Annotated in this window: 179 protein-coding genes, 1 tRNA gene, 1 other RNA gene and 10 pseudogenes (2 of these 191 cut by a window edge); 97 read left to right on the forward strand and 94 right to left on the reverse strand. The window is 72.7% G+C overall.

Annotated features, from left to right (window positions below; translation table 11 throughout):
- Both cpt and RNL97_RS08515 read right to left on the reverse strand, forming a co-directional pair.
- A protein-coding gene (gene cpt, locus RNL97_RS08510) for a chloramphenicol phosphotransferase CPT (protein WP_243313838.1) crosses the window boundary here: on the reverse strand, nt 1-399 show its 5' portion. It extends 135 nt beyond the left edge of the window; 399 of the gene's 534 nt are visible here — the first part of the coding sequence; its start codon is at nt 397-399; the stop codon falls past the left edge of the window.
- Nucleotides 384-755, reverse strand: a complete 372-nt coding sequence (locus RNL97_RS08515) for an HGxxPAAW family protein (RefSeq protein WP_030583709.1) — start codon at nt 753-755, stop codon at nt 384-386. Before RNL97_RS08515 ends, cpt begins: the two co-directional genes overlap by 16 nt.
- Before the next feature lie 87 nt (nt 756-842).
- On the opposite strand from RNL97_RS08515, the gene RNL97_RS08520 reads away from it, so the two are divergent.
- Nucleotides 843-1,355, forward strand: a complete 513-nt coding sequence (locus RNL97_RS08520) for a MarR family winged helix-turn-helix transcriptional regulator (RefSeq protein WP_030583712.1) — start codon at nt 843-845, stop codon at nt 1,353-1,355.
- Between the two features lie 44 nt (nt 1,356-1,399).
- Here RNL97_RS08520 and RNL97_RS08525 read toward each other — a convergent pair.
- Together RNL97_RS08525 and RNL97_RS08530 are read right to left on the reverse strand one after the other, a co-directional pair.
- A pseudogene (locus tag RNL97_RS08525) lies at nt 1,400-1,657 on the reverse strand (M55 family metallopeptidase); the annotation flags it as partial.
- An 86-nt stretch (nt 1,658-1,743) separates the two neighbouring features.
- Nucleotides 1,744-2,049 carry a hypothetical protein gene (locus tag RNL97_RS08530; protein ID WP_006123979.1) on the reverse strand — a complete coding sequence of 102 codons (306 nt, stop codon included), beginning with the start codon at nt 2,047-2,049 and terminating at the stop codon, nt 1,744-1,746.
- Nucleotides 2,050-2,168: 119 nt separating this feature from the next.
- On the opposite strand from RNL97_RS08530, the gene RNL97_RS08535 reads away from it, so the two are divergent.
- Nucleotides 2,169-2,534 carry an arsenate reductase family protein gene (locus RNL97_RS08535; RefSeq protein WP_030583718.1) on the forward strand — a complete coding sequence of 122 codons (366 nt, stop codon included), beginning with the start codon at nt 2,169-2,171 and terminating at the stop codon, nt 2,532-2,534.
- A gap of 36 nt (nt 2,535-2,570) precedes the next feature.
- Here RNL97_RS08535 and RNL97_RS08540 read toward each other — a convergent pair whose 3' ends face one another.
- Nucleotides 2,571-3,089 carry a carboxymuconolactone decarboxylase family protein gene (locus RNL97_RS08540; RefSeq protein WP_030583720.1) on the reverse strand — a complete coding sequence of 173 codons (519 nt, stop codon included), beginning with the start codon at nt 3,087-3,089 and terminating at the stop codon, nt 2,571-2,573.
- Nucleotides 3,090-3,136: 47 nt separating this feature from the next.
- Between RNL97_RS08540 and pdxR the strand changes: the two genes are divergently transcribed.
- On the forward strand, nt 3,137-4,672 hold the full coding sequence (pdxR, locus tag RNL97_RS08545; protein ID WP_243313840.1) for a MocR-like pyridoxine biosynthesis transcription factor PdxR: 1,536 nt from the start codon (nt 3,137-3,139) through the stop codon (nt 4,670-4,672).
- Here pdxR and RNL97_RS08550 read toward each other — a convergent pair.
- On the reverse strand, nt 4,626-5,540 hold the full coding sequence (locus RNL97_RS08550; protein WP_030583726.1) for a Gfo/Idh/MocA family protein: 915 nt from the start codon (nt 5,538-5,540) through the stop codon (nt 4,626-4,628). The two genes, pdxR and RNL97_RS08550, sit on opposite strands and share 47 nt — an antisense overlap.
- 214 nt (nt 5,541-5,754) lie before the next feature.
- Between RNL97_RS08550 and RNL97_RS08555 the strand changes: the two genes are divergently transcribed.
- From RNL97_RS08555 to RNL97_RS08570, 4 genes are all read left to right on the forward strand, one after another.
- Nucleotides 5,755-7,239, forward strand: coding sequence for a hypothetical protein (locus tag RNL97_RS08555; protein ID WP_243313841.1), 1,485 nt, complete (start codon nt 5,755-5,757; stop codon nt 7,237-7,239).
- A gap of 64 nt (nt 7,240-7,303) precedes the next feature.
- Nucleotides 7,304-8,440 carry an ARPP-2 domain-containing protein gene (locus tag RNL97_RS08560; RefSeq protein WP_243313843.1) on the forward strand — a complete coding sequence of 379 codons (1,137 nt, stop codon included), beginning with the start codon at nt 7,304-7,306 and terminating at the stop codon, nt 8,438-8,440.
- Nucleotides 8,441-8,583: 143 nt separating this feature from the next.
- Nucleotides 8,584-9,618, forward strand: a complete 1,035-nt coding sequence (gene glnII / locus RNL97_RS08565) for a glutamine synthetase (RefSeq protein ID WP_030583732.1) — start codon at nt 8,584-8,586, stop codon at nt 9,616-9,618.
- A gap of 381 nt (nt 9,619-9,999) precedes the next feature.
- The gene (locus tag RNL97_RS08570; protein ID WP_243313846.1) at nt 10,000-10,635 is read left to right on the forward strand and encodes a winged helix-turn-helix domain-containing protein; all 636 of its coding nucleotides are present in this window, start codon (nt 10,000-10,002) and stop codon (nt 10,633-10,635) included.
- 109 nt (nt 10,636-10,744) lie between these two features.
- Here RNL97_RS08570 and RNL97_RS08575 read toward each other — a convergent pair whose 3' ends face one another.
- Nucleotides 10,745-12,862, reverse strand: a complete 2,118-nt coding sequence (locus RNL97_RS08575) for an MMPL family transporter (protein WP_030583737.1) — start codon at nt 12,860-12,862, stop codon at nt 10,745-10,747.
- A 245-nt stretch (nt 12,863-13,107) separates the two neighbouring features.
- Here RNL97_RS08575 and RNL97_RS08580 point away from each other — a divergent pair, with 245 nt between their 5' ends.
- The 3 genes from RNL97_RS08580 to RNL97_RS08590 all read left to right on the forward strand — a co-directional run bounded on the left by RNL97_RS08580 (nt 13,108) and on the right by RNL97_RS08590 (nt 16,707).
- Nucleotides 13,108-14,376: a sensor histidine kinase gene (locus RNL97_RS08580; protein ID WP_243313848.1), complete on the forward strand. Its 1,269-nt coding sequence runs from the start codon at nt 13,108-13,110 to the stop codon at nt 14,374-14,376.
- Complete coding sequence (locus RNL97_RS08585) at nt 14,361-15,008, forward strand: LuxR C-terminal-related transcriptional regulator (protein ID WP_030583743.1); 648 nt, start codon at nt 14,361-14,363, stop codon at nt 15,006-15,008. Before RNL97_RS08580 ends, RNL97_RS08585 begins: the two co-directional genes overlap by 16 nt.
- A 151-nt stretch (nt 15,009-15,159) precedes the next feature.
- Nucleotides 15,160-16,707 (forward strand): DUF1996 domain-containing protein, encoded by a 1,548-nt coding sequence (locus RNL97_RS08590; RefSeq protein ID WP_030583746.1) that lies wholly within the window; start codon nt 15,160-15,162, stop codon nt 16,705-16,707.
- A 33-nt stretch (nt 16,708-16,740) separates the two neighbouring features.
- Here RNL97_RS08590 and RNL97_RS08595 read toward each other — a convergent pair whose 3' ends face one another.
- Both RNL97_RS08595 and RNL97_RS08600 read right to left on the reverse strand, forming a co-directional pair.
- Nucleotides 16,741-17,229, reverse strand: coding sequence for a hypothetical protein (locus RNL97_RS08595; RefSeq protein ID WP_030583749.1), 489 nt, complete (start codon nt 17,227-17,229; stop codon nt 16,741-16,743).
- A 27-nt stretch (nt 17,230-17,256) separates the two neighbouring features.
- Nucleotides 17,257-18,009, reverse strand: coding sequence for a class I SAM-dependent methyltransferase (locus tag RNL97_RS08600; protein WP_030583752.1), 753 nt, complete (start codon nt 18,007-18,009; stop codon nt 17,257-17,259).
- 91 nt (nt 18,010-18,100) lie between these two features.
- Between RNL97_RS08600 and RNL97_RS08605 the strand changes: the two genes are divergently transcribed.
- From RNL97_RS08605 to RNL97_RS08615, 3 genes are all read left to right on the forward strand, one after another.
- Nucleotides 18,101-19,006, forward strand: a complete 906-nt coding sequence (locus RNL97_RS08605) for a metal-dependent hydrolase (RefSeq protein WP_030583754.1) — start codon at nt 18,101-18,103, stop codon at nt 19,004-19,006.
- Between the two features lie 2 nt (nt 19,007-19,008).
- Nucleotides 19,009-20,097 (forward strand): PDR/VanB family oxidoreductase, encoded by a 1,089-nt coding sequence (locus tag RNL97_RS08610; RefSeq protein ID WP_313750535.1) that lies wholly within the window; start codon nt 19,009-19,011, stop codon nt 20,095-20,097.
- Between the two features lie 90 nt (nt 20,098-20,187).
- Nucleotides 20,188-20,916 (forward strand): TetR/AcrR family transcriptional regulator, encoded by a 729-nt coding sequence (locus RNL97_RS08615; RefSeq protein WP_030583760.1) that lies wholly within the window; start codon nt 20,188-20,190, stop codon nt 20,914-20,916.
- A gap of 3 nt (nt 20,917-20,919) precedes the next feature.
- Here the strand turns inward: RNL97_RS08615 and RNL97_RS08620 are convergent, their stop codons facing one another.
- The 9 genes from RNL97_RS08620 to RNL97_RS08660 form a co-directional block, all read right to left on the reverse strand.
- Nucleotides 20,920-21,624, reverse strand: coding sequence for a DUF2470 domain-containing protein (locus RNL97_RS08620; RefSeq protein WP_030583764.1), 705 nt, complete (start codon nt 21,622-21,624; stop codon nt 20,920-20,922).
- A 115-nt stretch (nt 21,625-21,739) separates the two neighbouring features.
- Nucleotides 21,740-23,830: an ATP-binding protein gene (locus RNL97_RS08625; RefSeq protein ID WP_030583767.1), complete on the reverse strand. Its 2,091-nt coding sequence runs from the start codon at nt 23,828-23,830 to the stop codon at nt 21,740-21,742.
- Nucleotides 23,831-24,013: 183 nt separating this feature from the next.
- Entirely contained in the window at nt 24,014-29,332 is a 5,319-nt protein-coding gene (gene pulA, locus RNL97_RS08630; protein WP_243313855.1) for a pullulanase-type alpha-1,6-glucosidase, read from the reverse strand.
- Nucleotides 29,333-29,414: 82 nt separating this feature from the next.
- Nucleotides 29,415-31,142 carry a carbohydrate-binding module family 20 domain-containing protein gene (locus RNL97_RS08635; protein WP_030583775.1) on the reverse strand — a complete coding sequence of 576 codons (1,728 nt, stop codon included), beginning with the start codon at nt 31,140-31,142 and terminating at the stop codon, nt 29,415-29,417.
- A gap of 430 nt (nt 31,143-31,572) precedes the next feature.
- Entirely contained in the window at nt 31,573-32,616 is a 1,044-nt protein-coding gene (locus RNL97_RS08640) for a LacI family DNA-binding transcriptional regulator (protein ID WP_032765639.1), read from the reverse strand.
- On the reverse strand, nt 32,613-34,289 hold the full coding sequence (locus tag RNL97_RS08645) for a glycoside hydrolase family 13 protein (protein WP_030583781.1): 1,677 nt from the start codon (nt 34,287-34,289) through the stop codon (nt 32,613-32,615). The genes RNL97_RS08640 and RNL97_RS08645 overlap by 4 nt, the downstream gene beginning before the upstream one ends.
- Before the next feature lie 111 nt (nt 34,290-34,400).
- Nucleotides 34,401-35,279, reverse strand: coding sequence for a sugar ABC transporter permease (locus RNL97_RS08650; RefSeq protein WP_030583784.1), 879 nt, complete (start codon nt 35,277-35,279; stop codon nt 34,401-34,403).
- Nucleotides 35,276-36,295: a carbohydrate ABC transporter permease gene (locus RNL97_RS08655; RefSeq protein WP_030583787.1), complete on the reverse strand. Its 1,020-nt coding sequence runs from the start codon at nt 36,293-36,295 to the stop codon at nt 35,276-35,278. Before RNL97_RS08655 ends, RNL97_RS08650 begins: the two co-directional genes overlap by 4 nt.
- A gap of 19 nt (nt 36,296-36,314) precedes the next feature.
- Nucleotides 36,315-37,583, reverse strand: a complete 1,269-nt coding sequence (locus RNL97_RS08660) for an extracellular solute-binding protein (protein WP_030583789.1) — start codon at nt 37,581-37,583, stop codon at nt 36,315-36,317.
- 346 nt (nt 37,584-37,929) lie between these two features.
- Between RNL97_RS08660 and RNL97_RS08665 the strand changes: the two genes are divergently transcribed.
- Nucleotides 37,930-38,973, forward strand: coding sequence for a LacI family DNA-binding transcriptional regulator (locus RNL97_RS08665; protein WP_030583791.1), 1,044 nt, complete (start codon nt 37,930-37,932; stop codon nt 38,971-38,973).
- 76 nt (nt 38,974-39,049) lie between these two features.
- Nucleotides 39,050-40,060 carry a phosphatase PAP2 family protein gene (locus tag RNL97_RS08670; RefSeq protein WP_032765601.1) on the forward strand — a complete coding sequence of 337 codons (1,011 nt, stop codon included), beginning with the start codon at nt 39,050-39,052 and terminating at the stop codon, nt 40,058-40,060.
- Nucleotides 40,061-40,166: 106 nt separating this feature from the next.
- Here RNL97_RS08670 and RNL97_RS08675 read toward each other — a convergent pair whose 3' ends face one another.
- Nucleotides 40,167-43,163: a bifunctional [glutamine synthetase] adenylyltransferase/[glutamine synthetase]-adenylyl-L-tyrosine phosphorylase gene (locus RNL97_RS08675; RefSeq protein WP_030583797.1), complete on the reverse strand. Its 2,997-nt coding sequence runs from the start codon at nt 43,161-43,163 to the stop codon at nt 40,167-40,169.
- A gap of 171 nt (nt 43,164-43,334) precedes the next feature.
- On the opposite strand from RNL97_RS08675, the pseudogene RNL97_RS08680 reads away from it, so the two are divergent.
- Nucleotides 43,335-43,793, forward strand: a pseudogene (locus tag RNL97_RS08680) (pyridoxamine 5'-phosphate oxidase family protein); the annotation flags it as partial.
- A 14-nt stretch (nt 43,794-43,807) separates the two neighbouring features.
- Here the strand turns inward: RNL97_RS08680 and RNL97_RS08685 are convergent.
- Entirely contained in the window at nt 43,808-44,599 is a 792-nt protein-coding gene (locus RNL97_RS08685; RefSeq protein WP_030583804.1) for a putative protein N(5)-glutamine methyltransferase, read from the reverse strand.
- A gap of 259 nt (nt 44,600-44,858) precedes the next feature.
- A complete protein-coding gene (locus tag RNL97_RS08690; protein ID WP_030583808.1) occupies nt 44,859-46,409 on the reverse strand; it encodes an MDR family MFS transporter in 1,551 nt (516 codons plus the stop codon).
- 164 nt (nt 46,410-46,573) lie between these two features.
- On the opposite strand from RNL97_RS08690, the gene RNL97_RS08695 reads away from it, so the two are divergent.
- A complete protein-coding gene (locus RNL97_RS08695) occupies nt 46,574-47,173 on the forward strand; it encodes an acyl-CoA-like ligand-binding transcription factor (RefSeq protein WP_030583811.1) in 600 nt (199 codons plus the stop codon).
- 58 nt (nt 47,174-47,231) lie between these two features.
- On the opposite strand, the gene RNL97_RS08700 is transcribed toward RNL97_RS08695, so the two are convergent.
- Nucleotides 47,232-47,996: a GntR family transcriptional regulator gene (locus RNL97_RS08700; protein ID WP_243313860.1), complete on the reverse strand. Its 765-nt coding sequence runs from the start codon at nt 47,994-47,996 to the stop codon at nt 47,232-47,234.
- Between the two features lie 160 nt (nt 47,997-48,156).
- Between RNL97_RS08700 and RNL97_RS08705 the strand changes: the two genes are divergently transcribed.
- Entirely contained in the window at nt 48,157-48,495 is a 339-nt protein-coding gene (locus RNL97_RS08705) for a hypothetical protein (RefSeq protein WP_279344327.1), read from the forward strand.
- Between the two features lie 98 nt (nt 48,496-48,593).
- Nucleotides 48,594-48,890, forward strand: coding sequence for a hypothetical protein (locus RNL97_RS08710; protein WP_030583820.1), 297 nt, complete (start codon nt 48,594-48,596; stop codon nt 48,888-48,890).
- A gap of 153 nt (nt 48,891-49,043) precedes the next feature.
- Here RNL97_RS08710 and RNL97_RS08715 read toward each other — a convergent pair whose 3' ends face one another.
- Nucleotides 49,044-49,976: a MerR family transcriptional regulator gene (locus tag RNL97_RS08715; protein WP_030583823.1), complete on the reverse strand. Its 933-nt coding sequence runs from the start codon at nt 49,974-49,976 to the stop codon at nt 49,044-49,046.
- A gap of 253 nt (nt 49,977-50,229) precedes the next feature.
- On the opposite strand from RNL97_RS08715, the gene RNL97_RS08720 reads away from it, so the two are divergent.
- Nucleotides 50,230-51,504: a GTP pyrophosphokinase gene (locus tag RNL97_RS08720; protein WP_030583826.1), complete on the forward strand. Its 1,275-nt coding sequence runs from the start codon at nt 50,230-50,232 to the stop codon at nt 51,502-51,504.
- 131 nt (nt 51,505-51,635) lie between these two features.
- On the opposite strand, the gene glnA is transcribed toward RNL97_RS08720, so the two are convergent.
- Nucleotides 51,636-52,997, reverse strand: coding sequence for a type I glutamate--ammonia ligase (glnA, locus tag RNL97_RS08725; RefSeq protein WP_006124033.1), 1,362 nt, complete (start codon nt 52,995-52,997; stop codon nt 51,636-51,638).
- Between the two features lie 255 nt (nt 52,998-53,252).
- Between glnA and RNL97_RS08730 the strand changes: the two genes are divergently transcribed.
- From RNL97_RS08730 to RNL97_RS08750, 5 genes and pseudogenes are all read left to right on the forward strand, one after another.
- Nucleotides 53,253-53,933 (forward strand): DUF3105 domain-containing protein, encoded by a 681-nt coding sequence (locus RNL97_RS08730; RefSeq protein WP_030583829.1) that lies wholly within the window; start codon nt 53,253-53,255, stop codon nt 53,931-53,933.
- Complete coding sequence (locus RNL97_RS08735; protein ID WP_030583832.1) at nt 53,930-54,655, forward strand: DUF305 domain-containing protein; 726 nt, start codon at nt 53,930-53,932, stop codon at nt 54,653-54,655. The genes RNL97_RS08730 and RNL97_RS08735 overlap by 4 nt, the downstream gene beginning before the upstream one ends.
- Nucleotides 54,656-54,845: 190 nt before the next feature.
- Nucleotides 54,846-55,271, forward strand: coding sequence for a CBS domain-containing protein (locus RNL97_RS08740; protein WP_030583835.1), 426 nt, complete (start codon nt 54,846-54,848; stop codon nt 55,269-55,271).
- Nucleotides 55,272-55,566: 295 nt separating this feature from the next.
- Nucleotides 55,567-55,832: pseudogene (locus RNL97_RS08745) on the forward strand (multicopper oxidase domain-containing protein); the annotation flags it as partial.
- Between the two features lie 127 nt (nt 55,833-55,959).
- Entirely contained in the window at nt 55,960-57,714 is a 1,755-nt protein-coding gene (locus RNL97_RS08750; RefSeq protein WP_030583838.1) for an NAD+ synthase, read from the forward strand.
- Nucleotides 57,715-57,853: 139 nt separating this feature from the next.
- Here RNL97_RS08750 and RNL97_RS08755 read toward each other — a convergent pair whose 3' ends face one another.
- From RNL97_RS08755 to RNL97_RS08770, 4 genes are all read right to left on the reverse strand, one after another.
- Nucleotides 57,854-59,110, reverse strand: coding sequence for an MFS transporter (locus tag RNL97_RS08755; protein ID WP_243313864.1), 1,257 nt, complete (start codon nt 59,108-59,110; stop codon nt 57,854-57,856).
- A gap of 160 nt (nt 59,111-59,270) precedes the next feature.
- Nucleotides 59,271-60,296, reverse strand: a complete 1,026-nt coding sequence (locus tag RNL97_RS08760) for an endonuclease/exonuclease/phosphatase family protein (RefSeq protein ID WP_030583843.1) — start codon at nt 60,294-60,296, stop codon at nt 59,271-59,273.
- Nucleotides 60,297-60,526: 230 nt separating this feature from the next.
- Nucleotides 60,527-61,231 carry a TetR/AcrR family transcriptional regulator gene (locus tag RNL97_RS08765; RefSeq protein WP_243313866.1) on the reverse strand — a complete coding sequence of 235 codons (705 nt, stop codon included), beginning with the start codon at nt 61,229-61,231 and terminating at the stop codon, nt 60,527-60,529.
- A 127-nt stretch (nt 61,232-61,358) separates the two neighbouring features.
- The gene (locus tag RNL97_RS08770) at nt 61,359-62,966 is read right to left on the reverse strand and encodes a DHA2 family efflux MFS transporter permease subunit (protein ID WP_243313869.1); all 1,608 of its coding nucleotides are present in this window, start codon (nt 62,964-62,966) and stop codon (nt 61,359-61,361) included.
- A gap of 191 nt (nt 62,967-63,157) precedes the next feature.
- Between RNL97_RS08770 and panB the strand changes: the two genes are divergently transcribed.
- From panB to RNL97_RS08785, 3 genes are all read left to right on the forward strand, one after another.
- On the forward strand, nt 63,158-64,027 hold the full coding sequence (gene panB / locus RNL97_RS08775) for a 3-methyl-2-oxobutanoate hydroxymethyltransferase (RefSeq protein WP_030583852.1): 870 nt from the start codon (nt 63,158-63,160) through the stop codon (nt 64,025-64,027).
- 161 nt (nt 64,028-64,188) lie between these two features.
- Nucleotides 64,189-65,202: an ATP-binding cassette domain-containing protein gene (locus RNL97_RS08780; protein WP_030583855.1), complete on the forward strand. Its 1,014-nt coding sequence runs from the start codon at nt 64,189-64,191 to the stop codon at nt 65,200-65,202.
- Complete coding sequence (locus RNL97_RS08785) at nt 65,199-66,065, forward strand: ABC transporter permease (RefSeq protein ID WP_313750536.1); 867 nt, start codon at nt 65,199-65,201, stop codon at nt 66,063-66,065. Before RNL97_RS08780 ends, RNL97_RS08785 begins: the two co-directional genes overlap by 4 nt.
- A gap of 11 nt (nt 66,066-66,076) precedes the next feature.
- Here the strand turns inward: RNL97_RS08785 and RNL97_RS08790 are convergent, their stop codons facing one another.
- On the reverse strand, nt 66,077-69,661 hold the full coding sequence (locus RNL97_RS08790; RefSeq protein WP_243313871.1) for an AfsR/SARP family transcriptional regulator: 3,585 nt from the start codon (nt 69,659-69,661) through the stop codon (nt 66,077-66,079).
- A 128-nt stretch (nt 69,662-69,789) separates the two neighbouring features.
- Between RNL97_RS08790 and RNL97_RS08795 the strand changes: the two genes are divergently transcribed.
- Nucleotides 69,790-70,596 carry a site-2 protease family protein gene (locus tag RNL97_RS08795; RefSeq protein ID WP_243313873.1) on the forward strand — a complete coding sequence of 269 codons (807 nt, stop codon included), beginning with the start codon at nt 69,790-69,792 and terminating at the stop codon, nt 70,594-70,596.
- Nucleotides 70,597-70,618: 22 nt separating this feature from the next.
- On the opposite strand, the gene RNL97_RS08800 is transcribed toward RNL97_RS08795, so the two are convergent.
- The 3 genes from RNL97_RS08800 to npdG all read right to left on the reverse strand — a co-directional run bounded on the left by RNL97_RS08800 (nt 70,619) and on the right by npdG (nt 72,873).
- A complete protein-coding gene (locus RNL97_RS08800) occupies nt 70,619-71,722 on the reverse strand; it encodes an ABC transporter permease family protein (RefSeq protein ID WP_243313875.1) in 1,104 nt (367 codons plus the stop codon).
- 153 nt (nt 71,723-71,875) lie between these two features.
- Nucleotides 71,876-72,058 carry a hypothetical protein gene (locus tag RNL97_RS08805; protein WP_243313876.1) on the reverse strand — a complete coding sequence of 61 codons (183 nt, stop codon included), beginning with the start codon at nt 72,056-72,058 and terminating at the stop codon, nt 71,876-71,878.
- Between the two features lie 101 nt (nt 72,059-72,159).
- Nucleotides 72,160-72,873 carry an NADPH-dependent F420 reductase gene (gene npdG, locus RNL97_RS08810; protein WP_030583872.1) on the reverse strand — a complete coding sequence of 238 codons (714 nt, stop codon included), beginning with the start codon at nt 72,871-72,873 and terminating at the stop codon, nt 72,160-72,162.
- A 187-nt stretch (nt 72,874-73,060) separates the two neighbouring features.
- Here npdG and RNL97_RS08815 point away from each other — a divergent pair, with 187 nt between their 5' ends.
- Both RNL97_RS08815 and RNL97_RS08820 read left to right on the forward strand, forming a co-directional pair.
- On the forward strand, nt 73,061-73,660 hold the full coding sequence (locus RNL97_RS08815) for a hypothetical protein (protein WP_313750537.1): 600 nt from the start codon (nt 73,061-73,063) through the stop codon (nt 73,658-73,660).
- A gap of 56 nt (nt 73,661-73,716) precedes the next feature.
- Nucleotides 73,717-75,033, forward strand: coding sequence for an MFS transporter (locus RNL97_RS08820; RefSeq protein WP_030583876.1), 1,317 nt, complete (start codon nt 73,717-73,719; stop codon nt 75,031-75,033).
- A gap of 88 nt (nt 75,034-75,121) precedes the next feature.
- On the opposite strand, the gene RNL97_RS08825 is transcribed toward RNL97_RS08820, so the two are convergent.
- Nucleotides 75,122-75,352: a hypothetical protein gene (locus tag RNL97_RS08825; protein WP_030583878.1), complete on the reverse strand. Its 231-nt coding sequence runs from the start codon at nt 75,350-75,352 to the stop codon at nt 75,122-75,124.
- Between the two features lie 58 nt (nt 75,353-75,410).
- Here RNL97_RS08825 and map point away from each other — a divergent pair, with 58 nt between their 5' ends.
- Both map and RNL97_RS08835 read left to right on the forward strand, forming a co-directional pair.
- Nucleotides 75,411-76,268: a type I methionyl aminopeptidase gene (map, locus tag RNL97_RS08830; protein ID WP_313750538.1), complete on the forward strand. Its 858-nt coding sequence runs from the start codon at nt 75,411-75,413 to the stop codon at nt 76,266-76,268.
- A gap of 206 nt (nt 76,269-76,474) precedes the next feature.
- Nucleotides 76,475-77,140 (forward strand): biliverdin-producing heme oxygenase, encoded by a 666-nt coding sequence (locus RNL97_RS08835; protein WP_030583882.1) that lies wholly within the window; start codon nt 76,475-76,477, stop codon nt 77,138-77,140.
- A gap of 26 nt (nt 77,141-77,166) precedes the next feature.
- Here the strand turns inward: RNL97_RS08835 and RNL97_RS08840 are convergent, their stop codons facing one another.
- From RNL97_RS08840 to RNL97_RS08850, 3 genes are all read right to left on the reverse strand, one after another.
- The gene (locus tag RNL97_RS08840; protein WP_243313883.1) at nt 77,167-77,844 is read right to left on the reverse strand and encodes a PhzF family phenazine biosynthesis protein; all 678 of its coding nucleotides are present in this window, start codon (nt 77,842-77,844) and stop codon (nt 77,167-77,169) included.
- Between the two features lie 113 nt (nt 77,845-77,957).
- The gene (locus RNL97_RS08845) at nt 77,958-79,574 is read right to left on the reverse strand and encodes an HtaA domain-containing protein (protein ID WP_243313886.1); all 1,617 of its coding nucleotides are present in this window, start codon (nt 79,572-79,574) and stop codon (nt 77,958-77,960) included.
- Between the two features lie 90 nt (nt 79,575-79,664).
- Nucleotides 79,665-81,134, reverse strand: a complete 1,470-nt coding sequence (locus RNL97_RS08850; protein ID WP_313750539.1) for an HtaA domain-containing protein — start codon at nt 81,132-81,134, stop codon at nt 79,665-79,667.
- Nucleotides 81,135-81,268: 134 nt separating this feature from the next.
- Here RNL97_RS08850 and RNL97_RS08855 point away from each other — a divergent pair, with 134 nt between their 5' ends.
- From RNL97_RS08855 to RNL97_RS08870, 4 genes are all read left to right on the forward strand, one after another.
- Nucleotides 81,269-82,339, forward strand: coding sequence for a heme/hemin ABC transporter substrate-binding protein (locus RNL97_RS08855; protein ID WP_313750540.1), 1,071 nt, complete (start codon nt 81,269-81,271; stop codon nt 82,337-82,339).
- Nucleotides 82,336-83,460, forward strand: coding sequence for a FecCD family ABC transporter permease (locus tag RNL97_RS08860; RefSeq protein ID WP_030583900.1), 1,125 nt, complete (start codon nt 82,336-82,338; stop codon nt 83,458-83,460). Before RNL97_RS08855 ends, RNL97_RS08860 begins: the two co-directional genes overlap by 4 nt.
- Nucleotides 83,457-84,296, forward strand: a complete 840-nt coding sequence (locus RNL97_RS08865) for a heme ABC transporter ATP-binding protein (RefSeq protein WP_030583903.1) — start codon at nt 83,457-83,459, stop codon at nt 84,294-84,296. The genes RNL97_RS08860 and RNL97_RS08865 overlap by 4 nt, the downstream gene beginning before the upstream one ends.
- Before the next feature lie 143 nt (nt 84,297-84,439).
- On the forward strand, nt 84,440-85,462 hold the full coding sequence (locus RNL97_RS08870) for an SCO2278 family lipoprotein (RefSeq protein ID WP_313750541.1): 1,023 nt from the start codon (nt 84,440-84,442) through the stop codon (nt 85,460-85,462).
- A gap of 56 nt (nt 85,463-85,518) precedes the next feature.
- Here the strand turns inward: RNL97_RS08870 and RNL97_RS08875 are convergent, their stop codons facing one another.
- Together RNL97_RS08875 and RNL97_RS08880 are read right to left on the reverse strand one after the other, a co-directional pair.
- Entirely contained in the window at nt 85,519-86,265 is a 747-nt protein-coding gene (locus RNL97_RS08875; RefSeq protein ID WP_313750542.1) for a bifunctional DNA primase/polymerase, read from the reverse strand.
- 166 nt (nt 86,266-86,431) lie between these two features.
- Nucleotides 86,432-87,091, reverse strand: a complete 660-nt coding sequence (locus tag RNL97_RS08880; RefSeq protein ID WP_313750543.1) for a TetR/AcrR family transcriptional regulator — start codon at nt 87,089-87,091, stop codon at nt 86,432-86,434.
- A gap of 79 nt (nt 87,092-87,170) precedes the next feature.
- Here RNL97_RS08880 and ddaH point away from each other — a divergent pair, with 79 nt between their 5' ends.
- Nucleotides 87,171-88,088: a dimethylargininase gene (gene ddaH, locus RNL97_RS08885; protein WP_374115198.1), complete on the forward strand. Its 918-nt coding sequence runs from the start codon at nt 87,171-87,173 to the stop codon at nt 88,086-88,088.
- Here ddaH and RNL97_RS08890 read toward each other — a convergent pair.
- Nucleotides 88,085-89,083 carry a small ribosomal subunit Rsm22 family protein gene (locus tag RNL97_RS08890; RefSeq protein WP_313750544.1) on the reverse strand — a complete coding sequence of 333 codons (999 nt, stop codon included), beginning with the start codon at nt 89,081-89,083 and terminating at the stop codon, nt 88,085-88,087. The genes ddaH and RNL97_RS08890 overlap by 4 nt on opposite strands.
- Before the next feature lie 218 nt (nt 89,084-89,301).
- On the opposite strand from RNL97_RS08890, the gene RNL97_RS08895 reads away from it, so the two are divergent.
- The gene (locus tag RNL97_RS08895) at nt 89,302-90,621 is read left to right on the forward strand and encodes a hypothetical protein (RefSeq protein ID WP_030583922.1); all 1,320 of its coding nucleotides are present in this window, start codon (nt 89,302-89,304) and stop codon (nt 90,619-90,621) included.
- A 19-nt stretch (nt 90,622-90,640) separates the two neighbouring features.
- Here RNL97_RS08895 and RNL97_RS08900 read toward each other — a convergent pair whose 3' ends face one another.
- On the reverse strand, nt 90,641-92,071 hold the full coding sequence (locus RNL97_RS08900) for a multidrug effflux MFS transporter (protein ID WP_243316291.1): 1,431 nt from the start codon (nt 92,069-92,071) through the stop codon (nt 90,641-90,643).
- A gap of 89 nt (nt 92,072-92,160) precedes the next feature.
- Between RNL97_RS08900 and RNL97_RS08905 the strand changes: the two genes are divergently transcribed.
- Complete coding sequence (locus RNL97_RS08905) at nt 92,161-93,156, forward strand: Gfo/Idh/MocA family protein (protein ID WP_030583927.1); 996 nt, start codon at nt 92,161-92,163, stop codon at nt 93,154-93,156.
- Between the two features lie 13 nt (nt 93,157-93,169).
- On the opposite strand, the gene RNL97_RS08910 is transcribed toward RNL97_RS08905, so the two are convergent.
- The gene (locus tag RNL97_RS08910) at nt 93,170-94,837 is read right to left on the reverse strand and encodes an alkaline phosphatase D family protein (protein ID WP_313750545.1); all 1,668 of its coding nucleotides are present in this window, start codon (nt 94,835-94,837) and stop codon (nt 93,170-93,172) included.
- Nucleotides 94,838-94,981: 144 nt separating this feature from the next.
- Between RNL97_RS08910 and RNL97_RS08915 the strand changes: the two genes are divergently transcribed.
- The 3 genes from RNL97_RS08915 to RNL97_RS08925 all read left to right on the forward strand — a co-directional run bounded on the left by RNL97_RS08915 (nt 94,982) and on the right by RNL97_RS08925 (nt 97,404).
- Nucleotides 94,982-95,803: an SDR family oxidoreductase gene (locus RNL97_RS08915; RefSeq protein ID WP_313750546.1), complete on the forward strand. Its 822-nt coding sequence runs from the start codon at nt 94,982-94,984 to the stop codon at nt 95,801-95,803.
- 161 nt (nt 95,804-95,964) lie between these two features.
- A complete protein-coding gene (locus RNL97_RS08920) occupies nt 95,965-96,444 on the forward strand; it encodes a lamin tail domain-containing protein (protein ID WP_030583936.1) in 480 nt (159 codons plus the stop codon).
- 105 nt (nt 96,445-96,549) lie between these two features.
- The gene (locus RNL97_RS08925) at nt 96,550-97,404 is read left to right on the forward strand and encodes a PhzF family phenazine biosynthesis protein (RefSeq protein WP_313750547.1); all 855 of its coding nucleotides are present in this window, start codon (nt 96,550-96,552) and stop codon (nt 97,402-97,404) included.
- A gap of 81 nt (nt 97,405-97,485) precedes the next feature.
- Here the strand turns inward: RNL97_RS08925 and RNL97_RS08930 are convergent, their stop codons facing one another.
- Nucleotides 97,486-98,508 carry a hypothetical protein gene (locus RNL97_RS08930; RefSeq protein ID WP_243313897.1) on the reverse strand — a complete coding sequence of 341 codons (1,023 nt, stop codon included), beginning with the start codon at nt 98,506-98,508 and terminating at the stop codon, nt 97,486-97,488.
- Nucleotides 98,509-98,593: 85 nt separating this feature from the next.
- Nucleotides 98,594-99,238 (reverse strand): TetR/AcrR family transcriptional regulator, encoded by a 645-nt coding sequence (locus RNL97_RS08935; RefSeq protein ID WP_030583945.1) that lies wholly within the window; start codon nt 99,236-99,238, stop codon nt 98,594-98,596.
- Between the two features lie 189 nt (nt 99,239-99,427).
- Here RNL97_RS08935 and RNL97_RS08940 point away from each other — a divergent pair, with 189 nt between their 5' ends.
- From RNL97_RS08940 to RNL97_RS08950, 3 genes are all read left to right on the forward strand, one after another.
- Nucleotides 99,428-100,816, forward strand: coding sequence for an MFS transporter (locus RNL97_RS08940; RefSeq protein WP_243316292.1), 1,389 nt, complete (start codon nt 99,428-99,430; stop codon nt 100,814-100,816).
- Nucleotides 100,817-100,880: 64 nt separating this feature from the next.
- Nucleotides 100,881-101,561: a GNAT family N-acetyltransferase gene (locus RNL97_RS08945; RefSeq protein WP_313750548.1), complete on the forward strand. Its 681-nt coding sequence runs from the start codon at nt 100,881-100,883 to the stop codon at nt 101,559-101,561.
- A 79-nt stretch (nt 101,562-101,640) separates the two neighbouring features.
- Nucleotides 101,641-102,543 carry a glycosyltransferase family 2 protein gene (locus RNL97_RS08950; RefSeq protein ID WP_030583954.1) on the forward strand — a complete coding sequence of 301 codons (903 nt, stop codon included), beginning with the start codon at nt 101,641-101,643 and terminating at the stop codon, nt 102,541-102,543.
- A gap of 36 nt (nt 102,544-102,579) precedes the next feature.
- On the opposite strand, the gene RNL97_RS08955 is transcribed toward RNL97_RS08950, so the two are convergent.
- Entirely contained in the window at nt 102,580-103,125 is a 546-nt protein-coding gene (locus RNL97_RS08955) for a GNAT family N-acetyltransferase (protein WP_030583958.1), read from the reverse strand.
- A 99-nt stretch (nt 103,126-103,224) separates the two neighbouring features.
- Between RNL97_RS08955 and RNL97_RS08960 the strand changes: the two genes are divergently transcribed.
- Both RNL97_RS08960 and bglS read left to right on the forward strand, forming a co-directional pair.
- Complete coding sequence (locus RNL97_RS08960; RefSeq protein WP_030583961.1) at nt 103,225-104,238, forward strand: LacI family DNA-binding transcriptional regulator; 1,014 nt, start codon at nt 103,225-103,227, stop codon at nt 104,236-104,238.
- Between the two features lie 275 nt (nt 104,239-104,513).
- Nucleotides 104,514-105,293: a beta-glucanase gene (gene bglS, locus RNL97_RS08965; protein WP_030583964.1), complete on the forward strand. Its 780-nt coding sequence runs from the start codon at nt 104,514-104,516 to the stop codon at nt 105,291-105,293.
- Nucleotides 105,294-105,364: 71 nt separating this feature from the next.
- Here bglS and rnpB read toward each other — a convergent pair.
- Together rnpB and RNL97_RS08975 are read right to left on the reverse strand one after the other, a co-directional pair.
- Nucleotides 105,365-105,772: RNase P RNA component class A (gene rnpB / locus RNL97_RS08970), an RNA gene on the reverse strand.
- 18 nt (nt 105,773-105,790) lie between these two features.
- Complete coding sequence (locus RNL97_RS08975) at nt 105,791-106,399, reverse strand: Uma2 family endonuclease (RefSeq protein ID WP_313751614.1); 609 nt, start codon at nt 106,397-106,399, stop codon at nt 105,791-105,793.
- A gap of 178 nt (nt 106,400-106,577) precedes the next feature.
- Between RNL97_RS08975 and RNL97_RS08980 the strand changes: the two genes are divergently transcribed.
- Both RNL97_RS08980 and RNL97_RS08985 read left to right on the forward strand, forming a co-directional pair.
- On the forward strand, nt 106,578-107,333 hold the full coding sequence (locus RNL97_RS08980) for a MerR family transcriptional regulator (RefSeq protein ID WP_243313901.1): 756 nt from the start codon (nt 106,578-106,580) through the stop codon (nt 107,331-107,333).
- A complete protein-coding gene (locus tag RNL97_RS08985; RefSeq protein WP_243313904.1) occupies nt 107,330-108,211 on the forward strand; it encodes a hypothetical protein in 882 nt (293 codons plus the stop codon). The genes RNL97_RS08980 and RNL97_RS08985 overlap by 4 nt, the downstream gene beginning before the upstream one ends.
- Here RNL97_RS08985 and RNL97_RS08990 read toward each other — a convergent pair.
- The gene (locus RNL97_RS08990) at nt 108,162-109,589 is read right to left on the reverse strand and encodes an RNB domain-containing ribonuclease (RefSeq protein WP_243316294.1); all 1,428 of its coding nucleotides are present in this window, start codon (nt 109,587-109,589) and stop codon (nt 108,162-108,164) included. The genes RNL97_RS08985 and RNL97_RS08990 overlap by 50 nt on opposite strands.
- Before the next feature lie 274 nt (nt 109,590-109,863).
- Here RNL97_RS08990 and yaaA point away from each other — a divergent pair, with 274 nt between their 5' ends.
- Nucleotides 109,864-110,664 (forward strand): peroxide stress protein YaaA, encoded by an 801-nt coding sequence (yaaA, locus tag RNL97_RS08995; protein WP_243313905.1) that lies wholly within the window; start codon nt 109,864-109,866, stop codon nt 110,662-110,664.
- 131 nt (nt 110,665-110,795) lie between these two features.
- The gene (gene eda / locus RNL97_RS09000; RefSeq protein ID WP_030583976.1) at nt 110,796-111,458 is read left to right on the forward strand and encodes a bifunctional 4-hydroxy-2-oxoglutarate aldolase/2-dehydro-3-deoxy-phosphogluconate aldolase; all 663 of its coding nucleotides are present in this window, start codon (nt 110,796-110,798) and stop codon (nt 111,456-111,458) included.
- A gap of 39 nt (nt 111,459-111,497) precedes the next feature.
- Here eda and RNL97_RS09005 read toward each other — a convergent pair whose 3' ends face one another.
- The 5 genes from RNL97_RS09005 to RNL97_RS09025 form a co-directional block, all read right to left on the reverse strand.
- Nucleotides 111,498-112,283, reverse strand: a complete 786-nt coding sequence (locus RNL97_RS09005) for a sulfite exporter TauE/SafE family protein (RefSeq protein ID WP_313750549.1) — start codon at nt 112,281-112,283, stop codon at nt 111,498-111,500.
- A 15-nt stretch (nt 112,284-112,298) separates the two neighbouring features.
- Nucleotides 112,299-113,528, reverse strand: coding sequence for a bifunctional RNase H/acid phosphatase (locus RNL97_RS09010; protein ID WP_313750550.1), 1,230 nt, complete (start codon nt 113,526-113,528; stop codon nt 112,299-112,301).
- Entirely contained in the window at nt 113,528-114,271 is a 744-nt protein-coding gene (locus tag RNL97_RS09015) for a zinc ribbon domain-containing protein (protein ID WP_243316295.1), read from the reverse strand. Before RNL97_RS09015 ends, RNL97_RS09010 begins: the two co-directional genes overlap by 1 nt.
- Nucleotides 114,268-115,104 (reverse strand): Nif3-like dinuclear metal center hexameric protein, encoded by an 837-nt coding sequence (locus RNL97_RS09020; protein WP_313750551.1) that lies wholly within the window; start codon nt 115,102-115,104, stop codon nt 114,268-114,270. Before RNL97_RS09020 ends, RNL97_RS09015 begins: the two co-directional genes overlap by 4 nt.
- 112 nt (nt 115,105-115,216) lie before the next feature.
- Nucleotides 115,217-116,254: an ABC transporter substrate-binding protein gene (locus tag RNL97_RS09025; RefSeq protein ID WP_030583990.1), complete on the reverse strand. Its 1,038-nt coding sequence runs from the start codon at nt 116,252-116,254 to the stop codon at nt 115,217-115,219.
- A gap of 245 nt (nt 116,255-116,499) precedes the next feature.
- Between RNL97_RS09025 and RNL97_RS09030 the strand changes: the two genes are divergently transcribed.
- Nucleotides 116,500-117,927: a hypothetical protein gene (locus RNL97_RS09030; protein WP_313750552.1), complete on the forward strand. Its 1,428-nt coding sequence runs from the start codon at nt 116,500-116,502 to the stop codon at nt 117,925-117,927.
- Between the two features lie 386 nt (nt 117,928-118,313).
- Here the strand turns inward: RNL97_RS09030 and RNL97_RS09035 are convergent.
- The 4 genes and pseudogenes from RNL97_RS09035 to RNL97_RS09050 form a co-directional block, all read right to left on the reverse strand.
- Nucleotides 118,314-119,010, reverse strand: a pseudogene (locus tag RNL97_RS09035) (SDR family NAD(P)-dependent oxidoreductase).
- 33 nt (nt 119,011-119,043) lie between these two features.
- A pseudogene (locus tag RNL97_RS09040) lies at nt 119,044-119,622 on the reverse strand (MDR/zinc-dependent alcohol dehydrogenase-like family protein); the annotation flags it as partial.
- A 151-nt stretch (nt 119,623-119,773) separates the two neighbouring features.
- The gene (locus tag RNL97_RS09045; RefSeq protein WP_313750553.1) at nt 119,774-121,219 is read right to left on the reverse strand and encodes an MFS transporter; all 1,446 of its coding nucleotides are present in this window, start codon (nt 121,217-121,219) and stop codon (nt 119,774-119,776) included.
- Nucleotides 121,220-121,442: 223 nt separating this feature from the next.
- Nucleotides 121,443-121,604 (reverse strand): annotated as a pseudogene (locus RNL97_RS09050) (thiolase C-terminal domain-containing protein); the annotation flags it as partial.
- A gap of 245 nt (nt 121,605-121,849) precedes the next feature.
- Between RNL97_RS09050 and RNL97_RS09055 the strand changes: the two are divergent.
- From RNL97_RS09055 to RNL97_RS09075, 5 genes and pseudogenes are all read left to right on the forward strand, one after another.
- Nucleotides 121,850-123,427: an MFS transporter gene (locus tag RNL97_RS09055; RefSeq protein ID WP_030583999.1), complete on the forward strand. Its 1,578-nt coding sequence runs from the start codon at nt 121,850-121,852 to the stop codon at nt 123,425-123,427.
- A gap of 139 nt (nt 123,428-123,566) precedes the next feature.
- A complete protein-coding gene (locus tag RNL97_RS09060; RefSeq protein WP_234313405.1) occupies nt 123,567-124,154 on the forward strand; it encodes a class I SAM-dependent methyltransferase in 588 nt (195 codons plus the stop codon).
- A gap of 33 nt (nt 124,155-124,187) precedes the next feature.
- Complete coding sequence (locus tag RNL97_RS09065; RefSeq protein ID WP_030584005.1) at nt 124,188-125,048, forward strand: N-acetylmuramoyl-L-alanine amidase; 861 nt, start codon at nt 124,188-124,190, stop codon at nt 125,046-125,048.
- 167 nt (nt 125,049-125,215) lie between these two features.
- A complete protein-coding gene (locus RNL97_RS09070; RefSeq protein WP_030584008.1) occupies nt 125,216-126,070 on the forward strand; it encodes a DUF5336 domain-containing protein in 855 nt (284 codons plus the stop codon).
- 144 nt (nt 126,071-126,214) lie between these two features.
- A pseudogene (locus RNL97_RS09075) lies at nt 126,215-126,484 on the forward strand (LLM class F420-dependent oxidoreductase); the annotation flags it as partial.
- 10 nt (nt 126,485-126,494) lie between these two features.
- Here RNL97_RS09075 and RNL97_RS09080 read toward each other — a convergent pair.
- A complete protein-coding gene (locus RNL97_RS09080) occupies nt 126,495-127,274 on the reverse strand; it encodes a maleylpyruvate isomerase family mycothiol-dependent enzyme (RefSeq protein WP_030584014.1) in 780 nt (259 codons plus the stop codon).
- 296 nt (nt 127,275-127,570) lie between these two features.
- Here RNL97_RS09080 and RNL97_RS09085 point away from each other — a divergent pair, with 296 nt between their 5' ends.
- Nucleotides 127,571-127,861 carry a hypothetical protein gene (locus RNL97_RS09085; RefSeq protein WP_078652041.1) on the forward strand — a complete coding sequence of 97 codons (291 nt, stop codon included), beginning with the start codon at nt 127,571-127,573 and terminating at the stop codon, nt 127,859-127,861.
- Nucleotides 127,862-127,884: 23 nt separating this feature from the next.
- Here RNL97_RS09085 and RNL97_RS09090 read toward each other — a convergent pair whose 3' ends face one another.
- The 3 genes from RNL97_RS09090 to RNL97_RS09100 all read right to left on the reverse strand — a co-directional run bounded on the left by RNL97_RS09090 (nt 127,885) and on the right by RNL97_RS09100 (nt 131,088).
- On the reverse strand, nt 127,885-128,958 hold the full coding sequence (locus RNL97_RS09090) for a prenyltransferase/squalene oxidase repeat-containing protein (protein ID WP_243313915.1): 1,074 nt from the start codon (nt 128,956-128,958) through the stop codon (nt 127,885-127,887).
- Nucleotides 128,955-129,686, reverse strand: a complete 732-nt coding sequence (locus RNL97_RS09095) for a class I SAM-dependent methyltransferase (protein ID WP_030584022.1) — start codon at nt 129,684-129,686, stop codon at nt 128,955-128,957. The genes RNL97_RS09090 and RNL97_RS09095 overlap by 4 nt, the downstream gene beginning before the upstream one ends.
- An 88-nt stretch (nt 129,687-129,774) precedes the next feature.
- A complete protein-coding gene (locus RNL97_RS09100; RefSeq protein ID WP_030584034.1) occupies nt 129,775-131,088 on the reverse strand; it encodes a glycosyltransferase family 4 protein in 1,314 nt (437 codons plus the stop codon).
- Nucleotides 131,089-131,351: 263 nt separating this feature from the next.
- On the opposite strand from RNL97_RS09100, the gene RNL97_RS09105 reads away from it, so the two are divergent.
- Entirely contained in the window at nt 131,352-131,975 is a 624-nt protein-coding gene (locus tag RNL97_RS09105) for a TetR family transcriptional regulator (RefSeq protein WP_032765611.1), read from the forward strand.
- On the opposite strand, the gene RNL97_RS09110 is transcribed toward RNL97_RS09105, so the two are convergent.
- Genes RNL97_RS09110 through RNL97_RS09120 form a run of 3 tightly spaced genes read right to left on the reverse strand, consistent with a single transcriptional unit; the run spans nt 131,929 to nt 133,854 of the window.
- Complete coding sequence (locus tag RNL97_RS09110; RefSeq protein ID WP_313750554.1) at nt 131,929-132,687, reverse strand: 4'-phosphopantetheinyl transferase family protein; 759 nt, start codon at nt 132,685-132,687, stop codon at nt 131,929-131,931. The two genes, RNL97_RS09105 and RNL97_RS09110, sit on opposite strands and share 47 nt — an antisense overlap.
- Nucleotides 132,684-132,935: a hypothetical protein gene (locus RNL97_RS09115; RefSeq protein WP_030584042.1), complete on the reverse strand. Its 252-nt coding sequence runs from the start codon at nt 132,933-132,935 to the stop codon at nt 132,684-132,686. The genes RNL97_RS09110 and RNL97_RS09115 overlap by 4 nt, the downstream gene beginning before the upstream one ends.
- A gap of 58 nt (nt 132,936-132,993) precedes the next feature.
- Complete coding sequence (locus tag RNL97_RS09120; RefSeq protein ID WP_030584045.1) at nt 132,994-133,854, reverse strand: class-II aminoacyl-tRNA synthetase family protein; 861 nt, start codon at nt 133,852-133,854, stop codon at nt 132,994-132,996.
- Nucleotides 133,855-134,174: 320 nt separating this feature from the next.
- Between RNL97_RS09120 and RNL97_RS09125 the strand changes: the two genes are divergently transcribed.
- From RNL97_RS09125 to RNL97_RS09140, 4 genes are read left to right on the forward strand one after another with little or no spacing between them, the layout of a single operon-like run.
- The gene (locus RNL97_RS09125; protein ID WP_030584048.1) at nt 134,175-135,281 is read left to right on the forward strand and encodes a phytanoyl-CoA dioxygenase family protein; all 1,107 of its coding nucleotides are present in this window, start codon (nt 134,175-134,177) and stop codon (nt 135,279-135,281) included.
- Nucleotides 135,263-136,573, forward strand: coding sequence for a DUF6271 family protein (locus RNL97_RS09130; RefSeq protein WP_313750555.1), 1,311 nt, complete (start codon nt 135,263-135,265; stop codon nt 136,571-136,573). Before RNL97_RS09125 ends, RNL97_RS09130 begins: the two co-directional genes overlap by 19 nt.
- Nucleotides 136,570-138,372: a condensation domain-containing protein gene (locus RNL97_RS09135; protein WP_243313918.1), complete on the forward strand. Its 1,803-nt coding sequence runs from the start codon at nt 136,570-136,572 to the stop codon at nt 138,370-138,372. Before RNL97_RS09130 ends, RNL97_RS09135 begins: the two co-directional genes overlap by 4 nt.
- Nucleotide 138,373: 1 nt before the next feature.
- Nucleotides 138,374-139,654: an MFS transporter gene (locus tag RNL97_RS09140; protein WP_313750556.1), complete on the forward strand. Its 1,281-nt coding sequence runs from the start codon at nt 138,374-138,376 to the stop codon at nt 139,652-139,654.
- Nucleotides 139,655-139,884: 230 nt separating this feature from the next.
- Here RNL97_RS09140 and RNL97_RS09145 read toward each other — a convergent pair.
- Nucleotides 139,885-140,115 (reverse strand): annotated as a pseudogene (locus RNL97_RS09145) (ferredoxin); the annotation flags it as partial.
- A gap of 56 nt (nt 140,116-140,171) precedes the next feature.
- Here RNL97_RS09145 and RNL97_RS09150 point away from each other — a divergent pair.
- The 6 genes and pseudogenes from RNL97_RS09150 to RNL97_RS09175 form a co-directional block, all read left to right on the forward strand.
- Nucleotides 140,172-140,591, forward strand: a pseudogene (locus tag RNL97_RS09150) (MBL fold metallo-hydrolase); the annotation flags it as partial.
- 324 nt (nt 140,592-140,915) lie between these two features.
- On the forward strand, nt 140,916-142,166 hold the full coding sequence (locus RNL97_RS09155) for a prenyltransferase/squalene oxidase repeat-containing protein (RefSeq protein ID WP_030584056.1): 1,251 nt from the start codon (nt 140,916-140,918) through the stop codon (nt 142,164-142,166).
- Nucleotides 142,163-142,903 carry an SCO2322 family protein gene (locus tag RNL97_RS09160; RefSeq protein WP_030584061.1) on the forward strand — a complete coding sequence of 247 codons (741 nt, stop codon included), beginning with the start codon at nt 142,163-142,165 and terminating at the stop codon, nt 142,901-142,903. Before RNL97_RS09155 ends, RNL97_RS09160 begins: the two co-directional genes overlap by 4 nt.
- Nucleotides 142,900-144,063: an energy-coupling factor transporter transmembrane component T gene (locus tag RNL97_RS09165; RefSeq protein WP_030584065.1), complete on the forward strand. Its 1,164-nt coding sequence runs from the start codon at nt 142,900-142,902 to the stop codon at nt 144,061-144,063. Before RNL97_RS09160 ends, RNL97_RS09165 begins: the two co-directional genes overlap by 4 nt.
- Complete coding sequence (locus tag RNL97_RS09170) at nt 144,060-145,853, forward strand: ABC transporter ATP-binding protein (protein WP_030584072.1); 1,794 nt, start codon at nt 144,060-144,062, stop codon at nt 145,851-145,853. Before RNL97_RS09165 ends, RNL97_RS09170 begins: the two co-directional genes overlap by 4 nt.
- Before the next feature lie 5 nt (nt 145,854-145,858).
- Nucleotides 145,859-146,701 (forward strand): ECF transporter S component, encoded by an 843-nt coding sequence (locus RNL97_RS09175; protein WP_030584074.1) that lies wholly within the window; start codon nt 145,859-145,861, stop codon nt 146,699-146,701.
- Nucleotides 146,702-146,911: 210 nt separating this feature from the next.
- On the opposite strand, the gene RNL97_RS09180 is transcribed toward RNL97_RS09175, so the two are convergent.
- The gene (locus RNL97_RS09180) at nt 146,912-149,026 is read right to left on the reverse strand and encodes a bifunctional glycosyltransferase 87/phosphatase PAP2 family protein (RefSeq protein WP_243313922.1); all 2,115 of its coding nucleotides are present in this window, start codon (nt 149,024-149,026) and stop codon (nt 146,912-146,914) included.
- A 143-nt stretch (nt 149,027-149,169) separates the two neighbouring features.
- Nucleotides 149,170-150,330, reverse strand: coding sequence for a serpin family protein (locus RNL97_RS09185; RefSeq protein ID WP_313750557.1), 1,161 nt, complete (start codon nt 150,328-150,330; stop codon nt 149,170-149,172).
- Between the two features lie 62 nt (nt 150,331-150,392).
- Here RNL97_RS09185 and RNL97_RS09190 point away from each other — a divergent pair, with 62 nt between their 5' ends.
- On the forward strand, nt 150,393-150,881 hold the full coding sequence (locus tag RNL97_RS09190) for a GNAT family N-acetyltransferase (RefSeq protein ID WP_313750558.1): 489 nt from the start codon (nt 150,393-150,395) through the stop codon (nt 150,879-150,881).
- An 85-nt stretch (nt 150,882-150,966) separates the two neighbouring features.
- On the opposite strand, the gene RNL97_RS09195 is transcribed toward RNL97_RS09190, so the two are convergent.
- Nucleotides 150,967-153,114: an MDR family MFS transporter gene (locus RNL97_RS09195; RefSeq protein ID WP_030584087.1), complete on the reverse strand. Its 2,148-nt coding sequence runs from the start codon at nt 153,112-153,114 to the stop codon at nt 150,967-150,969.
- A 252-nt stretch (nt 153,115-153,366) separates the two neighbouring features.
- Between RNL97_RS09195 and RNL97_RS09200 the strand changes: the two genes are divergently transcribed.
- The 5 genes from RNL97_RS09200 (at nt 153,367) to RNL97_RS09220 (ending at nt 158,721) form a co-directional block, all read left to right on the forward strand.
- The gene (locus tag RNL97_RS09200; protein WP_243313927.1) at nt 153,367-154,407 is read left to right on the forward strand and encodes a peptidoglycan-binding domain-containing protein; all 1,041 of its coding nucleotides are present in this window, start codon (nt 153,367-153,369) and stop codon (nt 154,405-154,407) included.
- A gap of 224 nt (nt 154,408-154,631) precedes the next feature.
- Nucleotides 154,632-155,294, forward strand: coding sequence for an HAD-IA family hydrolase (locus RNL97_RS09205; RefSeq protein ID WP_030584094.1), 663 nt, complete (start codon nt 154,632-154,634; stop codon nt 155,292-155,294).
- A gap of 360 nt (nt 155,295-155,654) precedes the next feature.
- Nucleotides 155,655-156,299, forward strand: coding sequence for an HNH endonuclease family protein (locus tag RNL97_RS09210; protein ID WP_030584096.1), 645 nt, complete (start codon nt 155,655-155,657; stop codon nt 156,297-156,299).
- Between the two features lie 103 nt (nt 156,300-156,402).
- Nucleotides 156,403-158,157 (forward strand): alkaline phosphatase D family protein, encoded by a 1,755-nt coding sequence (locus RNL97_RS09215; protein WP_030584100.1) that lies wholly within the window; start codon nt 156,403-156,405, stop codon nt 158,155-158,157.
- 114 nt (nt 158,158-158,271) lie between these two features.
- Nucleotides 158,272-158,721 carry a DoxX family protein gene (locus RNL97_RS09220; protein ID WP_030584103.1) on the forward strand — a complete coding sequence of 150 codons (450 nt, stop codon included), beginning with the start codon at nt 158,272-158,274 and terminating at the stop codon, nt 158,719-158,721.
- A gap of 130 nt (nt 158,722-158,851) precedes the next feature.
- On the opposite strand, the gene RNL97_RS09225 is transcribed toward RNL97_RS09220, so the two are convergent.
- Complete coding sequence (locus RNL97_RS09225; protein ID WP_313750559.1) at nt 158,852-159,685, reverse strand: superoxide dismutase family protein; 834 nt, start codon at nt 159,683-159,685, stop codon at nt 158,852-158,854.
- Nucleotides 159,686-159,883: 198 nt separating this feature from the next.
- On the opposite strand from RNL97_RS09225, the pseudogene RNL97_RS09230 reads away from it, so the two are divergent.
- A pseudogene (locus tag RNL97_RS09230) lies at nt 159,884-160,528 on the forward strand (DedA family protein); the annotation flags it as partial.
- Here the strand turns inward: RNL97_RS09230 and RNL97_RS09235 are convergent.
- The 3 genes from RNL97_RS09235 to RNL97_RS09245 all read right to left on the reverse strand — a co-directional run bounded on the left by RNL97_RS09235 (nt 160,485) and on the right by RNL97_RS09245 (nt 162,000).
- Nucleotides 160,485-160,709, reverse strand: a complete 225-nt coding sequence (locus RNL97_RS09235) for a DUF2277 domain-containing protein (protein ID WP_006124165.1) — start codon at nt 160,707-160,709, stop codon at nt 160,485-160,487. The pseudogene RNL97_RS09230 and the gene RNL97_RS09235 overlap by 44 nt on opposite strands.
- Nucleotides 160,710-160,802: 93 nt before the next feature.
- Complete coding sequence (locus RNL97_RS09240; RefSeq protein WP_030584110.1) at nt 160,803-161,261, reverse strand: DUF7144 family membrane protein; 459 nt, start codon at nt 161,259-161,261, stop codon at nt 160,803-160,805.
- 520 nt (nt 161,262-161,781) lie between these two features.
- Nucleotides 161,782-162,000 carry a hypothetical protein gene (locus RNL97_RS09245; protein ID WP_313750560.1) on the reverse strand — a complete coding sequence of 73 codons (219 nt, stop codon included), beginning with the start codon at nt 161,998-162,000 and terminating at the stop codon, nt 161,782-161,784.
- Between the two features lie 214 nt (nt 162,001-162,214).
- Here RNL97_RS09245 and RNL97_RS09250 point away from each other — a divergent pair, with 214 nt between their 5' ends.
- Nucleotides 162,215-162,838, forward strand: coding sequence for a histidine phosphatase family protein (locus RNL97_RS09250; RefSeq protein ID WP_030584117.1), 624 nt, complete (start codon nt 162,215-162,217; stop codon nt 162,836-162,838).
- A gap of 30 nt (nt 162,839-162,868) precedes the next feature.
- Here RNL97_RS09250 and RNL97_RS09255 read toward each other — a convergent pair whose 3' ends face one another.
- Both RNL97_RS09255 and RNL97_RS09260 read right to left on the reverse strand, forming a co-directional pair.
- The gene (locus RNL97_RS09255; RefSeq protein ID WP_030584120.1) at nt 162,869-163,681 is read right to left on the reverse strand and encodes an inositol monophosphatase family protein; all 813 of its coding nucleotides are present in this window, start codon (nt 163,679-163,681) and stop codon (nt 162,869-162,871) included.
- Nucleotides 163,678-164,331, reverse strand: coding sequence for a hypothetical protein (locus RNL97_RS09260; RefSeq protein ID WP_030584123.1), 654 nt, complete (start codon nt 164,329-164,331; stop codon nt 163,678-163,680). The genes RNL97_RS09255 and RNL97_RS09260 overlap by 4 nt, the downstream gene beginning before the upstream one ends.
- Nucleotides 164,332-164,547: 216 nt before the next feature.
- Here RNL97_RS09260 and RNL97_RS09265 point away from each other — a divergent pair, with 216 nt between their 5' ends.
- Nucleotides 164,548-165,066: a hypothetical protein gene (locus RNL97_RS09265; RefSeq protein WP_030584138.1), complete on the forward strand. Its 519-nt coding sequence runs from the start codon at nt 164,548-164,550 to the stop codon at nt 165,064-165,066.
- Nucleotides 165,067-165,166: 100 nt separating this feature from the next.
- Here RNL97_RS09265 and RNL97_RS09270 read toward each other — a convergent pair.
- Nucleotides 165,167-165,238: transfer RNA gene (locus RNL97_RS09270), tRNA-Val, on the reverse strand.
- Between the two features lie 184 nt (nt 165,239-165,422).
- On the opposite strand from RNL97_RS09270, the gene RNL97_RS09275 reads away from it, so the two are divergent.
- The 3 genes from RNL97_RS09275 to RNL97_RS09285 all read left to right on the forward strand — a co-directional run bounded on the left by RNL97_RS09275 (nt 165,423) and on the right by RNL97_RS09285 (nt 168,043).
- The gene (locus RNL97_RS09275) at nt 165,423-166,220 is read left to right on the forward strand and encodes a DUF4097 family beta strand repeat-containing protein (protein WP_313750561.1); all 798 of its coding nucleotides are present in this window, start codon (nt 165,423-165,425) and stop codon (nt 166,218-166,220) included.
- A gap of 71 nt (nt 166,221-166,291) precedes the next feature.
- Nucleotides 166,292-167,671 carry a hypothetical protein gene (locus tag RNL97_RS09280; RefSeq protein WP_032766784.1) on the forward strand — a complete coding sequence of 460 codons (1,380 nt, stop codon included), beginning with the start codon at nt 166,292-166,294 and terminating at the stop codon, nt 167,669-167,671.
- Between the two features lie 144 nt (nt 167,672-167,815).
- A complete protein-coding gene (locus RNL97_RS09285) occupies nt 167,816-168,043 on the forward strand; it encodes an FmdB family zinc ribbon protein (protein WP_313750562.1) in 228 nt (75 codons plus the stop codon).
- An 8-nt stretch (nt 168,044-168,051) separates the two neighbouring features.
- Here the strand turns inward: RNL97_RS09285 and RNL97_RS09290 are convergent, their stop codons facing one another.
- The 4 genes from RNL97_RS09290 to RNL97_RS09305 are packed head-to-tail and all read right to left on the reverse strand — an operon-like array spanning nt 168,052 to nt 173,309.
- A complete protein-coding gene (locus tag RNL97_RS09290; protein WP_313750563.1) occupies nt 168,052-168,711 on the reverse strand; it encodes an O-methyltransferase in 660 nt (219 codons plus the stop codon).
- A gap of 41 nt (nt 168,712-168,752) precedes the next feature.
- Nucleotides 168,753-169,595: an HAD family hydrolase gene (locus RNL97_RS09295; protein WP_313750564.1), complete on the reverse strand. Its 843-nt coding sequence runs from the start codon at nt 169,593-169,595 to the stop codon at nt 168,753-168,755.
- Nucleotides 169,592-172,081 (reverse strand): phosphoribosyltransferase, encoded by a 2,490-nt coding sequence (locus RNL97_RS09300; protein ID WP_313750565.1) that lies wholly within the window; start codon nt 172,079-172,081, stop codon nt 169,592-169,594. The genes RNL97_RS09295 and RNL97_RS09300 overlap by 4 nt, the downstream gene beginning before the upstream one ends.
- A gap of 10 nt (nt 172,082-172,091) precedes the next feature.
- Entirely contained in the window at nt 172,092-173,309 is a 1,218-nt protein-coding gene (locus tag RNL97_RS09305) for an HpcH/HpaI aldolase/citrate lyase family protein (protein ID WP_243313939.1), read from the reverse strand.
- Between the two features lie 221 nt (nt 173,310-173,530).
- Here RNL97_RS09305 and RNL97_RS09310 point away from each other — a divergent pair, with 221 nt between their 5' ends.
- Nucleotides 173,531-174,427 carry a TerD family protein gene (locus RNL97_RS09310; protein WP_243313941.1) on the forward strand — a complete coding sequence of 299 codons (897 nt, stop codon included), beginning with the start codon at nt 173,531-173,533 and terminating at the stop codon, nt 174,425-174,427.
- A 26-nt stretch (nt 174,428-174,453) separates the two neighbouring features.
- Here RNL97_RS09310 and RNL97_RS09315 read toward each other — a convergent pair whose 3' ends face one another.
- The 6 genes from RNL97_RS09315 to RNL97_RS09340 form a co-directional block, all read right to left on the reverse strand.
- Complete coding sequence (locus RNL97_RS09315; protein WP_030592952.1) at nt 174,454-175,188, reverse strand: TerD family protein; 735 nt, start codon at nt 175,186-175,188, stop codon at nt 174,454-174,456.
- A 140-nt stretch (nt 175,189-175,328) separates the two neighbouring features.
- On the reverse strand, nt 175,329-176,480 hold the full coding sequence (locus RNL97_RS09320; protein ID WP_030592955.1) for a DUF475 domain-containing protein: 1,152 nt from the start codon (nt 176,478-176,480) through the stop codon (nt 175,329-175,331).
- A 70-nt stretch (nt 176,481-176,550) separates the two neighbouring features.
- Nucleotides 176,551-177,126 carry a TerD family protein gene (locus tag RNL97_RS09325; protein WP_030592957.1) on the reverse strand — a complete coding sequence of 192 codons (576 nt, stop codon included), beginning with the start codon at nt 177,124-177,126 and terminating at the stop codon, nt 176,551-176,553.
- A gap of 128 nt (nt 177,127-177,254) precedes the next feature.
- Nucleotides 177,255-177,830 carry a TerD family protein gene (locus tag RNL97_RS09330; RefSeq protein WP_030592959.1) on the reverse strand — a complete coding sequence of 192 codons (576 nt, stop codon included), beginning with the start codon at nt 177,828-177,830 and terminating at the stop codon, nt 177,255-177,257.
- Nucleotides 177,831-177,968: 138 nt separating this feature from the next.
- Entirely contained in the window at nt 177,969-178,427 is a 459-nt protein-coding gene (locus RNL97_RS09335) for a peroxiredoxin (protein WP_030592961.1), read from the reverse strand.
- A 148-nt stretch (nt 178,428-178,575) separates the two neighbouring features.
- Entirely contained in the window at nt 178,576-179,013 is a 438-nt protein-coding gene (locus tag RNL97_RS09340; protein ID WP_030592963.1) for a DUF3052 domain-containing protein, read from the reverse strand.
- A gap of 514 nt (nt 179,014-179,527) precedes the next feature.
- Between RNL97_RS09340 and aceE the strand changes: the two genes are divergently transcribed.
- Nucleotides 179,528-182,260 (forward strand): pyruvate dehydrogenase (acetyl-transferring), homodimeric type, encoded by a 2,733-nt coding sequence (gene aceE / locus RNL97_RS09345; protein WP_030592965.1) that lies wholly within the window; start codon nt 179,528-179,530, stop codon nt 182,258-182,260.
- Between the two features lie 84 nt (nt 182,261-182,344).
- On the opposite strand, the gene RNL97_RS09350 is transcribed toward aceE, so the two are convergent.
- Both RNL97_RS09350 and RNL97_RS09355 read right to left on the reverse strand, forming a co-directional pair.
- Nucleotides 182,345-182,749 (reverse strand): peptidase inhibitor family I36 protein, encoded by a 405-nt coding sequence (locus RNL97_RS09350; protein ID WP_030592967.1) that lies wholly within the window; start codon nt 182,747-182,749, stop codon nt 182,345-182,347.
- Between the two features lie 182 nt (nt 182,750-182,931).
- Nucleotides 182,932-184,428, reverse strand: coding sequence for an MFS transporter (locus RNL97_RS09355; RefSeq protein WP_374115199.1), 1,497 nt, complete (start codon nt 184,426-184,428; stop codon nt 182,932-182,934).
- A gap of 251 nt (nt 184,429-184,679) precedes the next feature.
- Here RNL97_RS09355 and RNL97_RS09360 point away from each other — a divergent pair, with 251 nt between their 5' ends.
- From RNL97_RS09360 to RNL97_RS09390, 7 genes are all read left to right on the forward strand, one after another.
- A complete protein-coding gene (locus RNL97_RS09360; protein ID WP_243313943.1) occupies nt 184,680-185,333 on the forward strand; it encodes a TetR family transcriptional regulator in 654 nt (217 codons plus the stop codon).
- 118 nt (nt 185,334-185,451) lie between these two features.
- Nucleotides 185,452-186,660: an alpha/beta hydrolase gene (locus RNL97_RS09365; protein WP_030592975.1), complete on the forward strand. Its 1,209-nt coding sequence runs from the start codon at nt 185,452-185,454 to the stop codon at nt 186,658-186,660.
- An 86-nt stretch (nt 186,661-186,746) separates the two neighbouring features.
- On the forward strand, nt 186,747-187,715 hold the full coding sequence (locus RNL97_RS09370) for a DUF4429 domain-containing protein (protein ID WP_243313945.1): 969 nt from the start codon (nt 186,747-186,749) through the stop codon (nt 187,713-187,715).
- A 157-nt stretch (nt 187,716-187,872) separates the two neighbouring features.
- Nucleotides 187,873-189,222, forward strand: a complete 1,350-nt coding sequence (locus RNL97_RS09375; protein WP_243313946.1) for a sensor histidine kinase — start codon at nt 187,873-187,875, stop codon at nt 189,220-189,222.
- Nucleotides 189,219-189,908: a response regulator gene (locus RNL97_RS09380; RefSeq protein WP_030592982.1), complete on the forward strand. Its 690-nt coding sequence runs from the start codon at nt 189,219-189,221 to the stop codon at nt 189,906-189,908. The genes RNL97_RS09375 and RNL97_RS09380 overlap by 4 nt, the downstream gene beginning before the upstream one ends.
- Before the next feature lie 163 nt (nt 189,909-190,071).
- On the forward strand, nt 190,072-191,205 hold the full coding sequence (locus RNL97_RS09385) for an alpha/beta hydrolase (protein ID WP_313750566.1): 1,134 nt from the start codon (nt 190,072-190,074) through the stop codon (nt 191,203-191,205).
- Nucleotides 191,202-192,434, forward strand: coding sequence for an acyltransferase family protein (locus RNL97_RS09390; protein ID WP_313750567.1), 1,233 nt, complete (start codon nt 191,202-191,204; stop codon nt 192,432-192,434). The genes RNL97_RS09385 and RNL97_RS09390 overlap by 4 nt, the downstream gene beginning before the upstream one ends.
- A gap of 79 nt (nt 192,435-192,513) precedes the next feature.
- Here the strand turns inward: RNL97_RS09390 and RNL97_RS09395 are convergent, their stop codons facing one another.
- Both RNL97_RS09395 and RNL97_RS09400 read right to left on the reverse strand, forming a co-directional pair.
- On the reverse strand, nt 192,514-193,530 hold the full coding sequence (locus RNL97_RS09395) for an aldo/keto reductase (protein WP_313750568.1): 1,017 nt from the start codon (nt 193,528-193,530) through the stop codon (nt 192,514-192,516).
- Entirely contained in the window at nt 193,530-193,940 is a 411-nt protein-coding gene (locus tag RNL97_RS09400; protein WP_243313954.1) for a MerR family transcriptional regulator, read from the reverse strand. The genes RNL97_RS09395 and RNL97_RS09400 overlap by 1 nt, the downstream gene beginning before the upstream one ends.
- Before the next feature lie 158 nt (nt 193,941-194,098).
- Between RNL97_RS09400 and RNL97_RS09405 the strand changes: the two genes are divergently transcribed.
- The 6 genes from RNL97_RS09405 to RNL97_RS09430 all read left to right on the forward strand — a co-directional run bounded on the left by RNL97_RS09405 (nt 194,099) and on the right by RNL97_RS09430 (nt 200,252).
- On the forward strand, nt 194,099-194,410 hold the full coding sequence (locus RNL97_RS09405; protein ID WP_030592997.1) for a hypothetical protein: 312 nt from the start codon (nt 194,099-194,101) through the stop codon (nt 194,408-194,410).
- Nucleotides 194,400-195,854 (forward strand): sensor histidine kinase, encoded by a 1,455-nt coding sequence (locus RNL97_RS09410; protein WP_243313956.1) that lies wholly within the window; start codon nt 194,400-194,402, stop codon nt 195,852-195,854. Before RNL97_RS09405 ends, RNL97_RS09410 begins: the two co-directional genes overlap by 11 nt.
- Nucleotides 195,851-196,510 carry a response regulator transcription factor gene (locus tag RNL97_RS09415; protein ID WP_030593002.1) on the forward strand — a complete coding sequence of 220 codons (660 nt, stop codon included), beginning with the start codon at nt 195,851-195,853 and terminating at the stop codon, nt 196,508-196,510. The genes RNL97_RS09410 and RNL97_RS09415 overlap by 4 nt, the downstream gene beginning before the upstream one ends.
- 99 nt (nt 196,511-196,609) lie before the next feature.
- The gene (locus RNL97_RS09420; RefSeq protein ID WP_030593005.1) at nt 196,610-198,043 is read left to right on the forward strand and encodes an SLC13 family permease; all 1,434 of its coding nucleotides are present in this window, start codon (nt 196,610-196,612) and stop codon (nt 198,041-198,043) included.
- Nucleotides 198,040-199,260 (forward strand): glycerate kinase family protein, encoded by a 1,221-nt coding sequence (locus RNL97_RS09425; protein ID WP_243313958.1) that lies wholly within the window; start codon nt 198,040-198,042, stop codon nt 199,258-199,260. Before RNL97_RS09420 ends, RNL97_RS09425 begins: the two co-directional genes overlap by 4 nt.
- Before the next feature lie 179 nt (nt 199,261-199,439).
- Nucleotides 199,440-200,252, forward strand: coding sequence for a serine hydrolase domain-containing protein (locus tag RNL97_RS09430; RefSeq protein ID WP_313750569.1), 813 nt, complete (start codon nt 199,440-199,442; stop codon nt 200,250-200,252).
- A 110-nt stretch (nt 200,253-200,362) separates the two neighbouring features.
- On the opposite strand, the gene RNL97_RS09435 is transcribed toward RNL97_RS09430, so the two are convergent.
- The 6 genes from RNL97_RS09435 to RNL97_RS09460 form a co-directional block, all read right to left on the reverse strand.
- Nucleotides 200,363-201,631 carry an RICIN domain-containing protein gene (locus RNL97_RS09435; protein WP_030593014.1) on the reverse strand — a complete coding sequence of 423 codons (1,269 nt, stop codon included), beginning with the start codon at nt 201,629-201,631 and terminating at the stop codon, nt 200,363-200,365.
- A 162-nt stretch (nt 201,632-201,793) separates the two neighbouring features.
- On the reverse strand, nt 201,794-205,456 hold the full coding sequence (locus RNL97_RS09440; protein WP_313750570.1) for a hypothetical protein: 3,663 nt from the start codon (nt 205,454-205,456) through the stop codon (nt 201,794-201,796).
- Nucleotides 205,453-206,187 (reverse strand): type VII secretion system-associated protein, encoded by a 735-nt coding sequence (locus tag RNL97_RS09445; RefSeq protein WP_313750571.1) that lies wholly within the window; start codon nt 206,185-206,187, stop codon nt 205,453-205,455. The genes RNL97_RS09440 and RNL97_RS09445 overlap by 4 nt, the downstream gene beginning before the upstream one ends.
- Before the next feature lie 496 nt (nt 206,188-206,683).
- Complete coding sequence (locus tag RNL97_RS09450; RefSeq protein ID WP_030593024.1) at nt 206,684-207,511, reverse strand: type VII secretion system-associated protein; 828 nt, start codon at nt 207,509-207,511, stop codon at nt 206,684-206,686.
- 44 nt (nt 207,512-207,555) lie between these two features.
- A complete protein-coding gene (locus RNL97_RS09455; RefSeq protein ID WP_313750572.1) occupies nt 207,556-208,314 on the reverse strand; it encodes a type VII secretion system-associated protein in 759 nt (252 codons plus the stop codon).
- A gap of 16 nt (nt 208,315-208,330) precedes the next feature.
- On the reverse strand, nt 208,331-230,686 hold the 3' portion of the coding sequence (locus tag RNL97_RS09460; protein WP_313750573.1) for a lonely Cys domain-containing protein. The gene runs 17,928 nt beyond the window's last position; only the last 22,356 of its 40,284 coding nucleotides appear in the window; its start codon lies off the right edge, out of view; its stop codon occupies nt 208,331-208,333.

Below are 230,686 nucleotides of genomic sequence, written 5' to 3' on the forward strand. Positions count from 1 at the left end.
CCGGGCGATCTCGCGGGCCTCGGCGACCGCACCCTCGCAGCGGACCCCCACCCACAGGACGTTCAGGCCCGTCAGCGCCTTCCGCCACGGTTCCTGGGAGGCCGGGCCGCCCAGGAACACGTCGTCGACGATGACCTTCGCGCCCGCCCGGGCCATCGCGGCGACGCCCTCGCGCCAGGCCGCCTCCAGTCTCCGGAACTCCTCGCCGACGGCCACGCCGCCGTCGTCGGCGAACGCGATGCCCGCGTCCGACGTGCGCAGGGACGCGGGCAGGGAGTCCACGAAGGTGTCGATCGCGGCAGCGAGCCACGGAGTCGGCAGCTCCGCCTGGAGGCAGCGGACGATGCCGGACTTGCCGGAACTGGACCCGCCGTTCAGCACGATCACTTGGGTGGCCACCCGGACACGGTAGAGGCAACCCGTGCGGTGTTCGACGTATTTTCGGACCGCTGCACGCCACGTCCGGCCAGTCGGCAGCCCAGACAGCCCGGGTGACCCTGCCGGGCGGTGCGGTCCCGCACTTTCCACGGCCACTCGCTCTCGGGACGGGGGCCGCTCGGCTTGCCCCAGCCCGCCAGGTGGAGGAGCCAGGCCAGCACGCCCGCACCGAGAGTGATGCCGATGCCCACGAGCGCCAGGAGTGCGGAGACCGCGGTCACGGCGACGCCCGTGAGCGTCAGGCCGATGACCGCGACCGCTGTTCCCGCCCAACCGGCGGCCGTGTGGCCCAGATCGACGTGGCCGTGTGCACTCATGACTCTCCCCGGGAAGCGGACAGTAGGCTGATCGAGAGAGCGTTTATCTCACGAACTAAGTTACTTAGATGCTAAGGGAATTTCTGCGTGGACGGCAAGTCACGGCCGGACGCCGCCCCGGAACGGCCGAGCGCCACCCCGGAGCAGGCGCATGCCCGGATGGACCGGCTCATGGCGCTGGGCATCGTCGCCCAGCACGACATCGCGGGTCGGCTCGGGCTCAACATCACCGATCTGACCTGTCTGGGGTTCGTCCTGGAGGCCGAGGGAGCGGGGACGGCCGCGACCGCCGGTGAACTGGCCCGGCGCGCCAACCTCACCACCGGTGCGATCACGGGCGTCATCACCCGGCTGGAGCGCGCCGGGTACGTACGCCGGGAGAGCGATCCGGCCGACCGCCGACGGGTGAGAGTGGTCGCCGACGAGACCGCCGCCGCCCGGCTCTTCGCGGTGTACGGCCCCAACTACCAGCGGTTCGCCGCCCTGTTCGCCGCGTACGGGCCGGACGAGATCGCCGTGCTCGCCGACTGGTTCGAGCGGGCCACCGAGATCATGAGCACCTCGTTGGACGAGGTGCGCGGCGGCACCCGGCCCGCCTAGGCGGGCCTGATCGTGGCGAGCTGCGCGAGCAGCAGGATCAGGCGCTACGCCGTCGCGCAGTCGGGGGACGTGAAGGCGACCGTCCGGGCGCCCGGCGTGCGCGCGACGCCCGGTAGGAGGGTCGCCAGGTCGATGGTGTGCGGGCTCGCGAGGCCGACCTCCACGTCCAGGGGCCCGCCGAGGGCCGGGGGCGGGATCTCCGCGCGGCGGCTCACCGCGTCCGCCGCCGCCCTGCGCAGCCTCTCCCGGGCCTCCTCCGGGTGCAGGGTCACGGCGGCCGCCACGCCCAGGGCCTCCTTGACGGGCCATGGTCCCTCCTGGCGGAGCCCGGCAGCCGGGTGCCCCCGGACACGTCGCTCGACGGTCCGGGGGCAGTGGTCGGTTCCGGTCAGCGGCCGTAGCGGATCAGGGCGCGGACCATGCGGCAGGTGGTGTCGGACGGCGGGTGGATGCCCATGCGCTCGGCGGTGATCCGTATCCGGTGGTTGCCGGCGCTGGAGGGCTGGTAGACCCCGCTGTCGAGCAGGGCGATGGCCAGGCGCATGGCCTTGAGGCGGCGGTTGTGGGAGACGTACCACTCGCGGGGGCGGCCCGCGGGCAGCCGCTTCTTCGCGGGCGGCGCGGGAAGCGGCGGGTGGAAGGGCATCGGGAGCTGTCGGTCGAGCGGCTCGGTCGTGGCTGTGGCGACGGCCATCGGCATCCTCCTGGCAGCGTGGTGGAACCCTCACGAACTCCCTCCATTCTACTGCCCCCCACTGACAATCGCCCCTGGCCAGAGGCCATTTCGGCAGTCCCTCACGTACCCTTGGCCCCATGGAGATCTGGATCAATCCCGCCTGTTCCAAGTGCCGCGGCGCGGTGACCCTGCTGGACGCCGAAGGGGCCGATTACACCGTCCGCCGCTACCTGGAGGACGTGCCGTCGCCCGAGGAGATCCGCGCCGTGCTGGGCCGGCTCGGTCTGGAGCCGTGGGACATCACGCGGACGCAGGAGGCGGTGGCCAAGGAGCTGGGCCTCAAGGACTGGCCGCGGGACGCCGGTTCGCGGGAGCGGTGGATCGCCGCCCTCTCCGAGCACCCGAAGCTGATCCAGCGGCCGATCATCACGGCCGAGGACGGCACGGCCGTGGTGGCGCGGAGCGAGGAGGCGGTGCGGGACGCGCTGGGGCGTGGCGCCTGAGGCTGTGGACCGCCGGGGGACGGACGCCGGGCAGCCTCAGCGTTCGTCCGTGCCCGCTCGCTTGGCCGTGGACAGGGCGATGCGGTTCCAGGTGTTGATCGTGAAGATCAGGGCCAGCAGGTGGGCCAGCTCCTCCTCGGTGAAGTGGGCCGCCGCGCGGTCGTAGACCTCGTCCGGCACACCCGCGTCGCCGATCCGGGTGACCGCGTCCGTCAGGGCCAGGGCGGACCGCTCCCGGTCCGTGAAGAAGTGGTCCGCCTCCCGCCACACCGCGACCATGTGCAGGCGTTCCTCGCTCTCGCCCGCCTTGCGCGCGTCCGTGGTGTGCATGTGCAGGCAGTAGGCGCAGCGGTTCAGGTGCGAGGCGCGGATCTGGACCAGTTCGACCAGGGCCGGGTCCAGTCCCTCGCGGGCCGCCGCGTCCAGGCCGATCACGGCCCGGAACGCCTTCGGGGCCGCCTTCGCGAAGTTCAGCCGGGGCGTGGCCGTGTTGGGCCGGACGGTGGTGGCCGGAGTGGTCGTGCGGTCGTTCGTCTTGATCTCCGTCGTCGTCATGGGTACGAATCTAGGGCGACAAGCGACTGGGCGTGGGGTGCACTTCTGTGAGGGATTCATGGGTCAATTCCGCGGAGGTCCTGGGCAGCGATCTGCCCCTGGAACTCTCCGGCACCGGTAACCGCCGGGCCCTGCTGATGGACGCGCTGCGCGAGGCCGTGCGCAGCGGGCGGCTCGCACCGGGCACCCGGCTGCCGCCCTACCGTTCCCTCGCCGCCGACCTGGGCCTGGCCCGCAACACCGTCGCCGACGCCTACGCGGAGCTGGTCGCGGAAGGGTGGCTGGCCGCTCGCCAGGGCTCGGGGACCCGGGTCGCCGAGCGGGCCGCCCCGGTGACCCCGGTGCTCCGGCCGCGCACCCCCGAGCGCGCCGCACGCCCGGTCCACGACCTGGTCCAGGGGCAGCCGGACCCCTCGGCCTTCCCGCGCACCGCCTGGCTGGCCTCGGCCCGGCGGGCGCTGGCCGCCGCCCCCGACGACGCGTTCGGGCCCGGCGATCCGCACGGGCGGCCCGAGCTGCGGCGGGCCCTGGCCGGCTATCTCGCCCGGGTGCGCGGGGTGCGGGCCGCGCCGGATCGCATCGTGCTCTGTTCGGGCGCCGCGCACGGGCTGCGGCTGCTCGCGGAGGTGGTCGGCGGCCCTTGGGCGGCGGAGGAGTACGGGCTGCCCTTCCACCGCGAGCTGCTCGCCTCCCACGGGGTCGGCACCCGGCCGCTCGGCGTGGACGCGGACGGCGCCCGGGTCGACGGGCTCAGCCGCCGCGACCGGGCCGTACTCCTCACACCCGCCCACCAGTTCCCCACCGGTGGGCCGCTGCACCCCGCGCGGCGGGCGGCCGTCGTCGACTGGGCCCGGGCCACCGGCGGGCTCGTCGTCGAGGACGACTACGACGGGGAGTTCCGCTACGACCGGCAGCCCGTGAGGGCCGTCCAGGGGCTCGATCCCGAGCATGTGGTGTTGGTGGGGTCGGTGAGCAAGAGCCTCTCCCCCGCTCTGCGGATCGGGTGGCTGGTGCTGCCCCAGCGGCTCGTCGCCCCCGTCGTCGCGGCCAAGGGCGAGCGGGAGCAGTTCTCCAGCGCCACCGAGCAGCTCACCCTCGCGGACTTCGTCGAGTCGGGCGCGTACGACCGGCAGGTACGCCGGATGCGGCAGCGCCACCGCCGCCGCCGGGACCAGTTGGTGGCCGCGCTGCACGCGCGGGCCCCGCACGTCCGGGTCACCGGGATCGCGGCCGGGTTGCATGCCGTGGTGGAGCTGCCGCCCGGCACCGAGCGTTCGGTGGTCCGGGCGGCGGCCTGGCAGGGGCTCGCGGTGGAGGGGCTGGGCGACTACCTGCACCCGGGCGCGGAGCACTCGCGCCGTACCGGTGGCGTCGGTGCCGGGCATGCCACCGGTGCCGTACGTGCCACCGGTGCCGGACGTTCCGCCGGTGACACCCTCGCCCCCCGCCGCGACGGGCTCGTCGTCGGGTACGCCACCCCCGCCGAATCCGCCTACCCCGAGGCGCTCGACGCCCTGTGCCGCTCCCTGCCCCCGGTCAGCCCGCCTGCGCCTGTGCCTCCGCAGCCGCCAGCAGCTCCGTGAGGTGGAGGCCGAAGCGCGCGTCGCAGGCGTGCGGCACCCCCGTGCGGACCGCTTCGGTCAGGGCGTCCACCGCGCCCCGGAACGCGGTCTCCGCGCCGCCCCAGCCCGGGATCGACGCCGTCCCCCGCTCGCCCCGCAGCTCGATCTCGACGCCCGCCGCGCCGGGCGGGGCGCTCAGTCCGAGGGTCACCGTGCTGGACGCGCCGGAGGCGTGGCGCAGGATCAGGTGCGTGGTGTCGGCCGGTCCCGCGGCGGCCGTCAGGTGCTCGACGTCGCCCAGGACGGGGATCAGCACGGACAGCGCGTGCGGGCCGACGTCCCACAGGCCGCCCTTCTCGCGCCGCCACGGGGAGTCCGCGTACTCGCTGCGCGAACCGGTGGCGTAGAGCGAGCCCAGCCACTGGGCGCGCGCCGTGAACCAGCCGTCCAACGCGGCCTGTTCGGCGATCCAGGCGGAGGTCTCGGGCGCGAAGCGCAGTGTGCAGAAGACGACCGAGGCCACCGACGCCTTCTCCGCCGCCTCGGCCACCGCGCGGGCCCCGGCGACCGTCGTGGCGACCGGCTTGTCCATCAGCAGGTGGCAGCCCGCCCCCGCCGCCCTGACCGCGAGCGGGGCCTGGACGTCCGGCGGCAGCGCGAAGGCCACCGCGTCGCTCCCTTCGAGGAGCGCGTCGATGCCCTCCTCGCCGGTGTACGCCCGGGTCCCGTGGGCGGCGGCGAGCGCGTCCGCCGCCTCGGCCCTGCGGCCCCACACACCGCTCAGCTCGACGCCGGGGTGGGCGGCGAGCGCGGGAGCCTGGGTGTTACGGGCCCAGGGGCCGGCGCCGAGGAGGCCGATGCGCAGAGGAGGAGTGGCTGCAGTCGTCATGCGTGCCAGTGTGCCGGGCGCGGTGGCCGCCCGGACAGGGGGCCCGGACAGCGCCGGCCTCGAATGCGGTGGCGCGAAGCCGCCCCGCCCCGTTACGTTTCCCGAGCCGGCCGCGGGACTCCGGTGCGACTTCCGAGACCTGCCTGTGAAGCAATGATTTCGTCGTTCGCGCCCCCATTCCCCGGCCGGCACTCCAGCCACCCGGGGGACGACCATGAACACGCCCGACAGCCGCGCCCACAGCCCCGCCGACCTCGTCGCCGCCGAGGACGTCCTCCTCTTCGTGAACGCGGCGATCACCGCGACCGGACAGCGCGAATTCCGCTCCCGCGCCGTCGACCAGCAGCTCTCCCTGGACTTCCTGCACACCTACGTACGGGTCAACTACCGCCGGGTGTACGCGGCTTCGCTGGCGCTGGACATCAACCACCACAACGCGGCGCTCATCGTGCGCCGGCTGCTGGAGACCGCGGGCGAGGCGTCCCCCGAGGAGCGGCGTACCGAGGGCCGGCTGATCGCGGCCCGGCTGGCGGCGCTGCCGCCGCAGCGCGTCTACCGGCTCTTCGGCGAGCTGCGCCGGGCCAAGGTCAACAACCGGCGCACCCGGGCGATCATGCGGGACTGGCTGGCGGCCCGCCCCGATCTGGGCCATGACGCGGTGAAGTACCGGGCCGGGCTGAAGACCGCCGCCCGGCACATCCATCTGCCCTGCCCCGAGGGGGGCGGCCCGCTCGCCGAGGTCGGGGCGTTCCTCTTCCGGCCGGGCCGGCTGCGCCGGTACGAGCACGGCACGCTGGACGCCTGGCGGCGCGCCCACTACGAGCAGGGGGCCCTGGCCGAGCTGCCGTTCACCGTGGCGGAGGGGTTCGCCGCCCAGCACGGGATGAAGCGCGAGGTGTTCCTGAAGCGGGCCGCGCCCCGGATGACCCGGCTGGAGCGGCTGCGCACCCGGGAGCAGCGGGTGATGGGCGAGCGGCGGCCGGACGCCGATCTGACCGTGATGCCGCTGACCCGGCTCGCGCTGTACGTGCTGTCGCTCGGCTTCGAGCAGCGCGCCGAGCGCCGGGCCGAGCTGACCGGTGCCCTGCGCGCGGCGGCCCGCCGGGCGGCGGGCGCGCACGCGGGGAGCTGGGGGCGGGTGCACGCGGTGCTGGACGACAGCTTCTCCTCGTCCGGTTCGGGGCAGAAGCGGCGTCGGCCGCTCGCCGTGGCCCTGGCCTGCCACCACCTGCTGGAGGTGCTCGCGGCGCCGGGGGCGTACCGGGGGTCGTGGACCTCGGGGGCGCGGGATGCGCTGCTCGTCCGTCCCTGGGGGCCGACCCCGCTGGGGATGCGGATCCTGGACGCGCTGGAGCCGGGGGCCGACGGGGCGGCTCCGGACCGGCTGGTGATCGTCTCGGACGGCTGGGACAACGCCCCGTCGGGTCTGGCGGGCGAGGTGCTGCGGGTGTGGCGGCGTCGGCTGGATCCGGCGCGGCGGACAGCGGTGGTGCACGTCAACCCCGTATACGACGCGGAGGGTTTCGACGTGCGGCGGCTGGCGGCGGAGGCGGCGACGGCCGGGATCCGGGACGCGGAGGATCTGCCCGCCCTGGTGGAGATCGCCCGGTTCGCGGAGGGGCGCTCGGGACCTGCGGAGCTGTACGCGTATCTGGACCGGCAAGTGGCCCGGTTCAGCGGAGCGGGAGCGGCCTCGTGAAGCGGCTGGAGTCGGCACCGGCGACCGCCCGCACCGCGCGGGCGGCGGGAGAGGACGTGGCACCGTGAACCGGCTGGAGCTGACCGGACTCACCGCCGGCCCCGCACAGGTGTGGGGCGGTGTCCGGCTCGTCCCGCTGGTCCGCCGGGCGCCGGTGGAGGGGCTGCGGCTGCATCGCGAGGTCTACGAGGGCCTCGGCGCGGGGATCGTCGAGCTCGGGCCCCGGGAGCGCTATCTCTCGTACATTCCGCACGGGCTGGTCGCCGACTGGTCGGGTGAGGAGGACGGCCGGGGGGCGGGCCGGCAGTCGGCCGCGTACGGCACCCAGTTCGGTGGCGGCGACGTGCCCCGGACCGTTCCCCTGCCGCCGGTGCCGCACCACCGGATGGCCAAGCGGCGCCCCGGCGACCGGCTGCGGTTCCTGCCACTGCACCTGGCGCTGGAGGGGTATCTCGCGCTGCACTTCGGCGGGCCGTCGACCGCCTGGGAGGAGTGGTCGCGCACGGCGCTGCGTGACGGGCTCACGCCGCGCGCGGAGGACGCCTACCTCGGGCGGTCGGTGCGCGGGCTCGCGGACGCGCTGCGGATCTTCGAGATCCATCCGGGCCAGTGCGGGGTGATGGTGTACGTCTCCGACGCGCTCGCGGCCGCGTTCGTCGTCGCGCACCCGGACGACTACCGCGTGCTGCACGCCTCGCTGGTGGAGGACCTCTACGGGGAGCTGGTGCACCAGTACGCGCTGTACGGGGCTCCGGTGGCCGCGCCCGTGGTGCGGATCGGGGGCGCGGAGCACATCCGGGACCTCGGAGCGCTGCGGTCCGCCGCACGGGCGCAGGAGCGGGCGTGGGCCGAGGCGCACGACACCCTGTTCGCGCGGGAGCTGCTGGACACCTCGTACGCGTTCGAGCGGGTGTACCGCATGAAGTCCTTCACCCTGTGGCGCTTTCTGCCGCCGTTCGTCCGGGACGGGGGCGGGCAGCACATCGGGGAGACGATCACCGACCACAAGGGGCAGGTCGCCTACCTCAAGACGTTCCGGCTCTCCGACGCCCAGATCCGCCGGGGCCATCTGCTGCGGACCGTGGCCGGGGCCGACTGGGAGCTGGACCGGGCGGCCGCCGCGCTGGGGTCGAGCCGCGAGGAGCTGGTGCGACGGATGCGGGCGGCGGGGTTCTCGGCTCTGCTCAGGAGCAGCCTCTGAAAGCAGTCTCCGAGGCCGCCTTCGCCCGGGAAGGACCGCGGGAAACCTCGGTAACACGGGGTTCACACACGGGCAACGGACGGGAAATCGCGTCTTGCCAAGCTGCGCTGCATAGACCGCTGCACCCGCAAAGGATGGCGTCCGTGACGTTCAAGGCTGAGTACATCTGGATAGACGGCACCGAGCCGACCGCCAAGCTTCGCTCCAAGACGAAGATCATGGACGGCGCGCCGTCGGGGGACGTGGCGGACCTTCCCATCTGGGGGTTCGACGGCTCCAGCACCAACCAGGCCGAGGGCCACGCGTCCGACCGGGTGCTGAAGCCCGTCTTCACCTGTCCGGACCCGATCCGCGGCGGCGGGGACGTCCTCGTCCTGTGCGAGGTCTTCAACATCGACATGACGCCGCACGAGTCCAACACGCGGGCGGCGTTGCGTCCGGTCGCCGAGCAGTTCGCGGGCCAGGCCCCGATCTTCGGCATCGAGCAGGAGTACACCTTCTTCGACGGCCACCGGCCGCTCGGCTTCCCCGAGGGCGGCTTCCCGGCCGCGCAGGGCGGCTACTACTGCGGGGTCGGGGCGGACGAGATCTTCGGCCGCGAGATCGTCGAGAAGCACCTCGACAACTGCCTGGCGGCGGGGCTCGGGATCTCCGGCATCAACGCCGAGGTCATGCCCGGCCAGTGGGAGTTCCAGGTGGGCCCGCTCTCCCCGCTGGAGGTCTCCGACCAGCTGTGGGTGGCCCGTTGGCTGCTCTACCGCACCGCGGAGGACTTCAACGTCTCCGCGACGCTGGACCCGAAGCCGGTCAAGGGCGACTGGAACGGTGCGGGCGCGCACACCAACTTCTCCACCAAGGCGATGCGCGAGGGCTACGACGCGATCATCACCGCGTGCGAGTCGCTGGGTGAGGGCTCCAAGCCGATGGACCACGTGAAGAACTACGGCGCGGGCATCGACGACCGGCTCACCGGTCTGCACGAGACCGCGCCGTGGAACGAGTACAGCTACGGCGTCTCCAACCGCGGCGCCTCGGTCCGTATCCCGTGGCAGGTCGAGCAGGACCGCAAGGGGTACATCGAGGACCGCCGTCCGAACGCCAACGTCGACCCGTACGTCGTCACGCGGCTGATCGTCGACACCTGCTGCACCGCGCTGGAGAAGGCCGACCAGGTCTGACCCCGACGCCGCGTACGTGTCGTGTACGCGTTCCACCCGTAGGAGGGGCCCGCCGGAGCACCGGCGGGCCCCTCCTGCGTGGGCGCGGCAGGCGTCGCGTGAGGAACGCAACGCGACGGGCCGTATCGAGGGGCGAGAGGAGTCTGATGCACCGCCGCAATGTCTGCTTCAATGGAGCACATGGCCAGCTTCCAGTACATCGCGTCGGGTCGCAGCGACCTCGAACCGTTCTGGCCCTCCCGTCAGCACCATGATTTCGACCGGGTGTGTTGCCGCGCGTGGAACGCGCAGGCCCACTAAAGCCGCTCACCCCGGCCTTCGGTCCGCGCGTACGACGTAAGTCCGTCCCTGACGACTCCTCGCGCGAAAGAGCTGACCCTCATGGCGAACACCCGTACCTTCTCCGCCGCGTCCGCCGCCACCGCGGCGTCCCCGGCGCCCGCTGCGGCCCATCCCACCGCCCGCTCCGTCCCCGCCCACCCGAACCGGCACCGGCTGCGCGCGGTGGACCGCGACGAGGTCGCGGCCCCGGCCGACGTGGCGGGCTTCCTCCCGCCCGGGGCCACCTGGCTGCCGGCCCCGCCGCACACCCTGCCCTCGCTGCCCGGCCAGCCGCCGATGATCGGTTACCTGGTGCTCGTGCCGGCCGATCAGCAATCCGCGGTCGCGGGGGCCGCCGCCGGCGTCCCGCTCCGGCCGGCCCCGGACGCGGGCGCCCTTGCCGAGGGGGGGTCGGCCGGTCCGGTCCGGATCGACGCCACCCGGCGTACGGCTTCGGTCGACGGCGTCGCCCTCGACCTCACGTACCTGGAGTTCGAGCTGCTGGCCCATCTCGTGGCGCACCCGCACCGGGTGCACACCCGCGACCAGTTGGTGACGACGGTGTGGGGCTACGGGCATGTGGGCGACGGGCGCACCGTCGATGTCCATGTCGCCCGGCTGCGCCGCAAGTTGGGTGCGGAGTACCGCCGTTCCATCCAGACGGTCCGCCGGGTCGGGTACAAGTACACGCCCTGACCGGCCGGTTCGGCACATCGCGGCACAGCACAACGCACACCCGGCAGCCCCGGAGCACGGTCCTCGTCGACCGTGGTCCGGGGCTGCCCCGGGTGTGCGGGCCCTGTGCTCAGACGCGTGCGGTGTCGCGCGCCGGCTCGGCGGGCTCCTCGTGCTCCAGGCTCGGGAGCCGGGAAAGCCCGCGCGGGGTGCGCCAGTTGCGCTCGCCCAGCAGCAGCATCACGGAGGGCAGCAGCACCATCCGTACGACGGTGGCGTCCAGCAGCACCGCGACGGCGAGGCCGACGCCCATCTGCTGCATGTCCTGCATGGCCAGCGTCCCGAACACCGCGAACACCGCGACCATGATGGCCGCCGCTCCGGTGACCGCCCCGGCCGTGCGGCGGATACCGGTCTCGATCGCCGACCGGTTGTCCAGGCCGCCGCCGCGTGCCTCGCGGATCCGGGAGACGACGAAGACGTGGTAGTCCATGGAGAGGCCGAACAGGACGACGAGGACGAACATCGGCATCCACGCCTCGATCGCACCGACGGCCTCCGAACCGATGAGCGAGGCGCCCCAGCCGTGCTGGAAGACGGCGGTCATCACCCCGTAGGAGGCGCCCACCGAGAGCAGGTTGAGGACGATGGACGTCACGGCGATGACGTAACTGCGGAAGCAGAACAGCATCAGCAGGAAGGTGACCGCCGTGATGAAGGCGAAGACCGGGACGATGCCGCGGCGGAGCTGGTCGTTGAAGTCGACCGACGCGGCGGTCTCCCCCGTGACGTGGGTCTTCGCCGCGGTGCCGTCGAACGCGGCGGGCAGGGTCCGCTCGCGCAGTTCGGTGAGGTCGGCGGGGCCGCCGGGGAGGGGGATCTCGATCTCGGCGACGTTCCGGTCGCGGTGGACGGTGACGTCCTCGAAGCCGCCCAGGGCCTTGCCGACCTCCGGGGCGGTGATGTCGGGCGCGGTGACCACGACGAGGGCGGGGGCGGGGCCGCCGGGGAAGCTCTCGGTGATGCGGCTGTGGGCGATCGAGAGCTGGGAGTCGGAGCCGAACTGCTTCTCCAGGCCCAGGGATTCGGTCTTCATGCCGAGGGCGGGCGCGGCGAGGGCGAGCAGCAGGACGACGGCGGCGACGGCGAAGGTGCGGGGCCGGGCGAGGACGGGGTCGATCAGCCTGCCGGTGATGCGTCCGCTGCCCGAGTGGCCGTGCTCGGCGCGGCGGTTCAGCAGGGGGATGCGGCCCGCGTCGACGCGGTCGCCGAGCCAGGAGAGCAGGGCGGGCAGGACGGTGACCGAGCCGAGCATGGCGATGAAGACGACGATGATCGTGGCGAGCGCGAAGCCCTTGAACAGCAGGAGCCCGGAGAGGAACATGCCGCCCATCGCGACCATCACGGTGAGGCCGGAGACGAGGACCGCCCGGCCGCTGGTGGCCGCCGCGATACGCAGGGCGGTCTCGGCGTCCCGTCCGGCGGCGCGTTCGTCGCGTTCGCGGCGCAGGTAGAACAGGCAGTAGTCGACGCCGACGGCGAAGCCCATCAGGAACATCACCGAGTACGTGGTCTGGAACAGGTGGAGCTGGTGGCTGGCGATCGAGAGCAGGCCGAAGGCCGCCATGCAGGCGGTGAGCGCGAGCCCGACCGGGAGCAGGGCGGCGACGATCGCGCCGAAGGCGACGACGAGGATGCCGAGGGCCAGCGGTACGGCGGTGAACTCGGCCTTCTTGAAGTCCTCGGCCAGCAGGTCGCCGAGCCACTTGCCCGCGCTGGCCTCGCCGAACTGGTGGATCTCGACGTCCGGGTGGTCATCGCCCACGGCGGCGACCGCGTCCAGGACGGGCTGGATCCGGTCGGGCGAGGTGGCGGCGTCGCCGCGCATCTCGAAGGTGATCAGACCATCCTTGCCGTCCTTCGAGGCGACGGGCGGGGCGAGGTTCTGCGTCTCGCCGGTCTCCCGTACGGCGGTGGCGAGGGCGTCGGCGGCCGGCTTCCAGCCGCCCGCGGCGGGGGCGGAGACCATGACGAGTTCGCCCGCGGGCTTGTCGAGGCCGGCGTCGAGGAGGATCTGCTCGGCACGGGCGGACTCCCCGGCGCCGCTCGCAGCGTTGGTCATCTCGACCATGCCGGTGGCTCCGCCGATGCCCGTGGCGAGCACGACGAAGAGCAGCCAGCCGAGTACGGCGGTCTTGCGGTGGTGTGTGCTCCACACGCCGATGCGTGCGGCGAGGTTGCGCCTCATGTGGTCTCTCCCCCGGAGGTAAGCGTCAGGTAAGTGGATCGGGACGCTTCGAATCTAGGAATCGGGGGCGGTCCGCCCCAGCCGTCGAAGCCCCCGGTCACGGAGGCGTAGGGGGCGGACGCGGGGGTGGTGCCAGGTACACCCCCGTCGGGTGGCGGACCGGCTGACGCGGCGGGGCCGGCCCGGGTGAGACTGGCATCCGGATCGGGGATCGGCCCGGCTTCGGCGAGGGGAGAGGTATCGCGATGAAGGTGTTCTCGGGGCGGCTGGCGCCGTCGGCAAGGGCGGCGGGGCGGGGGTTGTTCCTGTCCGTGGTCGGCCTGGCGGTGTCCATCACCCTGTTCGTGCTCGCGGTGCTCTCGATCTCCTTCATCCTGCTGGGCGTCGGCGTGTTCACCACCCCGGTGGTGCTGGAGGCGGTCCGCAAGCACGCCAATCAGCGGAGACTGTGGGCGATGACCTGGTCGGACGTGCGCATACCGGTCCCGTACCGGCCGTTCCCGAAGGACCTGCGGCCGGGCGTCACCGGTCAGGTGGAGCGCACGACGCTGATGCTGAAGGATCCGGCGACCTGGCGCGATCTGCTGTGGCTGCTGGTGGACATGACCGCCGGCACGGTGTTGGCGGTCCTGGCGGCGGCCCTGATGATCTACCCCGTGGAGGGTCTCGTCCTGGCGGCGGGGCTGTGGCGGGTGTTCCAGGACGATCCGTACTGGTACGGGTTCGTGCCGGTGGACAGCCAGGCGACGGGCATCGCGGCCCTGGCGCTGGGGGTCGTGCTCTTCCACCTGGGGATGCGGGCCTCCGAACCGTTGCTGCGGTCGCACTTCCTGCTGGCCCGTACGGTGCTGGCGCCGACCCGGGACGAGCAGCTGGCGCAGCGTGTCGAGCGGCTGACCGAGACCCGGCACGAGGCCGTGGACACCGCTGCCGCCGAACTGCGCCGCATCGAGCGGGACCTGCACGACGGGGCACAGGCCCGGCTGGTCGCGATGGGCATGAACCTGGGCACGGTCGAGGCGCTGATCGAGAAGGACCCGGCCCAGGCGAAGAAGCTGCTGGCGATGGCCCGGGAGTCGTCGGCGGAGGCGCTCACCGAGCTTCGCGACCTGGTCCGGGGCATCCACCCGCCGGTGCTGGCGGAGCGGGGGCTCGGGGACGCGGTCCGGGCGCTGGCGCTGCGGCTGCCGGTCGCCTCCGAGGTGACGGTGGAGCTGCCGGGGCGTGCGGAGGCCCCGGTGGAGTCGGCGGCGTACTTCGCGGTCAGCGAGGCCCTGACGAATACGGTGAAGCACGCGGAGGCGGAGCGGGTGTACGTGGACCTGCACCATGCGGAGGGGATGCTCCGGATCTCCGTGACGGACGACGGCCGGGGCGGTGCGACGGTCGGACGGGGCTCGGGACTGAGCGGAATCGAACGGCGGCTGGGTACATTCGACGGCGTCCTGGCCGTCAGCAGCCCCGCGGGCGGTCCCACCATGGTGACCATGGAGATCCCTTGCGAGTTGTCCTAGCCGAAGATCTCTTCCTGTTGCGCGACGGCCTGGTGCGCATGCTGGAGGCCTATGACTTCGAGATCGCCGCGGCTGTGGAGACCGGGCCCGAACTGACCAAGGCACTGGCCGAGTTGGAGCCGGACGTCGCTGTCGTCGACGTCCGGCTCCCGCCGTCGCACACGGACGAGGGGCTCCAGTGCGCCCTGGCCGCCCGCCGGGCCCGGCCGGGGCTTCCGGTGCTGGTGCTCTCGCAGCACGTGGAGCAGTTGTACGCACGGGAGTTGCTGGCGGACGGCAACGGCGGGGTCGGCTATCTGCTGAAGGACAGGGTCTTCGACGCGGACCAGTTCATCGACGCGGTACGGCGGGTGGCGACGGGCGGTACGGCGATGGACCCGCAGGTCATCTCCCAGCTCCTGTCGCGCCGTTCGCAGGACAAGCCGATCGGCGGACTCACCCCGCGTGAGCGGGAGGTGATGGAGCTGGTGGCGCAGGGCAGGTCGAACGCCGCCATCGCCTCGCAGCTGGTCATCACGGAGCGGGCGGTGGCCAAGCACACGTCGAACATCTTCGGGAAGCTGGACCTGCCTCCGTCGGACGACGACAACCGCCGGGTGCTGGCGGTGCTGGCGTACCTGGACCGCGGCTGAGCGCCGGCACGCGCGGCCGGGGACCCGGGGGGGGCGGCTCCGCCGGACGAGCGAGAGGCCGCGTTCGCGCGTTGGTCGAACGTGCGGTGAACGGGCCGGGCTCCCCGTCCGTATGGGACGTCACGCTTCTCCCTCGAAGCAGAGGAGTCCCATGCGACGCACATCGCGCAAGAAACGTTCCACGCTGGCCAACCGGGCCATCGCCGCCTCCGCAGCCCTGATCCTGGGGGGAGGCGGGTTGGTCGCGGTCAATGTCTACGCCTCCGCGGGAGAAGGACCGTCCGGTTCTTCTCCGCCCACCCGGACCCAGAACGCGGGCCGTCAGCTGTCCACCATCGACTGCCCCGAAGCAGTCAACGGACTGCCCGAGGTGCCGGACGAGGCACGCGGGGAGGTCGACCGCGAACTCGCGGCGATGGATACCCAGATCACGGACGCCTACCAGCAGTTCGCGGACCGGAAGGAGCAGATAGCCCGGGATCCCGGGCTGGCGGAGAACGCCGTGCTCGGCCCGTTGCGCAGCAGGCGGACGGCGAGCCTCGACCGTATCGGCATCGCGATCGGGCGCGCGGGCGAGCGGCCGGCGGGGCTGGAGAGCCTCGCCGGGTGCAGCCTGCGCGCCGACGACAGCCGCGACGGGAACGGCGACGGCCGCGGTGACGGCAACGGAGGGCCCGGTGACGATGGCGGTGGTCAGGACGACGGCCAGGACCAGGGCCAGAACGCGGGCCAGGGGCAGGATCCCGGGCAGGACCCGGGCGGTCAGGATCCCGGGCAGGGGGAAGACCCCGGGCAGGACCAGGGCCAGGTCGGCAACGGGCCCGTGGCCGCCGATTTCGTCGATATCCAGTCCGTGCAGCCAGGCGCCGACCGGCCCCGCCAGCGCCGCGGCGCGTCCCGGGGCACCTTCACCACCGACTGCGGGCGTAATGAGAACGGGAAATTCAACCCGGACAACGTGATCGTCGCGCCCGGCGTGAGCAACGGCGCGCACCATATGCACGATTACATCGGCAACCAGGCCAACGACGCCTTCGCGAGCGACGACGATCTGGCGAACGGTGCGACGACCTGCCGCAACCAGGGCGACCGCTCCACCTACTACTGGCCGGTCCTGCGCCTGCAGAACGGGCAGGACGAGGACGACGCGGACGCGGACGGCGGCGGCCGTGACCAGAACGTCGGGGAGATCCAGACCCCGTCCCAGGTGACGCTGAAGTTCGTCGGCTCGCCCGTCGGGAGGGTCACCGCGATGCCGCGCTTCCTGCGGATCATCACCGGGGACGCGAAGGCGTTCACCAACGGCGACGCCAATGCCAACGCCTCGTGGAGCTGCACCGGATTCGAGGACCGCCAGTTGACGGACAAGTATCCGATCTGCCCCGAGGGCAGTCAGGTGGTGCGGACGTTCGCCTTCCAGAACTGCTGGGACGGGCAGAACACCGACAGCGCCAACCACCGCACCCATGTGGCGTTCGCACAGGACGACGGGCGGTGCCCGAAAGGGTTCCGGGCGGTGCCGCAGCTGGTGCAGCGCATCGTCTACGACGTTCCGCCGGGGCCCGGCTTCGCCGTGGACTCGTTCCCCGAGCAGTTGCACAAGCCGATCACCGATCACGGTGACTTCATCAACGTCTTCGACGACCGGCTGATGAACAAGATGGTGCGGTGCATCAACGACGGCCGCCGCTGCCGCTGACGCGGCGCGTGCGGCCCCCGTGAACCTGCGCGGTCAGCCCGGGCGGTGACCGGAGTGCCCGTCCTCGCTCCCCCCTCCGCCACTGTCCCCCGAGTGGTGAGGCGAGGCGGTCTCCACTGTCCCCCCGAGCCGGCCGCGCAGCGCCGCGACGACTTCCGCTTCACCGACGGCCACCCACCGCCGTCCGACGAGGTACGAGCCGCCGTAGTCGTCGGCCTCGTTGATCCACTCCCGCTGCCCGCGGTCGGTGGCGAAGGTGGTGAGGACGTAACGCCCCTCATCTGTCCTGCAGTTGGCCTGCCGGAGCTCGGCCGCGTCGGTCTGCACGTTCGGTTCGCAGCCGGCCTTCTCCGCCAGCTCCTCCAGCGTGCCCGTCGCGGCCGGCTTCGGCGTGGGCCGCTCCCGGCCGCCGTGGTCGTCGGCCGGTTGTGCGCTGCACCCGGCCAGGAGCAGAAATCCCGCCAGGACAAGGGCCGTTGCCCCGTCGTGCCGCGCGTCTCGCCATTCCGGTCGTGTCACCATCGGGCCATCCTGCACCCGGAAACGGGGTCACGGGTGGGCTACGGCAAGACTCACGAGATACGCCTCCTCGACGTGGCCGTCCGGGAACAGGGCGGTCAGCAGAGCCCGTTCCCGGTCGAAGAAGTCGCGGACCGCCACCGGATCGCCGATCAGGAAGTCGGAGTGGGTGGCCATGTTGGCGATATGGGCGTCGACCGGTACGCGGCGGCTCCAGGCCACCTGCCGGGTGCGGAATTCGAGCCCGTCGGGCAGTTCGGCCCGGAAGCGGGCCCGGCGGTTCGGGACGGCGGGGATCTCCACCCCGAAGAAGACCCGCATCCGGTTCTCCTGGTCCACCAGCCACTCCACGGCCGGGTCGCCGTCGTTCCACCACAGGGCGAGCGCGCCGCCCGGCCGCAGCACCCGGCGGGCCTCGGGGATCGAGCGGGCGGGGTCGGTCCAGTGCCATGCCTGGGCGTACGTGATCAGGTCCATCGAGCCGGTCCGCAGGGGCAGGCTGTTCCCGTCGCCCCGCACCACGGGCACGTCCGGCAGGCTCCGGCGGAACTGCTCGGCCATCCCGTCGCCCGGCTCCACCGCGGTGACCCGGGCTCCGCGCCGGTACAGCCGGGCGGTGCCGAGCCCCGTGCCCGCGCCGACATCCGCGACCCGGGCGCCGGCGAGCGGGATCCCGGCCAGCTCTTCCACGGCGTCGAACAGCGCGGACGGGTAGGAGGGACGGTGGGCGTCGTAGGCCGCGGCGATGGCGTCAAAGGAGCGTGCCTGCACAGGTTTCGTCATACCGGCGATCATCGCGCGTTGCTCACGGAGTCGTGGGGAAAGTCCCCGCACGCCTCTGGTCCCCCCGGATACCCGTCAGTACATTGACAGCATGTCTAACACGCAGCCAGCGGCGGTCGCGTCGGAGCGGACGCCCCTCAAGGCCCGCAAGGTGTCCTTCGCCTGGGAGGAGACCCCCCTGCACTGGGTGCCGGGCGACCCGTTCACCACGCACACCATCAACGTGCTGCATCTGCTGCTCCCGGCCGGGGAACGCTGGTTCATCCGCGTCTACCGGCAGATACTCCCGTACATCCACGACGAGCAGCTCCGCGAGGACGTCATCGGGTTCATCGGGCAGGAGGCCGTGCACTCGCAGGCGCACGACGATGTCCTGCCGCATCTGCGGGAGTTGGGCCTCGACCCGACCCCGTACACCGCGCAGGTCGACTGGTTCTTCGAGAAGCTGCTCGGCGACCGGACGCTGCCGCCGGGGCGGGCGTCGAAGTGGTGGCTGATGGAGCGGGTGGCGACGATCGCGGCGATCGAGCACTACACCGCGTTCCTCGGCGACTGGATCCTCAACGCCGAGGCCCTGGACCGCCGGGGCGCGGACCCGACCATGCTGGACCTGCTGCGCTGGCACGGGGCGGAGGAGGTGGAGCACCGGTCGGTGGCCTTCGACGTCTTCATGCATGTGGACGGCGGCTACCGGCGGCGTGTGCGCACCTGGGCGGCGGCGTTCTCCGCGCTGGTGTTCCTGTGGCAGCGCGGCACCCGGTTCTTCATGGAGAACGACCCCACGCTGCTGGACGGCAAGGCCTCCTTCAAGGCGTTCCACGCGAGCGGGAAGCAGGGCACGCTGCCGAGCACGGGCGCGATCCTGCGTTCGGTGCCCAGCTATCTCAGCCGGTCCTACCATCCCTCGCAGGAGGGCAGTACGGCCCAGGCGGTCGCGTATTTGACCCGCTCCCCCGCCGCCCTCGCCGCCGAATCGGCCACGGCGAAGGGGGCCTGACCATGGCGCTGCCCCGTCTCCGTGCCGTCGTGCTGGTCTCCGGCGCCGCTCTGCTCACCCGGCGCGCCCTGAAACGCCGGATCGCCCGGTCCCCGCTGTGGCCGCTGCCCGCCCTGCCCGATCCGATATCGGGGCACTCGAAGCGGCGCGCGACGGCGGTCCGCAGACTGCTGATCACCGGGCGGACCCAGGTCGCCGACGGAGTCGTCGAACTGCGCCTGGAGGGGAACGGCCTGCCGCCCTGGTCACCCGGCGCCCATCTGGATCTGGTGCTGCCGTCCGGTCTGGTGCGGCAGTACTCGCTGTGCGGCGACCCGGAGGACACCGGCGCCTATACCGTGGCGACCCGGCTGGTGGCGGACGGCCGGGGCGGTTCGCGGGAGGTGCACGAACAGCTCCGCGAGGGACTGGAGGTGGAGGTGCGGGGGCCGCGCAACCGCTTCCCGCTGACCGAGGCCCCGGCTTACGTCTTCGTCGTGGGCGGTATCGGCATCACCCCGGTCCTGCCCATGCTGCGGTCGCTGGCCGCGTCGGGGGCCGAGTGGCGGCTGCTGTACGGGGGCCGGTCGCGGGCCTCGATGCCGTTCCTGGCGGAGGTCGAGAAGCTGGACGCGGACGGGGACCGGGTCACCGTCGTGGCCCAGGACGAGGCGGGCCACCCTGACGTGGCGGGGGCGCTGGCGGACCTCGCCCCGGGGACGGCGGTCTACTGCTGCGGCCCCGAGCCGCTGATGGCCTCCGCCGCCGCCGCGCTCCCCGAGGGCTGCACCCTGCACCTGGAGCGGTTCTCGGCTGCGCCGGGCGGCACGGCGGGCTCCGGCGAAGGCTCCGAGGCGTTCGAGGTGGAGCTGCGGCGCAGCGGGCGTACGGTGCCGGTCGCGGCCGGGCAGTCGGTGCTGGCCGCCGTCCGCGCGGAGCTGCCCCATGTGGCGTACTCCTGCGAGCAGGCGTTCTGCGGGACCTGCCAACAGCGCGTACTGGAGGGCGAGATCGACCACCGGGACGAGCTGCTGACCTACGACGAGCGGGGCGACTCGATGCTGATCTGCGTCTCGCGGTGCCGGGGCGGGCGTCTCGTCCTGGACCTCTAGGGCGTGCCGTCACACCGCCGTCGCGCGGCAGGCGGCAGTGTGACGACAGGCCCTGGGGTCCGCCGTGCGCGCCCCGGATAGGCTGTTCGCATGACGACCGGGGTGCGGCGCAGGATGGGCGTCGACGAGCGCAGACAGCAACTGATCGGCGTCGCGCTGGACTTGTTCAGCCGCCGCTCGCCCGAGGACGTGTCGATCGACGAGATCGCCGCCGCCGCGGGGATCTCGCGTCCGCTGGTGTACCACTACTTCCCCGGGAAGCAGAGCCTGTACGAGGCGGCGCTGCGCCGGGCCGCCGACGAGCTGGCGGCCCGCTTCCTGGAGCCGCTCGAAGGGCCCCTGGGGGCGCGGCTGCTGCGGGTGATGGGGCGGTTCTTCGACTTCGTCGACGAGCACGGCCCGGGCTTCTCGGCGCTGATGCGCGGCGGGCCCGCCGCCGGCTCCTCGACGGCGAACGCCATGATCGACGGGGTGCGGCAGGCCGCGTACGAGCAGATCATCACGCATCTCGGGGTGGGCGAACCGCCCGCCCGGCTGGAGCTGGTGGTCCGCTCCTGGGTGTCGCTCGCCGAGTCGACGGCGCTGATCTGGCTGGACGGGCGGCGCATTTCGCGCGAGGAGCTGGAGATGCAGCTGGTGCACGACTTCGCGGCGCTGGCCGCCGTCAGCGCCGCGTACGACCAGGAGATGGCGGGCATCGTGCTGCGGGTGCTGTCCCAGGAGCCGGCGGACGGCCCGTTCGGGGACCTGCTGGCCCGGCTCTCCGCGTTCGCGCCGGACGGGCCGCCGGTCCCGGCCCAGCGGCCGGCGAAGCCGTAGGGCTCAGGCGGGCAGGCCGTTGCGGTGGGAGACGCGGCGGGCGGCGGCCAGCAGGGCGTGGATCTGCGGGCCCGCCTGGTCGATCTCGGTGACCGGGCGGGGGAACGGCAGCCGGACGTCCTCGTGGGCGTTCGGGTATTCGAGCCGCAGGGTCACGCCGTACCGGTCCATCGCCAGCGGCACGGCCCGGGTCATGCCGCGCTCCGGGCGGGGGTGGACCAGGCGCAGCAGCAGCGGGACCAGTTCGGCGTGGTCGTCCACGAGATGGGTGAGCATGCCCGCCTCACAGGCGGCGATCGGATCGGTCTCCGCCTCCTCCAGCTCCTCCAGGGTGACGAAGGTGCGGCCCTCGGCATCCTCCAGGACGGCCTGCCCGAACTCCATGCACGTGGACTGCTCGGTGCCGGTGCTGTACGGGGAGGCCAGCAGCCCGGTGACCGTGACGCGGGCGCGCAGCCGGTCGCGTACGGGGGTGGCGGCGATGTCCGTGAACTCCAGGCGGGCCGGGACGCGTTCGGCGGTCGGCGCGCGGCTGCCGTCGTCCGGGGCATGCAGGTGGATGTGGCCCATCGCGCCCGTGCCGTCGAGGCGGCGGACCTCGGTGTGCAGTCCGTCGCTGACCACCGTCATGGAGTGGGCGACGGTCAGGATCGACCGGACACGCTCGGCGCGGGTCGGCTGCGTGGCGCGGGGGCGGTGAAGACGCATCCGAGTTCTCCAGGGAGGGTCAGCGGAACCCAAGCGGCGACTTAGGTATGCCTAACCTTACCCATTGGCGGTGGATGCGGGTAGTCCGGAACCACGAATGACGCTCACACCCTGGTCAGAGCTGTAGTTCGGTGCGCAGGGCGGCAGCGAGGCCGACCTCGGCGTTGTCCGACTGGCCGCGCTCGAAGGCCCGCTGGTACGCCTCGTCGCCGACGGCCGCCCGCGCCTGGCGTTCGCACCGCTCGCGGACCGGGGCCAGCTCGGGTGTGCCGCGCTGGGGGTGGCCGACCATCCGCCAGTACGCGTGCCCGGTGCCGTAGACCCGGGCGGCCTGGGCACCGGCGCCCTGGGCGGCGATGGCGGCGGCCAGGAGGTCCAGGCCCAGTGCGATGCCGAAGCTGTCGCGGAGCCGGTGCTTGCCCGCGAGCATCGCCCGGGCGTGCGTGGCGGAGGCCTCCGGGCGGCCCTGGAGCAGGGCGATCAGGGCGAGCTGGTAGTCCGCGTAGGAGCGGGTCCAGAACTCACCGGCGCGTTCGCAGGCGCGGCGCAGCGCGGTGGCCGCCGCCTCGGACTCGGCGAGCCGGCCCAGCGCGGTGAGCGCGAAGACGGTGACGAGGCGACAGCGCAGCCGGTGGCCGGAGTCCACGGGGACGCCCTCGGTCATCCGCAGGACGCGCCCGGCCGCCTCCAGGGCCGCCGCGGGCTCCCCGGTCATCAGCCGGGTGAGCCCGGAGAGGTACGTGGCGCCGAGCATGCCCTCGTCGTCCCGGTCGTACAGAGCGGTGGCCGTGCAGAGCGCCCCGTACTTCTCGGCGGTCGCGAAGTCGCTCTGGAGCAGGGCCGCGACGCCGAGGACCCACTGCAGCCTGGTCCGGTGGGGTCCCTCGGCGGGGCCCGCGTCCAGGGCGCGCTGGGCGTAGTTCCGGGCTTCGGAGAGGTGGCCGCAGCAGGCCCAGAAGAAGCCGACCCGGCCCGCCATCTCCTGGGCCCCCTCGACGTCGTGGGCGAGCAGGTGCTCCAGGGCCGCGCACAGGTCCAGGTGGGTGTCGGACACCTTGTGGTACCAGGACACCTGGTCCGGTCCGGTCCAGCCCTCGTGGGCGCGGCGGGCGAGGCCGAGGAAGCTTCCGGCGTGCCGGTCGGCGGCGGCGCGGGCCTCGCCCAGCTCGGCGAGCCACATCCGGCCGTACTCGCGCAGCGTGTCGAGCATCCGGTAGCGGTCGCCGTCGCGCTGGACGACGGACTGGGCGACGAGCCCCTGGAGCGCCCGGTCCACCTCGTCGGGGGTGAGCGGTCCCCCGGCGCAGACCTCGCGGGCGACCTCCGCGTCGAAGTCGGTGCGCAGCGGGGTGAGCCTGGCCCACAAAAGGCGCTCCAGCGGGGTGCACAGCTCGTGCGACCAGCCGATGGCGGTGCGCAGGGTGCGGTGGCGGCGGGGCCAGACGTTCTCGTCGGCGAGGAGGTCGAGGCGGGAGCCGCCGGGGGCGAGGGCGACGGTGCCGTTCCGGGTGTCGAAGCGGGTGCCGATCCGGGTGGCGAGCTGGGCCACGCTGTGCCGGCCGATGCCCGCGGCGGCCAGTTCGATGGCGAGCGGGATGCCTTCGAGGCGGCGGCAGATCTCGGCGGCGGCCGCCTCGTCCCCGGGGGCGTCGAGGCCGGCCCGGGGGTCGGTGGCGCGCAGCCGGTCGGCGAAGAGCTGGAGGGCGTCGGGCGCGCCGTCGACCGGGAGCGGCGGCACCTCGACGACGTGCTCGCCGCGGGTGCCGAGCGGCTGCCTGCTGGTGACCAGGACGGTCAGGCCGATCGAGGTGGTCAGGATTTCGGCGAGCAGGTGGGAGCAGGGTCCGCGGAGGTGTTCGGCGGAGTCGAGGACCAGCAGGAGGTGCTTGTCGCCGAGCCATTCGCAGAGCGCCTCGACGGGCATGCGAAGGGTGTGGTCGGCGAGTCCGACCGCGTCCGAGACGGTGGGGAGCAGCAGCCGGTCGTCGTAGAGCGGGGAGAGGTCGGCCCACCATGCGCCGTCCGGGTAACGGTCGGCGACCGCGCGGGCCGCCCGGAGCGCGAGCCGGGTCTTGCCGACCCCGCCGGGGCCGATCAGGGTGGTCATCCGCCGGGTGGTCAACGCGGTGTGCAGCCGGGCCAGTTCGGCCCGCCTCCCGACGAAGCTGCTCGTCTCCTCGGGAAGGTATCCCACCTTGGTCATCATCACCGTCCGCACGCTGGGGCAGGGGGCGCCGGTGAGCCGACCGCTCCGGGCGGGATCCCGCCACGCGAACCGGGCCGGTCCCGGCCACCCCCGTCGGGGTGGCCGGGACCGGCCGGACGGTGCCGGGGACGGCTGTCGCGGCTCCGTTGCCGACGTCTGCCGTCACCGTAGTGCCGTGGGAGGTCAGCGCAGGGTGAAGACGGCCGCGGTGCGTCCCGGTACGGTGAAAGTGGCTGATTTGCCGTCGTACCTGGCTCGTTTGACAGTAAGGTCCGCGCCCTTGGCCTGGACCGGGTGCAGCGCGTACGTCTTCCCCGCCGGTGCGGCGAGCCGCTGGGTGGCGGCGTCCGGGGCGGCGTTGAGGACGACGACGAGCTTGCCGAGGCGCATGGTGATCACGCCGGGGGTCTCGTCCTTGCCGGAGAGCGGGAAGGACAGGGCGGACTGCACCTGGTCCGCGGTGCGCAGGGAGAACTCCTTCTCGGTGGAGCGGATGGCGAGCAGGTCGCGGTAGGCGGCCGAAGCCCCGTCGATCTCGGCGCAGTCGGGGGCGATGGTGCCGGTGGCGGCCAGGAGCGGCTTGGCGTACGACCACTTGTCCCGGTTGTCGGCGGCGGGCGGGAGACCCCGGCCGAAGCCGTTGCCGTCGCGGCAGTCCCAGTGCAGGGCGTTGAACCAGTCGCCGCTGTCGTAGGAGTTGCGGTCCAGGGACTTGGAGCGCAGCAGGTCGGTGCCCGCCTGGGAGAGCGAGGGCCCCTGGGAGAGGACGGAGGCGGCCATCGCGACCACCTGGGCCCTGGCCCGCTCGGCGGCCGTGGAGTCGGCCGGGAGCTTGAAGGCGAGGGCGTCGAAGAGGGTCTCGTTGTCGTGGGCGTCGGAGTAGGCGAGCGCGTCGCCGGGTGCGGCAGCGTATCCGGCCGGCGCCCCGTTGTAGTCGACGTCGGCGCCCTTGACCGTACGCCCGGAGGTGTCGGTGAAGGTGTAGCCGGCGAGGTTGCCGGTGAGGCCGACCTTGATCAGGTCCTGGTAGTGCAGCAGCCGGGCCTTCTGCTCGGCCCGGGCGCCGTTGGCGGGCGAGGAGTTGGGGTCGGTGTAGAGGCCGGAGGCGAAGCCCTGGACGCCGGGGTCCTCGTCGAAGGGGCCGCCACCGCGCACGGCGTCGCGGGCCCGGTCGGAGAAGGTGGCGATGCCGGTGCCGGCCATGTTCTTCTGGGTGGCCTGGACGAAGCGGGCGTCGTCCGCGATCTCGCCGAAGTTCCAGCCCTCCCCGTACAGGATGATCTTCTTGCCGTCGACGCCGTCCTCGGCGGGGGTGAGCCGGTCCAGCGCCTTGCGGACCGCAAGGATGTTGTCCTTGGGGTGGTGGCCCATCAGGTCGAAGCGGAAGCCGTCGACCTTGTACTCCTTGGCCCAGGTGACGACGGAGTCGACGACGAGCTTGCCCATCATGGTGTTCTCGGGGGCGGTGTTGGCGCAGCAGGTGGAGGTGGCGACGGTGCCGTCCTCCAGGAGCCGCTGGTAGTAGCCGGGCACGATCTTGTCGAGCACCGACTTGTCGTCCTGCCCGGAGGCGACGGTGTGGTTGTAGACGACGTCCATGACGGTGCGCAGTCCGGCCTTGTTGAGACCCTGGACCATCTGCCGGAACTCGACCGTGCGCTCGGTGCCGTCCGGGTCGGAGGCGTAGGAGCCCTCGGGGACGGTGTAGTGCAGCGGGTCGTAGCCCCAGTTGAAGCCGTCCTTTGCGGCGGCCTTGCTCACGCACTCCTGCTGCTTCTCGGAGTCGGGTGCGGAGGCGGTCAGGTCGCAGTCGGGCGTCGCCTGGTCCTTCTTCTTCTCCGGGATGGTCCCGATGTCGAAGACGGGCAGCAGGTGGACGTAGCTCGTGCCGGAGTCGGCGAGCTTCTTGAGGTGCCGCATGCCCTTCGAGCGGGTGTCGGTGAAGGCCCGGTACTCACCGGGGTGCTTCGCCGTGCGGTCCGTGACGGAGAAGTCCCGGACGTGCAGCTCCTGGATCTGGGCGTCCCGCAGCGGGGTGGCGGCGGGCTTCTTCAGACCGGACCAGCCGCGCGGCGCCAGCTCGGGGTCGGTGAGGTCGACGACGAGGCTGCGGGCGGAGTCGGCGGTCAGGGCGGTGGAGTAGGGGTCGGTGACCCTGTTGGTCACCACCTTCTGGACGGTGGGGGCCCAGACGGTCACGGCGTACCGGTAGGGCTTGCCCTGCCAGCTCTTCCTTCCGGTGACGGACCAGACGCCGGTGCGGTCGTCGCGCTTCATCGGGACGGTACGGCCGTCGAGTTCGAGGGCGACGGCCTGTGCGGTGGGGGCCCAGACGGAGAGGGTGGGCGTCTTCTCGCGGAAGACCGGGCCGAGTTCGGCCGAGGCGGCCTTCCTGCCGTACAGGTCGTCCAGGATTCCGGCCGTCTGTACGCCGGTGGCGGCGAGCAGGGCCCCGTTGGCGGCGCGCTGGGTGGCGATCAGCTGGCCCCGCAGGGACTCGCGGACGCGGTCGCGGTCGCGGGCGTCGACGGTGAACGCCGGATAGTCCTTCAGGTGGGGGAACTCGGCCTTCTGGGCGTCGCTCAGCTCGCCCTGCTGGAGCCGCAGCCACTGCCCCTCCTCGGAGAGCGCCCCGTCGACGACGGAGATGCCGCCCTTCTTCGCGTACACGAGCTGCTGGCTGGTGGCGTCGGTGGTCTTCACCTTCCAGACGACGGTGTCGGCGTCGATCCACTGCGCCTCGGCCCTGGACAGGTCGGGGGCCGCGCCGCCGCCGGTCTGCGGGAGGAGGTAGCCGGGCTTGCCGCCGAGCATCCAGACCTCGTGGCCGTAGGTGGCGAGGTCGAGGGACTGGTCGCTGGGCAGGTCCTTCTCGTCGCCCTTGTGCAGGATGTAGCCGAGGCTGGTGGCGCCGTCGACGAGAGGCACCTCGAAGGTGACCCCGTAGGCGTCCTTCTTCACCGGCATCAGCGGCTCGGCCCAGTCGGTGGGTTCCCTGGCACCGGTCCAGGTGTGCAGCCCCCAGCCGTCGTAGTTCCCGTCCGGACGGTGGTAGTGGAGGACGGCCTTGGTGGTGTCCTGCGGCGGGGTCTCGGGGGCTTCGGCCGTCTGCCCGTCCTTGCCCTGCTCGATCCAGACCTGTCCGGTCACGCCGAGGTCGATGGTCCGCTGCGGTCCGTCGGCCGTGCCGTTCTTCTCGACGGTGTACGGGACGGAGTCGGTGCCCTTCTCCAGGTCGATCCAGGCGAACGCGCCGTAGGCGTCCCGCCCGATGAACGCGGCGGTCTTCCCCCCGGCCTTGAGCTGCCAGCCGTCGTAGTCGCCGTCGGGGCGCTGGTAGTGGACGACGGCCCGGTCGCGCTCGACGGCGACGGGCTTGCCGGGCGGCGGCGCCTGACCGGCGGTGGTGGACGCCAGGGCGCTGGAGGTGCGGCCGGTGCGGTCGACGACGACGGCCTTGTAGCGCAGCGGGGTGCCCGCCTTCACCGTCGCGTCGAGGTGCTGGGTGACCCGGTACGGGGCGTGGTCGGCGGTGCCGAGCGTCTGCCACGTGCCGTTGCCGACCTGGGCGGCGAAGACGACCCGGTTGAGCTGTCCGCCGTCCACGTCGGCGGCGATCCCGACGGTGCCGGTGGCGCCGGCGGCGGGGACCTTCAGCGAAACCGCGGGCTTGGCGGCGGGGGCGCCGACGGCCTTGTCCGCCTTGAGCACCAGGCTGGTCAGGGCGGGCACGGTGACGGTGACCTTCTTGTCCTTGCCACTGCGGACCGTGCCGGAACCGCCGTACAGGGTACGGAAGTTCATCTCGGTCGACTCGGTGGCGAGCTGGACCTCCCTCGGGCTCGCGCTGTTGTTGGAGGCGACGAGGTACTCGTACGGCCGCTCGGTCGCGATGCGCGAGGTGGCGTACACCGAGCCGTCCGCGAGCCGCTCGATCTGGGTGCCGTCCCGCAGTGCCGGGTGCTCCTCGGTGAGCTGGGAGAGCGCGGCGATGGAGCGGTAGACGGGGTGCTTCGTGTCGTACGCGTCCGAGGCGTGGGTCCGGTCGGTGCCGAGCTGGTCGTCGTCGAGGTAGTCGGCTGTCTTCGAGGCGAAGAGGGTCTGGCGGGAGTCCTTGTCGCCGCCCGCGCCGGTGAAGCCCTGCTCGTCGCCGTAGTAGACCACCGGGTTGCCGCGGCCGAGGAACATCAGCTCGTTGGCGAGCCGGGCCCGCTTCAGCAGCTCGGCGTCATCGGCCTTGGGGTTGTCCTGCCTGAGGAAGGTCCCGATCCGGCCCATGTCGTGGTTGCCGAGGAAGGTGACCTGCTCGTAGGCGTTGGCCTTGCCGGTGGTGTAGCGGAAGTCGTTGCCGTACACCGAGGCGAGCTTCTCGGCCGGAGCGCCCTGGGAGGCGAACTGCCGGACGGCGTCCTGGAACGGGAAGTCCAGCGTGGAGTCCAGGCGGCCCCGGGTCACGTACGGGGATGTGACCTCGGTGTCGGCGGAATAGACCTCGCCGAACATGAAGAAGTCGTCCCGGCCGCGCTTGGCCGCGTACTCGTCGAGCGCGGTGGCCCACTGGGTCCAGAAGTCCAGGTCGACGTGTTTGACGGTGTCGATGCGGAAGCCGTCGATGTCGAAGTCGCGGACCCACTTCTCGTAGATCTTCTCCATGCCCCTCACGACCTCGGGACGCTCGGTCCACAGGTCGTCGAGCCCGGAGAAGTCGCCGTACTCGTTGGACTCTCCGGCCCACGTCGAGTCGCCCCGGTTGTGGTACATGGTGGGGTCGTTGAGCCAGGAGGGCACCTTCTTTCCGGTGCCGGGGGCCTGCACCGGGGTGTACGGGAAGGAGCCCCGGTCCACCTTCTCGACGCCCTCGCGGTCGTCGAACGGGCGGCCGTCCTGGTCGAGGTAGGGGAAGGCGCCCTTGGGCTTGTAGCCGTAGGCCTTCTCCGCGTGGTCGACGGTGTCGGCGGTGTGGTTGGTGATGACGTCGAAGAAGACCTTCATGCCCTTGGCGTGGGCCTTGTCGATCAGCTTCTCCAGGTCGGCGTTGGTGCCGAAGTGCGGGTCGACCTGGGTGAAGTCGGTGATCCAGTAGCCGTGGTAGCCCGCCGACGCGTCCTTGCCGGTGCCCTGGACGGGCCGGTTCTTGAAGATCGGCGCCATCCAGATGGCGGTGGTGCCGAGTCCCTTGATGTAGTCGAGCTTCCGAGTGAGCCCCTTGAGGTCGCCGCCCTGGTAGAACCCCTTGTCGGTGGGGTCGTAGCCGTGGTCGAGACGTGAACCGGTCAGCCCGCCCCGGTCGTTGGAGGCGTCGCCGTTGGCGAAGCGGTCGGGCAGCACGAAGTAGAACTGCTCGCGCGTCAGGTCGTGCCGGGCCGGCTCACGGGCGAGCTCGGCGTCCGAGGGCGGGGCCGGCGGCCGGGGTGACGCGGCGGCCGTGGCCGCCGGGACGACGGGCAGCAGCGCCGCGCACAGGGCGGCCACCGCCCCTCGCCTGAGGGTGGTTCGGGACACGGAGGGTGCTCCTCGGCTGATGTCAGGAGGTGGGCCGCGGGCCGGTGGCGCCGCCACCGGCCCGCGGAGAAGGGGGTACGGGTCAGCCGCGCCAGACGTCGGCGGTGAGCGTGACCTTCCCGGAGGCCGGGACGGTGGCGGTGCGGTTGGCGCCGCTCTCCCAGGTGACGTTGCCGGCCGCGTCCTTGCGGACGTACTTGTAGGCGAACGTGGTCCCGGCGGGCAGGGCCACGTCCAGCTTCCACACGGGGTACGCGGCCGGGTCGAGCTTGGGGGCGTTCGCCGGGTTCCAGTTGCCGAGGGCGGCCTGGTCGCCGGTGACGTGGATGTTCTGACCGGGCTGGGTGGTGGCGTTGACGCCGAAGGAGGCGCCGGAGGAGCCGTTGCCGGGGCCGGGGTTCGTGCCGCCGCCCCCGGAGCATGTACGGGCGCCCGTGTGCAGGGCGACGGCGGTGCCGGCCGGGACGGTGGCGGTGAACTGGCCGGAGCCGTTGACGGTGACGCCCTTGCCGGACTGGACGTCGCAGTAGTCACCGGCGGGCAGCGAGGTCTGGAAGGTCCGGTTCAGCGCGGAGCCCTCGTGGTTGATGGCGACGTACGCCTTGTTCCCGCGGCCGAAGGCGATCTGGTCGCCGCCGTTGTCCCACCAGTTGGTGACGGCCTGGCCGCGTGCGGTGTTGCGGAAGCCGACCATGGAGGAGATCTCGCGCCAGGCGTGCTGGCACTTCCAGCCGTCGCTGTAGCAGGCGTTGACCTGTCCGCCGCCGGGCGGTCCGGCGTCGTGGTCGCTGAACTCGTAGCCGGAGTGGACGTCCGGGGAGCCGTAGGGGTAGGCCAGCATGAAGACGTTGGCGAGGGTGTAGGCGGAGCCGTTCTTGTAGTTGAGGGTGTCGCCGCCCCGCTCGGTGTCGTGGTTGTCGACGAAGACGCCGGACTTGCCGGACGCCATGAAGCCCCAGCCCTCACCGAAGTTCTTCAGGTGCGCGAGGTTCTCGTTGAGGAAGACCTGCTTGAGGCTCCGCCCGTAACGGAACTCCTGGACGTCCCCGGTGCCGAGGTATTCGGAGGGCGAGACGGCTTCGCCGGCCCCGTGGATCGCCTCCTGCTTCCAGTAGACGTTCGGGTTGGCCAGCCGGGACTTGATGTCGGCCAGGTCGGCGGCGGGCATGTGCTTCGCGGCGTCGATGCGGAAGCCGTCCACGCCGAGCGAGAGCAGGTCGTTGAGGTATCCGGCGATCTTGCCGCGTACGTAGTCCTCGCCGGTGTCCAGGTCGGCGAGGCCGACCAGTTCGCAGTTCTGGACGTTGCCGCGGTCGTTGTAGTTGCTGATCTGGGACCGGCAGTCGTCCATGTCGGCGCCGGAGTAGAGGCCCGGGTAGTCGTACTTCGTGTACGCGGAGCCGCCGGTGCCGGTGCCGTTGCCCGCCGCCATGTGGTTGATGACGGAGTCCGCGACGACCTTCACGCCCGCCGAGTGACACGTGTTGACCATGGCGGAGAAGGCGGCCCGGTCACCGAGACGGCCGGCGATCCTGTAACTGACGGGCTGGTAGGAGGTCCACCACTGGCCGCCCTGGATGTGCTCCTGGGGCGGCGAGACCTGGACGTAGCCGTAGCCCGCCGGACCGAGGGTGTCCGTGCATGCCTTGGCTATGGAGGCGAACTTCCACTCGAACATCACGGCGGTGACGTCCTTGTCGCCCGGAGCGGCGGCCTGCGCGGGGGACGCGGCGCCGAATCCGGTGGGGACGACGAGGGCGGCGGCGCCGGCCACGAGGGCGAGCGCGGCAGACAGTGGTCTGCGGGCCATGTCTTTCCTCCTGCGGGTGGGGGAAACGCGGGTGACGGTGCAGCCTCAGTCGGCAACGCGCCATGCCCTCAAGGCTTCTGAAGGTTCTTGCTGCAAGAATGCAAACCTTGCCGCGGAGCAGACCGTACGAGCCCTCCCCCTGCCGGTCAACCCTTTGGACACACGCTGCTCATATCCGCGAAACGAAGCAGTTTTCTTCCTGCAAGGTCTTTCGCAAGATATTGCGGGCCTGTTACGTTGCCTTCGACTCCGGTCCGGTCGGCCGAGGGTTCCGGTCCCGTCTCGCGGTTCCGGACTCCACGCGCCCGGCCGGCCGGGCCGGTCACGACAAGAGAGGCACCCGGAGTCGCTACAACTCCCCGCCGGCCCTTCCTGGGCCGACTCCTGGTGCCTCTCCTGTACGTGTCCCCCGCGGCCCCGCCGGACCGCTCTACACGCGCGCCGCCGCGGTCGAGCCCCGTACGACCAGCTCCGGCTGGAAGACGTACTCCGTGCGCTGCACCGGGCTCCCGCCGATCTCCTCCAGCAGCGCCCCCACCGCGGCCGCCGCCATCGCCTGCACGGGCTGGCGCACGGTGGTCAGGGGCGGGTCGGTGAACGCGATGAGCTGGGAGTCGTCGAAGCCGACGACCGAGACGTCGCGCGGTACGTCCAGTCCCCTCCCCCGCGCGGCGCGGACCACGCCCAGCGCCATCAGGTCGCTGCCGCAGACGATGCCGGTGCACCCCGCGTCCAGCAGGGCGCCCGCCGCCACCTGGCCGCCCTCGACGCTGAACAGGGTGGAGCAGACGAGCGTTTCGGCCTCGGACCGGTCCATGCCGAGCACCGAGGCGGCCGCCTCCACGAACCCGTCCCGCTTGCGGCGGGAGGGGACGTAGCGCTGCGGGCCGATGGCCAGGCCGATCCGGCGGTGGCCGAGGTCGGCGAGGTGCTGGAGGGCCATCCGTACGGCAGCGTTGTCATCGGGCGAGACGAACGGGGCGCTGATGCGCTCGTTGTACCCGTTGATCAGGACGAACGGCACGCCGCGCTCGGAGAGCGCGGCATACCGTCCGGGGTCGGCGGAGGTGTCCGCGTGCAGCCCGGACAGGAAGACGATGCCGCCGACGCCGCGCTCGACGAGCTGCTCGACGAGTTCGTCCTCGGTGGCCCCGCCCGGGAGCTGGGTGCAGAGCACGGGGGTGTAGCCGTGCCCGGCCAACACCTGTTCGACGGACTGCGCGAACGCCGGGAAGATCGGGTTGGTGAGCTCGGGCGTCACCAGACCGATCAGTCCGGCGCTGCGCTGCCGCAGCCGTACGGGGCGTTCGTAGCCCAGGATGTCGAGCGCCGCGAGCACCCGCTGACGCGTGGAGTCCGCGACGCCCTGCTTCCCGTTCAGGACCCGGCTGACCGTCGCCTCGCTGACCGCCGCCTGTCCGGCGATGTCGGAGAGGCGGGGCGCGGCGGTGGTCCTGGGCGCGGGGAGTGTCACACCGTCCACCACACCGTGGTGTCGGCGGGCAGCTCGGCCTCTGCGCCGTCCACGGTGACCGGGGAGCTGGCGAGCAGCACCCGGCCGCGGGCGGCGGTACGGACGGGGGCGCCGGTGGTGTTGACGGTGCAGACGAAGCCGGGGCGGGCGAAGACGAGGACGCCTTCGGGGCCGTCCAGCCATTCGACGTCCGTGCCCGCGCCGAGGCCCGGGTGTTCGCGGCGGGCGGCGATGGCGGCCCGGTACAGCTCCAGGGTGGAGCCCTCCACTCCGGTCTGCGCCTCGACGGACAGCTCGCCCCAGCCGGCGGGCTGCGGGAGCCAGCTGCCGCCGTCGCCGAAGCCGTAACTCGTGCCCTCGCGGGTCCACGGGATCGGGACGCGGCAGCCGTCGCGGAAGCCGTCCTGGCCCTCGGCGCGGAAGAACGACGGGTCCTGGCGGGCCTCGTCGGGCAGGTCGGTGACGTCGGGCAGGCCGAGCTCCTCGCCCTGGTAGACGTAGGCGGAGCCGGGCAGGGCGAGCATCAGCAGGGAGGCGGCGCGGGCGCGGCGCAGGCCCAGCTCGCGGTCGCCGGGGGTGCGGATCTGGGTGCCGAGGCCGGGCGGGTTGGCGTACCGGGTGGCGTGCCGGGTGACGTCGTGGTTGGAGAGCACCCAGGTGGTGGGGGCGCCGACCGGGCGCATGGCGTCGAGCGAGGAGTCGATGACCTTGCGGAGCTCGGCGGCGTCCCAGGCGGTGGCGAGGTACTGGAAGTTGAACGCCTGGTGCATCTCGTCGGGGCGCACGTAGTTGGCGGTGCGCTCGACGGTCGGGGTCCACGCCTCGGCGACGGCGATCCTCTCGCCGGGGTACTCGTCGAGGATGGTGCGCCAGCTGCGGTAGATCGCGTGCACACCGTCCTGGTCGAAGAACGGCATGACGTCGTTGCCGAGCAGCTTGAGCTGGTCGTGGGTGCCGAGGTCGGGCAGCCCCTCGGCCTTGACGAGGCCGTGGGCGACGTCGACCCGGAAGCCGTCGACGCCCATGTCGAGCCAGAAGCGCAGGATGGAACGGAACTCGTCGGCGACGGCCGGGTGTTCCCAGTTGAAGTCGGGCTGCTCGGGGGCGAAGAGGTGGAGGTACCAGTCGCCGGGGGTGCCGTCCGGGTTCACCGTACGGGTCCAGGCGGGGCCGCCGAAGATGGACTCCCAGTCGTTGGGCGGGAGTTCACCGTCGGCGCCCTTGCCGGGGCGGAAGTGGTAGCGCTCGCGCAGGGCGGAGCCGGGGCCCTCGGCCAGGGCGCGCTTGAACCACTCGTGCTGGTCGGAGGAGTGGTTGGGGACCAGGTCGACGATGACGCGCAGGCCCAGGCCGTGCGCCTCGCGGATCAGCGCGTCGGCGTCCAGCAGGTTGCCGAACATGGGGTCGATGGCCCGGTAGTCGGAGACGTCGTAGCCCGCGTCGGCCTGCGGGGATGCGTAGAAGGGGGAGAGCCACACCGCGTCGACGCCCAGGTCCCTGAGGTGGGGCAGGCGGGCGGTGACGCCGGGGAGGTCGCCCATGCCGTCGCCGTTGCCGTCGGCGAAGCTCCGCGGATAGACCTGGTAGATCACCGCGTCCTGCCACCAGCCGGTGCGGTGGCCCGGGGCGTCGTCGGACGTGCCGGTGGAGGGGGCAGCGAGGTGCTGGGTCATGTCGTCCCTGGGGTGTCTGGGTGGGGAGCGGCGCCGGTGACCGGGTCGGGGTTTCCGGCGCCGCCGTGACGGGTGCGGTGATGCGTGCGGGTGCGGGGCGTCGTGGCGGTGTCAGCCCTTGACGGCTCCGGCGGACATGCCGGTGACCAGGTGCTTCTGGGCGAAGAGGAACACCAGGGCGGCCGGGATGGCGATGAGGACGGAGGCCGCGGTCATGGGACCCCACTGGGCTCCGTACTGGTTGACGAACTTCTGGAGTCCGCCGGCCAGCGTGAGGTTCTCGTCGCCGACCAGGAAGGCGGAGGCGTAGGCGACTTCGCCCCAGGCGGTGATGAAGGAGTAGAACGCGGTGACGGCGAGGCCCGGCTTGGCCAGCGGCAGGATCAGCCGGAAGAAGGTGCCGAACGGGGTGAGGCCGTCGACCTCCCCCGACTCGTCGATCTCGCGCGGGATGGTGTCGAAGAAGCCCTTCATCATCCAGGCGCAGAACGGCACCGAGATGGTGAGGTAGGTGATGACGAGACCGGCCGGCTGGTTGAGCAGCCCCAGGGTCGACATGATGTTGTAGATCGGCACGATGAGGACGGCGACCGGGAACATCTGGGTGATCAGCAGCGTCCACATCAGCCCGCGCTTGCCGGGGAAGCGGAAGCGGCTGACCGCGTATCCGGTGGTGGCGGCGACGAAGACGCCGATCACGGTGGAGAGCGCGGAGATGATCACGGAGTTGGCGAACCAGTTGAGGAACTCGGTGTCGCGGATGAGGTTCGTGTAGTTGACGAGCGTCGTCTCGCGGAAGAAGTCCGTGGTGGTCGCGTACTTGGCGGGCTTGAGCGAGGTCAGCAGGACCCACAGCACCGGGAAGACCGCGATCACCGAGGCGGTGATCAGGGTCAGGTGGAGGCCGGCGGAGGCGAGCGGGGAGCGCTCGCCGCGGAGGCGGACCTTGCGCACGGCGTGCCGGGCGGGGGTGTCGGTCACGGTGGTCACCAGTTGTCTCCCTGGGAGCGCAGGACCCGCCGGTAGACGACGGCGAAGACCATCAGGAGGACGAGGATCAGCACGCCCCACGTGGAGGACTGCGCGTAGTCGCGCGGGCTGATCTCGAAGGAGAACTTGTACGCCTGGGTCACCAGGATCTGGGTCGCCTCACCGGGTCCGCCGCGGGTCAGCAGGAAGATCACCGGGAACATGTTGAAGGTCCAGATGGTGGAGAGCAGGATCACCGTGGTGGAGACCGGGCGCAGTCCGGGCAGCGTGATGTGGCGGAAGCGCTGCCAGGCGGTCGCGCCGTCCATCTCGGCCGCCTCGTACTGCTCGGAGGGGATGGACTGGAGTCCGCCGAGGAGGGCGACCATCATGAACGGGACGCCGAGCCAGACGTTGACGGCGATGACCGCGAACTTGGCCCAGGTCGGGTCGTTGAGCCACGGGACGGCGTCGAAGCCGGCGCCCCCGAGGATCTTGTTGAGCAGGCCGCGCTCCTCGTTGTAGAGGAAGCGCCAGGCGAAGACGGAGACGAAGCCGGGGATGGCCCAGGGCAGGATGAGGGCCATGCGGTAGGCGGAGCGTCCGGCGATACGGCGGTTGAGGATGTTCGCCAGGGCCATGCCGAGGGCGAACGTGATGCTCACGCAGGAGACCGTCCACACCAGTGTCCAGCCGAGCGTGCCGAGGAACTGCGAGCCGGTCAGCGCGTCGACGTAGTTGTCGGCGCCGATGAACTCGTAGGTGGCGGGGATCTCGTTGACCCCGATGGAGCGGGCGACGTTGCGCTCGTCTGCGTCGGTCAGCGAGAGGTAGATACCGCGGACCAGCGGATAACCGATGATCACGCCGATCACGACGACGACCGGGGCGACCATGGCCCAGGCGTACCAGTGGACCGACAGGGCGCGCCGGAGGCGGCCGGGGGTCGGCGGTGGGGTGCCAGTACCGCGGCTCCGGCCGCGGGCGGTGTTCTCGCCCGCGGCCTTCACCACCGACTGGCTGGTGTGGACAGCCATCAGTCGGCCAACCTTCCTGTTACTTCCAGTCCTTCAGGAGCTTGCGGTACGAGTCGCCGGTGGCCTTGGCGGCCTTCTCCGGCGTGGTCTGGCCGGTGAGGACCTTGGTGTACTCGATGCGCAGCGGCTCGAAGAGGCTGCCGCCCTCCGGGATCCAGGGGCGCTCGACGGCGGTCTCGACGACCGGCTTGAAGAAGCCGACGATCTCGCTGTCGACCGCTTCCTTCTTGGCGTACGCGGAGGTGCGGGTGGGCAGCAGGTTCAGCTCGCCGGCGGCGGTGGCCTGGCTGTCCACGGACGTCATGTACTCGACGAAGGCGTAGGAGGCGTCGAGGTTCTTGGAGCCGGCGTAGACGGCGAGGTTGTGGCCGCCCTGCGGGGCGCCCTGGGCGGCGGAGCCGGCCGGGACCGGGGCGACGCCCAGGTTGTCCTTGTCCGTGAACTCACTGCCGGTCAGGGTGTCGGCGACGGCCCAGGGGCCGTTGATCATCATCGCGACGTCGCCGTTCTTGAACGCCTGCATCATGTTCTCCCAGCCGTCCGAGGCATCCGTCTTCGCGGTGCCGTCGTCGACCAGTTCCTTGACCGCCTTGAACGCCTTGACGCCCTCGGGCTTGTCGATGGTGACGCTCTTGGAGCCGGCGTCGACCATGTCGCCGCCCTCGCCGTACAGGAAGGAGAGGAAGTAGTACGGGTCGTCGCCGCGGAGGTAGAGGCCGGTCTTGCCGGTCTTGTCCTTGATCTTCTTGGCGACGGTCTTGAGGTCGGCCAGGTCGGCGGGCGCCTCGACACCGGCCTCCTCGAACATCTTCTTGTTGTAGAAAATGCCCATGGAGTCGATGACCTGCGGGACGGCGTAGGTCTTGTCCTCGTACTTGGTGGACGCGACGGCCTGCTTGAGGAAGTCGTCCTGGTTCTTCAGGGCGGCGGTGCCGTCCAGCGGGGCCAGGTAGCCGAGGTTGGCGAAGTCCGGCGTCCAGGCGACCTCGGAGCGGATCACGTCGGGCGCGCCGTCGCCGGCCTGGGCGGCGTTCTTGAACTTGTTCTGCGCCTCGCCGAAGGGCACGTTGACGTACTTGACGTCGACCTTCGGGTGCTTCTTCTCGAAGCCTTCGGCCAGCTTCTTGAAGACCTTGTCCTCGCTGCCGACGCTGGAGGTGTCCCACCAGGTCACGGTGCCGGAGAGCTCGCCCGAGCTCTTGCTGCCGGTCTCGTCGTCGCTGCCGCAGGCGGTCGCCGCGAGCGCCAGGGCCGCGACCAGGGCGGTGGCCGTTATGCCACGTCGCATCTGAACTCCTTCAACTGCCGTACCGCTCCGTCGCGGCGCCGGGTCGACGTGAACGTAACAAGGATGAAAGACGACCGAAAGACCTTGCGGAAGATTTCTGCAAGCCTTGGTGATCGTTACATTCGCGTGTCCTCAAGGTTGCCGTCAAGCCCCTTGACGACCCTCGCCCACCCCTGGCAGGGGCGGGCGGGCCTGGCCATATCCACAGGGCGACGATCCGGCAACGGTCCGCGATCCGGGCCCGCAAGTCCTTGCAAGGCGTTGCCGGAAGCCCGCCCGAAACCCCGTCCCACACGGCCCCCCGCACAGTGGGCAATCCGACACGGGCCCGGTACAGTCGCATCCCATGACCGCACGGCTTGCCGATATCGCAACTCAGGCGGGGGTCAGCGAAGCGACGGTCAGCCGAGTCCTGAACGGCAAGCCCGGAGTCGCGGCGGCCACCCGCGAATCCGTCCTCGCGGCGCTCGACGTCCTCGGCTACGAACGCCCGGTGCGGCTGCGCAGGCGCAGCGCGGGGCTGGTCGGCCTGATCACCCCGGAGTTGGAGAACCCGATCTTCCCGGCGCTGGCCCAGGTCATCGGCCAGGCGCTGACGCGGCAGGGCTACACCCCGGTGCTGGCGACCCAGACCCCCGGCGGCTCCACCGAGGACGAACTCACCGAAATGCTGGTGGACCGGGGCGTCTCGGGCATCATCTTCGTCTCCGGGCTGCACGCGGACACTTCGGCGGATATGCAGCGCTACGAGCAACTGCGCGGCCAGGGCGTCCCCTTCGTCCTGGTGAACGGCTTCTCCGCCAAGGTGCAGGCGCCGTTCATCTCCCCGGACGACCGGGCGGCGATGCGGCTGGCGGTGACGCATCTGGCGGCGCTCGGCCACACCCGGATCGGCCTGGCGGTCGGCCCCAAGCGCTTCGTTCCGGTGCTCCGCAAGATCGAGGGCTTCCACGCGACGATGCGGGAGCAGCTGGGCCTCGCCGAGGAGGAGATCGAGAAGCTGGTCCAGCACTCCCTGTACACGCTGGAGGGCGGCCAGGCCGCCGCCACCGCGCTGATGGAGCGCGGCTGCACGGCGGTCGTGTGCGCGAGCGACATGATGGCGCTCGGGGCGATCCGGGCGGCCCGCCGGGAGTCGAGGGAGGTCCCCCGGGACCTCTCCGTGGTCGGCTACGACGATTCGCCCCTCATAGCGTTCACGGACCCGCCGCTGACGACGATCCGGCAGCCGGTGACGGCGATGGGCCAGGCCGCGGTCCGTACGCTCCTGGAGGAGATCGGCGGAACCCCGGCCCCGCACAGCGAGTTCGTCTTCATGCCCGAGCTGGTGGTTCGCGGCTCGACGGCCGCCGGACCCGCAGGCGGTTCGGGGTCGGCTCCTCGTCCTTGAGGTGCAGGACGTGCGGCCGGAACCCGACCGGAGGATGATCGTAGGCAGAGGAAGCTCTATGGAAGACTCTCTGCCTATGGGTGAAACACAGGTGACAGCACAGGAAGGCCGGTCGACGGCCGGTCCTTCACCCATCGCGGCCGGGGCGGCCCCCGAGACCGCCGCCGCGTCGTCCACGCCTCCCCCGGCCACCGGGAAGGCCGGTCGGTCGGCCCGCATCCGCTCGCTGCGGACGCCCGGCCGCCCCCGGCTCTGGTTCGAGATCCTGCTCATCGCGGTCAGTTACTGGCTGTATTCGCTCGTGCGCAATGCCGTCCCCGAGCAGAAGGCGGCGGCGCTGCGTAACGCGGACTGGATCTGGTCGGCGGAGAAGTCCCTGGGCCTCGCCTTCGAGGAATCGGTCAATCACGCGGTCAATTCCGTGACGTGGCTGATCGTGTCGATGAACTACTACTACGCGACGCTGCATTTCGTCGTGACCATCGGCGTCCTCGTCTGGCTGTTCCGACGCCATCCCGGCCGCTACGCCGCGACCCGGCTGGTGCTCTTCGCGACGACGGCCGTGGCCCTGCTCGGCTACTACCTCTATCCACTGGCGCCACCCCGTCTGATGAACGGCGCGAACTTCATCGACACGGTCCTCGTGCACGAGACGTGGGGCTCGATGGCCTCGGGCAACTTCAAGAACATGTCGAACCAGTACGCGGCGATGCCGTCGATGCACATCGGCTGGTCGCTCTGGTGCGGTCTGACGATCTTCGCCCTGGCCTCGGTGCCGTGGGCCCGGGTCCTGGGCCTGCTCTACCCGACCCTCACCCTGGTCGTCATCGTGGCCACCGCCAACCACTTCTGGCTCGACGCGGTGGGCGGCATGGCCTGCCTCGCGTTCGGTTACGCGGTCTCCCGCGTCTGGTACGGCTCGCTGCCGCACCGGCTGCCGAAGGGGGTGCCCGGGGTGGCGGAAGGCCGGCTGACCGGACTGCGCGCGGCACGCCTGCCCCGCCCGGCGTCAGAACCGGATCCGAAGGCACCGCCCAAGCCGGGGGCGGAGGCCGAGCCGGAGGCGGCCGGGGCGCGCATGCCGTAGCGGCCGTGCCGTAAGGACTGCGTCTTCTCCAGCCCCTCCGACGCTTTGGAGCGGGGTCGGGGGCGGAGCCCCGTAGGGGCCCGGGGCCGGGCCCCGGGCGATACCCTCAGCCCGCCGCCCCGTAGAACCGCTCCTCCACCACCGCCCGGGCCCGCCGAGTGATCCGCCGGTAGTCGTCCAGCATGTCCCCGACATGCCCCGGCTCGTACCCCAGATACCGCCCCACGGCCGCCAGCTCCCGAGGATCGGACGGAAACGTGTCGCCAGGCCGCCCACGCACCAGCATCACCGCATTGCGCACCCGCGCCGCCAGCACCCACGCCTCGTCCAGCGTCTGCGCGTCCTCCGCCGGGATCAGGCCGGCCGCGCACGCGGCGGCCAGCGCCTCCCGCGTCCGCGTCGTGCGCAGGCCGGGCTCCGCCCACCCGTGCTGCATCTGGATCAACTGGACGGTCCACTCCACATCGCTCAGCCCGCCCCGCCCCAGCTTCGCGTGGAGCGTGGGGTCCGCGCCGCGCGGCATCCGCTCGGACTCCATCCGCGCCTTGAGCCGGCGGATCTCGCGTACGGCGTCCTCGCCGAGCCCCTCCACCGGATACCGCAGCGGATCGATCAGCTCGACGAAGGACCGCCCCAGCTCCTCGTCACCCGCCATGAGTTCGGCCCGCAGCAGCGCCTGGCTCTCCCAGACCAGCGACCAGCGCCGGTAGTACGCCTCGTACGACTTCAGCGTGCGCACCATCGGCCCGGTCCTGCCCTCGGGGCGCAGATCGGCGTCGATGAGCAAGGGCGGGTCGGCGGTCGGCAGTTGGAGCAGTCGCCGCATCTCCCCCACGACCGCGTTGGCCGCCTTCCCCGCCTCCTCGTCGCTCACGCCATCGCGCGGCTGATGGACGAAGAGGACGTCGGCGTCGGAGCCGTAACTCAGCTCGTGTCCGCCGAAGCGGCCCATGCCGATGACGGCGAACCGGGTCGGCAGGGTGTCGCCCCACCGCTCGCGGACGGCGGCGCGCAGCGCGCCCGCGATGGTGACGGCGTTGAGGTCGGTGACGGCGGAGCCGACGCGGTCGACGAGGGCCCCGTGGTCCTGCTCGGCGGGGCTGTCCTCGGTGCCGTACGAGCCGATGAGGTCGGCGGCCGTCGTACGGAACAGCTCCCGGCGGCGCACCCCGCGCACCACCGCGACCGCCGACTCCGCATCGCCCGCGCGCCCCACCGCGGCCAGCACCTCCTGCTCCAGGTGGTCCCGGGTGCGCGGCTTCAGCCCCTCCGGGTCGCCGAGGATCGCCACAGCCTCCGGGGCCCGCATGAGGAGGTCCGGCGCGAGGCGGCCGGCGGAGAGGACCCGGGCGAGGTTCTCCGCGGCGGCGCCCTCGTCGCGCAGGAGCCGCAGATACCACGGGGTCTTGCCGAGTGCGTCGGACACCTTGCGGAAGCCGAGGAGCCCGGCGTCCGGGTCGGCGGAGTCCGCGAACCAGCCGAGGAGCACCGGCAGCAGCGTGCGCTGGATGGCGGCCTTGCGGGTCACCCCGGAGGAGAGTGCCTCCAGGTGCCGCAGGGCGGCCGCCGGGTCGGCGTACCCGAGGGCCTCCAGACGGATCGCGGCGGCCTTCGCGCTGAGCCGGGACTCGCCGGGGGCCAGCTGGGCGACGGCGTCCAGCAGCGGCCGGTAGAAAATCTTCTCGTGCAGCCGCCGTACGACGGAGGCGTGCCGCTTCCATGCCTTGTTCAGCTCGGCCACCGGATCCGTGCGCATGCCGAGCGACCGGCCGAGCCGCCGCAGATCCGCCTCGTCCTCGGGGACCAGGTGGGTGCGGCGCAGCCGGTGGAGCTGGATGCGGTGCTCCATCGCCCGCAGGAAACGGTACGCCTCGTCCAGCTGGGCGGCGTCCGCGCGCCCCACGTACCCGCCCTCGGCGAGCGCCCGCAGCGCCTCCAGGGTGGAGCCGCTGTGCAGCGAGGCATCGCTGCGCCCGTGCACCAACTGGAGGAGCTGGACCGCGAACTCGACGTCCCGCAACCCGCCGGGGCCGAGCTTCAGCTCGCGCTCGATGCGGTCGGCGGGGATGTTGTCGACGACCCGGCGGCGCATCTTCTGCACATCGGGGACGAAGTTCTCCCGGTCGGCGGCCCCCCAGACGAGCGGTGACACCGCCTCGACGTACTCCGCGCCCAGCTCGGGGTCGCCGGCCACCGCCCGGGCCTTCAACAGGGCCTGGAACTCCCAGGTCTTGGCCCAGCGCTGGTAGTAGGCGAGGTGGGAGCTGAGGGTGCGCACGAGCGGCCCGTTGCGGCCCTCGGGGCGGAGGTTGGCGTCGACCTCCCAGATGGTGCCCTCGACCGTGGTGTCGGAGCAGATCCGCATCATGTGCGCGGCCAGCCGGGTGGCGGCCTGCATGGCCTTGGTCTCGTCGACCCCGACGCGCGCCTCTCCGACGAAGATCACGTCGACGTCGGAGACGTAGTTCAGCTCCCGCCCCCCGCACTTGCCCATCGCCACGACGGCGAGCCGGCACTGCGCGGCGTCCTCGGGCGCGGCGGTACGGGCGATGGCGAGCGCGGCGCGCAGGGTGGCGGTGGCGAGGTCGGCCAGCTCGGCGGCGGTCTGGGCGAGACCGGTCGTCCCGCACACGTCCCGGGCGGCGAGGGTGAGCAGGCACCGACGGTAGGCGACCCGCAGCGAGTCCGGGTCGGCGGCGCCGGCGAGCCCCTGCTCGAACTCGGCGACGCCGGGGTTCAGGTCGGCCGACTCGTACGTGACGAGCGCCTGCCAGTCGCGCGGGTGCCTGGCCAGGTGGTCCCCGAGCGCCTCGGAGGCGCCGAGGACCCCGAGGAGCCGGTCGCGCAGGGGCTTGGCGGTGATGAGGGTGTCGAGCAGCACCTGCCGCTCGCTCTCCTCCCCCGCCTCCACGATCCGGACCAGTCCGCGCAGGGCCAGATCGGGGTCGGCGGTCACCCCGAGCGCTTCCAGGAGGACCGGATCGGACCGTACGGAGGCGAGCGCGTCCAGGCCGAGGAGGTGCTCGGCGGCGGACGGGTCGGTGAATCCGTGCCGCAGCAGCTTGGTGAACGTACTGCTTCTGCGCCCCGGCGCGGTCGTCATCCCGTGCTCTCCTGCCAGCCGAACCGATCTGCGGAACTGCTCGGCCGGCGTCCCTGCCGGCGTCACAGCTCTCCGAGCCTAGTCCTGTGCCGATGAATTCGGGGCGGGGGCGGAGTCCACCCGTTGGGGGAAAGACCTGGCAGCACCGCCTGACACCACCCCGGAGGAACCATGTCCCCGAACCAGCAGCCCCCGGCCACCGAGCTGGACGCCCGCTACAGCAGCGAGGGGGCGACGGCCCGCCCCTGGCCGGAGACGGCCGCCGCACTGACCGGCGCCCCGCTGTACTGGCTCTCCACGGTCCCTCTCGACGGCCGCCCCCACGTCACCCCGCTCATCGGCGTCTGGTCGCAGGGCGCCCTCCACTTCTGTACGGGCCCGGCGGAACGCAAGGCCCGCAACCTGGCGGCCAACCCCGAGGTGGTCCTGACGACGGGGGCCAACACCCTCGACTCGGGTTTCGACGTGGTGGTCGAGGGCCGGGCGGACCGGGTGACGGACCACGGCCGGCTCGCGGAGCCGGCCCGGGAGTGGGAGGCGAAGTACGGTGCCGACTGGCACTTCGACGTCGCGGACGGCAGCTTCGTCCAGGCGGAGGCGGGCCACGCCCATGTGTTCGCCGTACAGCCAGACGCGCCACCGCTTCACGTGACCCGGCGGGCCGTGCCGATGACGACGGTGGCGTACAGCTCCTCGGAGACCCGGACCCGCGGGGTGAGCCCGGCGGCGCGCAGAATCTCCGCCGCGACATCCCGCTGCCGCTCACTGGCCTCCACCAGGATGCTGCCGCCCGGGGCGAGCCAGTCGGGTGCTTCGGCGGCGACCCGGCGCATGACGTCGAGGCCGTCGCCGCCCCCGTCGAGGGCGACGCGCGGTTCGTGGACGCGGGCCTCGGCGGGGAGCAGCTCGACATCGGCGGTCGGAACGTACGGAACGTTGGCAAGGAGCACGTCGACGCGGCCGCGCAGGGCGGTGGGAAGGGGGTCGAAGAGGTCGCCCTCGTAGACCTGTCCGAGGCCGTCGACGTTGCGCCGCGCGCAGCGTACCGCGGCGGGTTCGACGTCACAGGCGTACAGGTCGACCCGGTCCAGGGCGGTGGCGAGGGCGACGCCGAGCGCACCCGAACCGCAGCAGAGGTCGACGACGACGGCCCGGCGGGGTGCGAGGGCGGCGGCCTGCGCCACGAGGAACTCCGTACGCCGCCGGGGCACGAAGACACCGGCGTCCACGGCGAAGCGGCGGCCGCGGAACTCCGCCCAGCCCAGGACGTGTTCGAGCGGGAGCCCGGCGGCGCGGCGCTCGACGAGTGCGGACAGCTCGTCGGGGGAAGCGGCGGCCTCGTGGAGGAGGAGGGCCTCGTCCTCGGCGAAGACGCACCCGGCGCGGCGGAGGGCGAGGGCGGTGGTGGAGAGGGAGCTGATGGGGCGAACGGACATACGAGCGAAGCCTTTCGGGAAAACCGATGGGCGCTCGACGATCGTCCTAGTCCGTCCGGCCTGCCGGCGTTGCGCCTGCTGCCGCCGGCCGTCCGACGTGATCGCGCGGGGTGAGCACCCAGCCTGGTCCAGCGGTAATGGGTCTCACCTCCTCGGCCGGTCTCCTCGTTCCCCGTGGCGTACGGGGGTCGTAACAGTACAACAGCCCGCTTCCGCGCCCGTGCGGGGCGCGGAAGCGGGCTGCACGAGCCGTGCGGGCTCACAGATCCACGCTGTCCCTCAGCTTGGTGGGCGTGAGGAACAGGGAGGCGATGACACCGATCACGGCGATGCCGGCCGAGATGAGGAAGATGTGGCCGGTGGCGTCCCCGTACGCGGCCCGGACGACGTCCTGGACCTGGGGCGGCATGGCGGCGACGTTGAGGGTGGAGCCGCCGGAGCCGGAGGCGGCCGGGTCGATGCCGAGCGCGGCGAGCCCGTCCGTGATCTTCGTGGACACCTGGTGGGCGAGGACCGCGCCGAGGACGGAGACGCCCATGGTGCCGCCGAGCGAGCGGAAGAAGGTGATGGCCCCGCTGGCGGCGCCGATCTCGCTGAGCGGCACGGTGTTCTGGAGGACCAGCACCAGATTCTGCATCGACATACCGACCCCGACCCCCACACCGAGCATCCCCAGCGACACCATCACGAGCGAGGTCTCGTGGTCGATGAAGGACAGTCCGAGGAAGCCGAGGGCGAGGACGAGGACACCGGCGACGATGAACGGCTTGACCTTGCCGGTTTTGGACACGAGGCGTCCGGCGACGGTGGAGGAGACGAGGACGCCCGCCATGAGCGGGATGGTGAGGAGCCCCGCCTCGGTCGGCGAGTACCCGCGGCCGATCTGGAAGTACTGGCCGAGGAAGACGGCCCCGCCGAACATGGCCATGCCGACCGCGAGGCTGGCGACGATGGCGAGGGCGGGGTCGCGGCGGCGGACGACGTGCAGCGGAACGACGGGCTCCTTGACCCGGGTCTCGACGAGAACGGCCGCCCCCAGGATGACCACGCTCCCGCCGACCATCAGTCCGCTCCGCCAGGAGATCCAGTCGAAGTCGTCGCCGACGAAGGTGACCCAGAGGAGCAGGAGGCTGACCCCGGCGGCGATGAGGGAGGCCCCGAGGTAGTCGACCTTGGTGTCGGGCCGGCGGACCTCGACGAGATGCAGGGTGCGGGCGAGCATCACGGAGGCGAGAAGCGTGAAGGGCACGGCGATGAAGAAGCACCAGCGCCAGCCGAGCCAGGAGGCGTCGGTGATGAACCCGCCGAGCAGCGGCCCGCCGACGGTGGCGACGGCCATGACGCCGCCGAGGTAGCCGTTGTAGCGTCCGCGCTCCTTCGGGCTGATCATCGCGGCGATGATCACCTGGACGAGCACCTGGAGCGCGCCCATGCCGAGCCCCTGGACGGCGCGGAAGGCGATGAGCTGCTCGGTGGACTGAGCGAACCCGCAGGCGACGGACGAGACGACGAAGAGGCCGATGGCTATCTGGAGCAGCAGCTTCTTGCTGAACAGGTCGGCCAGCTTGCCCCAGATCGGGGTGGAGGCCGTGGAGGCGAGCAGGGTCGCGGTGACGACCCAGGTGTACTGGGACTGCGTGCCGTCGAGGGACCCGATGATCTGCGGCAGCGCGACCGAGACCACGGTGCTGCTGATCATCGCCACGAACAGCACGATGAGCAGCCCGCTGAGGGCCCGCAGGACGTGGCGGTGGTCCATGGGTGCGGCGGCGGGGGCCCCGGCGGGGGCGGCGGTGTCTGCTGCGCTCACGCGCAACCTCCGGAAAAGTTCGTACGAGAGGCCCGTACGAAGTGCCGGCACCGGGCGAATCCGTGCACGACCCCGTACGGACGGGAGAAGGCTTCACCATACATGCACACTGGGCAATTTTGCCCACTGCGCAACAATTTCACACCCCGGGGATAATGCCCCCCATGGACAGCAGCACCGCGGAACCGGGACTCCGGGAACGCAAGAAGGAAGCCACCCGCCAGGCCGTGCACGAGGCGACCCTGCGCCTGACGGTGGAGCACGGATTCGACCGTGTGACGGTCGAGGCGGTGGCGGACGCGGCCGGGATCTCCCGCAGAACGTTCTCCAACCACTTCACCAACAAGGAGGACGCCCTCCTCTACGGCGAGGAGCAGCAGATCAGGGCCCTGGTCCGCACGGTCCGCGACCGCCCCGCAGACGAACCCGCCTGGCCGGCCCTGCGCGCGGCGGTGGCCCAGTTCGCGGACCGTGTGGCGCCCCCGGAACGCGAATGGGCGATCCGCACCCGCTTGGCGATGCGTCACCCCTCGCTGCTGGCACGCCAGCTGGCCAACCACGCCGCCCTGGAACGCGACCTGGCCGAAGCGGTGGCAGCCCGCCCCGGCCCACCGTCGGCCCCGGTCCGCCCGATCGTCCTGGCGGCGGCTTTCCTCGCCTCGCTGCGGATCGCGATGCGCATGTGGATCGAGGAGGACCTGGCGCGGGAGCCGGCGGCGGTGATCGACGAGATCCTGGACGAGATGGGGCGGGGGTTCGCGTGAGGGCGGGGCTTCCGAAGGCTCGGGCCCGCCGGTGAACCCGCCCCCTCGGCGGCCCGCCTCAGGAGTCCGGCCGGTCGATGCGGATCTCGTAGGCGATCTCCCAGCGGATGTCCGGCACGACGACGTCGGCCGTCTCCACGGGGCGGCCCTCGCGGTCGAAGTACGTGCGCTCGATCTCGATGACCAGGTCACCGATGGAGATCCCGAGGAGGTTGGCCTGTTCACGCGTCGCGCGGGCCGGGCGGGGCAGTTCGATGCCGGTGGCGATGTCCACACCGATGGAGCGCATCCGCTCGACGACGCCGATCTTGCCGTACGGGCCCATCTCCGGGAGCAGGACCGGCGTCCCGTCCGTGATGGCCATCGGCTCCCAGCTCCTGGCGAGCTGTACGGGCAGACCGTCGGCGAGGAACTCGTAGTCGGTCACGACACAGAGGTCGCCGGGCTCGATCGCCAGGCGTTCCGCGATGTCCTCGGGCGCGGGGACGCGGGCCGTGCTGGTGCACTCCCAGTCCGCCTCGTGGTCGAGTTCGGCCATGTCCGAGGCGAACGGACTTCCGTTCCGCTGCTCGCGGTGGCGTGAGCGGATCATGCGTTGGCGCTCACGGGCCCGGCGGACGTACGTACCGGAACCGGCGCGGCCTTCGAGGATGCCCTCGATGATCAGACGCTCCATGGCCCGCTGCGCCACGGACTGACCGACGCCGTACTCCTCCGCGAACCGCGCCCGGGACGGCAGCTTGTCGCCGACGGCCCATTCACCGGCTCGGATGCGAGCCCGCAGCTTGTCCGCCACCTGCAAGTACGGCGTATCACGTGGCATTTGAGCAGCTCCGTGGGTTCGGCGTCGAAATGGGCGTCGCTGTTGACAAAGCTAACCCATCAGGTTGAAGCTGAATACTCAGCATTACATGGCGTGACAGTCGGTTCACCAGGGGAGAAGTGTGCGCTCTGCACAGGCGCGGGTCGCGGCGCTGACCGGCATGCTCACCGCCGCCACAGGCACCGAACCGCGCGTGGCCACCGACCTGGACGTCCTCCGCGTCGAGGCCGATCTCCCCGCCGAGTTGAGCGCGACCGCCCACGCGGCCGTCCTCGCCGCCCTGGCCACGGCGGACCGCTACGGGCACACGCGCACCCGCACGGCCGAGTACGTCTGGGCCGAGATCAGCAGAGAGGCGAACGTGACCACGACCGAATCCCCCGACACGGCCTACCGCGCCCTGCTCGGCCACACGATGGCCTGCACCGCCTGCCGGACCGGCGCGATCTGCCCCGACGCGACCAAGCTCGTCCGCGCCTGGCGGGAGACCCGCCGATGAGGCCTCCGGCCACATCACCCCCACCACCCCCACCAGCGACGGAGGCACCTGATGCGCAGCACCCGCCAGGCGTTACCGGCATCTCCCCGGAGGCCCGAATGATCGCCCTCTCCCCGACGGACGTCCTCGACTGCGAGGCGTGCTGGAACGCCCCGGTCACCGCCGCCCGGCAGACCCCCGCCGGCCGCGACCTGCTCTGCGAGGAGTGCGCGGAGGGCGACTACCCGCGCCGCGTCGACCTCTTCCCGCCGTTCGGCATCTACCGCCTGACGGCCCGCAAGCTCCTGGACGACGGCCGACACGGCGGCGGCCCCCCGAAGCTCCCGCCCGACCCGGGCCCGCCGCTGCCCAGCCCTCCCCCGGCCCCGTCACCGCCGGGAACCCCGCCGGTGTAGAGCCCGCGCCCCGCCCGGCCCGCGCCCCTCTCCGGAAGCCCGGGCCGTTGTCAGTACCCCTTGCCGGGTTGCCCGGTGGTTGCAGACCGGCCAGACCTTCGAGGTACGCGGTCAAGGGGGTGGGCACAAAGGTCCCCGGGAGCCACCTCGGGACTATGGTGCAAGCCGTGGATTCCCACCCCCCTCTTCCCCCTTCTCCTCCATGAGCACGGAGAGTTCTTCGGCCAGTTCCATACAGCGCAGGCGGGCCGGGGAGAAGTCGTAGGGCATTTTTCCGGCGGCTTCGAGCACGCTCATGACCCTGCCGGAGTGGGAGACCGAACCGTTCTCGTCATCATCGCCGGTCTCAGGGTGCGCGGCGTCCCAGGCATCGAAGAGGGCGTCGTCGGCCTCGTCGAGGCCGGACTCCTCGATGACGGCGTGCAGGGCGGTTTCGAAGGCGTGCCGTTCGGCGGCCACTTGAGCCACCCGTGGGTCGTCGACGGCGACGCTGTCGTCGAGCGCCTCCTCGGCGTCGTCGATGCGGTCGGATTCCTCCCGCAGCGCGGGATGCGTGGCCAGGGCGACGAAGCGCGTGGCCTGGACGGCCGCTCCGAGCGGGCCGAAGATCCGCTCGGTGACCAGCAGGGTGTCCAGATCCGCCTGGCGCAGCGAGCCCTCGGGCAGGCCCTTGAGGCGTTCGGTGACCAGGTCGGAGAGCAGGCCCGTCCGGCTGCCTTCGACGCGCATCCGCTGCACGGCGGTCCGTTGGCGCCGCAGTTCCGCCTCTTGGGCGGCGAGGGATTCCTCCACGCGCTCCAGCATGGCCTCGATACCGTCCCCGCCGTCCGCCCCGGCGGAATCCTTGCCGGTGGCGAAAGCCTCGCGAATGTCCTCCAGCGCGATCCCGGCGTCGGTCATCCTGCGAATCCACAGCAGGCGGATCATGTCCTCGTACCCGTAGCGGCGACGGCCGTCGCCGCCCCGCTCGGGCTCGGGGAGCAGGCCGATCCCGTGGTAGTGGCGGATCGCCCGCGGTGTGCAGCCGGCAAAGGCGGCCGCGTCGCCGATCTTGACCTGACGGGGTGGCACGAAAGACGCGGGCATGGGCGGGGACCTTCTCTCAGGGCTGGGACGTACGTCCACCGGACCACATGACGCTACGGAAGGTGCAACCCTCTCCCCGGAGGGCATAGCCGTCAATCCTGAACGAACTGTCCAATGGCTGCGGCCCCTGTCGGTGCCATCGCCGACGGGGCCGACTTCCTTGAAAAACGGAAACCTCTCCGCTGTCCTGGGGCATCCTGTTGTCCGACGCATAGTGCAGCACGGCTCAGTAGACACGACGACGGGTCCGAGGATGCAACTGATCGAGGAATTCATTTCCAGATACATCAGAGAGTACGACTTCTACAGCCAAGCTGCCCGACTGGCAGCCGAAACGCTGGAAAGCAATCTCCACAGGTCAGGAATCCGCTGCATCGTGACCCATCGCGCCAAGGACATATCCCGGCTTGCCGAGAAATGCGAGAAGCGCAACGCGGAAGATCCCTATAAGAAGATCCAGGACATCTACAGCGACATCGTCGACCTGGCAGGGGTGCGCGTCGCCCTCTACTTCCCCGGAGACCGGGAGCGCGTGGACAGAATCATCAACAGGTTCTTCCATCTCCTGGAGGAAAGGCGAGATTTTCCGGATCCCGGAAAAGCCAACCCCTCCAAGAAATTCTCTGGCTACTCCGCCGCACACTACAGGGCCCAGCTGTCCGAACGCAGCCTGGGAGACAGCGACAAGAGGTACGCCAAAGCGCGAGTGGAGATTCAAGTCGCCTCCGTTCTGATGCACTCGTGGTCCGAGGTCGAGCACGACCTCATCTACAAGCCGCTCGAAGGAGGGCTCTCCGAGGAGGAACTCCATATTCTGGACCAACTCAACGGGCTGGTCCTGGCCGGCGAAATCGCTCTCGAAATGCTGCAGAAGGCAGGAGAGGTCCGCGTCGCCAGCACCGACCGCACCTTCCTCAACCACTACGAACTCGCCGCCCATATACTCGCTCACGCGAACAAGGAACGCAAAAGCCCGGTCGAGGAGTCAGGGCTCGGCCGTGTCGACCTTCTCTTTCAGCTTCTCACCGATCTGGAGTTCAACACGCCCAACTCGCTGGCGCCCTTCATTTCATCCCTCCATGAGGATCTGGAAGAGCGCCCGCTGGCCGATCAAGTCATTGATGCGATCATTTCCGAGGATCCTGAGCGGTACCGACGGTTCGAAGAAATCCAATTCCAGATGAGCTTCTCGTCCATGAAGCCCCCCGCTTCCGACCAGTCCGCGGTGTCCGATGAAATCGTCGGTAGGTTCTGGTCCAAATGGACAGCGCTGGAGAAGACCCTGCGCGGGCTCGCCGTCGTGGACCCCGAGGACACGCGCTTCATGGGTGTGGGGGCTCTCATCAACAGGATTCCGAACCTCACCGATCCCCTCAAGCGCGAACTCGACTACCTGCGGCGCATCAGGAACGACCTGGTCCACAGCGGCGAAATACCCGGAGCGGCTTTCCTCCAGGAGGCGATCGAGAGGATCGTCGCCGTCACGGCTCGGCTGGCCAAGCTGAAGGAGCCTCCGCAGGCCGGGTGATCAGCAACCCGCCTCGGCGCAACCGCGACGGCCCCCAGGCTGCCCGGCACCCGCCGGAACGCACCGGGCCGGAGGCTCACCGCCTCCGGCCCGGGATCACGCGTCGACGGCCACAACCGTCCCCCGTGCCGCTACAGCACCGGCAGCAGCGCCTTCAGCTCGAAGGCGGTGACCTCGCTGCGGTACTCCTCCCACTCCTGCTTCTTGTTGCGGAGGAAGAAGTCGAAGACGTGCTCGCCCAGGGTCTCGGCGACCAGCTCGCTCTTCTCCATCAGCGAAATCGCCTCGCCCAGGTTCTGCGGGAGCGGTTCGATGCCCATCGCGCGGCGTTCGGCGTCGGAGAGGGCCCAGACGTCGTCGTCGGCGCCGGCCGGGAGTTCGTAGCCCTCCTCGATGCCCTTGAGGCCTGCGGCGAGCAGGACCGCGTACGTGAGGTACGGGTTGGCGCCGGAGTCGATGGAGCGGACCTCGACGCGGGCCGAGCCGGTCTTGCCGGGCTTGTACATCGGGACGCGGATGAGGGCGGAGCGGTTGTTGTGGCCCCAGCAGATGTACGAGGGGGCCTCGCCGCCCGCACCGGCCGCGCGGGAGGAGCCGCCCCAGATGCGCTTGTAGGAGTTGACCCACTGGTTGGTGACGGCCGAGATCTCCGCCGCGTGCTTCAGGAGGCCCGCGATGAAGGAGCGGCCGACCTTGGAGAGCTGGTACTCCGCGCCCGACTCGTAGAACGCGTTGCGGTCGCCCTCGAAGAGGGAGAGGTGCGTGTGCATGCCCGAGCCCGGGTACTCCGAGAACGGCTTCGGCATGAACGTCGCCTGCACGCCCTGCTCCAGCGCCACCTGCTTCATCACCAGGCGGAACGTCATGATGTTGTCCGCCGTGGAGAGCGCGTCCGCGTACCGCAGGTCGATCTCCTGCTGGCCGGGGGCGCCCTCGTGGTGGCTGAACTCGACCGAGATGCCCATCGATTCGAGCATGGTGATCGCCTGGCGGCGGAAGTCCATGCCGACGTTCTGCGGCGTGTGGTCGAAGTAGCCCGAGCTGTCCGCCGGCGTCGGGCGGGTGCCGTCGACCGGCTTGTTCTTCAGCAGGAAGAACTCGATCTCGGGGTGCGTGTAGAAGGTGAAGCCCAGGTCGGACGTCTTGGCCAGGATCCGCTTCAGGACGTAGCGCGGATCCGCGAAGGACGGCGAGCCGTCCGGCATGAGGATGTCGCAGAACATCCGCGCCGTGCCGGGAGCCTCCGCACGCCAGGGCAGGATCTGGAAGGTGCCCGGGTCCGGCTTGGCGATCATGTCCGACTCGTAGACCCGTGCGAAGCCCTCGATCGCCGAGCCGTCGAAGCCGATGCCCTCGTCGAAGGCCTGCTCCAGCTCGGCCGGGGCGACGGCGACGGACTTGAGGAACCCGAGGACGTCGGTGAACCACAGCCGCACGAAGCGGATGTCGCGCTCCTCAAGGGTCCTGAGGACGAATTCCTGCTGCTTGTCCATTGCCACATCCTTGCAGTTCAGACGGTCCGTGCACCACCGCCCGGGGTAGGGGGACACTTCAGTATCGCGACCCGGGATTTCCCCCAGATTACGCACACGGTGTGAGAGAGAGCACTCGGCCACCCACTACGATCGGCGACCGTGCGGCGGACGGCTTCGGGGCCCGCTCCCCCTCCGGCTTCCCGCCCGTCCGAGCACTCTGGTCCACGGACCGTTCTCCCGCCTCCCGGCCCCTTCGCAGAAGGACTCCACGACATGAGCTTCGATCCCCGGCACCCCCAGCCGCAGGCCCCCGCCCCCGGCGCGCGCTCCACCCGCAACCGGGCCATCGCCATAGGGCTGAGCGCCGCCGTCGTGGCCGGTCTCGTCGCTTTCGGCTCCTTCCTGCTGCTGGAGAACTCCGCGGCCGACGAGAAGTCCGACAACGCTTCGGCGGCCCACGACGGCAAGCACCCGGGCGGGCACGGCGACGCCAAGGGCGGGGCCATCGAGGGGCTGAAGTCCTGGGACGCGGCGAAGCTCGGCCGCAACCACGTGGCGGGCACGGTCGACTACCCGATGAAGCCTCCGGTCGGCGGCGACCACAACCCGTCCTGGATGAACTGCGACGGCGACGTATACGAAGAGGCCGTCCCGGACGTCAACGCCGTCCACTCCCTGGAGCACGGCGCGGTCTGGGTCACGTACAACGGCAAGGCCGCCGACGGCGACGTGGCCGCGCTCGCGGAACGCGTCAGGAAGACCCCGTTCACCCTGATGAGCCCGTACGCCGGCCAGGAGGGCGCGATCACGCTCAGCGCCTGGGGCAAGCAGGTCACCGTGGACTCCGCCGACGACCGGCGGGTGGACCGGTTCCTCGCCCAGTACGTCCAGGGTGCCCAGACGCCCGAGCCCGGCGCCCCCTGCACCGGCGGGCTGGAAACGGCACCGCGGTGACCGGTACGACGGACCCTGCGGACCCGGCAGCAGGTGCCGAACGCCGGAAGACGGCGCGCGTCCGGTGGGCGGCCGGGGCAGCGGTGGCCCTGGCCCTGTTCTTCGCCGGGGCCGCCGCCGTCGCCTCCGCCCGGGAGGACGGTCCGGTGCCCCGCGCGGCCGGCACACCCGCCTCGGACTCCGCCGACGCCGGGTTCGCCCGGGACATGGCCGTCCACCATCAGCAGGCCGTCGAGATGTCGTTCATCGTCCGCGACCGCACGGAGGGCGAGGACGTACGCCGTCTCGCGTACGACATCGCCAACACCCAGGCCAACCAGCGCGGCATGCTCCTCGGCTGGCTCGACCTCTGGGGGCTGCCCAAGGTGGCGGCCGGCGGCGATCCCCCGATGGCCTGGATGGGCGGCAGCGGCGGGGACGAGCACGCTCACGGCGGCCACCACCCGGACGGTGGGAGCGACGGTGTGCTCATGGCGGGGATGGCTTCCCGAGCCGAGCTGGACCGGCTCGCGCGCCTCGACGGCAAGCAGGCCGAGGTCTTCTACCTCCAGCTGATGACGGACCACCACAAGGGCGGTGTGGCCATGGCCGAGGCCTGTGCCTCCCGGTGCACCGTCCCGGTGGAGCAGCGGCTCGCCCAGGGCATGGTCGAGGGGCAGCAGTCCGAGCTGGGCCTCATGCGCGACATGCTCACCGAGCGCGGGGCGAAGCCGCGTTCCTGAGGACCGGCGCGCCAAAGGAGCCTCGCGCGGGGGCGGCGGGCCCGGGGCCTACCGCCCCCGCGTCAGCTTGCGTCCCCGCGTCGGCGCACCCGAACGGGTGATTGCGGTCGCGCCTGCCCTCCCGGCCGATGACGATGGGTGCGCTCGGGGCCGTACGGCAGTGCCATCGGCACGCAGGAGGAAATCCCCCATGACGACCGCCAAAGACATCATGCACAGCGGGGCCCGCTGGATCCCGGCCCACGAGACCCTCGACCGTGCGGCGCAGCTGATGCGCGAGCACAACGTGGGCGCCCTGCCCGTCTCCGCCGACGGCGGCTCGGACCGGATGGTCGGCATCATCACCGACCGCGACATCGTCGTCGGCTGTGTGGCCAAGGGGCACGACCCGTCGAAGGTCACGGCGGGCGATCTCGCGCAGGGCACGCCCCGCTGGATCGAGGCGGAGGCCGATGTGGACGCGGTCCTGGAGGAGATGCAGACCCACCGCATCCGCCGGCTGCCCGTCGTCGAGAACAAGAAGCTGGTCGGCATGATCAGTGAGGCCGACCTCGCGCAGCACCTCACCGAGGAGCAGATCGCGGGCTGGGCGGAGAAGGTCTACTCCCGCAGTTGAGCGGCCGGATCGTGAGAGCGGCCCGGCGCCCTTGGTCCGCCGCGGCGGTGAGGTGCCGGGCCGTCGTCCGCCCGTATACCCGCCAGGGGTAGGGGCGCTGCATGGCGGGCAGGGCGCGGAGCAGGAGCGTGACGTGCGGGCAGCTGACGCTGTTCGGCATCGTCACCATGCATACGGTCGGTCATCCGGCCGAGCACAGCGGATCGGCCGGATGTCGGCGGTGTCCACGCCGTCGGCGACCTCGCCGTCGCCGGCCGCCATGGCCGAGCATCCCGCGCCGCACGACACCCCCGGGGCCGACGGGCGGCGGCCGGTGGAGGCGGGCGGGCGGGTGCGGCTCGTCTTCGGTAACGGGACGGCGTGTGGCATCCGCTGCATCCGCACGGGCACACCTTCGCGCTCGGCGGGAACGCCGCAGGGGCCCGTAAGGACACCGCCATCGTGTTGCCGCACCGGTCGTCGACCGTGGACTTCGACGCCGACAATGCGGGGCCGTGGATGGTCCACCGCCACAACGCCTACCACGCGGAGGCGGGGATGATGACGGTCCTCGGTTACCGGAACTGCCCCCGCGAGCCTCGGCGGGTTGGCGCGGAGAACCGCTCCCACCTGCGGTTTCGACGGGCCGAAGGAGATTTTGCCCGGCCCACCGGGACATCGCGTCAGAAAGACGATTACACTGGCGGACGTGCCTCAACTACGCCTCGCACTGAATCAGATCGACTCGACCGTCGGCGACCTCGCCGGCAACTCCGAGGCGATCGTCCACTGGACCCGGCACGCCGCCGAGCAGGGCGCCCACCTCGTGGCGTTCCCCGAGATGGTGCTGACCGGATACCCCGTCGAGGACCTGGCCCTGCGGTCGTCCTTCGTCGAGGCCTCGCGGCAGGCGCTCCGCGCGCTGGCCGCCCGGCTCGACGCGGAGGGCTTCGGCGAACTGCCGGTCGTCGTCGGCTACCTGGACCGCTCCGAGCACGCCGCGGCGCGCTACGGACAGCCGGCCGGCTCCCCGCGCAACGCCGCCGCGGTGCTGCACCGCGGCGGGATCGCGCTCAACTTCGCCAAGCACCACCTGCCGAACTACGGCGTCTTCGACGAGTTCCGGTACTTCGTGCCGGGCGACTCGATGCCCGTCGTCCGGGTCCACGGCATCGACGTGGCCCTCGCGATCTGCGAGGACCTGTGGCAGGACGGCGGGCGCGTCCCGGCCGCCCGGTCCGCCGGGGCCGGGCTGCTGCTGTCGATCAACGCCTCGCCGTACGAGCGGGACAAGGACGACACCCGGCTGGAGCTGGTCCGCAAGCGGGCCCAGGAGGCCGGCTGCACGACGGCCTATCTGGCGATGATCGGCGGTCAGGACGAGCTGGTCTTCGACGGTGACTCGATCGTCGTCGACAAGGAGGGCGAGGTCATCGCCCGCGCCCCGCAGTTCTCCGAGGGCAGCGTGATCCTCGACCTGGAGCTGCCCGCCGCGGCGGCCGAGGCGCCTTCGGGCGTGGTCGACGACGGGCTGCGCATCGACCATGTCGTGCTGTCGGCCGAGCCGGTCGCCGCGTACGAGCCGGAGCTCGCGGGCGGGTACGCGGAGCGGCTGGAGGACGAGGAGGAGATCTACTCGGCGCTGGTCGTGGGACTCCGCGCGTACGCTGCGAAGAACGGTTTCAGCAGTGTGCTGATCGGCCTCTCCGGCGGGATCGACTCGGCGATCTGCGCGGCCATCGCGTGCGATGCGCTCGGTGCGCAGAACGTGTACGGGGTCTCGATGCCGTCGAAGTACTCCTCGGACCACTCCAAGGGCGACGCGGCCGAGCTGGCGCGGCGTACCGGGCTCAACTTCCGTACGGTTCCGATCGCGCCGATGTTCGACGCGTACATGGAGTCGTTGCAGCTCACGGGTCTGGCCGAGGAGAACCTCCAGGCCCGGCTGCGGGGCACGACGCTGATGGCCATCTCCAACCAGGAGGGGCAGATCGTGCTGGCACCCGGCAACAAGTCGGAGCTGGCGGTCGGCTACTCCACGCTCTACGGGGACGCGGTCGGTGCGTACGGGCCGATCAAGGACGTCTACAAGTCGTCGGTGTTCCGCCTGGCGAAGTGGCGCAACCGGGCGGCGGAGGAGCGGGGGCAGACCCCGCCGATCCCCGAGGCCTCGATCACCAAGCCGCCGAGCGCGGAGCTGCGGCCGGGGCAGGTCGACACGGACTCGCTGCCGGACTACGAGGTCCTGGACGCGATTTTGGAGCTGTACGTCGACCGGGACCAGGGGATGGATGCCATCGTGGCGGCCGGGTTCGACGCGGAACTGGTGGCGAAGACGTTGCGGATGGTGGATACGGCGGAGTACAAGCGGCGCCAGTATCCGCCGGGGACGAAGATCTCGCCCAAGGGGTTCGGGAAGGACCGGCGGCTGCCGATCACGAATCGCTGGCGCGAGTCGTCCTAGCGGGGGTGGGTGGTTGCCGGGGCGTCCGGCGGCCGCCTTGCCCTCGAACGCCGGACGGGCTGGTTCCCACGTGGGTGTCCGGCCCGTCCGGCGCGTCGGTTCCGTCCTCGAACGCCGGACGGCTGAACGGGGCGCCGGGCTAGCCGGAGTGGCCCGACCTGGCCGACGGCGAAGTCACCTCGGGCTCGTCCCGCGTGACGTCCTCCAGCGCCGGACGGGCTGAATGGGCCGCCACGACCCGGGATCCCTTTCCCTGACCCCGGTCCAGGTAGCCCGCCGTCGCCGCTATCGCCAGGCCCGCCACCGCCAGCACCGCGCCCACGAAGGCAGGCGACGTCCAGCCCCAGCCTGCCGCTATCGCCACGCCGCCCAGCCATGCGCCGCCCGCGTTGGCCAGGTTGAAGGCGGAGTGGTTGGAGGCGGACGCCAGGGTCGGGGCGTCCTTCGCCTTGTTCATGACCAGCATCTGGAGCGGGGTCGTCGTCATGAAGCCCACGGCGCCCAGCAGCACCACCATCGCCAGCGCCGCCCACTGCACGTGCACCGTGAACGGGAACGCCACGAGGACCACCGCGAGGGCGCCGAGCGAGCCGTACAGCGTCGGGCGCAGCGCGCGGTCCGTGAGCGGGCCCGCGGCCAGGGCGCCCAGGGTCATGCCGATGCCGAAGAGGGCCAGGACCAGGGTCACGGAGGATTCGCCGAAGCCCATCGCCTTCGTGGTCATGGCCGAGAGGTACGAGTACACGGCGAAGACCCCGGCGAAGCCGAAGACGGCGGTGAGCAGGCCGAGGAGCACCTGACGGTTGCCGAGGGCGCGCAGTTCGCGGCGGACGTCCTGGTGGGCCTCGACCGGGATGCGGGGCACCAGGCGGGCCAGGGCCGCCATCGCGGCCAGCCCGATCGCCGCGACGACGAGGAACGTGGCGCGCCAGCCGAGGTGCTGGCCGAGGAGAGTGGCGGCGGGTACGCCGACGATGTTCGCCACCGTCAGGCCGAGGAACATCGTCGCCACCGCCCGCGCCTGGCGGCCCTCGGAGACCAGCCGGGCGGCGACCACCGCCCCGACGCCGAAGAACGCGCCGTGCGGGAGGCCTGCGAGGAGGCGGCCCGCGACCAGCCAGCCGAAGTCCGGGGCGAGCGCGGAGGCCAGGTTGCCGACGGTGAAGAGCGCCATCAGCGCCAGGAGCATGCTCTTGCGCGGGATGCGGGAGCCGAGGCCGGTGAGGAGCGGTGCGCCTAGGACGACGCCGATCGCGTACGCAGACACGAGGTATCCGGCGGTGGGCACGGACGTGCCGAGGTCGTCCGCCACGTTGGGCAGCAGGCCCATCATGACGAACTCCGTCGTGCCTATGCCGAAGGCGCTCACGGCCAGGGCGAGGAGGGCCAGGGGCATGGGGAGAGCCTTTCGCGGTCACGCGGGTCAGGGGCAGAACGAAGCCGTCGCCTCGGCGGGGACGCCGGGCGACGGCTGAGTCCTCTTTATGTATGCGACTGGAACAAATTGTCGCAGACGTTTTGTGCCACGCGGTGAACGGACGGTTGCGTGGCCGTGATCACAGCCTCACGCGGGCCGCGATCGGGAGGTGGTCGCTGTCGGTCGCCGCGAGGGTCCAGGAGGCCATCGGCTCGACGCCCTTGACCATGATCTGGTCGATCCGGGCCATCGGGAACGAGGCGGGCCAGCTGAAACCGAAGCCGTCGCCCGCCGCGCCCTGGGTGGAGCGCATCTGCGCGGTGACCGCGTTCAGCGAGCGGTCGTTCATCGTGCCGTTCAGGTCGCCGAGCAGGACGACGCGCTCCACGCGTTCGTCGGCGATGGCCTCGCCGAGCGCGTCGGCGCTGTCGTCGCGCTGGTTGGCGGTGAACCCGGCGTGCAGCTTCACACGGACGGACGGCAGGTGGGCCACGTACACCGCGACCTCGCCCCGCGGGGTCTTCACCGTCGAGCGCATCGCCCGGGTCCAGCCCATCTTGATGTCGACCGGCTTGGTGTCGGCCAGCGGGTACTTGCTCCAGAGGCCCACGGTTCCCTGGACCGAGTGGTACGGGTAGCGGCCGGCCAGCGACTTCTCGTACGTGGAGACCTGCCGGCCCGGAAGCTCCTGGAGGGCCACGACGTCCGCCCCGGAGCCGGCGACCTGCTGGGCGGTCCCCTCGGGGTCGGGGTTGCCCGCGTTGACGTTGTGGGTGGCGACGGTGAGGTCGCCGCCGCCGCCGGACTTGTCGGTGAGCAGGCCGCCGAAGACGTTGAGCCAGACCACGGCGGGCAGCAGGAGCGCGATCAGTGCGGTCGCGGAGCGCCGCAGCAGGCCCAGGACCAGCAGCACCGGGATGAAGAGCGCGACCCACGGCAGGAACGTCTCGATGAGGCTGCCGAGGTTGCCGAGGCGGTTGGGAATCTGCGCGTGGACGACCATCAGCAGGGTCAGCAGCACCGAACAGAGGGCCAGGAGGATGCCTCGCCGCCAGACGCCCCGGTCGTTTCTCAGCCGGGCCCACAGGACCCGGAAGCGGGATCCGCGGGCCCCGGGCTGCTCCGCGCTGCCGTTGTCCGTGTCCGCTCCGTACGCCTGCACCATCGCGCTGTCCTCACTGCCTTGCCCTGCACATCGCCGCGCCCTCGACCCTAGGTGATGAGCGGCGTCTTTCCCGCCGTCGACCTACCGGCCCGCCGGGCCGCCGACATGGCGGCCCCTCCGGTGTCCCGTCTCCGACGACCGTACGGGGATCCCGTACGGAGACCAGGACGACGGAGCCGGGACGACGGGTTCCGGGCCGGGGCCGACCGGTGGCGCTTGTGACAGAACGATCACACTCGTGCCGTGGGGGCGAGTCCCTGCAGCAGGGCGGTGATGATGCGGTCCGCGAGGTCGTCCGGCAGCGGCGCGTCGGGGCGGTGCACCGCACGGACGAGCATGGGGCCGACGAAGAGGTCGTCGATCAGCTCCACGTCGAGGTCGTCGCGCAGCTCTCCGGCGGCCACCGCGCGCCGCACCGCCTCCTGCATCGCGACGCGGCGGGGGGTGATGACCGTGCCCTGGTACTCGTCCCACAGCTTCGGGTGGCTCTTCATCTGAGCGAAGATGTTGTGCAGCAGCGCCGAGGAGCGCTGGGCGAGGCCCCGGGTGCGCAGGGATTCCAGCATGACGCGGAGGTCGGCGAGGCCCTCGGTGCCGGAGACCGGCGGGTCGTCGGGCTCCATGTCCCGTACGACGTCGACGAAGAGCTCCTCCTTTCCCGACCAGCGGCGGTAGATCGTGGCCTTGCCGACGCCCGCCGTGCGTGCGATGCGCTCGATGGAGAGGCCCGCGAGCGGTTCGCCCGCCTCCAGGAGGGCGATGACGGCGTCCAGGATCGCCCGCTCCGCCGCGGCGGAGCGGGGGCGTCCGCGGCGGGGCTCCGCGTCCGGCGACCCGCCCGGAGCCCCGGCCGGAACCTCTTCCGACGTCCCGGGCGACGGGTCGCCCCCCTTCCGTGCGCCGTGCCGGACCCGCTCGCCGTCCTGGCCTTGCACCGTGAAGCCGCCTCTCGTCGCGCCGTCGCCATCCCTCGTACGTCCGCAGTACGTTCCGCGCACGTCCGTCGCCCCGATTCTCGCCGACCCAGGGGGCGCGGATCGACGGCCTCGTCGGGTCAGCGGCTCAGCGGGTCAGCTGTTCCGCCGGGGGGCGGGCTTCCTCGGTGGCCCCGGGCGTGGCCGGGGGCCGGCCCGGCAGGAACAGGCCGACGACCACGGCGCCGATCAGGGCGACGGCCGCCGAGCCGAGCGCGGTCACGTGCATGGCGCTGATGAACGCGTCGTTGGCGGCGACGACCAGGGGTTTTCCGGCCACCGGGCCGAGCTTCTCGGCGACGCCGAGCGTGGCCTCGATGGACTCGCCCGCCACGTCCCGGGCCCCGGCCGGGACCGCGCCGAGGTGGCCCTCGATGTCGCCCCGGTAGACGGTGGAGAGCACCGAGCCGAGGACCGCGATGCCGAGCGCCCCGCCGACCTGGCGGAAGGTGTTGTTGACGGCCGAACCGGAACCCGCCTTCTCGCGGGGCAGCGCCTGCATCACGGCGACGGTGACGGGCGGCATGATGTGCGCCATCCCGGTGCCCTGGACGAAGAAGACGAGGCACATCACCCATACCGGCGTACCGGCGTCGAACAGGGCGAACGAGGCGAGTCCGGCCGCGACGAGAAGCATGCCGGCCGTGCAGACCGCGCGGGCGCCGAAGCGGTCGACGACCAGCCGGGCCCGGGGCGCGAAGATCATCTGGGCGGCCGCGAGCGGAACGATCAGCAGACCCGACTCCAGGGCCGTGTAGCCGCGCACGCTCTGGAGGTAGAAGGCGGAGAAGAAGGTCACGCCCATGAGGGCGAAGAAGACCAGCGCTATGGCGGCGACGGCGGCGGAGAACGCGGGCTTCCGGAAGTACGTGATGTCGATGGCCGGGTGGCTGCTGCGCTTCTCGTGCCAGACGAATCCGGCCAGCACGAGCAGCCCGCCGGCGATGGCGAGGAGGACGGTGGTGTCGGTGAAGTCGGCCAGTTCGCCGCCCCGGATGATGCCGTACACCAGCAGGACCAGGCCCACGATGGAGAGCGCGACGCCCAGCGGGTCGACCTTTCCGGGCTTCGGGTCGCGGGAGTCGGGGACCAGGACCGCCATGGCGATCAGGGCGAGGACGACCACGGGGACGTTCACCAGGAAGATCGAGCCCCACCAGAAGTGCTCCAGGAGCAGTCCGCCGGTGATCGGGCCGATGGCGATGCCGAGGCCGACGCTGCCCGCCCAGATGCCGATGGCCTTGGGCTGCTCGTCGCGCTCGAAGACGTTCATCAGGACGGCGAGGGTGGCGGGCATCACGAAGGCGGCGCCGAAGCCCATCAGCGCCCGCCAGGTGATGAGCTCATCGGGCGAGGTGGAGAAGGCGGCCAGGGCGGAGCCGACGCCGAAGACCAGGATGCCGGCGAGGAGGACCTTCTTGCGGCCGATCCGGTCGCCGAGCAGGCCCGCGGTGAACAGCAGGCCGGCGAAGACGAGCGTGTAGGAGTTGATCGCCCACTCCAGCTCGCTCTGGGTGGCGCCGATGCCGGTGGGGGCGGGGCTGGCGATCGTCTTGACCGCGACGTTCAGGATCGAGTTGTCCAGCACCACGATGAGCAGGCTGAACATGAGGACGGCGAGGATCCACCAGCGGCGGCGGTGGATCGCCTCGGGAACACGGGGCACGGCGGCGGGAGCGCCGGACGGTATGGGCATGCGGAGAGTCTAGACCCCGTTTCGATACGAGACCGTCTCGTATTGTTAAAGCTTTCCCCAATGAGGCCGTACGAGGCCGTACGGAGGGGTGTGTGCGGGCCCACTTCACGAGGGGCGGGGCGGGATGCCACCATGGAAGGGATCCGGGGACGCCGTCAGGGCGCCTCGAGATGACGAAGGAGCCGTTGGCCATGTCGCTTCAGGCTGCGCAGAATCAGTCCTCCCCCGCCGACAGCAGCAAAGCGCTGTACGGAGGGAAGTCCACCCGCCGCATCACCGTCCACGACATCGCCGCCGCCACCGAGCGCGGCGAGAAGTGGCCCATGCTCACCGCGTACGACGCGATGACCGCGTCCGTCTTCGACGAGGCCGGGATCCCGGTCATGCTCGTCGGGGACTCGATGGGCAACGTCCACCTCGGTTACGAGACCACCGTGCCTGTCACGATGGACGAGATCGCCATGCTGTCCGCCGCCGTCGTCCGGGGCACCAAGCGCGCCATGGTCGTCGCCGACCTGCCCTTCGGCTCGTACCAGGAAGGCCCCGTACAGGCACTCCGCAACGCCACCCGGCTGATCAAGGAGTCGGGCGTCGGCGCGGTCAAGCTGGAGGGCGGCGAGCGGTCCCACGAACAGATCCGGCTGCTGGTCGAGGCCGGTATCCCGGTCATGGCCCACATCGGCCTGACCCCCCAGTCCGTCAACGCGATGGGCTACCGGGTCCAGGGCCGCGGCGAGGAGGCCGCCCAGCAGTTGCTGCGGGACGCCAAGGCCGTCCAGGACGCGGGTGCGTTCGCCGTCGTGCTGGAGCTGGTCCCCGCCGAGCTGGCCGCCGAGGTCACCCGTACGCTGCACATCCCGACCATCGGCATCGGCGCCGGTGCCGGGACCGACGCGCAGGTGCTCGTCTACACGGACATGGTCGGGCTGACCGGCGGCAAGGTGCCGCGCTTCACCAAGCAGTACGCGAATCTGCGCCGGGTCCTCGGCGACGCGGCGAAGGAGTTCGCCGACGAGGTCGTCGGGGGCACGTTCCCGGCGGCGGAGCACACCTTCCACTGATCCACCCGGTCGCCGCCGCTGCTCGACAGCGGCGCCCACCAGCCATTTCCCGCACCACCGACAGCCCGCCGACATCCCCCATCGGCGGGCTGTCGCGCGTCCGGAGCCCGTGTCGGCGGGCTGTCGGTGAGCTGTCGGTGGGCGCTGGTCTGCTGGTGCACATGGAACGAATCGACAAGAACCCCAGCAGCGGCCGGAACGCCGTCGAGGTGCGGGGGCTGGTCAAGCACTACGGCGAGACCAAAGCTCTGGACGGCGTGGACCTCGATGTGCGCGAAGGCACCGTCCTCGGTGTGCTCGGCCCCAACGGCGCGGGCAAGACCACCCTCGTACGCTGCCTGTCCACCCTGATCACCCCCGACGCCGGCCACGCGGTCGTCGCGGGTTACGACGTGGTGAAGCAGCCCCGGCAGCTCCGCCGCACCATCGGCCTCACCGGGCAGTACGCCTCGGTCGACGAGAAGCTCTCCGGCCGGGAGAACCTCTACATGATCGGGCGGCTGCTCGATCTGCCCCGCAAGCAGGCCCGGGCCCGCGCCGACGAGCTGCTGGAGCGGTTCTCGCTCACCGAGGCGGCCAAGCGGGCGTGCATGGAGTACTCCGGCGGGATGCGCCGCCGCCTCGACCTGGCCGCCTCGATGATCGGCAGCCCGGCCGTGCTGTATCTGGACGAGCCGACGACGGGGCTCGACCCCCGGACCCGTAACGAGGTCTGGGACGAGGTGCAGCGGATGGTCGCCGAGGGCGCCACCGTCCTGCTGACCACGCAGTACATGGAGGAGGCCGAGCAGCTCGCCAAGGAGCTGACGGTCATCGACCGGGGGAAGATCATCGCCCGGGGCGGGGTCGACGAGCTGAAGGCCAAGGTCGGCGGCCGCACCCTGCACATCCGGCCCTCGGACCCGGCGGAGCTGGCCGCGATGGCGCAGGCGATCCGGGACGCCGGGCTCGACGGTGTCGCCGGGGTCCAGGCCGTAGGGGACGAGGGGCTGCTGTACGTGCCGATCCTCAGCGACGAGCAGCTGACCGCCGTCATCGGGCTGCTGGGCGTGCGCGGCTTCTCGCTGGCCCATGTCTCCACCGCCCTGCCCAGCCTGGACGAGGTGTTCCTCGCGATCACCGGCGACAAGGCCGCCCCCCTCTCCGACCCGGCTCCCCAGGAGGTCGCCGCATGAGCACCACCACCACAGCACCGACCCCCGCGCCCGCCGGGTCCCCGGGCCCCGCACCCGTCAAGGCGGCCGTGGCGGACGAGGGCCGGATCGGCCTGCGGGCCAACCTCCGGCACATCGGGGCCCTGGCGCGGCGCAATCTGCTCCAGATCAAGAAGGACCCGGAGTCGATGTTCGACGTCCTTCTGATGCCGGTCATCTTCATCCTGCTCTTCGTGTACGTCTTCGGCGGCTCGGTCGGCGCCAGCCTCGGCGGGAACCGGCAGGAGTATGTGAACTACCTGGTGCCGGGGCTGATGGCGATGATGGGGCTGAACATCGCCATGGCCGTCGGCACGGGCGTCAACGACGACTTCCGCAAGGGGGTCATGGACCGGTTCCGGACGATGCCGATCGCCCGGTCCTCGGTGCTCATCGCCAAGATCGTGGTCGAGCTCGGCCGGCTGATGGTCGCCATGTTCATCCTGCTCACCATGGGGTTCGTCGTCGGCATGGAGCTGCACGGCTCCGTGTTCGGGCTCCTCGCGGCGGTCGCGCTGTCGGCGGTGTTCGGCGCCGCCATCATGTGGATCTTCATCCTGCTCGGGCTGACCATGAAGACGGCCCAGGCTGTTCAAGGGACGGCGATGCTCGTGCTGATGCCCCTGCAGTTCGGTTCCTCGATCTTCGTGCCGACCCAGACCATGCCGGGCTGGCTCCAGGCCTTCACCGACTACAACCCGCTCTCCAACCTCGCCGACGCGGCACGGGCGCTCATGCAGGGCGGCCCGGTCGGCGACTCGGTCTGGTGGACGCTCGCCTGGGCCGTCGGCATCACGCTGGTGATGGCTCCGCTGGCGGTGGCCAAGTTCCGCAGGAAGGCCTGAACCGCGGGCCGCTACGTGGGCGGAGGCGTCGGCCGGTACGCCTCCGCCAGGGCGGTGGCCTCGTCGAGGGTGAGGCCGCCGCCCTGCTCGTACGCCGCCTCGTAGGCCGCGTCGCCGCCGAGCCGGTCCCGGGCGGCCTGCTCGGCGAGAACGAGGTTTCGGCGCTCCATCGTGGTCGGCACATGCCCCTTCGGCAGGAGCACCGCCTGGAACGCCAGCAGCCGGGCGGCGTCCTTCGCCGCGTCGGCTCCGCCGAACCCGGCGAGCGCCTGGGCGATGGCGGTCAGATGGGCCGACGGCATCTGCGGGGCCACCATCATCGACAGCGGTTCCCGCGCGCTCTCCAGAGCGGTCAGCGCGTTCTCCAGGGCGGAGGAGTGGTCTCCGTCGAGGTTGTCCAGCCAGGCCAGCACGCCGTGGACGAAGCCGCCGAAGATGGCGACATCCCGGGAACTGAAGTCCTCGCGGACCAGGTACGCCTGCTGGCGGGCCTCGTCCACCCGCCCCTGGAGACCGAGCACGAATCCCAGGTGCATCCGCGCCATCGGTGTCGCCTCGTGGCCCAGCTCCCGCCCGTTCTCGGTGACTTCGCGCAGGATGGCCTCGGCCTCCGGGAGCCGGTCCAGCTCGATGAGGGATCCGGCGTACCGGGCCCGCAGCAGCGCCGCCTGGCTCTGCGCGCCGATCTTCCGCGCGTACTCCACGGCGGCCCGGTAGTCGTCCAGCGCCGCCGCGAAGTCACCGGCCCGCTCGTTGGCCTCGCCCCGTGCGGAGAGCGCCTCGGCAGCGCCCCAGTCGTCGCCGAGCCGGGTGTAGATCTCCAGGCTCTCGTCGGCGTCGGCGAGCGCGTCGGCCACCCGCTCGGGGCTGTTGGCCAGCAGGTTGGCACGGGTGTGGAGCACGGAGCCCAGCTCCCACTCGGCACCATGGACCCGGGAGGCCCGGACCGTCTCGTCGAGCACCGCGTACAGCTGCTCCAGGTCGCCGGTGAACATGATCGCGAACAGCCAGAACGTTCCGGGCATGCGGCAGGTCTGCGGCATGCCGGGCCGGTAGGTGTCCGCGATGATCCGCAGCCGCGCCTTGCCCTCCGGGGTCGACCAGGTGCTGATCGCGTTGTCCACTCCGGCCAGTTGGATCAGGGACACCCCGCGCCGTGCCTCCGCGAGCTGCTCGTCTCCCATCGGCGGGGGCCGGTCGGTGGGCCGCTCCGAGAGCCAGGGGGCCTGGAGGCCGGGCGGGGCGAAGGGATCGGGGCCGAGCGAGGCGGCGAGCTCGCTCCACTGACGGGCCTCCGCGCGCAGGTCGCGCAGCGTCCAGTACCAGGCCATCGACAGCACGATGCACAGCGCCTCGTGCTCGTCCCGGCCGACGACGGCGTGGCGGAGGGCGGTGCGCAGGTTCTCGTACTCGCGCTGGAAGACGGCGATCGCCTCCCGCTGCCCGCTGCCGCGCACCTTCGGCCCGGTGATCCGGGCGAGCTCCCGGTAGTGGGTCAGGTGGCGGCGCGCGACGGCGGCCCGTTCCGCCGCCTCCTCCAGGCGCTCCGCGGCGTACTCGCCGACCGTCTCCAGCAACCGGTAGCGCATTTCCCCGTCGTCGCCGGGCGCGGCGACCACGAGGGACTTGTCGACGAGGGAGCCGAGCAGGGACGCGACGTCCGGGGAGTCCACGACGACGCCGTCGGCCGGTTCGGGCAGGGCGCAGACCTCCTCGGCCGCGGCCAGCGAGCAGCCTCCGGCGAAGACGGAGAGGCGGCGCAGCACGGCGCGTTCGGCGGCGTCGAGCAGGTCCCAGGACCAGTCGACGACGGCGCGCAGGGTCTGCTGACGCGGCAGGACGGTGCGGCTGCCGTTGGTGAGGAGGCGGAAGCGGTCGTCGAGCCGGTCGGCGATCTGGCGCGGGGTGAGCATCCGCAGCCGGGCGGCGGCGAGTTCGATGGCGAGCGGCAGCCCGTCGAGCCTGCGGCAGATCTCGGCGCAGGCGGCGGCGGTCGCCTCGTCGGCGTCGGTACGGAAGCCGGGCCGGGCCGCCGCCCCGCGCTCGGCTAGCAGGCGCAGGGCCATCGGGTCGGGCAGCGGGTCGACGGGGCGGACGAACTCACCCGGTACGCCGAGGGGTTCGCGGCTGGTGGCGAGGACGGTGAGCCGGGGGCAGTGGGTGAGGAGGTGGTCGGTGAGGGCGGCGGCGGCCCCGACGACGTGCTCGCAGTTGTCGAGCAGGAGCAGCATCCGGCGCGGGGCGCAGTGTTCGGTGAGGCGTACGAGGGGGTCGTCGCCGGTGCGGTCGGCGGCGCGCAGTTCCTCGGCGCCCGCTCCGCGCAGCACGGTCTCGCGGGCCCCGAGGGCGCCGAGGACGGCTTCGGGCACGGTGTCCGGGTCGTCGACGGGGGCCAGTTCGGCGAGCCAGACACCGTCGGGCCAGGCGTCGGCGGCGGCTTCCGCGGTCTCCTGCGACAGCCGGGTCTTGCCCGCGCCACCGGGTCCGAGCAGGGTGACCAGCCGGGCGCGGCCGAGGTCCTCGCGCAGGGCGGCCATGTCGGTGGCGCGCCCGACGAAGCTGGTGAGCCGGGCGCGGAGGTTGCCGGGGGCGGGCGGACTGCCGGGGTACGCCGAGCCGTCGGGGAGCGCCGGGCCACCGCGGGACGCCGGACCGCCGGGGGCGAGGTGGTCGCCGGGGCCGGGCGTGCGGTGGGGGGCCGGTACCGCCGGGGCGTCGGGGGCCGGCGGCCGGGCCCCGGGCTGCGGGGCGGCCCCGCCCGCGAGGCCGGGGGCGGGCCGGGTCGCGGGCTCCGGCGCGGGGGCCCCAAAGGACCGGGCGTAAGGCCCCGGCGCGGTCGCACCCGGGGAGCGGGGGAGCGGCCCCGGGTCGGCCGGGTCGGGGTGGAGCAGTTCGGTGTGGAGGGCGCGCAGGGCCGGTCCTGGGGCGGTGCCGAGGCGGTCGTCGAGCAGGGTGCGGACCTCCTCGTACGCGGCCAGCGCCTCGGCGGGGCGTCCGGCGTCCCGCAGGGCCCTGATGCGCAGGGCCTGGAGCGGTTCGTCGAGCGGATGGGCGTCGCAGAGCACGGCCAGCTCGGGCAGCGCCTCCGCCGGTCTGCCGAGCGCGAGGAGCGCCCCGAGCGCGGCCCGCCGTGCGTCGAGCCTGCGGGCCTCCCAGCGGGACGCGGTCGCCGTACGGTCGGGGAGATCGGCGAGGGCGGGCCCGTTCCACAGGGCGAGGGCCTCCCGCAGGACGGCGAGGGCGCAAGCGGCGTCGCCGTCCTCCAGGGCCCGGCTCCCCTCCCCCGCCAGCCGCTCGAAACGGTGCAGGTCGACGGCGTCCGGCGGGGCCGCGAGCCGGTAGCCGCCCGCCACGGACTCGACGGCGCCGCGGCCGAGCGCCCGCCGCAACCGTCCGACCAGGGCCTGGAGCGCGCCGGCCGCGTCGGCGGGCGGCTCACCGTCCCACACCTCGTCGACGAGGACCCCGGCCGGGACCGTCCGTCCGGGGCGCAGTGCGAGGACGGTGAGCAGGGCGCGCAGCCGCGCCCCGCCGAGGGTGACGGCCGTGCCGTCGTCGCGGAGTGCCCGGGTGGTGCCGAGGACGCTGTAGTGCACAGGGCCTATTGTCCGTGACGGACGAAGGACCGGCGTTGACCGGGTGGAACTCCACAAGCGGTCGCCGACGTTCCAGTCCTGCCGGACCGTAGGGTCACCCCGTCCCCACCCGAGGGAGTCGAACGCCGATGACCACCGCAGCCACCCGCGGCGACCGCAGGATCAGCCCGGTCTTCCTCGGCATCGCCGCCGTCACCGCGGTCGCGGGCTGGGCGGTGTGGACGGGCTTCGCGGACGCCACCGGCTTCGCCGTCTTCCTGTTCGTCACCGGGGCCTGGATCGTCTCGCTCTGCCTCCACGAGTACGCGCACGCCCGCACCGCGCTGCACAGCGGGGACCTGTCGGTGGGGGCGAAGGGCTATCTCACGCTCAACCCTCTGAAGTACACGCACGCGCTGCTGAGCATCGTGCTCCCGGTGCTCTTCGTGATCATGGGCGGCATCGGGCTGCCCGGCGGTGCGGTCTACATCGAGCGCGGCCGGATCCACGGCCGGTGGAAGCACAGCCTGATCTCGGCGGCGGGCCCCCTGACGAACGTGGCGTTCGCGATTCTCTGTACGGCCCCGTTCTGGCTGGACGCGCTGGACGGCGTGCCGCGCGCCTTCCAGTACGCGCTGGCGTTCCTGGCGATGCTCCAGGTGACGGCGGCGATCCTGAACTCCCTGCCGATCCCGGGGCTGGACGGGTACGGGGTGATCGAGCCCTGGCTCTCGAACAGGATCCGCCGCCAGGTGGAGCCGATCGCGCCGTTCGGGCTGATCGCCGTGTTCGCGATCCTGTGGATCCCCGAGGTGAACATCGCCTTCTTCGACGCGATCCACGCGCTGCTGCGCGGCCTGGGCGTCGAGGAGTTCCAGCGGTACTGCGGCTACGACCTGTACCGCTTCTGGCGGGGCCTCTTCGACGAGCAGGACCCGGGCTGCGCGGTCGGCTGACCGCACGGCCCGGGTCGCGGCGTCAGACCGCCGGGGCGGTGGGCCCGGCGGCCGGGGCGGGGGGACGAGCTGCCCGGGACGCCCGTACGGCAGCGGCCAGAATCGCCACCACGACGCCGCCGAAGGCCCAGGCGCCGAGGATCCAGAGAGCGCCGGTGGTGGCGTTGCCGTCGAAGTAGACGGTGTTGCGCACCACGGTCGTCCCGGCGCCCGGCGGGAGCGCCTGGCCGATCGCGCTCCAGAACGGCGGCAGCAGGGAGGACGGGTACACCCCGCCGGAGCTGGGGTTCCCCAGGACCGTGAAGATCAGGATGGTGAGACCGAGGCCGATCGTGCCCGCCACCGACTGGAGGGCGACTCCCACCGCGCCGGAGGCGAACACCACGAGGGTGCCGATCCCGACGAGTTCCCAGAACGCGCCCGGCAGGCAGTCCAGCACGGGGCCCACGATGATCGCGCCGCCGATGCCCGAGACGAAGCCGTACGGCAGCATCGCCGTCAACCGGACGAGGGTGCGGCGCAGCGTGGGCTTCTTGGATCCGGCCGCCATGTTCAGGGCCGAGGCCGCGAGATAGCCGCCGATGGTCCAGCTGAGGACGATGTAGAAGGACGAGAGGCCCCGCGAGTCTCCGGCGGCGGGCGGGCGGATGTCTCGGACGACGATCGTCCGGTTCTGCGTCCGGGCGACCTCCTGAAGGATCTCGGCGGCCGCCGCGGTGGCCGAGGGCCCGCCCGCCGAGGCCACGATCAGGGTGTCGGTGCGGCTCACCGGGTGCACGACGAGGGCGGCGTCCGTACGGCGGTCCAGCAGCCGTGCGCGTGCCTCGGCGCGGTCCTGGACGGCGGTGACCCGCAGCGGGTCGCCGGGCAGCGCGTCGAGGCGTGCCACCAGGTCCCGCTCCACGGCGGGCGGGGCGACCAGGGTGATCGGCACGCGGCGCGGCTCGGGTGCGTGGAAGGCGCCCATGTAGGAGAGGGCGAAGCCCAGTTGGAGCAGGAGCACCCCGAGCATGACGAGCGCGGCCCGGGTCGAGACGGCGTCCCGCACCTCCTCCCAGAAGCCCTGGGTCCGGTCACCCCTCTGCACGGTCGACCCCGAAACGTCGTGGTCCCTCGCGTCTGCCACACGGCCTCCCTCGCCCGGTTCCGCCACGTCCGTGGCGGAGCCGTCACATGCTCGGCCCCCGGCGGCGTCCGCCGGGCGGGGCACGCCTGGGGAGAGGTGCGCTCGACCTGATTGGCGGAGGCCGCGGGCGGTGGAGCGGGGAGCGGCGTGGGATCAGCCCGCGTCGGGGGCGGTGGCCAGGCGGTGCCTGCGCACGTAGAACCAGGTCATGTTGGACGAGAGACCCGCGATGAGCACCCAGACGATCCCGAGCAGGCTGCCCTGGGCGAAGGAGACCACGGCCGCCACGACGGCGAGGACGCAGACGACGAGGGCGTAGAGGGCGATGCGGGGCATGGGGGTCGGCTCCTGTCGGGAACGGGTCGCGCTCCCTGCCGGGAACGGTCGCGGTCCCGTCCAGTGTCCCCCATGCCCCGTTGTGCCCCGACCGGGCCCGGTCAGACGTCGGTGGTGCGCAGTCCGGCGTGGGCCTTGTAGCGGCGGTTGACCGAGATCAGGTTGGCGACCAGCGACTCGACCTGGTGGGCGTTGCGCAGCCGGCCGGCGAAGATGCCCCGCATGCCGGGGATCCGCCCGGCCAGCGCCTGGACGAGGTCCGTGTCGGCGCGCGCCTCGCCCAGGACCAGCACATCGGTGTCGATCTCCTCGATGGACTCGTCCTGGAGCAGCACGGCCGAGAGGTGGTGGAAGGCGGCGGTCACGCGGGAGTCCGGCAGCAGCGCCGCGGCCTGTTCGGCGGCGCTGCCCTCCTCGGGCTTGAGGGCGTAGGCGCCCTTCTTGTCGAAGCCGAGCGGATTGACGCAGTCGATGACGAGCTTGCCCGCGAGCTCCTCGCGCAGGGACTGGAGCGTCTTGGCGTGGCCCTCCCACGGCACGGCGACGATCACGATGTCGCTGCGCCGTGCGCATTCCGCGTTGTCCGCGCCCTCGACGCCGAAGCCCAGCTCGGCCGCCGCCTGCTCGGCGCGGGCCGCGTCCCGCGAGCCGAGCGTCACCTTCTGTCCGGCGCGGGCGAGCCGGTAGGCGAGGCCGCGCCCCTGCGGTCCGGTTCCGCCGAGCACGCCGACGCTCAGTCCGGAGACGTCGGGGAGGTCCCACGGGTCCTTGGCGGGGGGCTTGGGCGCGCTGCCGCTGCTGTCCTGTGTAGTCATGGGGCCGACCCTACTGCCAGGTAGGCCGGGGGGAGCGGCCGTGGGTACGCGCCCGTCCCGGTTCAGCTCGCCCGCTCGGCTCGCCGGTTCGGCTCGCCGGTTCGGTTCCCCGCACCGTCCTCCGTTCGGGTGAGGGGGCGGGCGACGGGGCCGGCCGGGGCGGCGGGCGGGGGCAGGATGCCGGGCCATGGATGCCGTACGCGTCGCCCTGCTCCGCGATGTGCTGGCCGGGACCCGGTGGCCGCAGGACGCCCGCCGGTTCGCGCTGGCCCTGCGCGCCTCCGTCGTCCCGCGCGGCGGCCTGCTGCTGGCGGGGACCGAGGCGTACGAGCCGTGGCATCTTGCGGCCCATCTGTCCGACGAGGCCGCCTGGTCGGGGCAGCCGGAGCCGGCTCCCACGCTCGTACGGCACCGGGTGGCGGCGGGCGACCCGGCGCACCTGGCGGTCGGGCTCGGCCGGATCGCGGCGGCGGGGCGGGGTGAGACGGTGCTGCTGGTCGCGCCGGAGCGGCCGGGCGAAGGGCTGCTGGAGCGGGTGCACGATGCCCGGCGGGCCGGGGCGCGGGTGCTCACCCTGGACGGCGGCGACCCCGAGGTCGGCGGCCTGGCGCACGACTCGCTGGTGGGCGGCGGGGACGACGAGGTGGACCTCGACATCGCGCAGCATCTGGTGAGCGCGGCCGCCGGGGAGAACGGGCGGCCTCCGGCGGGCGGGCCGCGCACGTTCCGGGACCGGCTCGCTGGGCCGGCCGACCGACTGACCCAGCCGCCGCCGGCCCGCTGGTAGCGCGGCCGGGAAACTCGCTTGCCCGGTACACCCCGTTGTACGGATCATGGCCCTTCGTGACCTCAGCACCTCCCCCGCCTGCCTCCGCCCCCTCGCCCCCGCCGCCGGGGCGGTTGCGCGCCCTGCTGCCCGATCTCGCGCCGTGGCGTTCCTCGCCGGACTTCCGGCTGCTGTGGGTGCAGGGCCTGATCACGTACTTCGGCAGCTTCATGGCGCTCATCGCGCTGCCGCTCCAGATCAAGGACCTCACGGGCTCCCCGCTCGCGGTCGGGGCGATGGGCGCGGTGGAGCTGGTGCCGCTGGTGGTCTTCGGGCTGTACGGCGGGGCGCTCGCGGACTCGGCGGACCGCCGCCGGGTCATCCTGCTCACCGAGGCGGGGCTCGGGGTGCTCGCCGCGGTCCTGCTGGTCAACGCCCTGCTCCCGGAGCCACTGCTGTGGCCGCTGTACGTGGTGGCCGGCGGGGTCTCCGCGCTCGCCGGACTCCAGCGGCCCGCCCTGGACTCCCTGATGGCCCGGATCGTGCCGCACGCCCAGCAGACGGCGGCGGCCGCGCTGAACTCGCTGCGCTGGCAGATCGGGGCGATCGCGGGCCCGGCGCTGGCCGGTCTGGTGGTGGCGTACGCCGGTCACGGCACGGCGTACGCGGTGACGGTGTGCACGTTCGCCGTCTCCGTCGTGCTCTGTCTGCGGCTCTCCCCCGCGCCGCCTGCCAAGGAGGCGGCGAAGCCGTCGCTGCGCGGGATCGTGGAGGGGGCGCGGTACGCCTGGAGCCGGCCGGTGCTGCTGGGGACGTACGCGATCGACCTGGCGGCGATGTTCTTCGCCTTCCCGAACACGATCTTCCCGTTCCTGGCGGACGAGCTGGACGCCGAGTGGTCGCTCGGGCTGATGTACGCGGCGGGCTCGGTCGGCTCGCTGGTGCTCGGGCTGACCAGCGGCTGGACGAGCCGGGTGCGCAGGCACGGGCTGTTCGTGGTGTTCGGTGCGGCGGCCTGGGGTCTGGCGATCGCGGCGGCGGGCTGGTTCTCCAGCGTGTGGGTGGTGCTGATCTGCCTGGCGGTGGCGGGGGCGGGCGACATGCTGAGCGGGCTGGGGCGCTCGACGATCTGGAACCAGACGATCCCGGAGGAGCTGCGGGGGCGGCTGGCGGGCATCGAGGTGCTGTCGTACAGCGTCGGGCCGCAGCTGGGTCAGGTGCGGGCCGGGGCGATGGCCGGCTGGACGGGGACCCGCTCGGCGATCTGGACGGGCGGGGTGGCGTGCGTGGCGTCCGTGGTGCTGTTGACCGCCGCGTTGCCGAAGCTGGTGCGGTACGACTCGGAGACGGACGAGGATGCGGTGCGGAGGCGGGAGGCCCGGGTGGAGGGGTGACCCGAGGCTCCGCCCCGCACCCCCGCTCCTCAGACGCCGGAGGGGCTGGAGTGCTGCCTCAATCGCCGGCGGGCTTCGAAGGACGTCCTCAATCGCCGGACGGGCTCGGCTTGTCCTCCTCGTGCCATTTCGGGTCCGTGTCCCACTCCAGGTTGCGGTCGCGTGCGGTGTCCATCGCATGCTGGGCCGCCTCGCGGGAGGCGTAGGGGCCGAAACGGTTCAGCGCCGGGCACTCCGGGCCTTCCTCGACCTTCTTGTGCTCCAGGCAGTAGTACCACTCGCCCGGCTTGCCGACCGTGCGCTTCTTGAACAGGGCCATCGACGGCTCCTTTCCTTATCGCCATGGTGCCCCGGGGCCGCTGGTTAGACTCGCTGGCATGTCTGGCCAGTCGCTTCTCGTACCAGGGGAGATCACTCCCGTCCGTTCCGTACCCGGAAACATCCGGCGTCCCGAGTACGTGGGGAAGCCGGCTCCGACGCCGTACACCGGCCCGGAGGTCCAGGACACCGACACCATCGAGCGGATGCGCATCGCGGGCCGTATCGCCGCGCAGGCGATGGAGGAGGCCGCCAAGCACATCGCCCCGGGCGTCACCACGGACCAGCTCGACAAGGTCGCCCACGACTTCATGGTCGACCACGGCGCATACCCCTCGACGCTCGGCTACCGGGGCTTCCCGAAATCGCTGTGCACCTCGCTGAACGAGGTCATCTGCCACGGCATCCCCGACTCCACCGTGCTGCGCGACGGCGACATCGTGAACCTGGACGTCACCGCGTACATCAACGGGGTGCACGGCGACAACAACGCCACCTACCTCTGCGGCGACGTGGACGAGGAGTCCCGGCTGCTGGTCGAGCGCACCCGGGAGTCTCTGAACCGGGCCGTCAAGGCGGTCAGGCCGGGGCGGCAGATCAATGTGATCGGCCGGGTCATCGAGTCGTACGCCAAGCGCTTCGGTTACGGGGTCGTGCGCGACTTCACCGGGCACGGGATCAACACCTCGTTCCACTCCGGCCTGATCATCCCGCACTACGACAGCCCGAACGCCACCACGGTGATGCAGCCGGGGATGACGTTCACCATCGAGCCGATGCTGACGCTCGGCACCCACGAGTACGACCTGTGGGAGGACGGCTGGACGGTGGTGACGAAGGACCGGAAGCGGACGGCCCAGTTCGAGCACACGCTGGTCGTCACGGAGACCGGAGCGGAGATCCTCACCCTTCCGTAATCACCCCGAACTGTCCGTTATCGGGCCTCCCACTTCCTCGTGGCGTAGTTTTTTACCGACAAGCAGTCGGGAACCAGTTGACTTAGGTAAGCCTAAGTAGGAGGATCGGCGTACCGGCGCGCGCCGCCGCACCGTCGCGGCGCCCGCCTGCCGATATGTCCGTCTCTTTCTGGACTTCCCGTCCCCTCGGTCCCCGGAGGCCCGCCTTGGACGCAACCGCCACCGTCACTCCCTTCTCGACGCTCATCCGCACCGCGTCGCACGAGCAGCACACCGAGGCCGAGACCTCGACCTTCATGAGTGACCTTCTCGGCGGGCGGCTGGGAGTGGACGCGTACACGCGCTACACCGAGCAGCTGTGGTTCGTGTACCGGGCGCTGGAGGAGGGCGCGGAGGCCCTGCGCGAGGACCCGGTCGCCGGTCCGTTCATACAGCCCGAGCTGATGCGCTCCGCCGAGCTGGAGCGCGACCTGGCGCATCTGCGGGGGGCCGACTGGCGCGAGGGTCTTGAGCCGCTGCCCGCCACCGCGGCGTACGCGGCCCGGGTCGCGGAGTGCGCGCGCACCTGGCCCGCCGGTTACATCGCCCACCACTACACCCGCTACCTGGGCGATCTGTCGGGCGGTCAGATCATCCGCGACAAGGCGGAGAAGACCTGGGGCTTCGAGCGCAGGGGCGACGGCGTCCGGTTCTACGTCTTCGAGCAGATCACCAACCCGGCCGCCTTCAAGCGGGGTTACCGCGAGCTGCTGGACGCGGTGAACGCGGACGACCTGGAGAAGCAGCGCATCGTCGAGGAGTGCAAGCGCGCCTTCGCGCTGAACACCGCGGTCTTCCACGAGCTGGGCGAGGTCTTCCCGCTCAGCGCCTAGGCGTACGGCCCGTCGCCGCCCCGGGTTCAGCCCCGGGCGGCCATCAGGACGCGGCCCCCGACCTCCACCGTGCCGTCCGGCGCGGGCGCGGTGAGGATCTGGGAGCCGCGTCCCTGTGTGATGTTCAGGGCCCGGCCGAGGTGGGCGCTCAGCAGCATGGCGGCGGCGCCCGTCGCCTCGTCCTCGACGATCCCCCTCTCCTCGCCCCGCCTCGGGAACGCCCGTGCCCGGACCCGTCCAGCCGCCTCGTCCTCCCAGGCCCAGGCGTAGAGCCACCCCTCGCCGGGCGGCGGTCCCGGCAGCGCCTCGATCTCGGCGGCGCTCGCGTACTGCTGGAGCGTGCGCGGCGGGGCCCACTCCGGGCGGGCGGTGATCCAGGTGAACTCGCCGTCCTGGCGCGCGAACACGTCCCCGACGGCCAGTTCCAGGACCTCCAGGTCGAGCAGCCAGGCGGCGCCGACCAGCGGGTGTCCGGCGAACGGCAGCCGGAGGCCCGGGGTGTGGATGTCCACCCGGCCGCGCTCCGGGTCGTCGACGAACACGGTCTCGCTGAAGCCCAGTTGCCGGGTCAGCCGCTGCCGGGACGCCTCGTCGGGGTGGCCGCTTCCGTCGCGTACGACGCCGAGGGCGTTGCCGTACCGGCCGTCGGGTCCGCAGAACACCCGCAGGACGTCGATGCCCCGGGGTACGTCGTAGTCGTTCACCAGGGCATTCAAGCACTGCCGGGCGCCGGGGCGGGAAACGAGCGGTAAGGGCCGCGGGGCCGTGCCGGCGGGCACAGCTGCCGCCGGTACGGCCCCGGGGATGTGCGGGTGCGTCAGGCGGTGGTGTCGCGGCGGCGGCGCGCCGCGATCACGACACCGGCGCCGGCCGCCACGACGACGCCGGAGGCGGCGATCAGGGCGCCGGCCGGGAGGCCGGAGCCGGTGGCCGCCAGGGAGCCGGAGCCGCCGACCGAACCGCCGGTGGAGCCGCCGCCGACCGTGGAGCCGCCGGTGGTCGAACCGCCCGCCGTGGAGCCGCCGGTGGAGCCCGCCCCGCCCGTGGAGCCGGAACCGCCGGTGGAGCCGCCCGGGAGCCGGGCGTCCTTGTCGAGGGAGACCGCGACGTTCAGCGCGTCGAGGGCCTCGCCCTTCCGGTAGAAGCCGCCGAACGCCTTCGCGCCGTCCGTGGTCAGCGTCGCGGGGACGTCTCTGAGGTTCACGATGCCGCCCTTGGCGGCGAGCGCGCCGGCGGGCACCTTCAGGTCGGCCAAGGACAGGGCGGTGAACTCGCTGACCTTGCCGGACTTCTGGTCCTTGGAGGAGACGTCGGCGAGGAGCGTGCCGGAGGTGCCCTCGATGTCGACCTTCAGGTTGCTGAGGGAGAGGTCCAGGACGTACTCGCCCTTGGTCTCGTGGCCGAGGAAGCGCACCTTGCCCTTGAACGCGGCGTCGAGGGTGTTCTTGTCGGCGTCGAGGAGGCCGGTCGCCCTGGTGAAGCGGTAGCCGTCACCGTCGGCGGACGCGCCGTCGCTCGTCACGATCTTGCCGTGGGCGATCGGGCCGACCACGTAGTCGCGGAACTGCTGCCTGACGCCCCAGTCGAGGGTGCCGTCGACGACCGGGCCACTGACGGGCGCGGCGGTCTGGGAGGCGGTCGGGGTCGGGTCGCCGCCCGGGTCCTTGGTCGGGTCCGCGCTCGGGTCCGCGCTCGGGTCCGCGGAGGGATCCTTGCTCGGGTCCTTGGTCGGGTCCGGGTCCTTCGTCGGGTCCTTGGTCGGGTCGTCCGACGGGGACGGGCTCGGCGCCGCGGTCCTGAGCGACAGTGTCGCCGGGTCGAGTTCGGCGCCTTCCTGGTAGAAGCCGGCGAAGGCCTCCGAGCCCTCGGCGGTCAGCTTGGCCGGAATGCCGGTGAGGACCGTCTCGCCGCCCGCACCCCGGCCCCGCTCGGCGGCGGTCATGTCGAGCACGGCGATGGGGGCGTCGTCCTTGGTGACGACGGTGCCGTCCGTCTTCTTGCTGGTGAAGTCTGCGGTGATGGTGCCGGTCCCGGTGCCCGAGGCGACCTTGATGTCGCTCAGCCGGACATCGAGCACACCGTGGTGGCCCTCGAACCGGACGCCACCCTCGAACGCGGCCAGGGATTCGTGCGTCCCCACGTCGTACGAGCCCTTGGCACCGGTGAAGGTGAACACACCGTTGCCGTCGGCCTGCCGGGCGCCGTCGGTGACGGTGATCTTGCCCTGCGCGATGGGGCTGACGAGGTACTTGCGGAAGGACTCCTTGACGCCCCAGTCCAGGGTGCCGTCCACGATCTCCAGCTTCGGCCCGGCGGCGGGCCCCGCCGCCGGGGAGCCGGCGGCGAGGGCCGGGAGGGCGAAGGCGGTGGCGCCGAGGGCGGCGGCCGTGGCGACGGCCGCGGCAAGGGTTGTGGGGCGGCGGGTTGCTGCCATGTCGGTGTGTCTCCTAAGGGGACCGGGGGCGGTAGAGAAGCGTGGGGGGAGGGGTGAGGATCCATAAGGCACGCATGGGGGATGCCGGGGTCAGGAAGTCTGCGGGGCGTCGGGGGTCGCGGAGGCGTCGGCGGCCTCGGGGGCCGGCCGCGCTGACCGGCGGCGCAGGGCGAGGAACGCCGCAACCGCTCCGAGGAGGAGCAGCGCACCGCCGCCGATGGCCGCCCGGGCGCCGGCGCCCGGGCCGGAGCCGGAGGAGGCGCCCGCCGGTGCGGCGGAGGGCTCCCCGGCGGCCTTCTTCGTGGGCTCGGCGGCCGCGGTCGGCTCGCTGCCGAGGTCGGGCAGGGCGGGCAGCCGGGCCTGGTCGTCGACGGTCACGGCGAGCGAGACCGGGTCCATCGCCGTACCCGCCTTGTACAGGGAGCCGAACGCCCCGGAGCCTTCGGCGGTGAGGGTGGCGGGGGCTTCGGTGAGGGCGGCGAGGCCGTTCTTCGGAGCGAAGCCCTTCGCGGCGAAGGTGACGACCGGGACGTTCTCGGTGGTCCTGCCCTCGCTGGTGACGTCGGCGGAGAGGGTGCCTTCGCCCTCGGTGACGGCGACGGTGACGGCGGAGAACTTCAGGTCGAGGCCATGGGCGCCGGTGAAGCGGATGCTGCCGCTGAACTCGGCGTCCAGCGTCCGCTTCTTCGCGTCGTACGTTCCCTTGCCCTGCGGGAAGCGGAACAGGGCCCCGCCGTCCTCGGCGCCGTCGGCGAGCGTCCACGCGCCCTGGCCGATGGAGCCGGTGACGTACTCGCGGAAGGTGCGGCGTACGCCCCAGTCGACAGCGGCGTCCTCGAAGCGGCCCGCCTTCTCCTTGTCCTTCTTCGGCTGGTCCTTCTTCTCGCCGCCGTCCTTCTTCTCGTCCGGGGCGGTCCGCTTCGGCTGGGCGGCGGCGCCCTCGGTGTCGACGGAGAGGCTGACCGGGTCGAGCGGGGTGCCCTCGGTGTAGTAGCCGGCGAAGGCGGAGGCGCCCTCGGCGGTCAGCGTGGTGGGGACGCCGGTGAGGGCGATCGGGGTGGACCCGCCCTTCATGTCGATACCGCCGAGACCGAGCTTGGCCAGGGGCACTTGGGAGCGGTTGGAGACCTTGCCGGTCCCCCGCTCCTTGCTGACCATGTCCGCGTGGAGCATGCCGCTGCCGCCGCTGATGCGGATCGTGGGGCGGCTGATCGTGAGGTCCAGCTCGTTGCCGCCGTCGGCCTTCTTGTGGCCGGTGAAGTGCACGCCGCCGGAGAAGGCGGAGTTGAACGCCCCGGAGTCCGGGTCGTAGGAGCCGGTCGCCGAGTGGAAGCGGAACTGGCTGCCGCCGACCGTGGCCGCGCCGCCGGTCAGGCTCCAACTGCCGTTCGCTATGGGCCCGGTGACATAGCTCTGGAAGGAGGCCTTGATGCCCCAGTCCAACCGCCCGCCCTGCACCGTGCGGCTTGCCGCTTGCGCGGTGGCGGCGGGGAGCAGGGCTCCCAGCAGTACCGCGAGGAGCGCGACGGCGAGTGCGCGGCTGGATCTGGACGACGGCATGACGGACCCTCCGAGGACTGGCTACACAGGTAAGGCTAACCTAAGCTATCCCCAGCCCGAGCCGGAACCCTTCCGGTCACGCCGTTACGGCGAACGGCCCATCGCACGCCGCAGAACGACAGGACGGTGCCCCAGTGCGCATCTCGCAGGACTTCGCCCCGACGGGCCCGGACGCCGCGACGACGGCCCGCCGTCGCCCGGCCCGGGGCAGGGCTGCCGCCGCGCTCGCCCTCGCCCTGGTCCTGACCGGCTGCGGCGGCGGAGGCGATGCGGCACCGAAGTCCGCGTCCGCCAGGAGCTCCGCCGACGCGGACCGGGTCGAGCCGCTGGCCGGCGCGCCGAAGCCGAAGCTGCCGGTGACGGTCGACTCGGCCGACGGCGAGAAGGTCACGATCGGCTCCACCGACCGGATCGTGCCGCTGACGGGGTCGCTCAGCGAGATCGTCTTCACCCTCGGGCTCGGCGAGCAGGTCGTCGCCCGGGACATCACCGCCACCTTCGAACAGGCTGCGAGACTCCCGGTGGTGACCCGGGCCCACGACGTCTCGGCGGAGAGCGTGCTCTCCCTGAAGCCGACGATCGTGCTGGCCGACACCACCACAGGCCCGTCCGAGGCCATCGACCAGATCCGGGACGCGGGCATCCCGCTGCTCGTCGTCGAACCCGCCCAGGGGCTCGACGACGTGGGCCGCCGGATCGACACCGTCGCCGAGGCCCTCGGCGTACCCTCGGCCGGGGCGGAGCTCAAGGAGCGCACCGAGAAGCGGATCGCCGAGGTCCAGAAGACCGTCCCGGACCACACCGACGGCGAGAAGCCCCGGGTCGCCTTCCTCTATCTGCGCGGTTCGGCCTCCGTCTATCTGCTGGGCGGCGCGGAGTCCGGGGCCGGTTCGCTGCTGGAGGCGGCGGGCGCGGTCGACGCCGGGAAGGAATCCGGGCTGGACAAGGACTTCACCGCCATCACCAGCGAGGCCCTCGCCAAGGCCGCCCCGGACGCGATCCTGTTGATGACCAAGGGGTTCGAGTCGGTCGGCGGGATGGACGGACTGGTGAGGATCCCGGGGATCGCGGAGACCCCGGCCGGAATGGACCGCCGGGTCGTCACGGTCGACGACGGCGTGCTGCTGAACTACGGGCCGCGTACCGACCGGGTGCTCACCGAGATCGTCGAGCAGCTGTACGCGAAGGGCGGGAAGGGCCGGTGACCACCTCGTACCAGGAACGCACCGGGCCCGTGGAGAAGTCCGCGAGCGGACCGGCGGAGGGCGTCGCCCCCGAGGCCCCCGGCGCCACGTCCCCGCGCAGGAAGGCGTATCTGCTCACTCTGGGGCTCTCGCTCGCCCTGCTCGCCGGCTGTCTGCTGTCGGCGGCGATCGGCGCGTACAGCATCCCGCTCGGGGACGTCCTGTCCTCCGTACAGCACCGGATCGGGCTCGGCGGGCAGGCGCTGGACCGGGTCGGCGAGAGCGTTCTGTGGAACGTGCGGCTCCCCCGGGTCGCCCTCGCGGTACTCGTCGGCGCGTCGCTCGGCTGCGCGGGCGCCCTGATGCAGGGCGTGTTCGGCAATCCGCTCGCCGAACCCGGCGTGATCGGGATCTCGGCGGGCGCGGCGGTCGGCGCGGTCGCCTCGATCGCGCTCGGCCTGACCTTCTTCGGCAACTGGACCATCACCGTCTTCGCGTTCCTCGCGGGGCTGGCGACCGTGCTGCTCGTCTACGCGCTGTCGCGCTCCGGCGGCCGGACCGAGGTGGTGACGCTGATCCTCACCGGTATCGCCGTCAACGCCTTCGCGGGCGCGCTGATCGGGCTCTTCATCTTCTTCGCGGACAACGCGCAGATCACCCAGATCACCTTCTGGCAGCTCGGTTCGCTCTCCCAGGCGACCTGGCCCAAGGTGCTGGCCGTGCTGCCGTGCGCGCTGGCCGGGCTGCTCATCGCCCCGTTCCACTCCCGCAAGCTGGACCTGCTGGCCCTCGGCGAGCGGCCCGCCCGGCACCTGGGCGTGGACGTGGAGCGGCTGCGGATCGTGCTGGTGCTGGTGGTGGCGCTGCTGACGGCCGCCGCGGTCGCCGTGGCCGGGATCATCTCCTTCGTCGGGCTGCTCGTCCCGCATCTGCTGCGGATGGCGAACGGCCCGGGCCACCGCTTCCTCGTCCCGGGCAGCGCGCTCGGCGGCGCCCTGGTCCTGGTGGCGGGTGACCTCGCGGCCCGGACGGTGGCAGCCCCGGCCGAACTGCCGCTCGGGGTGCTGACCGCGCTCTTCGGCAGCCCGTTCTTCTTCTGGCTGCTGCGCAGGACCCGTCGTAAGCAAGGTGGTTGGGCATGAGGACGCTGAGAGATCTGTTCGCGGTACGGACCCGGGAGCTGCCCTCGTCCGTCACGCCCGGCTCCCCCGCCGTCGAGGCCGCCGGACTCTCGGTCCGCCTCGGGCAGCGGCAGGTGCTGGACTCCGTCGACCTGACCGCGTACGCGGGCGAGGTGGTCGCCCTGGTCGGTCCGAACGGGGCCGGCAAGTCGACGCTGCTGGCCGCGCTCGCCGCCGATCTGGCCCCCGGAAGCGGCGAGGTGCGGATCGACGGCCGCCCGGCCGCCGCGTGGTCCGCGCCCGAACTGGCGCTGCGCCGCTCGGTGCTGCCGCAGTCGGCCGTGCTGTCCTTCCCGTTCCCGGTGGAGGACGTCGTACGGATGGGGCGGGCGCCCTGGGCGGGTACGGAGCGGGAGGACGAGGACGACGCGGCGGTGGCCGCTGCGATGGCGGCGACCGAGGTGGCCCGGTTCGCGGCCCGCCCGTTCTCGGCGCTGTCGGGCGGGGAGAAGGCGCGGGTGGCGCTGGCCCGGGTGCTGGCGCAGCGGGCCCCGCTGATGCTGCTCGACGAGCCGACCGCCGCCCTGGACCTGCGCCACCAGGAGCTGGTGCTGCGGATCTGCCGGGAGCGGGCCGCCGCCGGGGACGCGGTGGTCGTCGTCCTGCACGATCTGGGTCTCGCCGCGGCGTACGCGGACCGGGCCGCCGTCCTGCATGACGGGCGGATCGCGGAACTGGGCCCGCCCGGGACGGTGTTCAGCGGCGAACTGCTCGGCGAGGTCTACCGGCAGCCGGTGGAGGTCTTCCCCCATCCCCGTACGGGCACACCCCTGATCGTGCCGGTCCGCCACGCCTGAAGCGGCCCGGCGCGGAGGGGACTTCGGGCCCGAAGTCACGGTGTGGACGCTGTATCCGGTCCGCGCCCGCACGCCGTTCGCGGCCCCGGTAGGGTTTCGACGGTCAGTGCGGGCGACGGATGCAGAAGGCGCAGAAGCAACGGATGACGAGACACCCTGGGCTGGGTCGGCTGACGGCGGGGCTCGCGACGGCGACGGCGCTGTGCGTGACGGCGACCGGCTGTGTGACGGTGCACGGGGAGCTGGAAGTGCTGCCCGGGGCGAAGAAGTCCGAGGCCGCCCAGGCGCTCAAGGACTTCACCGACGCCTACAACGCGGCGGACAAGGCGTTCGATCCGGCCCTGGACGCGGACCGGGTGACGGGCTCGCTCGGCGCGATCAACCAGGCCGGGCTGAAGGCCCGCCGGACGTACAACCCCGACGGCAACAAGGCGCACAAGCCGTTGGTGCTGGACGACGCGGTGTACGTCATCCCCAAGAAGGCGGGCTGGCCGCGCTGGTTCCTCGCGGACACCGACTCCAACCGGGACCAGGACGGCGGGAAGCTGGACACCCGCTGGCTGGTGGTGTTCGTACGGACGGGCCCCGACGCGCTGTGGAAGGCGGCCTACCTCGGCGTCCTCCCGGCGTCCCAGGTGCCGGAGTTCGCCCTGGACGGGGACGGGCTCGCCACCCCGGTGAAGCCGCAGGACGACGAGCTGGCCGTGGCGCCCGCGGAGCTGAGCGCCTCGTACACCGGCTATCTGCAGAACGGCGCCCCGGACGTGTTCACCCCGTCCACGTCGACCTCCGGCTGGCGCGAGACGCGCCGCACCACACGGCGGGCGGGGTTCTCGTACCAGTACGTCGACCAGCCGCTGACGGGCAGCACGTTCGCACCGCTGGGGCTGCGCACCGAGGACGGCGGGGCGCTGGTCTTCTTCAACAGCAAGCACTTCGAACGGCAGGTCGCCGCGGAGGGGCTGCGGCCCGAGGTCAACCCGGATGTGAAGGCGCTGCTCACCGGCGAGGTGAACAGCACCCTCACCAAGGAGCGCGTCTCCAGCCAGCTGGTGCACGTACCGCCGCGGGCCGCGGGGGCCGGTTCCGGTGCGGACACGGCCTCCGGCGGCAAGGTGCGGATGCTGAACCGGCTGCCGGGCCTGATCGCGGCGAAGGGCGAGTAGCCGGATCAGGGCGAGCGGCGGCCGAGAGCCGGCAGCGCACCCCCGCGCGGCTCGGCTCAGCGGCTCAGCGGCCAGGCGATCGCGTCGTGGTCCAGCTCGCTCTGCTCGGCGCTGCCCGCGTACCGGGCGCAGGCATCCGTGAGCGTCTCCAGCAGGGTCAGCGGGTCGGGCAGCTCGTGCTCGGGCCCGCGCACCCAGTGGACGTCCACCTCACCGGGGAGCCGGGCGGGCGGCAGCAGGACGTAGCTGCCACGGCAGTGCCAGCGCAGACCCGGGTGGGCGTCCATGGTCTCGGGGTGGCAGTCCAGCTCGCAGGGCCACCACTCGTCCTCGTCCTCGGGGGTGCCGCGGGTGGCTGTGAAGAAGAGCATCCGGTCGTCGCCGGACCGAGCGACCGGGCCGACGTCGATGCCCGCGTCGAGAAGACGCTCCAGGGCGCTGAGCCCGGCGGTGAGCGGGACGTCCAGCACGTCGTGGATCATGCCGGTCGCGGTGATGAAGTTGGCCTGCGGCTGACCGGCGGCCCAGCGCTCGATCTGGGCCCGGTCGGTGGTCGACTGCGTCTGCCAGGCGAAGGAGACGGGATGCCGGGCGGGGGTGGGACAGCCGATGCGTTCGCACGAACATCGGTATCCGACGGGGTGGGCGGCGGGGGCGATCGGCATGCCCGCCTCGGCGACCGCCACGAGCATGGCCACCCGGGCCGACTCGTCGGTCTCGGCCCCGGCTGATTTGGGACGTCGCCGCAGCCACTGGGAGATCCTGCTCTCTGTGCCGCGGAAACGGCCGGAATCGGCGCCCATCTATCCCCTCACCTCAGCAGTTCACCTCAGCGTTGCCTCTCCATGGTCGCACCATCCTGCGGTTCGGGTGGCCAGAGTTCACCAGCGGGGCCGTGTACCACTGCACCGAGTGAGCACCATCACGCCCGATGTCCCCACATATCGGATACGACGGCGGGCCCCGGCGTCACGGTCGCGGAGCGAGCCCGCCGACGGCGTAGTCGACGATCGCGTCGGCGTACGCATGGGTGAGCGGCAGGGTCCGGAGCAGCCAGCGGTGCATGAGCGGTCCGATGAGCAGTTCCAGGGCGATCCGGGGGTCGATGTCGGCGCGCACGTCCCCGGCCTCCTGGGCGGCCCCGAGCCGTGTGACGTACAACGCGAGCTGCGGATCGAGCAGCTTGCGCACGAATTCGGCGCCGAGCTTCGCGTCCACGATGCCCTCGGCGGTCAGCGCGCGGGTGGGGGCCTCCAGCGCCGGGTCGTTCAGCTCGTCGACGGTGGCCCGCAGGACGAGCTTGAGGTCGGCCACCAGGTCACCGCTGTCGGGGATGCCCGGCGTCTGCGCCCCCTTGCCGGACTCCCCGGCGCCCTCGGCCTCCGGCTCGGTCCCGGCCCCCTCGGCGGACCGGCCCGCCAGGTCCAGGAAGGCGTCCATCAGCACGGCGGCCTTGGAGGGCCACCAGCGGTAGATGGTCTGCTTGCCGACCCCGGCGCGGGCGGCGATACCCTCGATCGTCGTACGCCGGTACCCCACCTCCGTGACGAGGGCGAGGGCGGCGTCGTGGATGGCGCGGCGGGAGCGGTCGCTGCGGCGGCTGGAGTCGGGTGCCTTGGTGGGTGCCATGCGGCCAATCTACGCCAGGCGAGCCGATACGTATCGTCTTGCGATGTTCTTCGCGGGGTCGGGTGAACCACCCGATCGGATCACTGCGGATCCGGCGCGCACGGCGCACCATGGGCTCACGCACAGACCGTGCGCATCCCACCGTTCCGCGGCTCCGGCCGCCGATCGCGAGGAGCCCGAGTTGAACCGTGACGCCACCCCTCGTCGCTACCTGATGTGCGCTCCGACGCACTTCCGGGTGACCTACTCCATCAACCCGTGGATGGACCCGTCCAAACCCGTCGACCTGCCGCTGGCCCAGACCCAGTGGGAGGATCTGCGCGACCGCTACCGGAGCCTCGGCCACACCGTCGAGCTGCTCACTCCCCGCCCCGACCTGCCCGACATGGTCTTCGCCGCCAACGGCGCCACGGTGATCGACGGCCGGGTGCTCGGCGCGCTGTTCGCGTACCGGGAGCGGTTCGAGGAGGCCGGGGCCCACCGTGACTGGTTCCGGGAGAACGGCTTCGCCGAGGTCCATGAGCCGGAACACGTCAACGAGGGCGAGGGGGACTTCGCCGTCACCGCCTCCTGTCTGCTGGCCGGGCGCGGTTTCCGCTCCAGCCCGCTCTCGCACATGGAGGCCCAGGAGTTCTTCGGGGTGCCGGTCATCGGCCTCGATCTGGTGGACCCGCGCTACTACCACCTGGACACCGCGCTCTGTGTGCTGGACGCGGCGGCCGACGAGATCATGTACTACCCGGACGCGTTCTCCGCGGGCAGCCGGGCGGTGCTGCGCCGGCTGTTCCCGGACGCGCTGCTGGCCCGGGAGGCGGACGCGGCGGCGTTCGGGCTCAACTCCGTCAGCGACGGGCGTCATGTGCTGCTGCCGCAGGGCGCGACCGGGCTGCTCGATCCCCTGCGGGACCGGGGCTTCGAGCCGATCCCGATGGACCTGGGCGAGCTGCTCAAGGGCGGCGGCAGCGTGAAGTGCTGTACGCAGGAGCTGCGCGGCTAGCCCTCCGAGCCCTCCGGCGGCCAGGGATCGCCCCAGGCGACGTCCCTGGCCGCCCGGTACAGCTCGCCGTGGCGCTTGCTCACCGTGGCGCGGGCCAGCCCCTCGTCCCGGGTGCACAGCTCCAGCTGGACCAGACCCTTGCGGATCTGCGGTCTGCGGGTGATCCGGGCGGGCCCCGGGGCGACGGGGAAGCGGGTGCCGACGACGTAGCTGAACTTCTCGTCCTCGTGGCTCAGCGAGCCGCCCTTGACCTGCCGGTGCAGCGAGGAGCGGCTGACCCGGGCCGAGAAGTGGCACCAGTCGGCCCCGGGCTCGATCGGGCAGGTGTCGCTGTGCGGGCAGGGGGCCGCGATCCGCAGCCCGGCGGCGATCAGCCGGTCGCGGGCCTCGATGACGCGGGCGTAGCCGTCGGGGGTGCCGGGCTCGACGATCACCACGGCCTGCCCGGCCGCCGCGGCGGCGTCGACCAGCTCGGCCCCGGCGGCGGCCGTCAGCTCCTTGAGGACGTAGCTGACGGTGATCAGGTCGGCCGGGGCCAGCTCCAGGGCCGCGCCGATCCGGGCCCGCTCCCAGCGCGCGTCGCGGAGTGAGGGCACGCCGGACGCCTCGGCCAGTTCGCGGCCGAGCGCGAGGGCCGGTTCGGCCCAGTCCAGAACGGTGGTCGCCGCGCCCTCCCAGGCCCCGGCGACCGCCCAGCTCGCCGCGCCCGTGCCGCCGCCGACGTCGGTGTGGGTGGCGGGGGTCCAGTCGGGCGCGGCCTCGACGAGGGCGTCGAGGGCGGACCGTACGGCTTCGAAGGTGGCGGGCATCCGGTACGCGGCATAGGCGACGACGTCGGAGCGGTCCCGCAGGATCGGGGCGTTCGTCGGGGTCTCCCCGCGATAGCTGGCGATCAGCCGGTCGACGGCCTGCGTGGCCTGCTTGGGCGGCATTCCGTCGAGCAGTCCGGCCAGCGCCGCGCGCAGGGACTGTGCGGTGGGGAGGGTGACGTTCACCGCCGAATTGTAGGCGGAGGCGCCCCGTCGGCCGCATTCCGCTTCGCCGGTGCGGGAGGGGGTACGCGGGCGGGACCGGGGGGCCGGGCGGGCCCCACCAAGCGTTCACGTAACCGGTACGGAACAGGAATCCGGCGAACTCCACGTGACCGGAAGCCTGTTGCTACGCTGGCCCGCGCGTGCACGGCACCAGATCAAGATGGTCCAGCGGGGGAGCCATGAGGCAGAAGATCGTGCGGCTGACGCTGGTCGGCGGGGTGGTCTTTCTCGCCCTGCTCCTGCTGCTGGCCACCTGCGGCGGCGATCCCGAGGGCAAGAAGAAGGACGGCGCGGCCGCCGCCACGGCGAAGCCGGTGCTGCCGAGCGCGGGCCCGGTGACCCGGCTGACCGTTCCGCCCGAGTACACGACGGAGCGGGGCTGGGAGATCATCGGCTCCTCCCCCGATGTCGCCGTCTCCCATACGACGGGTCTGCTGGCCTATCTGGAGCGGGCCGAGGAGAACCGCTACCGGTTGCGCACCGTCGACACGGCCACCGGCGAGCTGGGCTGGCGGGGCCAGGCCTGGCAGCCGCCGGACCCGCTGCACTACCCGAAGCTCGCCACGGTGGCCAAGGGCGACCGGCAGTACTTCGTGACCTGGTCCTACGGGAAGGTCGGCGACGGTCTTTCGCCGTCGAGCACCTTCCTCGCCCTCGATCTGTACGACGTGACGAACGGGAACCGGCAGCGCGTCGAGGTGCCGTGGTCCGGGGCCCCGAAGGTGACCACGACCGGGCCCGGCATCGTGATCAGCGACGCGAAGGCGAACAGCACCCTGATCGACCCGGTCACCGGTGAGGTGACCGAGCTGGGCGCGGACAAGCTCGGGTATCCCAAGGGCTGCCCGGCCTGCAAGCAGCTCACCGAGGTGCACGGCCAGACCGCCGACGGCCTGCTGCTGGGCGGGGCACGGGAGTTCTGGGTGCGCGGCGGCTGGTTCAGCCGGAACGTCGCGCCCAAGGGGACCGAGAAGGGCAGCGGCGTGGTGACGTCGATGACCCCGGACCATGTGCTGGCGAAGTGGCAGCCCGCGAAGAAGACCAAGCGGGCGGCGACCCATGAGCTGTGGGCGGTGCACGACGCGGCGACCGGGGAGGTGCTCACCTCGGTGGAGTGCCACAAGCCGGCCATAAAGCCGGGCCGCTACCCGCAGGCGGTCCTCTCCCCGTCGGGCGACTACCTGATCGCCGGGAACCTGGCCTTCGACCTGGAGGCGAAACAGGGCCGCTGCTTCGAGGACGAGGGCGGCACCGCGCATCTGACGCTGGCCACGGTGACGGACGACGGGATCGCGTACGGGGCCGAGAACGCGCGCGACGCCTCGGAGGCGCTGTCCGGCGGCGGGCTCCCGGTCGCGATGGACTTCGCCACCTGGAGCACCGAGCGGCTGTCGCGCAACGCCCGGCTGCCGGGGACGGAGACGACGGGGGTCGGGGTGTTCCGCTGGACCGACCGGCAGGACCGCACGCATCTGATCGGCTACCCGCGCACGGGCTGAGCCCGCCCGGACCTCTGTGTCAGAGGCCGCCGGCCTCGCGCCCCGCGCGCTGCCAGGGGCGGCACAGGATCAGGAAGCAGCCCACCGCCGCCACCGCGCAGACCACCTGGACGACGGCCATCGGGACGGCCGTGTCCTCCCCCGCGACGCCGACCAGCGGGGAGGCGACGGCCCCGATGAGGAACGAGGACGTGCCGAGCAGCGCGGAGGCGGAGCCCGCCGCGTGCTTGGTCCGCAGGAGGGCCTGGGCGTTGGTGTTCGGCATCGCGAGGCCCATCGCCGACATCAGGACGAACAGCCCGGCGGCGACGGGGACGAGCCCGACCTCGCCGAAGACGCCGGTCGTCATGAGGAGCAGCGCGACGGCGGCCAGCACGATCACGGCGAGGCCGAAGCCGAGCACCTTGTCGAGGCGGAAGCGGCCCACGAGGAGCTTGCCGTTGATCTGGCCCACGGCGATCAGACCGATGGAGTTGAGCCCGAAGAGCAGGCTGAAGGTCTGCGGCGAGGCCCCGTAGATCTCCTGCACGACGAACGGGGAGGCGGAGATGTACGCGAACAGGACGGCGAAGGCGAGCCCGCCCGCGACCATGTAGCCGGTGAAGACCCGGTCGGCGAGCAGCCCGCGCATGGTGCGCAGGGCGTCGGCGACACCGCCGGTGTGGCGGGCGGCGGGCGGCAGCGTCTCGTGCAGCCACTTCCATACGACGAGGGTGAGCACGATGCCGACCACGGTCAGCACGACGAAGATGCCCCGCCAGTCGGTGACCCGCAGAACCTGCCCGCCGATCAGCGGCGCGACGATCGGGGCGGCCCCGGAGATCAGCATCAGGGTGGAGAAGAAGCGGGCCATCTCCACGCCGTCGTAGAGGTCACGCACCACGGCCCGCGCGATGACGATCCCGGCCGCGCCCGCGAGCCCCTGGAGGAGGCGGAAGCCGATGAGGAGTTCGGCGGTGGGGGCCAGGGCGCAGATCGCGGTGGCGAGGACGTAGACGACCATGCCGAGGAGCAGCGGCGTGCGGCGGCCCCACCGGTCGCTCATCGGTCCGACGACGAGCTGGCCGAGCGCCATGCCGGCCAGGCACGCGGTCAGGGTGAGCTGGATGGTGGCGGCGGGGGCGCTCAGGGAGTCGGTGACGGCGGGGAGCGCCGGGAGGTACATGTCCATGGACAGCGGCGGCAGGGCGGTGAGCCCGCCGAGGACCAGGGTGACCAGGAGTCCGGTGCGCCGGGCGGCCTTCGCGGCCGGGCCGGGGAGTCCGGGGGTCGCGGGCCCGCCGGGCGCTCCCGGCAGGCCGGCGGGGGCGGTGGCCCGCGGGGCGGCCGGGTCGACGGAGAGGGCGCCCGCGTCCCCGTGCGGGACGGCCGTGGCCTCGTCGGCTCCGGGTCCGGTCCCGGAGGTGGGTATGTGTGCTCGCTGGGCCCGGCTGCCGCCGCTCTCCGGCATGGTCATCTCCACATCGTTGAATCCGCATCTATGCTCTCAGCTCGGCCGGAGTGGTCGATACCTTTTTCGGGTGGGCTGGGGTGGCGGGCATGGGTGACAGGGTGCGCTGGGGTGTTCTGGCGACGGGCGGCATAGCCGCGACCTTCACGGCGGACGTACAAGGGCTCCCCGACGCCGAGGTGGTGGCCGTCGCCTCGCGTACGGAGGCCTCGGCGCGGGCCTTCGCCGACCGGCACGAGATCGCCCGGGCGTACGGCAGCTGGGCGGAGCTGGTCGCCGACGACACGGTGGACGTGGTCTACGTGGCCACCCCGCACTCGGCGCACCACGCGGCGGCCGGGCTGGCGCTGCGGGCCGGAAAGCATGTGCTGTGCGAGAAGGCGTTCACGCTCAACAGCCGGGAGGCGAAGGAGCTGGTGGCGCTCGCCCGGGAGCGGGGCCTGTTCCTGATGGAGGCCATGTGGACCTACCTCAACCCGGTGGTCCGCCGGCTGACCGAGCTGGTCCGGGACGGGGCGATCGGCGAGATCCGTACCGTCCAGGCGGACTTCGGCTTCGCGGGCGACTTCGCGCCCGGCCACCGGCTGCGCGACCCGGCCCTGGGCGGCGGGGCGCTGCTGGACCTCGGGGTCTACCCGGTGTCGTTCGCGCACCTGCTGCTGGGCGAGCCGGACCGGATCCAGGCCGACGCACTGCTGTCGCCGGAGGGTGTGGACCTGAACACCGGCATGCTGCTCGGCTGGGACTCCGGTGCCACCGCGCTGCTGTCCTGCTCGATCGTCGGCCACCATCCCACGGCGGCCACCGTGATCGGCACGGCCGGGCGGATCGACATCCCGCGCGACTTCTTCCACCCGGACCACTTCGTGCTGCGGCGGGCGGGTGCGGAGCCCGAGACGGTCACGTCGGGGCCGGGCCCGCAGGGGCTGTCGGGCATGCAGTACGAGGCGGTCGAGGTGGCGCGCGCGGTGCGGGCGGGCGAGCCGGAGTCCCCGCTCGTCCCGTTGGAGGGTTCGCTGGCGGTGATGCGGACGCTCGACGCGGTACGGGACCGCATCGGCGTCCGCTACCCGGCGGATGCCTGACGCTGCTCGCGGGCTAGGCGGGCGTGAGCCCCGGGTTCCCGGCCTCCGTGACGAACGAGGCCGCCGTGGTGAGGGGGGCCCCGGGGGTCGTGACGGCCGCTACCGTACGGAAGTCGGCGCGGGCCTCCTTCGTGCCGAGGGTGACGACCGCGTAGCCGCGCCGCCCGTTGTAGTGCTTGAGGTGCGGGTTGGCGCGGGTCTGGTTCTCCCAGTTGGCGGGCCGGTCCGAGCCGTCCCTGCCGCTGGCGACGGAGGTGGTGACGATCTCCGTGCCGACGGTGCGCGATGCGGGGTCGGCGAAGTCCTTCTTCAGGTCGAAGGCGTACGAGACGTGGACGTCGCCGGTGAGGACCATCAGGTTGTCCACCCCGGCGGCCTCGGCGCCGGCCAGCACCCGCTGCCGGGAGGCGGGGTAGCCGTCCCAGGAGTCCATGGAGAGCTTGAAGGCGCTGGTGGGCACATCGCGCCGCCGAGCGAAGGTGACCTGCTGCGGGACGACGTTCCAGGTGGCGTTCGAGGCCCGCCAGCCGTCGATCAGCCAGCGTTCCTGGGTGGCCCCGGTCATGGTGCGCGCGGGGTCCTCGGACTCGGGGCCCGGGGTGCGCCAGCCGTCGCCGTACGCCTGGTCGCTGCGGTACTGGCGGGTGTCGAGGATGTCGAACTGGGCGAGCCGCCCGAAGCGGAGGCGGCGGTAGAGCGTCATATCGGGTCCGGTGGGGCGCTGCGGGGTGCGCAGCGGCTGGTTCTCCCAGTACGCGCGGTACGCGGCGGCCCGGCGGAGCAGGAACTCCTCGGGGGCGACCTCGTTCTCGGGGATCTCGCCCGCGTAGTTGTTCTCGGTCTCGTGGTCGTCCCAGGTGACGACGAAGGGGTGGGCGGCGTGGGCGGCGCGCAGGTCCGGGTCGGACTTGTAGAGGGCGTAGCGCAGCCGGTAGTCCTCCAGCGTCGTCGTCTCGCGGTTGAAGAGGTCCGGGAGGCGGCGGTCGGTGTAGTTGCGGGCCCCGCCGGTCGCGTTGACGGCGTACTCGTAGAGGTAGTCCCCCAGGTGGAAGACCACGTCGACGTCCTCGGCCGCGAGGTGGCGGAGGGCGGTGAAGTACCCGTCGTGGTACGCCTGGCAGGAGACGGCGGCCAGTGTGAGGGAGCTGTTACGGGCGCCGGGGGCGGGGGCGGTGCGGGTGCGGCCGACCGGGCTGGTCCAGCTGCCGGTACGGAAGCGGTAGTGGTAGAGGCGGCCGGAGTCCAGGCCCTGGACCTCGGCGCGGACGCTGTGGGCGAACTCGGGGTGGGCGGTGACCGATCCGCGCCGCTCGATACGGCGGAAGCGCTCGTCGCGGGCGACCTCCCAGCGCACCTCGACCCGGCCGCTCGGCAGTCCGCCGCCCGGCTCGAAGGGGCGGGGGGCGAGCCGGGTCCAGATCAGGACGGAGGTGGGATGCGGATCGCCGGAGGCGACCCCGAGGGTGAAGGGGTCCTCGGCGATCCGGCGGGCGTCGACCTCGGCTGCGCTCGCCGTGCCGGCGGCGGGCAGGTTGACGGCGAAGGCGAGCGCGGCGGCGGCTCCGGTGACGGTCAGGAAGCGCCGACGGCCCACCCCTGGTTCCAGTAAGCGGGCGGCGGTGCGGAGTTCGTTGGCTCGGTTGCTCTGATCGGGCGTCATGATGGTCCGTGCGGTTGTCATATGCCCCTCCTCAGCCCGGATGCTGTCGGGATTCATGGCAGTGGGAGGGAACGACGCACCGTTGTCGCGTGCACAACATCCGCATGGCGGGTCGATGAGCACCGCGTGCCCTGTGCACGCAGCTGTCCCGTACGCTGCCGGGCCATGAACACAGAGCTGACAGAGCAGACAGGGCAGACCGAACGAGCCGGGCGCACCGGCGGGGATGCCGGGCAGCCCGGCCGGAAGGTGGCCGTGGTCACGGGGGCGGGATCGGGGATCGGACGGGCCGTCGCGCTCGCCCTCGCGAGCGGGGGCTGGTCGCTGGCGCTGGCGGGTCGGCGGGCCGAGCCGCTGGCGGAGACGGCGGCCGCCGCCGGGGACACCGGGGCACTGTGCGTCACCGCGGACGTGACGGACGCCGACGAGGTGGCCGCGCTCTTCAGCGCCGTACGGGCCCGGTTCGGCCGGCTGGACCTGCTGTTCAACAACGCGGGCACGTTCGGCCCCGGCGGCGTACCGCTGGAGGACCTGGCCGTAGCGGACTGGCGGGCGGTCGTCGATGTGAACCTGACGGGCGCTTTCCTGTGCGCGCAGGCGGCATACCGGCTGATGAAGGAGCAGGACCCGCAGGGCGGCCGGATCATCAACAACGGCTCGATCTCCGCCCACGCACCGCGCCCGCACTCGATCGCGTACACGGCGACCAAGCACGCGATCACCGGGCTGACGAAGTCGCTGTCGCTCGACGGCCGCCCCTACCGGATCGCCTGCGGCCAGATCGACATCGGCAACGCGGCGACGGAGATGACCGAGCGGATGCGGACCGGGATCCTCCAGGCCAACGGGGAGCTGGCGGTGGAGCCGGTGATGGCGGCGGCGGACGTGGCGCGGACGGTGCTGCACATGGCGGAGCTGCCGCTGGAGGCGAACGTCCAGTTCGCCACGGTCATGGCGACGAACATGCCGTACGTCGGACGGGGCTGAGACCCGGGGGTACACATGATCACCCGCGATCACATCCGATCGAACGGGCCAACAGATAACCGGACTTGCGGATTTCACGATCCGTGGCCGAGCAACCGCGCGCTGTCCGTATGATCGCATCCTGTTACGCCTTCACCAGAACGACACAGAAGGAACACCGCATGCGCATACGTATCGCCGCGCCGATCGCCCTGGCCGCCGCCACCGCACTGGCCGGCTCGCTCCTCGCCACGGCGGCGCCGGCCTCGGCGGCCGCCCACCAGGGCGGGCTGCACTTCGGGGCTGTTCAGTTCGACGGCCCCGGCAAGGACGACCGGTCGAAGAAGTCGCTGAACGCCGAGTGGGTGAACATCCACAACAACAGCAAGAAGAAGGTCCAGCTCAAGGGCTTCAAGGTGAAGGACGAAACGGGCTACACCTACACCTTCGGCAGCTACACCGTCGGCGCGGGCAAGACGGTCAAGCTCCGCACCGGCAAGGGCAAGAACGTCTCGGGCACCGTGCACTGGAACCGGGGCTCGTACGTCTGGAACAACACCGGCGACAAGGCGCGGCTGATCAAGCCGAACGGGAAGCTCCAGGACTCCTGCTCCTGGGGGAAGTCCACGAAGGCCAACAAGGGCGCCAAGAACTGCCACTGAGCCGTCAGGTGCCTTCGGGGAGGGCTGGTCGCGGCTGCCGGGGAGTCGCGACCAGCCCGCTCCCACGGAGGGAATGGCGGGGGCGGCGGCACGGTTGTCTGCTGCATGACACATGATCACCGGCCCGAGGTCCTGCGTTACACCGCCTTCTCCGCCGATCCCGCGGGCGGGAACCCCGCCGGGGTCGTCCTGGACGCCGGCGGGCTGGACGGGGAGCGGATGCTCGCGATCGCGGCGGAGCTGGGTTACAGCGAGTCGGCGTTCCTGACGGAGCGGACCGGCGCGGACGCGTACACGATCCGCTACTTCAGCCCGAAGGCCGAGGTGCCGTTCTGCGGTCACGCCACGGTCGCCACGGCTCTCGCACTGGCCGAACGGGACGGGCCCGGCGCGCTGGAGTTCACGACGCCCGCGGGCGTGGTCCCGGTCTCCGTCGTCCGGGAGGGCGGCACCCTCCTCGCCACCCTGACCAGCGTGGCGCCGCATGTCGAGCAGACCGCCGAGGCCGACCTGGCGGAGGCTCTGGCGGCCCTGGACTGGGCGGCAGCCGATCTCGACCCGGCCCTGCCGCCCCGGATCGCCTACGCGGGGGCCCGGCACCTGGTGCTGGCCGCCGCCACCCGGGAACGGCTGGCGGACCTAAACTACGACTTCGCGCGGCTGGAGGCGCTGATGCGCCGGATCGACCTGACCACCCTGCAACTGGTGTGGCGCGAGGGGCCCGGGGTGTTCCACGTCCGGGACCCGTTCCCGGTGGGCGGGGTTGTCGAGGACCCGGCCACCGGCGCGGCCGCGGCCGCCTTCGGCGCGTACGCACGGGAGCTGGGGCTCGTACCGGAGGCGACGGTACTGACCCTGCACCAGGGGGCGGACATGGGCCGCCCCGGCACCCTCACCGTCGAACTGCGCGCGGGCGACGCCCGGATCCGGGTCAGCGGAACGGGCGCCCGGATCGGCTGAGGGCCGGAGTACGGGGTCGGCCGAGGACCCGCCGCGGGCCGACCGGACCTCCGACGTACGGGGCGGGGCCGGGAGCCCGGCTCAGCCGGTCGCGTTCTCGGCCGGGGAGACATGGGCGTACCAGCGCTCCGTCTCCTCCGGGTCGAGGGCGCGCTCCAGCAGGGCCTCCCCGCGCATGCCGGGGAGGAAGCGGCCCGCGGGCCAGGTCCGCCGGTAGGACGGCTCGTCCAGGACCAGCAGCCGGACGCCGTCGACGACGGGTATGTCGGCGGGGGCGCCCTCGTTCCAGATCAGTCCGCCGTCCGGGGCCACCAGGTCGAAGGAGCCCACGGTGTCCACCTGGCCGGGGGTCTCCCGGCAGACGGCCACCTCCTGCGACGACGGCGCATGGCCCTCCACATGGCCCCCGCCGATGAGCGCGTCGGCGAGCAGCGTGTGCAGCTGGAAGTTGTCCCCGATACCGGAGATCCGCAGGAGGTAGCCGGTGCCGCTCGTCCGGTGGAGGGCGACGAGCGGTTCGTCGTCCAGCACCAGGAGTGCGTGGGCGAGGGACTTCAGCTCCAGGCCGGAGACCCGCTCCAACGCGCCGAGCAGCCGCAGCGCGTCGCCCCGGGCCCCGGCCTCCCGCCGCACGCCGGGGTGGTTCAGCATCGCGACGGCGGCCATCTCCCACTGGGGAAGCGTGCCCCAGCCGACGGCCGCCTCGAAGCCGGCCCGCTCCACGAGCTCCGGGCCCGGCTCGCCGCCGTCCGGGGCGGGAAACCCGCCGCCTCCGGTCGCGGCCCAGGCGTCGGCGAACGCCACGGCCTGTTCCAGCGCCCACCGCAGCCCGGCCAGCACCCCCGGGGCACAGCGCTCGGCGTCCGCGCCGCGCTCGACGCAGGCCCCCACGAGCACGGCGACCACGGCACGCGGGCCGGGCGGCACCTGCTCCAGCACGGCGGCGAGCCGCGGCCCGCCGTCCAGCAGCTCCGCCTCCCTGGCCTGACCGAAGGTCTCCTGCAACCGGACGAACGCCTTGCCGGACCGCTTGGCGTCCTGCGCCGACACCGCCGCCTCGAAGTCGGCGACGGCTCCCCCGAACCCGGCTCTACCGAATATCATTCCCCCACTTTATCGACGGCCCGTTCGATGCCATGAAGCCGGTCCCGCCCAGGGGAACCGACCCCGCCACGGGCTCCCGCGCCCCTCACCGTACGAACACGCCCGCCCGCGCGGCGGCTTCGGTCGCGGCGGCCGCCCGGTCGGCGACCTCCTCGTCCAGCGGGGCGCCGCTGACGAGCAGCCGGTAGTAGAGCGGCGCCGACACCGCCGCGATCACCTCGCCCGGGTCCGTGCCCGCGGGCAGTTCACCGCGTTCGACCGCCGCTTCCACACAGCCGGACCACTCCCGGATCCGCACCGCGTAGAAGCGGTGGAGCGCCTCGGCGGTACGCGGATCGCAGGCGGCGGCCGCGATGACGGCCACGAAGAGGGCCCCTTGGCGGGGGTCGGTCAGCGTGCGGACCACGAGGCGGGCGTTGGCCCGGAGGTCCTCGGCCAGGGATCCGGTGTCCGTACGCGGCAGTGACTGCTCCGCCATGTCCGTGAGCAGGTCGGCGACCAGCCCGGCGGGGGCGGACCAGCGACGGTAGACGGTCGTCTTGCCGACCTGGGCCCGCCGGGCGACGTCGGCCAGGTCGAGGCCGTCGAAGCCGTGCTCGACCAGCGCGTCACCGGCCGCGCGCAGCACCGCCTCGCGCACCCGGGCGGTGCGACCGCCGGGGCGCACGGTGCCGGGCTCCACCTCCTCGACGTCGACGTCTTCAGCACCTTCAGCACCCTCAGAAGTCATAACGGGTCTCCAGTTCCATTAACGACACCCCTCCTGCTACGGTGACACCACCTTAACGGAACCGCAGAACCGTTAAGCCTTTCCCGCGTCCAGGAAGGCGCCCCTGCCATGCCCGCTCCCCGTACCGCATCCTCCGACACCGGCCCCGCGGTGGGCCCCACGACCGTTCCGCCCGCCGCCTCCCTCCGCATGTCCAGCCGCCAGAGACTCGTCCTGGCCCTGCTGCTCGGCTCCCAGTTCATGATCGCGGTGGATTTCTCGATCCTGAACGTGGCGCTGCCCGTCGTCGGGGAAGGGCTCGGCTTCTCCCTCGCCGGTCTCCAGTGGATCGCCACCTCCTTCGCGCTCGCCGCCGCCGGGTTCACGCTGCTCTTCGGCCGGGTCGCCGATCTCGTCGGCCGCAAGAACCTGTTCGTCGGCGGCATGGCCGTCCTCGGACTCTCCTCCGTGCTCGGCGGCCTCGCCACCTCGCCCGAGGTGCTGCTCACCGCGCGGGTGCTGCAGGGACTGGCCACCGCGGCCGTCACCCCGGCCGGACTCGCGCTGCTGACCACCGCCTTCAAGGAGGGGCCGCTGCGCGAGCGGGCGCTGGGGCTCAACGGGGCCCTGATGTCCGCCGGGTTCACCGCCGGAGCGATCCTCGGCGGGCTCCTGACGGACCTGCTCTCCTGGCGTTGGGCCTTCTTCATCAACGTCCCCGTCGCGGCGCTGGTCGTGATCCTCGCTCCGGCCGTGATCACCGACTCCCGGCCGGAGCGACGCCCCCAGCTGGACGTGCCCGGCGCGGTCACCGTCACCGGCGGACTGCTGCTGCTCGTTCTCGGGCTGACCCAGGCCGGCGAGACCGGCTGGACCAGGCCGACCACGCTGGCCGCGCTGGCCGCCGGAGCCGTCCTCCTGGTCGCGTTCGTCCGCATCGAGCAGCGGGCCGCCGCACCGCTCGTCCCGATCCGCATCCTGAAGCGGCGCAGCGTCGTCTGGGGCAACACCGCCGGGCTGATCGCGTTCGTCACCGAAACCTCGCTGGTCTTCCTGCTGACCCTCTACCTCCAGGAGGTCCTGGGCTACTCCGCACTCGCCACCGGCCTCGCGTTCGGCGTGCTCGGCGCGGGCACGGTGGTCGGCGGCGTGCTCGGCGGACGGGCGGTGGGCCGCTTCGGCAACCGCCGCGCCATCGTCCTGGGCGGCACCGTCCAGGCCGCAGCCACCCTCTCCCTCGTGGCGCTCGGCACCTCCGGGGCGTGGATCTGGCTCCTGCTTGCGGCCACCTTCGTCGGCGGCGTCGGCAACATGCTGGTGATCGTCGGCTTCATGGTCACGGCGACCTCGGGCCTGCCGGACGAGGAGCAGGGGCGGGCCACCGGGCTGGCGACGATGACACAGCAGGTGGGCATCGCCCTCGGCATTCCGGTGATGAGCGCGGTGGTCACCGCCCGGACGGGGGGCGCGAACGGGCCCGACGCGGTACTGTCCGGCGTCTCCACCGCGATCCTGGTCAACTCCGCACTGGTCCTGGCCGGCGCCGTACTGGCCGGGTACTTCCTGGCGGGCGGCGTCCGGAGGCGGGAGGACGGGTGATCCGGTCCCGCTTCCCGGGCCCGCCCGGGAAGCGGGACCGGATCGACAGCGGGAGGATACGGACATGGCTGCTCCCGAGCCTGACCCCGCACCCGCCCCCGGCACCGGCTCCACCCCCGGCTCCACCGCCCACACCCCCGGGTCGGCCCCCGACCCCGCCCCCGGCCCCGAGCCGCTGACCGTTCCGAGCATGTCCGCGGGCCCGGACTTCGTCCTGCGCCCCTGGGAGATGAGCGACCTCCCGCTGGTCCGCGAGGCCTCGCTCGACCCGTACATCCCGCTCATCACCACGATCCCGGCCCCCTACTCCGAAGCGGCGGCGGAGGCGTTCGTCCGCGGGCAGTGGGAGCGCGCGGCCACCGGCGCGGGGTACCCGTTCGCCATCGTGCGCTCCCGGGACCGGCGCCCGGTCGGCGCGATCGGGCTCTGGCTCCGGGAGCTGCCCGAGGGCCGCGCCTCCCTCGGCTACTGGCTCACCGGCCCCGCCCGCGGCCAGGGGGTCGCCCGGGCCGCGCTGCGTACGGTGACGGGCTGGGCCCTGCGCGACCTCGGGGTCCCGCGCCTCCAGCTCTACATCGAACCGTGGAACACCGCCTCCGCCCGGATCGCCGAGGACATCGGCTTCCGGCGGGAGGGCCTGCTGCGCGGCTGGCAGCAGGTGGGCGACGAGCGGCGGGACATGGCCGTGTACGCACTGCTGAACAGCGACGGACCCGTGGATGGCCGGGCGGTAACCGCGGACTGAACACCGAGGCGTTACGATCGCGGGCACCGCTGCCGACCAGCAGCCGGCCACCGGCAGCCGAGCTCCAGGAGTACCGACCGTGTCCGCACCGCGCATCGGCGTATCCATCGTGACCATGGGAGACCGCCCGCAGGCGGTCGAGGCGCTGCTGGCGTCCGTGGCGATGCAGGACGTCCGGCCCACCCGGCTCGTGATCATCGGCAACGGTACGGCCCTCCCGGACTACTCCGCGACACCCGGCCTGGAGGACCTCGACGGCGGGGTGACCACCATCGAGCTGCCGGAGAACCTCGGCTGCCCGGGCGGCCGGAACGAAGGGCTGCGCAAGCTCGCCGAGATCGGCGACGTGGACGTGGTGATCGAGCTGGACGACGACGGGCTGCTGGTCGACAAGGACGTCTTCCGCCGGGTGCGGGACCACTTCGCGGGCGACGACCGGCTCGGCATCGTCGGCTTCCGGATCGCCGACGAGACCGGCGAGACGCAGCGCCGCCACGTGCCGCGTCTGCGGGCGGGCGACCCGATGCGCGGCGGCCCGGTCACGGCCTTCCTGGGCGGCGGCCACGCGTTCTCGATGAAGATGCTGGCAAAGACCGGTCTGTGGCCCGCGGAGTTCTTCTTCACCCATGAGGAAACGGACCTGGCCTGGCGGGCGCTGGACGCCGGCTGGAAGGTGGAGTACGACCCCGAGCTGCTGCTCCAGCACCCGAAGACGTCCCCGGCCCGGCACGCGGTCTACTACCGGATGACGGCACGCAACCGCGTCTGGCTGGCCCGCCGCAACCTGCCGCTCCCCCTGGTCCCCGCCTACCTCGGCACCTGGACCCTGCTCACCCTCGCCCGCACCCGCGACCCGAAGGGCCTGCGGGCCTGGGCGGGCGGCTTCGTCGAGGGCGTCCGCACGCCGTGCGGGGAGCGGCGCCCGATGCGCTGGTCCACGGTGTGGCAGATGACGCGGCTGGGCCGCCCGCCGGTCATCTGACCCACCGCCAGGGCGTGTCCGGCGTCGCGGCCCCGGTCAGGGTCCGCCGGACACGCCCTGCGGCGTCCAGCGGTAGAGGACGTCCGGCTCGTTCTCCTCGTTGCGGCCGCCGTCGTCGAACGCGACGGCGGTGAACCCGTGCCGCTCGTAGAAGGCGCGGGCAGCGGCGTTGCGCTGGAACACGTACAGGCTGATCGGCCCGTCCACGGCCCCGCGCACCTCGGCCAGCAGCCGGCTACCGATCCCCCGCCGCAACGCGTCGGGCCGCAGGTAGAGGTGGTCGAGCTCGTCGCCCCCGGCGAGCGCGGCGAACCCGAGCAGTTCCCCGCCCTCTCCGTCCCCCGCGTCCTCCCCGTCCTGCCCCGCCTGTTCGGCCACCCACACCGCGGTGCTGGTGGGCAGCACGACATGGGTGATCCACGCCAGGGTGCCCTCGTCGCTGTGGATCCGCGGCAGATACGGCATGGCTGCGGCCCGGGAGTCCAGGAAGACCCGCGTGACGGCTTCCGCGTCCCCGGCCGTCGCCGAGCGCAGCCGTACGCCGTCGTGTGCGGGTAGACACCCGGTCTCATGGTCCGTCATGCGGATGATCAGATCATGAGGCTGAGCCGCACCGGAAGAGCCCTGGACGGGCCACAATGGAAGGGCTTCCAGATCCGTTGCGAGGGAAGGCCCGTGCCCATGGCCGAGGAACTGCCGCACCGGCACGCCACGCTCGACGAGGTGGCCGCGCTGGCCGGAGTCTCGCGGTCGGTGGCCTCCCGGGTGATCAACAACGCTCCCCATGTCAGCCGGGCCAAGCGGGAGTCCGTCGAGAAGGCGGTCAGGACACTCGGCTACGTGCCCAACCCGAAGGCGCGTGCCCTGGCCACACGTCAGGCGGGTGCGGCGGCGCTGGTCATCTCGCGGGACGACCCGGAGGTGCTGACGGACCCGTTCTTCGGGCAGCTCATCGCCGGAGTGGCCGGCGCCCTGGAGGAGGCCGACCTGCACATGATGCTGTGCGTGGCCGCCACCCCGCGCGGCCGGGAGCGGGTGGAGCAGCTCGTGCGCTCCCGGGCCGTCGACGGGGTGATGCTGACGGCGTCGCACGAGGACGACCCCCTGGCCCGGATCGCCAAGGAGAGCCCGCTGCCGGTCGTCTTCGGCGGCCGCCCGGTGGACTTCGAACCGCGCTGGTTCGTGGACATCGACAACGTCGGCGGCGCGCGGGAGGCGACCGAGCACCTGCTCGCGCGGGGGCGGACCCGGGTGGTCACGATCTGCGGACCGCAGGAGACGGAGGTGGCCAGATCCCGGTATCGCGGCTACCGGGAAGCCATGACGCTCGCCGGTCTGACGCCTCGCCCGCCCGAGGCCGGGGACTTCTCGGAAGCCGCCGGAGCCGCCGCCATGACCCGGTTGCTGGAAGCCCATCCGGACCTGGACGGGGTCTTCGCGGCCAACGACAACATGGCGGCGGGCGCGCTGCGCGCGCTGCGCGGAGCCGGCCGGTCGGTGCCCGAGGACGTGGCCGTGGTGGGGTTCGACGACCTCGCCGTCGCGCAGCTCACCGATCCCGCGCTCACCACGATCCACCAGCCCATCCGGGATCTCGGGCGCGAGATGGCCCGGATGCTCGTCGGGGTCGTCGCGGGCCGTACGGCCGGCCCGCTTATCCTGCCCACCCGTCTGGTGAAGCGTTCCAGTACCTGACGGCCGACGGTTTCGGAGCGGGCAGTTCCCGCAGGTCGGCAGCGTCCCCGGTGGGTGAGCCGTCCGTCGTCGTCGCGAGCGGGAGACCGCACCCCGGGAGCGCTTCCACCCGGACCGCCATGTCCGATCCCTTGTCGGCCATGTGGGGCGCTGCTACTTTCTGGAAGCGCTCCCAGTTTCTCCGCAACGCCAGGCGTCCTCCCCCCGCACGGTCGTGCCGTCAGCGGACGCCGAGCCTGTCCCGCACATGGGTTTCACGGCACAAGGAGGCCGAGATGCACTCCCGCACGAGATCACGTCGGTTCCCCACACCTCGCTGGCTGCTGGCTCCGCTGGCCGCCCTCGCGCTGATCTTCCAGCCGATGACCGGCCCCGCGTACGCCGTCGGCGGCAGCTTCACCGACACCTTCGACTCCCCCAACACGAGCCGCTGGAGCAAGGCCGACGGCTGGTCCAACGGAGGCATGTTCAACGTCGGCTGGCGCGCCGACCACACCTGGTTCAACGGCGGCGTCATGGGCCAGAACCTCGACGTCGCGACCTGCCCCGCCGGCTGCTCGGGCAAGCCCTACGCCTCCGGTGAGTACCGCACCAACGAGCTGTACTCGTACGGCCGCTTCGAGGCCCGGCTCCAGGCGGTCAAGCGCGAAGGCGTCGTGACCGGGTTCTTCACGTACACCGGGCCGAGCGACGGTCAGCCCTGGGACGAGATAGACGTCGAGATCCTCGGCAAGAACACCACCCAGATGCAGACCAACTACTTCACCAACGGTGTCGGCGGCCATGAGACCGTCATCGACCTCGGGTTCGACGCCTCCGCCGGCTACCACGACTACGCCATCGAGTGGTGGAACCAGGGCACCATCAACTGGTTCGTGGACGGCAGGCTCGTCCACCAGGAGAACGGCTCCCGCGGCCCGCTCCCCACCCGCCCGATGCGCATCATGACCAACCTGTGGCCGGGAATCGGGGTCGACGGCTGGCTCGGCCCGTTCACCTACCCGGGCAGGCCGCTGACCGCCCGCTACGACTGGATCACGTACACGAAGTACTGATGCCGACAAGGAAGCAAAGGCGTGCGGAAAGAGCCCCTGACCAGCTCAACGCCGGTCAGGGGCTCTTGCGGCAGACGAGTCGCGCTGTACGCCGGGTTCTGTCTCCCGGTCGCCTCGCGGCGGCCGGGGAGACGGCCATCCATCTAGGGCCGGCATTGCTGCAGGCCTCGTGCGGTCTACCCGCGAACTCGGGCGAGCAGCCCTCGAACGTCCGCGCAGGGCCGCCCCGTTTCCGGCACGACCCCTCTTGACCTTGCTCCGGGTGGGGTTTACCTAGCCGCCTGAGTCACCTCAGGCGCTGGTGGTCTCTTACACCACCGTTTCACCCTTACCCGCGACCGAAGTCCCGGGCGGTCTGTTTTCTGTGGCACTGTCCCGCGGGTCACCCCGGGTGGCCGTTAGCCACCACCCTGCTCTGTGGAGCCCGGACGTTCCTCGGGAGGATCCGGGGATCCTCACGCGGCCGTCCGCACGGCTCGTCTGCCGTGATCGCCATCCTACCGGGCCATACCGACCGACCGCCCTGTCGGTGCCCCTCGGCCGAAGTCGCCGGTCTCCAGGTCGAAGGCGAAGGGCTCGGGGAGCGGGAGCGGTTTCCCGTACGGAATGGTCAGGTGCTGGCGGTAGTCGTCGCCCTCGGGATCGCTGAACAGCGTCACCGAGCTGTCGTCCCGGTCGATGAGCAGGTAGAGCGGGATGCCACCGCGTGCGTAGCAGCGGCGCTTGGCCTCGCGGTCGGCCTGCGGCTTGGTGGAGGTGACCTCGACCACCAGGGCGACGCCCTCACAGGGCATCCAGGGGTCGGCGCCGCGGAAGAGGCGACGCTCGGTGGGGGCGAAGGTCCCGTCGGGGATGGCGTGGTTCTTGGGGCAGCCGCGGCCGCTGCGGAGCTTCAGGCCCTTGTTCCCTGAGAAATCCATGTCGATGCGGGACTTCCTCAGCACCTGCTTCAGAACCAGGCTGATGTAGTCCTCGTGGTCCCCGTCCGGCGGCGGCGTCACGACGATCTCCCCCTCGATCAGCTCGGCCCGGAAGCCTTCCGGCGTGTCCAGGGCCAGGAAGCCCTCCAGAAGGACTTCTGCCTGCGTGAGCGGCTCGTGCGCCATGGCAGTCATGTCACGCTCCTTCCTCGGTCGCTCGCCAGACTGGGGCATCGGGGGACCAGCCGTCCATGAGATGGGAGTTCTTCCTCCGATCGTGGCACAGGACCGCTCGACGCGGACGAAGCGCGGGGAGGAACGTGGCGCTTGACCTTGTCGCAGCGTCAACGCTTCTACTGGCCGCATGCGTATCGGAGAGATCGCCGCGCTCGTGGGAGCCACTTCCCGGGCCGTCCGGCATTACCACCACATCGGTCTGCTGCCCGAGCCCGGCCGGCAGGCCAACGGCTATCGGGCGTACACCGTCCGGGATGCCGTGCTGCTGGCCCGGATTCGGCGGCTGACGGAGATCGGGCTCTCGCTGGACGAGGTGCGGGACGTGCTGGCGGATGACGCGGGGCGGGAGCTGGTCGAGGTGCTCGGGGAGCTGGACGCGGACCTGGCACGGCAGGAGCGGGAGATCCGGGAGCGGCGGGAGGTGCTGGCGGCGTTGCTGGAGGCGCCGCTGACCTCGGACGGGCCACTCTCGCCCGCCTTGGCCGCGCTCCTTGAGAGTGCGCCCGCCACGGGGTCGAGGGCCGCGGCGAAGGACCGGGAGCATCTGGCGTTGCTGGACACCGCGGGCGGTGGGGCCGGGGCCGAGTTGTACGCGGCGCTGCGGCCGTTGGCCGAGGCCCCCGGTCTCACCGGGCTGTACGAGCGGCTGGACGAGCTGGTCGGCGCCGGGGTGGACGATCCGCGGATCGCGCCCCTGGCGGCCGAGCTGGTGGCCGCCGTACCGGACGAGGTGCTGGCGGTGATCCCGGACGGGGAGCCGTCGCCGACGGGGTTCGGGCGGGTGCTGCTGGAGGACTATCCGCCCGCGCAGCGCGAGGTGGTGCGCCGGGTGATGGAAGCGCTGGCCGTCCGGGTCCGCGCGACGCGAGGGTGGACGCCGTGAGAGTGATAGCTCTGCGGGCGGCTCGGGCCGCCCTGTGGGTGGCGCTGCCCGCCGAACTGGCGCTGATGGTCTGCCTGGTGGGAGGGGTGCGGATCACCGGTGCGGTCCTGCTGGCGGCCGAGGCGCTCGTCGTGGGCGTGCTCGCGCTGGAGGCCGCCGTGATGTGGCCGCTGTACACGGCCCGGCGGCGGGCCGGTGACGGGCGGCGGGCGGCCACGCTGTCGGCGGCGCGTGCCGTGGTGCCGGTGGCGGTGCGGCGGCTGATGGTGCACGAGGTCCGGGCGCTGCACAGCCTCGGGCTGTGGACCGTACGCCGTCGGCACCGGATCCCCGAGGGTGCGCTGCCCTTCTCGTACACCGAACCGCAGATCGGGACGGCGTGGGCGTTCTTCTTCGCCTCCGTCCTGGAGACCGTGGTGCTGGCCCTGGTGATCCCGTGGCCGCTGGTCCACCTGATCCTGCTCGTGGTCGGCGTGTACGGGACGGTGCTCATCGTCGCCCTGCACGCGGCCTGCGTGACCCGGCCGCACGTGGTGGGGACCGACGGTTCGCTGCGGCTGCGGTACGGCGCCCTGTTCGACCTGCCGGTGCCCGCCTCGCTCATCACCGCCGCCCGGGTGGAGCGGCGCTACGACGGCGGCGGGCTCGTGCGGGTCGATGAGGACGGGGTCCTCGACCTGGCGGTGGGGAGCCAGACGACGGTGACCGTGGAGCTGGCTGAGCCGGTGAGGTTCGTCCGGCCTCTGGGGCAGCGCGGGAGCGCGCGAACGCTCCGGTTCCACGCGGACGATGCGCGGGCGGCCGTCGCCGCGCTCGGGCGGAAGCCGCTCACCCCGGAGCGAACAGCACCGTCCTCGCCGCCGGCCCCGCCCGCGTGAGCCGGACCCGCAGCCGCTCCCCCAGCGGCAGCGGAGCCGTGCCGCCCTCGACCCGGCCGACGATCGCCGGGTCCCGGAGGTGGATCGTGCCGATGGACGGGTCCCGGTCCTGGACGTCGACGACGTACGCGTCGAAGAGTTCGCCCTCGCGCCCCTCCAGCAGCGCCGCCTCGACCAGATCGACGCAGGCCCGCTCCACGGTGCCGGCGCGGCGCGTCCCCTCGGCCATCTCCTTCGGGAGCGCGGGGAGGGCCTCCCGTACCCAATCCGGCGGTGCCTTCCCCGCGGTCGCGGCGAGGCAGAGTTCGGAGGCGTACCGGTCGACCAGGCGGCGCAGCGGTGCGGTGCAGTGCGTGTAGAGGTCGGCGACCGCGGCGTGCACGGCGGGGTCGGGGAGGTCTCCGCCCTCGAAGACGGTGTAACCCGCGCCGCGCAGCAGGGTGGTGCACTCCTGCAGGAACGCCGCGTGGTTGCTCCTTTCCGGGTCGAGGGAGCGGACGACCTCGGCGTACGGGACGTGGTGCGGCCAGTCGATGCGCAGGGCGTGGGCGGAGCGCCGCAGCCGGGCGACGGCCCCGTCGGGGGCGAGCGGCAGAGTGCGCAGGATGCCGGTGCCCGTGTCGGCCATGAGCCGGGCGGCGGCCATCCCGGTGAGGAGCGAGATCTGCGCGTTCCAGGCCTCGGCGGGGAGCGTGGCGCGGTAGCCGAGGCCGTACGAGCCGTCGTGCTCGACGATCTCCTGCTCGGGGACGTCGAGCGAGATACCGCCCCGGGCCACTTCCTGTTCGGCGCGCAGCCGGCCGATGTCCCGGAGCAGGGCGAGGGGCTCCTCGGCGGTGCCCGCGTCGATCTGCCGCTGGACGCCCGCGTAGTCGAGCTTCGCGCGGCTGCGGACCAGGGCCCGCCGTACGTCGGTGGCGACGGCCAGCCCGTCGCGGTCCAGGTCGATCCGCCACAGCGCGGCCGGTCGGGTCTGCCCGGGGAGGAGGCTGGCGGCGCCCTCGGAGAGGACGGCGGGGTGGAGGGGGATCCGGTCGTCGGGGAAGTAGAGAGTGGTGACCCGGCGGTGGGCCTCGGCGTCGAGCGCGCCGCCCGGGCGGAGAAACGCGGCGACGTCCGCGATGGCGTAGTGCACCCGGTATCCGCGCCCGTCCCGGCGGCGTTCCAGGTGCATCGCCTGGTCGAGGTCGGTGGAGGCGGGCGGGTCGATGGTGAGGAAGGGAAGGCCGGTGGCGTCCTCGTGGGCCGACAGGTCCGGGGCCCGGGCCGCGTCCGCCGCCTCCGCGAGCACCTCGGGCGGGAAGGCGCCGGGCAGGTCGAGTTCGGTGCGCAGCGCCCGCAGGGCGGCCCCGAGCGAGCAGTCGGCTGCGCCGGTCATACGCAGGTGGCGGCGGGGCATGGCCCGAGCGTAGGCCGGGAGGGGGCGGGCGGCATCCGGGGCGGTTCCCGAGCCCGCTCCGGAGGGCGTACCCGGAGTCCGCTCCCGAAGGCCGCTCCCGGCTCGGCCCGCCGCCGTACGAGGACCCCGTCGGCGCAGGTGGATCTCACCGCCGTACGGGAACCCCCGCCCCCTCCCCGTACCCTTGCCGAGGACCCGGCGAGCCCGCACGCCCCCGGATCCGCGCTCGCCGTACGTACGAAGGAGAACCGCCGTGCTCGTGCTGTTGCCGCCCTCCGAAGGAAAGGCCGCCTCGGGGCGCGGGGCCTCGCTGAAGCCGGAGTCGCTGTCACTGCCGGGGCTCGCCCCGGCCCGTGCGGCGGTGCTGGACGAGCTGGTCGAGCTGTGCCAGGCGGACGAGGAGAAGGCCCGGGAGGTGCTCGGGCTGAGCGTGGGGCTGGCGGGCGAGGTCGGGAAGAACGCCGAACTGCGCACCGCGGGGACCCGCCCGGCCAGGGAGCTGTACACCGGCGTGCTGTACGACGCCCTCGACCTGGCCACGCTGGAGGCGGCCGCGCGGCGCCGGGCGACCACCTCGCTGCTGGTCTTCTCGGGGCTGTGGGGCGCGGTCCGGATCGGCGACCGGATTCCGCCGTACCGCTGCTCGATGGGGGTGAAGCTGCCCGGTCTCGGCGCCCTCGGCGCGTACTGGCGCACCCCCATGGAGACCGTGCTGCCCGAGGCCGCGGGCGACGGGCTCGTCCTGGACCTGCGCTCCTCCGCGTACGCGGCGGCGTGGAAGCCGAAGGGCGAGGTGGCCTCGCGGACGGCGAGCGTGCGGGTGCTCCACTCGCAGATCGTGGACGGCGTGGAGAAGCGGTCCGTGGTGAGCCACTTCAACAAGGCGACCAAGGGCCGGCTGGTGCGCGACCTGCTGGTGGCCGGTGCGCGGCCCAAGGACCCGGCGCGGCTGGTGGAGGTGTTGCGGGACCTCGGTTACGTGGTGGAGGCCGAGGCCCCCGCACGGGCCGGGCGGCCGTGGTCGCTGGACGTGGTGGTGACGGAGATCCACTGACTCCACCGGAGTCGGCCCATCGGATCTGACCCGCCGAACCGACCCGCCGGACCGACCTTCCCGGAACGGGAGCGTTGCACAGAACGCAACGCTCGTTGCAGATAATGACTTGCTCGCGGCAGGATGGCCCCATGACCTCCTCCGTGCCGCCCGCCGCGCCCTCGCACGCCGCCTCCGACGCCTCCGTGCTCGATCTCGCGCCCGTCGTCCCCGTCGTCGTCCTGCACGACGTCGCCGACGCGGTGCCGCTGGCGCGGGCGCTGGTGGCGGGCGGGCTCCCGGCGATCGAGGTAACGCTGCGGACGCCCGCCGCGCTGGAATCGATCCGGGCCATGGCCGCCGAGGTGCCGGGCGCGGTGGTCGGCGCGGGCACGGTGATCTCGCCGGAGCACGTCCGGGAGACGGTGGCCGCCGGGGCCCGGTTCCTGGTCAGCCCGGGGTGGACGGACGCGCTGCTGGAGGCGATGAAGGCGTCCGGGCTGCCGTTCCTGCCGGGCGTCTCGACCACTTCCGAGGTGGTGGCCCTGCTGGAGCGCGGGGTGAGGGAGATGAAGTTCTTCCCGGCCGAGGCGGCGGGCGGCACGGCCTATCTCCAGGCCCTGTCGGCGCCTCTCCCCCAGGCCCGCTTCTGCCCGACCGGCGGCATCTCGCTCGCCTCCGCGCCCTCCTATCTCGCTCTGTCCAACGTCGGCTGCGTGGGCGGCAGTTGGATGGTCCCCGGCGACGCGGTGACGGCGAAGGACTGGGACCGGGTGGCCCGCCTGGCGGCCGAGGCGGCGGCGCTCGCCGCCTAGGGCCCCTCGTCACACCGCCGTCGTCGCCCGGACCTGTCGTCAGGGCAGGAGTTGCACGGCGTACAGCCCTCCGACGCTCAGGGCCAGCACCCCCAGCAGCAACCGCAGCGCCGTTTCCGGCACGCGCGGCTGGAGGCGGGCGCCCAGGTAGCCGCCGCAGAGTCCGCCGAGTCCGCAGGCCAGGCCGAGGGACCAGTAGGGCGCGAGGTCCCCGGTGATGGTCAGGGAGAGCAGCGCGTACGTCCCGGCGCCCACCACCGAGGTCACGAAGGTGGCGGCGAGCGCGGCGGGGGCGACCTTCGCCACCGGCATGCCGCGCCCGACGAGGATCGGGCCGAGGAGCGAGCCGCCGCCGATCCCGTAGATCCCTCCGGCGATGCCGACCGCCACGGCCAGCCGGGTGACGGCACGGGGCGAGGGCTCCCGTGCGGGGGCCGGGCGGGAGGCGCGTCGCAGCGTGCGCAGGCAGAGCCAGCCGCCCAACGGCAGCAGCAGAACGGCGATGAGCAGTCGGAACACCGACGGGCCCGGCACCGCGAACACGCGGATCACCGCGCCGACGACGACCCCGGGCACGGTGCCCAGGACGAGCAGCCGGGTCAGCGGCCCCCGCAGCGTCCCGGCCCTGTGGTGCCGCAGCAGGGCTCCGGGGCCCGCCACCACGTTGTAGAGAAGGTTGGTCGGGGTGACCGCCGGGCTGGGCACCCCGAGCACGCTGACCTGGACCGGCAGCAGGAACACCGCGCCCGAGACGCCTACCGGCGCGGTCACCGTGGAGATCAGCAGCCCGGCGGCGAACCCGAGCACCCCCGTCGACCAGTCCATGTACGCCCCGCCCCGCTAGCGCAGGTGCGAGGTGTCGTTGAGCAGGCGCACGGAGGCGTTGCCGTCCCCGTAGTACGCGACGGTGGAGATCGAGGCCGCCGAGAGCTCCATCCGGAACAGCGCCTCGGGCGGGGCTCCGAGGGCCAGCCGGACGAACGTCTTGATCGGCGTCACATGGGTGACCAGCAGGACCGTGCGGCCCGCGTACCGGGCGACGAGCCGGTCCCGGGCGGCGGCGATCCGTTCGGCGACCTCGGCGAAGCTCTCGCCGCCGCCGGTCGGGGCGGTGTCCGGGGAGGCCAGCCACGCGGTGAGGTCGTCGCCGTAGCGCTCCCGTACCTCGCCGAAGGTCAGGCCCTCCCACGCGCCGAAGTCCGTCTCGCGCAGGCCCTCGTCGATCCGGACGTCCAGGCCGAGGCGGGCGGCGACTGCGGCGGCGGTCTCGCGGCAGCGGCGCAGCGGGGAGCTGACGATCTCCTGGATCGTGCCGAGGGCGGCGAAGTGGTCGGCGGCCCGCTCGGCCTGGCCGCGGCCGACGGCGGAGAGTTCGGGGTCGGTGCCGCCGCTGCCGGAGAACCGCTTCTCGGGCGTGAGGGCGGTCTCGCCGTGCCGGAGCAGGACGAGTGTGGCGGGCGCGCCCAGGTCGGGGGCCGAGCCCCAGCCGGTCTGCGGGGTCCCGGCGGCCTGCTGCGGGGCGGGGTGGGCGTCCGTCGGCTCCCCGACCGATTCCGCCGTCTCCTCGGGCAGGGGGAAGAGCGCGCCGGCGGCCGGGGAGTCCAGGGCGGCCGTCGAGGGGGAGGCCTCCCACCGCCGGCCGTCGCGCCCCGCGTCCATCGCCTCGTTGGCGAGCCGGTCCGCGTGCTTGTTCTGCGCCCGCGGGATCCACTCGTACGTCACCGAGGCCGGCGGCAGGATCGCGGCCGCGCGGGCCGCCAGCGGCTTCATGTCGGGGTGCTTGACCTTCCAGCGCCCCGACATCTGCTCGACCACCAGCTTGGAGTCCATCCGGACGTGGACCCGGAGCGCGTCCCCCGCGTCCGGGAACAGCGCCTTCGCGGCCGTGAGACCGGCGATCAGGCCCCGGTACTCGGCGACGTTGTTCGTTGCGACGCCGATGTACTCGGCCACCTCGGCGAGGGGCTCCCCGGTGGCGGGGTCGATGACGACCGCGCCGTAACCGGCGGGCCCCGGATTGCCCCGGGAGCCGCCGTCGGCCTCGACCACCACCTGGCGGGCGACGCTCATTACAGGCCCGACTCCGAGGTGCGGACCAGGATGCGGTGGCAGTTCTCACAGCGCAGGACCGTCTCGGGGGAGGCGGCCTTCACGTCGTTGACCTCGGCCATGTTCAGTTCGAGACGGCAGCCCTCGCAGCGGCGCTGGTAGAGGCGGGCGGCGCCGACCCCGCCCTGCTGGGCGCGGAGCTTGTCGTACAGCTTCATCAGGTCGGCGGGGACGACCTCGGCGACGACCTGGCGGTCCTTGGCCACCGTGGCGGCCTCGGCGTCCAGCTCGGCGGTGGCCGCGTCGCGGCGGGCGGTGGCGTCGTCGACCTTGGCCTGGACGGCGGAGACCCGCTCGGTCAGCTCGGCGACCCGCTCCTGGGCGGCCTCGCGGCGCTCCATGATCTCCAGGACGACGTCCTCCAGGTCACCCTGGCGCTTGGCGAGCGAGGTGAGCTCGCGCTGAAGGCTCTCCAGGTCCTTGGGCGAGGAGACCGCTCCGGAGTCCAGGCGCTGCTGGTCGCGGACGGCGCGCTGACGCACCTGGTCGACGTCCTGCTCGGCCTTGGTCTGCTCGCGGGCGGTGTCGCTCTCCTCGGTGGTGGAGGCGACGAGCAGGTCACGCAGCTGCGCGAGGTCGCTGCTGAGCTGCTCGATCTCGGCGTGCTCCGGCAGCGAGGACCGCTTGTGGGAGAGCTGGGCGAGGCGGGTGTCGAGGGCCTGGACGTCGAGAAGTCGGATCTGGTCGGCGGGCGCGGCGTTCAGTTGGGGGCTCCAGAGGAATGGTGGGTGGTCCAGGGGTCGGTGACCTGCTTCGAGACATGGACCCGCAGGCCCCATCCGTGGCGGTCGGAAAGCGCGTCGAGCTGGGCCGCCGCCTGCTCGCACCAGGGCCACTCGGTGGCCCAGTGCGCGGCGTCGACGAGGCCGAGCGGCGAGTGCTGCACGGCCTCGGACGCCGGGTGGTGGCGCAGGTCGGCGGTGAGGAAGGCGTCGACGCCCGCGGTGCGCACGGCGTCGAAGAGGCTGTCGCCGGAGCCGCCGCTGACGGCGACGGTGCGCACGAGCGCCTCCGGGTCGCCGGCCAGCCGGATGCCCTGCGCGGTGGCGGGGAGCCGGGCGGCGGCCCGGGCGGCGAAGGCGGCCAGGGTCTCGGGGTGGTCCAACTCGCAGATCCGGCCGAGTCCGCGCCGCCCGGCGGGGTCGGTGGGGTCGGGGACGAGCGGTCCCGTGACGCGCAGGTCGAGGGCGCCGGCGAGGGCGTCGGAGACGCCGGGGTCGGCGGTGTCGGCGTTGGTGTGCGCGACGTGGAGGGCGATGTCGTGCTTGATGAGGGTGTGGACGACCTTGCCCTTGAAGGTGTCGGCGGCGACCGTCGTCGTCCCGCGCAGATAGAGCGGGTGGTGGGTGACGACCAGCTGGGCGCCGAGCTGCAGGGCCTCGTCGGCGATCTCGCGGACCGGGTCGACGGCGAACAGCACCCGGTCGATCTCCGCGTCCGGGTCGCCGCAGACCGTCCCGACCGCGTCCCATCCCTCGGCCCGCTCGGGGGGCCAGAGGGCGTCGAGGGCGGCGATGACTTCAGACAGACGGGGCACGGGGGAAAGGCTACCTGTCCGGGGTGGTCCGCCGCCCCTGGCCGCCGGACCTGTACGCCAGGACCGGCGGCCGGACACGAATCGTTACTTCACCGGGCCCGGGCCGGGGCGGTCACTTCGCCAGGTACGCGCGGAGGTCGTCGAGGACCAGATCGGCCGAGGTGACGCCGAGGCCCAGGTACCAGGTCTCGTCGGAGACGTCCTCGGCCCGGCCCTCCTTGACGGCCTTCAGGTTCTTCCACAGCGGGTTGGACCGGGCGGTGTCGCGCTGGGTGGCCTTCGGGTCGCCGTAGACGCCGGTGAAGATCCAGTCGGCGTCCGCCTCGTCGATCTTCTCCGGGCTGATCTCGGCGGCGAGGTCGTCGATCTGCTGGTTCTTCGGACGCGGCAGACCGACGTCCTCCAGGATCGTGCCGATGAACGAGGCCTTGGCGTAGAGCCGGAGGCGGTCGGGCATGTAGCGGACCATGGACACGGTCGGCTTGTCGGGGCCGATGTCCTCGCCGAGTCCGACAGCCTTCTTCTCGTACGCGGCGAGCGCGGACTCGGCCTGCTCCGTGCGGTCCAGCGCCTGGGCGTTGAGGAGGTAGTTCTCCTTCCAGGTGAAGCCGGGGCGGATGGAGAACACGGTGGGGGCGATCTTGGACAGCTCGTCGTACTTGTCCGCGGCGCGGAGCTCGCTGCCGAGGATCAGGTCCGGCTGGAGGCCCGCGATGGCTTCGAGGTTGAGGCTGTTGATCGTGCCGACGCTCTTCGGTTCGCCCGCGTCCTTCTCCAGGTACGAGGGGATGGCCGCGTCGCCCTCGCTGGGGGCGTAGCCGACCGGCTTCAGGCCCAGCGACACCACGTTGTCGAACTCGCCGACGTCCAGCACGACCACACGCTTGGGCGCGGCCTTGATCTCGGTCTTCCCCATGGCGTGGGTGACCGTACGGGGGAACTCGCCGGCCTCGGCGTCCGTGCCGTACGACGCGGTCTTCTTCGCCGCGTCCGCGAAGTCCTTGCCGCCCGTGGCGACGGCGGCCTTCCTGCCGCCGTCGGACTTCGCCGCGTCCGTGTCCCCGCCGCCACCGCCTCCGCAGGCCGACAGGGAGAGGGCGGCCGCCACGGCCAGGGCGACTGCGGCGGTACCGCGGGGGCGTAGGGACATCGCTTGCTCCAGTTTGTCCGCGTACGTGCGCGGGGCACGGATGCGCGTGGGGGCACCGGTGTGCCCGGGGCACGGGTGCCGGTTAGGGCCGCCTAACCATAGCCAGGACCACTTCCAGCAGCACACTCACCCCCTCCACCTCAGGAGAATCCGGGCATCGCCACCCTTATGTGTGAAGTGAGGTGGCTCGTGTTGTTCGGCTGGAAGTGCGAAAACTAGCTTTCGTAGCCGGAGGTGACGAGTCCATGACTGCCTGTGCCATCGAGGGTGGATCCGCCGGGGCCGCCGCGACGGCGGACCTCGAAGCGAAACCGGGAGTGGAGCCCGATCCGGAGCCCGTCCCGGAGGGGCCCGGCGACCTCGGGAAGACCGCGGGGGCGGCCGCATCCGGCCGGCCCGAACCCGCCGCGGAAGCGGGAGCGGGCCCCGAAGGGGGAGCCGGAGCAGGTCCCGGACCGGAAACGGCGGCCGCCGGGCGGGCGCCGGAGGTGTCGGCCGACGACGTACTGGCCGGCGACGCACCGGCCGGGGACGTACAGGCGGACGCCCCACCGCTCCCCGGCGGTTTCACGCTCACCGCGGACGGCGCCTATGCCGCCCGGCTCACCGCCGCACCCGGGCCGCCGGGCGAGCGCGCCTGGTATCCCGAGCGGTGGACACTGGACGGGCCCGAGCCGTATGCGGTGCCCCTCCCCCTCGACCAGCCCGAGGAGCCGGACTCCGAGGTGGCCCCGCTCGCCGACGGGCGGGTGCTGATCCGGCGGCGGGTGGCGGACCGGCAGATGTTCTCGCTGCTCTACCCGACCGGGCCCGGGACCGGCGAACTCCTGCTGGGCGCGGTCGGGTGCGCGGAGATGACCCTGCTGCCGCCGTCGCCGGACGGCCGGAGCGTGTACGCCCTGGCGGCCGGTGCGGACCACGCGTCGCTGTGGCTGGTGGCGGGCGGAGCGTTCGGGCCCGAGGAGGTCGCGCGGATCCCCGGGCGCTGCTCCGGCGGGGTGTGGCTGGACCGGGCGGGCCGGATGCTGGCGCTGGACCGGCAGGAGCCGGGCGGCGGGCCGGTCAAGGCGGTCGCCGTCGACCTCGCGCGGCGGGGTGCGGTGACGCCGTTGCTCCAGATCGCACCGGGGAGCGATGACCGGCTGCTGCTCGCGGACCCGGACAGCGGGCTGCTGCTGCTCCGCTCCGACGCCCCGGGCCACGACCGGCTCGGCTGGGGGGTGCTGGGGAGCTGCCTGCCCGTGCGGTTCCCCGAGTGCCTGCGCCTCGCGGACGTGGCGGTGACGCCGTTCGCGGTGCAGCCGGGCCAGATGCTGATGCCGGAGAGCTGCGCGGTGGCCCTGCGGATCGACGGGGCGCCGGGCAGCTGGGTGGGCGTCTGGCGTCCGGCGGGCCGGCGACTGCACCAGTTCGCGGCCCCGTTGGGCTGGGTGCCGGGGGCCGGGTACTGGAGCCGGGACGGCGTGCTGCGCCTGCCGTACGCGAACGGGGCGACGCCCTGCGGCGTGGCGCTGGTGGATGCGCCCGAGGACGTGGAACCCTCCTCCGTGACCGGCCGTACGGGTGGCGGGGAAGGTGGAAGGGAACCGTCCGCCGCCGATACCGTTCCTGCTGTGTGTAAGCCCGTTCCGTTGGGGCAGGCGCCTCTGCGCGGAGCCGCTCGACCTGATTGAATTCGGGGCCTGGGCTACGCGACCGTTCCGGGCGGGTTCCGACGGCGACCGGGTCGGACGACGGTGGCGGGGCCGGCGACACACGTAGGCGCGACACAAGCAAGCGATCACAACGGGGTGACTTCCCACATGTCCGAAATGCGGACCGACACGACCCAGCAGCGCCCGTCGGGGGCGGACGAGGGAGCCGGAACCGGCGGTTCCGGAAGGCACCGAGGGGGTGCGTCGGCGGAGAACACGTGGGTGCAGCCGCACGGCCGCCACCGCAGGCCCGCCGAAGCGGAATCCACGGCGGCCTGAACAGCCGGGCAGTGCACTGCGGAGGGCCCGGACCGGCGGACGACCGCCGGTCCGGGCCCTCCGGCGCGTACAGGGGAGAGATACGGCTACCGCCGCTTCAGCCCCAGCACCTCGGCGGCGAAGGTCTCGTTCGGCGGCCGGTCCGCGTAGTACGGGGTGAGCAGCTCGCCGAGCTCCGCGAAGGTGAACGTCTCCTTCGCCGCGTCGAACCGGGCGGCCACCCTCGGCCGTTCGACGACGGCGACCATCCCCCCGTGGACGACGAGCAGTTGCCCGTTGACCCCGGCCGCCGCCGGTGAGGCGAGATAGCCGACGAGCGGGGAGACATGCTCGGGCGCCAGCGGATCGAGGCTGCCGTCCGCCGGTTCCTGGAACCCCGCGAAGAAGTGGCCCTTGAGGTGGACGCGGACCACCGAGTCCCATTCCTCCTCGGTCATCGAGAAGACCATCCGGTCGCGCAGGATGCCGCGTTTTTGACCAGGATGTCGAGCCGGCCGTGGGCGCGGACCGCCGACTCGACGAGTTCGCGGGCCTGTTCGTGGTCGGAGACGTCCCCGAGGTGGGCGACGGCCTGCCCGCCGGCCGCGCGGATCTCGGCGGCGACCTCCTCGGCGGGGGCGGCGGACGCCTCGCCGGAGCCGTCCCGGCCGGGCTGCCCGTAGTCGTTGACGACGACGGCCGCGCCGAGGCGGGCCGGTTCGAGGGCTTCGGCACGCCGAGGCCGCGTCCCGCGCCGGTGACGATCGCGGACAGCCCGTCCAGCGGGGGGAAGTGAAGTGACATCACGGTCCTCGGCTTCCTTGGATGCGGACGGGGTCAGAGCTCGATGCAGGTACGCAGCGCCTCGCCCGTGCGCATCTGGTCCAGGGCGTCGTTGATGCCGTCCAGCCGGACCCGGTGGGTGATCATCGATTCCAGGTCGATACGGCTCGCCCGCCAGAGCGCGATGGCCCGCTCGTAGGAGCGCAGGACGTCCCCGCCGCCGTACATGGAGGGCAGAATGCGCTTCTCGTCGAAGAACAGATCGAACATGTTGACCTGGAAGGTGTCGTCCATGGCCCCGGACCCGGGCGCCCTGGATCGTGGAGATTCCGACGCCGCCGCAGCCGATCACCGCGACCGACGAACCGGCTTCCACCTGGGCCGTTTGATGGCCGCGCCGAGGCCGGTGGTGACCCCGCAGCCGATCAGGGCGGCGATCTCGAACGGTACGTCGTCGGGGATCGGCACCGCGCAGCCCGAACCGACGACGACCTCCTCGGTGAAGGTGCCGGTGCCCGCGAAGCCGAAGACGTCCCCGCCGGGGCGCTTGAAGTTGGGGGTGCCCGCGTTCATGAAGCCCGCCAGGCACAGGTGGGTCTGGCCGCGCTTGCAGGACGGGCAGTCCGAGGTCGCGCGGTGACCGGCAGGGCACGCCCCTTCGGGAACAGGCACAGTTCTTCTAGAACGCGTTCTAGCCGATGCCGATGGCCCCTGTACAACGAAGGCCCCGGAGGTCGGGAAGACCGCTGACGTCCTGTCAGATCGCCGGGAGGGAACAGGCCCCTTACGACGTGGGGCGGGGCGTGCGGTGGTTCGGCAGCCAGAGCAGCATCACGATCACCCCGGCCAGCAGCACGCCGCTCGCCGTGCGGAACGCCATGGCGTATCCGGCGGTGATCTCGGCCGTGTCGCCGGAGCCCGCGGTGCGCGCGGCGGCGACGGTGGAGAGCGCCGCGAGGCCCAGCGCTCCGCCCATGGTGCGGGAGGTGTTGACCAGGCCCGAGACGAGTCCGGCGTCGCCCGGCTCCGCGCCGGAGGTGGCGAGGGTGGCGAGCGGGGTGGAGGCGAGCCCGGCACCGGCCATCATGAGGACGCCGGGCAGGCAGATCGCGGTGAGGTAGGAGCCGTCCACGCCCATCGTGGACTGCCAGCAGAAGCCCGCCGCGGTGATCAGGACCCCGGCGACGGCGAGGCTCTTCGCCCCGGTGCGGACCATGAGGCGGGGGGCCAGCTTGGAGGCGATGACGACGGCGGCCGAGGTGGGGATCAGCGCGAGGCCGGCCCGCAACGGCGTGTAGCCCAGGATGTTCTGGGCGTACACGGTCATGAAGTACCACATGGAGAAGGTCGCCGACCCCATGAGCAGCATCGACACGTTGGCCGAGGAGACGGCCCGCGCGGAGAAGACGCGCAGCGGGATCAGCGGGACGGCGGTCCGTGCCTCGACGAGTACGAAGGCGGCCAGCAGCGCGAGCCCGGAGAGCAGCGGCACGAGGGTCGCGGCGGCCGCCCAGCCCTCGGCCTCGGTCTGGACGATGCCGTACGCGACGGCGGCGAGGCCCGCGGTGACCAGGACCGCGCCCAGCAGGTCGATGCGGCGGCGGTCGCCCGCGCGGCCCTCGGTGATGCGCAGGGCGGCGGCGATCAGGACGAGCGCACCGATGGGCACGTTGATCAGGAGGACCCAGCGCCAGGAGAGGGCGTCGGTGAGGGCCCCGCCGATGAGCCCGCCGGCCGCGCCGCCGCCCGCTCCGACCGCCATCCACGTGCCGATCGCCTTGGTGCGGGCAGGCCCATCGGGCACGGCCGCGGTGAGGATGGTGAGGGTGGCGGGCGCGAGGACGGCGGCCCCGAGGCCCTGCACGGCACGGGCGGCGAGGAGCTGCCAGCCCTCCTGGGCGAGACCGCCCGCGAGGGAGGCGGCGGTGAAGAGGCCGAGCCCGACGAGGAACATCAGCTTGCGCCCGTAGATGTCGGCGGCCCGCCCGCCCAGCAGCATGAACCCGGCGAACGCGATCGAGTAGGCGTTGACGACCCACTGGAGCCCCGCCGCGCTCAGCCCCAGGTCGGCCCGCATGGAGGGCAGCGCCACATTGACGACGGAGACGTCGAGGACGACGAGGAACTGGCCGGTGCAGGCGGCGAGCACGACGGCCCAGGTGCTGGGCCGTATGCGGGAGGTGGCGGGCGGGGCGGAGACGGGCGCGGAGACGTCGTGCATGACGGCCATGGTCGCAGGTGCCGCGGGGCCGGTACATCGGGTATCGGACCGAGGCCCCGGGCCTCGGCGGCCGGGACGGAGGTCCCGCACCTGCCCGGTCACGGGACCGAGGTCCGCACCTGCCCGGTCACGGGACCGAGGTCCGCACCTGCCCGGACGCGCCGGACCGGGGTCCCGCGCCACGCGCCCCGCCTCAGCCTCAGCCGCGCCGCAGCAGCGCGACCACCGCGGCTCAGCCGAGCCCGATGTTGTGGGCGAGGGCGGTCCGGGCGCCCGGGACCTGGCGGGCACCGGCCTCGCCGCGCAGCTGCCAGGTCAGCTCGGCGGCCTGGGCGATGCCGGTGGCGCCCAGCGGATGGCCCTTGGAGATCAGCCCGCCGGACGGGTTCACCACCCTCGGTGTGGTGCTCCTCGGTGATCCCGAAGCCGGTGCCGATAGCCGTGCCCATGCCCTGCGCATGCGCGTCTCCGCCGGTCACAGCCACTGGAACGGCGCAAGAGTAGAACACGTTTCAACCTGACGGAAGGTCAGAAGACTGCCGGATCCGGGCCGGAATAGAAGCGCCCCCCAGAAGCGTTCACCCTGCACACACTTGGGGGGAGCCCGGGTGACGGAAGGCTGCCCGGGAGGCCCCACGCATGCGACGGACGCGACAGATACGGCCCGCACAGGAGCTTCCCGAGCCGCCGAGGACGCGGCGTTCCGGCGGCGTCGTGCCCGTCCTCGCCTTCGCGGGCATCACCGTCGCGGTCATGCAGACCCTGCTCGTCCCGGTCATCAAGGATCTGCCGGTCCTGCTGGACACCGCCCCGGCCAATGCCACCTGGGTGATGACCGCCACCCTGCTCGCGGGCGCCGTCTCGACCCCGATCATGGGACGCCTCGGCGATCTCCACGGCAAGCGGCGGATGCTGCTCGTCTCGCTGGCCGTCATGGTGATCGGCTCGCTGATCTGCGCCTCCACCGACGACCTGATCGTGATGATCACCGGCCGGGCGCTCCAGGGCTTCGCCATGGGCGCCATCCCGCTCGGCATCGGCATCATGCGCGACGAGCTGCCGCGCGAGAAGCTCGGCTCGGCGATGGCGCTGATGAGCTCCTCCATCGGCGTGGGCGGCGGGCTCGCGCTGCCCGTCGCCGCGCTGGTCGCCCAGCACGCTGACTGGCACGCCCTGTTCCTCGGGTCGGCCGGGCTCGGCCTGCTCGCGATGGCGCTCACGTACGCGCTCGTGCCCGAACCTCCGCTGCGCGCACCCGGCTCCTTCGACCTCCTCGGCGCTCTCGGACTCTCGCTCGGCCTGGTCCTCCTTCTCCTGCCGGTCACCAAGGGCAGCGACTGGGGCTGGACCTCGGCGCCGACCCTCGGGCTGCTCGCCGCGTCCGCGGCCACCCTGGTGCTCTGGGGCCTGTTCGAGCTGCGCACCCCGGCGCCGCTGGTCGATCTGCGCACCACCGCCCGCCGCGAGGTGCTGCTCACCAACCTCGCCTCGATCATGGTCGGGGTCGCCTTCTACGCGGTCTCCCTGGTCCTTCCGCAGCTGCTCCAACTGCCCACGTCGACGGGGTACGGCCTCGGACAGTCCATGGTGGCCGCCGGGCTCTGCGTGGCCCCGCTTGGCGTGACGATGATGTTCGTCGCCCCGCTGTACGCCCGGATCTCGGCCCGCCGCGGCCCCAAGGCCACGCTGATGCTCGGCATGCTGGTCATCGCGATCGGTTACGGAGCCGGGCTCGGCCTGCTCTCCGCCGCCTGGCAGACCGTGTTGATCGCGGTGGTGCTCGGCGCGGGCATCGGCCTCGCCTACTCCTCGCTGCCCGCCCTGATCATCGGGGCCGTCGACCCTTCGGAGACCGGTGCGGCCAACGGTCTCAACACCCTGATGCGGTCCATCGGCACCTCGGTGTCGAGCGCCGTCATCGGCATGGTGCTGGCCAACACCTCCGTGACCATGGGCTCGGTCGAGGTGCCGTCCATGGAGGGCTTCCGGATCTCGTTCCTGATCGCCACGGGCGCGGTGCTGATCGGCCTGGTGCTGGCGGCGTTCCTGCCTTCGCAGCGGCCCTCCACGCACCCGGTCCTCCTGGCGAGCAGTGCGGACACCGACCCGGGCCCCGCCCCCTCCCCCGCGCCGGTCGCCCCGTTCGCCGCCACGGCCCCCGCCGAGGCCGCCGGCCGGAACGTACGGCACGATGGGTCGCCGTCGACCGGCCCGTGAGCCGCCCCGCCCCCTCTGGAGGAACCCCGTGACCGCCGAGTCCGCCGCCGTTTCCGCTTCCGCCTCCGGACCCGGACCGGCCGTGCCCACCGGACCCGGGCCGGAGATCCTCGCCGCGTTCGAGGCCGCCAAGGGCTTCATGCCGGTCCACGAGGGCCTCGCCCTCTACGCCGCCGCCACCGAGGCCGGTGCGCTCGGGCTGCCGCTGCTGGAGGTGGGCACGTACTGCGGACGCTCCGCGATCCTGCTGGCGGACGCGGCGCGGGGTGCCGGCGTGACCGCGCTCACCGTGGACCACCACCGGGGCAGCGAGGAGCAGCAGCCGGGCTGGGAGTACCACGACCCGAGCGTGGTGGACCCGGAGGTCGGGCTGATGGACACGCTGCCGACCTTCCGCCGCACCCTGCGCCGGGCCGGCCTGGAGGACCACGTGGTGGCGCTCGTCGGGCGTTCCCCGCAGGTCGCCGCCGTGTGGAGCGGACCGCTCGGGCTCGTCTTCATCGACGGCGGGCACACCGACGAGCACGCGAACGCCGACTACGACGGCTGGTCCCCGCATGTCGTCGAGGGCGGGCTGCTGGTGATCCACGACGTTTTCCCCGACCCGGCCGACGGCGGGCAGGCCCCGTACCGGATCTACCGGCGGGCACTGACCTCCGGGGCGTTCACGGAGGTGTCGGTGACGGACTCGCTGCGCGTACTGCGCCGCACGGACGCCGGAATCTGACCGCCCGGACAGCCGGATAGGTAGCATCGCCGGGTGCCGCACGACGACAGCCCTCCCCCCACTCGCCGCGCCCGGCCCCTGTCCGTGGCCGCCGCGCTGGCCGCCGTATGTCTGACCGCCGGATGCGGCGGCGGCCCGGAGACCGGCGAGGCCGGTGCGGCCTCGCCCCGCCCCGGCGCGGACGCCGCCTCCCCCACCCCTCCCAGGCCACCGGCGAAGGGCCCGCTGACCGGCCGGACCGTGGTGATCGACCCCGGTCACAACCCGGGTAACCGCGATCACACCCGGGAGATCAACAAGCAGGTCGACATCGGCACCGGCCGCAAGGAGTGCGATACGACCGGGACGGCGACGAACGACGGTTACGCGGAGGCCCGGTTCACCCTCGACGTCTCCCACCGGCTGGGCGCACTGCTGGAGGCCGAGGGCGCCCGGGTCCGGCTGACGCACGACGCGGACCGGCCGTTCGGGCCGTGCATCGACGAGCGGGCCCGGATCGGGAACGAGGCGAAGGCCGACGCGGTGGTCTCGGTGCACGCCGACGGATCCGCGGTGGGCAACCGGGGGTTCCATGTGATCCTGCCCGCCGGGGTCGAAGGCGGCGGGGCCGACACCTCGAAGATCGTGAAGAGTTCCGCCGATCTCGGCGCGAGGATCGCGGAACACTTCGCCCGCACGACCGGAAGCGCGCCTTCCAATTACATCGGCGGAAATACCGGCCTGGACACCCGCGATGATCTCGGTGGACTGAATCTGTCGACCGTGCCCAAAGTGTTCGTCGAATGCGGCAATATGCGTGATCCGAAGGACGCCGCACTGCTCACCGCCGCGCGCTGGCGGCAGAAGGCGGCCCAGGGACTGGCCGACGGCATTACCAGCTACCTGAAGGGGTAGTTCTGCGGTGATATTGGGGGGATAACCGTTCATGGTCCGGGCTGGGGGGCAACCCGCCCGGGCAGACGATAGATTCATCCGTACGATGGGGAGCCGCTCCCGAGCTTCGAGCCGCACCGGCAACAGCGACGACCGCCCCGACGAGACGACCGACTAAGGACCTTCACGTGAATATCCGATCCCTCACACGAGGCGACGGCGTGGTGATCGGAGCAGCGGTCGTGCTGTTCATCGCCTCTTTCCTCGACTACTCCAGCTACTGCCCGCAGGGCATCGACTGCTCCCGGATCGACAACCCGAACGCCTGGGACTCGCTCGGCATCCTGATGAGCGTCTACCTCGGCGGAGTCATCGCGGCGGCGCTGGTGATCATCAGCCGTACGATGCCGGGCCGCAAGGTCGTCGGGCTGGACCTCGGCCAGTTCGGTGCGGCGCTCACCGTCTTCGCCCTGTGGACCGCCTTCTGGACGATCCTCGACATCAGCAGCGCCGGCGCCGGCCTGATCCTCGGCCTGCTCGCCACCATCGTGCTCGCCGGTGGCGCGATCGCCGGACCGCTGGTGCCCTTCCTCAAGGCCCCGCTCCTCAGCCCGGCCTCCCCGGCACAGGGCCTGCAGGGCGGCCAGCAGCCGTACGGCGCACAGCCCGGTCAGGGCTACGGCTTCCCGGGCGGCCAGCAGCAGACGCCGTACGGCGCCCAGCCGAGCCAGGGTTACGGTTACCCGGGCGCGCCCCAGCAGGGCCAGCCCGCCCAGGCCGACCCGGCGCAGGCGCAGCAGGCCCAGGCCCAGCAGCCCGCGCAGGGCGGCGCGGCCCCGGCGGGTGACTTCACCCCGTTCTGGTTCGCCGTTCCCGTGGCGCGCCCGCTGTACGGCGAGGACGGTTCGCCGAACCCGATCGCCGAGCTGGCGCCGGGCACCTGGTACCTCGCGGTGGAGCAGCGCGGCCAGAGCCTGATCGCCCAGACGCAGGACGGCCGTCGCGGCGTCCTCCAGGACACCACGGGCATCCAGCGCGGCTGATCCCCGACGCGTGCACCGCGGCCCCCCGCCCTTCCGGGCGGGGGGCCGTTGTCGTACAGTCCACCCCGCACCCGACGTTTCTGACGTTCCGTCAGTCACGGTTGGAGGGAACGGTATGCGGCTCGGACTCGCGCTCGGCTACGAGGGCACGCGGCCCGCAACTTCCACGCCGGCCTGATGGCCCGCATGGGGGTCGAGGAGGAGGCCCGGCGGATCCAGGAGCTGTTCCTCCAGGGCCGCAAGGAGGCGGTGGTGCGGGCGGTGCCGGACGCGTTCGCCGACGAGATCTCGCTGATCGGGCCGCGCGCCCGCATCGCCGAGCGGCTGGAGCTGTGGCGCACGGGCCCGGTGACGGATCCGCTGGCCACCGCCCCGGACCCGCACACGCTCCGGGTCCTGGCGGAACTCGGCTCCTGGGGCCGGCTCAGCCGAACGAGGACCGGTCCAGCCAGAAGTCCAGCAGCGTCGCGTCACCGAGCACCTCGACCCGTGAACCGGTCGGCTTCAGACGCCGGTTGAAGACGAGCATCAGATCGGTGAGCGTGCCGCGCAGCGCGACCGTGGCCTTGTCGTGCGCGTGCCGCCAGGTGAAGCGGTCGTCGCCGAACTCGATCAGCCACTCCGCGCCGGGCACGTCGGTGGCGTGCAGATGCAACGAGCGCCCGCCGCCCCGCAGTTCCGCCGCCTCCGGGTCGCCTTCCTCCTGGGCCAGGGCGACGATGCCCAGCCACTCGTCGATGGTGTCGGCGGCCACCTCGGCGTCGACCTCGTACGGGGCGCGGGCGGCGAGCGCCGCGTCCGCCCGGTGCACGGCCGTCTCGTGCGTCATGCGGCGCGCCCAGAAGGCCGTACGCCGCTCCGTCACCCACGTCCACACCTCGGTGTCCGGCCCGGCTTCCCGCAACGCGGCGACGGTGGCGGCCGCACCCTCGGCGAGCCAGGCGTCCAGCGCGGCCGGGTCCGCACTCTCCGGTCCCGCGAATCCGGGCACCTTGTCCTCCGGGAACTCCTCACAAGCCCGGGTCCGGACGATCTCGCCGACCCAGCGGTGCGCGCCGCCGACGTGCACCGCGAGCTCACGGAGGGTCCAGTCGGGGCAGGTGGGAACGGTCGCGGTGAGATCGGCACCGGTCAGCACCGCGCGCAGGGCGTCGGTCTGGGCCAGGATCTCGTCGCAGTAGCGGTCGTGGGAGAGAGACGTCATGCGGCACCTTAACCGGGGAACCCGGGATGATCATCCGGATATCCGCCCCGGCGCTCCCCGGTCAGCCGGGAGGTGGAGGGAGCCTTGTCCGTCACCTCGGCGCCCGCGTCCTTGCCCGCGTTCCTGCCGCTCGGCCGGGGTACGGCGGAGCGGTACGGAACGGGGCACTGCGGGGCATCATGACCGAGAGTGACGAATCTCGACACTTCCGCCCGGACTCGCCCGCTCCCCGGGCGGCGGCCACTCGGCGCGGGGCGTCCGGGTTTCACCCTGCGTAAAGCGGCAACCAGAGTTCCATGTCTCCCAGAACCCGTTCAGGAAGCAGCTCAGCGGCACGCGTCATCGCCGTCGTGGCCGACATCTTGGCCTTCATCATCATCCTCTGGATCCTGATGTACCTGCTGGACGCCAACCGCGGCAACGACTTCGTGCAGTGGGTGCACGACTCGGCCCGCTGGCTGGCCGGCTGGTCGTACGACCTGTTCACGTTCGACCGCACATGGGCGAACGTGGTCGCCGGTTACGGTCTCGCGGCGGCGGTCTACCTCTTCATCGGGCACGCCGTGGCGGGCCGGCTCCGTCGCTGAACCGGCGCCGCCCGAAGCGGTGTTCAGCGGCAGCAGTCCGGCTCCAGGCCGACCGGCAGCCGCTCGCCGCCGAAAACCGCGGTGGTCGCCTCGTCCCCCCCGAGCGCGGCCACCGCGAGCAGCAGGGAGCCCGCCGTCCAGGTGGTCAACTCCTCGGGCCAGACGGCCTTGTTGCCTTCGAAGACGTACCCCGTCCAGTACAGCCCGCCCTCGGCCCGCAGATGCTGGACGGACTGGAGGATCTCCAGGGCCCGGTCCGACTCGCCCGTCATCCAGAGGGCCAGGGCGAGTTCACAGCTCTCGCCGCCCGTCACCCACGGGTTGGGCAGCACGCAGCGCACCCCGAGGCCGGGGACGACGAAGCGGTCCCAGCCCTCCTGGATGCGGGCGGTGGCCTCGGTCCCGGTGACGGCGCCGCCGAGGACCGGGTAGTACCAGTCCATCGAGTAGCGGTTCTTGTCGAGGAACCGCTCGGGGTGGCTGCGGATCGCGTGGGCCAGCGCACCGGTCGCCAACTCCCAGTCGGGCTGCGGTTCCTCGCGGCGCTCGGCGATGGCCAGCGCACAGCGCAGCGCCTGGTGGATCGAGGAGGATCCGGTCAGCAGCGCGTCGACGACCGGGGTGCCGTCGGGCTCCCGCTTCCAGCCGATCTGGCCGCCGGGCTGCTGGAGCCGGAGCACGAACTCGACCGCCGCGTAGACCGTCGGCCACATCCGGTCGACGAACGCGTCGTCGCCGGTGGCGAGGTAGTGGTGCCAGACACCGACGGCCACGTACGCGCAGAAGTTGCTCTCCAGGCTCCGGTCCGTCGGCCGGAGCGGATCGCCGTCGTGGTAGGCGGCGTACCAGGAGCCGTCGCCGTTCTGGTTGCGGGCGAGCCACTCGTAGGCGCGGGCTGCGGCCTCGTGCTCGCCGGCCGCGTCCAGGGCCATCGCGGCCTCGGTGTGGTCCCACGGGTCGAGGTGGTGCCCCCGGAACCAGGGCAGCGCCCCGTCCTCCCGCTGTACGGCGGCGATCGCGGCGACCGTCTCAGCGGCCTGAGACGCCGTCAGGACGCCGGGCAGAACCAGGTGTTCGGTCTGTTCGGGGGTGCTCACGCCTCGGCCTTCGGAAGGTGCGGCTTGGTGGCGTACGCGACGAAGCTCTTGCCGACGACCGGGTTGAGCAGCTGCTCGGCGACCCGGGTCGCGAGCGGCTTCTTCATGATGTCCCAGACCAGCAGTTTGTGGTACGCCCGCACCGGCAGCGCCTTGTCGTTGTCGACGCCGAAGGCGCACTTGAGCCACCAGTACGGCGAGTGCAGGGCGTGCGCGTGGTGGGTGCCGTACGGCTTGAGCCCGGCCTCGCGGATCCGGGCGAGGAGCTGGTCGGCCTTGTAGATGCGGATGTGGCCGCCCTCGACCTCGTGGTACGCGTCGGAGAGCGTCCAGCAGATCTTCTCGGGACCGTAGCGCGGGACGGTGATCGCTATCCGGCCGCCCGGCCTGAGCACCCGGACCATCTCGGCGAGGACGCCCTTGTCGTCCGGGATGTGCTCCATGACCTCGGAGATGATCACGACGTCGAAGGAGTCGTCGGGGAACGGCAGGTTGAGGGCGTCGCCCTCCATCGCGGTGGCGGTGGCGCCCTCGGGGGCCTCGCCGGCCTCCTTCATCGCGGCGAACCACTTGGCGACCTCGCGGATCTCCTCGCCGTTCTGGTCGAGGGCGACGACCTGCGCTCCGCGCCGGTAGCACTCGAAGGCATGCCGGCCGGCACCGCAGCCCAGGTCGAGCACTCGGTCGCCGGCGGCGAGCGGGAAGCGGGTGAAGTCGACGGTCAGCACGAGGGCCTGCCTTCGAGGTCGGAGGTACGGGTTGCGACGAACGGGTCCACGGCCTCCCGGTGGCGCGCGGCCGTCCGGGGATCGGCGGTCACCTGCGGACTCCGCGGGCGGTGATCGCCTGACGGTACAGCTCGGCCGTTCCGGCCGCCGCCCTGGCCCAGGTGAAGTTGGCCAGCACCCGTTCGCGGCCCGCCGCGCCGAGCCGGGCGCGCAGCTCCGGGTCGGCCAGCAGCCGGGCCAGCGCACCGGCCAGCGCGTCCGCGTCGCCGGGCTCCACCGCGAGGCAGGTCTCCCCGTCGCGGCCGGAGACCTCGGGGATCGCCCCGCCGGTGGTGGCGACGAGCGGGGTGCCGGTGGCCATGGCCTCGGCGGCGGGCAGCGAGAAACCTTCGTACAGCGAGGGCACGCAGGAGACCTGGGCGCTGCGCACCAGGTCGACCAGCTCGGCGTCGCTGATGCCCTTGACGAACTCGACGGCGTCCGCGAGCCCGTGCCGCTCGATCGCGCGGGCGACCGGCCCGTCCTCGGCGCGCTTGCCGACGACGACGAGGTGGGCGGCGGGGTTCTCGGTGCGCAGCTTGGCGAGCGCGTCGACGAGGTGGACGAGGCCCTTGAGGGGGACGTCGGCGCTGGAGGTCGTGACGATGCGGCCCGGGACCTCGGGGACGGAGGCGTCGGGCGACCACAGGTCGGTGTCGGCGCCGATGTGGACGACGCTGATCCGGTCCTTGCGTACACCGAGGTCCTCGACGATCTCGTCGCGGGAGGAGCCGGAGACGGTGAGAACGGTGTCCAGCTTGCGGGCGACCCGCTTCTGCATCCGGGTGAAGGCGTACCAGCGGCGTACGGAGGCACGGCGGCGGCGGCTGGTCGCGGCGGCCAGGTCGAGCCTGCGGTCCACGGTGATGGGGTGGTGGATCGTCGTCACCAGCGGCGCCCCGAGGTCGCCGAGGAGCCCGTAACCGAGGGTCTGGTTGTCGTGGACGACGTCGAACTCGCCCCGCCGGGCCAGCAGGTGGCGGCGGGCGCGCAGGCTGAAGGTGAGCGGTTCCGGGAAGCCGCCGGTCCACATGGTGGCGACCTCGGCGAGGTCGATCCAGTCGCGGTACTCGCCGCGCTTCGGGGTGCGGAAGGGGTCGGGCTGCCGATAGAGGTCGAGGCTGGGCAGCTCGGTGAGCGGAACGCCCTCGTCGAGCACCGGGTAGGGCTGCGCGCCGATCACCTCGACGCTGTGGCCGAGGCGGGCCAGCTCGCGCCCGAGGTGGCGGACGTAGACACCCTGGCCGCCGCAGAACGGATTGCCCTTGTAGGTGAGGAGTGCGATGCGCAACGGCCGGTCGCCGGTCCCGGCGATGCTGCCGTCGCCCGTGCGGGGGCCTGTCTCCACGGCCTCAGCGGTCACACTCGGCCCCCTTCTGACTGCGTGTTCGCCGGAGCGTAACCGGTCGCGCTAATCTAGAACAAGTTTCAGACTTGCTGAACAAGTTTCCTACTTGATCGCTCGACGTGCATCGAATCTACCGGCAGGTAGCGTCCGCGGAACGGCCGGATCAGGTGATTCGCGCCACCACGGACGCCCCTGGCATGCTGTGCGCGCCCGGACGGCCCGCTTCGCCCGTTCGGGCGGATCAAGCCATGGATCGTGGATCGTGGAACGGGGACAGCATGACCGGGGACGCCAGAGCGGCAGCGGCTGCGCTGACCGAGCGCCAGGAGGCCCGCCGCCGCCGCATCCTGCACGCCAGCGCCCAGCTGGCCAGCCGGGGCGGGTTCGAGGCGGTGCAGATGCGGGAGGTGGCCGAGGCCGCCGGGGTCGCCCTGGGGACGCTCTACCGCTACTTCCCGTCCAAGATCCATCTGCTGGTCGCGACCATGCAGGACCAGCTCCAGCACCTGCACACCACACTCCGCAAGCGCCCGCCGGCCGGTGACGACGCGGCCCGGCGGGTGGCCGAGACGCTGATGCGCGCCTTCCGCGCCCTCCAGCGCGAACCGCACCTCGCGGACGCCATGGTCCGCGCCCTCACCTTCGCCGACCGCAGCGTGAGCCCCGAAGTGGACACCGTCTCCCGGCTCACCACGGCGATCATCCTGGACGCGATGGGCCTGGAGCACCCGAACCCGGAGCAGCTCTCGGCGGTCCGGGTCATCGAGCACACCTGGCACTCGGCGCTGATCACCTGGCTGTCGGGCCGGGCGTCGATCGCCCAGGTGAAGATCGACATCGAGACGGTCTGCCGCCTCATCGACCTGACGGCGGAGCCGGGGCGGGAGACGGGGCCGGACTGAGAGGCCGGTCCGGGGCGGGCCCGAGGAGCAGTGCCGGGCCGGGCCCCAGGGGTGGGGCCGGGCCCGAATCCGAACCGGAGGGCAGGGCATCGGCGGGACGGCTCTCCGAGGGGCCCGCGCCGGTCACGGCCACCACGGCGGCGCGGCGCCGGTCCGTCCATTCGGTCAGCCGGACGTCGTTCCTCCCCGCCTTGAACAACGCCTCCCGCCGGACCCACAACCGCAGCAGCGCCGGACCGGGATCGGGCTCGGCGCAGGCGGCGTCCACCTCGTCGTGCGGCAGCAGCCGTCTCAGTACCGAGACGGGCCCCGGCCGACGCGTCAGGGGCTCCACGTCGATACCGACCGGGCCCGGCCCGACCACCGCCGCGGCCAGACCGTCGGCGTGGCTGAAACTGGCGCCAAGGCCCGGGCGGTCCGGGAGATACGGCCGACCGTGCCCGTCCCGCCCGCACCCGGGGCAGCGCTGGGCCGGCGCGACGTCCCCGGGCGGCAGCCCGGTGACCCGGGAGGCGCACAGCCGCAGCAGCAGCCGGGCCGCCACCACGTCGTCGCGTCGGGCGGGCACCCGGATGCCTGCGAGTCTGCGTCGCTCCCACGGGGCGAGCAGGCGCTCGTCCAGCTCCGGGTGGGCCAGCACCTCGGCGGTGGTGGCGACCAGCGCGACGGGGGCCGCGTGCTGCCCGTACGCAGCGGTCGGCCCCGCGCTCACCCGGCCGGGACCTCCGCGTGGCCGGCCGGGTCGAGGAAGCGCTCCTTGACGCGGGCGAGGGTGCGGAAGTCGTCGATGGTGACCTCCTGCAGATCGATGCTGCTGCCCGAGATCTCCTCCAGAAGATCGATGAACTCCAGGAAGTCCATCGAGTCGATGAGGCGGGCTTCGATGAGGTCCTCGTCCACGCCGATCGGGCCGTCGAGGCCGGGGTTCTTCTCGTGGAGCCACGCTGAGACCTGATCCATGGGGGAAATCGCTCCTCTTGCTGTTCTGGTGACCGAACCGTTCCGGCCGCCGAGGGGGTCAGGATCCGGTGGCGGTCCGGAGCCGCTCCAGCGCCCGCTCGGCCGTGCCGTGGGCGAGGATCATCGCGTGCACCCAGCGCTCGACGCCGAAGGCGACGCAGGAGCTGTACGCGGACCCGTGGGAGCCGGCGCGGATGCCGAGCCGCTCGCCGAAGAAGTTGCGGTGCCGGTTGACGGAGGCGATGGCCGTACCGTCGGGGGCGCTGTACTCGTACTTGACCGGGTCCAGCGCCATCAGGCGGGCCCGGGACCCCCCGTTGTCGTAGAACGGGTCGTCGGCCGCCGCCCGAGTCAGGGCCAGGCCGAGCCGACCGGCCACCTCCTGGACGAACTCCCCTCCGCGCGCCTGGTGTTCGGTGGCCCCGTCCTTGGTCCCGAGGTAGAGCACCTCACGCATATGGAACCCCCACAGGCGGCGCAGGCCGTCGTAGTGGGTCTCGTTGCGGAAGCAGCGGCCGACCGCCGAGAGCCGCAGCCCGTCCTCGCCGACGTCCTCGCCCTCCAGGGAGAGCAGCAGGCCGTAGCAGGTCGCGGACGGCAGCACATGCCCGGTCGGCCGGAGCGGGAGATCCCGGGGCGAGCCGCCGGAGGCCAGCCCGTCGAGCACGTCCGGGCCGAACCTGCCGGCGGATACGCCGAGATGGGGGAAGTTGCGGAAGAAGTCCAGCCGCGCCAGCCCGTCTACGGAGAGCAGGGGCGGCCCCACCACCTCGGGGGCGGAGAGCTGCGCCGCCAGGCCGGTCAGCAGGTCGTCCAGGCCCCGCAGCAGGGCGGTGCGGACCGGGTCCAGCGTGATCAGCCCGGCACCGGGGCTCTTCAGTTCGATGTCCGGCAAGGCCGTGATGCTGGATGTGTTCATGGGACCGCGTCCTTCTGAAAAGCGGGTTGACAGGGCGTCACAGACCCGACCACGCCCTTGGACACTAGGCCCGCCGCTCGCTTGTTGTCTAGACCAAAAATACCGAACGACAGGTATCGGTTCCGTGGCCACCGCGGACAGGACGGCACACCATATCCCCATATGCACCGGGCACTTGACAGTCCAGGCGGTCTGGACCAATCCTGCTGATCGACGTGGTCACCGCTCCTCGCACCACGGCACTGCCATCCGTCCCGCCGACCGTGGCGACCCCGCTCCCCCGGGGTCGCCGCGCGGCCGGCCGAGGAGAAGAACCTGCCATGAACCTCATGACGACCCCCGCCCCTCGCCGTCGGCCCCGCCTGCACCGCGCGGCCTCGGACATCCCGTACTTCAGCGCGGACGGCGAGGCCTACCTCGCGCAGACGGCCCTGCGGGAGCTCGACAAGTCGCGTCCGCTGCGGGTGCTGTCCGAGGAGGACTTCGCCCACTGGCAGACGTACGGCTACGTCATCGTCCGAGAGGCGATACCGGCCGCGACGGCCCGCCGACTGCTCGACTTCACCTGGGAGTTCCAGGGCCTGGACCCGGACCGGCCGGAGAGCTGGTACGAGGACCGGCCGCTGCGCTCCGAGCTGGACCAGCAACTGCACATCTACGGCTTCGTGGAGGCGTACCACCACCAACTCCTCTGGGACAACCGGCAGTCGCAGCGGGTGTACGACGCCTTCGTCGACGTGTGGGACTGCGAGGAGCTGTGGGTCACCCTGGACCGGCTCAACCTCAACCCGCCCAACCGGGGCAACCGCGACCGCGCGCTGATCGAACCAACGGACCGGGGCTTCGACATCGAGCTGCACTGGGACATCGACACCACGCTCGCCGTGCCGCCGCAGCGGGTGCAGGGCATCATCGCGCTCAACGACACCCGGCCGGAGACGGGCGGCTTCCAGTGCTGCCCGGAGCTGTTCCGGCAGTTCGACGCCTGGAAGGTCGCCCAGCCCGCGGACCGGGACCCCTTGCGCCCGGACATCGACCGGGACGAACTCCCCGTCGTACGACCGGATCTGCGCCCCGGTGACCTGCTGATCTGGAACGGCCTGCTGGCTCACGGGGTGGCCCGCAACCTCTCCGAGAACGGGGTGCGGGCCGTGCAGTACCTGTCGATGATGCCCGCGCTGGAGGAGCACCAGCGGCTGCGCACGTCCCGGGTGGAGTCCTGGCGCCATCTGCGGACCCCGCGCTGGAACCGCACCCTCGTCGGCGACCCGGTGCTGCACGAGTCCAAGCGCTACCCGACGGCCGAGCTGAACCCGCTGGGCAGCCGCCTGCTGGGGCTGGCCTCCTGGCAGGACCCGGTCGAGGACGCCGACGCCTCGGCACCCGCCGCGCGGAGCGGGGAGCCTTCGTGCGCCGCGTCTGCCTGACCCTGCCCACGCACCGGGCGTGCACCGGCACCATCGCGGCGATTGCCGAGGAAGCAGCTGACGGGGCAGCGGAGTTCGGGGCGGAGATACACCTCCTGATCCTGGACTCCTCCCCCGCGCCGGTGCTCGCCGAGCACCGGCAGGCGGTGGCCGCGCTGCCCGCGTCGCCCGGGGTGACCGTCCACCACCTCGACGAGGACGAGCAGCGGGCTTTCCTGCGCGAGGTGGCGACCCGGTCCGCCGGAGCTTCGGCGGACCGGCTGCTGGAGCTGATGCTGCCGTCCCGCGTCTCCTACGGGGCGTGCACCAACCGGGCGTTCCTCATCGCCCAGGCCCTCCGCTGCACCTCCGTCCACCGCCGGGACTCCGACAGCCGCTACCAGTACGTCGACGGCCGGCCGGTCTTCCCCCTCCACCAGGAACTCACCTACCTGGGCCAACGGGCCGACGACGTACGCCAGTCGGCGACGAGGAGCAAGTTGCCACCCGGCTCGGGCGACCGGCGGGTGGCGGTGGTGGGCGGCTCCTTCGTGGGGGAGATGTCGGTGGACGTCGCGGAGATCCGCGACCTCGACCCGGACACGTACGGCGAACTGGTCGGCCTGTCGCTGCCCGAGGACTGTCCGGAGATCTGGCGCAACCATCTGATCGACGCGTCCTTCCGGGGCGCGGGGAACGGGGCGTTCGACCGCGACCACGCCACGCTCGCCCCCATCAGTCCGATGCGCGTGGACATGTGCAACATCGGCTTCGACCACGAGCTGTACCGCAGGGTCCCGCTGCCGCCGGCACCCGACACCATCGGCACCGACTACTTCCTGCTCCACCTCACCCACGACGCCCGGCTGCCCGGACTCCAGCACAACCGGCACATCGTGAACTTCCATACGGAGGAGCGGCGTACGGACGCCGGGTTCCTCGCGTACCAGCTCCGGTTCGCGAAATTCCTTCTGGCGAAGGCGTATCTGAACACGGTGTACGCGAGGACGGCGGCGGCCGGTGACGCGCTGCTCGACACGGAGGGCCACATCACGGCGTCCACGGTGGCCGGCTTCGTCCGGGACAGCGTCAGCCTGGACCGTACGGACGTCGCCCGCCGCCTCGACGCCGTCGACCGGGCCTACCGCCGGCTCGGCGGCCGCTACACGACGGTCGCGGACGCCCTCGCCGGCCGTCGCTCCCGCCTCCTGGACGAGGCCCGCGACGACATGGCCGACTTCGCACACCTGATGGACCACTGGGAGGCCCTGACCGGTGCGAGCGCCGAAGCGGGTCTGGCCGTGACCCGATGACCCCCGCCGTCGGCAAGGACACCATGGACCCGAACCCCTCGACCACCGCCACGACCACGACGATCACCGTCGCCTACGCGGGCGGTGACGAGCGCCGGGGCCCCCTCACCATGGGCCAGGCCAACATGATCCGCTGCATCCTGCGGGACGACCCCACCCACATCAACATCCACGATGTGTGGCCCGTCCCCGAGGGCACCACCTCAGCGGCCGTCACCGACGCCCTGCGCGCCCTGGCCGTACGGCACGAGGGGCTGCGCACCACCTTCCCGCACCCGCCGGGCGCCGCACCGGTCGACCAGGTCGTGGCGGCGGAGGGCACGTTCACCGTGACCGTGCTCGACCACGCCGAACCCCCCGGTGATCCGGCGGGGTACGCGGAGTCGGTGGCGCGGGCGGCCCGGGCCGGACGCTTCGCCCTGGAGCGGGAGTTCCCGCTGCGGATCACCCTGCTCACCGCGGCCGGAGCACCGGTCCACGTGGCGCTGGCGTTCAGCCACGCGGTGGCGGACGGCAGCGCGATGGCCATCCTGCGCGAGGAGTTCGCCGAACTGCTGGCGGGCAAGGAGCTGCCGGGGCTCACTTCCCTGCCCCCGATCGACCTGGCCGCCGTGGAGGCGTCCCCGGCCGGGCTGCGGAAGTCGGAGGCTTCCCTGCGGTACTGGGAGCGGATCATCCGCACCGGGCCGCAGGAGATGTTCGCGGAGCCGCGCGGCAGGAGACCGGGGACCGACGAGGAGGCCCGGCAGCTGACGCTCCGCTCCCGCCGGGGCGGACGGGCGCTCGCCGCGGCGGCCCGCCGCACCGGGCACCCCGAGGCCACCGTGCTGATGGCCGCCTGGTGCGCCCTGGTGGCCCACCGGGCGGGCCAGGACAGCTGCGTCACCGCCGTCCCGAGCGCCAACCGGTTCCACCCCCGGGTCGCCCGTTCGGTGACCACCACGTCCCAGGACGCTCTGCTCCACCTGGATGTCCGGGTGCCCGCCTTCGATGCCCTGGTCGCCCGGACCTGGGGGGCGGTGCTCAACGCCTACCGGCACAGCCAGTTCGACTCCGTACGGCTGTGGGAGATGATCGACCGGGTCACCGCCGAGCGCGGCAGCCACTTCGGCCGGGACGTGGTGTTCAACGATGTGAGCGCCCTGCCCGCCCCGCTCCTGGGCACCGATGCGCAGGACCGCGACGACGCCGAGCAGGAGCTGGCCTGGGGGCCGCGCCAGACGCTGCCGACCCGGCTGCTCGCCTTCACCTACCGGACGGCGCCCCAGCTCCACATCTCCCTGTGGGCCGCCCCCTCGCTCTTCACCCCCGAGGAGGCGGAGGGGTTTCTCTCCGGGCTGGTCCTGCTCCTGGAGGCGGCCGCCGCCGGGGACGTTTCGATGGAGGCGCTGGCCGAGGTGACGGGGGTACGTCCCGCCGAACGCGGGCCCGACTGGCTCCGGGTGGACGGCTGCTGGGTCTCGCCGGCCGCCGTGCGCGAGACCCTCGGCCGGGCGGTGGGCGGACTACCGGTGCGGGTGGTCGAAGAGCCTGGACCGGACGGGAGCGCGGACGGCCCGGAGCGGGCGGCCGGCACGGACCCGCGCCTCACGGCGTACATCGCCCGCGGCGAGACCTCGTTGACGCCCGCGGAGGCCCACCGGGCGCTGACCGCCCTCATCCCGGCCGCCGGTTCGGGGGTCCTGGCCCCCCACCGCTACGTACTGGTCGAGAACCCACCCACCGAGCCGGACCGGAGCGACGCATGGCGTCGGCCGGAGATCATCGAGGAAGGGACCGGCAGAAGCCGGCAGGTGTGACATGAGCGTTGACGACACGACCCTTCCACAGCAGTCCGCCGCGCTGCCGAGCCCCTGGCGGTCGCCCCGGTTCCGGCTGTTCTTCACGGCCCGCAGCGCGTCGCTGCTGGCCGACGGCATGCTGATGGTCTCCCTGACCACGGCGGTGCTGGGGGCGGGCCACGGGGCGAGCGGCGTCGGGTACGCGCTGGCGGCGTGGATGACCCCGATCGTTCTGCTGGTGCTGTTCGGCGGGGTGCTGGCGGACCGCTTCACGCCTCAGCTGATGATGATCTGCGCGGACGTGGTGCGCATGCTGGCCATGCTCACGCTGGCCACGCTCCTCTTCTCCTCCGACAGCGTCCCGCTGTGGCAGATCATGGGGCTGATGGCGCTGAGCGGGGCCGCGACGGCGATGTTCCAGCCCGGGATGGCGAGCATGGTGCCCCGGGTCGCGGAGGACATCCAGAAGGCCAACGCGCTGCTGCGGATCTCCGAGGCGCTGAGCACCCTGCTGGGCCCGGGCCTGGCGGGCATCCTCGTCGCGTACTGGCAGGTGTCGGGCTCGTACGTGGTCATCGCGGCGGCGTACGTGCTCAGCGCGCTGGTCCTGCTCCCCCTGCGCAAGCTGCACACGGAACGCGACGAGGGCGACGACCCGATGTGGCGCAGGCTGGCGACGGGCTGGCAGGAGTTCCGGTCCCGCCAGTGGCTGTGGGGCGTGATCGCGGTCTGGTCCGTGTACGGGCTGTTCGTGTTCGGCCCGGCGCTGCCGCTGGGCGCGGCGCTGATGATCGAGCAGCACGGGGCGAGCGGGTACGGCTGGATCGCCTCGGCGGACGGCGCGGGCACGATCATCGGCGGTCTGATCGGCATGCGGGTCCGCCCCCGCCGCCCCCTGGTGGCGGGCGCCCTGGCCATGCTCTGCTTCGCGCTCAACCCCCTGGCCCCGGCCCTGGAATGGTCCTTCGCGGCCACGGCGACCGCCCACGTGATCGCGGGTTACGGCTTCGCGTTCTGGGGCGTGATGTGGGCGACGAGCGTCCAGTCGCACATCCCGCTGACGGTCCTGAGCCGCGTCTCGGCGTACGACGTGGCGGGCTCCATCATGGTCATCCCCCTGGGCCGAGCCCTGGCGGGCCCGGCGGCGGACGCGTTCGGCGCGAACGAGGTGCTGATCTTCTCGTCGGTGATGTCGTGCGCCCTGCTGGCGGTGATGCTGAGCGTCCCGGCGATCCGAGCACTGCGCCGGGCACCGGAGGGCCTGCTCCGGACGAAGGCGGAGGGCGAACCGGCGATCTGACCCGGACCGCCCGGGCGCGGCGGACCGGTGGTGCGGGGCAGACCCGTAGGTGATCGGACATCGCCCCCCCCTGGCCTGCCCTCCCGCATCGCCGCGGCGCCCGGGGCTCCCGAGTTCGTTCGCGTGGTCCGCGGACGGGACGCTCCCTGTGCGCGGTGTCGGAGGAAGAGGATGCGTACTGGTTCATCGTGCGTTCGCCCAGCTGAGCCCGGACGGCCCCGCGCCCCGCAGTCCTCCGGCGGGAAAACCACCTCCCCCGGCCCCGCCAGCGTCAGCGTGATCGCCTCCACCGGGCAGCCCTCCGCCGCCGCCAGGACGTGTTCGCCCGCGTCGCGGTGCTCCGTCGTCGGGCGGGACTGGCGGGCCGAGTCCAGGTGGAAGGCGTCCCCCGCGTGGTTGACGCACACGCAGGAGCCGACGCAGACCGAGCGGTCGACCTCCGCGTGCCAGCGGTCGCCCATCGCGCCTCCCGGTAGCCGGCGGGCAGGTGCATCATCTTGTGCTCGAAGAACTCGCCGTAGCGCTGTACGAGGACCCGGACGACACCGCCGTCACCGATCCGCTGGGCGACCACCTCGCCTCGCTGGAGCGGATCGGCCGGCTCGGGGTGGCCGAGGTGCTGCCCGCGCACCAGCACGCCTTCACCGACGCGGGCGGGCGGGTGCGGGAGCTGCCGGACCACCACGAGGAGCGGCTGACCGGGCTCCTCGCCCTGCTCGCCACGCCCCTCACCCCGTGGCAGCTCGCCGAGCGCATGGAGTGGAACCGGCCCTGGGAGCAGATCCCGCACGGTTCGCGGTCCATCGCCGTGTCGGAGGCCGAGTCCCCTCTGCGGCGGCTCGTGAAGCTCGGCCGCGCGGAGGCCGCCCCGGGCGGGACCCCGGTGACGTACATCGCCGTGTGCCACCCCGCCCCGTCGCAGCCCGCGCCCCGGTGACGTACATCGCCGTGTGAGCCCCGCGCGGCCGAGGACGGCCCCGGTGACGTACGTCGCGACGTGCGGCCCCCGGCCGCTCCCCTACGGACCGGTAGAGTGGGCAGGTCGTCATCATGCCCGTACCGGGGGACGCCGGAGACCTCCGGCGCAGCGCCCCAGCCGTGACCCGTCCGCCCGACGGCAGCCGGACCGCCCTCCGCGGAGCGTGACCGGCTCGGGCCACCGGAACCCCGGTGGCCGGCACCGTCGAGGCATACGGGGCCGGAGCCCGGTGCCCTCGTGCGCCCGGGGAGTCCGGCCCTCGCAGGAGAGGCCCAGCCAGCCATGACCGTACGCCGCAGCGCAGCCGCGCTCGCGACCACCGCCGTGCTCCTGGGCGTCGCCGCCCCCGTGGGGGTCGCCGCACCGAGCCCTTCTCCGTCGGCGGATCTGCCGGCCGGGCTCTACGGCACGACGGACCCCACCTACGACGGGGTGTGGCGGCAGTCGCTCGCCTTCCTCGCGCAGAAGATCGAGTACGTCACGCCCTCGACGCAGGCGGTCGACTGGCTGGTGGGCCAGCAGTGCGACAGCGGGGCGTTCACCTCGTACCGCGACGCCTCCAAGCCCTGCGACGCCTCGACCGTCATGGACACCAACGCCACCGCCGTCGCCGTCCAGGCCCTCGTCGAGATCAACCAGCGCCGCGAGGACGCCAACAACGGGGCCGACTGGCTGAAGTCCGTCCAGAACGAGGACGGCGGCTGGGGCTACAACCCGGGCAGCCCGTCCGACGCGAACTCCACCTCCATCGTCATCGGCGCGCTCGCCCGCACCGGCGTCCCGGTCAACGAGCTCACCACCGCGAACGGCAGCACCCCGTACACCGCGCTCCAGTCCCTGGCGATCGCCTGCGGCGAGAAGGACGGCGGCGCGTTCGCCTACCAGCCGGGCAAGAAGGGCGAGCCGGCCGCCAACATGGACGCCACCGCGGCCTCCGTGCTCGGTCTGATGGGCAAGGGCATCGCCTCCGGCACGTCCAGCGCGGTCAAGGACCCCACCTGCGCGAAGGGCGACGACCTCAGCCCGGAGCAGAGCGCCCAGAACGGTGCCTTCTTCCTCGCGGACACGCTGAAGAAGCAGCCGTATCTGGAGCAGGCCCCGATGCCGGGCGCCGAGGACTCCGCCCCGCAGCCCGACTACGGCAACACCGCGGACGCCGTTGTCGCGCTCGCCGCCTCCGGGCACACGGACAAGGCCAAGGCGTCGGTGTCCTGGCTGCAGAAGAACGCCGGCGGCTGGGCGAAGCAGGGCGGTCCGGCCGCCACCGCGCAGCTGATCCTCGCAGCGCACGCCACCGGCGCCGACGCGCGCAGCTTCGGCGGCGTCGACCTCGTCAAGCAGCTCAACTCGATGGGCCCCTCCCCGGCCGCCACCGCCCTCCCCTCGCCGACGCCGACCGGCCCGCAGCCCTCCAGCGGCACCGACAGCGACGACAGCGGGCTGTCCCTGGGGTGGCTGATCGGCATCGGGCTGCTCGTCGGCACCGGCATCGGCTTCCTCCTCAGCATGCGCCGGAAGAAGCAGCAGCCGTGAGCGCTGCCCCGCAGGAAGCAGCCGGGAGCCGTGCAGGGGTCTCCGCCCGGCTTCGCGTTCCCCTCGTCCCCCTGTTGGCCGCGCTGGTCGCCGCCTCCGCCGTCCTGCTCGGCGCAGGAAGCGCCCAGGCCGCCGGATACCGCTACTGGTCCTTCTGGGAGGGCAACGGCAAGAACTGGGAGTACGCCACCCAGGGGCCGTCCCTCCTGCGCCCCGACGACGGCACGGTCCAGGGCTTCCGGTTCGCCGTGAGCGAGGACTCGGGCGACGCCGCCCAGCCGCGCCGCGCCCCCGGCTTCGGGGCGATCTGTGCGGACACCCCGGCGAAGGACGGCCGGAAGCGGGTGGCGCTGGTGATCGACTCGGGGACGACCACGGACGCTCCGGACGGGGAGAAGCCGCCCGCCCTGCGGACGGCCTGCGCCCAGGTCGCGCCGGACGCCAGCAGTGCGGAGGCGCTCGCCGCGGTGGCGAAGCCGCTGCGGTACGACGACAGCGCCATGCTCTGCGCGATCTCCGGCTATCCGAAGTCCGGCTGCGGCGAGCAGGTGTCCGGCGACAGAGACGGCGCGAAGCCGTCCGACCCCGCGAAGACGGCCGACGACCAGGGGAAGCAGGACCAGGACAAGGGCGAGGAAGGTGACGCCGGCGGTCCGTCCGTAGGGCTCCTCGTCGGCATCGGCGCCGTTCTGCTGCTCGGCATCGCCGCCGTCGCCCAGGCACGCCGCCGCCGGTGACCGCCGCCCCGGCCCGGCTGCTGCGCCGCGCCCTGCACGCCCCCGAGGCGGACCGCGCCAACGCGCTGCCCGCCGGGGCGTGGTGGCTGTGGGCGCTGGGGCTCGCCACCGCCGCCTCCCGGACCACCAACCCACTGCTCCTCGGGCTGCTCGTCGGCGTGGCCGGGTACGTGGTGGCGGCCCGGCGTACGGACGCGCCGTGGGCCCGTTCGTACGGGGCGTTCATCAAGCTCGGGCTCTTCGTCGTGGCGCTGCGCCTGGTCTTCTCCGTCTTCCTCGGCTCGCAGATCCCCGGCACGCACACCGTGTTCACGCTCCCCGAACTGCCGCTGCCCGACTGGGCGCAGGGGGTCCGGATCGGCGGCCGGGTCACCGCCGAGCAGCTCGTCTTCTCCCTCTACGACGGGATGAAGCTGGCCACCCTGCTGATCTGCGTCGGCGCGGCGAACGCCCTGGCCAACCCGGCGCGGCTGCTGAAGTCGCTGCCCGGTGCGCTGTACGAGGCCGGGGTCGCCGTCGTGGTCGCGATGACGTTCGCGCCGAACATGGTGGCCGACGTGGTCCGGCTGCGCACCGCGCGCCGGCTGCGGGGGCGGCCGACCGGCGGCGTGCGGGCGGTCGCGCAGATCGGGCTGCCCGTGCTGGAGGGCGCGCTGGAGCGGTCGGTGGCCGTGGCCGCGTCGATGGACGCGCGGGGGTACGGGCGTACCGCCCAGGTCCCGGCGGCCGTCCGGCACACCACCAACGTCCTCACCCTGGGCGGGCTGCTCGGGGTGTGCGCAGGAACGTACGGGCTGCTGGCCGCGCAGGGTGCGGTGTACGGGCTGCCGTTGCTGCTGTTCGGACTGGTCGTCGCGATGGCCGGGCTGCGGCTCGGCGGGCGGCGCTCGGTGCGTACGCGCTACCGCCCGGACCGGTGGGGCGTGCGGGCCTGGCTGGTGGCGTGCTCGGGTGCGGCGGTCGCGGCGGCGATGATCTGGGCGAGCGCGGTGGCCCCCGAGGCGCTGCGCCCCGGTGTCGTACCGCTGACCGCGCCGGTACTGCCGCTGTGGCCCGCGGCGGCGGTGTTGATCGGGCTGCTGCCCGCGCTGGCCGCCCCCGTACCGCCGTCGATCCGGGCCACCGAAAGACCGGCGCAACGCGGCAAGGAGCAGGCGTGATCAGGTTCGAGCGGGTCTCCGTGCGGTACGAGGGGACGGAGCGCCCCACGCTGTCCGGGGTCGACCTCACGGTGCCCGAGGGCGAACTCGTGCTGCTCGTCGGCCCCTCCGGTGTCGGTAAGTCGACTTTGCTGGGTACAGTCTCGGGGCTCGTCCCGCACTTCACGGGCGGACTGCTGTCGGGCCGGGTGGCGGTGGACGGCCGCGACACCCGTACGCACAAGCCGCGCGAACTGGCCGATCTGGTCGGAACCGTGGGCCAGGATCCGCCGGCGCACTTCGTCACGGACACCGTCGAGGACGAGCTGGCGTACGGCATGGAGTCGCTGGGCCTCGCCCCGGACGTGATGCGCCGCCGGGTCGAGGAGACCCTCGATCTGCTGGGCCTGGCCGAGCTGCGCGACCGGCCGATCGCGACCCTGTCGGGAGGCCAGCAGCAGCGGGTGGCGATCGGTTCGGTGCTCACCCCGCACCCGAAGGTGCTGGTGCTGGACGAGCCGACCTCCGCGCTGGACCCGGCGGCGGCCGAGGAGGTCCTCGCGGTGCTCCAGCGGCTGGTGCACGACCTGGGCACGACCGTGCTGATGGCCGAACACCGGCTGGAGCGGGTGGTGCAGTACGCGGACCAGGTCGTCCTGCTGCCCGCACCGGGGGCGCCCCCGGTGATGGGGCCGCCCGCCGAGATCATGAAGGTGTCGCCGGTCCGGCCGCCGGTGGCCGAGCTGGGTCTGCTGGCGGGCTGGGACCCGCTGCCCCTGTCGGTACGGGATGCCCGGCGCGGGGCGGGCGGGCTGCGGGAGCGGCTGGCGGGGGCCGCGGTGCCCGTACGGACGGGCGGTGGCCCGGGGTCTGGCCCGACACCGGTGCCCGGGCCCGTACCGCCGGAGGCCGTGCCGTCTCCGGGCCCCGGGACGGTGACCGGCCCGGCCGGTGTGCATCCGCCCGTCGCAGCTCGGCGCTCACGCCCCGGACGCCTCGCCCGGCTGCTGGGACGAGGGGCCGCCACCCCGGTCACCCCGGCCGCCGCCGATCCCGTCACCCGCGTCGACGGGCTCGGGGTCCGGCGCGGCCGGGTCGAGGCGCTGCGGCGGGTGACGCTCACCGTGGCCCCGGGCGAGACGGTGGCCCTGATGGGGCGCAACGGGGCCGGCAAGTCCACGCTGCTCGGCGCGCTCGTCGGCATGATCGAACCCACCGCGGGCACCGTGCGCGTCGGCGGCCTGGCCCCGGCCCGGACGGACCCGCGGGCGATGGTGCGCCGGGTCGGCCTCGTACCGCAGGAACCGCGCGATCTGCTGTACGCGGACACGGTGGCCGCCGAGTGCGCCGCCGCCGACCGGGACGCGGGTGCGGCGGCGGGCACCTGCCGGGCGCTGGTCTCGGAGCTGCTGCCGGGGGTCGGGGACGACACCCACCCCCGGGACCTGTCCGAGGGGCAGCGGCTGGCGCTCGCCCTGGCGCTGGTGCTGACGGGCCGGCCGCCGCTGTTGCTGCTGGACGAGCCGACGCGGGGCCTCGACTACGCGGCGAAGGCCCGGCTCGTCGGCGTCCTGCGCGGCCTTGCGGCCGAGGGGCACGCGATCGTCCTGGCGACGCACGACGTGGAACTGGCGGCGGAGCTGGCGCACCGGGTGGTGATCCTCGCCGACGGGGAGGTCGTCGCGGACGGCCCGACCGGGCAGGTGGTGGTCTCCTCCCCCGCGTTCGCCCCCCAGACGGCGAAGATCCTCGCCCCGCAGGAGTGGCTGACCGTGTCCCAGGTGCGCGGGGCGCTGGAGGCGGGAGCGTGAAGCGGATGACGGAACGGGCTCCCCGGCCCGTGCGGCTCGGGCCGAAGTCGGTGGCCGTGCTGCTGCTGACCGGGGCCGTCGGTGTGGTCGCCTTCGGGTGGCCGCTGCTGGCGGACACGGGGTCCGGGCTCGCGCACGCGAAGGACGCGCCCTGGCTGTTCGCGGCGCTGCTGCCGCTGCTGGTCGCGGTGGTGGTGGCGACGATCTCCGAGTCCGGGATGGATGCGAAGGCCGTCGCGATGCTCGGCGTGCTGGCGGCGGTCGGGGCGGCGTTGCGCCCGCTCGGAGCGGGGACGGCCGGGCTGGAGCCGATGTTCTTCCTGATGGTGCTGAGCGGCCGGGTGCTCGGCCCCGGCTTCGGCTTCGTGCTCGGCTCGGTGACCATGTTCGCCTCGGCGCTGCTGACGGGCGGGGTCGGGCCGTGGATGCCGTTCCAGATGCTGTCGATGGGCTGGTTCACGATGGGCGCGGGCCTGCTGCCGGGGGCCGACCGGCTGCGCGGGCGGGCGGAGTTGGCGATGCTGGCGGCGTACGGCTGCGTGGCGGCGTTCGCGTACGGCGCGGTGATGAATCTGCAGGGCTGGCCGCTCCTCACCGGTGTCGGCTCGGGGATCTCGTTCGTCCCGGGCGACCCGCTGCACGAGAACCTGGTCCGCTTCCTCGCCTACTGCGCGGCGACCTCGCTGGGCTGGGACCTGGGGCGGGCGGTGCTGACGGTGGTCCTGACCCTGACGCTCGGCCCGACGCTGCTGAAGGCGCTGCGCCGGGCCACCCGCCGCGCCGCGTTCGACGCGCGGGCGGCGTTCGGGGAGGCCGAGGGCGAGCCCGGGAGGCCGTCCGAAGGGTGAGCCCGAGGGGACGGGCCCCGGGCCCACCGTGAAGTGCCGTTGCGGGGTCACAGCCGCTGGATGATCGTCCCCGTCGCCAGGGCTCCTCCCGCGCACATCGTGATCAGCGCGAACTCCTTGTCGCGGCGTTCCAGTTCGTGCAGGCCGGGACGGCATTCACCGTCCCGGCCCCCCTTCGGCCCGGGCTGCGCGTCCTGAGCGCCGTACGTGCTACGTGCCGCTCGCCGCCGCTCTCCCGGCCGGCACGGGCTCCGACTGCTCGGCCGCGGGTTCCGCGGGCGGCCCGACGGGCTCCGCCGCCGCTTCCCGCTCCTCGTCGACCAGCTTCCGCGGACCCGACAGCACATACGTCAGCCCGAAGCCCAGCGCCACCACCAGGGCGCCGCCGACCGCGTCGAGCACCCAGTGGTTGGCGGTGGCCACGATCGCGGCGATGGTGAAGAGCGGGTGCAGCAGGCCGAGCGCCTTCATCCACAGCTTCGGGGCCAGCATCACGATGACCACACCGCACCACAGCGACCAGCCGAAGTGCAGCGACGGCATCGCCGCGTACTGGTTGGTGACGGTGGTCAGCGTCCCGTAGTCGGGCTTCGCGAAGTCCTGCACCCCGTGGACGGTGTCGATGAAGCCGAGGCCGGGCATGAGCCGGGGCGGAGCCAGGGGGTAGAGCCAGAAGCCGACGAGCGCGAGGAGCGTGGCGAAGCCGATGGAGGAGCGGACCCAGCGGTAGTCGGCGGGGCGGCGGACGTACAGCACGCCGAGGATCGTCAGCGGGACGATGAAGTGGAACGTGGAGTAGTAGTAGTCGAAGAACTCCCGCAGCCAGGTGATCTTGACAACCGTGTGGTTGACCCAGTGTTCGATGTCGATGTGCAGCCACTGCTCGATGGCGTGGATCTGCCGGCCGTGCTCCTCGGCGAGCGGGCGGCCCGCCCGGGCGGCGAGGCGGACCTGGGCGTAGGCGTCGTAGACGACCCGGATGAGCAGGAGTTCCAGCAGCAGGTTGGGGCGGGTGAAGACCCGGCGCCAGAACGGCAGGAGCGGCACGCGTCTCCAGCGCGCCGCGACCGGTTTCGCGTAGTCGGTGGGGACCGGGTGCTGCCAGTACGGCGAGGTGCGGGGCAGGAACGGGGCGAGGCAGGCCGCGCCGAGCGCCGTGAGGAGCAGGATGTTGTCGCGTACGGGGAAGAGCGCCTCGATGTTCGGCAGCAGCATCGTGCCCGGCAGGGTGACGGCGAGCACCACCACGGCCGGCCAGACCAGCCGGTCGGAGGCCCGCTTGCCGACCTTGCCGACGACCGCGAGGAGCACCCAGAGCAGCTGGTGCTGCCAGGCGGTCGGCGAGACGGCGACGACGACGCACCCGGTCACGGCCACCGCGAGGAGCAGCTGACCGTCCTCGGCGTACCGCACCGCGCGCCGCAGCCCGAGGACCACGACGGCGGCGGAGAGCACCAGGAACAGGGCGATCTCCACAGGGCCTTCGAGGCCGAGCCGGAGCAGCGCCCCGTGCAGGGACTGGTTGGCCAGGCTGTCCGGCCGCTCCCCCAGTCCGGCGCCCGCGAGATGGTGCACCCAGTACGTCCACGAGTCCTTCGGCGCCGCGGCCCAGGCGACGGCCGTGGCGAGGGCGAAGGCCGCGCCCGCGCTCACCGACGCCTGCCGCCTGCCGGTCAGCCAGAGGAGGGCGGCGAAGAGGACCAGCACCGGCTGGAAGGCGGCGGCGATGCCGACGAGGACGCCCGCCGCCCGCTGGTCCCGGACGGTGAACCAGGCCAGCAGCACCAGCAGGACGGGCAGGATGCTGGTCTGGCCCAGGTGCAGGGCGTTGCGGACCGGCAGCGACAGCATGATCAGGCTGATCGCGACGGGGGCCGCGAGCAGGGCCGTCCGGCGGCCCATCGGGGCGGGCAGGGCGCGGGCCGCGACGAGGCCGAGGGCGACGACGAGCAGCAGGGACCCGAACGTCCAGGCAACCCCCAGGGTCTGCTGGGCCGTGGCGGTGAGCGGTTTCAGGACGAGCCCGGCGAAGGGCGTCCCGGTGAACCGGCCGCTGTCGTACAGCGAGCCCGTCATGTGCAGGACGCCGTTCTCCCCGATCCAGGTCTCCAGATCGAGGAGCCTTTCCCCCGGTGGCTGCCGGAGCACCACCGCCACCTGCCGTACCGCGAGCACGGCCACGACCAGCCAGAGCAGGGCCCTGGTCAGCCCCGCCCCCGCTCCCGTGTCCGCCGCCGCGTCACCGCGCACACTGTGATCCGCATTCACCACGCTGCGCCGACCCTCCCACCCGTTCCGTGCATCGCCCTTCGAAGTGGGGGCCATGCAGGATGAAGCCTCGCATTGCCCTACGAGGTAGACCCAATCAACCCCCTCTTTGCCTGGCTGTCATCCTGCTTTGGTCCGGAAGAATTCGTCCCTGGGGATGACGGGGGGCCGGAAGACCTCGGGCGGGCGCGGCGGGGGCCTCAGGCGTCCGCGGCGGGGGCGTCCGCCTGCCAGGCGGTGAACAGGGGTACGTCATCGGCTCCGGCCAGCACGACGATGCCGAAAGGCCGGTCGAAGGCGATGTGGTGCACCCGCTGCGGCCGGGGCGCCGCGCTCCCCCGGGCCATGGCGACCACCGTCACGGCCGCGGCCTCCACGCCCTCCTCGGCGATCTTCAGCACGGCTTCCTGGATCACGTCGGAGACGAAGAGGCGTTCGGGCGAGAGGCCGGAGAAGTCGGCGTCGTCGGAGGCGGCCAGCCGTACGCCGAGGGCCGGCAGCTGCTCGGTCACGGGCACCCGGGTCCGCAGGGCGAGCCGCGGCAGCCCGACGGTCACCCGGTCGGCGTCCAGCGGGGTGCCCGCGGTCCGGGGTGCCCAGCCCAGCGGAAGCGCACGTTCCGGGCCCGCCCCCGGCTCCCCCAGGACGAGACGGACCCGGGCCCCGGGGCCGCCGCCGGGCTCCCTCGCGCAGCGCAGCTCGACGACGTACGCCCCGCCGGCCGTCCAGGCGTCGGCCACCGGCACGTCCTTGGACATGGTCGGCACCGGGCGGACCGTCCCGGCCGCGTCGGTGAACGGCAGGTCCTGGGTGCGCCACCCCTCGAACGGCCTCTCCCAGCGGGCCTTCAGCGCCAGGACGTTGACCAGGGCGAGCAGGGTGTCGTCGGTGATCTCCAGCGGCAGCCGCTCGATCAGCCCGCCGGTGGCCTCGCGCACCCAGGCGTCGACGGCCGCCGGGTCCATCGGGTCGAAGCGGACGTCCGGCAGCGCCTCCCGGTACGCGCGCAGCACGGGCACCCGGCTCCAGACCCGGGTGGCCACGCCCAGCGCCCCGGTCGCCGCCAGCTCGCGGGCCACCTCCGTGACGGCCGGGGCGGCCTCCCGGTCCGCGGTGCCGAGGAGGGCCCGCAGCTCTGCCGCGGTCCCGCCTCGGGCGCCCGCGGCGACGGCGGCCAGGGCGAGCCACAGCCCGGCGGGCGAGCAGACGAAGCCGGCGGTCGGCACGGTACGGCCCCGGCCCGCCGCCCCGGCCGCTCGGCCGGCGGCCATGCCGTCCTGTATCCAGCGTTCGGCGAGATGCTGGATCGCCCGGGTCGTCGTGGTCGTTGTCGCGGCGTCGGTCGCGGACACGTCGGTCACTGCTGCCCCCTGCACGGGTAATTGCTTCGTCGTCAGGCCGTACGGCAGCAAGAATGCCGGACATGACCTGGACCGTGGCCGCCGAACGATTCGACTCCCCCGACGCGAGCGCACTGCGCCGTGACTACTACGACGAGGTCGCGAGCCGCTACTGGAATCGGCCCGCGACCGCCGAGGAGATCGCCGACGGGCTCGACGACGACGGGGCCGACCTGCTCGTACCGCCGACCGGTCAGTTCGTCGTCGGCCGGTACGGGAGCGAGGCGGCGAGCTGTGCCGGGCTGGTGCTCACGGAGGACGCCGGGGCGGGCACGGCGGAGCTCACGCGGGTGTACGTGCGCCCGGCGTTCCGGGGGACGGGCGGGGGCGGGCTGCTGCTGGCCGCGGTGGAGGAGGCGGCGAGGGCGTACGGCATACGGCTGCTGCGACTGGACACCCGCAACGACCTGGTCGAGGCGCGCGGGCTGTACGCGAAGCACGGGTACCGGGAGGTGCCGGCGTTCCACCGCCGTAACCAGTACGCGGAGCACTGGTTCGCCAAGGAGCTGTGACCCGGCACCCGGCGCGCGGGAGACGTTCGGGCCCGGTCGGGCGGCGGGACGGGCTGCGGGGCAGGTGTCCGGCGGGCGGGGCGGCTCAGACGGGCGGGTGGTGGCGGCCGTGGTCGTCGCGGTCCTCATGGGGGTCCTGGCCGTCGTGGATCCGGCTGTGGGCCTCGCGCTCGTCGCGGCGCAGGTGGGGCTCGTGGTCGCGGGGAGGCGTCGGGGAGCGGGGGCGTTCCCTGGTAGAGCCGCCGACCTCGGCGCTCAGTTCGCCGACGAGTCTGACCAGGTCGGTGGGGCGCTCGGGCCCCCACCAGTCGCCGAGGAGTTCGGCGAGCGAGTCCTCACGGGCCTGCGAGAGGCGGACGACGGCCTCGGCCCCGGAGTCGGTGAGGATCATCTGCAGGCCCTCCCGGCGGGCCAGTCCGCGTTCCTCGATCTGGCGGGCCGCGTCGGTGATCACGTGCAGCGGTACGGGAGCCGTCTCGGCGAGCCGGGCGGGTTCGACCATGCCGTGCCGCTTGATCCGCAGGAGCAGCCAGCTGGCCGCGGGCAGCAGGTCGTACCCCGCCCGCGCGGTGATCTTCTCGTAGATCTCGCGGCGCCCCTCCCGGGTGGCGAGCACGGACAGGGCCCGGGCGCACTCGTCGTAAGAGGAGCGCTCGACGGGGTTGGAGGCGAGGGTCTGGCCCGCGTCCGGGGCGGTCACCGAGCCCCGGAGCTTGTCCTCGCGGAGGAACCAGGCGAGGACGAAGGCCAGGAGGACGACCGGGGCGGCGTACAGGAAGACGTCCGTGATGGAGGTGGAGTACGCGCTGAGGACCGAGGGCCGCAGATCGGCGGGGAGCTGCCCGATGGCCCGGGGGTCGGCGGACAGGCTCCCCGCGTCGATGCCCGGGGGCAGCGGCTGCCCGGCGAGCGCGTCCGCCAGCCGGCCGGTCAGCCGGTTGGTGAAGATGGTCCCGAAGACGGCCACGCCGAACGCCGCGCCGATGGACCGGAAGAACGTCGCGCCGGAGGTGGCGACCCCGAGGTCCTGGTAGGAGACGGAGTTCTGGGCGACCAGGACGAGGACCTGCATCACCAGGCCGAGACCGGCGCCGAAGACGAAGAAGTAGACGCTCATCAGCCAGGTGGAGCTGTTCTCGTCGAGGCGGTGGAGCAGCAGGAGACCGGCGGTGGTGAGGGCCGTGCCGAGGACCGGGAAGACCTTCCAGCGGCCGGTGCGGCTGACGATCTGGCCGGAGGCGGTCGAGGTGATCAGCAGGCCGAACACCATCGGCAGCATGTGCACGCCGGACATGGTCGGGGTGATGTCGTGGACCACCTGGAGAAACGTCGGCAGGTAGGTCATCGCGCCGAACATGGCGAAGCCGATGACGAAGCTGATCACGGCGACGAGGGTGAAGGTGCGGATCCGGAACAGCTTCAGCGGCAGCACGGGCTCGACGGCACGCCGTTCGGCGGCGATGAAGGCCACGAGCAGGACGACGGCGAGCACCGCGAGCACGATGATCTGCGGGGATCCCCAGGCCCAGGTCGTACCGCCGAGGGAGGCGATGAGCACCAGGCTGGTCGCGACGGCCGCGATGAGGAAGGTGCCGAGGTAGTCGATGGTGTGCTTCTCGCGGCGGACCGGGATGTGCAGCACGGCCGCGATGACGCCCAGCGCGACGACGCCGATCGGCAGGTTGATGTAGAAGACCCAGCGCCAGCTGAGGTGTTCGGTGAAGAAGCCGCCGAGGAGCGGTCCGAGGACGCTCGTCACGCCGAAGACGGCACCGAAGAACCCTTGGTACTTGCCGCGTTCGCGCGGGGTGACGAGGTCGCCGACGATCGCCATCGACAGCACCATGAGCCCACCGCCGCCGAGTCCCTGGAGAGCCCGGAACCCGATCAGCTGGGGCATGTTCTGGGCGACCCCGCAGAGCGCGGAGCCGATCAGGAAGATCACGATCGCGGTCTGGAAGAGCTTCTTGCGGCCGTACTGGTCGCCGAGCTTGCCCCACAGCGGGGTCGCCGCGGTGGCCGCCAGCAGATAGGCCGTCACCACCCAGGAGAGATGGTCGAGCCCGCCGAGCTCGCTGACGATGGTCGGAAGGGCGGTGGAGACGATGGTCTGGTCGAGTGCCGCGAGCAGCATGCCGAGGAGCAGCGCTCCGATCGCCACCAGGACGCTCCGGTGGGAGTGCCCCTCACCGGGGGCCGCGGCCGGGGGCGGCGGGCTCAGCCGCTGGGACATGGGCGTCTCCTCTGCTGGACCATGGCGTCTCCTCGATCCGCTGCGTCCGCTGATCCACTACACCCCCATCCTGGACGTTTCGCCCCGTTATGGCCTGCCGAAGGCGGACCGCGCCCCCTGCGGGTCGTTGGGCTTCCCCGGAGCGGGCTGCATAATCGCAGGCAGTTCAAGGGGAGGGGACCCACGATGACCGGACACGCATGCCCACAGTGCGGTAGACGGACGGCCGGGGAGCCCGGCACGGAGCACCGGGTGCCGTGCCGGTGCGGCGCGGGCGCGGGTTCGGCCCCGCTCACGGAGGACGAGCAGCGCGCCGCCCGTACGGCGGAGATCGCCGCGGCCGAGGACTTCGACCCGCTGCGCATCCGGCCGTACGTGACACTGACCGACCAGGCCGGGTCGCCCTCCGGCACGACTGACGGCACGCAGCCCGGTACGTGGGCGGGCGGGGTTTCCGGGGCCGAGCGGCACGGGTCCGGCGCTCCGGGGGCGGCGGCCACCACGATGCCGCTGTTCCTGGGCGGCGACGGATCGGATGCCGGTACGGGAACGGGCACGGGTGCAGACCCGGGCGCGGGCGCGAGTACGTACGCCGCCCCGGCCGGAGGCGGAGACCGCAGGCGGACCGCCGCCGCAAGCCCCGCCTTCACCCCCGACCCCGTGCAGCCGCGCCGCAGGCGGCCCTTCGGGGCGCTCGCCGCGGGGGTGGCCGTGGCCGCGGTGGTCGGCACGGCCGCCTTCGCCGGAGGGCTGTTCGGCGGCGACGAGAGCGGGGACGAGGCGCTGCCGGAGGCGACCACGAGCGTTCCGGACACGGAGGGCGAACCGGCCGCGTCGGTGGCCCCGTCCGCCTCCGCGTCGGCCGCTCCCTCCCGTACGCCGTCCCGCTCGGCCGCGCCGTCGGCCTCGGCGTCCGCGTCCGCATCGCCGGCCAGGAGCCGGGAGCCCTCGCCGACCGCCACCGCGTCCGCGTCGCCGACGGCGAGCGTGTCGCCCGCCCCGGAGGACGGCGGCGCGCCCACGTCCTCGCCGTCCGCCGCCCCGCCCGCGGAGTTCGCCGGCCCCTCGCTGCGGCCGGGCGACCGCGGCCCGGAGGTCGGTGTGCTGCAGAACCGGCTCAGGGAGGTGTGGCTCTACTCGGGGCCGACCGACCAGAACTACAGCGACCGGGTGGAGCACGCGGTGGCGATCTACCAGTCGTACAAGGCGATCCAGGGCGATCCGGTGGGCGTGTACGGGCCGAACACCCGGCGCGCGCTGGAGGCGGAGACGACCGGACGCGGACACCGCTGAACGCGGAGGCCCCGGACACCGGGCGAAGAGCGGGGGAGCCGAACGAAGGGAGCGAGTGCGGGCGGCGGCGGGATTGGCGTTCCGGCTCCGGTTTTTGTATCGTGATGGAACAAAGTAGCTCCCGCCCGCACTCCCTGACCGGCGGGCGGGGGTTGCTCTGGTACCGCCCCGCCGCACGCGCGCCCGGGCCGTTCGTACACCTCCCCGCGTTTCTGGAGCAGCCGATGCCGGCCACCGTCCTCACCGCTCACGCCCTCCTGCTCGACATGGACGGCACCCTCGTGAACTCCGACGCGGTGGTGGAGCGCTGCTGGCGGCGCTGGGCGATCGAGCACGGGCTGGACCCCGAGGCCGCACTCAAGGTGGTGCACGGCCGTCAGGGGTACGCCACGATGGCCGTCCTGCTCCCGGACCGCCCGATGGAGGAGAACTACGCGGACAACCGGGTCATGCTCGCCGAGGAGACCGCCGACGTCGAGGGCGTCGTGCCGATCGGCGGGGCTCCCGCGTTCATGGCCGCGATCGCCGAGCTGCCGCACGCCCTGGTGACCTCTGCCGACAGCGCGCTCGCGACGGCCCGGATGGGTGCGGCCGCACTGCCGCTGCCCGCCGTCCGGGTCACCGCCGAGCAGGTCGGCGCCAGCAAGCCGGACCCCGAGGGCTTCCTCAAGGGCGCGGCCGAGCTGGGCTTCGACGCGGCGGACTGCATCGTCTTCGAGGACTCCGAGGCGGGCATCGCGGCGGGCCGGGCGGCGGGCATGCGCGTCGTGGGCGTCGGCCCGCGCGCCGCCGCCCTGGCGCCGGACGCCCATGTGGCGGACCTGACGCAGGTGCGGGTGGAGGCGGCCGAGGACGGCTCGATCCGGCTGCACATCGACGAAGCCTGACCAGCAGACCGGGGAGCCCCTGGGCTCCCCGGCCCGAAATTCCCTGAACCCCGGACCCCCTGGTCCGGGGTTCAGTCGTGGTGCGGCGGCCCGCGCGCGGCCGGGGGCGCGACCGGAAGCCCGAGCGCCCCGACCCTCCGGCAGGACGCTCAACACCCCCCGGAACCAACCTCTGTGACGGGCCGACGCGCCCCCGCGATCCGTCACTCCCCCTGCACACCCCTTGATGTGACGTGCACATGTCGCCACTCTGTTACCTGACGCCTACCCCACAGAAACCTGGCGTCGCCACGATGGCCGGGATCCGCCCAACGCCCGATCGTCGCCCACCCACGCACCCCCCACGTCAAGGGAGTTCGCATGTCCGGTGTCTACGCGCGTCGCCTCACCGTCGTCGCCGCAACCGCAGCACTCGCCGCCACGTCCGCCCTGTTCACCGCCCCCAGCGCCCAGGCCGCCATGCCCACCCCGGTCAGCGCGGCGACCGCACGGACCTACCTCGGCCAGCTCACCGTCGGCGCGGAGGGCTCGTCCACCGGCTACAGCCGTGACAAGTTCCCGCACTGGATCACCCAGTCGGGAGCCTGCAACACCCGTGAGGTCGTCCTCAAGCGCGACGGCACGAACGTCCAGCAGGACTCCTCCTGCGCCGCGGTCAGCGGCAGTTGGTACTCGCCCTACGACGGTGCCACCTGGAGCGCCGCCTCCGACGTGGACATCGACCACATGGTCCCGCTGGCCGAGGCCTGGCGCTCCGGCGCGAGCAGCTGGACCACCGCCCAGCGCCAGTCGTTCGCCAACGACCTGACCCGCCCCCAGCTCATCGCGGTCACCGACAACGTGAACCAGGCCAAGGGCGACAAGGACCCGGCCGAGTGGATGCCGCCGAGCTCCTCGTACAAGTGCACCTACGTCCGCGCCTGGGTCCACGTCAAGAAGCAGTACGACCTGAGCGTCGACTCAGCCGAGAAGAGCGCCCTGCAGTCGGCCCTGAACGGCTGCTGACCCGTCGCGGGCCCCTGACGCTCCCGCCGGGACCCGTGCGCAGCCCCTCCGCGTTCTGTACGTTACGGAGCCGATCCGTTCCGGCGTCGCGAGGAGGCACCACATGGCCGGGCTGCGCCTGGGACCACTGCTGCGGTACGTCGACTGGGAGTCCGGGTCCACCGCGACCGTCTGGGTCGAGGCGAGCCGTCCGTGCACCGTGGAGGTCCGGTGCGCGGACGGCGCTTCGGGGATGTCGCCCACCTTCTCGGTGGCCGGGCACCACTACGCCCTGGTCGTGGTGGAGGGGCTGACGCCCGGCTCCACGACGGCGTACGAGGTGCTGATCGGCTCCCGGCGCGTCTGGCCGCCCGACGACACCCGTCTCCCGCCGAGCACCATCACCACACCGCCGGTGGCGACGCCGGCAGGCCCGGGGAAGGGCGCGGCGGCGAGCGCCGGGGCCGCGCCGGACGCCGTGCGGATCTCGTTCGGGTCGTGCCGCTGGGCGGCCGCCCCGGGAGGCGGGCAGGATCCCGTGGGGCCGGACGCCCTGGTCACCCTGGCCGGCCACCTCGCCGCGGATCCGACGGCCGAGCGGCCGGACGTCCTGCTGCTCCTGGGCGACCAGGTGTACGCGGACGAGACCTCCGCCGCGACCCGGCGCAGACTCGCCGCCCGCCGGGACCTGGCGGAGCCGCCCGGCGCGGAGATCGCGGACTACGAGGAGTACACGTACCTCTACGACGAATCGTGGCGCGACCCGGAAGTCCGCTGGCTGCTCTCCACGGTTCCCAGCTGCATGATCTTCGACGACCACGACGTGATCGACGACTGGAACACCAGCGCCGCCTGGCAGCGCGACATGCGCGCCACGCCCTGGTGGCACGAACGGATCGTCAGCGGGCTGATGTCGTACTGGGTCCACCAGCACCTGGGCAACCTCTCCCCCGCCGAACTGGCCGCCGACCCCGTGTACGCGGCGGTCACGGCCTCGCCCGACGGCACGGAGGCGCTGCGCCGCTTCGCCTCCGAGACCGATGCGGACCCCTCCCGTACCCGGTGGAGCTACCGACGCGTTTTCGGCCGAGTACGGCTGGTGATGGTCGACACCCGCGCGGCCCGCGTCCTGGCCGAGGAGCAGCGGGCGATGCTCGATCCCGAGGAGGCCGACTGGCTGCGAAACGCGGTCCTTGACGACCCCGCCTCGTATGACCATCTGCTCATCGGCAGCTCTCTGCCGTGGCTGCTGCCCCCGCTCGTCCACGACGCGGAACGCTGGAATGCCGCCCTGTGCGCCGGCGCACGCGGGGACCGGTGGGCACGCTTCGGCGAGAAGGTGCGCCGCGCCGGTGACCTGGAGCATTGGGCCGCCTTCCCGGAATCCTTCGACCGGTTCACGGCGTTGCTGCGGGAGGTCGCGAGCGGTCCGGACGCCCCGGCGACGGTATGTGTCCTCTCGGGCGATGTGCACCACGCCTACATCACCGAGCCCCGGTGGCCGGACACCCCGCCCGGCCACGGACGCGCTTCCGGTACCGCCTCCGGCCCCGGCTCCGGACCCACCCCGGCATCCCGCGTCCTCCAGCTGACCTGCTCTCCCGTGCACAACTCGGTCCCCCGGTGGATCCAGGCGGGATTCCGCTTCGGCTGGAGCCGGACGGGCCGGCGGATCGGCCGGCTCCTGACACGCCACGGCCGCACCGGAGCCTCGCCGGTCACCTGGGACAGGGCGGGCGGCCCCTGGTTCGGTAACCAGCTCATGACGCTCACATTGCTTGGCCGGAAGTCTGCGCTGACATTGGTACAGGCCACAGCGGGAAAGCAGGGGGACCAGCTCGCAGCGGTTCTTGAGCGTTCACTCACCCCTGAGGATTAGGCGGCTTTCAGCCACCCGACAGAATGTTGAAGTTGCAAGTACTCGTGAGGTTTCCCTAACCTGAGGCGCCCAGTCGGTTCACGTCCCCACCCCGACCGAAGGAGCCCGCCCCCCATGCTCATCCGCTTGAACCAGGCGCAGCCCTATGTGCTCAGCCTCTTCCGCTTCGTCGTCGGCCTGCTCTTCGCCTTCCACGGCGCCGCCACCCTCTTCGGGGTGCTCGGCGGCGACCAGGCCGAGACCGGTGCCTGGCCCGGCTGGTACGCCGCTCTGATCCAGCTGGTCTGCGGGGCTCTCGTCGCCCTCGGTCTCGGCACCCGTGCCGCGGCGTTCCTCGCCTCGGGCTCGATGGCCTACGCGTACTTCAAGGTGCACCAGCCGGAGGCGTTCCTGCCGCTCCAGAACGGCGGCGAGCCGTCGGCGATGTTCTGCTGGGCGTTCCTGCTGCTGGTCTTCACCGGTCCGGGGGCTGTCGCCCTGGACCGGTTCTTCGGTTCGCGGAGCCCGGCGGCCACCGCCGAGGACACAGCACGGCAGGACAAGGCTCCGGCCGTCTCGGTCTGACCGGCCCTCCCCGGCCCCCGCGTTCCGGCGCCGACCCGGCGCGCGGCGAGACCGGAGACGTACGGCGGCGCCCCGCTCCCCCGAGTCCGCGGAGGGAGCGGGGCGCCGCGGCGTAGGCCGTGCTACTCCGTCAGGCCCGGCCGTCGGGCCCGAACGGCACCGTGAAGCAGGCGGCCCGCTCCCCCGCACCGCCCTGCCGGTCATGGATGATCACCGACCGTGCCCCGCCCTCCCGGAAGTTCCAGTCGTGCAGGGCCTCCGCTCCCCCGTCGCCGTCCTCGTCCGTCCGGAAGTCCAGCCACACCTCGTTGACCGGGTCCGCGGCAGCGGACGGGCGGTGCTGGTAGTGCGGCCCCGCAGCGGCCGGGTCGGCGCCGCAGGGCGAGGTGTGCACGTGCATCCCGTACGCACGGCCGGGCACGAGTCCTTGCAGGCGTGCCCGGACCCGGGTGCCGGACGGGCCCGTGAACCGGGTGACCTCGATCCGCGCGCCCGCCGGCACCAGCCGGGTGTCGTACGTCAACGCGTCGGAGGGGACGAACGAACCGGGCGGGGAGAACACCCCCGCGGCCCGCATCCACGAACTGCCGCCCATGGCGGCGACGTCGTCCGTGCGGCTCGGGTCCGCCGCAGGAGCGCCGGGCGCGCCGTGGCCACCGGGGGTGTCACGCACACCGGGGGCGCCGTGGGTGTCACGCACACCGGGGGCGTCGTGGCCGCCGGGGACGTCGTGGGCGCCATGAGCACCCTGCGTACCGTGCCCGCTCCGGATGGGCTCCTGGGCGACGCCGACGCCCGCGGCGTACGCCAGCGTCAGCAGCGCCGCCGCGCCCGCCAGCACGCCCGGGACCCGCGAGACGCCCCGACCCCGCGACCTCGTGCCGCCCTCGGGTCCCGCCGTCGGCCACCGTCCCGAAATCGGGTGCGCCGGACCGGGTCCCGTCCGTACCATCCATGCCGTCATGCGCTGCTCCTCGCTCGTGCCGGTCGTTCTCCCCGCCTAACGGGCGCATGGCCGTCAGGTGTACGTGACCTGCACAACATCACCCGCCCTGGGCGATCCCGTCAGAGGCCCCACGCGTACGCTGTACAGCTGAACCTGCCGCCCCTGCCGCTCCCCTGCGACCGTCGCGGCGTCGACACGATCGGGGAGTCGTAGACGGTGTTGGAGAGTGTGGCTGCGCTGACCAGCAGCCCATGGATCTACGTGGTGGTCGCCGCCTCCGTCCTCCTGGACGTCTTCCTGCCCCTCCTGCCCAGCGGTGTTCTCGTCATCACGGCGGCCACGGCGGCGGCAGCGGGCTCCACCACCGTCAACGGCTCCGGTGAGGGCGCCGGCGGGCAGGTCCCCTCGCTCGTCGTCCTGATCCTGTGCGCGGCCACCGCATCGGTGCTCGGCGACCTCGTCGCCTACCGGCTCGCCTGGCGCGGGGGCGACCGGCTGGACCGGGCCATCGCCCGCTCCCGGCGTCTGACCAGCGCGCAGGAACGTCTCGGAGCGGCACTGAGCCGGGGCGGGGGCGCGCTGGTGGTCATCGCCCGGTTCGCCCCCGCCGGCCGCTCCGTGGTCTCCCTCGGCGCGGGTGCCGCGCACCGCAGGAAGCGGGACTTCCTCCCCTGGTCCGCGCTGGCGGGCCTGGCCTGGGCCGGTTACAGCGTGGGCCTCGGCTACTTCGGCGGCCGGTGGCTGGGCTCGACGTGGTTCGGCACGGCCGTCTCGGTGCTGGCCCTGTTCGTGGCGGGCGCCCTGGCCGCGTTCGTGGTCAAGCGCCCCGCGACGCGCCCCGTATCTCCAGCCCGTCGAGCAGCTTCATCGTCGCTGCGGTGATCTCGTCGACGGCACGGTCGAACACCTCCCGGTTGTGCGCGGCGGGCGCGCGGAACCCGGAGACCTTGCGTACGTACTGAAGGGCGGCGGCCCGCATGTCCTCCTCGGTGGCCTCCTCGGGGAGAGCGGGCGGGCGGAGCGTCTTGATGCTGCGGCACATGACTCCAGTGTGGACCGCCCCACTGACAACGGACACCCGGCCGCCCCGCGGCCGGGTGTCGCTCCGCCTGCGCTCACTCCCCGCGCCGGTCGCTCAGCTGCTCCGCGCCCGGTCGTCCCTGCCCGACCGGTCGGTGCACAGGGCCCAGATGACGAAGACGTCGATCGCGATGGTGACGATGGCCCAGACCGGGGTGTACGGGAGCCACATGAAGTTGGCGATGAGGTTCAGGGAGGCGAGGGCGACGCCCGCTCCGCGGGCCCAGGCCGCACCCTTGAGGATGCCCAGGCCCACGAGGACGAGGACCACTCCGAGGATGAGGTGGATCCAGCCCCACGAGGTGACGTTGAACTTGAAGACGTAGTCGTTGATCCGCGTGTAGACGTCGTTCGAGGCGATCCCCGCGATGCCCTTCAGCACTCCGAGGACACCGTCCACGAAGAGCAGGACACCGGCGAACACCGTTCCTCCGGCCGCCCACGGGCTGCCCGGGCGGGGTTCGGCGGGGCGCGAGGCGGCGGGCGGGGGCTGGGATGTGCTGGACTGCGACATGAGGACTCCTTGGCCGGAGCAGGCGCCGGTGCAGCCGGAACGGATGCCGGGCGCCTGCTGCCCTGACCCGCCCTGGAGGTGCGGGCAGATCAGCTCCGACGTTCCTCGCGGCCTCCGGGTGCAGCCAGCGGGACGCACCCGTTCGGGTGAAGGGTCACGGTGCGCTGGTCACGGCGCGCTGACCGTGACGACGCGCCCTTGGGCGTCGACGGTGAGCGCCTCCCGTTCGACGCGGTTGACCAGGGCGGTACCGGCCCCGCACGACGCCCCACACCAGGCACGAGAAGACGGTGAGGAAGGCGTGCAGCACGTGGTTGACCGGCTGCCCGCGCACCAGCACCGCCTGGCTCCCGGAGCGGGACTCGACGCGCCAGCCGCTCGCGAGGCGCCGGCTGACGACCCAGTCCAGATGAGCGCCCGCTGCGTCGCGTCGGGAGGGTCGCGCCCGGCGTCCCCGGCGACGCGACAGCCGGGCGGTGGTTCGACCGACGCGCTCTCCCGTCGACGACGCTTCACGGGATCACCCCCAGGTGTCGAGGTCGCCGCCGCGCCATTCGATCAGCCCGGGCCGGTCCAGCTCGACGATCTTGTCGGGCCCGGGGGCGAACCCGGCGGCCTGCAGCAGCGCGGCCACCTCGCCCCGCCCGTGCGCCAGGCCCACGATCTGGCCGTGCACGGTGACCCGCCGTCCTCCGGTCGCGGAAGGCGGATAGACGATCACGGGCGGGTGCTCGGCCATGCCTCCACGGTGCCCCGGGCACTGACCCCGCGCATCCCGGGAGGCGAGCGTCGCGCACGCCCGGGAGGTGGGCCGCGCGCAGGCCCGGGAGGCGGACCGCGCGCACACCGGGGGCAGGGCTCTTCCCCCCTCTCTGTCCACGGAACCGCCCGGACGCGGCCCGACGTCCCCGAAGACGTTCGTACGATCATGAACCGCGACGGAGGACCCGCCCATGACGGCAACGGCTGCCCGCTATCTGTACGTGACCCGTCACGGCCAGGCCTCAGAGGACGAGACCATGCTGACGGAGGCCGGCCGCCGTCAGGCCGCTCTGCTCGGGGAGCGGCTGCGCGGGGTGCCGATCACGGCGGTCCACCACGGCCCGCTCCCCCGTGCCGAGCAGACGGCGCGGCTGATGGGCGAGCAGCTGCCGGGTGTTCCCCTGCTGCGGTCCGAACCGGCGGGTGACTACATCCCGTACCTGCCGTCACGGGAGGAGCTGCCGGCGGAGTCGGCCGATCGGACCCTCGCCCGGCTGGCCGAATTCCCGGCGGCGGAACGCGAGCTGGGCCCCGGTCTCGCGGAGGAGGCGCTCGCGCGGTTCACGGGAACGGTCGAGGGCGACGAACCCCGCCATGAACTCCTCGTCACCCACAACTTCCTCGTCGGCTGGCTCGTCCGGGCCGCGCTGGACGCCCCGAAGTGGCGCTGGCTGGGCCTCCACCACGCCAACGCCGGGCTGACCGTGATCCGTTACTCGCCCGGCCGGCCCCCGGCGCTCCTCCTGTTCAACGACACCGGCCATCTGCCCGCCGAACTCCGCTGGACCGGCTTCCCGCCCGAGGAGCGCATCTGAGCCGGGACGCGCGCGGGTCACGGACGGAGGTCAACTCCCCTGCCCGCGAACGCCGATCATCGCCATGAGCAGTTCGTGCGTCCCGGCGTCCGCGGCCACGACGAGCCCCCGGCCGCCCGGTCCGACCGGTGCGCCGTCGATTCCGGTGACGACGCAGCCGGCGGCCCGGCACAGGGCGATCCCGGCGGCGAAGTGCACGCTCCCGCTCAGGTCGCCGCCGTCCGTGACGTAGGCGGCCCGCTTGCCCGCCGCGACCCAGGCCAGCGCCAGCGTCGTGGAGACGACGCGCGGGCGGAAGTTCTCGACGAACCCGGGGTGGCCGAGCAGGTCGACGGCCCGGAAGCCGGGCGCGCTCGGGAAGGGCGGGTCGAGGTTCACATCCACGAGCCGGGTGTCCGCCGCGGGCGCCAACCGCCGCTCGTCGCCCTCCGCACCGGACCGGACCCGGGCGGTCTCGCCGTCGGTGAGGAAGACCTCGCCGCTGAACGGATCGGCCACGGCGGCCGGACCGTTGCGCAACACCACGTTGACGGCGACGAGTCGGGACCCGACGGCGTAGTTGAGCGTCCCGCACAAGGGGTCCACCAGCCACTCCCGCTCCGCGTCGGCCGCCCCCTGCCGGCCGCCCTCCTCACCGTGCACCGCGTCCCCGGGGCGGGCGGCGCGGATGACGTCGAGGATCGCCTGCTCGGCGGCCAGGTCGACGTCGGTGGCGAAGTCCCCGGAGCCCTTGTCGATACGGGAGTGGGGCCGCCCGTACCGGGCCCGCACGACCTCCGCCCCGGCCAGCGCGGCGGCTGCCGCGAGCTCGGTGTCCGTCGGGCTCGTGAATGAGTCGATCACGCCCCCTCCCGACGGCCGAGGAGCAGCGCCTCCGAGCCGACTGGCCGGAATCCGGCGGCCTGGAACGCCCGGATGCTGCGCGCGTTGCCCGCGGCCTGCTGCGACCAGAGCGGTTCACCCGGGGGCACCAGATGCCGGGCGGCGGCGGCGAGGGCGCGCCCGAGCCCCCGGTGCCGGGCGTCCTCGTCCAGCTCGACGGCCACCTCCCAACGACCCGCCACACCGCGCCCGAGCACCAGCACTCCCCCGTCGGCCTCCCACATCCGCACCCCGTCCCGGCGCCGACGGGCGCTGATCACCCGGGGGTGCACGGGATCGATGACCTCCCGCAGCTCCAGGCCGGGTCCACCGGGCAGGGAGGACGCCACGGTCAGGAGGTCGATCGTGTCGGTGGTCCGCCCGGTGCGTTCCAGGAAGGCCGACAGGAAGCGCGGATGCATGGTCGCGGCCAACGGGTCGCAGTCCAGGGCGGCCAGCGTCGCACGGACCCACGCGGGGTCCTCATCGGTGAACACGACCGAGTGCGCGGTGAAGGCGATTACTCCTGTGTCGCGGCCGCTCGGCGCGGGGACCACGGTCGTCCTTCCATCGGTCTCCGGAAACCGCCCGCACGCCGCCCCCTCCAGGATCTCCGCCAGCGTCCGCCCCATCAACTGCCCCCTCGTCCTTGGCCGTCCGGTCCGGCCGTCGCCCCGCCGTGTCACCGCACGGCCCGATGGGCGACGCGACGAGAGCCGCCCGCGCGGGAGAAACTCGGATCGGCCTCCAACGGGCAACGGCAGAAGGGACGATAACCCCATGACCGATGAAGATCTGTTCGAGCCCGACCACCGCGACCGAAGCGAGACCGACGGGGATCACGCCTGATGTGGGAGAGCGCCATCGCCGTCATAGGCACCCTCGCCGGCGGGCTCCTCGTCACGATCACCCAGCAGATGACCGACCGGCGCCGGCAGCGCGAGCAGCACCGCGAGCGCGTCGCCGACCTCACCGGCCAGCTCCTGAGCGCCGCGCTCCGCTACCGCCAGCTGTACTGGCTCCGGGTGGACGCCCGCCGGGCGGGAGAGCCGGACCCCGTCGTCCGGGCGGATTTCTACCAGGCCCGCAGTGATGTGACCGAGGCCCGGGACCGGCTGGCCCTGGCCGTCACCGACGAGACCTTGCTCCGGGCGGCCGGACGCGCTGCGTGGAGTGCCCTGGATCTGAGTGATATCGACCCCGGCGTCCCGGAGGACGGCCGCTACACGCCCGAGATCGAGGCCCGGCTCGAAGCGGCGCGGCAGCGTACGCACAACGCCCACACCGAGCTGCGGCAGGCGGCCGCCGGCTACGGCACCGCGTCGGCCCCTGGCCGTGCCGTCGACACACGGGCGCAGTCCACCTGACGACCCTGTGGACTCCCAGGAGGCTTCCGGCACGAGAAGGCCCCCCGACCGATCACGACTGGGGGGCCCAAACAGGCTCTCACCTGCTACTTGTCCTCGGTGGGCGCGGACGGTTTCGAACCGCCGACATCTGCTTTGTAAGAGCAGCGCTCTACCCCTGAGCTACGCACCCGTGGATGAGGCAACAGCGTACATGGACCGGGGCCGTGCTCATAAACCGTTCGGACCGGGGGATAACCCCACCCCCGAGACGGTAGCCGGCCGGATCCCGCCGGGGGCCGTCGCTGCATACGGTTTGAGTGCACCGGCACCGACGTCCGGTGGCACGCACAGCACGCACTGGGGGACCGATCACCGTGGACATCGCTACGAGCGCACCGACCCGCACCCGTCTCGGGGGCACCGGGCGGGCCCTCGCTCTCGGGGGCGGGGCGGCGTTGCTGGCGCTGGCTCTCACCGGGTGCGGGAGCACGGACGTGGACGGCGCCCCCGTCGAGCGCAAGTCGTTCGCCCTGGAAGGGAAGACGCTGACCGTCGACGCCGAGAACGGTGTCGTGGACCTGGTGCCGGCTGATGTGGAGCAGGTCGAGGTGGAGCGGCAGTTCGACGGGTGGGCGGTGTTCGGCAGCGGGCCCGACGCCGTGTGGAAGATGGAGGGCGACACCCTGACGCTCCGGGTGAAGTGCGAAGGCATCGCCAACTGCGACTCCCGGCACCGGGTGAAGGTGCCGCGCGGGGTCGCGGTGACGGCCGCCTCGGACAACGGGACGGTCAGCGCCACCGGCTTCGACAGCGCGTTGGACCTGTACTCCGACAACGGCGAGATCAACGTCCGGGACACGAGCGGCGCGCTGAAGCTGAAGAGCGACAACGGGCAGGTGCGGGCCGAGCGGATATCCGGCTCCTCCGTGACCGCCCGCGCCGACAACGGGGAGATCCGGCTGGGCTTCGCCTCCGTGCCCGACCTCGTGGACACCGTGAGTGACAACGGGAGCATCACCATCGATCTGCCGCCGGGCGGGCAGAAGTACAAGGTCGACGCCTCCGCGGACAACGGGGACGTCTCCGTCGACGTGCCGCGCGGCGACGACAGCGCCCACGTCGTGAAGGCCTACAGCGACAACGGGGAAGTCACCGTGCGAAGCGCGAACTAACCGACCCGTGTGTTCGTCCTTACCTGGTGGGACAATGTACCGGGCAGGGCGAATCGGCACGGGAGAGGCATGTGACGGCGACCAACGCGCGGCCGGAGGCAGGAGCGGGTGCGAGTTCCGCCGTTCGAAGTGGCCGGGACCTTCTGGCGCTGATGCTGCTGCCCGTGCCCCTCGTGCTGGCCGCGCTGCCCGCCGCCTTCGCCGGTGGCGGTACGCGCCGGTGGTTCGGCGGACGCGGCGGGGAGAGTCAGCGGGCCGAGGCACAGGCCGCGAAGGACGCCGCCGCCGAGGCGTTCTACGAGCTGGACACCGCCCAGCGCGATCTGCGGATCTCCATCGAGACCATCAACGCCGTGGACAGCTCCTCGCGCGGCCGCAAGGCATCCGAGGACTTCGCCGCGCTCGGCCGGCGCATCGACGAGGTCAGCCACGCCTACATCACCGCCGTCGACAGCCATGACCTGGACCGGGACGACCTGGAGCCCGCCGTCGCCTCCCGGGCCCGCACCGAGCTGACCCGGGCCAAAGACGACCTCGTGCGGGTCAAGGGCGAGCTGGACCGCTTCGCCCAGGGGCTCGGGCCGCTGCTCGGCAGCGCGGAGACCCAGCTCGCCCGGCTCGCCCCCGCCGTCGAGCGGGCCCGGCAGGCGCTCCTCGCGGCGAGCAACGCCCTCGACACCGTGCGGGCCGCGGGACTGCGGGCCGACGAGCTCGCCGCCCGGCTGGCCGCGCTCGCCCCCGAGCTGACCAAACTGAACCAGGGCGCGGGGAAGCACGGCGTACCGGAGACCCTCCAGCGCGCCGACGTGGTCCTCCGTGATGCGGAGGCGGTGCGCACCGAGGCGGAGCGGCTGCCCGAGCGGGCCGCCGAGATCGACCGACGGCTGGTCTCCCTGCGGACCCGGGCGCAGGCGCTGACGACCCGGGCGGGCTCGGTGGAGCCGGTGCTCAGCGAGTTGCGGCGGCGCTTCTCGGCCGCCTGCTGGCAGGACCTCCAGCCCGTCCCCGAGCAGGCGGCCGTCAGCGTACGGCAGGCGGAGGACAAGCTCGCCGAGGCGGCGAAGGCGCGGGAGGAGCAGCGCTGGGCGGACGCCACGTCCCGGCTGTCCACGGTCCGCGCCCTGCTCAACACGGTGGACGAGGCGGTCTCCGCCGCCGGAGACCGGTTGCAGCAGCTGAACGCGGTGGCGAAGGACCCGCAGCAGGAGATCGAGCGGACCCGCTTCGCGGTGCGGGACGCCCAGCGCCTCGCCATGGCCGGCCGGCACACGCCCGATCCCCGGCACGCACGGCCGCTCGACGACTCCGTCGCCCGGCTGGAGCGTGCCATCGCCGGGCTCGAAGGGCGCCACCCCGACTACTGGCACTTCCTGACCGAGACCGAGGCCGTGCGGCAGACCGCCGCCCGGGTCGTCTCCGACATCCGCGAGGAACGCGGCGGCGGCGCGTAAAGCCTGATCCAGGCGCATAGAGCCTGATCCGGGCGCGTGCAGCCTGATCCGGGCGCGTGCAGTCTGACGCAGAGGACAGGCGCCGAGCCGTCCGGCATCGAAGGGGGCATGGTCCGCGGCCCGCGATGGCTCTAGCCTGAGCCCATGCCTCGTTACGAATTCCGCTGCCGCACCTGCGGAGACACCTTCGAAGTCAGCCGTCCCATGGCGCAGTCCTCGGACCCCGCCTCCTGCCCCGCGGGCCACGACGACACCGTCAAGCTGTTGTCCGCCGTGGCCGTGGGCGGGGCTGCCGGGTCCGCTCCCGCACCGTCCGGAGGCGGTGGAGGCGGTGGAGGCGGTGGTTGCTGCGGGGGCGGGTGCTGCGGCTGAACCCGGGCCTACCTCTTGCGGGACAGCGTCAGGCCGTCCGCGACCGTCAGCAGCACGCTGTCCATCCGGGCGTCCGCGCTCACATGGTCGTTGAACTCCTTGATCGCCGCCGCCGGGCCCGTCGCCTCCGGGTCCGTCACCCCGCCGTGGAAGAGCACGTTGTCCGTGGCGATGACCCCGCCCTGCCGCATCCTGGGCACCAGCTCCTCCCAGTACGCGATGTAGCCGTCCTTGTCCGCGTCCAGGTAGGCGAAGTCGATGTGCGGCTCGGCGGGCATCGCGCGCAGGGTGTCCAGGGCGGGGGCGATGCGCAGGTCGATCCGGTCCGCGACGCCCGCCTTCTCCCAGGCCTCACGGCCGTACGCCGTCCACTCCTCCGAGATGTCACAGGCGATCAGCGTGCCGTCGGCGGGCAGCGCCTGGGCCATCGCCAGGGCGCTGAACCCGGTGAACGTGCCGACCTCCACCACATGCCGGGCGCCCACCAGCCGGACGAGGAAGGCCAACAGCGGGGCCTGCTCCTCGGCCGACACCATGCCCGCGTGGTCGGGGAATCGTGCGTACGTGGTGTCCACCAGCTCCCGCTGGACCAGGTTCAGCGGCGGGTTGTGGGCCAGCATGTACCGGTAGAGCTCGCCGGTGATCGTTGTGTCGTTGCCCTTGGTCATGCCCCCAGCCTCGCGCAACGCGCGCCCGCGCGCAGGAGAACTCACCCAGCGGCGGCCGCCAGGAAGCGGCGCAGGATCTCCTCCCCCGCCGCGCCGCCCCGCTCCTCCAGGGCCACCACGTGCGGGGCCCGCCAGCCCTCGTCGGCCAGTTCGCCGTGGCCGGGTCGCCAGCCGAGGTCGGCGGCGAGCAGCAGGTCGGCGTCGAGGAGGGAGTCCCCTGCGGCGAGCGTGCGGGTGGCTCCGGTGCGGCGGGCGACCTCGTGCATCGCGGCGCTCTTGGTGAGCGGCGCCGGGACCGCGTAGATCTTGCGGCCCTGGAGGGAGACCGTCCAGCCGCGCGGGCGGGCCCAGGCCGCCAGCTCCTTCACCCACCCCTCGGGCAGCAGGGACCGTTCGACGACGAGGTAGGCGAAGAGGTCCTCGGCGACCCGTTCCTTCAGCAGCCAGGCCGGGTCGGCGGTGGTCGCGAGGTGGGCGCGGATCTCGGTGAGCGGCGCGCACTCGGCCGCGATCCGGGACTCCACCCGCTGCTGCCAGTCGCGGTCGGAGACGCCGTCGACCAGGATGTGGCCGCCGTTGGCGCAGATCGCGTACCGGGGGGCGGGCCCGGGGAGGTGGATGCGCCCGTACTGCTCGCGGGTGCGGGTGGTGGTCGGCACGAAGACGGTGGCGCCCGTCACCTCGGTGAGGAGCGCGGCAGCCGTCTCCGTCATGTACGAGAGCGGCTTGTGGCCGTACACCTCGACGCACAGGAGCCGGGGGGCCTCCGCGTCCGGCATGGACAGGTCGAGCGAGGCCGCCGAGTAGATCAGCGTACGGTCGAGGTCGCTCGCCACCAGGGTGGTGGCCGAAGACGTCGAAGGGGTCGAGGAGTTCACGTTCATGCGCCCTTCACCGCCTTGCCGTCCGCGCCCGTCGCGCCGCGCGTGTACCGGGGGTGGATCAGACCGACACAGCTGTACGGGAGGTCGTCGGCCTCCTCGACCGGGACGCCTCGCTGTTCGGCCAGCAGCCGGATGTGCTCCAGGTCCGTGCCCGCGCCGCGCCGGGCGAGGATCTTCCAGGGGACCCGGCGGAGCAGCACCCGGGTGGTCTCGCCGACGCCCGGCTTGACCAGGTTGACGTCGTGGATGCCGTACTCCTCGCTGATCCGCTCGACGGCCGCCCAGCCCTCCCAGGTCGGGGCGCGGTCGGCGGCGAGCAGATCCTTGGCCTCGGCCTCGACCTGGCCCGCCACCTCCTCGAAGCGGGCGGCCACCGCCGTCAGGAAGTCGCCCGAGACATCGGAGCCGGCCAGCTCCCGGTAGAACTTCCCGCCGTGGAAATCGTTCGGCCCGACCAGGTCGGCGCGGAGCACCGTACGGGAAATGAGGCCGGAGACCGTGGAGTTGAGGCAGGCCGAGGGGATGAGGAAGTCCTCGCGGGTGCCGTACGTCCGCACGCAGCCGCCCGGGTCCGCGAGCACCGCGATCTCCGGGTCGAAGCCGGCGGGCCCGCCCGAGGACTCGAACTCCTGGATCGCCGCGGCCAGTTCGCGGGTGATCGCGCCCTTGCCCGTCCAGCCGTCGACGAACACCACGTCGGACGGGTCGTGATGGGCGGCCAGCCAGCGCAGGGCGGTGGCGTCGATGCCACGGCCCCGGACGATGGAGATGGCGTAGTGCGGCAGGTCCAGGCCGTGCCGGTGCTGGGCCCAGCGCCGCATCAGCACCCCGACCGGGGTTCCGGCCCGGGCGAGCGAGACGAGCACGGGGCGGGGGCCGCGTTCGGCGAGGACCGTCTCGGTGACGGTGCCGACCGCGCGGGCGATGCGCGCGGCGGAGGTCTCCAGGGCGGCGGAGAACAGCGCCTGGTACTCGGCGCTGGGCTGGTACTCCACGGGCAGCGACTCCGCGTAGTGCGCGCCGCCGCTCTGGATCGCCTCCTCGCGCTCCTCCGTGGGGGCCTCCAGCTCGGTGTCCGAGAGGTCCTGGAGCAGCCAGCCGACGTCCTCGGGCGCGTAGCTGGAGAAGTCGGGGCCTCGGAGGGGCTCGGGCAGCACGGCGGGCTCCTGGACAGGTGTGGGGGTGTACGAGGGGACGACCGCGAGGAGTACCTGGCCGGTGTGCTCGGCGAGCCGGGCCAACAGCCCGTCGGGGGCGTGCAGTTCGGGGGTGTCGGCGGCGGAGTCGACGACGGCGATCACCGCGTCGAAGCCGGCGCCCGCCACGTTGTACGCGTACCGGTCGCCGGGGCCGTCCGCCGGGGTGTCGTGGGCCGGGAAGACGAGGCGGGTGCGTATCGCGTAGCCGGGGTCGTCGACGGCGAGGACGGGCGAGCGGGTGGTGGTGGAGTAGCGGACCTCGGTGTCGGCCCCCAAGGTCTCTTCCAGAGCCGTGCCCAGGCGCAGCGGCGCGTACATCAGCTCCTCGAAGCCGAGCACGAGCACCCGGCCCCGGCGGGCACCGCCGCCCAGCGCGCCCGCGATCCGCTCCGCCATCTCCGGCAGCGCCGCTTCGAGCGCCGCCCGGTGGGCCGGGGTGAAGCCGTGCCTGCCGCCGTCGGGAACGCCCGCGGGCCAGGCGAGGTCGACGCGGGTGACCGGGGCGGGAGCCGGTACGGGGGGTGGCGGCGAGGCGGAAACCTCCGCCTCCTGGGCCGCGACGAGGGCCTGGCCGCGTTCCAGTACGCCGTCCGGGAGCGTGACCGTGCCCGTGGAGCGGGTCACCAGGTCGACGCGGGCGCCGATCTCGGCGGCGAAGACGGTCAGCCGGTCACGGTCCACCGGGGAGCGCATGTCGACCAGCGCGACGATGACGTACCGGTCGCGCGGGTGCGGCTCGTGCAGCGCGCGGATGGTGTTGAGCACCGTGTTGCCGGTGGAGAACTCGTCGTCGACCAGCACCAGGGTCGAGGCCTCCGCTCCCCCGGCCAGCAGCTCGGAGTCCTCCGGCAGCAGCAGGTGCGAGGTGGCGTGCGAGTGGGCCTCCTCGAAGCCGCCCGCCTGCCGGGCGCCCGCCACCGGACGCCGGGTGGAGTGCAGGTACGGGGCGTCCCGCAGGCCGTCGGCGACGGCGTGGCCGAGACCGGTGGCCGTCTCCGCGTATCCGAGGACCACCGCGCGGCGGGCCTCCTCCTCGCCGAGCAGCGCCCGTACCCGCTCACCGAGCCCGTATCCCGCTCCGTACACGACGGAGGGCCGCTGGGGCACATGTTTGCCCAGCACGTTGGAGACGAGCAGGTGCGCCCGCTTGGGGTTGCGGCGCAGGGCCAGGCCCAGCAGCTCCCGCAGGTCTCCGTCGCCTTCGAGGGCGACTCCGAGCCGCTCGGCCACCCAGTCGCCCGACCACACCACGTCCACGTTCTCTTCTCTCGTCGCGCGCTCGCTCATCGACGCGCGCTCAGTTCGTCAGGCCGGCGGCCAGCAGGTCCACGAAGCCGACGTCTTCCCTCGCCACCCCGAAGACCTCGGCCCGCTGGAGCGTTCGCTCGGCCCAGGCCCGGTGCGGCTTCACTTCGTTCATCTTGTTCGTGTACGCCGAGCGCAGCACCCCGCCGCCCCCGCGCTCGGGGCTCAGGATGTCCTGGGCGTCGGTGAACTCCTCGTGGCTGACCACGGACAGCGCGTGGACGGGCGCCACGTGCGACGGGTGGATGCAGGTCTTGCCGAGCAGGCCGTTGGCCCGGTCGAGCTCGATCTCGCGGAGGAGTCCGTCCATGTCGTGCTCGATGAGGGCCGTGCGCAGCTCCTCTGCGCGGCCCTCCAGGAAGGGGCTGCGGCGCAGCTGGGGCTTGAACATGCGCTCCTGGCGGCGGAAGTACTCCCAGACCGGGCCGGTGATCGTGAAGCCCGTGCCGTCGGCCCGGCCGAGCACGTTGACCACGTCGGCGATCACGGAGGCGACGATATGGACGTCGTACGCCGTCATGTCGGGCGCGCGGCGCAGCCCGTAGGCCGAGCAGAAGTCGGTGACGCCGAGCCGCAGGGCGAGCACCCGGTCCCGGTACTTGTCGACGCTGCGGGCGATGCCCCGGAGAATCTCGCCGCGTGTCTCCAGATGGAGCAGCTCGGGGGATTCGAGGACGGGCATGGCGAAGAGCCGTCGGCCGCATGCCGTCTCGGCCTCGGCGAGCGCCTCCAGGAAGTGCCTGCCACGCTCTTCGGTGAATTTGGGAAGTACGAAACCGGACAACATCCGGACCGAGTCGCCGAGGCGGCGCACCAGGTCGGTGATCTGGGCCGGTTCCCGTACGCGGATGAAGAGGAGCGGGGCGTCCGCGCCGGCCGTGCTCCCGGCGTCGCCCTCGTGCCGGGGTCCGGGCCCCGGCGCCGCGTCCCGGGCGGCCAGCGCGGCGAACTGCCTGATCAGGTTGGCTTCGGCGTCGGTCACCTCGGCGTCGTCGATCGAGTCCTCCAGGCAGAGCACCATGGAGACGACACCGCGCGCGGCCTGCTTCAGCACGTCCTCGGCGAGCGACGGACGGGTGGCCGGGGAGTAGAGCGTGGCCCCCAGGGCGACGGAGAGCATCCTCGCCGGGGAGTCCGCGGTGAAGGTGCTGGGCTCTCTGTGGAACAGGCCCTCGCGGGCAGCGGGCGAAATGTGCCCGAAGTGACGCATGATTTTCCCCCGAACTGCCTGACCGGCCGAAGAACGCATGGCCGGTAATAGTACGTACGGACGGGTGTCAACAGTTCCCCATGTACATGAATTTCCGGTTACTCGCCCCTTGTCCGCCCCCCTCTCGCGGTACTGCCCCGCTCGGCCCGCGCCACCGCCGGACACGGCCGTGCCGCCCCCCGCGTTGTCCGCACGGGCCCCCAGCAGGCAGGATGACGGTCATGACGCACACGATGCTGAAGGGCTCGAACGTCCCTGTCGATGCCGCGGCCGTCCGGGCCGTGCTGCGCTGGACCCCGGGCGCCGGGGTTCCCGACGTGGACGCCTCCGCCCTGCTCCTCGGTGCGTCCGGGCGGGTGCGGTCCGACGAGGACTTCGTCTTCTACAACCAGCCCCGGCACCCCTCCGGCCTGGTCCGGCGGCTGCCGAAGCGCAGTGTCCCGGAAGGGCTGACGGACACGATCGAGGCGGACCTCGGGGCGCTCGACGCTTCGGTGGACCAGGTCGTCATCGCGGCCTCCTCCGACGGGGCCGCCTTCGAACAGGTCCCGGACCTGCGGATACTCCTGTTCGACGCCGCGTTCGCCGACGGCGAGCCGCTGGCGGTTTTCGATGTACGGCCGGAGACCGGCGAGGAGACGGCGATCATCTGCGGCGAGCTGTACCGCCGCGGCGAGGGCTGGAAGTTCCGTGCGGTCGGCCAGGGCTATCCCACCGGCCTGATCGGGCTGGCCACCGCTTTCGGCATCTCGGTGGACGAGTCGGAGGCGGCGGACGAGGGCCGGGCGCCTGAGGGGACACAGGAGTCGGCCGCCGCGGGGCCCCTCCCGGCCGCCGTGCCGCCTCCTCCGAGCGCGCCGCCGGGCCCCGTCCCGGCCGCGGCCACCGGGCCCGACTCGCAGGCCACCGTGCAGCATCAGCAGCCCTCCTACGGTTATCCGCCCCCGGTCGCGCCTCCCGTTGCCGGCGCCGGGGCCCAGCAGCCGGCGTACGGCTATCCCCAGCCCGCCGCCGCACCGCCCGCCTACGGCTATCCGCAGCCCGCGGCAGCCGCCGCGCACGCGCCCGACCCCCATTTCGCGCTGCCTCCACAAGGTCCGCAGTTCGTCCGGTCCTGAGCCGTGCCCCGGGAGCGGGCCCCGGATCAGGTCCGGGACTTGTAGCCGCGCCCCCATTGCATGCCGTAGCCGTACAGCCGGTCCAGCTCGGACTGGAATCCGTACACGAACTTCACCTCGCGGCGCACGATCAGCTCGTCCTTGATGTTCTCCACCGTGAACACCGCGCAGGAGCGGGCCTGCGGCGCGCGTTCGTCCAGCTCGATCTCGATGCGCGGCCCGTGGCCCGGGTAGAGCGTGATCTTGGCGTGCGTACGGTCGAACGCCGGCGTCCGGTCGTAGATGTAGACGAAGAACAGCAGCCGCTTGATCTTGTCGCGCTGGTCGAGGTTGACGTAGACCGTCTCTCCCGAGGGCGCTCCGAACCGGTCGTCGCCGCTGAGCCGGACGTAGGGCGGGCCGTTGAGGTCGCCGATCAGGCTGCCCAGGGGCTGCACGACCCCCTTGGTGCCGTCCATCAGCTCGTACATGCAGCCGAGGTCCAGGTCGACGTTGACGACGCCCTGGGTGTGCGCCTGGACGACCTCGGGCTTGAAGAGCTGGAGGGGGCGCCGCAGCCTGCCGCTCTGGCGTGAGCGGCCCTCGATGTCCGAGGTCCGCATCCGCCAGGAGAGGTTGACCCGGAGGTTGCCCGACAGGGCGCCCTGCTTGTTGAGCGAGATCGTGGCGTTCCGTTTGGACAGCACGACGGCGCTCGACGTCGCGTTGCCCGAGTCGAACTGCGCCGCGCGCCCCGGCCACAGGCCGTCGAAGAAACCCATCCCTACCCCCACCTGTTCGCGTTGCCTCTTCGCGCCCCGGACATCACTGCGGGGCGGCCGCCGGGCCGGGTCCGGGAGTTCCCGGAGAGCCGTCGCCGTGTGGGCCGCCCCGCAGAGAGCGTTCCTCAATCCCTACCGGGTCACACCCCGGAGGACACTTCCGCCTTGGTGCCCGAGCCGTCGCCCCCGCCGGATTCCGCGGCGAGCGCGCGGTTGCGCTTGACCGAGGACCAGAAGGAGAGGGCGATCAGGATCACGCCGACCGAGCCGGTGATGAGCTCGTTGATCTCGTGCTGGATGGTGATCAGCAGGATGATCGAGAGCGCGCCGATCGCGTAGTGCGCGCCGTGCTCCAGATAGACGTAGTCGTCGAGCGTGCCCTCGCGCACCAGGTAGACGGTGAGCGAACGGACGTACATGGCGCCGATACCGAGGCCGAGGGCCATCAGCACGATCTCGTTGGTGATGGCGAAGGCGCCGATGACGCCGTCGAAGGAGAACGAGGCGTCCAGGACTTCCAGGTAGAGGAAGAGGAAGAACGCGGCCTTTCCGGCAAGGGCGACCCCGGTGACGGGCTTGCCCTTCTTCTTGGCCTCTTCCTCGGCCTCGTGCTCACGCTCCTCCTCCTCTTCGAGCTTGCCCTCGAAGAATCCGGAGAGCCCGCCGACGATCAGGTAGGTGATCAGACCCGCGATACCGGAGAGCATGACCGTCGCCGACTTGTCCACGTGCCCGCCGCCGTGCTGGTGGGCCTGGGTCGCGAAGGTCATGGCGGTGATCATCAGGAGGATCAGGGCGACGCAGACCGACAGCATGTCGACCTTGCCGAGCTTGGCGAGCGGACGCTCGATCCAGCGCAGCCAGTGGATGTCCCGGTCCTCGTCGAAGATGAAGTCGAGGAAGATCATCAGCAGGAACATGCCACCGAAGGCGGCGATCGACGGATGGGCGTCCGTCACCAGTTCCTTGTACTTGTCCGGGTCGTTGAAGGACAGGTCGATGGCCTCGATCGGTCCGAGCTTGGCACTCACGGCCACGATCACGACGGGGAACACCAGTCGCATACCGAAGACGGCGATGAGGATGCCGACGGTGAGGAAGATCTTCTGCCAGAAGGCATTCATCTTCTTCAGGATTCCGGCGTTGATCACCGCGTTGTCGAAGGACAGCGAGATCTCCAGGACGGACAGGATCGCGACGATGCCGAAAGCCTGCCACCCCCCGTAGAAAATCGCTGCGACCAGGCCGAGCGCGGTGACCGCGAACGACCAGCCGAAGGTTTTCAGAACCACTGGCTACCCCATCGTGTTGTTAAACGGGTCTCCCCCGGTGTGTCGGGGCTCCCCCGCGCCGTGCGCGGCGTTATGAAACGTTGACGCCGAAGTCTAGAGCGATGCCTCGCAGGCCGGACGCGTACCCCTGGCCGACTGCACGGAATTTCCACTCGCCGTTGTACCGGTAGAGCTCGCCGAAGATCATCGCGGTCTCCGTCGAGGCGTCCTCGCTCAGGTCGTAGCGGGCCAGCTCCTGGCCGTCGGCCTGGTTGACCACGCGGATGAACGCGTTGCTGACCTGGCCGAAGGCCTGGCCCCGGTTGTCCGCGTCATGGATCGAGACCGGAAAGACGATCTTGTCGCAGTGGGCGGGGACCTGGTCGAGGCGGACGATGACGGATTCGTCGTCGCCGTCGCCCTCGCCCGTGAGGTTGTCGCCGGTGTGCTCGACGGAGCCGTCCGGGCTCGTGAGGTTGTTGTAGAAGACGAACCACTCGTCACCGAGCACCCGGCCCGACTGGCACAGCAGGGCGCTGGCGTCGAGGTCGAAAGCGGCGCCGGTGGTGGAGCGTGCGTCCCAGCCGAGCCCGACCAGCACCTGGGTGAGGTTGGGTGCGGCCTTGGAGAGGGAGACATTGCCTCCCTTGGCGAGCGTGACGCCCATGTGTGTCCTCCCCGAGTCGTGAAAAACGCTGCCGGGCGCTTTCGACGCCCGGGGCGGGCGTCGAAAGCGCCCGGTCGGGGGTGTCCGGCGGATCAGAACCGGCCGGACACCCCCCTGGCGCCAGAACGTCAGACGTTGACGCCGAAGTCCTGGGCGATGCCGCGCAGGCCGGAGGCGTACCCCTGGCCGATGGCGCGGAACTTCCACTCGGCGCCGTTGCGGTAGAGCTCGCCGAAGACCATCGCGGTCTCCGTCGAGGCGTCCTCGCTCAGGTCGTAGCGGGCAAGCTCGGTGTTGTCGGCCTGGTTGACCACGCGGATGTACGCGTTGCGGACCTGGCCGAAGCTCTGCTGACGGCTCTCGGCCTCGTAGATCGAGACCGGGAAGACGATCTTGTCGACGTCGGCCGGGACACCGGCGAGGTTCACCTTGATGACCTCGTCGTCGCCCTCGCCCTCACCGGTGGTGTTGTCACCGGTGTGCTCGACGGAGCCGTCGGGGCTCTTCAGGTTGTTGAAGAAGACGAAATTGCCGTCGGCGGCGACCTTGCCCTCGGGGTTCGTCAGCAGGGCGCTGGCGTCGAGGTCGAAGTCACCCCCGGTGGTGGTGCGGGCGTCCCAGCCCAGACCGACGATGACCGCGGTCAGGTTGGGCGCGGCCTTGGTCAGCGAGACGTTGCCGCCCTTGCTGAGGCTGACTCCCACGAGTCCTCCAGTAGTTTTCTCAGGGGCCGGCAGACACCAGCGTCCCCGTCGTTCGTTGGCATCGGATCAACGATTGGATCCTAGTGACCGGTTCCCGGCCAAAACAGGCTTTTGACCGGGCGTCGCCAGGAGATCGGCTCAGAGTGCTTCGAGCGCCTTGACGTAGTCGTTCAGGTCCCGGGCGTCCGGGAGGCCGTTGACGACGCTCCAGCGGACGACGCCCGCCTTGTCGATGACGAAGGTGCCGCGCACCGCGCAGCCCTTGTCCTCGTCGAAGACGCCGTACGCCCGCGAGGTCTCCCCGTGCGGCCAGAAGTCGGACAGCAGCGGGTACTCAAGACCCTCCTGCTCGGCGAAGACGCGCAGGGTGTGGATGGAGTCGTTGGAGACGGCGAGGAGCTGGGTGCCCTCGTTCTCGAAGCGGGGCAGCTCGTCGCGGAGCGCGCAGAGCTCGCCGGTGCAGACGCCGGTGAAGGCGAACGGGTAGAACACCAGCACCACGTTCTTCTCACCGCGGAACTCCGACAGCCGCACGGTCCTGCCGTGGTTGTCCTTGAGCTGGAAGTCCGGGGCCTGGCTGCCGACCTCGATCGCCATGGAACACGTGTCCTTTCGCCGCTTCTCCGCTTCCCGGGCCGGGTCCGTCCGGGTGACTCCCACCCTACGCAGACCGGCTGCGGCCGGACGAAGGCCCTCACGGGTGCGGATGCGCCCGTGAGGGCCTCGGGGTGGTGCGAAGAGCGGTTCAGCGCTTGGCCTTGGCCCCCTTGGGGGTGGCCAGACGGCTGCCCGTCCAGTCCTTGCCCGCGCTGATGCTCTTGGTCTGGGCGAGCCCGGCCGTCTGGGCGGCCTCATTGATGTCGCTCGGTTCGACGTATCCGTCACGGCCGGTCTTCGGCGTCATCAGCCAGACCATCCCGCCGTCCTCGATCAGACCGATGGCATCCACCAGCGCGTCCGTAAGGTCGCCGTCCTCGTCGCGGAACCAGAGGAGGACGACGTCTGCGACGTCGTCGTACTCCTCGTCGACGAGTTCCTGGCCGGTAGTGGCCTCAATGCCCTCACGGAGCTCCAGCTCGACGTCGTCGTCGTAGCCGATCTCCTGGACCACCTGTCCGGGCTCGAACCCCAGGCGTGCTGCCGGGTTGGTCCGCTCCTCCGCGTGGTCCGCGGTCGCGCTCACGGGATGCCTCCTGATCATGTCTTCGGAAAATGCTGCAGCCACGCGCGTGCGCGGGGCGTAGGCCGTAGTCCACACGGGCCCGGCGAATCGCGCAAGTACCCAGCGTGCGAGACCGCCTATACGGTGACGTTCCCTGCCACGTCGCCGCAAGTTCCGGCATGCCTCTCCGGCGGCTTCCCGGGGCCTGCCCCAGGTCGCTCCATCCGTTTACGTCCTTCCTCAGCTTATGCGGTTTCGCTCCGCCAATAGGAGTCGAACAGCCTTTGGGAACACTTGGACGCCTTGGGCGTAAGGTTGCGGTTTGCCCGTACCCAGCCGCGTACCGCCCACACGCCTGCCCCGCGGACGAGTTTTCCGAACCGTGGGGTTACCCCTCGGTAGAGATGACGTTCGGGGCCTCGCGGTAGCACGATGGAGGCGGCGCGCACAGAGTTGACAGAGTTGACAGAGCTGTCTGGGGGCACGTTCCCCGCGAACAGCCCCGCAGAGCACCACCGAACAGCGAAGGAACAGTGTGGCTTCCGGATCCGATCGCAACCCGATCATCATTGGCGGCCTTCCGAGCCAGGTCCCGGATTTCGATCCCGAGGAGACCAAGGAGTGGCTCGACTCCCTCGACGCCGCCGTCGACGAGCGCGGCCGTGAGCGGGCCCGCTATCTGATGCTCCGGCTCATCGAGCGCGCGCGTGAGAAGCGTGTCGCCGTGCCGGAGATGCGCAGCACGGACTACGTGAACACGATCGCCACGAAGGACGAGCCGTTCTTCCCCGGCGACGAGGAGATCGAGCGCAAGGTCCTCAACGCGACCCGCTGGAACGCGGCCGTGATGGTCTCGCGGGCCCAGCGTCCCGGGATCGGCGTCGGCGGCCACATCGCCACCTTCGCCTCCTCCGCCTCGCTGTACGACGTGGGCTTCAACCACTTCTTCCGGGGCAAGGACCAGGGCGACGGCGGCGACCAGATCTTCTTCCAGGGACACGCGTCCCCGGGGATCTACGCCCGCGCGTTCCTGCTGGACCGGCTGAGCGAGGCGCAGCTCGACGCCTTCCGCCAGGAGAAGTCGAAGGCCCCGAACGGGCTGTCCAGCTACCCGCACCCGCGGCTGATGCCGGACTTCTGGGAGTTCCCGACCGTCTCGATGGGCCTCGGCCCGCTCGGCGCGATCTACCAGGCGCGGATGAACCGCTACATGGAGGCGCGCGGGATCGCCGACACCTCCAAGTCGCACGTCTGGGCCTACCTGGGCGACGGCGAGATGGACGAGCCGGAGTCGCTGGGCCAGCTCTCCATCGCGGCCCGTGAGGGCCTGGACAACCTCACCTTCGTCGTCAACTGCAACCTGCAGCGGCTCGACGGCCCGGTGCGCGGCAACGGCAAGATCATCCAGGAGCTGGAGTCGCAGTTCCGGGGCGCCGGCTGGAACGTCATCAAGCTGGTCTGGGACCGCTCCTGGGACCCGCTGCTGGCGCAGGACCGCACGGGCATCCTGGTCAACAAGCTGAACACCACGCCGGACGGACAGTTCCAGACGTACGCCACGGAGACCGGCGCGTACATCCGCGAGCACTTCTTCGGCGACGACCCGCGGCTGCGGGACATGGTCAAGGACATGACCGACCAGCAGATCCTGCACCTGGGGCGCGGCGGTCACGACCACCGCAAGGTGTACGCGGCCTACGCGGCGGCCAAGGCGCACAAGGGGCAGCCGACGGTCATCCTGGCGCAGACGGTCAAGGGCTGGACGCTGGGGCCGAACTTCGAGGGCCGCAACGCGACCCACCAGATGAAGAAGCTCACGGTCGAGGACCTCAAGCGCTTCCGGGACCGCCTGCACATCCCGATCACGGACAAGCAGCTGGACGAGGGCTACCCGCCGTACTACCACCCGGGCCGTGACTCGGAGGAGATCCAGTACATGCACGACCGCCGGCAGGGCCTGGGCGGTTACGTCCCGACCCGGGTGGTCCGTGCCAAGCCGCTGCCGCAGCCCGCGGACAAGACGTACGCGGCCGCGAAGAAGGGTTCGGGGTCGCAGTCGATCGCCACCACCATGGCGTTCGTCCGCATCCTGAAGGACCTCATGCGGGACAAGGAGATCGGCAAGCGGTTCGTGCTGATCGCCCCCGACGAGTACCGCACCTTCGGCATGGACGCGTTCTTCCCGAGTGCGAAGATCTACAACCCGCTCGGTCAGCAGTACGAGGCGGTCGACCGGGATCTGCTGCTCGCGTACAAGGAGTCGCCCACGGGTCAGATGCTGCACGACGGCATCTCCGAGGCGGGCTGCACGGCCTCGCTGATCGCGGCCGGTTCGGCGTACGCCACGCACGGCGAGCCGCTGATCCCGGTGTACGTCTTCTACTCGATGTTCGGGTTCCAGCGGACCGGCGACCAGTTCTGGCAGATGGCCGACCAGCTCTCGCGCGGCTTCGTGCTGGGCGCGACCGCCGGCCGCACCACGCTGACCGGTGAGGGCCTCCAGCACGCGGACGGCCACTCGCAGCTGCTCGCCTCGACCAACCCGGGCTGTGTCGCGTACGACCCGGCCTTCGGGTTCGAGATCGCGCACATCATGCAGGACGGGCTCCGCCGGATGTACGGCGAGGCGAACGAGGACGTCTTCTACTACCTCACCGTCTACAACGAGCCGATCCAGCACCCCGCCGAGCCCGAGAACGTGGACGTCGAGGGCATCCTCAAGGGCATCCACCGCTTCTCCACCGGCGAGAAGGGCGAGATCCCGGCCCAGATCATGGCGTCGGGTGTGGCGGTCCCCTGGGCCCTGGAGGCGCAGAGGATCCTCGCGGACGAGTGGAACGTCAAGGCGGACGTCTGGTCGGCGACCTCCTGGAACGAGCTGCGCCGCGACGCGGTGGACGTGGAGCGCCACAACCTCCTGCACCCGGAGGAGGAGCAGCGCGTCCCGTACGTGACCAAGAAGCTCGAAGGGGCCCAGGGCCCGTTCGTGGCGGTCTCGGACTGGATGCGTTCGGTGCCGGACCAGATCGCGCGCTGGGTGCCGGGCGCGTACCAGTCGCTGGGCGCGGACGGCTTCGGCTTCGCGGACACCCGGGGCGCGGCCCGCCGGTTCTTCCACATCGACGCGCAGTCGATCGTGCTGGCGGTGCTGACCGAGCTGGCCAAGGAGGGCAAGGTCGACCGGTCCGCGCTGAAGACGGCGCTCGACCGCTACGACCTCCTGGACGTGGCCGCGGCCGATCCGGGCGCGGCGGGCGGCGACGCGTAGCGCAGCAGCGGGGAAGCGGTTCCCGGGGGCGGTGACGCGCGAGCGCGTCACTGCCCCTTCGCGTGTTCCCCCTCGCGCGCGGGCTCAGTTCTCCCAGATCTTGAAGGCACGTACCTGGTACGGGGACCTGGGCGTCCAGGTGCCCCCGCCCGGGTACGTCTCGAACTCCCCCGTCTCCGCGCACTCGGCGGACTGGTAGGTGGTGACGGGCCGCCCGGTGCGGTTGGCGAGGGACTGGGCGTCGGCGCCCTTCGGCAGCGGGACGCAGCTCTCGATGTCGGTGTCGGAGAGCTCGAAGGTGTGGCGGGCCCCGGTGAATTCGGGCTTCTTCCAGAGGCAGAGCCTGCCGGCCTCACAGGTGCCGAGAGCGACGCCCGGGGACCGCTCGGGGGCCGCGGCCGCCCGGTCGTGGGCCAGGGCCTGGGGAACGAGCGCGGAGACGGCCAGGGCGGCCGCGAGAACGGCCGTACGCGTGAGGTTCGTGCGCATGATGGATCAACCCCCGTGGTTGGTCGGTGATGTGCTTCCGCCGTTCACTCTGAGTCACCGGACGAGAGGTGCGGAAGAGGGGCCGGGGCGCTCCACCCTGATAGGCGACAACCCCGCCGAAAGGATTCGGCGGGGCTGTGACCTGCGTTGTGTTGACGACCTGGGCCGTCGTGCGGGGTGCGTCAGATGTGACCGACCCCGGCACCCGCCTCGGCGTTCTCACCGCGCTTGGTGAGGGTGGCGACGAGGGCGGCGACGACCGCGACACAGCCCGCGACGGTGAAGGCAAGACCCATGCCGGACATGAAGGTGTCGTGGATGACCCCGCCGATGCGGTCGACGACGTCCGGCGTCATGCCGGGAGCCTCGGAGAGCGCCTCGGTCGGGACCATGCCGAACTCGGCGGCCTCCTCCAGCTTCGGGTCGGGTGCGCCGGGCAGGCCCGCGCCCGCCCAGTTGTCCGCGAACTCGGCGCTGACCTTGGAGGACATGACCGCGCCGAGGACGGCGGTGCCGAGCGCGCCGCCGACCTGCATGGCGGCCTGCTGGAGACCGCCGGCCACGCCGGACAGCTCCATGGGCGCGTTGCCGACGATGACCTCGGTGGCGCCGACCATGACCGGGGCGAGCCCGCAGCCGAGCAGGGCGAACCAGAGGGACATCGCGAAGGTGCCGGTGGACTCGCTGAGCGTGGTCATGCCGAACATCGCGGTGGCCGTGCAGACCATGCCGCCGACCAGCGGGACGCGCGGGCCGAACTTGGTGATGAGCAGACCGGCGACCGGCGAGGCGACGATCATCATGGCGGTCAGCGGCAGCAGGTGCAGACCGCTGTCGACCGGGCTGAGGCCGTGGACGCCCTGGAGGAAGAACGTCACGAAGAAGAGGCCGCCCATGAAGGCGAAGGCCATCAGCGTCATGAGGACGACGCCGGCCGTCAACGGGATGGAGCGGAACATCCCCAGCGGGACCAGGGGCTCACGGACCCTGGTCTCCCAGAAGCCGAAGATGATGAAGAGCACGATGGCGGAGGCCAGCCAGGCCCAGGTCCGCCCGTCGCCCCAGCCCCAGGACTCGCCAGCCTTGATGATGCCCCAGATGAGGGCGAACATCGCGCCCGAGAGCAGCACGATGCCGGGGATGTCGAAGGAGCGCGGCGCGTTCGCGGCGCGGTGGTCCCTGAGGATCACCAGGCCGAAGGCGACCGCCACGATGCCGACCGGCACGTTGATGAAGAAGACCGACTGCCAGCTGACGTGCTCGACGAGGAGACCGCCGACGATCGGGCCGCCCGCGGTGGAGGCTCCGATCACCATGCCCCAGATGCCGATCGCCATGTTCAGCTTCTCGGCGGGGAAGGTGGCGCGCAGGAGGCCGAGCGCGGCCGGCATCAGCAGGGCGCCGAAGAGGCCCTGGAGCACCCGGAAGAGAACGACGAGGCCGATCTCCTTGGAGAAGCCGATGGCGGCGGACGAGACGGCGAAGCCGGCGATGCCGATGAGGAAGGTCTGCCGGTGGCCGAAGCGGTCGCCCAGCTTGCCCGCGGTGATGAGAGCCACCGCGAGGGCGAGCAGATAGCCGTTGGTGATCCACTGGACGTCGGCGAGCGAGGCGCCGAGGTCCTTCTGGATGGCGGGGTTGGCGATGGCGACGATGGTGCCGTCGAGGGCGACCATCATCACACCGATGGCGACGGCGAAGAGGGTCAGCCAGGGGTGGCCGCGAAGCCCCTTGACCGGGGCGGGTCCTGCGTTGTCTTCGGGCTCCCGCGGCGCCTTCTCGACGGTGGTCTGACTAGTCATACGGGGGAGACTAGTGACAGCCTCTGACAGTTGACAAACCAATTCACAAGTCAGTAACTGTCACGTAGCTCACAGGAAGCTCACAGATATGCTGAGCTGGACAAACTCGGGAAAAGAGGGACCGGTACGTGACCGACGGGCAGACAGTCGAGCCCCGACCCGGACTGCGTGAGCGCAAGAAGCAGCGCACCCGCGACGCCTTGTTGCGCGCCGCCCTCGAACTGTTCACCACCCAGGGGTACGACCGCACCACCGTCGACGAGATCGTCGACGCCGTGGAGGTCTCCCAGCGCACCTTCTTCCGCTACTTCGCGAGCAAGGAGGACGCCACCTTCGCCGTGCAGGACATGGTGGAGTCCCGTTTCATCGAGGAGCTGCGCCGGCGCCCCGCGCACGAAGCGCCCTTCGAGGCCATGCGCCGAGCGGTGCTGTGCGCGTGGAACAGCATCGGCGAGGCGATCGAGGAGGTCATCACCGTCGACCTCCATATGCGCACCTACCAGATGATCGAGTCGACGCCCTCCCTGCTCGCCGCCCATATGCGGCGCGGCATCGCCCTGGAGAACCAGGTCGCCCGGCTGATCGCGGAGCGCGAGGGGCTGGACGTGGAGCGGGACCCCCGGCCGCGGGTGGCCGTCGCCGCGTTCTCCGGGGTGATGCGGGTGACCGGACAGCTGTGGGGGCAGGGGGTCGATCCGAGCGTGGAGGCGCTGCGCGATCTGACCGAGGAGTACCTCGACCAGCTCGTCCCCGCCCTCGCCCGCGACTGGCACGAGAGGTAGCGCAGCGGCGGGACCGCTGTGGCCCTCCGTGAGAAATCCCGGGTCAATCCTTCGCGGACGGGTGATGTACCTCACCCGAATCACGGTCGTCGGCAGGCGTCTCCTAGGGTGTGGCGCAGTGACTTCCTTCGACACCTCCCCCACGTTGGCCGTATGGCGCGCGCTGCTCGCCGTAGCGGTGGTGTTCGTGATGCTGGCGACAACGGGCTGGAGCGCCGTACGCGATCACCAGGCCGACGGGCCCCGCGAGCTGGCGCTCGCCGCCTGGGCGCGGGACCGGATAGCGGGCCATTCGCTGCCGGAGGCCGACGCCCCCGCCTATCGGCTGGCCCACTTCTTCGCCACCCTCACCGCAAGGCAGCGGTTCGCGCTCGCGGGAGAGTACCCCTCGGTGGTGGGGAATCTGAACGGCGCGCCGGTCACCCTGCGCTACCACGCCAACCGGGTGGCCCTCGGGCAGGCGGTGGCCCTGGAGAAGGTGCGGGCGCACGACGCGAGGCTGTCGCCGGACGGGCGCGACGAGGCGCGGGCCCGGCTCGACCGGTTCCGTTCACTGCTCAAGGGCGATCGGCAGATCCTGGCCTTCGACCCGTCCGGGAGGGGCCGGGCGGCCGAGGTGTTCGGCGATCTCGACCGGGCCTCCCGGGTCTCCGTCGTCGTCCCGGGCGTCGACACCCATCTGCTGACCCTGGAGCGCAGCACGCGCAGATACGCGGCCCCCGTCGGCATGGCCAAGTCCCTGTACGGGGCGGAGCGCTCGGCCTCACCGGGCACCCGTACGGCGGTCATCGCATGGGCCGACTACACCGCCCCGGCCGGTCTCGGCATGGACGCGGCGCTGGGCGGGCTCGCGGCGGGCGGCGCGATCCGGCTGAACGCGATGGTCGGCGCGCTGCCCGGCACCTCGAAGGTCTCGCTGTTCTGCCACAGCTACGGCTCCGTCGTGTGCGGGGTGGCCGCGCACCGGGCCCCCGACCGGGTGGCCGACATCGCGGTCGCGGGCAGTCCCGGTATGCGGGCCGCCACCGCCGGGCAGTTGGAGACCGGCGCCCGGATCTGGGCGACGCGGGACGGGGACGACTGGATCGGGGACGTGCCGCACATGGAGTTCGGCGGGATCGGTCACGGGGCCGACCCGGTCGACCCGGCGTTCGGTGCGCGGATCGTCTCGGCGGCCGGGGCCGCCGGGCACAGCGGCTACTTCGCACCGGGCACCGAGAGCCTCGACAACTTCGCCGCGATCGGCGTCGGAGCCTACGGATCGGTCAGCTGCGCGAGCGCCGACAGCACATGCCACAGCGGTATTTCCGGCGGGCAGGACGGCTGACGCGCGTAGAGGAGCGTGCCGGGCCGAAAAATTGGGACGTACTTCGAGGGGGGACGTGCGGGACTGTGCCGCATACGATGAGGCACATGGGTGATGTGCTGGCCGGAATTCATGCCACCTGGGAGTTCGACACCGACTCCGTGCTCATCCGCTTCGAACGGGGCATCCGCACACCGAAGCTCTTCCAGAGCCTGCGGGAACGCCGCATCCCGTATGCGGCGCTGTCGTCGGTGACGCTGACCCCCGGCAAGCGGGGCACGGTGGTTCTGCGTGCCGTGCCGAGGGCGGGTGCCGATCCTCTGGTGGAGGCTGCCTCCGGGCAGCTCAAGGAGGGGTGCGACCCCTATCGCCTGGTGCTTCCGGCGGAACGGGAGGTGCTCGCCGAGTACTACGCGGACGAGTTGCGGGCCCTGCTGGACCCGGAGTGCGACGAGCCCGCCGACCGCTTCCTGGTGGCCGCCCCCGAGGCCCCGATGAACTTCAAGGCGTACGACGGCCGGGCCAGCTTCGACGGCGAGCGGATCTCCTTCCGGTGGTCCTGGACCGGGGCCTCCAGCGCCAAGTGGAAGGCCGGCGACCAGACCTTCAAGGTGAGCGAGTTGGCCGGAATCGTATGGCGCTCGCCCGAGGCGCTCGACGGCTATCTGCGGCTGCTGCTCCGCGCGGCGGCCCCGGTCGACCACCGCACCGGCGGCAGCCTGGGCGATCTGCACGGCCCCGGCGGCTCCGGGAGCGCGGACGGCGCGAGCGCCGACGGGGTGCCCGTGGCGGCTCCCGTCACCCGGGCCGCGGACCAGGATCCGGCCGCCGTGCTGTTCGGCCTGGGCTACGGGCCGGTGCACGAGTCGCTGCCCTTCGCCGCCGCCGTCCTGGAATCCGTACGCCGCACCCAGCCCGCGCCCGCCGCCTCCGCCCCGGCCCTGGTGAACGCAGGCCGGCGCGATCCCGCGGACATCGCCGAGCGGATACACCACCTCGGCGAGCTGCACCAGGCCGGACTGGTGACGGACGCCGAGTACACCGCGAAGAAGGCCCAGCTGCTCGCGGAGCTGTGAGCCGGTACAGGGCTTGCCCCGCACGCCGTGCCGTGACCGGACGCGGCTCGCCGAGCCGTGACTCCGCGACCCCGTACCGGAGTATGAGGCGATCCGGCCGGGTCGGAACCCCGGTATGACGCCCGAGGGGTCTTCACCTGCCTAGGCTGACCGGGCCATGGCCACTTCTCCTTCCCCCTCCCCCGCCGGGCCCCCGCCGCCCGCCGACGGCCTGCTGAGCGCCGCCCGCCGCAACCTGCGCGAGCTGGCCCACGGGCTGTCCCACGTGTCCCATCCGTCCACCCCGTTGCTGGCGGACGCTCCGCGGCGGTGGCAGCGGCTGCTGCCGTACGTCGTGGTGCTCGCCCTGGCCGCGACCTTCATCCCGGTCACCATCACCGTCCTGGCCTCGCAGTACGGTGTGCCGGGCGCGCTGGCCGGGGCGCTCGGGGTGGCCCAGGCGGCCCCGTTGCTGATGCTCGCCCACCGGCCCCTCCAGGCGTGGTGGATCGTCTTCCCGGCCGACATCGTGGGCGCGCTGGTGCTGCTGGCCCACGATCCCGGGCGGCACGACACCTGGCCGTGGCCCCCGCCGACCCTCGTCGCCTACCTCTTCCTGCTGCTGGCCCTCGGCCTGCGCGAGACCCGGCGGACCGTCGTCGCGGTGTGGGCGGTGACGGCCGCCGCCGGGGCGGTCCTGCATCTGATCGCGCCCTCGGACCGCGCCACCGGCAGCGCCCTGCTGCTGCCGATCCTCGGCGTGGTGGTCCTGGTGATCGGCGCGGCGGTACGGGAGAGGGGCGAGGCGACCCGGCGGCTGGCCGAGCAGGAGACGATCAGCGAGGCGGAGCGGGCGCAGCGCACGCTGCTGGAGGAGCGGACGCGGATCGCCCGTGAGCTGCACGACGTGGTCGCGCACCACATGTCGGTGATCACTGTGCAGGCGGACTCCGCGCCGTACCGGATCTCCGGTCTCTCGGAGCCCGCGCAGGAGGAGTTCGCCTCCATCGCGGCGGCGGCGCGGGAGTCGCTCGGCGAGATGCGGCGGCTGCTGTCGGTGCTGCGCAGCGACGGCACCGAGGGCGACCGGGCCCCGCAGCCGGGACTGGACCGGCTCCAGCAGCTGGTGGAGGCGACGGTACGGGCCGGGCTGCCGGTGGAGCTGTCGCTGGCCGCGGATCCGGGCGAGGTGCCGTCGGCGGTGGATCTGTCGGCGTACCGGATCGTGCAGGAGGCGCTGGCCAACGTGGTACGGCACGCACCCGGGGCGCGCACCCGGGTCTCGGTCCGGGCCGCTGCCGGCCATCTCAACGTCCTCGTGGTCAACGGGCCCGCGCCGAAGCCCGCTTCGCCGCTGGAGAGCGCCGGGACCGGGCACGGGCTGGTGGGGATGCGCGAGCGCGTACGGTTGACCGGCGGCACGCTGGACACCGGGCCGCTGCCCGACGGCGGGTTCCGGGTGGCCGCCCGGATGCCGCTGCCCCCGGCGGACTCGCCGTCCGTACCACCTGCTTCGGAGGATCTGTGACCATCCGCGTGATCATCGTCGACGACCAGGCCATGGTACGCGCCGGGTTCGCGGCGCTGCTGGCGGCGCAGAGCGACATCGACGTGGTGGGCGAGGCGGCGGACGGCCGCCAGGGCGTGGACGTCAGCCGCAACCAGCATCCCGACGTGGTCCTGATGGACGTGCGGATGCCGGAGATGGACGGGCTGGCCGCCGCCCGTGAGCTGTTGAACCCGCCGGTGGGGGTGGTGCACCGGCCGAAGGTCCTGATGCTGACGACGTTCGACGTGGACGACTACGTGTACGAGGCGCTGCGCGCGGGGGCGTCCGGCTTCCTGCTGAAGGACGCGCCGCCCGCCGATCTGATCGCGGCGGTACGGGTGGTGGCGGCCGGGGACGCGCTGCTCGCGCCCTCGGTGACCCGGCGGCTGATCGCGGACTTCGCGGCGCAGCGTCCCGCCGGGGCGACGCGCACCGGGCAGGCGCTCCGGCTGAACGGGCTGACGCCGCGCGAGAGCGAGGTGCTGGAGCTGATCGCCCGGGGGCTGTCGAACCAGGAGATCGCGGGGCGGCTCGTGCTGGCCGAGCAGACCGTCAAGACGCACATCGGGCGGGTGCTGGCCAAGCTGGATCTACGGGACCGGGCGCAGGCGGTCATCTTCGCGTACGAGTCGGGGCTGGTGACGCCGGGGGACGCGGGGGCGTAGCCGTCCGGGGCTCCTCCCACCCGGCCGTACGGGATTCCTCATCCACCCCCTACCCCGGTATCACCCCGCAGTTGGCTCCCCGGTGTGACGTGGCGTCACCCGTCCTCTTCCTACCTTCCTCCCGGTCGCACCGGTCGGTGCGGATCCGGAGAGGGAGGGCACGATGCGCCGATACGCGAGAACCCTGGTCGCGTTCGCACTGGCCACCAGCGTGGCGGCAGGAAGCACCGGCTGGGTTTCGGGGGGTGCGCAGCAGGCGCTGACCGGGCCGCCGCCGGGCAGTGCGCAGTGGCGGGAGGACCCGGTACTGGGCACAGAGCTGCCTGATCCGGAGCGCGCCACGCCTGCCGAAGTCGCGCGGTTCTTCGCCGGGTTGGACACCGCCGAACAGCAACTGCTGCTGGTGCGGCATCCGTCCGTCGTCGGGAACCTCGACGGGGCGCCGCTGGAACTGCGCTACCGCGCCAACTCCCTTGCCCTGACCGCCGAGGACGCTCCCCGCTACCGTTCGCTCGCCGCTCCCGGCCGGCAGATCCTCGCGTTCGACCCGCGCGGACGCGGCCAGGTCGCCGAGGTCTTCGGGGACCTGCGCACCGCGCAGCGCGTCTCCGTGGTGGTGCCCGGGTCCGACAACGACGCCGGGACCTTCGACCGGAAGGTCGCCGCGCACGGGGCCCCGCCCGGGATGGCCAGGACCCTGCACACGGCGGCCGGTCCGGGGACGGCCGTCATCGCGTGGGTCGGGTACACCACGCCGGTGGGCGTCGGCATCGACGCGGCCACCGGCAGTCTCGCGGAGGCGGGCGCCGGGCGGCTGACCCGGTTCGCACAGGGGCTGACGGCGGACGGGCTGCCCGAGCCCGCCGTGTTCTGTCACAGCTACGGCTCCGTCGTCTGCGGGATCGCCGCACACCGCCTCCCCGCCACCGACCTGGTGGTCCTCGGCTCCCCCGGCATGCGGGCGGACGATGCCGCGGGGCTGCGGACGAAGGCGCGGGTGTGGGCGGCGAAGGACCCGACCGACTGGATCGACAACGTGCCGAACGTGCGCTTCGCGGGTCTCGGCCACGGCACGGACCCGACCGATCCGGTGTTCGGCGCCCGCCGTGTACCGGCGGACGAGGCCCGGGGCCACGCCGGCTACTTCGCGCCGGGAACGGATTCGCTGCGGGCCTTCGCCGCCATCGCGCGGGGAACGGCCACGCGGGAAGGCGCACGGATCCCGGCGGACGCACAGGTACTGGCAGGCCCACCGGTTCCGGCGGACGAGCAGGTCCTGGAAGGGGCGGTCCGATGAACGCCGTACGGGAGAACGCGCGGCGGCTCGCCGCCCGTGTCGACGCCTCCACCCCCGCCCACCGCGACCGGGCCGTCGACGGCCTGCGCGCCCTGGCACTGCTCGCCGTGCCGCTCGGTCACTGGATGCTCGGCGGCTTCCGGCTGGACGCGGACGGTCTGCACAACGCGAGCCCGCTGGCCACGTTCGGCGCGCTCGCCCCCGCGAGCTGGGTGCTCCAGATGCTGGGGATCTTCTTCCTCGTCGGCGGGTATGCCTCGGTCCTCTCCTATCGCCGCCGGTCATCGACGACGGCCGCCTGGCTGGGCGGCCGGCTGGCCCGCCTCGGCCGGCCGGTGCTCGGGGTGAGTGCCGTGTGGGCGGTGCTGCTCGCGGTGCTCTCCGCGCTGGGCGTGCCCGGCGACACCCTGCGTACGGGGTCGACGCTGGTGATCCAGCCGCTCTGGTTCGTCGGGGTGTACACCGTGGTCACGGCCCTCACGCCGGTCTGCGTCACGCTGGCGCGGAAGCTCGACGGCTGGGCGGCGCTCCCGCTGCTGGTCTCCGTCGCCGTCGTGGACTTCCTGCGCTACGGGCCGTACGCGGAGGCGATGCCGTCCTGGCTGAGCGTGCTCAACGTCCTGCCCGGCTGGCTCTTCGCGTATCAGCTCGGTGTGTCATGGGGCGAGGGGCGGATCGGCAAGCGCGGGGCCCGGCTGCTGCTGGTCGGCGGCGGGGTGCTGTTCGCCGTGCTGCTGCTGGTCTTCCACTACCCGGCGTCCATGGTCGGGGTGCCGGGCGAGGCCCGGACGAACTCGCATCCGCCGTCGCTGCTGGTGGTGGCGTTGGCGGCGGCCCAGAGCGGGGCGGCGATCCTGCTGCGTGACCGGCTGGGGCGGCTGCTGCGCAAGCCGCTGCTCTGGGCGCCGGTCGTGGTGATCAACCTGTCCGCGATGACGATCCTGTGCTGGCACCAGACCGCGATGCTGGCCGCCGCCGTACCGGCCTCGCTCGCGGGAGCGGGGGGCACGGCGGTGGCGGGGCTGACGACGGCACCGGACACGGTGGGCTGGATCCTCGCCCGGGCCGCGTGGCTGCCGGTGTTCGCCGGGCTGCTGGTGCTGATCGCCCGGTACGCGCGCCGCTTCGAGGCCCCGCGGCGGGCGGACACCCGCGCCGCGAACACCCGCCGCGCGCTGGCGGGGCTGCTCGCGGCGGGGTTCGCGGTGTTCGCGCTGGGGCTGGCGTGAGGGGACGGCGGTGTGCCCAAGGCGTCGCGCAGCCGTCATGAACTTCATGAACCGGGCGATCACCGCTTACGCCTCCGGGCTACTCCTCCCGCGCCGCCGACGTACTGCTCATGTCCGGGTAGCGGTCCCCCGCCACCCGCCCCGCGATCGGCTCCAGCGCGGCCAGTTCGTCCGCCGTCAGGGTCAGCCGGGTCGCCGCGACGTTCTCCAGGAGGCGGTTGCGCTTACGGGTGCCGGGGATCGGGACCACGTTCAGGCCGTGGACCTCGGCGCGCTGCTGGACCCAGGCGAGGGCCACCTGCGCGGCCGTCACCCCGTGCGCGGCGGCGATCTTGTGGACGGGCGCCAGCAGGGCCGCGTTCGTCCGGGCGTTGTCGCCGGTGAACCGGGGCTGGTGCTTGCGGAAGTCGCCCTCGGCCAGATCCTTGCCCGCGTCGGTGAAGGCCCCGGTGAGGAAGCCCCGGCCCAGCGGGGAGTACGGGACGAGCGTGACGCCCAGTTCGGCCGCCGCGCCGACCGCGCTCTTCTCGACGTCCCGGCTGAAGAGGGACCACTCCGACTGGAGAGCGGCGATCGGGTGCACGGCGTGCGCCTCGCGCAGTTCGGGGCCGGTCACCTCGCTCAGGCCGAGCTGCTTGACCTTGCCCTGCCGGACCAGCTCCGCCAGCGCGCCGATCGATTCGGCGAGCGGGACGGCCGGGTCGCGGCGGTGCATGTAGTAGAGGTCGATGACGTCGGTGTCCAGCCGGCGCAGGCTCGCCTCGACGGCGGTACGGATGTACGCGGGGTCGTTGCTGATGCCCCGGTAGTGGGGGTCGTCGGTGCGGACGAGGGCGAACTTGGTGGCGAGGGTGATCTCGTCCCGGTGGGCCCCGACGAACGGGGCGAGGAACTCCTCGTTGGCCCCGCGCCCGTAGGCGTCGGCGGTGTCGAGGAGCGTGACGCCCGCCTCCAGGGCCGCGTCGAGGGTGTCGCGGGCGGCGCGTTCGTCGGTGTCGCCGTAGAACTCGCTCATCCCCATGCAGCCGAGGCCCTGCACGCCGACGTGCGGTCCGCCCGCTCCCAGCTCCACGGTGGCGATCTTGTCAACGGTCATCAGACGCTGTGCCTCTCCGGCGCCCGGCGGGCGCCCGCATAGAAATCGATCTTGTGGTCGAGGACGGCGAGGGTGTCGTGGAGCTCCGCGATCCGCGAGATCACATCGCGGCGGGTCTCCTCCAGCAGCTCCTGCCGTGCCTCGAAGGTGGCCTCCCCCTGGCGCAGCAGCTCCGCGTACCGCACCATGTCGGCGACGGGCATCCCGGTCAGCCGCAGCTTGCCGACGAAGGCCAGCCAGTCGAGGTCGCGGTTGCTGAAGCGGCGCTGACCGGTGTGCGAGCGGTCGACGTGGGGCATGAGCCCGATGCGCTCGTACCAGCGCAAGGTGTGCGCGGTGAGCCCGGTGAAGGCGACGACCTCGCTGATCGAGTAGCTGTCCTGGCCCGCGGGGCGGGGGTGCTCCGTCATGACCTCCACGCTAGATCCTTGGAGTGCACTCGAAGCAAGCGGAATCGGCGCTGTCTTCCCGGCACCCCCTCCGCCCGGACATGTCGCGTTTGTCCGAGATGAAGAAATGTTCATCCTGGCTTCATGTTCGTACCGCCCGGGACCGTCAGGGTGAACGCATGGCTTTCTCACCTCGTCTGGCGGCCCTGGCAGCCGTCGTCGCCGTGCCGCTGGGCATAGCGGCCACCAGCTATGCCATGACCGACCCATCGGAGGCGCCGAAGGTGCCCCCCGCCGTCCGGCTGGAGGAGAGCCCGCGCGGCACACCGTCGCCGGGCCAGGACGCGTCGCCGGACGGTGCCGCCTCCCCGGGCGGCTTCCCGACGCCGAGCGGTTCCTCCACCCCGGCCCGCACCCCGGACAGCTCGGTCGTCCCGGGCCCCTCCGCGGCCGACGACGACGATGACGACGACTTCGGTGATGACGGATAGCCGGTCGCCCCTGGGCTTCCCGAGGATTTCCGCCCGCGTCCGGATCCTGCTGTGGTTGCTGGTCGTGATGGCGGTCGCGCTGGGCGCGGTCGCCGTCACCGTGCGCTCGATCCTCCAGCGGGACGTGGACCACCGCATCAGCCAGCTGCTCACGCAGGAGACCGGCGAGTTCGCGAACTTCGTGCCGCAGGGGGTGGACCCGGACACCGGCGGCCGGTTCGACACCGCCGACCGGCTGCTCCGCGTCTATCTGCAACGCCAGTACGCCGATCCGGACGAGGAGCTGCTGGGGCTGACCGGCCCGGCCGGCGACCGGCCGGACGTCATCCGGCAGCGCCGCGAGCTGCCCCGGGACATCGCCCTGTGGCAGGACACCGGCGCGCTCACCCGCATCCGCGCCTCCCAGGACTCGTTCGGCACGCTGGAGCGCCCGCAGGGCGAACTGCGCTGGGCGAAGGTCGAGATCGGGCCGTCGGCGGGCGGGCAGCCCGGGGCGTTCGTCGTCGCCTTCCACCCGGAGCGCGAACGGGCCGTCGCCGACAAGACGTTCTGGATGCTGCTCGCCCTGTCCGGAGTCGCCCTGCTGATGACGACCGGGATCGGCTGGGCCGTCGCCGGACGCATCCTCGCGCCCGTCCGGCTGGTGCGGACGACGGCGGCGGAGCTGACCGAGCAGGACCTGACGCGGCGGATCCCCGTGGAGGGCCGGGACGACATCGCGGCCCTCGCCGAGACGTTCAACGCGATGCTGGACCGGCTTGAGCGCGCGTTCGCCGCGCAGCGGGTCTTCGTCGACGACGCCGGGCACGAGCTGCGCACCCCGATCACCATCGTCCGGGGCCATCTGGAGCTGATGGGCGACGATCCGGCGGACCGGGAGGAGACGGTACGGCTGGTCACGGACGAGCTGGACCGGATGAGCCGCATCGTGGAGGACCTGCTGCTGCTCGCGGGGGCCGAGCGCCCCGACTTCGTCACCCCCGAGCCCGTCCAGCTCGCGGAGCTGACCGCCGACGTGTTCGTGAAGGTGCGGACCCTCGGCGAGCGGGAGTGGGAGCTCGACGGGGTCGCGGACCGCGAAGTGCGCCTGGACCCGCAGCGGATGACGCAGGCGATGGTCCAGCTCGCGCAGAACGCCGTCCAGCACACCGTGCCCGGCCAGCGCATCCGGATCGGCTCCCGGGTCGAGGCGGGTCGGGACCGGGCGGGCCGCGTCGAGCTGTACGTCGCCGACCACGGGCCCGGCATTCCGCCGGAGGACGCCGAGGTCATCTTCGAGCGGTTCCGCCGGGGCACGTCCCGGCGCGGGACCCGCACCAGCGGGGCCGGGCTCGGCCTCGCCATCGTCAAGGCCATCGCGGAGGGCCACCACGGCCGCGTCGAACTCCGCCGGACCGAGGGCGGCGGAGCCACCTTCGTACTCATGCTGGAGACCGAGTCATGAACCGCATCCTGATCGCCGAGGACGAGGAGCGCATCGCCTCGTTCGTCCAGAAGGGCCTGCGCGCCAACGGCTTCACCACGGTCGTCGCCGAGGACGGCGATCTGGCGCTCGGCCACGCGCTGACCGGCGGGTTCGACCTGATGGTGCTCGACATCGGACTGCCGGGCCGGGACGGCTTCACCGTGCTGCGGGAGTTGCGCGAGGCGCGCGTCACGCTGCCGGTGATCGTGCTCACCGCCCGCGACTCGGTCCGCGACACGGTGGCCGGACTGGAGGGCGGGGCCGACGACTGGATGACGAAGCCGTTCCGCTTCGAGGAGCTGCTCGCCCGGGTACGGCTGCGCCGGCGCACCGCGGCCCGCACGCCCGAAGTCACCATGTTGCGCAGCGGCAGCCTCGCCCTGGACCTGCGGACGCGCCGGGCCCGCGCGGAGGACCGGACGGTGGATCTGACGGCGCGCGAGTTCGTGCTGCTGGAGATGTTCCTGCGCCACCCGGGCCAGGTGCTGTCGCGCGAACAGATCCTGTCGCATGTGTGGGGGTACGACTTCGACCCCGGCTCCAACATCGTGGACGTGTACGTCCGCGCGCTCCGCCGGAAGTTGGGAGCGGAACGGCTGGAGACGGTACGGGGCATGGGGTACCGGCTGCCGTAGCGGTCGGCCCCGGAATCCTTCCCGGGGGCCATGGCCGCATGAAAGATCCTTCACCGGCGGCTCATCGGGCGCTCACCCCGCCTTCAGAGGCTGTACAGCGTGCCTCTTCCTCTCCGGCAGACCGTCGGCCTCTGTGCCGTCCTCGGGCTCTGCGCTCTCCTCGCCGTCCCCGGCGCCGCCCCCGGTCTCAGCGCCGACGGGCGGCTCTCCCTCGCCGTCTTCGCCCTGGCCACGGCCGCCTGGATCGCCACCCCGGTGGACGACGCCTACATCGCGCTCGGCGCGGGTCTGGCGCTGACCGTGACGGGGGTGATCAGCAGCGAGACCCTGTTCGCCACCCTGGGCGACGAGACGGTGTGGCTGCTGATCTGCGCCTTCGTCCTGGCGGCCGCCGTGACCCGGACCGGGCTCGCGGGCCGGGCCGCCGTCTTCCTGGTCGGCGGGGCCAGGACCGTACGCCAGTTGGTGCACCTGACCACGGCCGGTCTCGTGGTCACCGCGTTCGCCGTGCCGGCGACGTCGGGGCGGGCGGCGCTCGCCCTCCCGGTGTTCCTGGCGCTGGCGGCCGCACTCCGCGAGCGGACCCGCCTCGTCGTCATGCTGGCGCTGCTCTTCCCCACCGTCATCCTGCTGTCCGCGGTCGCGACGCTGATCGGGGCGGGCGCGCACCTGATCACGGTCGGGGTGCTGTGGGAGCAGACCGGGGAGCACCTGAGCTTCGTCCGATGGCTCGTCCTCGGGCTGCCGTTGGCCGTCGTCTCGTCCCATCTCGCCGCCGAACTGGTGCTGTTGACGACGACCCGGCGCGCCGACCGGAAGGGTCCGGTCACGATCACGGCGGCCCGGATCCAGGAGCACTCCGAGACGGCCGTGGAGGGCCCGTTCACCCCGGCGGAGTCCCGGTGCCTGCTGCTCCTGGCGACGGTCGTCCTGCTGTGGTGCAGCGAGCCGTTGCACGGGGTGTCGCCCGCCGTGGTCGCGCTCATCGGCGCGCTGGTGTCCACTTCGCCCGCGCTGGGGACGGTCCGCTTCAAGGACGGTCTGCGGACGGTCCCCTGGCCGCTGCTGCTGTTCATGGCCGCCACGATGGCGATGGGCGTCGCGCTCTCCGACTCGGGTGCGGCCGACTGGCTGGTGGGGTGGATACCCCTGGGGGCGTCCACGCCCCCGTGGCTGTTCCTGGCCGGAGTGGTCGTCGTCAGCACGGCCGCCCATCTGGCGCTCCAGTCGCGCTCCGCCCGGTCCTCCGTCCTCGTCCCGCTGGTGGTCGCGGCGGCGGTCGGGGCCGGGGTCAACCCGGTCACGGCGGCGCTGGCGTCCACGGCCGCCGCCGGTTTCTGCCACACCCTGCCGTCCTCGGCCAAGCCGGTCGCGCTCTTCGCGGACGTGCCCGGCACCCCGACGTACACCCCGCGCGACCTGCTGCGGCTGTCCGCCTTCCTCGCGCCGCTCACGGCGGCCCTCGTCCTCGCCTTCGCCCTCGTCGTCTGGCCGCTGCTCGGCGTGCCCGTCCTCCTGGAGACCCAGCCATGACCCGTCACACCCGTCCCGCCCACCGCATCGCCATCGCCCCCAGCGGTTTCAAGGAGTCCCTGTCGGCCGGCCGGGTGGCGGAGGCCATCGCCATCGGCGTACGCCGGGTGATCCCCGACGCCGATCTGGACCTCATCCCCCTCGTGGACGGCGGCGAGGGCACGGCGGAGGCGCTGGCCCTGGCGAGTGGCGGCCGCCTGGTGCCGTACACCGCGACGGGCCCGGTGGGCGACCCGGTCGCCTCGCACTTCGCGCTGCTGGGCGGGCCCGGCCCGCTCACCGCCGTCGTGGAGATGGCGGCCGTCGCGGGCCTCGCCCTGGTCCCGGCGGACCGCCGCCACCCGGGCGCGACGACGACGTACGGTGTGGGCGAGCTGATCCGGGCGGCCCTGGACGCGGGGGCCCGGCGCATCCTCGTCGGCTGCGGCGACTCCGGTACGTCGGACGGGGGCGCGGGCGCGCTCCGGGCGCTGGGGGCCCGGCTGACCGACCGGCACGGCCGCGAACTCAGGCCGGGTGGCGGGTCGTTGCACGAGCTGGAGCACATCGACCCGGCCGGCCTCGACCCGAGGCTGGCCGGCGCCGAACTGCTCGTGGCCTGCAACCCGTACAACGTGCTGTGCGGAAAGCGCGGCGTGGCCCGGGTGTTCGGCCCGCAGAAGGGGGCGACCCCGGCGGAGGTGGAGCTGCTCTCGGCGGGCCTGGAGCGGCTCGCCGCCGTCCTCACCCGGGACCTGGCCCCGTCGTTCGCCCCGCCGACCGGTACCCCGGTCGACCTGCGGACGGCCCCCGGCACGGGCGCCTCGGGCGGCCTGGGAGCCGGCCTGGCCGCCGTCGGAGCCCGGCTCCTCCCCCGGTACGACGTCCTCCTCGACGGCCTCGACCTGGACGCCCGCCTGGCCCGCGCCGACTTCGTGATCACGGCGGAGGGGGCGCTCGACCACCAGACCGTACGCGGCAAGATCCCGGCGGAGGTGGCGCGCCGGGCCCGGGCGGCGGGGGTACCGGTCCTGGTGCTGGCCGGAACGATCGGGCCGGGCGCGCAGGACGTACGGGCGGTGGGCGTGGACGCGTACAGCGCGATCCTGCCCGCGCCGATGACGCTGGTGGAGGCGATCGGCCGGAGCGGCGAGTTCCTGGCGGACGCCACGGAGCGGGCGATGCGGATCATGGCCTTGGGGACCCGCCTGGCCCCGCTCGCCCAGGTGGCCGCGTGAGCGCCCCCGGCGCCCGGTCTTGGGCGGCGGCCCGGGGTTTCCCGTGGCCCGGGGTTTCCCGTGGCCCGGGACTTCCCGTGGCCCGGGACTTCCCGTGGCCCGGGACTTCCCGGCACCTGTGGCCGGCCGGCCCCGGGCCCCGGGACCGGCCGCCGGGCACGGCGGTTAGGCTCGGACGCATGGAGAGCCTGCGCATCATCGACACCTGGCCGGTCACGACGGCGGCGGCCGCCGTCGTGCGGGCGGACGGCACGGTCCTCGGCACGCACGGGCCGGCCGGCCACCGCTTCCCCCTCGCCTCGGTCACCAAGCCGCTCGCGGCCTACGCCGCGCTGGTGGCGTACGAGGAGGGGGCCGTCGAGCTGGACGAGCCGGCCGGGCCCGAGGGCTCCACGGTGCGCCACCTGCTCGCCCACACCAGCGGTCTCGCCTTCGACGAGCACCGGGTGACGGCTCCGCCCGGCAACCGCCGCCTGTACTCCAACGCGGGCTTCGAGGTGCTGGGGGACCACATCGCGAAGGCGTCCGGCATCCCGTTCGCGGAGTACCTGCGCCAGGCGGTCCTGGAGCCGCTGGCCATGACGTCCACGAGCCTCGACGGCTCCCCGGCCCGCGACGGCGTCTCCACCGTGGCCGACCTGGTCCGCTTCGCCGCCGAGGTCCAGGCCCCCCGCCTGCTCGACCCGCGTACGGTCCTCGATGCCCAGAGCGTCGTGCATCCGGGCCTCAAGGGCGTTCTGCCGGGCTACGGCCACCAGAGCCCGAACGACTGGGGTCTCGGCTTCGAGATCCGCGACTCCAAGTCCCCGCACTGGACGGGGAACACATCGTCCCCGGCGACCTTCGGGCACTTCGGCCAGTCGGGTACGTTCCTGTGGATCGACCCGGTGGCGGGCGCGGCCTGCGTCGCGCTGACCGACCGCGCCTTCGGACCGTGGGCGGTGGAGGCCTGGACACCGTTCACGGACGCGGTTCTCGCCGAGCTGTCCTGAACCGCCCGCCACGGCCACCGCTTCGGAACTCCGCAGCGGAACGCCCCCGTTCCCGTGGTGCGTGGGACTGCACCGTGGGAACGGGGGCGCCACTCCGCCGGGGCGGACCCTCAGACGATCCAGCGGTCGCCGAAGCCGCAGTCGGCGATCTCGAGCACGGTGTCGTCTCCAGCGCTCGCGCCGCCCGTCGGACGCAGGCACAGGTCGTTGCTGACCGCGTTACGGATCCAGTTGGTCCCGTCCCCGCGAGGGTCGAGCCACCAGAGCTGGTTGTCGCCGGTCGCGTTGCAGTGGAACTGGGCGACCTTCGTTCCCGCCGACCTCGCCCCGTAGTAGCCCAGGTCCAGGCACAGCCCGCCCTTGCTGTTGCGGATCAGGAAGAGGGGCGCGTTCTGGGGCCCGCCGTCCTTGTCCACGATGTCGAGGCTCCACAGCTGGTTGTCGGTGGTCGAGGTTGTGCAGGGGTCCTGGTTGATACGGCTGTTGACCTCGCCCTTGCCCCAGCCCGGGACGTCCACGCACTGTCCGGTCTCCGCGTTCTTGATCACGGTGTTCTGGACCCCGGAGCGTCCGTTGGCCCACTGGCGGAGCTTCTCGGCCGGCGTCAGCACCTTGGCCTTGACCTGGGGCTTCTTCACAACCTTGGACTTCTCCGGCGAGGGCGTCGGCGAGGGCGTGACCGGCTGCTGGTGGATCACGGGCCCGACCGGCTTCTTCTCCTTCTTCTCCTTCTTCTCCTCTTTCCTGCTCGGCGTGGGGGAGGGCACCGGTGACTGGCTGGTGTACGTCTCCGGGACCGGAGGGCGCTCACTGTCCAGCACCGTGCCCGCCGCGTTCTCGGTCCGGGTGCGCTCGGGCTTGCGATCGTCCTGGCCCGCCAGAAGGAAGGGCACGGCGATCAGGAGTGCGCCGACTATGCCGGCTGCCGCGAGCATCGGCTTCTTGGGCCGGCTGCCGGGCGGTTCGTCGCCCTCCTGCGAACTCGCGCCGCCGCCGCCACCGGTTCCGGTGGCGGCCACCGCGCTGCCCGAAGCCGGGCCGTCGGTGCTGACGGTCGCCAGCTCCGCCGTCGGGACGGACGCCGACGACGCCGGAACGGCAGCGGCCGCGTCGCCGGACCGCCCCTCGGACGATGAGGCGGCGGGTTCGGTGGTGCTCTCCGCCGCTTCCCGAGGCACCTCGGTGCGCGCCCCGGTCGCCTCGCCGGTGTTCGCGACCTCCGGACGCCGGGAGGCGCCCGTGTTCGCGGGGTTCCCGGCAGGCGGGTTCTCCGCTCGGGAGGCGGTCACGGCTCCGGCGGCGGACACGGCCGTACCACCGGTCCGCTCGCCGCCGCCCGGCGCCAGTGCGCCGCCGGGGTCGGCGGGCGTTCCGGGCATGGTCACCGCTCGGCGTACCGATACGGAGGAGCCGCGGGAACTCCGGCTCTTCCCGGTGTCCTTGTCACCGGTGGACGCGCCCGACCGCGTTGTTGTGCGGGGTGTTGGATCATGCTCTCGTGCCACGTAAGGTCCTCGCTCTTGTCGGGGTTCGTTGTCGCGTCACGGCCCGGCCCCCACAGCGCCCGCACAGCGCTCCGGCCAGTCGCCGGCGCCGTCGGGCATCACATCGGGTCCGGGCGCGACGGCCTCCAGCCGGGCCAGCACGGCTCGATCCCCCTCGGGATCGGGCGCGACCGCCTCGGCAGGTCCGGTCAGTTCACGCAGGTGGATCTGTACGCCGGGCCCCGTGCGGCGCACGGCCAGCACCCGGAAGAGCGTCCCGGGGGCGAACACGACCTCCTCCGGCCCGCGCTGCTCGGAGAACTGCCGCACGCGCCGGCCGGCCACCGACCAGATGACATAGCTGTCACCCGGCGGCGGTACGGTGCCGGCGTCCAGCCGCACGGTGCTCAGCAGGGCAGCGTCGCGCAGCAGCGTTCCGGGGCGTGGTGATCCGGGACGGTCCGTGCCTTCGGAGGCGGTGGTGCCGCGCAGCACCGCGCCCCGGTAGGACGGCATCCGGTTCAGCGCCGAGGCCACACAGGCGCCGTAGGGCAGCAGGTCCAGTTCACGGTCGCGCAGGCTCCAGGTCAACGTGCCGTGACTGAGCGGGCCTTCGGGAAGGTGCAGGTACATCCGCAGCGCGATGAGATCGGCGCGGGCCGCCTCCTGTTCCTTGCCGCGCAGCGCGGGCATCCGGGCGAGCGCCCGCGCGACGGCCGCGCCGTGCCGGTCCCACATCTCCCCCGCGAGCGCGCGGAAAGCGGTCCGCTCGGCCTCGGAGCTGCGGTGGCCGGGCTCCAGCAGGACAGGGGGGAGCGGAGCCTGGGTGACGTCCGCGCCCTCGTCCCCGTCTCCGTCCTTGTCCCCGTCCTCGGTCACCTGTCCGGCACCGGTCGTGGCGGGGGTCTCGGGATCGGGCCCCCTGCGGGAATCCGGTGTATTCGCTACGGGCCGACCACCCGTAAGCCGGGCAGCGCCGGAGTCCGACGAAGCGGTCGGGGCGACCGTCGCCGTCGCGGGGTAGGAGGACTCGGCGGCTACCCGGTGCGCCGGCCCCGGCGGGGCGGGCTCGGGCTCCGGACCACGGATGTCCGCATCGGTGGCGCGGGGAGCGGGCGGGGGGACCTCGGTGGAGTCCGGTCCGGTGGCCGGTTCCGGGGCGGAGGTGGCTGCCGGACGGTCCAAAGCTGCGGAGGGTTCCGGAACTTCGGCGTCCCCGGGGCCGGGCGCGGGGCCCGGTGCACCGCCCGTCTCCGGCTCCGCCGGCCCCTCGGCGGACAGCGGCCCGGGGTGCGCGTCGGGGCCCTCGCCGCCGCCGGGGCCTTCGGCTGCCACCGTGCCTTCGGTCTTCTCGGCGGTCCCGCTCGTCGTGGCGGTGCCGTCGGCCTCCTCGGCGCGCTCGTCCGGACCGGAAGTCCCGGCTGCTCCCCCGTTGCCGTCTCTTCCGGCCCGGTGCGCGGCTCCCGCGCGGTCGGCCTCTTCCGGGCCGGAGGTGCGCACGGGGTCCTCGCCCCGAGCGGCGGCAGGGGCGTTCGCCTCCGGTTTCCGCGCCTCCCGGCGCCCGGCCGGATCGGCGTTCCCCTGCGGGCCCGCGGGCATCGGAGCGGCAGCGGGGTCACGCTCCGGTCCGGCGGTCGTTCCCGATGCGCTCTCCCGCCCGGCGAACCCCGTCGGAACGCGGTCGTCCGACCAGTCGAAGGTGCTCGCCCGCCGCTGCCGTTCCCCGCGCGCCGCCCCCGTGCCGGACGCTCCGGACGCCCCCCGCGTGCTCGGCATCGCGGGTGTACCAGGCGTACCGGACGTACCCGGCGCCGCGGACGTACCGGAGGCGGAGAGCGTACGAGGTGCCGGGCGCGCGCCGGAGCCACCGGGCCCGCCCGCCGTGTCCGACGTCGCGGGAGCGCCCGGCGTACCGGGTGTGCCCGCTCCCGTCACGGCGCTCGTCGGCGACCCCGTGCCCGTCTCCGCACCCGCGTCCATCGCCTCCCGGAGCTGCCGTGCGCGGTCCACGCGCGCCGCCCTGCCGCCGATCTTCGCCGGCGCGGCCGCGGTGGATCCGGAGGTCCGTCCCGGCTGGTGGGCCACCGCGGGCTGACCGGACCGGGTCCGCGGGCCCTGACCGGGGCGCTCCGCCGGTCCGGACGACGCCGGGCGCTCGCCGCCCCGCGGCGGAGGCGTCGGTGACAACGATGCCGGTGCGGGGGCGGCTCCCGGCGAAGCGACGGCGCCGACCCCGGACCCGGCCGGCCGACCCGTGGCTGCCGACCTGGCGCGGGCCGCGGCCGGGGCGGCATGGCGCAGGGTGCGCAGTCCGTACTGGGCTGCCAGCCGACGCAGCTCACGTCCGCCGTCACGCGCCACACCGTGCACGTGGAGGGTGGTGCGGCCGCGCAGGTCCGGTGCCAGGGATTCCAGCAGATTCGACAGGACGGGCCAGAGCGAGGCGTCGAGGGGTTCGCCCGGCATTCCCAGCTCGATCACCGGGCCGCCCGGGTCCACCCGTCGTGCCGTGGGAGACAGCGCCGGACCGCCGCGCGGCCCCACCCACATGCCGGCCCGGGTCACCGTGAGCTGCCAGTTGTCGGTCAGCCCGACCACGCCCTCCTCCGGGCGAGCGGGGCCGGGCAGCGGGGGGCTCCAGCGCAGCAGTCGGGGCGGCCGGGCGCGGCCCGCCGCGTCCGGTGGGGCGCAGCGGACGGCGTCCACGAAGGGGATCCACGCCGGGGTGCCGTCCGCTGCGGCCAGGACCGACCGCACGGAGTACGTGCCCAACGGCCCGACGGCCGCGACGAGCGGCAGCCCGGTCATGACCTCCACCTCGACGTCCAGCCGGTCGGAGACCGACTGCGCCAGCGGCAGCAGATCGCGCCGCCCGCCGGGCACGAGGCGCACGGCGACCTGGACGTCGTCCGGCAGGGCTTCGAGTACCTCGGAGACCTCCTCGGCCGCGATGTCCTCGCCGAAGGGCACGCCGACCACAACGGTCAGGCGCCGGGGGTCGACCGGTACGGCGTGGTAGAGGTCACCGGGCCGGGTCGGCGCGGCCTCGGAGGGGCGGACCAGCACCCCGGCGGGTATCTGCTCGACGACGCAGCCGCCCGCCAGGGCCGACGGCAGGCGGTTCAGGGCGGACTGCCAGGACGGCTGCGGACTGCGCGGGCCCAGGGGTTCCGGCCGCTTCCCCGGCGCGAACCGCCACCAGCCGCCGGCCGGACTCCGCTGTCCGGCTCCCCCGCCGGGCGGAACGAAGAGGGAGCCGCCCGGTACGACGAGCGGCGGCCCGTCCGGCGCCTCGACCACCATCCGCCAGGCCTCGGAGATGCGACGCCCGGTGCCGGGCCGGTCCTCGGTGTCCTGCCCGGCACCCGGTACGACCAGGCGTACTCTCTCGACTCCCGAATCTCCCAGGGAGTCCAGGAGTTGGCTCAGCTTCGGCCAGAAAGCGGCGGAGTCGGCCCCCTCGGCACCCGCGATGACGGTCACGGTGTCCTCGTCCGCGCCCAGGGTCCGGGCCAGGTCGGCGACGTCGGCCGGGGAGAGCGTGTCGTCGGAGAAGGTCCGCAGCAGCAGCATGCCGTCGTGGTCCTCGACCAGGAACCCCTCCTCGGCACCGTCGCCCATGTCGGTCGAGGCGGTCGGCACGGCACCGGCGCGGTCGCGCCCGGCGCGGGTGGAGGGTCCGGCGTCGCGTCGGCGTGTGAAGAGTCCTCTGCCCTTCATACCCGGGCCTCCGTTCCGGCCGAGGCCGCGTCCGCTTCCGTCGGACCGGACAGGTCGGCGGGCCCACCGGTACCGGGCCCGTCGACGGCGATCCGGTCGGCGTCCGTCACGTGGACCGCACGGATACGCGGTGTGTTCGGCCCTTCCGGGCTGTCCGTGCCCGCAGGCCGGATCTCGCCGCGCTCCTGGGCGGCGATCTCCTCGGCCAACGCCTCGGTCTCCATGATCGTTCCGGCCGGTCCGGTCGGGTTGAGGTAGAGGGAGTGCCCCTCGGGCAGCCCCGCGACCACGTCGGCCACCGGGATCAACCGGGCGGCGAGCGACCCCAGGGCTCGGAGGTGAGCCGGGCTGGTGAAGACGGGGACCACGGGGTCGCCCTGGGCCGACCGGAGGGCCGCCGGGCCGCCGTCGGGGCCGATGAGCACCGCGACCTTCGACGCGGCCAGGGTCCGCAGGACCTCGGCGGCCGGTCCGTAACCGGTAACAGCGCGCTGGACGGCGGACTCCACCGGGTCGGTGGCCCGGGGCCAGCCGAGCGCCTCCGGGGAGAGCCGATAACCCTCGTTGTCCTCCCACGCCACGATCGTTCCCGTGGAGTCCGTACGCCACCGGCCGGGGACCGCCCAGTCCGGCGGTGTGCCCCGTCCCGACCATGCGGCGTCGGGCACGCTGAGCCAGCGGTCGGGCAGCTCCCGGGCCGCCTCGACCACCTCCGGGGGCGGCTCGGGCACAGGCCCGTCCGACGCCGCAGGACCGGCCGGCGCGGGGGCCGGGTCCGCCGGTCCCCCGGCGGTCAAAACCGCTCCGGCCGGCGCGGGCCCCGGCTCCGGTATCGCCGGGTCGTCCTCGGCTGCGGGGAGGGGTTCGGGTCCGGGCCCGGGAGATATCTCCGGGACGGACCTGTCGACGTACTCACTCACCGGCGGGCACTCCAAGAACAGAAGACACGAGCCATTGTTGCGAACTCACCCTCGTCAGTTGACAGTCCGGCGATACGGACGGCCGGGCCGGGCCCTCTGCCGTGGTGCGCAGAGAGCGGCGAGCGGGCGGCAAGCGGAATCACGGACCACACGAAGATCCTGCTCACGGATGAACCGTACCCGCACAAAGTGGAGTTGGAGGAGTCGGATCCGTACCGCCCTGCCCTCCTCACCGCCCGGCCCTGCCCTCCCCGCCGCCCGGCCCTGCCCCGCCACCGCCGATGCGGCCGACCAGGAACCCGCGGGCTCAGCTCTCCCCCCGGAAGAACTCGGGCCGCTCCTCGGCCGGTCCGGGGGGCCAGGGAGTCGCTTCGGGGCCGTCGCCCGTCGCCGGTCCGGGGGGCCAGGCCTCGGCCCGCTCCAGACGGGCGAACTCCTCCAGTTCCGCGTGGGCCGCCAGCAGAGCACTTGCCGTGACGAGTTGGCCCACGGGAGCGGAGGAGCTGAGGACCAGCACCTCCTTCCCCTCGGGCAGCCGATCCAGGAGGTCGGGGACCAGCATCATCTCGTGCGGCGGCAGCCTGGCCTGGTCCAGTTTCGGGGAGGCCGGGAAGACAGGAACGGCTTGGGTGCCGTCCTGCGCGTCGGTGACCGCCAGGCCGCCCACCTCGTCGAGGCACACGGCGACTTCGGCGTCGGCGACCATCAGGGCGAACAGATCCTCCGAGGCGTACCCGGTGGCGACCAGCTGCACGGCGGCGTCCACGGGGCTGACCGGCGGGGCCCAGCCGTGTGCGTCGGGCGAGGGACGGTACTGGGCGTTCTCCTCCCACTCCACGATGTCGCCCTCGGTGTCGCTGCGCCAGCGTCCCAGGATCGCCCAGGGAGGCGTGGGCTCGTCCTCGTCACCGGTCCAGTGCCGGTCGATCACGGACAGCCAGTGGTCGGGGGCCGCCTTCGCGGCCTTCACGTAGTCCTCGGGCGGCTCCCGGAACCCCGGTTGGCCCCGCAGCACGGCGGACGAGCCGCCCTGGACACCGGAAGGGCGCGGTCCGGGGGCGGCGGGCCCGTCGGCCGTCTCCGCCTCGGCGGGGCCGTCGGGCTCGCGGTCCGGTGCACCGGAAGGGCTCGTCATCGGGGCAACTCCATCGGTTCGCTTCGTGCGATGTACGGGGACGGTCAGCTCTCGGAGCGCGGCGGGGCTTCGCGGTCGGTCTCTTCGGCGGGGTCCGGGAGCGGGGCGGCGGGGGAGGACTCCGGCCCGTCCGCCCCGGTGGCCGAGGACTGCGGGTCGCCGGCCTCGGCCACGGTGGAGCGCGGCGGTTCTTCCGGCGTCGCCCCGGTGGCCTCGTCGACCGCCCGGCGCAGGGCGTCGGTCTCGACGGTCATGCCGACCGGCCCGGAGGGGTTGACGTAGAGCAGGTGACCCTCCGGCAGCCGTTCCAACACCTCGGTGACCGGAGCGAGTTCGTAGCCGAATCGGCCGGCCGCGTGCAGGTGAACGGGAGAGGAGAAGACCGGTACCACCGCGGTCCCGTCGGGTGAGACCGCCGACATCGGTGTGCCGCCGGGCGCGAGCAGGACGGCGACCTCCGCCGTGGCCAGCGCCCTGGGGACCGCCTCCCCCGGACCGTACCCCGTGGCGGAGAGCTGCACCGCCTCGTCCACCGGGTCGGTGGGGGCGGGCCAGCCGAGCGCCTGGGGCGAGGGCTGGTACGCCTCGTTCGGCTGCCACTCCTCGATGTCGCCGTCCAGACCGGACCGCCACCGGCCCACCACGGCCCATTCCGGCGGGTCGCCCTCGCCCGCCCATGCCGGGTCGACCATGCCGAGCCAGTGATCGGGAGCGAGCCGGGCGGCCTCCCTGATCTCCTCGGGGACCGGCGGCGCGGCGTCGTGGCCCGTCGCGGTCGGTCCTGCGGCAGTGCTGTCGTTCATGGATTCCTCGCTGGGATCAGGCACGGACGTCGTTCAGTATGCGGCGGATCCGGTCGGCCAGGCTGCCGGGGGGTACCCGGTTCCGGGTGCGGAACCAGGCGTCGACCAGGTGCTCCAGCCGCTCGGGCGTCAGCGGGGCGGACCCCGAGGCGGTGTCGGGACCGAGCGCCGACAGGAGGCGCAGGGCGTCCTCCAGGACGATGTGGTGCTCCTGGGCCCATGCGGCCACCGCGGGGTCGGCGGGATCGGCCGGTCCGGACAACTCCTCGTCCCCGAAGGGACGCAGCGCGTGCTCGTCGGGGAACAGTCCGTCGACGGCCACGTGCTGCCTCAGTTCCGCCTCGGTCAAGGGCGCGATCCTCCAGTAGCGGCCCCAGTTGTCGACGTAGTCGAGGTCGGCCGGCTCCGGGGCCCCGGCGTACCGCAGCCGGTCGAGGACCAGTTGGCTGCCCCGCATGATCTCGTCCAGACCGTGGTGCTCCGCCTGCAGCATCTCTGCCATGAGGGCGAGCCGGACCAGGCCGAGGTCGATGTCGAGACCCCATTCCTGGCGCATCTTCACCGCCTGCGACATCAGCCGGTGGGCCGAACCGGAGGTGGCGGCCCGGACGAGGGCGCCCCTGTCCTCCGCTTCCGCCTGCGGGACGCTGTCCATGGCGATGTCGTACCGGTGCCTGCCCGGAATCCACGGGATGCCGTCGTCCGGCATCAGAGCCCGCTCGGCCTCGCTCAGAGGCGGCGAGAGGTCCTCGGCACGCGCCCGGGTCCGCAGCTCACGCCCGGCCCGCTCCATCCGCCGCTGTTCCTCGGGTGTCCTGTCCGATCGCCCCGACAGCTGCTGGTAGTCGGTGATCGTCCGGGACTGCGGCCTGGCGGTCCGGTACTCCTCGGTGATCACGTCGGGGTTGGGGTCAGGGCTGCCGAGCAGTTCGGAGATGAGTCCGCCTTGGCCGTCCGGCGCCTGGGAGCCGATCCAGAGCATGCCCATGCGTTCCCGCGTGTTGCCCGACTCCACGACGGCGAGGAGCTGGTCCCAACCGGTGCCGACCGCCCCGTCGACAGTGGGGTCGTTGGAGCCCAGTTCCGTCCAACGGCCTGCCGCGACAGCCCGGTCCCACAGCTCGCGGGTCATCACCGCGAGCTGGGCGTCGACCGCTTCGTGACCGCCGAGATACCGGCCGAGGCGCTGCTCGAAACGGACGGCCTCGGTCATGTAGCGGATGCGGGCCATGACCCACTCCGGCGCCGGCCGGTCCGCCGCCCGGCGCAGCACGGACGCGGGGGCGAAGGACAGGGCGTGCACCAGCCGGTTCAGCCGCTCCTCCTCGTCGAGGGCCGTATCGCCGGGTCCTTCCGGAAGCCCGGCCAGATGGCGGTCCCCGTCGGCCACCAGCAGGGCGAGCGGTCCGCCGTCGGTGCGCTCACCGTGGAACGTCACCTCGTCGTCGGGGCCCGCCACGGCCACCGTCACACCGAGGCGGCGTGCCGTCGCCGCTACGAGGGGCCTCATCGGCAGTGCGGTGCCGCCCGGTCCGTAGGCGGGGTCGGCGAGCAGCACCCGCAGGCGCTGCACCGGGCTCAGCGCCACCCGCGAGGCGGGGAGCCGGTCGCCGAGGAGCATGGCCTCCGTGCGCAGGGATATGCCGAGGGAGGCACCGACCCGGTCGAGGAGGGCCAGCGGAAGGTCCCGGCCGTCGTCCAGCGGCGGGACCTCCAGGTCGGACACGTCGTCGTCGGTGACGGCGCCGCCCAGCCAGGCGCGGAAGTCCTCCGCCGTGTCGACGCCCGCGTCCCGTAGTCCTTCCGCGGCCGCGTGGCGGACCGCGAAGAGCAGGACGTCCGCGGTCCGGTCCCCCTCGCCCGGGGACTCGTGCAGGCCGAAGAGGGCGCCGTCGAGTTCGGCGGCGTACGGCCCCGTCCGGCGGTAGCCGTCACGGGGCTTGGCCGCGTCCGGCTGCCGCGTCTCCGACTCGCCGGTCTCGCTTGTTCCGTCGGTGAGCTCGACGATCCGGGGCGAGGTGCCGTCCTCCGCGTTGTGGTAGGCCGGGTGCGGGTAGCCGGGCATCTCCCGGAACTCGTAGTCGAGGTAGTCACGTCCGGATTCGGGCTCCGTCACGACCTCGCGGTTGGCGATGCTCAGCGCCCCGCCCGGCGGATAGAGGACCTCCTCCTCGTCGAGCCACGCCGAGAACGGCGCCACCGGACGGGCGGTGGAGTGCTCGACGTATCCGCGCATCGCGTGCCGGTCCCGGGCGTCGCCCATCTCCTTCAGATCACCCCGGGTGTAGCCTCCGGCCCTCTCCCAGCTCTCGGTCATGCTGCGGAACCGCGGCACGAACAGCGTGGTCGCGGTGAGGAGCGGCGAGTCCTGCGGGATCGCGTCCAAGGGCCCGGGGAGCCAGCCTCCCCAGTAGACCGGGCCGTTGAGCGGCGGCAGGATCTCCAGCGCCTCGACCGCCATGTCGACGTGCGTGCTCATGTCGTCGTACAGCCGGTCGGCGACGCGGTCCACCCGGCGGCGGATCTCCTGGACGGCCGGCCCGGCCGCGTCCGGGCCCAGGTCCCGCAGATCGGCCATGGCACCGCTGAGGTCCTCGTCGTGGTCCAGCAGTTCGGGCAGGCCCTGCCCGCTGTCCACGGCGTCCTCACGGACGTACCGCCAGACCCGTTGCCCGAACATCCAGCGGCCGACCGCCTCGCCGAAGCGCCCGGCGGTGACGTAGGTCTTGAAGAGCTCGTGGTCCTGGCCGGTGTAGAGGTACAGGGCGGTCAGATGGCCCGGGGCCAGGGCGCGCAGGGAGGCCCGTGCGCGGTCGCCGAAGCGTTCCAGCCACTGGACGGCCACCTCGGTCCGCTCCGCCAGCTCCTCGCTCACGGGGGCCCCGGTCATCGCCGCGTTCATCGCCTGGACGAGGTCTCCGGGGATGTCCGTGTCGAAGCGGGAGAAGAAGCGCGTCCTCAGATCGTAGGCCTGGTGGTGCGGCAGGACCGGACCCATGCCGAAGACGCGCGCGGTCACCTGGTGCAACCGGGCGCCGTCCTGGGCGAGCGCGGCGCGCTCCGCCTCCAGGCCCACACCGGCCAGGTGCGAGGCGCGCAGCACCTCGTGCAGGGACTGGGTCTCGGTCAGGACCGACCAGGACAGCACCGCCTTGCGGAAGGCCAGCAGCTCGGGCCCGCTCGCCCCGAGCGCCCGGTACGCCTGGAGCATCCACAGGGCCGGGCCGACCATGCCGCCGACGTAGCGGAATCCGCGCGGGTCGTGTGCGACCCGGTACGCGCCCCGCCGGTTCCCGTTCGGCCGGGGCGGCCGGGGCATCGTGAGCCAGCCGGGCAGGGTCTGCTGCAGGGTGACGGGGCCTTTGTTGCCGTACGCCGCCAGGCCGAACGCCTGGACCAGCTGGGGTACCGACGGCCGGCTCTCCAGGAAGCGCGACACCGCGTCCGGCTGTCCGGTCCACTGCTGGGCCTCGGAGCCCTGGAAGAAGGCGCCGTCCGCCGCGAGCGGGCCGTGTCGCTGCGCGAGGGCCTGACGGAGCCGGGAGAGGGCGTGCGCGGCGGCCTGGACGGTCTCGGGTTCGGCGGCCAGCCTCTGCGCCAGACCCGCCTCGAACCGGAAACTGAGGTTGCGCCAGTTCCGGTCCCGGTAGAGCCGGGCGAACCGCACGGTCTCGGGTGCTCCGGCGACCCGCCACCCGGGCACCGACCAGGGCTGGGTGGGGGCGTCCGTGGCGGGGGCCGGGACGGCGGGGAGCACGGCGTTCGCGCCCGCCCGGGACCTCGGCAGGACCCGCAGGATGGTGGTGGGGCTCCCGTCCGCCGCCTCCAGGAGGTGGATGTCGGCGGCCGGTCCCCCGTCCTCGTCCCGGCCCGGGGTGATCGCCGTGCGACCGGTGTTGAGGTACACGTCCAGGCCGGTGAGGTCGGCGATGTCCGCGGCCCGGCGGACGGCGCGCTCCAGGCTCCCGCCCCCCGGTTCGGTGCCGGAGGGTCCGCCGGCGGCGGTGGCCACGTCACACGCGAGGACGGTGATGCTGGTGAAGCCCGCGGCGGCCAGGTCCTGTCCGAGCAGACGCCCCACCGCCGCGCTGTCGGCGCCCGTGGGCAGGTCGTTCGCCCCGGCGACGGCGTAGCCTTCCGGCCCGCCGTGAGACGTCCAGAAGAAGGTGCCGGACGCTCCCGTGGCGGGGAGGGGACGCCGGTGGGCGACGCGTTCCTGGGCGGATCCGCGGCTCCATTCGGTGTAGTGGGTGGCCTGCGGCAGGCGGCTGTAGAAGGGCTCGCGCAGCACCCAGTCGCGCCGGGTGAAGGATGCCTTGCCGACGGTCCTGCCGTCCGCGTCGATCTCCTGGACGACGATCTGCTGCGTGGCCGGCGCGGTCGCCCGCCCCTCCCACGGGGCATTCCAGTAGTCGTGCCGGGGGTAGGCGCGGGTGTCCGTCTTCCAGGGGCCCGCGTCAACGAGGCCGGAGTCCGCGTCGGAGTCCGTTTCGGAGTACCGGTCGGCGTCCGACAGGTCGGAGTCGGAGCGGCCGAGGTCGAACACGTCGTCCACCGCGTCCTCGAACACGGCCGGTGTGTACGGCACCGGGCCGGTCTGCGACCCCTCGGAGAGGCCGTCGGGCAGCGGGGTCTCCTCCTCGGCCACCTCGTGCAGCATCGGAGGCCGCCGGTAGGACTCGACGAGTCGCCGGCTGACGACGTCGAAGCGCATGCCCGGCGGGTACAGCGCCTCCCCTTCCGACAGGTGCTTGAGGAAGGGTGCGGCGTCGCGGGCCGTGGAGTTCGCGACCTCGATCAGTCTGCGGTGCGACCGGGCGGGCACGGGCTTGTCGCTCAGCGCGAACTCGACAGCCTCCTCGATCTTCAGCGAGGTACTGCGGAAGGACGCCACCTCGATGGCGCCGTCACCGTACAGGGGGCCGTTCAGGGCGGGCCGCTCGATGGGCCCGGGCGCACCCCGCTCGCCCCACCAGATGGTCCGGTCGACGGGCGGCAGGATCTCCAGGGCCTCGATGGCCATGTCGATGTGGAGCCTCAGCTCGTCGTGGAGCCGGTCGGCCATCGCGTCCGCGCGGCGGCGCAGCGCGACCAGGTCGGGGTGGGGGGTGTCGAGGTCGGGCAGCTCGGTGAGTTCGGCGTACAGATCCGCGAACTCGGGACGGCTGAGCAGGGTGAGCGGCGGCATGTCCAGCTCCTCCTCGCGCGCCGACTCCAGCAGGTACTGCCAGCTGTGGAAACGCACCAGGTGACGGCTGACGCCCCGGCCCAGCCGCTCCCCGTTGAGCAGTGCCTTCATCAGCCGGTAGTCGTAGGAGCTGTAGAGGTACAGGGCCGTGATGTGGGCGGGGGTGAGCCGGCTGAGCGCGGCGGCGCCCCGGTCGCCGTACCGCTCCAGCCACGCGGCCATGACCTGGAGTCTGGGCGTCGGCCGGGACGGCAGCGCCCCGGCGAGCGCGGCGTCGGCCATCGTGACGAGGGCGTCGGGCACGTCCATCGTCCCGGTGAGCTCGAACGGGAAGTACATGCGGTCCTGGTAGAGCGCCCGGTGCGGCGGAACCAGGGCTGCGGGGGCCTTTCCGTCGTCCTCGTGCGGAAGCAGGCCGCTCTCCGTGAAGGCGTCCACGGTCCAGATGTGCAGCGCGGCCCCGTCACGCGTAGCGGCTCCGCGCTCGTCGGCGGCGCCCATGCCGATCAGGTGGGAGGCGCGCAGCACCTCGTGCAGCGACTGGAGGTCGTAGGGAATCGTCCAGGCGGCCACGGCGGCGCGGAACGGGGTGAGCAGCTCGGACGGCAGGCCGAGTGCGGCGAACACCCTCAGCAGGTGCAGCGCGGGGCCCCGCTCGCCGCCGACCCGGCGGAAGCCGCGGCTGTCGTGCACGGCGCGGTAGGCGCTGTCCCCGCCGAACCGCCCGCCGCCCTCGGTGAGCGCCTCGTGGACAGGGGTCGGCAGCCCCGGTGCGGCGTAGGCCGCGTACACGAACGCCCGCATCAGCCCGTCCAGCGCCTCGGGGCCGGAAGGCTCCTCCAGCAGCCGCTCCAGCTCGGCGGCCGGGTCGTCCGGGGTCTCGTCCGGGGGGAAGAACGCGCGTGCCGCACGCTCTTCCCCGTTGCGGAGGGCGAGTTGGCCGTACAGTCCGCGCACCGCGAGCCCGGCGGCCTCGGCGAGCCGGGGAACCTCGCTCAGCGCCTCGGCGAGCGAGTCCTCCCAGTCGACGCTCGCCTGTCGCCAGGAGCGCTCCTGGTAGAACCCCGTGAACCGCGGTGTGCCCGGCGCCCCGGCGGGGCTCCAGGACGACACCGACCATGGCGTGCCCCGGTCGGCGTCGAGGTCGTCGAGCTGTTCGGGGGCGGCGTCCAGCACCCGGCCCTGGACGTTGAACTGCCCGGGTGCGGGGTAGCGGTACGCGGTGCGTCCGGCCGCTGACGTACCCGGCGTCTCGACGCGGGGGCCCGTCCAGCCCGCCGGATAGGCCGTGACCCACTGCGTGGGCTGCCCGTCGACGTCCTCCAGCAGGTGCGGCAGCCCGTCGGACACCGCCGCCCGGCCGGTGGGGAGGTGGACCGGCAGTGCCGCGCCGTCGGCGATGCGTTGGGCCCGCGCCCGGGCTTCCGCCCGGTTCCTCGGCACGTCGCCGGGGCCGCAGGCGAGCACCGTCACACTGCCGAAGCCGCGCGTGCCCGCCGACCGCACCAGCCGTCCGGCGTAGGAACCGTCATCCGTCCGCCGGCCGCCGTCCTCGGTGACGAGGGCGAGCCCGTCGCCGCCGCCGTGCGACGCGAAGAAGAACGTCCCCCCTGTCGTTCCGCTCCCCGGCAGGGCCCGGTGGGTGGGGACGGGCCTGCCGACGCCGTCGCGTTCCCACGACACGAAGCCCGTGGCGGTGGCCAGTCGGCCGTACTCGTCCTGCCGTTGCGCCCAGTCGGCGTCGTCGAACGACGCGATGCCGACCGTGCTGCCGTCCTGCCGGCGTACGGTCCGCAGCACCGGCGCGCGATGGGACGGCGCCTCCCCGATGCCGGCCGGGGGCGCGATGCCGAAGAGTTCGCCGGTCCTGCCGGGCTGGGTGCCCGCCGTGCCGGGTGTCGTGCCGCGCGTGGTCGCCTCGGTGACCTCGACGCTCTCGTACGGCCGCGTACTCGAGTCGCCGGGGACGACCGTCCGGGTGGTGATGTCGAAAGAGGCGCCCGGTGGGTAGAGGACCTCGGTCTCCAGCGGCAGCACCACGAACGGGCTGACCTCCCGCGCGGTCGAGTCCGCCACGTGGACCAGTCCGAGGTGTGTGCCGCCGGGGGCTCCCTTGCTGCGGTGCATGAAGCCGAGCGCTTCGTCCCGCACCAGCGCCGTGCTGCGGAAGAAGGGCACGGTGATGCGGTTCTGCCCGTACACCGGCCCGTCGGGCGGTGGCGTGCCCAGCAGCCCGGGCATTCCGCGGTCACCCCACCAGACGTCTCCGTGCAGCGGGGGCAGGATCTCCAGCGCCTCGACCACCATGTCGACGTGCCACGGAAGCTCCGCGAACACCGCGTCGGCCATCGCGTCCAGACGGCGCCTCAGGGCGGCCACCTCGGCGGTCTGCTCCTGGAGGTCGTCCACGTCCCACATCGCGTCGAACAGAGCGGTGAAACCCCGCTGCCGGCGCAGCGTCATCGGGAGGAGGCCGGCGGCTCCGACCTCCGCCATCTTGCTGGTCATCGTCCAGGCGTTGAGACGTACGAGACGACGCCCCATACCCGCGCCGAACCGCTCGCCGTTGAGGAACGCCTTCATCAGACGGTAGTCGGCACCGCTGTACAGGTGGATCGCCGTCAGATGGGCGGGCGACAGCCGCCGCAGCGCGTCCCGGCCCGCGTCGCCGTAGCGGTCCAGCCAGCCGAGAAGCACCCGGTCCCGGGCGGTGTCCGGGCGCAGAGTGCCGGCGAGCGCGGCGTCGACCAGGTGCGCGAGGTCACCGGGGAGGTTCAGCCCGCTGCGCGTGGTGTCACGGCCGAACGTCATCCGCTCGGCGTACAGGGCCAGGTGCGGCGGGACCAGCCGTGCCGCGGGCCGGTCCGTCCCGCTTTCCCCGTCCGGGGTACTCGTGATGAGCGAGTCGGCCGCCCAGGTGTGGAGTCCGGCGCCGTCGCGCAGCGCGGTATCGCGCTCCGCGGCGGTTCCCCCGCCGGCCCGGTGGGAGGCGCGCAGGATCTCGTGGAGCGACTGGAGGTCGGCCGGGATCGCCCAGGAGATGAGCGCGTCGCGCAGGGCGACCAGGCTGTCCGGTGCCGCACCGAGCGCGGCGTAGGTGCGCAGAAGCCGTAGCGCGGGACCGTCCTCACCGCCCACGCGGCGCATGCCGCGGCTGTCGTGCACCTCGCGGTAGGAGCTGCCCGGCGTGTAGCGCCCCTGCCGGCCGGGCGGGCGGGCCAGGGTCTCGGCCGTCTCACGGGGCAGGCCGTGGCCCGCGTGGGCCGCGTAGGTGAACGCGGTCATGAGCGAGGCGAGGGTGAGCGGTCCTGGCGGGGCGCTCAGCAGCCGGTCCAGCGCCGCGGCCGGGTCGCCCGGGGGCGCGTCCGGGGCGAAGAAGGCGCGCAGGGCAGCCTGCTCGCCGTGGCGCGCGGTGAGTTCGCGGGCCATGCGGGACACCGCGTCGCGTGCTGCCTCGGTGAGCCCTGCGGTGCGGCCCGTGTGCGCGGCGAACGCGAGCTCGAAGGCCGTGCTGCGACGCTGCCACTCCCGGTCGCGGTACAGGGCGGCGAACCGGGCCGTGCCGGGCGATCCGGCGGGACGCCAGGACCGTAGGGCCCAGGCCGGACCGGCGGCGGCCGCGGGCGCCGCCTCGGCGGGGTCGGGCTCCGGGGTGCTGTCCTGGCCGACCGCGGACACCGGGGTGGCGTTGATGCGGACGGCGGACGGATAGGCGGTGTCCGGCCGACCGCTCTCCCCGTCGGGCTCCTGGGCACGGCGGGGCGTGCCGGCCGTGAAGTGGAACGTACCTGTGCCGGAGTCGCGCCGGGCCGAGTGCTCCGGCCAGGCGGAGGGGCCGGCCTTGACCGCCTCACCGGGCGTCCCCGTCGCGGCCCCCTGGACCGGCCGGGGCTTCCAGACGGTCCTGGTCCACTGCCCCAGCTTCTTCTCCCGCAGGGCGGTGATGCGCAGCGGGGCGAACGGGTCGTCCTCGATCAGGTCCAGTGGTCCGGAGTAGCCGAAGGCGCTGCGGCCGGTGCGGTCGGTGAACGGCTGGGTCCGCCGCACGTTGCGGTTGGTGAAGCCGGCCATCGGGAAGACGACGGGGACGTCGACACCCGCGTCGGTCACCAGCGGCGCCAGGTCGAGCAGCGCCCACAGCTCCTCGTCGGGGACGGGCAGCGGGGCATGCCCGGGCAGGTGGATGACGATGCCGCCGTCGTCCGGCCGGGTCCCGGTCCAGATCACCAGGGAGTCTCCGCCCGGTTCCGTGGACCTCCACTGCGCCGGGTGGGGAACGGTGAGGACGTCGTTGCCTGCCTTGACCCGGGCGTACCACCGGTCGCGCTCCACGCCGTTCGGGGCCGGGCGTCCGCTCCAGTTGTAGCCGGTCGGCTCCGTCCCGTCGGTGAGGGTCTGCCGGAGTGCGCCCAGTTCGCGGAGGTGGTGGGCGGCGAGCTGGTGCGGGTCGGTGATGTCGATCCGGCGGGCGTGGGCCCGTACCGCCAGGAACGTCAGGTCCGCCGTCGTCGCGTCGCTCCACACCTCCGTGTCCCCGAGGTGGAGGGCGCGACGGCCCAGGCTCTCCTGCTGCGCCGGGTCCAGGCGGAACAGGACCAGGTCGACGCCGGCCACCATCGCCCAGAAGGCGCGGGTGATGTCCTTGGGACGCAGTGTGACGGGTTCGGGGAGGCCCACCGCGTCGCGGACGAGGTCCACGCCCTGGCTGCCGGAGAGTTCGTCGACGGCGTACGTCAGGGGGGTGTCCGGCAGCATCCCGGAGAGCGTGGTGTCCGGCTGCACGACGATCAGCTGCCGGGCGGCGTCCAGGACGTCCCGGTAGGCGTCGCGGCCCGGGGTGTCACCGCCGACGCGCCGGGCGAGGAACGTCCACAGCTCCATCCGGAACGGAGTGAACCGCCGCATGCCGGGGTCGTTGGCGCGCAGGGTCTCCAGCGCGGCGATGCCCTTCAGCGCCCGCTCGTACCGCCCGCCCGGAACCCAGCGGTCGTCCTCCACGGCGTCGTCGAAGACCAGGCGCAGCGCGCGGACCAGCCGCAGGACGGTCGCCCGGACCTCCGGCGGCACGGTGTCCGGGTCGCCGTGCAGGTCCGCGATCACGGCCAGGCGGTCCAGTTCGGCGTCGGTCGGCTCGGGCCGGTCGCGCACCACGCGGCCGACCACCCCACCGGGAGTGTCCTCCAGTATGTAGGAGTCGTCGTCCAGCGCCGCGACCAGGGTCGGCCCCTCGACCTCCCGCCGGGCGGTATTGGCCGTGTGCCGGCTGAGGGACACCTCCTCCAGCGGGTCCTCCACAGGCGGTACCGGGCGGCCCTCCTGCTGCGGGTCGCGGTGGTTGCCCGCCGATGCCGCGTAGCAGACCTGGAGGCCGATCCGGTAACCGGGCGGCAGCTCGCGGACCTCGCGCAGTCCCCCGATGTACCGCCCGCCGTCGGGCGCGGTCAGCGTCACCGTCGAGCCGTCGCGCAGGACGAGGACCAGCACGCCGGGACCACCGTGCCCGTAATAGGTGTAGATCGCGGGGTCCGGGGTGTACGGCTCGGTGCTGACGAGCTGGTCGCCCTGACCGGTGGCCGCGTAGTGGATCCGCTGCCGTCGGCGGAAGAGCCCCCGCAGCATCCTCTCGCGCTGGTCCAGGTCGTCGGCGACCGACACCCTGCCGTACCGCACCCGGCGGTCGAAGACCAGGGGCAGGGTGGCCACGTCGCTGTCGCGGAAGGTCCGGCCCTCGATCGAGGTCCACTGCCGGTCCACGAAGGGCGCCGACACCGCGGGCGGGTCGAAGGGCACCCAGTCGCCGTGCCAGCCGGCGGGGTCGTGGACCGTCATCGTCGGGATGCGGGCCTGGAGGGCGGAGTCGTGGCGGAACCGCCCGTCGCCACTGGGGGCCCACACCCGCCGGCCGAGCCGGCCGGCGACCGCGCGCACCAGTTCCAGGTACTGCGCGCCGGCGTACGGGATCGCCAGGACCACCGGCACGTGGGGCGGCAGTGCGGCCAGTTCCGGATCGGCGGCCAGTTTCTCCGCGAACGCCTCCGGGGTCAGGCCCTGGGCGTCGAGGGCACGGTCGCCGACCAGGTACGCCTCGCTTCCCCACGGTGCGGGCTCGTCCGGCTCCTGGGCGGCCTGTCCGTCCGTGACCTCCCGGACCCGGTCGGTCCGCACGCGGTCGGTCCAGGCGCCGGTCAGATCGCGTCCGAGCACCCTCCCGGAGTCGTCCCGCAGCACGGTGGCCGGGTCCTGGAAGGGGTCCGTCCCCAGGTCGGCCGGGGCCGGCGGGCCGAAGAAGGCCGGCTGGTCCTGGCCGGAGGCGGTGGGGGCGGTGAACTGGCGGGTGGCCGCGGTCCAGTGGCCCGGGGCGTTGGTCGCCGGGTCCGGCAGGACGATGATGTCGAGCGGGGCCCCGGGCCCCGGGGCGGCGAGCACCATCGGGGCGTTGTAGCCGTAGGCGGGGCGCCCGGTGCGCTGCGAGAAGCGCTGGACCAGCTCCGGGCTCAGTGCCCCGGGTCCGGTGGTGAGGAACAGCACCGGACTGCCGAGGGAGACCGTACGGAGCGCGGGCGCCAGGTCCAGCAGGGCCAGGAACTCGTTCTCCGGCACGCGGACGGGGGCGCGGCCGGGCAGATGGAGGACGGGGGTGCCGGACGCGTCGACCTCGATGACGTTGAGCAGGGGCATGAGCTTGTCCGGGCCGGTCCACTCGGGCGTGAGCCGGCGGGAGGCGGTCCCGTCGGCCCGGTGCAGGGCGCCCCAGTCGATCCCGGCGGGGGCAGGGGCGCCGGACCAGTTGACGCCCTGGATGTTGGGTCCTTGCCGGAGCAGGGACGCCGGGCCGAAGGCGCCGCTCTCCGCCAGGTGGAACGCGGCCAGCAGGTCGTGGTCGGTGGCGTCCATGCCCTGGGCGATCGCCTTGGCCGACACCGCCCAGACGGCTTGCTGCTGGTTGCGGCCCCAGGTGACGGCGGGATCGAGATGGAGGACCTTGCGGCCCATGGCCTCGCGGGCGGCGGGGGTCATCGGGCGGAAGAGCTGGGCGGCCCGGGCCGTGGCCCACAGGGTGGACGCGACGTGGCGCGGGGTGAAGGCCGCCTGGGGTGGCAGCGACTGCACGTGCCGGATCATCTGCTCACCGGCGTCCGCCAGTTGCCTCAGGGTGATCTGAAGCGCGGGCGAGGGCACGGCGTCGGTGAGCCGGGCGTCGGGGTCGGCCGCGACGCGGGCGGCCGCGTGGTCGAGGAGAGCCCGGTATCCGGCCAGGTCCGGGGCCCGGCCGGTGTGTTCGCGGACGAAGAAGTCGAGCAGGTCGCCGCGGAACGGGGTGAAGGTGTTGAGGGCGGGGTCGTTGGCGCGGAGGCGTTCCAGCGCGCCGATGCCGCGGAGCGCCCGCTCGTACCGCCCGCCGGGGGTGGCGCGGTCGTCCTCGACGGCGTCGCCGAACACCCTCCGCAGGGCGCGTACCAGCCGGAGCGTCGCCTCCCGGGTCTCGGCCGGCACGTCGCCCGTGGTCCGGTGCAGTCCGGCGACGCCCGCCAGCCGGTCCAGCTCGTCGTCGAGCGGTTCGGGGCGGCGCAGCACCCGGCGGCCCCGTTGTCCGTCGGCAGCGTCCATGATGAAGCGCCGGGTGTCGTCCATCCCGGTCATCCGGGTGGAGCCGTCGGTGTCGAAGCGGGTGAGGTTGGCGACGAGCTGGTCGAGCGGGACGTCGCCCAGCGGGTCGTCGACGTGCGGGACCGGGGCGAACGACGGCTGCGGCCGGGCGGGGTCGCCGTCCGAGGAGCTCCAGCAGACCTCCAGGTGCATGCGGTGGCCCCGCGGCAGCTCGCGGACCTCGCGGAGCCCGGCGATGTACTCGGCGGCGTCGTGCTTGCCCAGCCAGACGGTCCGGCCGTCGTGGAGCGGGAGCTCGATCCGGCCCGGGTCGCCGTGGCCCGCGAAGACGTAGACGGCCCCGTCCATGACGACGGGCTCGGAGGCCGTCTCCTGGGCGCGGGTGCCCGCGGGCGTCCAGTGGACGAGCCGTCGCATCCTGCGCAGGGCACGGAAGTTGCGCTCGCGCCGCCGCAGCCCGTCCTGCCGGTGGACGGCGATCCGGCCGAACCGCTGGTGGTTCTCGTCGGCCAGCGGACGCGTGACGACGTCGCCGTCGCGGAACACGGTGCCGTCCAGCGCCGTCCACGTCCGGTCCTCGTACGGTCCGGCCGTCGGCGACGGGGCGACGGACACCCATGCCCCGACCGGCGCGTCGGGGTCGGAGTCCATCGTCACCAGGACGTGCGCGTCCCCGGTGCCGTCGGGGACGATCCGGCCCACGCCGCTCGGCCCCCACACGGTGCGGCCCAGCCGGTCGGCCACTACCCGGAGCGTCTCCAGGTAGCGGTCGCCGGTGTACGGGACGGCGAGGACGACCGGCACGTCCTTGGGGAGCTTCGCCAGCTCCGGGTCGGCGGCCAGCGCGTCGGCGACCGCCTCCGCGTCCAGGACCCGGCCGTCCGCCGTCCGCACCCGGCCGTCCTCGCCGTCGGCGGTGACGACGTACGCGGTGTCCGGCCAGGGTGCCGGGCCGGTCGCGACGACCTTCGGCGGGGTGCCGGGCCGGCGCTCGATGGTCCGCAGGGTCCCCGGGAGGACGCGGGTGGCGTTCTTCGCGGTCCAGTTGCGGCCCTGCGCGGCGCCGGACGGTCCGGCCAGCAGGGTGCCCGGTGCGAGCAGCGGATCGTTCGGCCCGGTGAACGCGCCGGTCGCCGGTAGCGGTGCGGCGGTGATCGGCGCGGTGGCGGGCGCGGTGGCGACGGGGGCGAAGAAGTCCGGGCCGGCCATGGCCGTCTCCCAGGCGCGCACACTGTGGTGCTGCGAGGTGATCGCCATCCCCGACAGCTCCAGGTCGACCCCGACCGATCCGGCCGCGGAGAGCAGCAGGAACTGCAGCGCCACCGGCAGCGGCGGTTCGGCCTGCCCGTTCGCGGTGAAGTACGAGCTGACCGCCGCCCTCAGCTCGCTCCAGGTCAACGGGGCCGTGAAACCGTTGGCCGCTCGGGTCCGCTCCAGCGCCCAGAAGCCCCGCAGCAGCGCCTCGAACGCGGTCGCGTCGTTCTCCAGCAGGGGGCCGTAGACCAGCCGGACCGCCCGGACCCACCGCAGGACGACGGGGGCCCGGCCTCGGTCGCCGGTGATCCGCTCGGCCCACCGGGCCAGTTCGGCGGTCGACAGCTCGGGGCGGAACCCGGCCCACCAGTCGCCCTCGGCCAGTTGCCAGCGCGGCCCGGCCATCTGGTCGCCGGGGACGAGGAGTGCCTCCGCACCGCTGCCGGTGGTCCAGATCCAGCGGCCCAGGCCGTTGGCCAGCTGCTGGCCGGCCACCGGGGTCTCCAGCGGGTCGGCGGACGGCGGGCCCGCCAGGTCGGCCCCGGTCACCACGACCGGCCGTTCCGGGGCGAGCGCGGTCAGATCGCCGTCCACGGCGAACAGGAAGTCCACGATCCGGGCGTAAGAGAACGCCGCGTCGGTGCCGTCGGTCAGTGCGAGGAGCGCGCCGTCGGGGCCGCCGCGCAGCCCGACCAGGTACGCGTCCTCGAAGGGCAGGGCCTGGAGGGGGCTTTCGAGCGGTACCGGGCCCAGCCGCAGGTAGGTGAAGCCGGTCACCTGGGGCAGCAGTCCGTAGTGCTGCCGCAGTCCGTCCTGCCAGGCTGCCAGCGGCAGGGAGGACGTGCCCACCGGGATGTCCTGCGCGTCGCGGTGCCGGATCACCATCACGCGTTCCAGGAGGACGCGGGCGCCGTCCATCGCGACCACTTCCGCGTACCACCGCATGACCGGCGGGGTCTGCGCCGGGTCGGCGAGGACGGCGAGGGCGCCACGTGCCGCGTCGAAGAAGCCCCGGGCCTTCGCCTGCCCGCCCGGGGGGATGGTCGGCAGCAGCGCGTACGCCTCCGTCAGCGCGGCCCGCAGGGCCTGGTGGGCGGGGTGGCCCTCGTGCAGCGGCCGGCCCAGCGCGTACTCGCCCAGCGCCAGGGAGATGTTCCGGCTGTCCCACTCGGTCAGCGGCCTGCGGGTGGCACCGCCCACCTGCGGGATCCCGGCCCGCGCCGCCACCATCAGGAAGCCCGCGACGCCCTGCACCACGGGGTTCTCCACGATCCGCCGGACGGACTCGCGCAGCACGTCTTCGGGGAGCGGCGCCCGGGACCGCAGGGCGCGCTCGTAGGCGGCGCGGCCGAGTGCGGACAGTTCGGTGACGGCGCGCTGGATCTCCTCGGGCGTCATGAACTGGCCGGTGTAGCCGAAGTGCCGCAGCTCGGCGAGGACCAGGGGGACGGCCAGCCGGCCGTCGTCGGTGTCCAGGACCGGGTAGTCGCCGTCGTCCATGCCGACGGCGTAGCGCTGGCTGACGGGCTCGCCCTGGGACGTGCGGCCGGTGAGGACGGCGGTCCAGTGCTCGCGGGGCGTCGGCACCTCCGTGCCGGCGGTGTCGAAGAAGGCGGGGTCGGCGGGCAGATGGGGCGTCAGCCGTTGCCGGAAGTAGTCCAGCAGTCGGCCCAGTTGCTGGGCGGCGTCGGCGGAGAGCTGGTCGTGGTGCTCGTTCAGGAACGCCCGGGTGCGGGGGCGCAGCGCCCTCAGGATCCGGTCCAGCGCGTTGCGCGAGGCGGCGGGCAGGAGGTTCTTGATCAGCTCAGGGTCGGTGCCCGGCGGGCGGGCGTTGTCGAAGACGTCGCCGATCGGCGCGGCCGCGACGTTCTGGAAGCCCAGCCATCCGTAGCCCCACACCTCGTCGACCTCGGGGATGGCCGCGAGGAAGGGTGCGAGGTGGCTCTCCACGGCGGTCGTGCCGAGGACCTGGTTCGCGTACGTCGCGGTGAGCCACTGGCCGAAGTTGCGGGCGCCGGCGATGGCCGTCTCGAACTTGGGTACGGTCAGCCGCTGGTGGGCGATGTCCTGGAGCTCCCGGAGGCCGACGGTGGGGTAGCCGAGGGTGAGCTGGCCGTAGGCGGTCCAGTCGAAGCCCTCGGGCGCGGGGTTGACCTTGGCCTTCAGCCCGGTCTCGGTGAACGTCCAGCCGCCGAGCGGGCCGAGTATCTCGGTGAGCGGGACGGCGACCTGGCGCTCGTCCGGCAGCCGTCCGGCGGCGCGCGCCCGCTGGAGCTGGGCCATGCCCTCCTCCTGGGTCTGCCGGCGCTCGCCGGGGAGGACGGCCATGGGGTCGAGGACGAACTCGCCGATGACGAAGTTCCTGCGGACCGGGCGCGGCTGTCCCGGGGGCACCTGCGGCTCGTTGACGTGGAGGAGGCCGTCGGCCGTCATCCAGAAGCCGCGGCTGTCGGTGACGAGCGTGATGCCGGGGCCGTGGGCGAGGACGAGCGTGGAGTCGAGGCGGCCGGGCAGGTCGAGGAAGAGGTCGCGGCGCTCCTCGACCTCCAGTCCGATGGCGCCGTAGCCGGGCTCGACCGGCGCGTCCAGACCGGCGTGCACCGTGGAGGAGGACGGGGCGAACTCGGGGAGGGCGTGTTCCAGGGCCTGTCCGCCGGGGCCGACGACGACGGCACGGGCGTCGGACGCCGCGACCGCGGGCGGGAGCAGGGACACCTGCCGGCCGTGGCCGGCCGAGAGGTCCAACCACACCACACCACCGCTGCCGCTGAGGTGGTAGGCCGCCCAGGCGTGCCCGGGGTTCGTTCCCTGGCGCTGGGCCAGGACGAGGGCGGCGGTGCCCGGGCCCTGGGCGGTGACCGCTCCGGCCACCGCGTCCCACGACCGGACCCGGCGCCACCCGGGGCCCATGACCAGGGACGACTCCGTGGCAGGGATGCCGACCGCCGTGTCGTCCGCCGTCCGCGCCGGGCGCACGCCCTGCGGGAACAGCTCGGCGCGGAGCGCGCTCAGGAGCACCAGGCAGCGTTCGACCGTCAGGCCGCGCACCGGTTCCCGGTCCGTCACCCGGCGGACCAGCGCGGTGAGTCCGGCTCGGTCGAGCGGCGGTCCCACGGTGATCTCGGTCCCGGTCAGGCTGCGCGGCGTGGTGAGCGCGGTGGTGGCCGGTTCCGTGTCCGGTACGGGGGTGAACCGCGTGGCCGGCTTCGGGGAGGAGAACAGGGCCTCACCGTACGGGGCGGTCGCCAGGACGCTGGAGTTCAGGCCCTGCAGCCATGCCTTGCGCCAGACGCCCTGCCGGCCGCTCGCGGTCTCGGGGCGTCCGATGAGCCGCAGCGGGGCGGCCGTGGCACCGGGCTGCGGGGTGGTCGGGGCCACCGTCAAAGCGCCGCTGTACGCCCAGCCGTTGCGGGCGGTGCGGTTGGAGAACGCCTCGGAGAGCGCGGCGGCGCGTCCCGAGCCGCTGCCCGCGCCGGAGAGTACGAACAGGAGGGGGACGCCGAGCGCGACGGTGCGCAGCGGCGGGGCCAGGTCGAGGAGGGCCAGGAACTCGCGGTCGGCGACGCGGAGGGGCCGCATGCCCGGCAGATGGAGGACCACGAAGCCGTCGGCGTCGGTGTCGGTCCACGCGACCATGACGTCCGTGGATTCGCCCTCGGCGGTCCACGGCGCGCGGAAGTGCTGGAGGGACACGCCGTCGTCCACGGTGTCCTGACGGCCGACGGCCCGCAGGTCGATTCCGCCGGGCGCCGGACTGCCGCTCCAGTTGAAGCCCTGGAAGCCCTCCCCGGACCGCAGCTGCCGGGCGGGGCCGAATGCCCCCTTGGAGGCGAGGTGGAAGGCGGCCAGCGTGAAGAAGTCCGCCGGGTCGAGTCCGGCCGCGATGGCCTGGGCCGTCAGCATGTACAGGTGCTGCTTCCGCGCCGGAGCCCACTCCTCGTCGGGGAACACGTGCAGGACCCGGCGACCCAGCTTCTCCGTGAACGCGTCGTCCCGGCCGGCCATCTGCTGGGCGGCGCCCGCCATCGCCCAGAAGGCCTGGGTCACGGCGCGTTTGGTCACCGGTACGTTCTCGGGCTGCCGCAGCACGTTCCGTACGAGCGGGGCGCCGAACTGGGTGACCTGCCGTATCGCGTGCTGGATCGCCGGGTCCCCGATGGCCTCGCCGAGGGCGGCCTCCGGCTTCTGCGCCAGTAGGCCGGCGGCCAGGTCCAGGACCTTGCGGTAGTCGTCGGGGCCCGGGGTCTTCCCCCCCACCCGCTGGGCGATGAAGGTCCACAGCTCCATGCGGAAGGGGGTGAACCGGCTCAGCGCCGGGTCGTTGGCGCGCAGGGTCTCCATGGCGCCGATGCCCCGGAGCAGCCGCGCGTGCAGGGCCTTGTCCTGTTCGGCCTCGGGGCCGAAGACGATGCGCAGGGCCCGCACCAGCCGGAGCGTGGTCGCGCGCACCTCCGGCGACGCCTCCCCTTCCGCGGTGTGCAGGCCGGCGGCGCGGGCCATCTCGTCCAGCTCGTGCGGCAGCGGCTCGGGCCTGACCCACCTGCGGCGTCCGACGACTCCGCCGGGGGCGTCGTGCAGGATGTGCGCGTCGGTGTGGAAGCCGCTGCTCATCAGTGACCCCTCGGTGAGGCGGCGGCTCGCGTTCGCCGTGTGCTGGGCGAGCGAGACCTCCTCCAGCGGGTCCTGCACGGCGGGCGGGGGGCGGTTGTCCAGGTGCGGCAGGGTAGGGTCCCCCGCCGCGTCGCTCCAGCAGACCTCCAGCTTGATCCGGTGGCCCTCGGCCAGTTCGGTGACCTCGGGCAGTCCGCTGATGTACAGGCCGCCGTCCCCCGCGCTCAGGGACACCGTCCGGCCGTCGCGCAGGGCGAGTTGCAGGCCGCCCCGCAGCCCGTGGGCCACGTACACGTACGACGCCGGGTCCGGGGTCCGGTCCTCCTCGCTGATCAGCGCCGTCCGGCCGCCGGACGCCATCAGGTGCACCAGCTTCTTGGCGCGCTGGTAGGACCGCATCAGGTCTTCGCGGCCCCGGGCGTCGTCGCCGTGCGACATCCGGCCGAACCGCTCGTCCCGGTCGGAGACCAGGGGCATGGTGAGGACGTCGCTGTCGCGGAAGACGGTGCCGTCGAGCGCCGTCCAGACGCGGTCCCGGAGCGGTGCGGCCTTCTTCGTGGGCCGGAAAGGCACCCAGGAGCCGAGGGGCTGGTCCGGGCCGTGGTCGATGAGCGCCGGGACGTGCTCGCGCTTCTTGTTGCGCACCAGTCGGCCGTCGCCGCTGGGTGCCCACACGGGACGCTCCAGCAGGTTGGCGACCGCCCGCAGATAGGCCAGGTACCGCTCGTTGGCCAGGTGCGGGACGACCAGCACGACGGGGACGTCCCGGGGCAACTTCGCCAGCTCGGGGTCGGTGGCGAGTTCGGCCGCCAGCTGCTCCGGGTCCAGCATGCGCCCGTCGGGGAACCGCACCCCGTCCGGGCCCCTCTCGCCCCAGACGATGTAGGCCGAGTCGCCCCACGGTGCGGCCCGGTCCTCGCCGGCCTTCTCCTTGGGCGGGGCGCCCGACTCCTCCTCGTACACCCGGATGCGTCCGATGCGCAGCTGGCGCACCTTCTGGTCCGTCAGATTGCGGCCGCGCGGGGCGCCCGAGGCGTTCGTCATGAGCGTCGCGGGCGACAGGAGCGAACCGGCCGGGGGCCGCCGCTGCTCGCCGACGCTCAGGGAGCCGATGTCCGGCAGCGCGCCGGCCTTCCGGTCCGACGGGCTGAAGACGATCAGGTCGCCCGTGCCGGAGGCGGCCGCGGGGGCGTTGGTCTGCCGGGCGGAGCGGGTCCACCTGCCCGGCGTCTTCGTGGCCGGGTCGGTCAGGGCGAGGATGCCGAGCGGGGTGGCGGGGTCGCCGGAGGAGAGCATCATCGGCGCGCTGTACCGGTACGCGGGGCGCCCGGTGCGCTCGGAGAACCTCCGTACCAGCTGGGGGCTCAGGGTTCCCGGGCCGGTGGTCAGGAACAGCACCGGGTGCTTCAGCGGGAGGGTGCGCAGGCCGGGGTCCCTCTCCAGCAGGGCCAGGAACTCGTTCTCGGATACGGGCAGGGGCGCGCGGCCCGGCAGGTGCAGCACGATCCGCCCGGCCCCGTCGACCTCCACGACGTTCAGGACCGGCATCGGCTTGTGCGGGCCGGTCCAGGCGGGCTGTACCGAGGCGATGCTGCTGCCGTTGGGCCCGAACGTCATCTGCCGCACGGTGCCCCAGTCGACCCCGGCGGGCATGGCGGTGCCGGACCAGTTGACCCCCTGGTCGTTCGCTCCCTGCCGGAGTACCGCGGGCAGGGCGAACGCGCCGCTCTCCGCGAGGTGGTAGGCGGCCATGACGTCCTGGTCGCCGACGTCCACACCCTCGGCGATCGCCTTGGAGAGCAGCGCCCACAGCGACTCCTGCCGCGACCGGTCCCAGGCGGTGGCGGCGTCGAGATGGAGGACCCTGCGCCCCATGGCCTCCCGGGCGGCGGGTGTCATCGGCCGGAGCAGCCGGGCGGCGCGGGTCGTGGCCCACAGGGTCGAGGCGACCAGCCGGGGGGTGAACGGCGCCGGGGCGGGCAGCGACTGCACGTGGCGGATCATCTGCTCGCCCTTGTCCGCCAGTTGCTTGAGGGCGATCTCCAGCGACGGTGCGGGCACCGCGTCGGTGAGCTTGGCGTTCGCGTCGGCGGCGATCCGCTCGGCGGCGAAGTCGAGCAGTTCCACGTACCCCCGCTTGTCGGGGGTACGGCCGGTGTGCTCCTGGACGAAGAAGTCCAGCATGTCGAGCCGGAACGGGGTGAGGTGGGAGATCGTCCCGTCGTTCGCCCGCATCCGCTCCAGCGCGACGACACCCTTCATGACGCGCTCGAACCGGCCGTCCGGTCCACCCCGGTGGCCCTCGAACGTGGTGCCGAAGACGGTGCGCACCGCCCGGAGCAGCCGCAGCATCGTCTGCCGCGTCTCCGGCGGGACCTGGCCCGGACCGCGGTGCAGTCCGAAGTCCCGGGCCAGGGTGTCCAGCGCGGGTCCCAGCGGCTCGGGGCGGCGCAGGACCCTGCCGCCCCGCTGGCCGGTCGCCGAGGCCAGGGCGATGCGCTGGGTGTCGTTGAAGCCGGTCTGGCGGAGGGAGCCGTCCGTCTCCAGTCGGGTGAGGTTGGCCACCAGCTGGTCGAGCCCCACGTCGTCGAGCGGGTCGTCCACGTGGGGCGTGTCGCCCAGCGAGGGGTACTGCCGGCGCGGGTCGCCGTCCGAGGAGCTCCAGCAGATTTCCAGGTGCATGCGGTGACCGGGCGGCAGCTTGCGTACCTCGGGCAGGCCCGCGATGTACGCCGCCGCGTCCTCCTTCGTCAGCCACACGGTCCGGCCGCCTCGCAGCGGGAGGGCCATCCGGCCCGGTGCGCCGTGCCCGGCGTAGACGTAAACGGCGGCGTCCGTCGTGACCGGCTCCGAACCGACCGGCTCGTGCTCGGTGCCGGCGTCGGTGCCCTCGGGGAGCCGGTGGGACAGCTCCCGCAGTTTCAGGAAGCGGCGGAGCCGCTGCGCCCGCCGCCGCAGGCCGTCCTTCTGCTCGACGGCCAGCCGCCCGAAGTGCCGGTGGTCCTCGTCGGTCAGCGGCACGGTGAGGACGTCGCTGTCGCGGAACACGGTGCCGTCCAGCGCCGTCCATGTGCGGTCGAGGTGGGACCCGATCGCGGTCGAGGGCTCGACCGCGATCCAGTCGCCGACCGGGGCGTCGGCATCGCGGTCCAGCAGCGCGAGGACGTGGGCGCCCGATCCGTCGGGGACGGCGCGGCCCATTCCGCTCGGCCCCCACACGGTGCGGCCCAGCCGGTCGGCCACCGTCTGGAGCGTCTGCTGGTAGCCGTCGCCGGTGTACGGGACGGCGAGGACGACCGGCACGTCCTTGGGGAGCTTCGCCAGCTCCGGGTCGGCGGCCAGCGCGTCGGCGACCGCCTCCGGGCCCAGTTCCCGGTCGTCCGGCAGCAGTACGCGGCCGGCCTCGTCGTCGGCGATCACCACGTACGCGGTGTCCGGCCACGGCGCCGGGCCGGTCGAGACGACCTTCGCCGCGGTGCCGGGCCGGCGCTCGATGGTCCGCAACGTGCCCGGGAGGACGCGGTCGATCTTCGCCCGGGTCCAGTTGCGGCCCTGGGTGGTTCCGGACGGACCGTTGATCCTGGTCTCCGGGGCGAGCACGGGGTCGCCGGGGCCGGCGAAGGCGTCCGACGTCGTGGCGGGAGCGGACGCGGTCGGCGCGGCGGGGGCGGACGCGGCCGGCGCGCTCGGCGGCGGGGCGAAGAGGGACAT

This window comes from Streptomyces parvus (assembly GCF_032121415.1).
GTDB classification, from domain to species: Bacteria; Actinomycetota; Actinomycetes; order Streptomycetales; family Streptomycetaceae; genus Streptomyces; species Streptomyces globisporus_A.

Coding starts and splice junctions, on each gene's coding strand:
- RNL97_RS08515 (WP_030583709.1), bottom strand. CDS start 755: ATGAGTGCACACGGCCACGTCGATCTGGGCCACACGGCCGCCGGTTGG.
- RNL97_RS08530 (WP_006123979.1), bottom strand. CDS start 2,049: ATGGCCGTCGCCACAGCCACGACCGAGCCGCTCGACCGACAGCTCCCG.
- RNL97_RS08535 (WP_030583718.1), top strand. CDS start 2,169: ATGGAGATCTGGATCAATCCCGCCTGTTCCAAGTGCCGCGGCGCGGTG.
- RNL97_RS08540 (WP_030583720.1), bottom strand. CDS start 3,089: ATGACGACGACGGAGATCAAGACGAACGACCGCACGACCACTCCGGCC.
- RNL97_RS08550 (WP_030583726.1), bottom strand. CDS start 5,540: ATGACGACTGCAGCCACTCCTCCTCTGCGCATCGGCCTCCTCGGCGCC.
- RNL97_RS08555 (WP_243313841.1), top strand. CDS start 5,755: ATGAACACGCCCGACAGCCGCGCCCACAGCCCCGCCGACCTCGTCGCC.
- RNL97_RS08570 (WP_243313846.1), top strand. CDS start 10,000: ATGGCGAACACCCGTACCTTCTCCGCCGCGTCCGCCGCCACCGCGGCG.
- RNL97_RS08575 (WP_030583737.1), bottom strand. CDS start 12,862: ATGAGGCGCAACCTCGCCGCACGCATCGGCGTGTGGAGCACACACCAC.
- RNL97_RS08580 (WP_243313848.1), top strand. CDS start 13,108: ATGAAGGTGTTCTCGGGGCGGCTGGCGCCGTCGGCAAGGGCGGCGGGG.
- RNL97_RS08590 (WP_030583746.1), top strand. CDS start 15,160: ATGCGACGCACATCGCGCAAGAAACGTTCCACGCTGGCCAACCGGGCC.
- RNL97_RS08595 (WP_030583749.1), bottom strand. CDS start 17,229: ATGGTGACACGACCGGAATGGCGAGACGCGCGGCACGACGGGGCAACG.
- RNL97_RS08600 (WP_030583752.1), bottom strand. CDS start 18,009: ATGACGAAACCTGTGCAGGCACGCTCCTTTGACGCCATCGCCGCGGCC.
- RNL97_RS08605 (WP_030583754.1), top strand. CDS start 18,101: ATGTCTAACACGCAGCCAGCGGCGGTCGCGTCGGAGCGGACGCCCCTC.
- RNL97_RS08610 (WP_313750535.1), top strand. CDS start 19,009: ATGGCGCTGCCCCGTCTCCGTGCCGTCGTGCTGGTCTCCGGCGCCGCT.
- RNL97_RS08615 (WP_030583760.1), top strand. CDS start 20,188: ATGACGACCGGGGTGCGGCGCAGGATGGGCGTCGACGAGCGCAGACAG.
- RNL97_RS08620 (WP_030583764.1), bottom strand. CDS start 21,624: ATGCGTCTTCACCGCCCCCGCGCCACGCAGCCGACCCGCGCCGAGCGT.
- RNL97_RS08625 (WP_030583767.1), bottom strand. CDS start 23,830: ATGATGACCAAGGTGGGATACCTTCCCGAGGAGACGAGCAGCTTCGTC.
- RNL97_RS08635 (WP_030583775.1), bottom strand. CDS start 31,142: ATGGCCCGCAGACCACTGTCTGCCGCGCTCGCCCTCGTGGCCGGCGCC.
- RNL97_RS08645 (WP_030583781.1), bottom strand. CDS start 34,289: ATGACCCAGCACCTCGCTGCCCCCTCCACCGGCACGTCCGACGACGCC.
- RNL97_RS08655 (WP_030583787.1), bottom strand. CDS start 36,295: ATGGCTGTCCACACCAGCCAGTCGGTGGTGAAGGCCGCGGGCGAGAAC.
- RNL97_RS08660 (WP_030583789.1), bottom strand. CDS start 37,583: ATGCGACGTGGCATAACGGCCACCGCCCTGGTCGCGGCCCTGGCGCTC.
- RNL97_RS08665 (WP_030583791.1), top strand. CDS start 37,930: ATGACCGCACGGCTTGCCGATATCGCAACTCAGGCGGGGGTCAGCGAA.
- RNL97_RS08670 (WP_032765601.1), top strand. CDS start 39,050: ATGGGTGAAACACAGGTGACAGCACAGGAAGGCCGGTCGACGGCCGGT.
- RNL97_RS08675 (WP_030583797.1), bottom strand. CDS start 43,163: ATGACGACCGCGCCGGGGCGCAGAAGCAGTACGTTCACCAAGCTGCTG.
- RNL97_RS08685 (WP_030583804.1), bottom strand. CDS start 44,599: ATGTCCGTTCGCCCCATCAGCTCCCTCTCCACCACCGCCCTCGCCCTC.
- RNL97_RS08695 (WP_030583811.1), top strand. CDS start 46,574: ATGGACAGCAGCACCGCGGAACCGGGACTCCGGGAACGCAAGAAGGAA.
- RNL97_RS08700 (WP_243313860.1), bottom strand. CDS start 47,996: ATGCCACGTGATACGCCGTACTTGCAGGTGGCGGACAAGCTGCGGGCT.
- RNL97_RS08705 (WP_279344327.1), top strand. CDS start 48,157: ATGCTCACCGCCGCCACAGGCACCGAACCGCGCGTGGCCACCGACCTG.
- RNL97_RS08710 (WP_030583820.1), top strand. CDS start 48,594: ATGATCGCCCTCTCCCCGACGGACGTCCTCGACTGCGAGGCGTGCTGG.
- RNL97_RS08715 (WP_030583823.1), bottom strand. CDS start 49,976: ATGCCCGCGTCTTTCGTGCCACCCCGTCAGGTCAAGATCGGCGACGCG.
- RNL97_RS08720 (WP_030583826.1), top strand. CDS start 50,230: ATGCAACTGATCGAGGAATTCATTTCCAGATACATCAGAGAGTACGAC.
- glnA (WP_006124033.1), bottom strand. CDS start 52,997: ATGGACAAGCAGCAGGAATTCGTCCTCAGGACCCTTGAGGAGCGCGAC.
- RNL97_RS08730 (WP_030583829.1), top strand. CDS start 53,253: ATGAGCTTCGATCCCCGGCACCCCCAGCCGCAGGCCCCCGCCCCCGGC.
- RNL97_RS08740 (WP_030583835.1), top strand. CDS start 54,846: ATGACGACCGCCAAAGACATCATGCACAGCGGGGCCCGCTGGATCCCG.
- RNL97_RS08755 (WP_243313864.1), bottom strand. CDS start 59,110: ATGCCCCTGGCCCTCCTCGCCCTGGCCGTGAGCGCCTTCGGCATAGGC.
- RNL97_RS08760 (WP_030583843.1), bottom strand. CDS start 60,296: ATGGTGCAGGCGTACGGAGCGGACACGGACAACGGCAGCGCGGAGCAG.
- RNL97_RS08770 (WP_243313869.1), bottom strand. CDS start 62,966: ATGCCCATACCGTCCGGCGCTCCCGCCGCCGTGCCCCGTGTTCCCGAG.
- panB (WP_030583852.1), top strand. CDS start 63,158: ATGTCGCTTCAGGCTGCGCAGAATCAGTCCTCCCCCGCCGACAGCAGC.
- RNL97_RS08780 (WP_030583855.1), top strand. CDS start 64,189: ATGGAACGAATCGACAAGAACCCCAGCAGCGGCCGGAACGCCGTCGAG.
- RNL97_RS08785 (WP_313750536.1), top strand. CDS start 65,199: ATGAGCACCACCACCACAGCACCGACCCCCGCGCCCGCCGGGTCCCCG.
- RNL97_RS08795 (WP_243313873.1), top strand. CDS start 69,790: ATGACCACCGCAGCCACCCGCGGCGACCGCAGGATCAGCCCGGTCTTC.
- RNL97_RS08805 (WP_243313876.1), bottom strand. CDS start 72,058: ATGCCCCGCATCGCCCTCTACGCCCTCGTCGTCTGCGTCCTCGCCGTC.
- npdG (WP_030583872.1), bottom strand. CDS start 72,873: ATGACTACACAGGACAGCAGCGGCAGCGCGCCCAAGCCCCCCGCCAAG.
- RNL97_RS08815 (WP_313750537.1), top strand. CDS start 73,061: ATGGATGCCGTACGCGTCGCCCTGCTCCGCGATGTGCTGGCCGGGACC.
- RNL97_RS08825 (WP_030583878.1), bottom strand. CDS start 75,352: ATGGCCCTGTTCAAGAAGCGCACGGTCGGCAAGCCGGGCGAGTGGTAC.
- map (WP_313750538.1), top strand. CDS start 75,411: ATGTCTGGCCAGTCGCTTCTCGTACCAGGGGAGATCACTCCCGTCCGT.
- RNL97_RS08845 (WP_243313886.1), bottom strand. CDS start 79,574: ATGGCAGCAACCCGCCGCCCCACAACCCTTGCCGCGGCCGTCGCCACG.
- RNL97_RS08850 (WP_313750539.1), bottom strand. CDS start 81,134: ATGCCGTCGTCCAGATCCAGCCGCGCACTCGCCGTCGCGCTCCTCGCG.
- RNL97_RS08865 (WP_030583903.1), top strand. CDS start 83,457: ATGAGGACGCTGAGAGATCTGTTCGCGGTACGGACCCGGGAGCTGCCC.
- RNL97_RS08870 (WP_313750541.1), top strand. CDS start 84,440: ATGACGAGACACCCTGGGCTGGGTCGGCTGACGGCGGGGCTCGCGACG.
- RNL97_RS08875 (WP_313750542.1), bottom strand. CDS start 86,265: ATGGGCGCCGATTCCGGCCGTTTCCGCGGCACAGAGAGCAGGATCTCC.
- RNL97_RS08880 (WP_313750543.1), bottom strand. CDS start 87,091: ATGGCACCCACCAAGGCACCCGACTCCAGCCGCCGCAGCGACCGCTCC.
- RNL97_RS08895 (WP_030583922.1), top strand. CDS start 89,302: ATGAGGCAGAAGATCGTGCGGCTGACGCTGGTCGGCGGGGTGGTCTTT.
- RNL97_RS08900 (WP_243316291.1), bottom strand. CDS start 92,071: ATGCCGGAGAGCGGCGGCAGCCGGGCCCAGCGAGCACACATACCCACC.
- RNL97_RS08905 (WP_030583927.1), top strand. CDS start 92,161: ATGGGTGACAGGGTGCGCTGGGGTGTTCTGGCGACGGGCGGCATAGCC.
- RNL97_RS08910 (WP_313750545.1), bottom strand. CDS start 94,837: ATGACAACCGCACGGACCATCATGACGCCCGATCAGAGCAACCGAGCC.
- RNL97_RS08915 (WP_313750546.1), top strand. CDS start 94,982: ATGAACACAGAGCTGACAGAGCAGACAGGGCAGACCGAACGAGCCGGG.
- RNL97_RS08920 (WP_030583936.1), top strand. CDS start 95,965: ATGCGCATACGTATCGCCGCGCCGATCGCCCTGGCCGCCGCCACCGCA.
- RNL97_RS08925 (WP_313750547.1), top strand. CDS start 96,550: ATGACACATGATCACCGGCCCGAGGTCCTGCGTTACACCGCCTTCTCC.
- RNL97_RS08930 (WP_243313897.1), bottom strand. CDS start 98,508: ATGATATTCGGTAGAGCCGGGTTCGGGGGAGCCGTCGCCGACTTCGAG.
- RNL97_RS08935 (WP_030583945.1), bottom strand. CDS start 99,238: ATGACTTCTGAGGGTGCTGAAGGTGCTGAAGACGTCGACGTCGAGGAG.
- RNL97_RS08940 (WP_243316292.1), top strand. CDS start 99,428: ATGTCCAGCCGCCAGAGACTCGTCCTGGCCCTGCTGCTCGGCTCCCAG.
- RNL97_RS08945 (WP_313750548.1), top strand. CDS start 100,881: ATGGCTGCTCCCGAGCCTGACCCCGCACCCGCCCCCGGCACCGGCTCC.
- RNL97_RS08955 (WP_030583958.1), bottom strand. CDS start 103,125: ATGACGGACCATGAGACCGGGTGTCTACCCGCACACGACGGCGTACGG.
- RNL97_RS08960 (WP_030583961.1), top strand. CDS start 103,225: ATGGCCGAGGAACTGCCGCACCGGCACGCCACGCTCGACGAGGTGGCC.
- bglS (WP_030583964.1), top strand. CDS start 104,514: ATGCACTCCCGCACGAGATCACGTCGGTTCCCCACACCTCGCTGGCTG.
- RNL97_RS08975 (WP_313751614.1), bottom strand. CDS start 106,399: ATGGCGCACGAGCCGCTCACGCAGGCAGAAGTCCTTCTGGAGGGCTTC.
- RNL97_RS08980 (WP_243313901.1), top strand. CDS start 106,578: ATGCGTATCGGAGAGATCGCCGCGCTCGTGGGAGCCACTTCCCGGGCC.
- RNL97_RS08990 (WP_243316294.1), bottom strand. CDS start 109,589: ATGACCGGCGCAGCCGACTGCTCGCTCGGGGCCGCCCTGCGGGCGCTG.
- eda (WP_030583976.1), top strand. CDS start 110,796: ATGACCTCCTCCGTGCCGCCCGCCGCGCCCTCGCACGCCGCCTCCGAC.
- RNL97_RS09005 (WP_313750549.1), bottom strand. CDS start 112,283: ATGGACTGGTCGACGGGGGTGCTCGGGTTCGCCGCCGGGCTGCTGATC.
- RNL97_RS09010 (WP_313750550.1), bottom strand. CDS start 113,528: ATGAGCGTCGCCCGCCAGGTGGTGGTCGAGGCCGACGGCGGCTCCCGG.
- RNL97_RS09025 (WP_030583990.1), bottom strand. CDS start 116,254: ATGTCCCTACGCCCCCGCGGTACCGCCGCAGTCGCCCTGGCCGTGGCG.
- RNL97_RS09030 (WP_313750552.1), top strand. CDS start 116,500: ATGACTGCCTGTGCCATCGAGGGTGGATCCGCCGGGGCCGCCGCGACG.
- RNL97_RS09045 (WP_313750553.1), bottom strand. CDS start 121,219: ATGGCCGTCATGCACGACGTCTCCGCGCCCGTCTCCGCCCCGCCCGCC.
- RNL97_RS09055 (WP_030583999.1), top strand. CDS start 121,850: ATGCGACGGACGCGACAGATACGGCCCGCACAGGAGCTTCCCGAGCCG.
- RNL97_RS09060 (WP_234313405.1), top strand. CDS start 123,567: ATGCCGGTCCACGAGGGCCTCGCCCTCTACGCCGCCGCCACCGAGGCC.
- RNL97_RS09080 (WP_030584014.1), bottom strand. CDS start 127,274: ATGACGTCTCTCTCCCACGACCGCTACTGCGACGAGATCCTGGCCCAG.
- RNL97_RS09085 (WP_078652041.1), top strand. CDS start 127,571: ATGTCTCCCAGAACCCGTTCAGGAAGCAGCTCAGCGGCACGCGTCATC.
- RNL97_RS09105 (WP_032765611.1), top strand. CDS start 131,352: ATGACCGGGGACGCCAGAGCGGCAGCGGCTGCGCTGACCGAGCGCCAG.
- RNL97_RS09115 (WP_030584042.1), bottom strand. CDS start 132,935: ATGGATCAGGTCTCAGCGTGGCTCCACGAGAAGAACCCCGGCCTCGAC.
- RNL97_RS09120 (WP_030584045.1), bottom strand. CDS start 133,854: ATGAACACATCCAGCATCACGGCCTTGCCGGACATCGAACTGAAGAGC.
- RNL97_RS09125 (WP_030584048.1), top strand. CDS start 134,175: ATGAACCTCATGACGACCCCCGCCCCTCGCCGTCGGCCCCGCCTGCAC.
- RNL97_RS09135 (WP_243313918.1), top strand. CDS start 136,570: ATGACCCCCGCCGTCGGCAAGGACACCATGGACCCGAACCCCTCGACC.
- RNL97_RS09140 (WP_313750556.1), top strand. CDS start 138,374: ATGAGCGTTGACGACACGACCCTTCCACAGCAGTCCGCCGCGCTGCCG.
- RNL97_RS09155 (WP_030584056.1), top strand. CDS start 140,916: ATGACCGTACGCCGCAGCGCAGCCGCGCTCGCGACCACCGCCGTGCTC.
- RNL97_RS09175 (WP_030584074.1), top strand. CDS start 145,859: ATGACGGAACGGGCTCCCCGGCCCGTGCGGCTCGGGCCGAAGTCGGTG.
- RNL97_RS09180 (WP_243313922.1), bottom strand. CDS start 149,026: ATGGCCCCCACTTCGAAGGGCGATGCACGGAACGGGTGGGAGGGTCGG.
- RNL97_RS09190 (WP_313750558.1), top strand. CDS start 150,393: ATGACCTGGACCGTGGCCGCCGAACGATTCGACTCCCCCGACGCGAGC.
- RNL97_RS09195 (WP_030584087.1), bottom strand. CDS start 153,114: ATGTCCCAGCGGCTGAGCCCGCCGCCCCCGGCCGCGGCCCCCGGTGAG.
- RNL97_RS09205 (WP_030584094.1), top strand. CDS start 154,632: ATGCCGGCCACCGTCCTCACCGCTCACGCCCTCCTGCTCGACATGGAC.
- RNL97_RS09210 (WP_030584096.1), top strand. CDS start 155,655: ATGTCCGGTGTCTACGCGCGTCGCCTCACCGTCGTCGCCGCAACCGCA.
- RNL97_RS09215 (WP_030584100.1), top strand. CDS start 156,403: ATGGCCGGGCTGCGCCTGGGACCACTGCTGCGGTACGTCGACTGGGAG.
- RNL97_RS09220 (WP_030584103.1), top strand. CDS start 158,272: ATGCTCATCCGCTTGAACCAGGCGCAGCCCTATGTGCTCAGCCTCTTC.
- RNL97_RS09225 (WP_313750559.1), bottom strand. CDS start 159,685: ATGACGGCATGGATGGTACGGACGGGACCCGGTCCGGCGCACCCGATT.
- RNL97_RS09235 (WP_006124165.1), bottom strand. CDS start 160,709: ATGTGCCGCAGCATCAAGACGCTCCGCCCGCCCGCTCTCCCCGAGGAG.
- RNL97_RS09240 (WP_030584110.1), bottom strand. CDS start 161,261: ATGTCGCAGTCCAGCACATCCCAGCCCCCGCCCGCCGCCTCGCGCCCC.
- RNL97_RS09245 (WP_313750560.1), bottom strand. CDS start 162,000: ATGGCCGAGCACCCGCCCGTGATCGTCTATCCGCCTTCCGCGACCGGA.
- RNL97_RS09250 (WP_030584117.1), top strand. CDS start 162,215: ATGACGGCAACGGCTGCCCGCTATCTGTACGTGACCCGTCACGGCCAG.
- RNL97_RS09260 (WP_030584123.1), bottom strand. CDS start 164,331: ATGGGGCGGACGCTGGCGGAGATCCTGGAGGGGGCGGCGTGCGGGCGG.
- RNL97_RS09265 (WP_030584138.1), top strand. CDS start 164,548: ATGTGGGAGAGCGCCATCGCCGTCATAGGCACCCTCGCCGGCGGGCTC.
- RNL97_RS09285 (WP_313750562.1), top strand. CDS start 167,816: ATGCCTCGTTACGAATTCCGCTGCCGCACCTGCGGAGACACCTTCGAA.
- RNL97_RS09290 (WP_313750563.1), bottom strand. CDS start 168,711: ATGACCAAGGGCAACGACACAACGATCACCGGCGAGCTCTACCGGTAC.
- RNL97_RS09295 (WP_313750564.1), bottom strand. CDS start 169,595: ATGAACGTGAACTCCTCGACCCCTTCGACGTCTTCGGCCACCACCCTG.
- RNL97_RS09300 (WP_313750565.1), bottom strand. CDS start 172,081: ATGAGCGAGCGCGCGACGAGAGAAGAGAACGTGGACGTGGTGTGGTCG.
- RNL97_RS09305 (WP_243313939.1), bottom strand. CDS start 173,309: ATGCGTCACTTCGGGCACATTTCGCCCGCTGCCCGCGAGGGCCTGTTC.
- RNL97_RS09310 (WP_243313941.1), top strand. CDS start 173,531: ATGACGCACACGATGCTGAAGGGCTCGAACGTCCCTGTCGATGCCGCG.
- RNL97_RS09315 (WP_030592952.1), bottom strand. CDS start 175,188: ATGGGTTTCTTCGACGGCCTGTGGCCGGGGCGCGCGGCGCAGTTCGAC.
- RNL97_RS09325 (WP_030592957.1), bottom strand. CDS start 177,126: ATGGGCGTCACGCTCGCCAAGGGAGGCAATGTCTCCCTCTCCAAGGCC.
- RNL97_RS09335 (WP_030592961.1), bottom strand. CDS start 178,427: ATGGCGATCGAGGTCGGCAGCCAGGCCCCGGACTTCCAGCTCAAGGAC.
- RNL97_RS09350 (WP_030592967.1), bottom strand. CDS start 182,749: ATGCGCACGAACCTCACGCGTACGGCCGTTCTCGCGGCCGCCCTGGCC.
- RNL97_RS09355 (WP_374115199.1), bottom strand. CDS start 184,428: ATGATGGTCGCCCTCGACGGCACCATCGTCGCCATCGCCAACCCCGCC.
- RNL97_RS09370 (WP_243313945.1), top strand. CDS start 186,747: ATGGGTGATGTGCTGGCCGGAATTCATGCCACCTGGGAGTTCGACACC.
- RNL97_RS09375 (WP_243313946.1), top strand. CDS start 187,873: ATGGCCACTTCTCCTTCCCCCTCCCCCGCCGGGCCCCCGCCGCCCGCC.
- RNL97_RS09385 (WP_313750566.1), top strand. CDS start 190,072: ATGCGCCGATACGCGAGAACCCTGGTCGCGTTCGCACTGGCCACCAGC.
- RNL97_RS09390 (WP_313750567.1), top strand. CDS start 191,202: ATGAACGCCGTACGGGAGAACGCGCGGCGGCTCGCCGCCCGTGTCGAC.
- RNL97_RS09395 (WP_313750568.1), bottom strand. CDS start 193,530: ATGACCGTTGACAAGATCGCCACCGTGGAGCTGGGAGCGGGCGGACCG.
- RNL97_RS09400 (WP_243313954.1), bottom strand. CDS start 193,940: ATGACGGAGCACCCCCGCCCCGCGGGCCAGGACAGCTACTCGATCAGC.
- RNL97_RS09405 (WP_030592997.1), top strand. CDS start 194,099: ATGGCTTTCTCACCTCGTCTGGCGGCCCTGGCAGCCGTCGTCGCCGTG.
- RNL97_RS09410 (WP_243313956.1), top strand. CDS start 194,400: ATGACGGATAGCCGGTCGCCCCTGGGCTTCCCGAGGATTTCCGCCCGC.
- RNL97_RS09415 (WP_030593002.1), top strand. CDS start 195,851: ATGAACCGCATCCTGATCGCCGAGGACGAGGAGCGCATCGCCTCGTTC.
- RNL97_RS09425 (WP_243313958.1), top strand. CDS start 198,040: ATGACCCGTCACACCCGTCCCGCCCACCGCATCGCCATCGCCCCCAGC.
- RNL97_RS09430 (WP_313750569.1), top strand. CDS start 199,440: ATGGAGAGCCTGCGCATCATCGACACCTGGCCGGTCACGACGGCGGCG.
- RNL97_RS09435 (WP_030593014.1), bottom strand. CDS start 201,631: ATGCCCGGAACGCCCGCCGACCCCGGCGGCGCACTGGCGCCGGGCGGC.
- RNL97_RS09440 (WP_313750570.1), bottom strand. CDS start 205,456: ATGAAGGGCAGAGGACTCTTCACACGCCGACGCGACGCCGGACCCTCC.
- RNL97_RS09450 (WP_030593024.1), bottom strand. CDS start 207,511: ATGACGAGCCCTTCCGGTGCACCGGACCGCGAGCCCGACGGCCCCGCC.
- RNL97_RS09455 (WP_313750572.1), bottom strand. CDS start 208,314: ATGAACGACAGCACTGCCGCAGGACCGACCGCGACGGGCCACGACGCC.